General features: G+C 62.3%; 221 protein-coding genes, 2 tRNA genes and 4 pseudogenes (1 of these 227 running past the window's edge). 120 read left to right on the top strand and 107 right to left on the bottom strand.

From position 1 onward, the window contains the following. Positions 1–349, top strand: the 3' portion of a protein-coding gene (locus QN224_RS02105; RefSeq protein ID WP_269278694.1) for an isoprenylcysteine carboxylmethyltransferase family protein. The gene continues 329 nt to the left of window position 1, outside the view; the window shows 349 of its 678 coding nt (coding positions 330–678); its start codon lies beyond the left edge, outside the window; its stop codon occupies positions 347–349. Between the two features lie 300 nt (positions 350–649). On the opposite strand, the gene QN224_RS02100 is transcribed toward QN224_RS02105, so the two are convergent. The 5 genes from QN224_RS02100 to QN224_RS02080 form a co-directional block, all read right to left on the bottom strand. Beyond that, a tRNA-Arg gene (locus QN224_RS02100) sits at positions 650–726 on the bottom strand. A gap of 158 nt (positions 727–884) precedes the next feature. Then, positions 885–2,366 (bottom strand): HAMP domain-containing sensor histidine kinase, encoded by a 1,482-nt coding sequence (locus tag QN224_RS02095; protein WP_173511053.1) that lies wholly within the window; start codon positions 2,364–2,366, stop codon positions 885–887. A 24-nt stretch (positions 2,367–2,390) separates the two neighbouring features. Next, on the bottom strand, positions 2,391–3,815 hold the full coding sequence (locus QN224_RS02090) for an FAD-dependent oxidoreductase (protein ID WP_283975365.1): 1,425 nt from the start codon (positions 3,813–3,815) through the stop codon (positions 2,391–2,393). A gap of 16 nt (positions 3,816–3,831) precedes the next feature. Then, on the bottom strand, positions 3,832–4,629 hold the full coding sequence (locus tag QN224_RS02085; RefSeq protein WP_283975364.1) for a TVP38/TMEM64 family protein: 798 nt from the start codon (positions 4,627–4,629) through the stop codon (positions 3,832–3,834). A 229-nt stretch (positions 4,630–4,858) separates the two neighbouring features. Then, complete coding sequence (locus QN224_RS02080) at positions 4,859–6,850, bottom strand: methyl-accepting chemotaxis protein (protein WP_283975363.1); 1,992 nt, start codon at positions 6,848–6,850, stop codon at positions 4,859–4,861. A gap of 568 nt (positions 6,851–7,418) precedes the next feature. Between QN224_RS02080 and rpmH the strand changes: the two genes are divergently transcribed. The 6 genes from rpmH to QN224_RS02050 all read left to right on the top strand — a co-directional run bounded on the left by rpmH (position 7,419) and on the right by QN224_RS02050 (position 12,254). Next, positions 7,419–7,553 carry a 50S ribosomal protein L34 gene (gene rpmH, locus QN224_RS02075; protein WP_012706673.1) on the top strand — a complete coding sequence of 45 codons (135 nt, stop codon included), beginning with the start codon at positions 7,419–7,421 and terminating at the stop codon, positions 7,551–7,553. Between the two features lie 21 nt (positions 7,554–7,574). Then, positions 7,575–7,973: a ribonuclease P protein component gene (gene rnpA / locus QN224_RS02070; protein ID WP_173511057.1), complete on the top strand. Its 399-nt coding sequence runs from the start codon at positions 7,575–7,577 to the stop codon at positions 7,971–7,973. Then, positions 7,973–9,751 (top strand): membrane protein insertase YidC, encoded by a 1,779-nt coding sequence (yidC, locus tag QN224_RS02065; RefSeq protein WP_283975362.1) that lies wholly within the window; start codon positions 7,973–7,975, stop codon positions 9,749–9,751. The genes rnpA and yidC overlap by 1 nt, the downstream gene beginning before the upstream one ends. A gap of 154 nt (positions 9,752–9,905) precedes the next feature. Further along, positions 9,906–10,817: a DMT family transporter gene (locus tag QN224_RS02060; protein ID WP_283975361.1), complete on the top strand. Its 912-nt coding sequence runs from the start codon at positions 9,906–9,908 to the stop codon at positions 10,815–10,817. A gap of 100 nt (positions 10,818–10,917) precedes the next feature. After that, a complete protein-coding gene (yihA, locus tag QN224_RS02055; protein WP_173511060.1) occupies positions 10,918–11,574 on the top strand; it encodes a ribosome biogenesis GTP-binding protein YihA/YsxC in 657 nt (218 codons plus the stop codon). Positions 11,575–11,714: 140 nt separating this feature from the next. After that, complete coding sequence (locus tag QN224_RS02050) at positions 11,715–12,254, top strand: DUF1269 domain-containing protein (protein ID WP_283975360.1); 540 nt, start codon at positions 11,715–11,717, stop codon at positions 12,252–12,254. Positions 12,255–12,334: 80 nt separating this feature from the next. Here QN224_RS02050 and msrB read toward each other — a convergent pair whose 3' ends face one another. The 4 genes from msrB to QN224_RS02030 form a co-directional block, all read right to left on the bottom strand. Next, a complete protein-coding gene (gene msrB, locus QN224_RS02045) occupies positions 12,335–12,829 on the bottom strand; it encodes a peptide-methionine (R)-S-oxide reductase MsrB (protein ID WP_283975359.1) in 495 nt (164 codons plus the stop codon). A gap of 167 nt (positions 12,830–12,996) precedes the next feature. Further along, positions 12,997–13,554, bottom strand: a complete 558-nt coding sequence (locus tag QN224_RS02040; RefSeq protein ID WP_283975358.1) for a fasciclin domain-containing protein — start codon at positions 13,552–13,554, stop codon at positions 12,997–12,999. 196 nt (positions 13,555–13,750) lie between these two features. Further along, positions 13,751–14,464, bottom strand: coding sequence for an anti-sigma factor (locus QN224_RS02035; RefSeq protein WP_283975357.1), 714 nt, complete (start codon positions 14,462–14,464; stop codon positions 13,751–13,753). Beyond that, on the bottom strand, positions 14,461–15,000 hold the full coding sequence (locus QN224_RS02030; protein WP_283975356.1) for a sigma-70 family RNA polymerase sigma factor: 540 nt from the start codon (positions 14,998–15,000) through the stop codon (positions 14,461–14,463). The genes QN224_RS02035 and QN224_RS02030 overlap by 4 nt, the downstream gene beginning before the upstream one ends. Before the next feature lie 176 nt (positions 15,001–15,176). Here QN224_RS02030 and argB point away from each other — a divergent pair, with 176 nt between their 5' ends. Continuing rightward, the gene (gene argB, locus QN224_RS02025) at positions 15,177–16,064 is read left to right on the top strand and encodes an acetylglutamate kinase (RefSeq protein WP_173511066.1); all 888 of its coding nucleotides are present in this window, start codon (positions 15,177–15,179) and stop codon (positions 16,062–16,064) included. A 24-nt stretch (positions 16,065–16,088) separates the two neighbouring features. Here the strand turns inward: argB and QN224_RS02020 are convergent, their stop codons facing one another. The 4 genes from QN224_RS02020 to QN224_RS02005 all read right to left on the bottom strand — a co-directional run bounded on the left by QN224_RS02020 (position 16,089) and on the right by QN224_RS02005 (position 20,067). Then, entirely contained in the window at positions 16,089–16,865 is a 777-nt protein-coding gene (locus QN224_RS02020; RefSeq protein WP_283975355.1) for an isocitrate lyase/phosphoenolpyruvate mutase family protein, read from the bottom strand. Further along, positions 16,862–17,941 carry a trifunctional transcriptional activator/DNA repair protein Ada/methylated-DNA--[protein]-cysteine S-methyltransferase gene (locus QN224_RS02015; protein ID WP_283975354.1) on the bottom strand — a complete coding sequence of 360 codons (1,080 nt, stop codon included), beginning with the start codon at positions 17,939–17,941 and terminating at the stop codon, positions 16,862–16,864. Before QN224_RS02015 ends, QN224_RS02020 begins: the two co-directional genes overlap by 4 nt. Before the next feature lie 166 nt (positions 17,942–18,107). After that, positions 18,108–19,022, bottom strand: a complete 915-nt coding sequence (locus QN224_RS02010) for a DMT family transporter (RefSeq protein WP_283975353.1) — start codon at positions 19,020–19,022, stop codon at positions 18,108–18,110. 61 nt (positions 19,023–19,083) lie between these two features. Next, positions 19,084–20,067, bottom strand: a complete 984-nt coding sequence (locus tag QN224_RS02005; RefSeq protein ID WP_283975352.1) for a sterol desaturase family protein — start codon at positions 20,065–20,067, stop codon at positions 19,084–19,086. On the opposite strand from QN224_RS02005, the gene QN224_RS02000 reads away from it, so the two are divergent. Then, positions 20,023–20,736 carry a pyrimidine 5'-nucleotidase gene (locus QN224_RS02000; protein WP_283975351.1) on the top strand — a complete coding sequence of 238 codons (714 nt, stop codon included), beginning with the start codon at positions 20,023–20,025 and terminating at the stop codon, positions 20,734–20,736. The two genes, QN224_RS02005 and QN224_RS02000, sit on opposite strands and share 45 nt — an antisense overlap. Before the next feature lie 223 nt (positions 20,737–20,959). Continuing rightward, positions 20,960–21,481, top strand: coding sequence for a hypothetical protein (locus QN224_RS01995; RefSeq protein WP_283975350.1), 522 nt, complete (start codon positions 20,960–20,962; stop codon positions 21,479–21,481). Positions 21,482–21,535: 54 nt separating this feature from the next. Here the strand turns inward: QN224_RS01995 and QN224_RS01990 are convergent, their stop codons facing one another. Beyond that, positions 21,536–22,435, bottom strand: a complete 900-nt coding sequence (locus QN224_RS01990; protein WP_283975349.1) for an LOG family protein — start codon at positions 22,433–22,435, stop codon at positions 21,536–21,538. Between the two features lie 305 nt (positions 22,436–22,740). Here QN224_RS01990 and dapD point away from each other — a divergent pair, with 305 nt between their 5' ends. The 4 genes from dapD (at position 22,741) to QN224_RS01970 (ending at position 26,990) form a co-directional block, all read left to right on the top strand. Next, a complete protein-coding gene (gene dapD / locus QN224_RS01985; protein WP_269278754.1) occupies positions 22,741–23,598 on the top strand; it encodes a 2,3,4,5-tetrahydropyridine-2,6-dicarboxylate N-succinyltransferase in 858 nt (285 codons plus the stop codon). A 4-nt stretch (positions 23,599–23,602) separates the two neighbouring features. Beyond that, the gene (locus QN224_RS01980; RefSeq protein WP_283975348.1) at positions 23,603–23,986 is read left to right on the top strand and encodes a DUF805 domain-containing protein; all 384 of its coding nucleotides are present in this window, start codon (positions 23,603–23,605) and stop codon (positions 23,984–23,986) included. 150 nt (positions 23,987–24,136) lie between these two features. Continuing rightward, positions 24,137–26,017, top strand: a complete 1,881-nt coding sequence (locus QN224_RS01975) for a DEAD/DEAH box helicase (RefSeq protein WP_283975347.1) — start codon at positions 24,137–24,139, stop codon at positions 26,015–26,017. Positions 26,018–26,330: 313 nt separating this feature from the next. Next, complete coding sequence (locus QN224_RS01970) at positions 26,331–26,990, top strand: peroxiredoxin (RefSeq protein WP_173511076.1); 660 nt, start codon at positions 26,331–26,333, stop codon at positions 26,988–26,990. Positions 26,991–27,084: 94 nt separating this feature from the next. Here the strand turns inward: QN224_RS01970 and QN224_RS01965 are convergent, their stop codons facing one another. After that, the gene (locus tag QN224_RS01965) at positions 27,085–27,402 is read right to left on the bottom strand and encodes a multidrug efflux SMR transporter (protein ID WP_283975346.1); all 318 of its coding nucleotides are present in this window, start codon (positions 27,400–27,402) and stop codon (positions 27,085–27,087) included. An 89-nt stretch (positions 27,403–27,491) separates the two neighbouring features. On the opposite strand from QN224_RS01965, the gene QN224_RS01960 reads away from it, so the two are divergent. Next, positions 27,492–27,887, top strand: coding sequence for a helix-turn-helix domain-containing protein (locus tag QN224_RS01960; protein ID WP_283975345.1), 396 nt, complete (start codon positions 27,492–27,494; stop codon positions 27,885–27,887). Between the two features lie 32 nt (positions 27,888–27,919). Here the strand turns inward: QN224_RS01960 and QN224_RS01955 are convergent, their stop codons facing one another. Continuing rightward, entirely contained in the window at positions 27,920–28,831 is a 912-nt protein-coding gene (locus QN224_RS01955; RefSeq protein ID WP_283975344.1) for a LysR family transcriptional regulator, read from the bottom strand. Positions 28,832–28,970: 139 nt separating this feature from the next. On the opposite strand from QN224_RS01955, the gene QN224_RS01950 reads away from it, so the two are divergent. From QN224_RS01950 to QN224_RS01930, 5 genes are all read left to right on the top strand, one after another. Continuing rightward, positions 28,971–29,798, top strand: coding sequence for an alpha/beta hydrolase (locus tag QN224_RS01950; RefSeq protein ID WP_283976081.1), 828 nt, complete (start codon positions 28,971–28,973; stop codon positions 29,796–29,798). A gap of 28 nt (positions 29,799–29,826) precedes the next feature. Next, positions 29,827–31,029 carry an efflux RND transporter periplasmic adaptor subunit gene (locus tag QN224_RS01945; RefSeq protein ID WP_283975343.1) on the top strand — a complete coding sequence of 401 codons (1,203 nt, stop codon included), beginning with the start codon at positions 29,827–29,829 and terminating at the stop codon, positions 31,027–31,029. A 142-nt stretch (positions 31,030–31,171) separates the two neighbouring features. Continuing rightward, positions 31,172–34,357 (top strand): multidrug efflux RND transporter permease subunit, encoded by a 3,186-nt coding sequence (locus QN224_RS01940; protein WP_283975342.1) that lies wholly within the window; start codon positions 31,172–31,174, stop codon positions 34,355–34,357. A gap of 304 nt (positions 34,358–34,661) precedes the next feature. Beyond that, entirely contained in the window at positions 34,662–35,855 is a 1,194-nt protein-coding gene (gene dapE, locus QN224_RS01935) for a succinyl-diaminopimelate desuccinylase (protein ID WP_283975341.1), read from the top strand. Next, positions 35,842–36,438 (top strand): hypothetical protein, encoded by a 597-nt coding sequence (locus QN224_RS01930; RefSeq protein WP_173511083.1) that lies wholly within the window; start codon positions 35,842–35,844, stop codon positions 36,436–36,438. Before dapE ends, QN224_RS01930 begins: the two co-directional genes overlap by 14 nt. 37 nt (positions 36,439–36,475) lie before the next feature. On the opposite strand, the gene truA is transcribed toward QN224_RS01930, so the two are convergent. From truA to def, 3 genes are all read right to left on the bottom strand, one after another. After that, positions 36,476–37,219 carry a tRNA pseudouridine(38-40) synthase TruA gene (gene truA, locus QN224_RS01925; RefSeq protein WP_283975340.1) on the bottom strand — a complete coding sequence of 248 codons (744 nt, stop codon included), beginning with the start codon at positions 37,217–37,219 and terminating at the stop codon, positions 36,476–36,478. Further along, positions 37,219–38,154: a methionyl-tRNA formyltransferase gene (fmt, locus tag QN224_RS01920; RefSeq protein WP_283975339.1), complete on the bottom strand. Its 936-nt coding sequence runs from the start codon at positions 38,152–38,154 to the stop codon at positions 37,219–37,221. The genes truA and fmt overlap by 1 nt, the downstream gene beginning before the upstream one ends. Positions 38,155–38,375: 221 nt before the next feature. Beyond that, the gene (def, locus tag QN224_RS01915) at positions 38,376–38,900 is read right to left on the bottom strand and encodes a peptide deformylase (protein ID WP_173511512.1); all 525 of its coding nucleotides are present in this window, start codon (positions 38,898–38,900) and stop codon (positions 38,376–38,378) included. 151 nt (positions 38,901–39,051) lie between these two features. Between def and QN224_RS01910 the strand changes: the two genes are divergently transcribed. From QN224_RS01910 to QN224_RS01900, 3 genes are all read left to right on the top strand, one after another. Continuing rightward, positions 39,052–40,245 carry a DNA recombination protein RmuC gene (locus tag QN224_RS01910; RefSeq protein WP_283975338.1) on the top strand — a complete coding sequence of 398 codons (1,194 nt, stop codon included), beginning with the start codon at positions 39,052–39,054 and terminating at the stop codon, positions 40,243–40,245. Positions 40,246–40,296: 51 nt separating this feature from the next. Beyond that, positions 40,297–41,196, top strand: coding sequence for a ribokinase (locus QN224_RS01905; protein WP_283975337.1), 900 nt, complete (start codon positions 40,297–40,299; stop codon positions 41,194–41,196). A 303-nt stretch (positions 41,197–41,499) separates the two neighbouring features. Next, entirely contained in the window at positions 41,500–43,887 is a 2,388-nt protein-coding gene (locus tag QN224_RS01900) for a methyl-accepting chemotaxis protein (protein WP_283975336.1), read from the top strand. 137 nt (positions 43,888–44,024) lie between these two features. On the opposite strand, the gene QN224_RS01895 is transcribed toward QN224_RS01900, so the two are convergent. Beyond that, positions 44,025–44,969, bottom strand: coding sequence for a nucleoside hydrolase (locus tag QN224_RS01895; protein WP_283975335.1), 945 nt, complete (start codon positions 44,967–44,969; stop codon positions 44,025–44,027). Between the two features lie 258 nt (positions 44,970–45,227). On the opposite strand from QN224_RS01895, the gene QN224_RS01890 reads away from it, so the two are divergent. Next, positions 45,228–45,659, top strand: a complete 432-nt coding sequence (locus QN224_RS01890; RefSeq protein ID WP_283975334.1) for an Hsp20 family protein — start codon at positions 45,228–45,230, stop codon at positions 45,657–45,659. Between the two features lie 47 nt (positions 45,660–45,706). Continuing rightward, positions 45,707–45,964 carry a DUF1150 family protein gene (locus tag QN224_RS01885; RefSeq protein WP_136506763.1) on the top strand — a complete coding sequence of 86 codons (258 nt, stop codon included), beginning with the start codon at positions 45,707–45,709 and terminating at the stop codon, positions 45,962–45,964. Positions 45,965–46,051: 87 nt separating this feature from the next. Here the strand turns inward: QN224_RS01885 and QN224_RS01880 are convergent, their stop codons facing one another. The 18 genes from QN224_RS01880 to mutS form a co-directional block, all read right to left on the bottom strand. Next, a complete protein-coding gene (locus QN224_RS01880) occupies positions 46,052–46,750 on the bottom strand; it encodes a tRNA (guanosine(46)-N(7))-methyltransferase TrmB (protein WP_283975333.1) in 699 nt (232 codons plus the stop codon). Between the two features lie 153 nt (positions 46,751–46,903). Further along, positions 46,904–48,187 carry a methionine adenosyltransferase gene (metK, locus tag QN224_RS01875; protein ID WP_173511092.1) on the bottom strand — a complete coding sequence of 428 codons (1,284 nt, stop codon included), beginning with the start codon at positions 48,185–48,187 and terminating at the stop codon, positions 46,904–46,906. A gap of 289 nt (positions 48,188–48,476) precedes the next feature. Then, positions 48,477–48,890, bottom strand: coding sequence for a helix-turn-helix domain-containing protein (locus QN224_RS01870; RefSeq protein WP_173511093.1), 414 nt, complete (start codon positions 48,888–48,890; stop codon positions 48,477–48,479). 147 nt (positions 48,891–49,037) lie between these two features. Continuing rightward, positions 49,038–50,633, bottom strand: coding sequence for an apolipoprotein N-acyltransferase (lnt, locus tag QN224_RS01865; protein ID WP_283975332.1), 1,596 nt, complete (start codon positions 50,631–50,633; stop codon positions 49,038–49,040). A 400-nt stretch (positions 50,634–51,033) separates the two neighbouring features. Next, positions 51,034–52,200, bottom strand: coding sequence for a hemolysin family protein (locus QN224_RS01860; RefSeq protein WP_283975331.1), 1,167 nt, complete (start codon positions 52,198–52,200; stop codon positions 51,034–51,036). Between the two features lie 12 nt (positions 52,201–52,212). Next, positions 52,213–52,719 (bottom strand): rRNA maturation RNase YbeY, encoded by a 507-nt coding sequence (gene ybeY / locus QN224_RS01855; protein ID WP_283975330.1) that lies wholly within the window; start codon positions 52,717–52,719, stop codon positions 52,213–52,215. Positions 52,720–52,908: 189 nt separating this feature from the next. Next, positions 52,909–53,964 carry a PhoH family protein gene (locus QN224_RS01850; RefSeq protein WP_283975329.1) on the bottom strand — a complete coding sequence of 352 codons (1,056 nt, stop codon included), beginning with the start codon at positions 53,962–53,964 and terminating at the stop codon, positions 52,909–52,911. A 27-nt stretch (positions 53,965–53,991) separates the two neighbouring features. Next, the gene (gene miaB, locus QN224_RS01845; RefSeq protein ID WP_283975328.1) at positions 53,992–55,392 is read right to left on the bottom strand and encodes a tRNA (N6-isopentenyl adenosine(37)-C2)-methylthiotransferase MiaB; all 1,401 of its coding nucleotides are present in this window, start codon (positions 55,390–55,392) and stop codon (positions 53,992–53,994) included. Positions 55,393–55,447: 55 nt separating this feature from the next. Beyond that, positions 55,448–56,272, bottom strand: coding sequence for a 1-acyl-sn-glycerol-3-phosphate acyltransferase (locus QN224_RS01840; RefSeq protein WP_283975327.1), 825 nt, complete (start codon positions 56,270–56,272; stop codon positions 55,448–55,450). 143 nt (positions 56,273–56,415) lie between these two features. Continuing rightward, the gene (locus QN224_RS01835) at positions 56,416–56,913 is read right to left on the bottom strand and encodes an N-acetyltransferase (RefSeq protein ID WP_283975326.1); all 498 of its coding nucleotides are present in this window, start codon (positions 56,911–56,913) and stop codon (positions 56,416–56,418) included. A 6-nt stretch (positions 56,914–56,919) separates the two neighbouring features. Further along, positions 56,920–57,594, bottom strand: coding sequence for a tRNA (adenosine(37)-N6)-threonylcarbamoyltransferase complex dimerization subunit type 1 TsaB (gene tsaB / locus QN224_RS01830; RefSeq protein WP_283975325.1), 675 nt, complete (start codon positions 57,592–57,594; stop codon positions 56,920–56,922). A 100-nt stretch (positions 57,595–57,694) separates the two neighbouring features. Further along, a complete protein-coding gene (locus QN224_RS01825; protein ID WP_283975324.1) occupies positions 57,695–58,261 on the bottom strand; it encodes a NifU family protein in 567 nt (188 codons plus the stop codon). A gap of 210 nt (positions 58,262–58,471) precedes the next feature. Then, positions 58,472–58,963, bottom strand: coding sequence for a universal stress protein (locus tag QN224_RS01820; protein WP_173511103.1), 492 nt, complete (start codon positions 58,961–58,963; stop codon positions 58,472–58,474). 52 nt (positions 58,964–59,015) lie between these two features. After that, on the bottom strand, positions 59,016–60,080 hold the full coding sequence (gene trpS, locus QN224_RS01815) for a tryptophan--tRNA ligase (protein WP_283975323.1): 1,065 nt from the start codon (positions 60,078–60,080) through the stop codon (positions 59,016–59,018). 104 nt (positions 60,081–60,184) lie between these two features. Beyond that, positions 60,185–60,577: a VOC family protein gene (locus tag QN224_RS01810; protein WP_269278843.1), complete on the bottom strand. Its 393-nt coding sequence runs from the start codon at positions 60,575–60,577 to the stop codon at positions 60,185–60,187. Further along, positions 60,574–62,184 (bottom strand): murein biosynthesis integral membrane protein MurJ, encoded by a 1,611-nt coding sequence (gene murJ, locus QN224_RS01805; RefSeq protein ID WP_283975322.1) that lies wholly within the window; start codon positions 62,182–62,184, stop codon positions 60,574–60,576. The genes QN224_RS01810 and murJ overlap by 4 nt, the downstream gene beginning before the upstream one ends. Beyond that, the gene (locus tag QN224_RS01800) at positions 62,181–65,030 is read right to left on the bottom strand and encodes a [protein-PII] uridylyltransferase (protein ID WP_283975321.1); all 2,850 of its coding nucleotides are present in this window, start codon (positions 65,028–65,030) and stop codon (positions 62,181–62,183) included. Before QN224_RS01800 ends, murJ begins: the two co-directional genes overlap by 4 nt. Positions 65,031–65,354: 324 nt before the next feature. Beyond that, positions 65,355–68,099 (bottom strand): DNA mismatch repair protein MutS, encoded by a 2,745-nt coding sequence (mutS, locus tag QN224_RS01795; protein ID WP_283975320.1) that lies wholly within the window; start codon positions 68,097–68,099, stop codon positions 65,355–65,357. A 102-nt stretch (positions 68,100–68,201) separates the two neighbouring features. On the opposite strand from mutS, the gene QN224_RS01790 reads away from it, so the two are divergent. Then, entirely contained in the window at positions 68,202–70,487 is a 2,286-nt protein-coding gene (locus tag QN224_RS01790; protein WP_283975319.1) for an NADP-dependent malic enzyme, read from the top strand. 344 nt (positions 70,488–70,831) lie between these two features. Here the strand turns inward: QN224_RS01790 and QN224_RS01785 are convergent, their stop codons facing one another. The 5 genes from QN224_RS01785 to QN224_RS01765 form a co-directional block, all read right to left on the bottom strand. Continuing rightward, a complete protein-coding gene (locus QN224_RS01785) occupies positions 70,832–71,722 on the bottom strand; it encodes a GNAT family N-acetyltransferase (RefSeq protein ID WP_283975318.1) in 891 nt (296 codons plus the stop codon). Positions 71,723–71,848: 126 nt separating this feature from the next. Beyond that, positions 71,849–74,089, bottom strand: a complete 2,241-nt coding sequence (locus tag QN224_RS01780) for an ATP-binding protein (protein WP_283975317.1) — start codon at positions 74,087–74,089, stop codon at positions 71,849–71,851. Positions 74,090–74,144: 55 nt separating this feature from the next. After that, entirely contained in the window at positions 74,145–74,636 is a 492-nt protein-coding gene (lspA, locus tag QN224_RS01775) for a signal peptidase II (protein WP_173511112.1), read from the bottom strand. Continuing rightward, on the bottom strand, positions 74,633–75,493 hold the full coding sequence (locus tag QN224_RS01770) for an RNA methyltransferase (protein ID WP_283975316.1): 861 nt from the start codon (positions 75,491–75,493) through the stop codon (positions 74,633–74,635). The genes lspA and QN224_RS01770 overlap by 4 nt, the downstream gene beginning before the upstream one ends. Next, positions 75,490–76,632, bottom strand: a complete 1,143-nt coding sequence (locus tag QN224_RS01765; protein ID WP_283975315.1) for a class I SAM-dependent rRNA methyltransferase — start codon at positions 76,630–76,632, stop codon at positions 75,490–75,492. Before QN224_RS01765 ends, QN224_RS01770 begins: the two co-directional genes overlap by 4 nt. Before the next feature lie 217 nt (positions 76,633–76,849). On the opposite strand from QN224_RS01765, the gene QN224_RS01760 reads away from it, so the two are divergent. Next, on the top strand, positions 76,850–77,308 hold the full coding sequence (locus QN224_RS01760; RefSeq protein ID WP_173511115.1) for a carbon monoxide dehydrogenase subunit G: 459 nt from the start codon (positions 76,850–76,852) through the stop codon (positions 77,306–77,308). A gap of 82 nt (positions 77,309–77,390) precedes the next feature. Here QN224_RS01760 and QN224_RS01755 read toward each other — a convergent pair whose 3' ends face one another. The 3 genes from QN224_RS01755 to sppA form a co-directional block, all read right to left on the bottom strand. Then, complete coding sequence (locus tag QN224_RS01755; protein WP_283975314.1) at positions 77,391–77,735, bottom strand: DUF1049 domain-containing protein; 345 nt, start codon at positions 77,733–77,735, stop codon at positions 77,391–77,393. 140 nt (positions 77,736–77,875) lie between these two features. Beyond that, on the bottom strand, positions 77,876–78,178 hold the full coding sequence (locus tag QN224_RS01750) for an integration host factor subunit beta (RefSeq protein WP_136506735.1): 303 nt from the start codon (positions 78,176–78,178) through the stop codon (positions 77,876–77,878). A 112-nt stretch (positions 78,179–78,290) separates the two neighbouring features. Then, the gene (gene sppA / locus QN224_RS01745) at positions 78,291–79,250 is read right to left on the bottom strand and encodes a signal peptide peptidase SppA (RefSeq protein WP_283975313.1); all 960 of its coding nucleotides are present in this window, start codon (positions 79,248–79,250) and stop codon (positions 78,291–78,293) included. A gap of 259 nt (positions 79,251–79,509) precedes the next feature. Between sppA and lptC the strand changes: the two genes are divergently transcribed. The 6 genes from lptC to ptsN all read left to right on the top strand — a co-directional run bounded on the left by lptC (position 79,510) and on the right by ptsN (position 84,743). Then, the gene (lptC, locus tag QN224_RS01740) at positions 79,510–80,178 is read left to right on the top strand and encodes an LPS export ABC transporter periplasmic protein LptC (RefSeq protein WP_269278879.1); all 669 of its coding nucleotides are present in this window, start codon (positions 79,510–79,512) and stop codon (positions 80,176–80,178) included. A 15-nt stretch (positions 80,179–80,193) separates the two neighbouring features. Continuing rightward, positions 80,194–80,757 (top strand): LptA/OstA family protein, encoded by a 564-nt coding sequence (locus tag QN224_RS01735; protein WP_283975312.1) that lies wholly within the window; start codon positions 80,194–80,196, stop codon positions 80,755–80,757. Between the two features lie 69 nt (positions 80,758–80,826). Then, a complete protein-coding gene (lptB, locus tag QN224_RS01730) occupies positions 80,827–81,582 on the top strand; it encodes an LPS export ABC transporter ATP-binding protein (protein WP_210267413.1) in 756 nt (251 codons plus the stop codon). A 152-nt stretch (positions 81,583–81,734) separates the two neighbouring features. Next, a complete protein-coding gene (gene rpoN, locus QN224_RS01725; RefSeq protein ID WP_283975311.1) occupies positions 81,735–83,294 on the top strand; it encodes an RNA polymerase factor sigma-54 in 1,560 nt (519 codons plus the stop codon). A 238-nt stretch (positions 83,295–83,532) separates the two neighbouring features. Further along, positions 83,533–84,105, top strand: coding sequence for a ribosome-associated translation inhibitor RaiA (gene raiA, locus QN224_RS01720; protein WP_173511513.1), 573 nt, complete (start codon positions 83,533–83,535; stop codon positions 84,103–84,105). A 173-nt stretch (positions 84,106–84,278) separates the two neighbouring features. Next, a complete protein-coding gene (ptsN, locus tag QN224_RS01715) occupies positions 84,279–84,743 on the top strand; it encodes a PTS IIA-like nitrogen regulatory protein PtsN (RefSeq protein WP_173511122.1) in 465 nt (154 codons plus the stop codon). Between the two features lie 10 nt (positions 84,744–84,753). Here the strand turns inward: ptsN and QN224_RS01710 are convergent, their stop codons facing one another. Next, positions 84,754–85,563, bottom strand: coding sequence for a helix-turn-helix transcriptional regulator (locus QN224_RS01710; RefSeq protein WP_283975310.1), 810 nt, complete (start codon positions 85,561–85,563; stop codon positions 84,754–84,756). 142 nt (positions 85,564–85,705) lie between these two features. Here QN224_RS01710 and QN224_RS01705 point away from each other — a divergent pair, with 142 nt between their 5' ends. Both QN224_RS01705 and QN224_RS01700 read left to right on the top strand, forming a co-directional pair. Next, the gene (locus tag QN224_RS01705; protein ID WP_283975309.1) at positions 85,706–86,473 is read left to right on the top strand and encodes an SDR family NAD(P)-dependent oxidoreductase; all 768 of its coding nucleotides are present in this window, start codon (positions 85,706–85,708) and stop codon (positions 86,471–86,473) included. 17 nt (positions 86,474–86,490) lie between these two features. After that, positions 86,491–87,726: a D-arabinono-1,4-lactone oxidase gene (locus QN224_RS01700; RefSeq protein ID WP_283975308.1), complete on the top strand. Its 1,236-nt coding sequence runs from the start codon at positions 86,491–86,493 to the stop codon at positions 87,724–87,726. Positions 87,727–87,804: 78 nt separating this feature from the next. Here the strand turns inward: QN224_RS01700 and grpE are convergent, their stop codons facing one another. After that, a complete protein-coding gene (gene grpE / locus QN224_RS01695) occupies positions 87,805–88,431 on the bottom strand; it encodes a nucleotide exchange factor GrpE (RefSeq protein WP_283975307.1) in 627 nt (208 codons plus the stop codon). Between the two features lie 152 nt (positions 88,432–88,583). Then, a complete protein-coding gene (gene hrcA, locus QN224_RS01690; protein ID WP_173511127.1) occupies positions 88,584–89,663 on the bottom strand; it encodes a heat-inducible transcriptional repressor HrcA in 1,080 nt (359 codons plus the stop codon). A 157-nt stretch (positions 89,664–89,820) separates the two neighbouring features. Between hrcA and rph the strand changes: the two genes are divergently transcribed. Genes rph through hemW form a run of 4 tightly spaced genes read left to right on the top strand, consistent with a single transcriptional unit; the run spans position 89,821 to position 92,849 of the window. Then, on the top strand, positions 89,821–90,540 hold the full coding sequence (gene rph / locus QN224_RS01685; RefSeq protein WP_283975306.1) for a ribonuclease PH: 720 nt from the start codon (positions 89,821–89,823) through the stop codon (positions 90,538–90,540). A 15-nt stretch (positions 90,541–90,555) separates the two neighbouring features. Then, complete coding sequence (locus QN224_RS01680) at positions 90,556–90,975, top strand: VOC family protein (protein ID WP_283975305.1); 420 nt, start codon at positions 90,556–90,558, stop codon at positions 90,973–90,975. A 35-nt stretch (positions 90,976–91,010) separates the two neighbouring features. Beyond that, a complete protein-coding gene (rdgB, locus tag QN224_RS01675) occupies positions 91,011–91,655 on the top strand; it encodes an RdgB/HAM1 family non-canonical purine NTP pyrophosphatase (RefSeq protein WP_283975304.1) in 645 nt (214 codons plus the stop codon). Positions 91,656–91,667: 12 nt separating this feature from the next. Continuing rightward, entirely contained in the window at positions 91,668–92,849 is a 1,182-nt protein-coding gene (gene hemW / locus QN224_RS01670) for a radical SAM family heme chaperone HemW (RefSeq protein ID WP_173511131.1), read from the top strand. Between the two features lie 28 nt (positions 92,850–92,877). Here the strand turns inward: hemW and QN224_RS01665 are convergent, their stop codons facing one another. From QN224_RS01665 to QN224_RS01640, 6 genes are all read right to left on the bottom strand, one after another. Next, positions 92,878–93,492: a glutathione S-transferase family protein gene (locus tag QN224_RS01665; RefSeq protein ID WP_283975303.1), complete on the bottom strand. Its 615-nt coding sequence runs from the start codon at positions 93,490–93,492 to the stop codon at positions 92,878–92,880. A 155-nt stretch (positions 93,493–93,647) separates the two neighbouring features. Next, positions 93,648–94,526, bottom strand: a complete 879-nt coding sequence (locus QN224_RS01660) for a nuclear transport factor 2 family protein (RefSeq protein WP_283975302.1) — start codon at positions 94,524–94,526, stop codon at positions 93,648–93,650. A 52-nt stretch (positions 94,527–94,578) separates the two neighbouring features. Beyond that, positions 94,579–95,061, bottom strand: coding sequence for an SRPBCC family protein (locus tag QN224_RS01655; RefSeq protein ID WP_283975301.1), 483 nt, complete (start codon positions 95,059–95,061; stop codon positions 94,579–94,581). Positions 95,062–95,136: 75 nt separating this feature from the next. Beyond that, entirely contained in the window at positions 95,137–96,411 is a 1,275-nt protein-coding gene (locus tag QN224_RS01650) for an RNA polymerase sigma factor (protein WP_283975300.1), read from the bottom strand. Then, positions 96,408–96,782: a YciI family protein gene (locus tag QN224_RS01645; protein ID WP_173511136.1), complete on the bottom strand. Its 375-nt coding sequence runs from the start codon at positions 96,780–96,782 to the stop codon at positions 96,408–96,410. The genes QN224_RS01650 and QN224_RS01645 overlap by 4 nt, the downstream gene beginning before the upstream one ends. 195 nt (positions 96,783–96,977) lie before the next feature. Further along, positions 96,978–97,937 carry a DMT family transporter gene (locus QN224_RS01640; RefSeq protein WP_336621100.1) on the bottom strand — a complete coding sequence of 320 codons (960 nt, stop codon included), beginning with the start codon at positions 97,935–97,937 and terminating at the stop codon, positions 96,978–96,980. Positions 97,938–98,076: 139 nt separating this feature from the next. On the opposite strand from QN224_RS01640, the gene gcvA reads away from it, so the two are divergent. Beyond that, a complete protein-coding gene (gene gcvA, locus QN224_RS01635) occupies positions 98,077–98,961 on the top strand; it encodes a transcriptional regulator GcvA (protein ID WP_283975299.1) in 885 nt (294 codons plus the stop codon). Between the two features lie 48 nt (positions 98,962–99,009). Here the strand turns inward: gcvA and dnaA are convergent, their stop codons facing one another. From dnaA to mutM, 4 genes are all read right to left on the bottom strand, one after another. Continuing rightward, complete coding sequence (gene dnaA, locus QN224_RS01630; RefSeq protein ID WP_246299645.1) at positions 99,010–100,455, bottom strand: chromosomal replication initiator protein DnaA; 1,446 nt, start codon at positions 100,453–100,455, stop codon at positions 99,010–99,012. Between the two features lie 1,016 nt (positions 100,456–101,471). Further along, entirely contained in the window at positions 101,472–101,738 is a 267-nt protein-coding gene (gene rpsT, locus QN224_RS01625) for a 30S ribosomal protein S20 (RefSeq protein WP_173511138.1), read from the bottom strand. A 192-nt stretch (positions 101,739–101,930) separates the two neighbouring features. Further along, positions 101,931–102,704, bottom strand: coding sequence for an enoyl-CoA hydratase (locus tag QN224_RS01620; protein ID WP_283975298.1), 774 nt, complete (start codon positions 102,702–102,704; stop codon positions 101,931–101,933). A 38-nt stretch (positions 102,705–102,742) separates the two neighbouring features. Next, the gene (mutM, locus tag QN224_RS01615) at positions 102,743–103,633 is read right to left on the bottom strand and encodes a bifunctional DNA-formamidopyrimidine glycosylase/DNA-(apurinic or apyrimidinic site) lyase (protein ID WP_283975297.1); all 891 of its coding nucleotides are present in this window, start codon (positions 103,631–103,633) and stop codon (positions 102,743–102,745) included. A gap of 271 nt (positions 103,634–103,904) precedes the next feature. Between mutM and ubiE the strand changes: the two genes are divergently transcribed. The 8 genes from ubiE to coaBC all read left to right on the top strand — a co-directional run bounded on the left by ubiE (position 103,905) and on the right by coaBC (position 110,857). Then, entirely contained in the window at positions 103,905–104,681 is a 777-nt protein-coding gene (ubiE, locus tag QN224_RS01610) for a bifunctional demethylmenaquinone methyltransferase/2-methoxy-6-polyprenyl-1,4-benzoquinol methylase UbiE (RefSeq protein ID WP_283975296.1), read from the top strand. Positions 104,682–104,685: 4 nt separating this feature from the next. After that, a complete protein-coding gene (ubiB, locus tag QN224_RS01605) occupies positions 104,686–106,260 on the top strand; it encodes a 2-polyprenylphenol 6-hydroxylase (protein WP_283975295.1) in 1,575 nt (524 codons plus the stop codon). A 229-nt stretch (positions 106,261–106,489) separates the two neighbouring features. Beyond that, positions 106,490–106,993 carry a GNAT family N-acetyltransferase gene (locus tag QN224_RS01600; protein ID WP_283975294.1) on the top strand — a complete coding sequence of 168 codons (504 nt, stop codon included), beginning with the start codon at positions 106,490–106,492 and terminating at the stop codon, positions 106,991–106,993. Positions 106,994–107,145: 152 nt separating this feature from the next. Beyond that, positions 107,146–107,406, top strand: a complete 261-nt coding sequence (locus tag QN224_RS01595) for a hypothetical protein (RefSeq protein ID WP_283975293.1) — start codon at positions 107,146–107,148, stop codon at positions 107,404–107,406. Between the two features lie 184 nt (positions 107,407–107,590). Next, positions 107,591–108,370 (top strand): SDR family oxidoreductase, encoded by a 780-nt coding sequence (locus QN224_RS01590; RefSeq protein WP_283976079.1) that lies wholly within the window; start codon positions 107,591–107,593, stop codon positions 108,368–108,370. Positions 108,371–108,483: 113 nt separating this feature from the next. Then, positions 108,484–109,077, top strand: a complete 594-nt coding sequence (locus QN224_RS01585) for an ankyrin repeat domain-containing protein (RefSeq protein ID WP_283976078.1) — start codon at positions 108,484–108,486, stop codon at positions 109,075–109,077. Positions 109,078–109,091: 14 nt separating this feature from the next. Continuing rightward, the gene (locus QN224_RS01580) at positions 109,092–109,562 is read left to right on the top strand and encodes a nucleoside deaminase (RefSeq protein ID WP_283975292.1); all 471 of its coding nucleotides are present in this window, start codon (positions 109,092–109,094) and stop codon (positions 109,560–109,562) included. An 86-nt stretch (positions 109,563–109,648) separates the two neighbouring features. Then, on the top strand, positions 109,649–110,857 hold the full coding sequence (coaBC, locus tag QN224_RS01575) for a bifunctional phosphopantothenoylcysteine decarboxylase/phosphopantothenate--cysteine ligase CoaBC (protein WP_283975291.1): 1,209 nt from the start codon (positions 109,649–109,651) through the stop codon (positions 110,855–110,857). A gap of 12 nt (positions 110,858–110,869) precedes the next feature. Here the strand turns inward: coaBC and QN224_RS01570 are convergent, their stop codons facing one another. Then, a complete protein-coding gene (locus QN224_RS01570) occupies positions 110,870–111,712 on the bottom strand; it encodes a class II glutamine amidotransferase (RefSeq protein ID WP_283975290.1) in 843 nt (280 codons plus the stop codon). A 258-nt stretch (positions 111,713–111,970) separates the two neighbouring features. Between QN224_RS01570 and QN224_RS01565 the strand changes: the two genes are divergently transcribed. The 11 genes from QN224_RS01565 to QN224_RS01515 all read left to right on the top strand — a co-directional run bounded on the left by QN224_RS01565 (position 111,971) and on the right by QN224_RS01515 (position 124,028). Beyond that, positions 111,971–113,101, top strand: coding sequence for a Gfo/Idh/MocA family oxidoreductase (locus QN224_RS01565; RefSeq protein ID WP_283975289.1), 1,131 nt, complete (start codon positions 111,971–111,973; stop codon positions 113,099–113,101). 261 nt (positions 113,102–113,362) lie between these two features. Further along, positions 113,363–114,226, top strand: coding sequence for a MurR/RpiR family transcriptional regulator (locus QN224_RS01560; protein WP_283975288.1), 864 nt, complete (start codon positions 113,363–113,365; stop codon positions 114,224–114,226). Between the two features lie 109 nt (positions 114,227–114,335). Continuing rightward, a complete protein-coding gene (gene iolC, locus QN224_RS01555) occupies positions 114,336–116,288 on the top strand; it encodes a 5-dehydro-2-deoxygluconokinase (RefSeq protein ID WP_283975287.1) in 1,953 nt (650 codons plus the stop codon). Between the two features lie 68 nt (positions 116,289–116,356). Then, positions 116,357–118,210 carry a 3D-(3,5/4)-trihydroxycyclohexane-1,2-dione acylhydrolase (decyclizing) gene (gene iolD, locus QN224_RS01550; RefSeq protein ID WP_283975286.1) on the top strand — a complete coding sequence of 618 codons (1,854 nt, stop codon included), beginning with the start codon at positions 116,357–116,359 and terminating at the stop codon, positions 118,208–118,210. Positions 118,211–118,461: 251 nt separating this feature from the next. Further along, positions 118,462–119,361: a myo-inosose-2 dehydratase gene (gene iolE / locus QN224_RS01545; RefSeq protein ID WP_283975285.1), complete on the top strand. Its 900-nt coding sequence runs from the start codon at positions 118,462–118,464 to the stop codon at positions 119,359–119,361. Positions 119,362–119,543: 182 nt separating this feature from the next. Continuing rightward, positions 119,544–120,344: a 5-deoxy-glucuronate isomerase gene (gene iolB, locus QN224_RS01540; protein WP_283975284.1), complete on the top strand. Its 801-nt coding sequence runs from the start codon at positions 119,544–119,546 to the stop codon at positions 120,342–120,344. A 169-nt stretch (positions 120,345–120,513) separates the two neighbouring features. Further along, positions 120,514–120,915, top strand: a complete 402-nt coding sequence (locus QN224_RS01535; protein WP_173511153.1) for a GFA family protein — start codon at positions 120,514–120,516, stop codon at positions 120,913–120,915. Between the two features lie 4 nt (positions 120,916–120,919). Beyond that, positions 120,920–121,732, top strand: a complete 813-nt coding sequence (locus QN224_RS01530; protein WP_283975283.1) for an AraC family transcriptional regulator — start codon at positions 120,920–120,922, stop codon at positions 121,730–121,732. A 189-nt stretch (positions 121,733–121,921) separates the two neighbouring features. After that, positions 121,922–122,824, top strand: coding sequence for a DMT family transporter (locus QN224_RS01525; RefSeq protein WP_283975282.1), 903 nt, complete (start codon positions 121,922–121,924; stop codon positions 122,822–122,824). A 48-nt stretch (positions 122,825–122,872) separates the two neighbouring features. After that, complete coding sequence (locus tag QN224_RS01520) at positions 122,873–123,565, top strand: phenylalanine--tRNA ligase beta subunit-related protein (protein WP_283975281.1); 693 nt, start codon at positions 122,873–122,875, stop codon at positions 123,563–123,565. Positions 123,566–123,656: 91 nt separating this feature from the next. Continuing rightward, the gene (locus tag QN224_RS01515; RefSeq protein ID WP_173511157.1) at positions 123,657–124,028 is read left to right on the top strand and encodes a hypothetical protein; all 372 of its coding nucleotides are present in this window, start codon (positions 123,657–123,659) and stop codon (positions 124,026–124,028) included. A gap of 43 nt (positions 124,029–124,071) precedes the next feature. Here the strand turns inward: QN224_RS01515 and QN224_RS01510 are convergent, their stop codons facing one another. Next, a complete protein-coding gene (locus QN224_RS01510) occupies positions 124,072–125,655 on the bottom strand; it encodes a peptide chain release factor 3 (protein ID WP_173511158.1) in 1,584 nt (527 codons plus the stop codon). Positions 125,656–125,745: 90 nt separating this feature from the next. Between QN224_RS01510 and dut the strand changes: the two genes are divergently transcribed. Continuing rightward, complete coding sequence (gene dut, locus QN224_RS01505) at positions 125,746–126,222, top strand: dUTP diphosphatase (protein WP_283975280.1); 477 nt, start codon at positions 125,746–125,748, stop codon at positions 126,220–126,222. Positions 126,223–126,335: 113 nt separating this feature from the next. Here the strand turns inward: dut and QN224_RS01500 are convergent, their stop codons facing one another. Next, on the bottom strand, positions 126,336–126,770 hold the full coding sequence (locus QN224_RS01500; protein WP_173511160.1) for an Lrp/AsnC family transcriptional regulator: 435 nt from the start codon (positions 126,768–126,770) through the stop codon (positions 126,336–126,338). A gap of 135 nt (positions 126,771–126,905) precedes the next feature. On the opposite strand from QN224_RS01500, the gene QN224_RS01495 reads away from it, so the two are divergent. Continuing rightward, the gene (locus tag QN224_RS01495) at positions 126,906–127,817 is read left to right on the top strand and encodes a DMT family transporter (protein ID WP_283975279.1); all 912 of its coding nucleotides are present in this window, start codon (positions 126,906–126,908) and stop codon (positions 127,815–127,817) included. A 3-nt stretch (positions 127,818–127,820) separates the two neighbouring features. Here QN224_RS01495 and QN224_RS01490 read toward each other — a convergent pair whose 3' ends face one another. After that, positions 127,821–128,552: a gamma-glutamylcyclotransferase gene (locus tag QN224_RS01490; RefSeq protein WP_283975278.1), complete on the bottom strand. Its 732-nt coding sequence runs from the start codon at positions 128,550–128,552 to the stop codon at positions 127,821–127,823. Positions 128,553–128,626: 74 nt separating this feature from the next. Further along, the gene (locus tag QN224_RS01485; protein ID WP_283975277.1) at positions 128,627–129,259 is read right to left on the bottom strand and encodes a LysE family translocator; all 633 of its coding nucleotides are present in this window, start codon (positions 129,257–129,259) and stop codon (positions 128,627–128,629) included. 173 nt (positions 129,260–129,432) lie between these two features. On the opposite strand from QN224_RS01485, the gene QN224_RS01480 reads away from it, so the two are divergent. Both QN224_RS01480 and cysK read left to right on the top strand, forming a co-directional pair. Continuing rightward, complete coding sequence (locus tag QN224_RS01480) at positions 129,433–130,050, top strand: LysE family translocator (RefSeq protein WP_283975276.1); 618 nt, start codon at positions 129,433–129,435, stop codon at positions 130,048–130,050. Positions 130,051–130,186: 136 nt separating this feature from the next. Beyond that, positions 130,187–131,155, top strand: a complete 969-nt coding sequence (gene cysK, locus QN224_RS01475) for a cysteine synthase A (protein ID WP_283975275.1) — start codon at positions 130,187–130,189, stop codon at positions 131,153–131,155. Positions 131,156–131,215: 60 nt separating this feature from the next. Here cysK and QN224_RS01470 read toward each other — a convergent pair whose 3' ends face one another. From QN224_RS01470 to rsmI, 10 genes are all read right to left on the bottom strand, one after another. Beyond that, the gene (locus QN224_RS01470) at positions 131,216–131,410 is read right to left on the bottom strand and encodes an SRPBCC domain-containing protein (RefSeq protein WP_283975274.1); all 195 of its coding nucleotides are present in this window, start codon (positions 131,408–131,410) and stop codon (positions 131,216–131,218) included. Then, positions 131,359–131,697 (bottom strand): SRPBCC domain-containing protein, encoded by a 339-nt coding sequence (locus QN224_RS01465; RefSeq protein WP_283976112.1) that lies wholly within the window; start codon positions 131,695–131,697, stop codon positions 131,359–131,361. Before QN224_RS01465 ends, QN224_RS01470 begins: the two co-directional genes overlap by 52 nt. Before the next feature lie 159 nt (positions 131,698–131,856). Continuing rightward, positions 131,857–133,389, bottom strand: a complete 1,533-nt coding sequence (locus QN224_RS01460; protein WP_283975273.1) for a YifB family Mg chelatase-like AAA ATPase — start codon at positions 133,387–133,389, stop codon at positions 131,857–131,859. Positions 133,390–133,630: 241 nt separating this feature from the next. Then, positions 133,631–134,623, bottom strand: a complete 993-nt coding sequence (locus QN224_RS01455) for an endonuclease/exonuclease/phosphatase family protein (protein ID WP_283975272.1) — start codon at positions 134,621–134,623, stop codon at positions 133,631–133,633. Continuing rightward, positions 134,620–135,738: a sn-glycerol-3-phosphate import ATP-binding protein UgpC gene (locus QN224_RS01450; RefSeq protein ID WP_283975271.1), complete on the bottom strand. Its 1,119-nt coding sequence runs from the start codon at positions 135,736–135,738 to the stop codon at positions 134,620–134,622. The genes QN224_RS01455 and QN224_RS01450 overlap by 4 nt, the downstream gene beginning before the upstream one ends. Positions 135,739–135,801: 63 nt before the next feature. Further along, complete coding sequence (ugpE, locus tag QN224_RS01445) at positions 135,802–136,644, bottom strand: sn-glycerol-3-phosphate ABC transporter permease UgpE (RefSeq protein ID WP_283975270.1); 843 nt, start codon at positions 136,642–136,644, stop codon at positions 135,802–135,804. A gap of 10 nt (positions 136,645–136,654) precedes the next feature. Then, entirely contained in the window at positions 136,655–137,695 is a 1,041-nt protein-coding gene (locus QN224_RS01440) for an ABC transporter permease subunit (RefSeq protein ID WP_283975269.1), read from the bottom strand. A gap of 2 nt (positions 137,696–137,697) precedes the next feature. Further along, positions 137,698–138,996, bottom strand: coding sequence for an extracellular solute-binding protein (locus tag QN224_RS01435; RefSeq protein ID WP_283975268.1), 1,299 nt, complete (start codon positions 138,994–138,996; stop codon positions 137,698–137,700). A 94-nt stretch (positions 138,997–139,090) separates the two neighbouring features. Next, positions 139,091–139,459, bottom strand: coding sequence for a YraN family protein (locus tag QN224_RS01430; RefSeq protein WP_283975267.1), 369 nt, complete (start codon positions 139,457–139,459; stop codon positions 139,091–139,093). Continuing rightward, positions 139,449–140,363, bottom strand: coding sequence for a 16S rRNA (cytidine(1402)-2'-O)-methyltransferase (gene rsmI / locus QN224_RS01425; protein ID WP_283975266.1), 915 nt, complete (start codon positions 140,361–140,363; stop codon positions 139,449–139,451). The genes QN224_RS01430 and rsmI overlap by 11 nt, the downstream gene beginning before the upstream one ends. Before the next feature lie 270 nt (positions 140,364–140,633). On the opposite strand from rsmI, the gene dnaN reads away from it, so the two are divergent. The 6 genes from dnaN (at position 140,634) to QN224_RS01395 (ending at position 145,416) form a co-directional block, all read left to right on the top strand. Beyond that, positions 140,634–141,752: a DNA polymerase III subunit beta gene (gene dnaN, locus QN224_RS01420; RefSeq protein ID WP_280660405.1), complete on the top strand. Its 1,119-nt coding sequence runs from the start codon at positions 140,634–140,636 to the stop codon at positions 141,750–141,752. A 230-nt stretch (positions 141,753–141,982) separates the two neighbouring features. After that, positions 141,983–142,585, top strand: coding sequence for a phospholipid N-methyltransferase PmtA (pmtA, locus tag QN224_RS01415; RefSeq protein ID WP_283975265.1), 603 nt, complete (start codon positions 141,983–141,985; stop codon positions 142,583–142,585). A gap of 8 nt (positions 142,586–142,593) precedes the next feature. Continuing rightward, complete coding sequence (locus QN224_RS01410; RefSeq protein WP_283975264.1) at positions 142,594–143,175, top strand: histidine phosphatase family protein; 582 nt, start codon at positions 142,594–142,596, stop codon at positions 143,173–143,175. 7 nt (positions 143,176–143,182) lie between these two features. Then, positions 143,183–143,887 (top strand): orotidine-5'-phosphate decarboxylase, encoded by a 705-nt coding sequence (pyrF, locus tag QN224_RS01405; protein WP_173511177.1) that lies wholly within the window; start codon positions 143,183–143,185, stop codon positions 143,885–143,887. A gap of 139 nt (positions 143,888–144,026) precedes the next feature. Then, entirely contained in the window at positions 144,027–144,314 is a 288-nt protein-coding gene (locus tag QN224_RS01400; protein WP_269279158.1) for a DUF1330 domain-containing protein, read from the top strand. Between the two features lie 121 nt (positions 144,315–144,435). Then, entirely contained in the window at positions 144,436–145,416 is a 981-nt protein-coding gene (locus QN224_RS01395; protein WP_283975263.1) for a complex I NDUFA9 subunit family protein, read from the top strand. Positions 145,417–146,055: 639 nt separating this feature from the next. Here QN224_RS01395 and QN224_RS01390 read toward each other — a convergent pair. Next, positions 146,056–146,862, bottom strand: a complete 807-nt coding sequence (locus tag QN224_RS01390; protein ID WP_173511180.1) for an undecaprenyl-diphosphate phosphatase — start codon at positions 146,860–146,862, stop codon at positions 146,056–146,058. A 165-nt stretch (positions 146,863–147,027) separates the two neighbouring features. On the opposite strand from QN224_RS01390, the gene QN224_RS01385 reads away from it, so the two are divergent. The 10 genes and pseudogenes from QN224_RS01385 (at position 147,028) to QN224_RS01340 (ending at position 158,886) form a co-directional block, all read left to right on the top strand. Further along, positions 147,028–147,720 (top strand): glutathione S-transferase family protein, encoded by a 693-nt coding sequence (locus QN224_RS01385; RefSeq protein ID WP_173511519.1) that lies wholly within the window; start codon positions 147,028–147,030, stop codon positions 147,718–147,720. 10 nt (positions 147,721–147,730) lie between these two features. Then, positions 147,731–148,903, top strand: a complete 1,173-nt coding sequence (queG, locus tag QN224_RS01380; RefSeq protein ID WP_283975262.1) for a tRNA epoxyqueuosine(34) reductase QueG — start codon at positions 147,731–147,733, stop codon at positions 148,901–148,903. After that, a complete protein-coding gene (locus QN224_RS01375; protein WP_283975261.1) occupies positions 148,891–149,766 on the top strand; it encodes an SDR family oxidoreductase in 876 nt (291 codons plus the stop codon). Before queG ends, QN224_RS01375 begins: the two co-directional genes overlap by 13 nt. Before the next feature lie 461 nt (positions 149,767–150,227). Next, entirely contained in the window at positions 150,228–150,602 is a 375-nt protein-coding gene (locus QN224_RS01370) for a septal ring lytic transglycosylase RlpA family protein (RefSeq protein ID WP_173511183.1), read from the top strand. A 137-nt stretch (positions 150,603–150,739) separates the two neighbouring features. After that, positions 150,740–152,029 carry an RsmB/NOP family class I SAM-dependent RNA methyltransferase gene (locus QN224_RS01365; RefSeq protein ID WP_283975260.1) on the top strand — a complete coding sequence of 430 codons (1,290 nt, stop codon included), beginning with the start codon at positions 150,740–150,742 and terminating at the stop codon, positions 152,027–152,029. Between the two features lie 147 nt (positions 152,030–152,176). Beyond that, positions 152,177–153,457 (top strand): imelysin family protein, encoded by a 1,281-nt coding sequence (locus QN224_RS01360; RefSeq protein WP_283975259.1) that lies wholly within the window; start codon positions 152,177–152,179, stop codon positions 153,455–153,457. Between the two features lie 328 nt (positions 153,458–153,785). After that, complete coding sequence (locus QN224_RS01355) at positions 153,786–155,336, top strand: di-heme oxidoredictase family protein (RefSeq protein WP_283975258.1); 1,551 nt, start codon at positions 153,786–153,788, stop codon at positions 155,334–155,336. Continuing rightward, positions 155,336–156,463, top strand: coding sequence for an imelysin family protein (locus tag QN224_RS01350; RefSeq protein ID WP_283975257.1), 1,128 nt, complete (start codon positions 155,336–155,338; stop codon positions 156,461–156,463). The genes QN224_RS01355 and QN224_RS01350 overlap by 1 nt, the downstream gene beginning before the upstream one ends. Positions 156,464–156,675: 212 nt before the next feature. Then, positions 156,676–157,665, top strand: a complete 990-nt coding sequence (locus tag QN224_RS01345) for a magnesium transporter CorA family protein (RefSeq protein WP_173511188.1) — start codon at positions 156,676–156,678, stop codon at positions 157,663–157,665. A gap of 77 nt (positions 157,666–157,742) precedes the next feature. Continuing rightward, positions 157,743–158,886, top strand: a pseudogene (locus QN224_RS01340) (DUF1513 domain-containing protein). On the opposite strand, the gene QN224_RS01335 reads toward QN224_RS01340, so the two are convergent. Continuing rightward, positions 158,832–159,386: a GNAT family N-acetyltransferase gene (locus QN224_RS01335; RefSeq protein WP_283975255.1), complete on the bottom strand. Its 555-nt coding sequence runs from the start codon at positions 159,384–159,386 to the stop codon at positions 158,832–158,834. The pseudogene QN224_RS01340 and the gene QN224_RS01335 sit on opposite strands and share 55 nt — an antisense overlap. Before the next feature lie 218 nt (positions 159,387–159,604). Between QN224_RS01335 and QN224_RS01330 the strand changes: the two genes are divergently transcribed. The 4 genes from QN224_RS01330 (at position 159,605) to QN224_RS01315 (ending at position 163,203) form a co-directional block, all read left to right on the top strand. Then, positions 159,605–160,057 carry a PaaI family thioesterase gene (locus QN224_RS01330; protein WP_173511520.1) on the top strand — a complete coding sequence of 151 codons (453 nt, stop codon included), beginning with the start codon at positions 159,605–159,607 and terminating at the stop codon, positions 160,055–160,057. Beyond that, positions 160,054–160,692 carry a 5'-methylthioadenosine/S-adenosylhomocysteine nucleosidase gene (locus QN224_RS01325; RefSeq protein ID WP_283975254.1) on the top strand — a complete coding sequence of 213 codons (639 nt, stop codon included), beginning with the start codon at positions 160,054–160,056 and terminating at the stop codon, positions 160,690–160,692. The genes QN224_RS01330 and QN224_RS01325 overlap by 4 nt, the downstream gene beginning before the upstream one ends. 113 nt (positions 160,693–160,805) lie before the next feature. Next, a complete protein-coding gene (gene guaA, locus QN224_RS01320; protein WP_283975253.1) occupies positions 160,806–162,368 on the top strand; it encodes a glutamine-hydrolyzing GMP synthase in 1,563 nt (520 codons plus the stop codon). 172 nt (positions 162,369–162,540) lie between these two features. Further along, complete coding sequence (locus QN224_RS01315; protein WP_283975252.1) at positions 162,541–163,203, top strand: hypothetical protein; 663 nt, start codon at positions 162,541–162,543, stop codon at positions 163,201–163,203. 153 nt (positions 163,204–163,356) lie between these two features. Here the strand turns inward: QN224_RS01315 and QN224_RS01310 are convergent, their stop codons facing one another. Further along, positions 163,357–163,935, bottom strand: a complete 579-nt coding sequence (locus QN224_RS01310; protein WP_283975251.1) for a TetR/AcrR family transcriptional regulator — start codon at positions 163,933–163,935, stop codon at positions 163,357–163,359. A gap of 71 nt (positions 163,936–164,006) precedes the next feature. On the opposite strand from QN224_RS01310, the gene QN224_RS01305 reads away from it, so the two are divergent. Further along, positions 164,007–164,420, top strand: a complete 414-nt coding sequence (locus QN224_RS01305) for a nuclear transport factor 2 family protein (RefSeq protein ID WP_283975250.1) — start codon at positions 164,007–164,009, stop codon at positions 164,418–164,420. Positions 164,421–164,520: 100 nt separating this feature from the next. Continuing rightward, positions 164,521–164,883, top strand: coding sequence for a nuclear transport factor 2 family protein (locus tag QN224_RS01300; RefSeq protein WP_283975249.1), 363 nt, complete (start codon positions 164,521–164,523; stop codon positions 164,881–164,883). Here QN224_RS01300 and QN224_RS01295 read toward each other — a convergent pair. From QN224_RS01295 to QN224_RS01285, 3 genes are read right to left on the bottom strand one after another with little or no spacing between them, the layout of a single operon-like run. Then, positions 164,825–166,486 carry an MFS transporter gene (locus QN224_RS01295; RefSeq protein WP_283975247.1) on the bottom strand — a complete coding sequence of 554 codons (1,662 nt, stop codon included), beginning with the start codon at positions 166,484–166,486 and terminating at the stop codon, positions 164,825–164,827. The genes QN224_RS01300 and QN224_RS01295 overlap by 59 nt on opposite strands. A 57-nt stretch (positions 166,487–166,543) precedes the next feature. Continuing rightward, positions 166,544–167,779 carry an adenylate/guanylate cyclase domain-containing protein gene (locus tag QN224_RS01290; protein ID WP_283975246.1) on the bottom strand — a complete coding sequence of 412 codons (1,236 nt, stop codon included), beginning with the start codon at positions 167,777–167,779 and terminating at the stop codon, positions 166,544–166,546. Positions 167,780–167,820: 41 nt separating this feature from the next. Further along, on the bottom strand, positions 167,821–168,876 hold the full coding sequence (locus tag QN224_RS01285) for an HlyD family secretion protein (RefSeq protein WP_283975245.1): 1,056 nt from the start codon (positions 168,874–168,876) through the stop codon (positions 167,821–167,823). 92 nt (positions 168,877–168,968) lie between these two features. Here QN224_RS01285 and QN224_RS01280 point away from each other — a divergent pair, with 92 nt between their 5' ends. From QN224_RS01280 to QN224_RS01270, 3 genes are all read left to right on the top strand, one after another. After that, on the top strand, positions 168,969–169,607 hold the full coding sequence (locus QN224_RS01280) for a TetR/AcrR family transcriptional regulator (protein ID WP_283975244.1): 639 nt from the start codon (positions 168,969–168,971) through the stop codon (positions 169,605–169,607). Positions 169,608–169,814: 207 nt separating this feature from the next. Beyond that, positions 169,815–170,378, top strand: coding sequence for a 2'-5' RNA ligase family protein (locus tag QN224_RS01275; RefSeq protein WP_283975243.1), 564 nt, complete (start codon positions 169,815–169,817; stop codon positions 170,376–170,378). Between the two features lie 112 nt (positions 170,379–170,490). Continuing rightward, complete coding sequence (locus tag QN224_RS01270) at positions 170,491–171,552, top strand: succinylglutamate desuccinylase/aspartoacylase family protein (protein ID WP_283975242.1); 1,062 nt, start codon at positions 170,491–170,493, stop codon at positions 171,550–171,552. A gap of 40 nt (positions 171,553–171,592) precedes the next feature. Here the strand turns inward: QN224_RS01270 and QN224_RS01265 are convergent, their stop codons facing one another. Then, on the bottom strand, positions 171,593–172,060 hold the full coding sequence (locus QN224_RS01265) for an Lrp/AsnC family transcriptional regulator (RefSeq protein ID WP_283975241.1): 468 nt from the start codon (positions 172,058–172,060) through the stop codon (positions 171,593–171,595). 218 nt (positions 172,061–172,278) lie between these two features. On the opposite strand from QN224_RS01265, the gene tatA reads away from it, so the two are divergent. The 7 genes from tatA to QN224_RS01230 all read left to right on the top strand — a co-directional run bounded on the left by tatA (position 172,279) and on the right by QN224_RS01230 (position 178,107). Continuing rightward, positions 172,279–173,448 carry a tyrosine aminotransferase gene (tatA, locus tag QN224_RS01260; RefSeq protein WP_283975240.1) on the top strand — a complete coding sequence of 390 codons (1,170 nt, stop codon included), beginning with the start codon at positions 172,279–172,281 and terminating at the stop codon, positions 173,446–173,448. Between the two features lie 16 nt (positions 173,449–173,464). Next, positions 173,465–174,097: a YitT family protein gene (locus QN224_RS01255; RefSeq protein ID WP_283975239.1), complete on the top strand. Its 633-nt coding sequence runs from the start codon at positions 173,465–173,467 to the stop codon at positions 174,095–174,097. A gap of 66 nt (positions 174,098–174,163) precedes the next feature. After that, positions 174,164–174,514, top strand: coding sequence for an ArsC family reductase (locus tag QN224_RS01250; RefSeq protein ID WP_283975238.1), 351 nt, complete (start codon positions 174,164–174,166; stop codon positions 174,512–174,514). 10 nt (positions 174,515–174,524) lie between these two features. Further along, a complete protein-coding gene (gene ybaK / locus QN224_RS01245) occupies positions 174,525–174,998 on the top strand; it encodes a Cys-tRNA(Pro) deacylase (protein WP_283975237.1) in 474 nt (157 codons plus the stop codon). Between the two features lie 87 nt (positions 174,999–175,085). Then, positions 175,086–175,772, top strand: a complete 687-nt coding sequence (locus QN224_RS01240; RefSeq protein WP_283975236.1) for a glutathione S-transferase family protein — start codon at positions 175,086–175,088, stop codon at positions 175,770–175,772. Between the two features lie 278 nt (positions 175,773–176,050). After that, on the top strand, positions 176,051–177,307 hold the full coding sequence (locus QN224_RS01235) for an aminopeptidase (RefSeq protein WP_283975235.1): 1,257 nt from the start codon (positions 176,051–176,053) through the stop codon (positions 177,305–177,307). Continuing rightward, complete coding sequence (locus QN224_RS01230; protein ID WP_283975234.1) at positions 177,298–178,107, top strand: pyrroline-5-carboxylate reductase dimerization domain-containing protein; 810 nt, start codon at positions 177,298–177,300, stop codon at positions 178,105–178,107. Before QN224_RS01235 ends, QN224_RS01230 begins: the two co-directional genes overlap by 10 nt. Here the strand turns inward: QN224_RS01230 and QN224_RS01225 are convergent. Beyond that, positions 178,086–178,946 (bottom strand): EamA family transporter, encoded by an 861-nt coding sequence (locus tag QN224_RS01225; protein ID WP_283975233.1) that lies wholly within the window; start codon positions 178,944–178,946, stop codon positions 178,086–178,088. The two genes, QN224_RS01230 and QN224_RS01225, sit on opposite strands and share 22 nt — an antisense overlap. A 138-nt stretch (positions 178,947–179,084) precedes the next feature. On the opposite strand from QN224_RS01225, the gene QN224_RS01220 reads away from it, so the two are divergent. Continuing rightward, positions 179,085–179,582 carry a MarR family transcriptional regulator gene (locus tag QN224_RS01220; RefSeq protein ID WP_283976077.1) on the top strand — a complete coding sequence of 166 codons (498 nt, stop codon included), beginning with the start codon at positions 179,085–179,087 and terminating at the stop codon, positions 179,580–179,582. Positions 179,583–179,640: 58 nt separating this feature from the next. Here the strand turns inward: QN224_RS01220 and QN224_RS01215 are convergent, their stop codons facing one another. The 3 genes from QN224_RS01215 to QN224_RS01205 all read right to left on the bottom strand — a co-directional run bounded on the left by QN224_RS01215 (position 179,641) and on the right by QN224_RS01205 (position 183,713). Next, positions 179,641–180,231, bottom strand: coding sequence for an NAD(P)H-dependent oxidoreductase (locus QN224_RS01215; RefSeq protein ID WP_283975232.1), 591 nt, complete (start codon positions 180,229–180,231; stop codon positions 179,641–179,643). 66 nt (positions 180,232–180,297) lie between these two features. Then, positions 180,298–181,896 carry an exodeoxyribonuclease VII large subunit gene (gene xseA / locus QN224_RS01210; protein WP_283975231.1) on the bottom strand — a complete coding sequence of 533 codons (1,599 nt, stop codon included), beginning with the start codon at positions 181,894–181,896 and terminating at the stop codon, positions 180,298–180,300. Positions 181,897–181,973: 77 nt separating this feature from the next. Then, positions 181,974–183,713, bottom strand: coding sequence for a hypothetical protein (locus QN224_RS01205; RefSeq protein WP_283975230.1), 1,740 nt, complete (start codon positions 183,711–183,713; stop codon positions 181,974–181,976). Positions 183,714–184,075: 362 nt separating this feature from the next. On the opposite strand from QN224_RS01205, the gene QN224_RS01200 reads away from it, so the two are divergent. The 3 genes from QN224_RS01200 (at position 184,076) to QN224_RS01190 (ending at position 186,255) form a co-directional block, all read left to right on the top strand. Beyond that, the gene (locus QN224_RS01200; protein WP_283975229.1) at positions 184,076–185,032 is read left to right on the top strand and encodes a glycosyltransferase; all 957 of its coding nucleotides are present in this window, start codon (positions 184,076–184,078) and stop codon (positions 185,030–185,032) included. A 152-nt stretch (positions 185,033–185,184) separates the two neighbouring features. Beyond that, positions 185,185–185,880: a class I SAM-dependent methyltransferase gene (locus QN224_RS01195; protein WP_283975228.1), complete on the top strand. Its 696-nt coding sequence runs from the start codon at positions 185,185–185,187 to the stop codon at positions 185,878–185,880. Positions 185,881–185,889: 9 nt separating this feature from the next. Further along, the gene (locus QN224_RS01190; RefSeq protein WP_283975227.1) at positions 185,890–186,255 is read left to right on the top strand and encodes a transporter; all 366 of its coding nucleotides are present in this window, start codon (positions 185,890–185,892) and stop codon (positions 186,253–186,255) included. 36 nt (positions 186,256–186,291) lie between these two features. Here the strand turns inward: QN224_RS01190 and QN224_RS01185 are convergent. Then, positions 186,292–187,069, bottom strand: a pseudogene (locus QN224_RS01185) (helix-turn-helix domain-containing protein). Between the two features lie 157 nt (positions 187,070–187,226). Next, the gene (locus tag QN224_RS01180) at positions 187,227–188,213 is read right to left on the bottom strand and encodes a Gfo/Idh/MocA family oxidoreductase (RefSeq protein ID WP_283975226.1); all 987 of its coding nucleotides are present in this window, start codon (positions 188,211–188,213) and stop codon (positions 187,227–187,229) included. Between the two features lie 289 nt (positions 188,214–188,502). On the opposite strand from QN224_RS01180, the gene QN224_RS01175 reads away from it, so the two are divergent. Continuing rightward, positions 188,503–189,453: an aldo/keto reductase gene (locus QN224_RS01175; RefSeq protein WP_283975225.1), complete on the top strand. Its 951-nt coding sequence runs from the start codon at positions 188,503–188,505 to the stop codon at positions 189,451–189,453. A gap of 96 nt (positions 189,454–189,549) precedes the next feature. Here the strand turns inward: QN224_RS01175 and QN224_RS01170 are convergent. Together QN224_RS01170 and QN224_RS01165 are read right to left on the bottom strand one after the other, a co-directional pair. Continuing rightward, positions 189,550–190,175, bottom strand: a pseudogene (locus tag QN224_RS01170) (hypothetical protein). 61 nt (positions 190,176–190,236) lie between these two features. Further along, a complete protein-coding gene (locus QN224_RS01165; RefSeq protein ID WP_283975224.1) occupies positions 190,237–191,007 on the bottom strand; it encodes an SDR family oxidoreductase in 771 nt (256 codons plus the stop codon). Between the two features lie 209 nt (positions 191,008–191,216). Here QN224_RS01165 and QN224_RS01160 point away from each other — a divergent pair, with 209 nt between their 5' ends. After that, entirely contained in the window at positions 191,217–191,708 is a 492-nt protein-coding gene (locus QN224_RS01160) for a ferritin-like domain-containing protein (protein WP_173511223.1), read from the top strand. 96 nt (positions 191,709–191,804) lie between these two features. Here the strand turns inward: QN224_RS01160 and QN224_RS01155 are convergent, their stop codons facing one another. After that, positions 191,805–192,695 carry a LysR family transcriptional regulator gene (locus tag QN224_RS01155; protein WP_283975223.1) on the bottom strand — a complete coding sequence of 297 codons (891 nt, stop codon included), beginning with the start codon at positions 192,693–192,695 and terminating at the stop codon, positions 191,805–191,807. 189 nt (positions 192,696–192,884) lie between these two features. On the opposite strand from QN224_RS01155, the gene QN224_RS01150 reads away from it, so the two are divergent. Together QN224_RS01150 and QN224_RS01145 are read left to right on the top strand one after the other, a co-directional pair. Then, positions 192,885–193,880: an aldo/keto reductase gene (locus QN224_RS01150; RefSeq protein ID WP_283975222.1), complete on the top strand. Its 996-nt coding sequence runs from the start codon at positions 192,885–192,887 to the stop codon at positions 193,878–193,880. Positions 193,881–193,993: 113 nt separating this feature from the next. Continuing rightward, entirely contained in the window at positions 193,994–194,353 is a 360-nt protein-coding gene (locus tag QN224_RS01145) for a nuclear transport factor 2 family protein (protein WP_173511226.1), read from the top strand. A gap of 153 nt (positions 194,354–194,506) precedes the next feature. On the opposite strand, the gene pheT is transcribed toward QN224_RS01145, so the two are convergent. The 5 genes from pheT to infC all read right to left on the bottom strand — a co-directional run bounded on the left by pheT (position 194,507) and on the right by infC (position 199,700). After that, the gene (pheT, locus tag QN224_RS01140) at positions 194,507–196,933 is read right to left on the bottom strand and encodes a phenylalanine--tRNA ligase subunit beta (RefSeq protein ID WP_283975221.1); all 2,427 of its coding nucleotides are present in this window, start codon (positions 196,931–196,933) and stop codon (positions 194,507–194,509) included. Between the two features lie 35 nt (positions 196,934–196,968). Beyond that, positions 196,969–198,051 carry a phenylalanine--tRNA ligase subunit alpha gene (gene pheS / locus QN224_RS01135; RefSeq protein WP_173511228.1) on the bottom strand — a complete coding sequence of 361 codons (1,083 nt, stop codon included), beginning with the start codon at positions 198,049–198,051 and terminating at the stop codon, positions 196,969–196,971. A gap of 193 nt (positions 198,052–198,244) precedes the next feature. Then, positions 198,245–198,649 (bottom strand): 50S ribosomal protein L20, encoded by a 405-nt coding sequence (gene rplT, locus QN224_RS01130; RefSeq protein ID WP_136506619.1) that lies wholly within the window; start codon positions 198,647–198,649, stop codon positions 198,245–198,247. A gap of 36 nt (positions 198,650–198,685) precedes the next feature. Next, positions 198,686–198,889, bottom strand: a complete 204-nt coding sequence (gene rpmI / locus QN224_RS01125) for a 50S ribosomal protein L35 (protein WP_026613581.1) — start codon at positions 198,887–198,889, stop codon at positions 198,686–198,688. A 274-nt stretch (positions 198,890–199,163) separates the two neighbouring features. After that, positions 199,164–199,700, bottom strand: a complete 537-nt coding sequence (gene infC / locus QN224_RS01120; RefSeq protein WP_136506618.1) for a translation initiation factor IF-3 — start codon at positions 199,698–199,700, stop codon at positions 199,164–199,166. 219 nt (positions 199,701–199,919) lie between these two features. Here infC and QN224_RS01115 point away from each other — a divergent pair, with 219 nt between their 5' ends. Together QN224_RS01115 and QN224_RS01110 are read left to right on the top strand one after the other, a co-directional pair. Then, on the top strand, positions 199,920–200,726 hold the full coding sequence (locus QN224_RS01115) for an alpha/beta hydrolase (RefSeq protein ID WP_283975220.1): 807 nt from the start codon (positions 199,920–199,922) through the stop codon (positions 200,724–200,726). Positions 200,727–201,001: 275 nt separating this feature from the next. After that, positions 201,002–201,622, top strand: a complete 621-nt coding sequence (locus QN224_RS01110) for a transglutaminase-like cysteine peptidase (RefSeq protein WP_173511230.1) — start codon at positions 201,002–201,004, stop codon at positions 201,620–201,622. Between the two features lie 71 nt (positions 201,623–201,693). Here the strand turns inward: QN224_RS01110 and mbfA are convergent, their stop codons facing one another. The 3 genes from mbfA to efp form a co-directional block, all read right to left on the bottom strand. Then, the gene (gene mbfA, locus QN224_RS01105; RefSeq protein ID WP_283975219.1) at positions 201,694–202,677 is read right to left on the bottom strand and encodes an iron exporter MbfA; all 984 of its coding nucleotides are present in this window, start codon (positions 202,675–202,677) and stop codon (positions 201,694–201,696) included. 111 nt (positions 202,678–202,788) lie between these two features. Next, complete coding sequence (locus tag QN224_RS01100; protein WP_283975218.1) at positions 202,789–204,030, bottom strand: cyclopropane-fatty-acyl-phospholipid synthase family protein; 1,242 nt, start codon at positions 204,028–204,030, stop codon at positions 202,789–202,791. A gap of 153 nt (positions 204,031–204,183) precedes the next feature. Next, entirely contained in the window at positions 204,184–204,753 is a 570-nt protein-coding gene (efp, locus tag QN224_RS01095; RefSeq protein WP_028002239.1) for an elongation factor P, read from the bottom strand. Between the two features lie 193 nt (positions 204,754–204,946). Here efp and epmA point away from each other — a divergent pair, with 193 nt between their 5' ends. The 7 genes and pseudogenes from epmA (at position 204,947) to QN224_RS01060 (ending at position 210,964) form a co-directional block, all read left to right on the top strand. After that, positions 204,947–205,999, top strand: coding sequence for an EF-P lysine aminoacylase EpmA (gene epmA, locus QN224_RS01090; RefSeq protein ID WP_283975217.1), 1,053 nt, complete (start codon positions 204,947–204,949; stop codon positions 205,997–205,999). Next, complete coding sequence (locus QN224_RS01085) at positions 205,996–207,048, top strand: lysine-2,3-aminomutase-like protein (protein WP_283975216.1); 1,053 nt, start codon at positions 205,996–205,998, stop codon at positions 207,046–207,048. Before epmA ends, QN224_RS01085 begins: the two co-directional genes overlap by 4 nt. A gap of 275 nt (positions 207,049–207,323) precedes the next feature. Continuing rightward, positions 207,324–207,392, top strand: a pseudogene (locus QN224_RS34040) (carboxymuconolactone decarboxylase family protein); the annotation flags it as partial. A gap of 37 nt (positions 207,393–207,429) precedes the next feature. After that, entirely contained in the window at positions 207,430–207,666 is a 237-nt protein-coding gene (locus QN224_RS01075) for a hypothetical protein (protein WP_283976111.1), read from the top strand. A gap of 1 nt (position 207,667) precedes the next feature. Beyond that, positions 207,668–208,561 (top strand): RNA polymerase sigma factor SigJ, encoded by an 894-nt coding sequence (gene sigJ / locus QN224_RS01070; protein WP_283975215.1) that lies wholly within the window; start codon positions 207,668–207,670, stop codon positions 208,559–208,561. A gap of 28 nt (positions 208,562–208,589) precedes the next feature. Beyond that, complete coding sequence (locus QN224_RS01065; protein WP_283975214.1) at positions 208,590–210,038, top strand: MFS transporter; 1,449 nt, start codon at positions 208,590–208,592, stop codon at positions 210,036–210,038. Positions 210,039–210,151: 113 nt separating this feature from the next. After that, positions 210,152–210,964, top strand: a complete 813-nt coding sequence (locus QN224_RS01060; protein WP_283975213.1) for a class I SAM-dependent methyltransferase — start codon at positions 210,152–210,154, stop codon at positions 210,962–210,964. 87 nt (positions 210,965–211,051) lie between these two features. Here QN224_RS01060 and QN224_RS01055 read toward each other — a convergent pair whose 3' ends face one another. Further along, positions 211,052–211,714 (bottom strand): OmpA family protein, encoded by a 663-nt coding sequence (locus QN224_RS01055; RefSeq protein WP_173511239.1) that lies wholly within the window; start codon positions 211,712–211,714, stop codon positions 211,052–211,054. 348 nt (positions 211,715–212,062) lie between these two features. Between QN224_RS01055 and QN224_RS01050 the strand changes: the two genes are divergently transcribed. Further along, positions 212,063–212,701: an exopolysaccharide biosynthesis protein gene (locus tag QN224_RS01050; RefSeq protein ID WP_283975212.1), complete on the top strand. Its 639-nt coding sequence runs from the start codon at positions 212,063–212,065 to the stop codon at positions 212,699–212,701. Between the two features lie 158 nt (positions 212,702–212,859). Here the strand turns inward: QN224_RS01050 and QN224_RS01045 are convergent, their stop codons facing one another. Both QN224_RS01045 and QN224_RS01040 read right to left on the bottom strand, forming a co-directional pair. After that, on the bottom strand, positions 212,860–213,402 hold the full coding sequence (locus tag QN224_RS01045; protein ID WP_283975211.1) for a GNAT family N-acetyltransferase: 543 nt from the start codon (positions 213,400–213,402) through the stop codon (positions 212,860–212,862). A 2-nt stretch (positions 213,403–213,404) separates the two neighbouring features. Then, entirely contained in the window at positions 213,405–213,983 is a 579-nt protein-coding gene (locus QN224_RS01040) for an XRE family transcriptional regulator (protein ID WP_283975210.1), read from the bottom strand. Positions 213,984–214,164: 181 nt separating this feature from the next. Here QN224_RS01040 and QN224_RS01035 point away from each other — a divergent pair, with 181 nt between their 5' ends. Together QN224_RS01035 and lepA are read left to right on the top strand one after the other, a co-directional pair. Further along, a complete protein-coding gene (locus QN224_RS01035) occupies positions 214,165–215,424 on the top strand; it encodes an MFS transporter (protein WP_283975209.1) in 1,260 nt (419 codons plus the stop codon). 73 nt (positions 215,425–215,497) lie between these two features. Beyond that, the gene (lepA, locus tag QN224_RS01030; protein WP_173511244.1) at positions 215,498–217,333 is read left to right on the top strand and encodes a translation elongation factor 4; all 1,836 of its coding nucleotides are present in this window, start codon (positions 215,498–215,500) and stop codon (positions 217,331–217,333) included. Positions 217,334–217,378: 45 nt separating this feature from the next. On the opposite strand, the gene QN224_RS01025 is transcribed toward lepA, so the two are convergent. From QN224_RS01025 to QN224_RS01015, 3 genes are read right to left on the bottom strand one after another with little or no spacing between them, the layout of a single operon-like run. Continuing rightward, positions 217,379–217,897: a GNAT family N-acetyltransferase gene (locus tag QN224_RS01025; RefSeq protein ID WP_283975208.1), complete on the bottom strand. Its 519-nt coding sequence runs from the start codon at positions 217,895–217,897 to the stop codon at positions 217,379–217,381. A 32-nt stretch (positions 217,898–217,929) separates the two neighbouring features. Beyond that, entirely contained in the window at positions 217,930–218,487 is a 558-nt protein-coding gene (locus QN224_RS01020) for a sugar O-acetyltransferase (protein ID WP_283976076.1), read from the bottom strand. A gap of 16 nt (positions 218,488–218,503) precedes the next feature. Beyond that, entirely contained in the window at positions 218,504–218,983 is a 480-nt protein-coding gene (locus tag QN224_RS01015; protein ID WP_173511246.1) for a GFA family protein, read from the bottom strand. Between the two features lie 517 nt (positions 218,984–219,500). On the opposite strand from QN224_RS01015, the gene rnk reads away from it, so the two are divergent. After that, positions 219,501–219,896, top strand: coding sequence for a nucleoside diphosphate kinase regulator (gene rnk / locus QN224_RS01010; protein ID WP_283975207.1), 396 nt, complete (start codon positions 219,501–219,503; stop codon positions 219,894–219,896). 98 nt (positions 219,897–219,994) lie between these two features. On the opposite strand, the gene QN224_RS01005 is transcribed toward rnk, so the two are convergent. Further along, a complete protein-coding gene (locus tag QN224_RS01005; RefSeq protein WP_173511248.1) occupies positions 219,995–220,450 on the bottom strand; it encodes a DoxX family protein in 456 nt (151 codons plus the stop codon). 185 nt (positions 220,451–220,635) lie between these two features. On the opposite strand from QN224_RS01005, the gene QN224_RS01000 reads away from it, so the two are divergent. Together QN224_RS01000 and QN224_RS00995 are read left to right on the top strand one after the other, a co-directional pair. After that, positions 220,636–220,917 (top strand): SelT/SelW/SelH family protein, encoded by a 282-nt coding sequence (locus QN224_RS01000; RefSeq protein ID WP_026622927.1) that lies wholly within the window; start codon positions 220,636–220,638, stop codon positions 220,915–220,917. Positions 220,918–221,000: 83 nt separating this feature from the next. Beyond that, complete coding sequence (locus QN224_RS00995; RefSeq protein ID WP_283976075.1) at positions 221,001–221,345, top strand: VTT domain-containing protein; 345 nt, start codon at positions 221,001–221,003, stop codon at positions 221,343–221,345. A gap of 3 nt (positions 221,346–221,348) precedes the next feature. On the opposite strand, the gene QN224_RS00990 is transcribed toward QN224_RS00995, so the two are convergent. Then, a complete protein-coding gene (locus tag QN224_RS00990) occupies positions 221,349–221,975 on the bottom strand; it encodes a ribonuclease D (protein WP_173511249.1) in 627 nt (208 codons plus the stop codon). A 131-nt stretch (positions 221,976–222,106) separates the two neighbouring features. On the opposite strand from QN224_RS00990, the gene QN224_RS00985 reads away from it, so the two are divergent. Both QN224_RS00985 and QN224_RS00980 read left to right on the top strand, forming a co-directional pair. Then, entirely contained in the window at positions 222,107–222,433 is a 327-nt protein-coding gene (locus QN224_RS00985) for a hypothetical protein (protein WP_283975205.1), read from the top strand. A gap of 155 nt (positions 222,434–222,588) precedes the next feature. Beyond that, positions 222,589–224,556 (top strand): adenylate/guanylate cyclase domain-containing protein, encoded by a 1,968-nt coding sequence (locus QN224_RS00980; protein ID WP_283975204.1) that lies wholly within the window; start codon positions 222,589–222,591, stop codon positions 224,554–224,556. A gap of 198 nt (positions 224,557–224,754) precedes the next feature. On the opposite strand, the gene QN224_RS00975 is transcribed toward QN224_RS00980, so the two are convergent. Then, a tRNA-Leu gene (locus QN224_RS00975) sits at positions 224,755–224,839 on the bottom strand. Positions 224,840–225,077: the final 238 nt, after the last annotated feature.

Genomic DNA, 225,077 nt, shown 5'->3' with positions numbered 1-225,077 from the left:
CCTCGGCGGCTCGGCGCTCTTGTTCTCGATCTGGTTCGACTACCGGACGTTCAGGGAAAACAGCTTCGCGGCACCCGTCGTGAAGATCCAGAGGGAGCGAGCGCAAAGGGTGGTTACAACGGGACCATACAGCTACGTCCGCCATCCCCTCTACGCCGGCGCCCTCATCTTCGTCGCGGGCACCTCGCTACTCCTCGGCTCCTGGTGGGGGCTTGGGGCGGTGCTCGTGCTCATCGCCTTGCTTGCCATGCGCATCGGCATCGAGGAAAAGGAGCTCCGGACCGGTCTTGCGGGATACGACGCCTATGCAGCGCGCGTGCGCTATCGCCTGATCCCCTACGTCTGGTAATGACGCAATTCCGGACGGAAAACTGCTACACACCTTTCCTGGAATTATTCGGGGTCGTAGTCAGGATTTGACTTAGCAACAGATGGATTGCACCGACCGTGACACCGAACGCGCTGAAGCGCGATATCGACGCCTATCACGCACACTATCGGGTCGAGGCCGGGCTCCATATCAAGCGCGAGTATCTGATCGCCGTTGGCGAGAGACGATAGACAGTTACTGGCAACGCCGTCGATTGCGTTCGTGACCGCTTGCCGCAACCTTGTTGCGAGCAGCTGAAGGATGTGACTTGAGAGGGAATGGCGCACCCGAAGAGATTCGAACTCCTGACCCCCAGATTCGTAGTCTGGTGCTCTATCCAGCTGAGCTACGGGTGCTTGCCTGAAGCGGTGAGAACCGCTTGCGTGGCGATCCTCTACTGGGTCCTTTCGGCGATTGCAAGCGCCTTTCGGCAAAAAATTTCATTTTTGCGACAACCGTGGATGACGCGCCGGAGCGAGCGATCGGAGGGCAGCGAGGACCTGAGAGCGGAATGTCAGGGCCGCGCCTTCGAACGGAACGCGTCCAACGGCACCGGGCGATCCGGCAGTTCGATGCGGAACAGCGTGCCGGGCGTCGGCTTTTCCACGAGCGCTATTGTTCCGCCATGGGCAAGCACCAGTTCGCGGGCAATGGCAAGGCCGAGCCCCGTGCCGCCGGAGCGCGCCGAGCCGCGGAAGGCGGCAAACAGGTTTTCGCGCGCCTTGGCCGGCATGCCCGGCCCGGTATCGTCCACCGAAATCGCAACCACGCTCCCCGTTCGGATGGCGGAAACGGAAACCATCTTGGCGCGGCCATCCTCCGGCTCGTGTTGCGTCAGCGCCTGTACGGCATTGCGGCAGAGATTGTGAACGACGCGAAAAAGCTGCTCGCTGTCCGCATCGACGACGACGTCGTCCCGGATCTGGATCTCGAAATCGATGCCGCTCTGGCGGTCGATCGCCAGGAGTTCGGCAACATCCTCGACGAGTGGGCGCAGGGCGACAAAGCGACGGTGCGGCTCTGCCTCAGCCGTGCGCCCGTAGGAGAGCACCTCCTGCGTATAACCGACGGCGCGATCGATCGTTCTCAAGAGCGTGGGCGCGAAGCGTTTCACCACCGGATCATCGACGTCGGCGAGCCGGTCGGAAATGAGCTGCGCGGACGAGAGGATGTTGCGCATGTCATGGTTGATCTTCGAAACGGCGAGGCCGAGCTCGGCGAGGCTTTTCTGTTGCTTCAGGGTTTTCTGCAGTTCGCGCTGCATGCTCGCGAGATGCTGACCGGCGACCGCCAGTTCATCCCTGCCTTCCGGCGAAACAAGGAGGCGCTCCGGGTTGGACGGCTCGTCGGCGAACTCCTGCATGCTCGCCGTCATCCGCCTGATCGGCACAATCAGCATGCGATTGATGGCGAGAAAGATCAGTGCCGCCGTGATCAGCGAGATCACGATCGACAGAAGGAAGACGTTGCGCGAGTAGACGAGCATCGCCTTGCGCAAGCCGGCATCCTTCATCACCAGCTCGATCGTCGCATCGCTTTCGCCGAGCGGACCATAAACCCGCACGATCCGGCTGCCGCCGAACAGCAGCGTATCGAATGCATCGCGTATCGCGCCGACGGGGGTAAAGTTGGCGATGTCGTATTCCCCGTCGATCGCCGGGGGCATGTCGACGCTGGCGATCATCCGCGACGCATCCTTGCGGCGAATTACGATGGCCTTGGTTCCCGTCGCCATCAGGGTGTCGCGTTGCACGGCCCGCGGAAGCTCGACATTCTGCAGCCCGTCGACGGCGACGGCCGCGGCGGCCACGGTATTCAGCCGATCCTGAAGCCAACGGATCCGCATATTGGCGACCGACGGCACAAAGATCAGAACTTCCGCGAGCATGACGAAAGCCACCGTCAAAAGCAGCAACTTGCCGGAGAGCCCGCGAAGAAACCCGACGGCCGCTCGGGGCTTCGCACTCGCATTGGCCGGACGCGCGTCTTCCACCATAAACCTAGAACGTTCCCTGCAAACTCAGCCAAAATACCGCAGCGTTCCGATCACGGATCGAACAAGCGGATTTCGCGCCACGGGGGCATAATAGGAGATCGATGCCTGTTTTCCAATCTCGGACAAGGTGGGATAGGGCGCCACATAGCCGCGAAAATGCTTGAGCGTCAGCCGATTGGCGATGGCGAATGCAAAGCCGTTGATCATTTCGCCGGCACCGGCACCGGCGATCGCCGCCCCGATGATCCGACCGCGCCGGCCGACCGCGATCTTAATCAGCCCCCGGTCGAGGCCGTCGGTGCGGGCGCGATCATTTGCAGAAAAATCCCAGCGGACGACGTCGATCCGGCCGAACTTTTCCCGCGCCTCTGCCTCGCCAAGGCCGACCTGCGCAAGCTCCGGATCGGTAAACGTCACCCTCGGAACAATGTCGCGGTCTTCGCGCGCCGGCATTCGGAACAGGATCTGCTGCAGCACGAGCCGCGCATGGTAGCTCGCAACATGGGTGAATTGCAGGCCGCCTGTGGCGTCGCCGATGGCATAGACGCGACGATTGCTCGTTCGCAGATCTGCTCCAACGGCGATCCCCTTCCCATCGTGGCGAATACCGGCGGCGCCGAGGTCGAGAGAAGCATGGTTGGGGACGCGGCCCGCGGCCAGCAAAAGATCGCTGCCATCGACGGCGAACCGCCCTTGCGCATTCTCGCAAAGCAGCCGGACGCCGCCCGCCTGCCGCTCGACCGATAGGATGGCGGTTTGCTCGTGAAGCACGGTACCCTCGGCGCGGATCGCCTCCAGGACGATCGCCGCCAGTTCCGGATCGCCGCTCGAAAGCGCCTTGCCGGCCTCGACGACCGTCACGCGCGCCCCGATCCTGCGATATGCCTGCGCCATCTCCATTCCGACCGGTCCGGCGCCGACAATGACGAGGTGTTCCGGCAGCCTCTTCAGATCGAAGAGTGTCTCATTGGTAAGGTACGGCGCCTCCGCCAGCCCCGGGATTGCGGGAATGGCCGGCGACGAGCCGGTGGCGATCACGAAGCGCCGCGCCCGGATGATATGGTCGCCGGTCGCGACCGTCCTGTCGTCGACAAACCGGGCCGTGTCGGCGATGACCTTCACGCCAACGCTCTCGAACCGCTCTGCGGAATCATGCGGCGCGATTGCGCCGATGACCGCGTGGACCCGCGCCTGCAATCGCTCGTAGTCGACGACCGGTTCGCCTGCGGCGATGCCGAATTCGCCTGCTGCTCGGATCGCCTGTGCATGTTTCGCGGCCGCAATCAGCGCCTTCGACGGCACGCAGCCAAAGTTCAGGCAATCCCCTCCCATTCGGCCGCGCTCGACAAGGACGACCGGCACGCCGAAGGCCGCGGCACCCGCAGCCACGGACAGGCCTGCCGCACCACCGCCGATCACGCAGATATCCGGATTGAGGATTTTCGCCACGCCGCCTTCCGCCCCGTCACACCGTCTTGCGGCGTGACTGTATTAGCTTGAACACGAGAGGCAATGCCGCGATGAGCGCAAGCGCCGCGAGCCCGAGCGAAATGTCCCTCGTCGCAAAATCCGAAAGCGTAAGCTCGCCTCCGGACGCGGCCGAGCGGGCGATCACGTCGTCGAGGCTGCGGCCGAGCCAAGCATAGGCGAACGTGCCCGGCACGATGCCGATCAGCGTTGCTGCCGCGAAAGTGCGCAGCCTCACATCAAAGAATGCGGGCGCAATGTTGACTATGAAGAAGGGAAAAATCGGCGCCAGCCGCAAGATCAGAAGATAAAGGAACGCATTGCGCCGGAACCCATCCGCGAGCCGATCCAGGAAGCGACCGGCGCGCGGGCGCAGGAGGTCCCCGAGGACCCCGCGCGCGGCAAGGAACAGAAGGCAGGATCCGAGCGTCGCCGCGACGATTGCCATGGCTGCGCCGGTGATACAGCCGAACAGGAATCCGGAGAATATGGTCAGCACCGACGCAGCCGGGATCGAAAAGACGACCACTGCGACATAGACCACAAAGAAAGCTGCGCCCGCTCGAAGCGGGTAGGCATCGACATAGGCACTGAGGGTCTCGCGGTGGTGGACGAGCGCCGTCAACGAAAGATATTGCGGCAGGCCAAACGCGTAACAAGCGGCACCACCGACGAGCAGAAGAGCGAATGGCACGAACCGCCATGGCGAACGACGCGCCGCATGTCCAGCGCCGCTCCGCCCTGACGAAGGGTTCAGGGCTGCATCTTCTGCCCCGTTTCTGGCACCATGGCTCATGCGGCTTGCTTTCGGCGAGATCTACCCTTGAGTTAGAGGGAATCCGGACCCGGAACCAATAACGAATGGTCGCGCCGTCAAACGTCGACGTGAACGGCTCGCCCTGACAAATCACGTTGCCGTGAAAGGGGATAGCACGATCCGGCAAGGATCGTTGCACCACAGACTATTTCTCGCGGTAAACGCCAAGGCTTCCCGCGAGAATATCATGACATCGGATGCGAGAAGCTCAAAACTCTTCCCAATCGTCACGTGCCGCGGCGGAACTGCCGCCGAAGGCTCGGGCCACGCTGCCCATCATTCGCCGGGCGGGCGATGCGACGGGACGACTTGTTTCCCTTGCCGGTGCAACCACTCCGGCATCCCGGTCGACCTTGAAGTAGGCGATCAGGTTCGCAAGGTTGCCGGTTTCGGCCGAAAGCTTGTGCGTCGCGGCGTTCGCCTCTTCGACCATCGCGGCATTGCGCTGCGTCACCTGGTCCATCTGGTTGACGGCAGTGCTGACCTCGGCAAGCCCTGTCGACTGCTCGCGCGCGGCCGTCGCGATCGAATGGATATGGTCGTTGATCTTCAGAACGCGCGTTTCGATCTCGCCGAGCGCGGAACCGGTCGCCTGCACGAGCTTGACTCCCGTCGCCACTTCGCTGCCCGACTTGGAAATGAGCGTCTTGATGTCCTTGGCAGCGCTGGCCGCCCGCTGGGCGAGTTCGCGGACCTCCTGTGCAACGACTGCGAAGCCCTTGCCGGCGTCACCCGCGCGCGCCGCCTCGACGCCCGCATTGAGCGCCAAAAGGTTGGTCTGGAAGGCGATTTCATCGATGACGTTGGTGATCTGGCCGATCTCGCTTGAAGCCTGCTCGATACGGCCCATGGCCTCGACCGCGCTACGGACGACGGAGGCGGATTCGGCTGCGCTTTCCTTTGCCTCAGTGACCATGACCGATGCTTCCTGCGCCCTCTCGGTCGAGCTGCGAACTGCGGCGGTGATCTCGTCGAGCGCCGCCGAGGTCTCCTCGAGCGAGGCGGCCTGCTGCTCCGTGCGCTTCGACAGGTCGTCCGCCGCCGAGCGCAGTTCGGATGCGTTGCCATTGATCGAGTCCGTCGTCGTGCGAACCTCGCGCAAGGTTTTCTGCAAGGTGGTGAGCGTGTCGTTGACGTTCCTTTGCAGTTCCGCGAAGGCGCCCTGGAACTGGCCGTTCATGCTCTGCGTCAAGTCACCGGCTGCAAGGCTTGCGATTACCCGCCGTGTTTCGGAAATCCCGCTGTCGACGCCGCCGACGAGTTCATTGACGCTCGCGGCAAACCGGTTGAGATCGTCGTTGCCGTAGTCCTTGCCGATGCGCTTGGTGAAATCGCCCGCGGCAGCCGCTGAGACGACGATGCCGATGCTCGACTGGAGATCGGCGCTCTTTTCCCGCAATGCCGCTTCCTGGGCGTTGAGTTCGCGCACCGCAAGCCCGTTCTGCTTGAAGATGGCGACGGCGGCAGCCATGTCGCCGATCTCGTCCTTGCGTCCGGCGAAAGGCACATCGACCGACAGATCGCCCCCGGCAAGCTGCTTCATGGTGCCCGTCAGGTCGAGGATCGGCCGGCTGAGCTGGTTGGTGCCGATATAGAAGGCCGTACCGATGCCGGCGACCAGCCCGAGGCCGGCGATCCCGAGCACGATCAGAATAACCGAGCGTTCAAAAACTGCGATCTCTTCCGTGATCGCCTGAAGCGATTCCAGATTGGCATCCACGACCACGTCTATCTCGGCCTGGAAAGCCTTGCGGTTGGCGCGATTGGCGTCGTTGTTGCCCTGCTCGTTGGCAGCCTGCGGCGAAACCTCTCGGCCAAGACGGGCCGTCTCGCTGCGGAAGGTCTTGAACTCGTCGGCGCGCTTCGCCAGCGCATCGAAGGACGAGAGGTTGTCCGCGGGAACCAGCGGACGCCAGTCTTCGAGCAGCGCGTCGATCTTGTCGAGATTCTTGAGGAGGCCCTCGGCGAAGGGCTTTGCTTTTTCGATTGTCGGTGCGGCGTAGATGCCGCGCGATTCCATGACGACGCCGGTCACCAGACGATTGAGCCGCTCGCCCTTGAACGCCCGGTCGGATGCGTTCTGGAATTGATGAAGCTTGTCGTTGTATTGCGACACGATCAGCAAAGACATGCCGGTAATGGCGATCGCCAGCAGACTCATGATGCCGACGATCAAGTATATTTTCCCGCGAATTTTCATTCCTGTCCCCCCAACGCCCGCAGACGTCGTCCCCTTGGTGCGCGGTGCTCGCTGCACACACAAAGGGAATGCTAAAATGCGCGTGGTTAACGAAACCATCACCGGTCCGGCCAACATCTGGCGAGGCTGGATTAGGTTTTTATTCACCGATCTGCACTACAGCGCCGCGCGTCTCATCAGACGCGCAAAGGGTCGCTGTAGAACGTTGAGTGGCTGCATGATTTTGTCCTTAAATCGACCGATTCAAGGAATCATGCAACAAGCGCCGCGCGTCTCATCAGACGCGCAAAGGGTCGCTGTAGAACGTTGAGTGGCTGCATGACTTTGTCCTTAAATCAACCGATTCAAGGAATCATGCAACAAGCGCCGCGCGCCAAGGGAACCGCTGTCAGGCCCGGCATCGGATGATCGCGGGGGTCGGGAATTGACTTTGCCGGACATTTGTCCTTATAAGCCGCGCACGTCCGGTCAAACCATCCTGCCCGCAAGGCGGAGCTGTGCCCGGTTACGTAAACGCTCTTGCACTTTGCAAACCCAAGAAGGGCCGCACACCGCGGTATTTAAATAAATGAAGCGTACCTACCAACCATCCAAGCTTGTTCGCAAGCGCCGTCACGGCTTCCGTGCACGCATGTCCACCAAGGGTGGCCAGAAGGTCCTCGCAGCCCGCCGGGCTCGTGGCCGCAAGCGTCTCTCGGCTTAAGCCGAGTTTGCCCGAAACCTCATGTCCGGGCATATGACGTCAGATAAAGACAAAACGACTGTCGGGCGGCTGAAAAGCCGTCCGCAGTTCTTGGCCGTCAGAGCTGGAGAAAGCCGCAAAGGCCCGCTATTTCTCCTCGAAGTGCTCGACCGCAAGGATATGGAAGGTGACGCCCGCGTCGGCTTCACCGTTACCAAGAAGCACGGCAATGCCGTAGAGCGCAACCGAATGCGCCGACGCCTCAAAGAAGCAGTGCGGCTTTCAGCCGGGTTTGCAATGAAACCCGGACACGACTATGTGATTGTCGCCCGACGCGATCTGCTGCATGCCCCCTTCGACGCATTGACCCGGGCGCTTTGCGATCGCATCGAAAACAAGCCGAAACAGAAGCGGCCTTCGGCCGGTTCCAGGAAACCATGATGGAAAACAACCGCAATTATTTCGTCGCGATTGCACTGTCCGTGCTGATCCTCGTCGCTTGGCAATTTTTCTATGTCAATCCGAGGATCGAAAAGGACCGCATCGCTGCGGAACAGGCCCAGCAGGCACAACAGGCTCAACCCCAGGGCGGCACGCAGCAGGCGACTCCGGGGCAGGCGCTGCCCAGTGGCGCCGTTCCGGGCGAAAGCCGCGACCAGGCCGTCGCCAAGTCTGCACGCGTGGAAATCGACACGCCGGCGCTTGCGGGATCCATCAACCTGACCGGCGCGCGTTTCGACGACCTGAAGCTCAAGGGCTACCATGAGACGGTCAATCCGCAGAGCCCGGTCATTACCCTCTTCAGCCCGGCGGAAACCGCCGATGGCTATTTCACCGAACTCGGCTATGTCGGCAACGACGCGACCGGAACCGTGCCCGGCCCGCAGACCGTGTGGACGCTTTCCGGTGGCGACAAGCTGACCGCATCCACGCCGGTGACGCTGACCTACACCAACGACAAGGGCATCACCTTCACCCGGACGATTTCCGTCGACGACCGTTACATGTTCCAGGTCGTCGACAGCATCAAGAACGGCGCCGCAGAGCCGGTTTCGCTCTCCTCCTACGGCCGCGTAACGCGCTTCAACAAGCCGACGACCCCGAGCATCTACGTACTGCATGAGGGTTTCATCGGCGTGGCCGGCGACAACGGCCTGCAGGAATACGGCTATTCGAAGATCGAGGACGAGAAATCGGTCGAGCCCGGCAAGGCCACCGGCGGCTGGCTCGGCATCACCGACAAGTACTGGGCGGCGGCGATCGTTCCGCCGCAGGCAACGGCCTTCGACACCCGTTTCTCCCATTTCACCGATGGCCGCGCGCGCTACCAGAGCGACTACAAGGCGGATGCGGTGACGATCGCTCCGGGCCAGACTTCAGAGGTGAAGAACCTGGTCTTTGCGGGCGCCAAGGAAGTGCCTGTTATCGACAATTACGAGGCTGCCTATTCCATCCCGCAATTCGACCTGATGATCGACTGGGGCTGGTTCTACTTCATCACCAAGCCGATGTTCAAAATGATGGACTACTTCTATCGGCTGTTCGGCAATTTCGGCATAGCGATCCTGATCACCACGATCGTCGTCAAACTTCTCTTCTTCCCGCTCGCCAACAAGCAGTATGCGTCGATGGCGAACATGAAGAAAGTTCAGCCGAAAATGGAGGAACTGAAGAAGAAATTCGGTGACGACCGCATGGGCCTGCAGCAGGCGATGATGCAGCTCTACAAGGAAGAGAAGATCAATCCGCTCGCCGGCTGCTGGCCGATTCTCCTGCAGATCCCGGTGTTCTTCGCGCTTTACAAGGTGATCTACGTCACCATCGAGATGCGCCATGCGCCGTTCTTCGGCTGGATCCAGGACCTGTCGGCACCCGATCCGACAACGATCTTCAACCTGTTCGGACTTCTGCCTTTCGACGTCCCCCTCTTCCTGCATCTCGGCGTCTGGCCGATCATCATGGGCATCACCATGTTCCTGCAGATGCGCATGAACCCGACACCGCCGGACCCGACGCAGGCAATGCTGTTCACCTGGATGCCGGTGGTGTTCACCTTCATGCTGGCGTCCTTCCCGGCCGGCCTCGTCATCTACTGGGCCTGGAACAACACGCTGTCGATCATCCAGCAGTCGATCATCATGAAGCGTCAGGGCGTGAAGATCGAGCTCATCGAGAACCTCAAATCCCTGTTCACGAAGAAACCCAAACCGGCGGAATAGCCGCCGGACATCACTCCGCTTCAAAGCCCTGGATCGAAAGATCCGGGGCTTTTTCTTTCCTCATTCCGCTTTGCGACAACCGCCTGTCGCGAACGCCCGCGCCTGCAACCAGCAAGCAATCTATCGTCTGCCAGTTCCGATCCGGAAGCCGTTCATGTCGCAACCGACCGTACTGCCGAAATCCGCCGTGCCGGTGCAAGGCCGCGCAACCGGCATCGCGCTCGTTCTCGGCTCGGCGATCGTGTGGAGCTTCGGCGGCATGCTGGCGCGTTTTCTCGAAATCGACGACAGTTGGATCGTCGTCTTCTGGCGGTCGATCTTCGCCGCGTTATTTCTGCTCGGGTTCATGCTGGTCCGCGACGGCGCCTCGAACATGATGCGGCTCTTCCGCGACATGGGCTGGCCGGGCGTAGCCGTCGGTTGCTGCTTCGCGACGGCATCCACGAGTTTCGTGCTCGCACTTGCCTACACGACCGTCGCCAACATCCTGCTCGTTCAAGCGGGCGTGCCGCTCATCGCGACCCTCATCGGCCGGGTCGTATTCCGCGAAACCGTCTCATCGCTCACCTGGCTGGCAATCGCCGCGGTCATCGCCGGCGTCCTGGTGATGGTTTCCGGTTCGATTACCGGCGCGGTCTCACCGGTCGGGGATGCGCTTGCCCTGCTGATCGCATTCGCCTTTGCCTGCGCAACGGTCGTCACCCGCCGCTATGCCGATGTCCGCATGACGCCGGCGGCCTGTCTCGGCACACTCATTGCCGCCATGATCGCGGCAACACAGGCCTCGGGCTTTGCCGTCACTGCGGCCGAACTCGGGATCCTCGTCGCTTTCGGGGCGCTGAATTTCGGCCTCGGCCTCGCCTTATTCGTCACTGGCGCGAGGCTGCTTCCTTCGGCACTCGCAGCATTGCTTGGCACGGTCGAAACCGTGCTCGCACCTCTCTGGGTCGCCGTCATCCACGACGAAATTCCCCGCGCAAGCACCATTGTCGGCGGGTCGATCGTCCTCTTTGCCCTTTTTGCCTATCTCGCTATCGAACTCTGGCGGCAGCGCCGGCTGCGCTGAGGCTTTCCATATGGCCGTGAAGCCAGTGCAAAGCCGGCCAACGCTTGACAAGTCGGATCAAAACATTGAAGCCGACCGGGCAACGAGGAAAAATCGAGCGATGACCGAGAAGAAGAAAAACCGGAACGATTCCTCCGCTTTCGGCCGCCCGTGGATCTTTATCCGCGGCGTTCCTGCCATGAAGTTCCTGCCGCCCGAGGGCCCGCTGGAGATCGCCTTTGCCGGCCGCTCGAACGTCGGCAAATCGTCACTGATCAACGCCCTTGTCGGACAGAAGGGCCTCGCGCGCACATCGAATACGCCGGGCCGCACCCAGGAGCTCAACTATTTCGTGCCGGACGGCTATTCCGGCGAGGCCGGCGACCTGCCGCCGATGGCGCTCGTCGACATGCCTGGGTACGGCTATGCCCAGGCGCCCAAGGAGCAGGTCGACGCCTGGACCAAACTCGTCTTCGACTATCTGCGCGGCCGCTCGACGCTGAAGCGTGTCTACGTGCTGATCGACGCCCGTCACGGCATCAAGAAGAACGACGAAGAAGTGCTCGCGCTGCTCGACAAGGCTGCCGTTTCCTATCAGATCGTGCTCACCAAGACCGACAAGATCAAGGCGGCGGGCGTGCCTCGGCTGATCGCCGAAACGATCGAGAAGATCAAGAAACGCCCGGCCGCCTTTCCAGAGGTGCTATCGACCTCGTCGGAAAAGGGTGTCGGCATCGAGGAACTGCGCGCCGCGATCGATCTTGCGGTCACGCGCTGAGACCGGCGCGTTTGCCCGCGGACTAGCATATCCGACGACAAAGTCCTTGATCTTCGTCACTACCCCGACAGGCAAAGCGCTCTATCTCTGCGAGCGGCGGCATCCTTTTCGCCGGCCGGGCCAAGATCCAGGAGAGAGACATGTCCGATCTGATTGTCGTGGGATTCGATTCGATGGAAGAGGCCGACAGGGTTCTCTTGAAGCTGAACAGCCTGAGCAAGGAATATCTGGTCGATCTCGAAGATGCTGTCGTAGTCATGCGCGATGGCGAAGGCAAGGTGCATCTGAAGCAGAGCCTAAATCTCACTGCTGTCGGTGCGACCTCGGGCCTTCTTTCGGGTTCGCTCTGGGGTGGCCTCGTCGGCCTGCTTTTCCTCAATCCGCTCGCAGGCTTCGCGATCGGTGGCGCACTCGGTGCCGGCGCAGGGGCGCTTTCCGGCTCGCTCACCGACTACGGCATCGATGACGACTTCATCAAGTCGCTCGGCAGCACGATTCCGAACAACTCCTCGGCGCTCTTCATTCTGGTGCGCAAGGTGCAACCGGAGAAGGTGCTGGCCGAATTTTCGGGGCTGCGGGGCCGTGTGCTGAAAACGTCGCTCTCGCCCGAGCAGGAGCAGAAGCTCCAGGCCGCACTCTCCGACGTGCAGACACCTTCGCCGCAGGCGGGCACGTTTTAAGCGTTTGCTCTTCGTCGTTCCCTAACGACGCCTCATACGCGTCGGCCCCGCGCGTCACCGTCACGCGCAACAGACGCTGGTCACACGGCGGCCGGCGCAAATTTGAGCGCCAGCCCGTTGATGCAGTGCCGCTTGCCGGTCGGCGGCGGACCGTCGTCAAAAATGTGGCCGAGATGCCCGCCGCAGCGGCGGCAGTGGCATTCGGTCCTTGTCATGAACAGGGAATTGTCCTCGCGTGTGCCGACCGCGCCCGGGAGCGATTGCCAAAAGCTCGGCCAACCGGTGCCGCTGTCAAATTTGGCATCGGAGGAATAAAGCGCCAGGTCACATCCCGCGCAGTGGAAAATCCCCTTGCGTTTCTCGTTGTTGAGCGCGCTCGTGAAGGGCCGTTCCGTGTCCTCCTGCCGCAGGATGCTGTATTGCTCCGCTGTCAGGATCGCCCGCCACTCCTCGTCCGTCTTTGCGACCTCGAAAGTTTCACTGTTGGCCGCACGCGCGGCAGGCGCAAAGCCACGGGCGACCGTCCATGCGGCGAGCGCGGCGCCCGCCATCAGGAAATTGCGACGGTTCGTCATGAGAGCCTCCCGTCCGAAGACGCATTCGCCGTTGATGCTCCCGTTTTAGACTAGCGGACCGACGGAAGCGGGACAAAACAAAGTCCATCAAACCGCCGTGAGAGAGTCGCCACGCAGCAGAGCGCGGGTCGCGCGGGCGGCGGGTCGTGACCCGCCGCCCGCGATTGTCAACCTTTCGGCAGCAGCACCTTGTTGATGACGTGAATGACGCCGTTCGACTGTTTCACGTCGGCGATCGTTACCCAGGCCGTGCCGCCGGTTTCATCAGTCAGTCCGATCTTGCCGCCGTCGGTCTTGGCCTTCAGGACGCAACCGCCGATCGTCTTAAGGTCGTGTTCCCCGCCGTCGTCCTTGATCATCTCCGCGATCGTCGCCGACATCGCGTCGGCGGCGACGACATGGCACGTCAGAACGGTCGTAAGCTTGTCCTTGTTCTCAGGCTCCAGCAGCGTGTCGACCGTGCCGGCCGGCAGGGCCGCGAAGGCCGCGTTCGTCGGTGCGAAGACGGTAAAGGGTCCCTTGCCCTGCAGGGTCTCGACGAGACCGGCCGCCTTGACGGCCGCAACCAGCGTCGTGTGGTCCTTCGAGTTGATGGCATTTTCGACGATATTCTTCTCGGCATACATCGGCGCACCGCCCACCATCGGGTTCTCGGCGTAGGCGACGACCGCACCTGTCGTGAGCATGGAGGCGACGAGTGCCGAACGGATCACAAACCTGAACATTTCTCTCTTCCTTCCTATTGCGCTTGCCCGCTGAGATCACCTTGAAAGTGTCCGCTCGGGCGATTGCTGTTCCTTCCAGGGAACATTGACAAGCAACGGGAGGCGCGGAGAAAGAGTTTCAGGCGGCGCGCTCTGCTTCTATCAGTCTGAAAGACGACGTTTTTTTGCTGGAGGCTCTGCAGGCGCCGGCGTCCGCCTAGAGATGGCGAGCCTTGCCGGAGGCAATGACGGGACCCGTGGGTGAGCCGGTCGGCGAGCCGCCGAGCGGCTCGACGCTGACGGCAAGGGTCGCGTCCTCGATGAACTTCGTCCGCATTTCGGGCGGCACCAGGAGTTCGCCTTCGCCGGACTGCGGCAGTACTCCCAGCGAGATCGCCGGATTGCTGCCCTCGATCAGCCAGAGTTCGAGAGATTTCTCCTCCGCCTGCCGCGCCGCCACCGGCGTCAGCTTCAGGCTGCCGGATGTCCTGTCGAAACGGGCAACGAGATTGATGGTATTGCCTTCGCCGGAAAGCTCCGCCACCAGCGGCTGGCTTTGCGGCTCGCTGAAGAGGCCGACCATCGACGCGCCCATGATCACGACGGCAGCAAGCGAAGCGATGGCGAGGCTGCGCCAGAGAAGAAGCGAGTTCCAGAAGCCGACCGGAGGAGCGGCCGCCGGCGCAGGCGGAAAAATGCTGCGCTCCACGGCAGCAAGCACATGGGCTGGCGGCCTAACCGCTTCATAGGTATCGTCGAAGGAGGCGAGATTGTGTTGCCAGCGATCGACCATGGCGGCGAAATTCCGGTCCGATGCCATGCGCGCCTCGACCTTGCGGCGGTCCTCCGCCGACAGAACGCCGAGCACATATTCCCCGGCGATCACTTCGTCGCGGCGAAAATCTCCGCTCTCGGGATTCTGCGTCGTCATCGCTCCATGCACTCTCTCAGCTTCAGGAGGCTGCGTCTCAACCAGGTCCGCATCGTATTGAGCGGTACCGCGAACATCTCAGCCAGTTCCTGGTAGCTCAATCCTTCGACATAGGCTCGGCGCACCGCCTCGGCGCGATCCTTCTCGAGCTCCTCCATGCAGGCGTCGATCCGCCTGCCTTCTGACCGGACTGCAGCCGATCGTTCCGGATCTGGAGCAGGATCAGCCAAATCATAGGCCTCGTCAATCGCGTTTGCGACGGGTTTTCGCGCTCGGATGAGGTCGATCGCATGGTTGCGTGCGATTGCCGTGAGCCAGGACATCGGACTTGCCTGCCCGGTCGCGAAACGGTCGGCGCGTTGCCATACCTTGACGTAGATTTCCTGTAGCGCTTCTTCCGCTTCGCTGCGATCCTTGAGAATACGCAGACAAACGCCGAAGAGTTTCGGACTCGTCTGGCGATAGAGCGCCACAAAGGCATCGCGGTCTCTCAGGGCCACGCGGCTGAGCAGCGCGGAGATCTCCTCATCAGCCATGGCGATTGCGCCCCTCACGGCATCAAAGCATCACCATAGTAGGGTAGAGAGACCGCCAGAACCAGCAGGAGTGTCATTACCGCTTTATGTTGCCCGCCGATCATTCCATCCTTTCGGAACTTGCGTTTTCGCCATGAAAGGCTCTAAACAGCACCCGATATTTTCGAGGATCCGCCATGTCCGCATCAGAAAGTGAAATCCAGGCACGCCTGCTCACACAAGCGCTGCCCTACATGCAGCGTTACGAGAACAAGACGATCGTCGTCAAATATGGCGGCCATGCCATGGGCAATCCGGAACTGGGGCGCGCGTTCGCCAGCGACATCGCGCTTCTGAAACAGTCCGGTGTCAACCCGATCGTCGTGCATGGGGGCGGGCCGCAGATCGGCGCCATGCTGACAAAGATGGGTATCGAATCGAAATTCGAAGGCGGCTTGCGCGTTACCGACGAGAAGACCGTCGAGATCGTCGAGATGGTGCTTGCCGGGTCGATCAACAAGGAAATCGTCGCCCTCATCAACCAGACCGGAGAATGGGCGATCGGCCTTTGCGGCAAGGACGGCAACATGGTCTTCGCCGAAAAGGCGAAGAAGACCATTCGCGACCCCGACTCCAATATCGAACGCGTTCTCGATCTGGGCTTCGTCGGCGACGTGGTCGAGGTGGACCGCACCCTGATCGACCTGCTCGCTCGCTCGGAGATGATTCCGGTGATTGCACCGGTGGCGCCCGGCCGCGACGGCCACACCTACAATATCAACGCCGACACCTTCGCCGGCGCCATCGCCGGTGCGCTCAACGCGACCCGCCTGCTCTTCCTCACCGACGTTCCGGGCGTGCTCAACAAGCAGGGCGAATTGATCAAGGAACTGTCGGTGGCGCAGGCACGCGCGCTGATCGCCGATGGCACGATTTCCGGCGGCATGATCCCGAAGGTCGAAACCTGCATCGACGCTATCAAGGCTGGTGTGCAGGGCGTGGTCATTCTCAACGGCAAGACCGCCCATTCGGTCCTGCTCGAGATCTTCACCGAGCACGGCGCCGGCACGCTGATCGTGCCGTGATCGGCCATAAGAGCATCGTGAAGGTTACCTGACGGCGCTCTGGTAGATCTTCTCGGCCTCGGCACGCAACCGCTCGATCATGGCGCGATAGGGGAACGGCCCGTAGCTGACCCGGCCGACACCTGCCGCCGCGAGCGCGGCGAGGTCCGGCGCGCCCGGCTTCATCATCGCGTTCACCGGCAGCGGCGAGGCCGCACAAATCTTGCCGATCAGGCCCGCATCGGCCAACCCCGGCACGAAGAAACCACTGGCGCCGGCCTCGGCATAGGCTTTGCCGCGCGCGATTGCCTCGTCGAGCAGCCCTGCATGGCGCGCTGCATCGCTCTCCTGAAGGAAAAGATCGGTGCGAGCATTGATGAACAGCGCTAGGCCGCGACGCTCCGCCATCTCACGGATAGCTCGGATGCGTGAGGCCTGCTTTTCGATGGCATGGACACCGCCCTTGCCGACCACCTGGTCCTCGAAATTGATGCCGATCGCGCCGGCATCGAGCAACTGAGCGACGTTCGCCGCCCCCTGGGCCGCGTCCTCCGCATAGGCGCCTTCGAAGTCGACCGAAAGAGGCAGGTCCGTCGCGCCGACGATCAGCCGAACGATTTCCAGCAGGAGCGCGAGCGGTATCTTTTCGCCGTCGCCAAAGCCCTGCGCCGCCGCGACCGACCAGCTTCCGGTGGCAAGCGCCTTTGCACCGGCTTCGGCCACGCAACGGGCGCTGCCCGCATCCCAGATATTGTACAGAACGACCGGGTCGCCCTTGCGATGCAGCGCTGCAAAGGCAAGCGCCTTTTCCTGTTGATTCATCCGACATCCTCCGCAAACAATCCAACGGGTTTCATTTTTCCTTCGTGCCGCAACAGCCATTGCTTTCGCCGAAGACCGCCGCCGTAGCCGGTCAGCGATCCATCCGCGCCGATGCAACGGTGGCAAGGGATGACGATCGCGATGCGGTTGGCGCCATTTGCCTTGGCGACTGCCCGCACCGCCTGGAGCGTGGCGACCTCTCGCGCGATATCGCTGTAGGATCGCGTCTCGCCCAACGGTATTTCCAAAAGCTTTGCCCAGACCTGTCGCTCGAAGGCGCTCCCGTCGAGCGCCAGAGGCGTGCGGAAATTGCCTGATTCTCCGGAAAAATAGGCATTCAGTTCCGCCTCGATCTGGTCGATCGGCGGCGTCCTGCCCCGTGCGACCGCGGACCGCGTCTTGCGCTTCAGGCTTTCCATTTCGGTTTGCAGGGCCTTGCGGTCGTGGAATTCGAGCAGATGAAGATGCGTCTTGTCTGCGACCGCTATCATTGGCCCGAGCGGCGTTTCAATCGTATCGGCAAATAGCAACTGGCGACCCTGCGACATGGCGGGCACCTCCCCTATCAGCTTCGCGAAAGCGGTACGAAAGCCGCTCGGCGAGTCATAACCGGCATCGATCTGTGCTTCAATAACGCTTGCGCCGGCCGAAAGCTGACGGGCGGCCTCGCCCACCCGCCGCTGACGAGCGAGGTCGAGGAAGGTAACCCCAAACGCCCGCTTGAAGGCGCGACGCACGGTCGATGGATCGAACCCGTGGAGGAAAAGATCGTCCTCCGTCCAGCGACGGTCCGGAGATCGATCGAGCAGTTTCAGAAGGTCGTTGACCAGCGGCTCCTTCTCAGAAGGCTGGCCCAGCGGGCGACATCGCTCGCAGGGGCGGAAACCGGAATTGATGCAGGCGGCGATGCTGTCGAAAAACAGCGTGTTTTCCCGCTTCGGCTTGCGGGCAGGACAGGAGAGCCGGCAGAAGATGCCGGTGCTCTTGACGCAGACGAAGGCCTGGCCCTCGTAATCCGCGCTTCGGGCCAGAAGCGCGTCGTAAAGGATATCGTCGTTCGGCAGATCGAAAAGCATGGCGCAGTTGTAGCACCCGACGGACGGCTCGTCCGCCGAAATTCGGGCGTTTATTTCGGGCGCCTTAGAGATTCCGCTTTCAGGTGGAATCACCGAAAGCGGATAAGATGCTCTAGACTCAAAGTGCTAGAGCGTCCTTTGTGCGTTCATTTGAACGCATGGCGCTCTAGACAACGATCAGCATCACGACGCCGAGCACGATCAACAGGCAGCCGAGTAATTCGAGGCGGTTGATCCACTCGCGGAAGACGAAGAAGGACGAGGCGAAGGTGAAGAGCATTTCGACCTGCGCCACCACCTTGACGATCGCCGCCTGCTGCAAGGTCATCGCCATGAACCAGCCGAACGACGCCGAGGCGCCGACAAAGCCGACGACGAAGGCAGGCCTCCATGCCGCACCGATACGTTGCAACTCCTCCGGCTCGCGGACGACGATCCAGACGAGCATCACGACCGTCTGCAGCAGGATGACGAAGCCGAGCGTGAAACTCGCCTGCATCATGTAATCCGGCGCAGGCAGGCTAGGCGCAAGCGCCAGCGAGGCGGATCGATAGGAAACGGCCGAGAGCCCGAAGAACGTGCCGGACATAAGGCCTATCGCGGCGGTGCGGCTGAAAACCGAGGTCAGCAAAGACCGCGCGCTGAGCGTGGTGCGGGCAACGGAAATAAGCATGACGCCGACCACCGAAATGCCGATCGCAACCAGCGCGCCCTGGCTCGCTTTCTCGCCCAGGAAGATCAGGCCGAAGAGGGCTGCCTGCGCCGGTTCGGTGCGAGAATAGGCCGTACCGACGGCAAAGTTGCGAAAGGAGAAGAGATGGACGAGCAGGAAGGTCGCAGCGATCTGCGCCAGCCCGCCGACAACTGCCCATTGAAAAAACGTGGCGTTCGGAACCGGCAGGGGGTGCCCGGCGAAACGCCAGAGGACCACGAGATAGAAGAGCGCGAACGGCAGGCCGAAGCCGAAGCGCACGAAGGTCGCGCCGGTGGTGCCCATGACGCCCTTCAGGTGCTTCTGCATGGCGGAGCGGACGTTCTGAAGGAAGGCCGCGGTGATGGTGATGAGGACCCAGGTTTCCATGGAATGCGAGCTAGCACGCAGGTCCGGACATTGCCAAGAACTCCGTACAGCCACCGCTGCTTCAGTCCGGCTTTTCCTGAACCTCCGGCGGGTAAATGGCCTGACTGAATTTAAGCGCCGGCCCCTCCTGCTCGAATGTCTTCACGCGATGGTCGTAGTTCGGCGAGATTGTGCCCAGCACGCGATCCCAGAACGAGAAATAGTTGCCGTAATTGTACCGGAACCCCGAATGATGCTGATCATGGAAGGTCGTGCACAACAGGGGGGACGGATAACGTGCTGTCGATGAGGCGAAATACTCGAATCCACAGTGCCCGAACATGCCGTTGAAATGTTCGAACAGTCTTTGGCCGATGAGAATCGTCGGCGGAAACGGGACGGCGAAAACGATGACGGCTGAAAAACCCTGCAACAGAAAGTTGTCGAAAACATCCTCCGAATAGGTGCTCCAGATCGTCGGTGCGATACTTTTATGATGGAGTGCGTGCAGGGGGTAGAGCCATTTGGTGTGCAGCAGCCGGTGCATGAAATAGAACCAGCTATCGTAGAGGAACAGGCACAGGACAAAGAGCGGCACCGCCGCCCACCAGTTGAAGGCCCAGGGCGCCGGCGCCCAGCCCTTCTGCTGGGCGTACAGGCCGATTGCCAGCGGCAGACTGGCGCTGAACATTGACGCCAGGCTCTGGCGGATTTCCGCCTTGCGGCGCTTGTCGGAACCGCGTCCCTTCTGAATCTTTCGCTCAGGATTGCGGTCGTTGACCCAGGTCAGGCCGTGGCCAAGGGCGAAATAGGTAACGACAGTCGTAGCGTAGAATCCGAACAGAAACAGTAGATAGAACAGTTCGTCCGACATTGGCACCTGCAGCCCCGAGCCAAAACCGCGCCAGCCGCAAGATGCCATGCCGATTTGGCAATTCAAAGTGGAATGTGTGCGTCGGCAGAACAGCCCGGGGCGCATTTTCTCGTTTGCCGCCGCCCATACCCATGTCATAACCCGGCCATGAAAAAGCTCGACCGCCTCCCGAACCATGCCGAGTTCGCCCATGTCACAGACTGGGTCTTCGACCTCGACAACACGCTCTATCCGCACCACGTCAATCTCTTCGCGCAGATCGACCGCAACATGACGGCCTATGTCGCCGAGCTTCTGTCGCTCGAGCCGGCGGAAGCGAAGAAGCTGCAGAAGGAATATTATCGCGATCACGGCACGACCCTGCAGGGGCTGATGATCCATCACGGCGTCGATCCGAACGACTTCCTGCAGAGGGCGCATGCGATCGACTACAGCGTGGTTCCGGCCGATCCCGCGCTCGGCGAGGCGATCAAGGCGCTGCCTGGCCGCAAGTTCATCTTTACCAATGGCAGCGTCCACCATGCTGAGATGACGGCGCGCGCGCTCGGTATTCTCGACCATTTCGACGACATCTTCGACATCGTCGCCGCCAATTTCATCCCGAAGCCCGCGGGCGATACTTACGACAAGTTCATGGGCCTTCACCGCGTCGACACCCGCAACGCGGTGATGTTCGAGGATCTGCCGCGCAACCTCCTGGTCCCGAAGGCACTCGGGATGAAGACGGTGCTGCTCGTGCCACAAAATCTCGAATACGAATTCGCCGAAGCGTGGGAGACATCGAGCGACGCCGACGAACAGATCGACTACGTCACCGAGGATCTGGCGGGGTTCCTGCGGCGGGTTGTGGCGCCGTCCTGACGCAACACAATTCAACCAAGGAAAAACCGCTTTTCCGTACTGCATGTTTCTTAAATCGTAGGATTTAAGGATGAAAACATGCAGCGATCAAAGTACTACAGCGTCCTTTGCGCGTCTGATACGACGCGCGGCGCTGTAGAGACTTAAATTACCAAAGTTTAACTGGTGCCGGCGTCGCGCGTGCCTATCCTTCAGTCAGGATAACTGATCGAAAGGAAGCATGATGCGCAGCAGGACTTTCATATTCGGCGCCACCATCCTCGCGGTGGCAGCGACCGGACTTTCGGCACCCTCGTTTGCCGCAAAGGCCAAGCTTACGCCCGAACAGCGAGCCGAGCGCATGATCAAGCGTCTCGACACAAGCGGCGATTCCAAGGTTTCGCTCCAGGAACTCCAGGCGCGGATCTCGGCCAATTTCAAGAGCTTCGACGCCAATGGCAATGGTGAGATCAGCCGCGAGGAGATGGAGGCAAAGCGCCAGGCATTTCGCGAGGCGCGCAAGACCTGGCGCGAAGCCCGGGCCAAGACCGGCGCCGAGCGCGAAGAGGCGATCGCCAAGCTCCGGGAGATGCGCCCCGCCATGCTGCCAGGCATGCGGCCGCGCGCTTTCGCCCGCGTCGATGCCGACGGCAACGGATCGCTGAGCGCAACGGAAGTGGCAGGTGCCGCGGAGAGGATGTTCAAGCGCCGCGACCGGAACGGCGACGGCTTGATCGACGCCGCCGATTTTACCAGAAAGGTGTGAGGCGACTCGTCTCGCCCTCTCCGGACCGAGGAAGGGCGAGACGGCCCATCTAGGCTAGCGTCGGCCCGATGCCATCGGGATCGATCGCGGGTCGACCGTTTCGTAGAAGCCGGCAATGATCTCCCAGGCCTCTTCCGCGGTCTCGACGAAATGAACGAGATCGACATCGTTCGGCGCAATCGTGCCGAATTCGGCCAAAGCCTCGAAATTGATGATGGTGCGCCAGAACTTTTCACCGAAGAGGATAAGCGGCACCAGGGCCAGACGGCCCGTCTGCATCAGGGTCAGCGTTTCGAACAATTCGTCGAGCGTACCAAAGCCACCCGGAAACACCGTCACCGCCTTCGCGCGCAGCAGGAAGTGCATCTTGCGGATCGCAAAATAGTGGAAATTGAATGACAAGTCCGGCGTCACGAAACGGTTTGGCGCCTGCTCGTGTGGCAGCACGATGTTGAGGCCGATCGAAGGGGCGCCGGCGTCCGCCGCACCGCGGTTTCCCGCCTCCATCACCCCCGGACCACCGCCGGTGACGATGACATATTCCTTGTGGCCGAGCTTGGCGGACTGCTCCGAGCAGATCCGCGCGAATTTGCGAGCCTCGTCGTAGTAGATCGATGCCGCTTCGAGGTTCTTGCGCTGTGTATCGTTCTTGGCCGCCCAGGCCTCGCCGCCCGGCTCGGGGATGCGCGCGCCGCCGAACATCACCACGGTCGAATTGATCCCCCGCTCCTCGAGCATCATCTCCGTCTTCAGGAGCTCGAGCTGCAGACGCACCGGCCGCAGTTCCTCGCGGCAGAGAAAATCATCGTCGACATAGGCGAGACGATAGGTCGGCGAGGCCGACTGCGGCGTCAGCGGCACGGTCGAGGCACGCAGCCTGCTCTGTGCGCTGTCTGCCAGCGGATCCCAGACCCCATCCTTACGGCGCAGATTGCGCTTCTTCATACGTGCCATATTTCATCTTCCCGTCGCGTTTCGAACAGACGGCATCTCGTCCGGACGCGCCCTGTCGTGTTTCCTCGGTCATAGAGGCGTCCCTACTGCCGGAAACACGGAAGTTTGCCAAGTCCTGCTGAGAGGTCGGAGCCAAAAGCGCTTCAACTTTTCAGATTTATGCCTCTACAGCGCAACGCGTCATCGAGACGCGTGAGATCGCTGTAGCACTTTGAATTGCTGCATAACTTTGTCCTCAAATCGGTTCCGATTTAAGTAATTATGCAGTAGAGCTTGCACGACAACGCCGAACATAAGGAATTCCGATGACGACCCACGACCTCGCCTCCCTGTCGCAGACCATCGAGACCGCCTTCGACGATCGCGAAGCCGTCAACACCGGAACTCGCGGCGCGGTCCGCGAAGCCGTCGAAGCGGCGCTGAACCTGCTCGACAGCGGCAAGGTACGCGTTGCCGAGCGCGGCGAGGATGGCACCTGGACCGTCAATCAATGGCTGAAGAAGGCCGTTCTCCTCTCTTTCCGGCTGAACCCGATGGAACTCGTCAGAGGCGGGCCCGGCGAGGCGGTCTGGTGGGACAAGGTTGCCTCCAAGTTCGACGGCTGGAGCGTCAACGAATTCGAGAAGGCCGGGTTCCGCGCCGTGCCGAACTGCGTCGTCCGCCGCTCGGCCTATATCGCGCCGAACGCGATCCTGATGCCGTCGTTCGTCAATCTTGGCGCCTATGTCGGCGAAGGCACGATGGTCGACACTTGGGCGACCGTCGGCTCCTGCGCCCAGATCGGCAAGCACGTGCACCTTTCAGGCGGCGTCGGCATCGGCGGCGTGCTGGAGCCGATGCAGGCGGGGCCGACGATCATCGAGGACAATTGCTTCATCGGCGCGCGCTCGGAGGTCGTCGAGGGCTGCATCGTCCGCGAGGGTTCGGTCCTCGGCATGGGTGTCTTCATCGGCAAGTCGACCAAGATCGTCGACCGCGCGACGGGCGAAGTGACATACGGCGAAGTGCCGCCCTATTCCGTCGTCGTCGCAGGCTCGATGCCATCAAGCTCGACTATGGCAAACGGCCAGCCTGCCCCGAACCTCTATTGCGCGGTCATCGTCAAGCGCGTCGACGAGAAGACGCGCGCCAAGACCGGCATCAACGAATTGCTCAGAGACTGACGTCATGGCCGAGGAGGGGCGGCAGCCGAGCATGACCTGGCTGTTCTTCAGCCCCTCCGGCCGCATCGGCCGCCTGCCCTTCTTCCTGTCCTGGCTCTTCTGGTTCTTCGTTGGCGGCGTCTTCCTCATGCAGATGCTGAAAAACGAAAACGAGGACACGGCATTGGCGCTCTGGACACTGGCGCTCGTCGTCTCAGGCGTCCTTTCGACCGTCTCCATCGCCATGCTGGCTATCAAGCGCCTGCATGACATCGGTTATCCGGGCCCGCTTGCTCTCTGCCTCTTCATTCCCGTGCTGAGCCCGATCGTCTTCATCGCGCTCTGCCTGTGGCCGGGCGCGAAGGGCGAGAACGACTTCGGCGGCCCTAGCAACGGTCCGAGGCGGTAAAGATTCCGCCTGTACATTAGCGTTCCTGCCGCGTATGTAGCGCGCCATGAACAGGCCCGCGACGTGTTGGCCGCGGCAATCGCCTGATGACGACCTGATCCCATGTCCGCTCGTCCGTCGGCGTGAAGACCGAAATCCGAAAGACAAGATATGACTGAGTTCGAAGGGATCGCGCCCGCGATCGCCGAGGCGTTGGCAAAACGCGGTTACAACGAACTGACGCCAGTGCAGAAGGCGATGCTCGATCCGGCGCTCGATGGCGCGGACGCGCTGGTTTCAGCCCAGACCGGTTCCGGCAAGACCGTGGCATTCGGACTGGCGCTGGCCCCGACGCTGCTGGAGGATAGACAGCGTTTTAGCGCGGCGAGCGCTCCGCTTGCCCTCGTCATCGCCCCCACGCGCGAACTGGCGCTGCAGGTCAAGCGCGAACTCGAATGGCTCTATGAAGTGGCAGGCGCCACCCTCGCCTCCTGCGTCGGCGGCATGGATATGCGCAACGAGAAGCGTGCGCTCGAACGCGGCGCCCATATCGTCGTCGGCACGCCGGGGCGGCTCTGCGACCATATCCGCCGGGATTCGCTCGACATATCGGCACTACGCGCCGTGGTCCTGGACGAGGCAGACGAAATGCTGGACCTCGGCTTCCGCGAGGATCTGGAATTCATTCTCGAAACGGCGCCGGCCGACCGCCGCACGCTGATGTTCTCGGCCACCGTCCCGCGCTCGATCGCGACGCTTGCCAAGAACTATCAGCGCGATGCCGTCCGCATCAGCACCGCATCCGAACAGAAACAGCATGGCGATATCGAATATCGTTCGCTGGTCGTCGCCCCGAGCGACCGGGAAAATGCGATCATCAATGTGCTTCGTTACTACGAGGCGCGGAACGCGATCGTCTTCTGTTCGACCCGCGCCGCGGTCAATCACCTGACGGCCCGCTTCAACAATCGCGGCTTCTCGGTGGTGGCGCTCTCCGGCGAACTCAGCCAGAACGAACGTACCCACGCGCTGCAGGCCATGCGCGACGGCCGCGCCCGTGTCTGTATCGCGACCGATGTTGCGGCACGCGGCATCGACCTGCCGGGCCTGGAACTGGTAATCCACGCCGATCTGCCGACCAATCCCGAGACCTTGCTGCATCGAAGCGGACGCACGGGGCGTGCGGGCCAGAAGGGCGTTAGCGCGCTGATCGTCCCCGTCAATGCGCGCCGCAAGGCCGAAAGGCTTCTGGAAAATGCGCGCATCACCGCGACTTGGGCGAAACCGCCGTCGGCGGACGAGGTTACGAGCCGCGACGATGAGCGCATCGTCGCGGACCCGGCATTCGACGAACCGCTTCGCGAGGACGAGCAGGCAATCGTGCGCGCCCTGATCGACCGCCACGGTGCAGAGAAGCTGGCGGCGGCCTTTGTGCGGCAATTCCGCTCCGGTCGCTCCGCGCCGGAAGACCTCGCCAATGTCTCGTTCGGCGACGACCGCAGGAAGAGTCCGCGCGATGCTGCCGCCATACCGCGCGACGATTTCGACGCACCGCGCGCCGACTTCACCGACGGCAGGTGGTTTTCGCTCTCTGTCGGCCGCAAGCAGAACGCCGAGCCGCGCTGGCTGATCCCGATGCTCTGCCGTCACGGCAAACTTTCGAAGCGCGACATCGGCGCGATCCGGATGCAGCCGGAGGAGACCTACGTCGAGTTGACTGCCGAAGGCGCCGAACGCTTCCTCTCGGCGATCGGTCCGAACCGCACGCTGGAAAAGGGCATTCGCGTCAAGGCGCTCCCGGGCACCCCGGATCTCTCCCAGCCGCGACCGGAGAAAACCGCCTTCGCCAAGAAGCAGTCGCCTGACGCTGCACGCGAGGATTTCAAGCCGAAGCGCAAGTTCGAAAAGAAGCCGCCCTTTAGCCAGGATGCACGTCTTGAAAAACGGGACGAAAAGCACCGGACCAAGAAGGGCAAGCCCGAAGCGCAAAAGGACGCGGGCGGGTTCAAGCCCAAGCCGAAACGCGCCAACGCCAAGAACCGGCAGCACTAGCTAGCCGGCCTGATACCTTCGTTGATACGCGTCGCATTCTTGTCTCGGCGGGAACGCGGCGCGCGAACGCCGGCCGGGAGACTGCGGAGCCCTATGGCGAGCGCATTGCGCGGCGCGAAAGTACCTGCGTCTCTCGAACATGGTTCGATGAATACCAGCACTGCGTGTGCCTCAGAGATGTTTTTCTCCAAAACATGCATATCACGCCGCTGACATTCTCTTTGCGGGTCGATCTCGCACGTTTCCTCCTCGAAAAGCGCCACGATTGCGTTATTCTGCGCAAAACAAACGCACAGCCGCAAAGGAGCAGACCATGAGCCTCCGTATCAACCAGACAGCCCCCGACTTCACCGCCGAGACCACCCAAGGCACGATCAATTTCCATGAATGGATCGGCGACGGCTGGGCCGTTCTCTTCTCCCATCCGAAGAATTTCACGCCCGTCTGCACCACGGAACTTGGTGCCATGGCGGGAATCGAAAGCGAATTCCGCAAGCGTGGCGTCAAGATCATCGGCATCTCAGTCGATCCCGTCGAAAGCCACAGCAAATGGAAGAACGACATCAAGGTCGCAACCGGCTTCGACGTCGAGTATCCGCTGATCGGCGATCGGGACCTCAAGGTAGCCAAGCTCTACGACATGTTGCCGGCCGACGCCGGTGATACGGCGGAGGGCCGCACACCGGCCGACAATGCGACCGTTCGGTCGGTCTACGTCATCGGTCCGGACAAGAAGATCAAGCTGATCCTCACCTATCCGATGACGACCGGCCGCAACTTCAACGAGATCCTGCGCGCTATCGATTCGATCCAGTTGACCGCCAAGCACCAGGTGGCGACACCGGCGAACTGGCAGCAAGGTGAGGACGTCATCATCACCGCGGCGGTGTCCAACGAGGACGCGATCCAGCGCTTCGGCTCCTTCGATACGGTCCTGCCCTATCTCCGGAAGACGAAACAGCCGACCGCATAACGTCAGCGGCTCAGGCATCCGAATATGCGGCCCATGAAGCGCCCACGCGGCATTCATGGGCCGTCGGTTTTTTTGAAGGCCGGTCCGCCCGGGCTCAGGCCTCCAGAAACCGCAGCCCTGCTACGGCAACGATGATCATCGCGATGCAGACGAGGCGAAGCCAGGACACCGGGTCACCGAAAAGCACGATGCCGAGCACGGTGATGCCCACGGATCCGATGCCGGTCCAGGCGGCATAGGCGGTGCCGGCCGGCAGCTCGCGCATCGCGATCGTCAGGAGGTAAACGCTGGCGAGTGCCGCCGCGACACCGATGATGCTTGGAACGAGCCGCGTCCAGCCTTCGGCATATTTCAGCGCAAGGCCCATGACGATTTCGACGGCGCTCGCCGCCAGCAGAGTGATCCATGCCATTGCTATCTCCATCCGGATTTTCAAGTCTGGACCCAATCTGGTAGGATAGGCACCTAAGGGCAATTACGCACCTTTTGGTAACTATCAAAATGTCTTTAGATTCGGCAAAGAAATGCGCGGCTTCGACGCCGAGCGTCTTCGACCCGACCTGCTCATCGCGCCACGCGCTGGAGCTTGTCGCCAGCAAATGGGCGATGCTGATCATCTCCGCCCTGGATGAGGGGCCGATGCGCAATGCCGCGCTGATGCGCAAGCTCGGCGATGTGTCGCAGAAGATGCTGACGCAGACGCTCAAAGAACTGGAGCGCAACGGGCTTGTGATCCGCGACGACAAACAGACCGTGCCGCCGCACGTCGAATACCGCCTGAGCGCGGTCGGGCGGTCGCTGAGCGATACGCTTGTCGTTCTGGACCGCTGGGCCGAAACCCATTTCGGGGAACTCGATGCAGCGCGCGAGCACTATGACGCGGAACGCCGCGATTGAGCCGCGGGACACCGCGTCAAGCTTCGCTCTGTCTACGCGCCATCCATCTGCGACTGTGCGATCACCTTCACCGCCCAATCAGCGAAAACCCGCAGCCGGCTGCTCAAATGCCGGTTGGGTGGATAGACGAGATAGATCGGCGCCGGTTCGATCTGCCAATCGGCGAGCACCGGCCTCATCGCACCGGACTGCAGATCGTCGCGCACCATGAAGCGTGGTGCCTGGACGACTCCGAGCCCTGCCCGCGCGGCGGCAAGATAGGTCGTCGCTTCGTTTGCCGCGACAGCGTAACGGCCCTTGACCTCGATCTCCTCATTTCCTCGCTTGAAATGAATCGGCATCGGCTGCCCGGTCTGCGGCCGGAAATAACCGACGACATAGCAATTCCTCTCGAGGTCGGCCGGATGCTGCGGCGTCGAGTGGCGATCGAGATAGGCCGGTGACGCGCAGGCGATGAAGCTCATTTCCGTAATGCGCCTGGCGATCAGCGACTGGTCGGTCAGCGTGCCCACGCGGATCGCACAATCGACGTTTTCGGCGACATAGTCGATCGTCCGATCCGAAACGCCGAGATCGATCTGGATGTCGGGATATTTCTTGTGGAACTCAGGTAGCGCGGGAAGGATAACGAGGTTGGCGATCGCACTCGCCATTTCGACCCGCAACCGCCCCTTCGGCAGGCTCTGCGCGCTCGACAGGCTGCCGTCAAGTTCGTCGAGATCGGAAACAAGGCGGGCCGCTCGTTCGTAATAGAGTGCGCCGTCGGGCGTCACCAGAACGCGCCGCGTCGTACGGTTGAGCAATTTGGTGCTTAGGTGCGCTTCCAACCCCTGGATGAGGTTGGTCACCGTCGCCTTCGGCATGTTGAGCGATACGGATGCCCGGGTAAAATTGCCGGTCTCCACCACTCGAAGAAAAGCGCGCATGGCCGTGAGCTGGTCCATTTTCAATAACCGAATTGTTCGAAATACCGAATAGTGTAATCAGAACCCGCCGACTATTCCAGACGAAAGACAATGTTATGCTGCAAACATCGCGGGCTGTCCCTCATCTAGGGATTGCCCTATGGCAGAGACAAGAGAGATGAACACGCATTTTACGGAAGAGACGATGCAGACGGCCCACGGGGCGTGCCGCGCGCGCGTCTACCGAGGCGCGTCGTTGCTCGTTCCACCTCCGGTCGTGCTTCATTTTCACGGCGGGTCCTTCGTCGGGGAATCGGTCGCGGCCGGCGAGAAAGTTGCGAGCGCGCTTGCCGCCGCTGGGGCCGTGGTCATTTCGCCGGAATATCCTTCGGCGTGCCTCAGCCCGTTCCCGGCAGCGCTCGAGGCTTCATACGCCATGCTGTCGTCGATGCGCAGCCGCTGTCCGCAGTTCGCGCACAAGAAGTCGATGCTGTTCGTTGCCGGGGAGGAAGCGGGCGGAAATCTCGCAGCCGGCCTGGCACTGATGGCACGCGACCAGTTTCTCTCGGACCTCAAGGGGCAGATCCTGCTGTCGCCCCTGCTTGATCCTTGCATGGCAACGGCGTCGTTCCGCAAATTCTGTCCGCAGAGTTCGGTGCAGTCCATCGCCGAAGGCTGGCAACGCTATCTCGGTGAACGCAGCGGGCTGACCCACCCCTACGCGGCCCCCGGGTATTGCACGCGATTGCAGGGGCTCGTTCCAGCCCTCGTCATCACCAGCGAGCAATGTCCGATGCATGACGAAACGGAGGCCTATGCGGAGCGCCTTCGCCAGGCCGGCGTCCCGGTGAAAATGCACGTCCTGCCGGGGGGCGCCACCTGGCTGCCTGCAAACACCTCGTCGCAGGAAAACTGGCCCGCGCAGGAACAGACCATATCCGGCATTTTCTCCCGCTTCTTCCAGGACGCAGGGGCGAAGCCAAACTCGCAGATGAAAACGAACTAGGCCGGCTCCCAACCGGCAAGGAGAAAACATGACGTCGACCGTTACCCGCCGGGTCCTTTGGGGCGCCGGCCTGAGCATCCTATTGTCCATCGCCGGGGGAACCGCCGTGTTCTTCGGCGTGCCCTATCGGTACAAGGCTGACGCCGCGACTGAAACAGCCGCGGCGCCGCCCGCGGTCCCCGTTTCGGTTGCGAAGGCGGAATCCCGGCGGATCACGACCTGGGAGAGCTTTTCCGGGCGGCTCGAAGCGATCGAGCGCGTCGAGGTGCGTCCCCGCGTTGGCGGCGCCATTCTAAAATCGCATTTCCGTGAAGGCGCACTGGTGGAGAAGGGAGACCTTCTCGTAACCATCGACCCAGAACCTTATGCCGCCGCCGTCGAGCGTGCAGAGGCTCAGGTCGCCGCGGCCGAGGCGCGGGTGGCGCTCGCGAAAACCGAGCTCGATCGCGGCCGCAAGCTGGTCACCACGAGCGCGATACCGCAAAGCGGAGTCGACCAGCGCTTAAGCGTTTTCGACGAGGCTCAGGCGAATGTCCGTTCGGCAAAGGCGGCGCTGCGTTCCGCCCGGCTGGACCTGCAATATACGGAAGTCCGCGCACCGATCTCCGGCCGCGTCGGCAGGCTCGAAGTGACGGCCGGCAACCTGGTCGCCGCCGGCTCCGCCTCGCCGGTCCTGACCACGCTCGTCTCGATCGACCCGATCTATGCGAGCTTCAACGTCAGCGAGGAAGTGGTCGCGGCGGCTCTCGCCAAGCTCTCCGCTTCGGCGGCCGGCAGCGCGATCGAGAGCATCCCCGTGCAGATCGGCACCGCCGCCGACGAGGGAACGCCGATCGGTGGCCACATCCAGCTCATCAACAACGAAGTCGATGCTGCAACCGGCACCATCCGCGTGCGGGCGGCGCTCAACAACGCCGACAGCAGGCTGATTCCGGGACAGTTCGTCCGCATCCGCATCGGCGATCCGGCTCCCGCGGAAAAGCTGGTGATCAGCGACCGTGCCATCGGCTCGGACCAGGACAAGAAGTTTGTGCTGGTCGTCGGCGCCGACAACAAGATCGAGTACCGCCAGGTAACACTCGGACCGACCGCCGATGGTCTTCGGATCGTCGAAGCCGGGCTGAAGCCGGGCGAGAGCATCGTCGTCAATGGGCTGCAGCGCGTCCGACCGGGCGTCCTCGTTGCCCCGCAGCCGGCCGAGGAAGCGACCGCTTCGATCGCCAAGCGATAGTTGAACGCGCCGCCTCGCCTCTCTCGAGGGGACGCGCGGCGGCGCCCGACCGAACATCAAAGTGCATGCTTCCACGCTCGCGGTGAGCATTCTCGCCGCGGAGGCCTGGTTCTTGCCCGAAGTCATCCCAAGGGGGATTGTTATGAACTTCTCACGCTTTTTCGTCGACCGCCCGGTCTTCGCGGGCGTTCTCTCAGTGCTCATCTTCGTCGCGGGCCTGATCGGCATGACCGGTCTGCCGATCTCGGAATATCCGGAGGTCGTGCCGCCGCAGATCGTCGTGCGCGCCCAGTACCCCGGCGCCAACCCATCGGTGATCGCCGAAACGGTCGCGACGCCGCTCGAGGAGCAGATCAACGGTGTCGAAGGCATGCTCTACATGCAGAGCCAGGCGACCGCCGATGGTTTGATGACGCTGACCGTCACCTTCGAACTCGGCACCGATCCTGACCAGGCCCAGCAGCTCGTGCAGAACCGCGTCTCGCAAGCCGAGCCGCGCCTGCCGGAAGAAGTGCGCCGTCTCGGCGTGACGACCGTCAAGAGCTCGCCGGACCTGACGCTCGTCGTCCACCTCCTCTCGCCCAACGGTCAATACGACATCAACTATCTGCGCAACTACGGCGTCCTCAACGTCAAGGACCGCCTGGCTCGCATCGACGGCGTCGGCCAGGTGCAGATCTTCGGCGGCGGCGACTATTCGATGCGCGTCTGGATCGACCCGCAGAAAGCCGCCGAACGGGGCCTCGCCGCAAGCGATGTCGCAAACGCCATCCGCCAGCAGAACGTGCAGGCGGCCGCCGGCGTCATCGGTGCCTCGCCTTCGGTCCCGGGACTCGACCTGCAGCTTTCCGTCAACGCACAGGGACGTCTGCAGACGCCGGAGGATTTCGCCGACATCGTCGTCAAATCCGGAGAAGGTGGCGAGGTCACGCGTCTCGGCGACGTCGCACGCGTTGAAATGGGCGCTGCGGACTATTCGCTCCGCTCGCTCCTCGACAACAAGGCCGCCGTCGGCATGGGCGTCTTCCAGGCGCCGGGCTCCAATGCCATCCAGATCTCGGAAAACGTTCACAAGGCCATGGCCGAACTGAAGCTGACCATGCCCGAGGGCGTGGATTACGAGATCGTCTACGATACGACCCAGTTCGTGCGCGCCTCGATCGAGTCCGTCATTCATACGCTGCTCGAAGCGATCGCCCTCGTCGTCCTGGTCGTCATCATCTTCCTGCAAACCTGGCGCGCCTCGATCATTCCGCTCGTCGCCGTGCCGGTCTCGATCGTCGGCACCTTTGCAGTGATGTATGTCTTCGGCTTCTCGATCAACGCGCTCAGCCTCTTTGGCCTGGTGCTGGCAATCGGCATCGTCGTCGATGACGCGATCGTCGTCGTCGAAAACGTCGAGCGCAACATTGCGCAGGGACTGTCGCCCGTGCAGGCGACCTACCGCGCCATGTCGGAGGTATCCGGTCCGATCATCGCGATCGCGCTGGTGCTGGTCGCCGTCTTCGTGCCGCTCGCCTTCATCACCGGACTGACGGGACAGTTCTACCGCCAATTCGCGCTCACCATCGCGATCTCGACGGTGATCTCCGCCTTCAACTCGCTGACGCTTTCGCCGGCACTGGCGGCGCTGTTGCTGCGTGACCACCACGCGCCGAAGGATTGGCTTACACGCGCAATGGACAAGCTCTTCGGCTGGTTCTTCCGCGGCTTCAACCGCTTCTTCGGCCGCAGCTCCGAGGCCTATGGCCGCGGCGTGGGCGGGATTCTCTCCCGCAAGTCGCTGATCATGGGCGTCTATGTGGTGCTTCTCGGCGTCACCTTCGTCTTGTTCCGGGCCGTTCCCGGCGGCTTCGTGCCGGCACAGGACAAGCAGTACCTGATCGGCTTTGCCCAACTGCCGGACGCAGCGACGCTCGACCGGTCGGAAGACGTCATCCGCCGCATGAGCGACATCGCGCTGAAGCACCCGGGCGTCGAGAACGCCATCGCCTTCCCGGGCCTTTCGATCAACGGTTTCACCAACTCGTCCAACTCCGGCATTGTCTTCGTGGCACTGAAGCCCTTCGAAGAGCGTACGACGCCCGAGCTTTCGGGCGGCGCTATCGCCATGCAACTGAACCAGGAGTTCGGAGCTATCCAGGACGCCTTCATCGCCATGTTCCCGCCGCCGCCCGTCCAAGGCCTCGGCACGACCGGCGGCTTCAAGCTCCAGATCGAAGATCGGAACGGGCTCGGCTATCGGACCCTCGACGAGGCGGCAAAGGCCTTTCTCGCCAAGGCCGCTCAGGCACCGGAACTGGCTGGCCTCTATTCGAGCTACCAGATCAACGTGCCGCAGCTTTTTGCCGATCTCGATCGTGTGAAGGCGCGCCAGCTCGGCGTATCCGTGACCGACGTATTCGAGACGCTGCAGATCTATCTGGGGTCACTCTATGTCAACGACTTCAACGCCTTCGGCCGGACCTACAGCGTGCGCATCCAGGCCGACGCGAGCTACCGCAGCCATGCCGACGATATCGGCCGGCTGAAGGTTCGGTCGCAGTCGGGCGAAATGATCCCGCTTTCGGCGCTCTTGAAAGTCGAGCAGACCGTCGGCGCGGAACGGGCGATCCGGTACAACGGCTTCCTGTCGGCCGACATCAACGGCGGTCCGGCGCCCGGCTACTCCTCCGGCCAGGCGCAGGCCGCGATCGAAAGGATCGCCGCCGAGACGCTGCCGCCCGGCATCGGCTTCGAGTGGACGGATCTGACCTACCAGCAGATCCTCGCCGGCAACTCGGGCATCCTGGTCTTCCCGCTGGCGCTGCTGCTCGTCTATCTCGTGTTGGCGGCCCAGTATGAGAGCCTGACGTTGCCGATCGCGATCGTGCTGATCGTGCCGATGGGCATCATGGCTGCACTGACGGGCGTCTGGCTGACGGGCGGAGACAACAACGTCTTCACGCAGATCGGATTGATCGTGCTCGTCGGCCTCTCCGCCAAGAACGCGATCCTGATTGTCGAGTTCGCCCGCGAACTCGAACTTTCCGGCAGCAGCGCGGTGAGCGCGGCGATCGAGGCCAGCCGGCTGCGTCTCAGGCCGATCCTGATGACCTCGATGGCCTTCATCATGGGCGTCGTGCCGCTCGTCACCTCCACCGGTGCAGGTGCGGAAATGCGCTCGGCCATGGGCGTCGCCGTCTTTGCCGGCATGATCGGCGTTACCGCCTTCGGCATCTTCATGACGCCGGTCTTCTACGTGCTGATCCGCAAGCTCGCCGGCGAGCGGCCGCTGAAGCACTCGGGAGCACACATCGAAGCGCCGCACCTCGCCCCCGCCGAGTGAACGGGAGTCCCCTGCCCGATGGCGCCTCAAGCGGGCCGGACGAGAAATTGTCCGGCCCGCTCACGTTAGATCATTTCATTGTTTCAACAGCGAAATGATCTGGCCCTTTGAAACAGCGCAATTCCGGACGGAAAACCGCTACACACAGTTTTTCCTGGAATTGCGCTGAGAGCCTACTGCACGTTCCCTGAATCGTAGCGCGGGCTGTAGCGCCGCCATCGCGCGTGACAGCCGGCACTCGATCGGATAAACCAGCAGCCTCCGACCTCACAGGCCTGCGTGCCGCGCAGATGGCTTCCGATAGATGACCTCCACCGATCCGATCACCAATCTTTCCACGCTTATTCGCTGCCCATCCGTCACCCCCGCCGAAGGCGGCGCGTTGACCGCGCTGGAGGCGATGCTGACTCCGCTCGGGTTCCGGGTCGACCGAGTGACAGCAAGCGAAGCCGGAACGCCGGACATCGAGAATCTCTACGCCCGGCTGGGAAGCGACGGCCCGCACTTGATGTTCGCCGGCCATACCGACGTCGTGCCGGTCGGCGACGAAGCCGCCTGGACGCATCCCCCCTTCTCCGCGGCGATTGCCGGCGGCCAAATGTATGGGCGTGGCGCCGTCGACATGAAGGGCGGCATCGCCTGCTTCGTGGCGGCCGTTGCCCGCCACATCGAGAAGCATGGAGCGCCGAAAGGTTCGATCTCGTTTCTCATCACCGGCGACGAGGAAGGCCCGGCCGTCAACGGCACGGTGAAGCTTCTTCAGTGGGCGGCGGCGAAAGGCGAGCGCTGGGATGCCTGTCTTGTCGGCGAGCCGACCAATCCCGATGCGCTTGGCGACATGATCAAGATCGGCCGGCGCGGTTCGCTCTCCGGCCGCATCACCGTTCACGGCGTCCAGGGACATGCGGCCTATCCGCATCTCGCCGACAATCCGGTGCGCGGCATCCTGCAGCTCACGGAGGCATTGATGGACCCGCCTTTCGACGGCGGCACCGAGAGCTTCCAGCCCTCGAATCTCGAGGTCACGACCATCGATGTCGGCAATCCGGCCGTCAACGTCATCCCGGCGAAGGCGAGCGCCAGCTTCAACATTCGCTTTAACGACAAATGGACCGCCGAAAGCCTCATGGCGGAGATCATCGCGCGGCTCGATCGTGCCGCGGCGACCGACAAGCTCAGGCCGGGTCGCGCGCTCGTCCGTTACGACATCGCCTGGAACGAGCGTCCGAGCCACGTATTCCTCACGCGCAACAACGCCTTGATCGATTCGCTTTCCGGCGCGGTCGAGGCCGTCGTGGGGCGCCAGCCGAAGCTCTCGACCACCGGCGGCACCTCGGACGCGCGCTTCATCAAGGATTATTGCCCCGTCGTCGAATTCGGCCTCGTCGGGCAGACGATGCATATGGTCGATGAGCGCGTTGCCGTCGCCGATCTCGAAACCCTGACCGAGATCTACGAAACCTTCATCGCCCGCTGGTTCGGTCATGCCGCTGCTTGAGGAGGTCCTCGCCTATATCAAGGGGTTGTGGCTGCTCATCCGCGGCGACCGCGAAGGGTTCCGCTGGCTGGACATCAGCGAGAGCGGCCTGTGGCGCTCGTTCGCAGCGATCCTCTGGTCCCTGCCGGCGATCGCCGTGACCTGGGCGTCCTGGCGGCTTTATTACCTTTCGGCGATGCCGGCCGGCACGACGATCGGCTTCGGCTTCATCCTGAAGCTGCTTGTCATAGATCTTGCCAGCTGGCTCCTGCCGATCATCCTGATCGTGATCCTGTCGCGACCGCTGGGATTTGCCTTTTTTGTAGTGCCCGTGATCGTCACTACCAATTGGCTCTCGGTGCCGCTCTCCTATGCCATGGCGCTACCGGCGGCGATACGTCTGGTGATTCCGGGCAGCGAGGGACTGACAAGCCTGATCTGGCTGCTGCTGCTGGTCGCGAGCGTCGGCTTGCTCTTCCGGCTTCTGCGCACGGTCACCGGCGACCAGACCTTGCTCGCGGCCGCGCTGACGGCCCTATTCCTGCTGCCGTCGGTCATGATCGGCGAGTTCCTGCAGCGTTTCTTTGGTCTTGTTCCAGGCTAGCGAAACGCGAGGCATCAAAGACCGCGCCTGACGAGGATCAATAATCCACCTGCATGAAATAGAGGCCGTCGGGCGGGGCAACTGGCCCGCAGGCCTTCCGGTTGCGCGCTTCGAGCGCAGCCTGCAGATCGTCCGGCGTCCACTTGCCCTCGCCGACCAGCTTCAGCGAGCCGGCGAAGGAGCGAATCTGATTGTGCAGAAAGCTCTGGGCTGACGCGCGGATCTCGATGAGATCTCCCGTTCGCGTCACGTCCAGCCGGTCGAGCGTGCGCAGCGGGCTCGTTGCCTGACAGTGGGCGGAGCGGAAGGTGGTGAAGTCGTGGTAGCCGACCAGCCGCTGCGCCGCCTCATGCATCGCCTCATGGTCGAGCGTCTTCGGCACCCACCAGGCACGCCGTGCCTCAAGCGCCAGCGGCGAGCGGCGGGAGATGATGCGATAGAGGTAGTGGCGGCGAAGCGCCGAGAAGCGGGCGTCGAACTCCGGTGGCGCTTCAAGCGCATCGAGAATCGAGACACGCTCTCCGGCAAGCGTCAGATGGGCATTGAGCGCGTTGCGCAGCGTGTGCGTCTTCCATTGGCGTGTGAGATCTGCATGCGCCACCTGCCCCATGGCGTGAACGCCGGAATCGGTGCGTCCCGCGCCGCGGACGGAGACCGTCTCGCCGGTCAGCGACAGGATCGCTTTCTCGATCGCACCCTGGACGGAGGGACCGTTTTCCTGGCGCTGCCAGCCGACATAATCGGAGCCGTCATATTCGACGGTCAGGCGATAACGCGGCATCAGGCGATCCTCGTGCCGGCAGCGACAGGCGTTCCGCGCAGGAACTCGGCGACCTCGAGCGGCTTGCCGCCGGCCCTCTGCAACCGGGTCGGCCGGACCGCGCCGTCGCCGCAGGCGATGGTCAACGCCTCGTCCAATACCGTGCCCGGCGCGCCGGTTCCCTTGGCGTTTTCGGAATGCAGCACCTTTATCCGTTCAAGTTTCCCGCCGATCGTCAGCTCGAACCAGGCGCCGGGAAAAGGCGAAAGGCCGCGAATATGGTTGTGCACCTCGCTCGCCGGCTTGGTGAAATCGATGCGGGTCTCGGCCTTGCTGATCTTGGCGGCATAGGTTGCGCCCTCTTCCGGCTGTGGCGTCAGCGGCAAATCACCCGCTTCGAGCTTGGCCATCGCCTCTTTCATCAAAGTCGCTCCAACCTGCATCAGCTTGTCGTGCAGTTCGCCGGCGGTCATCGTCTCGCCGATCACGACGGCCTTGGTGAGCGCGACCGGACCGGTATCGAGACCCTTGTCCATCTTCATCACCATCATGCCGGTCTCGTGGTCACCGGCCATGATCGCGCGCTGGATGGGCGCTGCGCCCCGCCAGCGCGGCAGGAGCGATGCATGTCCGTTGTAGCAGCCGTGCCTCGTTCCCGAGAGGATTTCCTCGGGCAGGAGCAGGCCATAGGCGACAACGACGGCGACGTCGGCATTGAACTTGCGGAAAGTCTCGCGATCGTCCCCATCCTTGAAATTCAGCGGGGTCAGAACAGGAACGCCTAGAAGTTCTGCTGCCTGATGGACAGGCGATTTCTGCAGGTCGAGACCGCGTCGCCCGCCGGGACGCGGCGGCTGCGTGTAGACGGCTACGATCTCATGGCCTGCCTCGGCCAGCGCGACAAGTGTGGGCACCGAGAATTCCGGCGTTCCCATGAAGATGATGCGAAGCGGCAAGGCGGCAAACTCCGTCTCTTGAAATCAGGCTGCGCCCACGATTTTCGCGCCGACGCGCGGGCGCTCCAGCGAATAGTGAGAGCAGGATGCGGGCGGAAACCCCGCACACGGTTATTTTCCTCGTCCCACTCTACTGCGCCCCGCGTCTTATCAGACGCGCAAAGGTCGCTGTAGCATTTTGTCCTCAAACCGATTGCGGTTGAGGACTCATGCGGTAGATGTCAGATCGCCTTGGCGCCGCGTGTCTTGGCCGCCTTGGTGAACTTGCGGATCACCATATCCCGTTTGAGCTTGGAGATATGGTCGATGAACAGAACACCGTTCAGGTGATCGATCTCGTGCTGCAGGCAGGTGGCAAGCAAGCCGTCCGCCTCGACCGTCTTCTCCTTGCCTTGGCGATCGAGATATTCGACGGTGATTGCGGCCGGGCGCTCCACCTCCGCATAGTAGTCCGGGATCGACAGGCAGCCTTCCTCGTAGACCGAGCGTTCATCGGAGGACCTGACGATTTTCGGATTGATGAAAACGAGCGGGCTCTTCTCCTCGTCTTCCTTCGACACGTCGAGAACCAGGAGGCGCTTCGGTACGCCGATCTGGATTGCGGCAAGGCCGATGCCCGGCGCATCGTACATGGTTTCCAGCATGTCGTCGGCCAGGCGACGGATGTCGTCGTCGACGGTCTCCACCGGCTTGGACACCTGGCGCAGAACCGGATCGGGAAGAATGATTAGCGGCTTGATCGTCATGCTGATCCCATAGCCGATCTTTCCGCTTGCGCGCAAGAACATTGCCTCTGGCAAAGATCGCACAAACCACCGCTTGCTGCTTGCGAAAGCCGCGACATGTTTGTTCTTGTTTTGATCTGGTCTTCGGGCGCGAATCTGTTAGGCTGCGGCCATGGAGCCCATCGCCCTTTCCTTCGACCAGCCGCTGTTTCTCATCGGCGCCCTGCCCGTTACGGCCGGTCATCTCGTCACGGCCGCCGCCGTTCTCATGATGCTCGCGAGCCTCATGCTTGCGCGCCGCGCGCGGTCGGCCCGCACCGACGAGCGAGACGAGCAGATGGCAACGCTCCTTGCCGCGCAGACGGAATTGCAGGGCCGGATCGCCGCCATGACCGAAGTTTTCGGCACACGCCAGGCTGAACTCAACCAGTCCCTCAGCCAGCGCATCGACGGGATGACGCACCGGATCGGCACTTCGATCAGCGAGCAGACGAAAGCGACGCACGAAAACCTCCGCCGCCTGCAGGAGCGGCTCGCCGTGATCGACAACGCCCAGAACAACATACAGTCGCTGGCCAAGGACATGGCCGGGCTGCAGAGCATTCTGGCAAACAAGCAGACGCGCGGGGCCTTCGGCCAGTCGCGCATGGAAGCGATCGTTGCCGACGGGCTGCCGATGGGCGCCTTCGCCTTTCAGGCGACGCTCTCCAACGGCGCGCGTCCGGACTGCACCATCCGCATGCCGAATGGCCAGCCGCCGCTGGTCATCGATGCAAAGTTTCCGCTCGAAGCCTGGAACGCCATGCGCGACGCTGCGACGGCCGAACGGCGGCAGCAGGCGGCGCAGGCCTTCCGCCGCGACATGGAGGTGCATATCCGCGATATCGCCGGCAAATACCTTTTGCCGGGAGAAACGCAGGACACGGCCTTCCTCTTCGTTCCCTCCGAATCGATCTTCGCCGAGATCCACGAGCACTTCGAGGCGATCGTGCAGAAGGCGCATCGCCAGCGCATCGTCATCGTCTCGCCGTCGCTTCTGCTCTTGTCGATCCAAGTGATCCAGGCAATCCTGAAGGATGCCCGCATGCGCGAGCAGGCGCACCTGATCCAGGGCGAAGTCGTGCGCCTGATGGAGGATCTTTCGCGCCTCGACGAACGTGTGCGCAAGCTTCAGGGCCATTTCGCGATGACCCAGAAGGACGTCGACGATATCCTCATATCATCAGACAAGCTGACCCGGCGCGGCGCCAAGATCGAAGCCCTGGAACTTGCGGCCGAGGCCGAACCCGGGCAGGGCGACAAGAACGGTCGGCCGATGGACAATCGGATGGGGCAATTGAAGCTGCGGGTGGTTGACGAGGACTGACGCGGTCGGGCACTCTTCGCGAAAATCAATAATCCCACGGGGAATCTTCATATGATCACTGTCCTTGGGTCCATCAACATGGACCTGATCGCCACCACCGCGCGCCTGCCGAAGCCCGGCGAAACTGTCGCCGGAACCGGTTTCTCGACCGCCGCCGGCGGCAAGGGCGCGAACCAGGCGCTGGCCGCTCGTCGTGCCGGCGCATCGGTGCGCATGGCCGGCGCCGTTGGCTCCGACAGTTTCGCCGAGGGCGCTCTGGCGCTGCTCAAAGAGGCTGGCGCCGATCTCAGTCTCACAAAGACGGTCGATGCCCCGACCGGAACGGCGCATATCATCGTCGGCGGCGATGGCGAAAACGTCATCGTCGTCGTCGCCAGCGCCAATGCGACGGTGAGCGAGACCGACGCAACGACGGCGCTCGAAACCATGTCAGCCGGCGACACGCTGATGCTGCAGCTTGAAATTCCGGCGGCCACCGTCGAGAAGGCGCTTGCGGAGGCCAAACACCGCGGCATCCGCTCGATCATCAACATCGCGCCGCTGACGCCCGAGGCCGCCCGCCTCGGCCGCATGGCCGACATCGTGATCGCCAACGAAACCGAATTCGAGTTGCTGGCCGGCAAAAGTGGCATCGACGCCGCTGCGCGCGAGGCGGCGATGAAACAACTCCACCAAGAGACCGGGCAAACCGTGATCGTGACGCTTGGCGCCGAAGGCGTGATCGCCATTCACGATGGTGCCGTTCACCGCGCCAAGGGATTGGCCATCGAACCCGTCGACACCGTCGGCGCCGGCGACACCTTCTGCGGCTATCTTGCCGCAGGGCTCGATGCGGGACTGGCCTTCGCCGACGCGCTGCGGCAGGCGGCGGTCGCCGGATCGCTCGCCTGCCTCAAGCCTGGCGCGCAACCAGCAATACCGCTGGCAACCGAGGTCGCGGCTCGCCTCTGAGCGGCGCGCCCGTTTTTGCGGCCCATTTGCGCCCGCTTCGCAAACCCGACAGCCCATGTCGCGCCGGTTAAACTCAGAGCGCCGAATTTGCGTTCGCGACCATGAATCAAGCTTCGGTGTTGGCCGGATCTTAAGATTTGATCCTCTATTCAGATGCATGAGAAGGTCGACCGCGATCAGGTTTGACCGCCTCCTTCGTGCCGGTTGGCATCTGGCGCTCCATGATGGAGTTTCACCCCACAATTCGGAATGCGTCACGCCGTGGGCAGCAAGCCCGCGGACCTCTCAGTATGTGAGGATTTCATGTTCAAGTTCCAAGCCAAATCACTGGCGACCAAACTGATCGCTGTGACAGGCGGTACGATCGCACTCGTGCTGCTCGCCTCGAATTTCGTTCTCATCTCCCAGACACAGGATCGCGTCGAGACACTGGTCTTCGACGGGGCCCAAGCCGAAGCGAGAGCCATCGCTTCCGACATTGCGGGAAGCGTCGGCGAACTCGCTGCCGCAGCACGCACCATGTCCGGCGTGCTTGGCCGGGGCCACGCCGGAAAATCGACCGATCGCGTCGGTGCGATCAATCTCTTGAAGGCCAATCTCGAGCAGCACAGCTTTGCCTTCGGCAGCTGGTTCGCCGAAGAAGCGAAAGCCTATGACGGGCGCCAGGAAGACGTCGTCAACAACAAGGAACTCGGCGGAAACGAGCAAGGCGTCTTCACGCCCTACTGGTCGAAGAACCGCAACGGCGAAGCGCAGTTCTCGACCTTCAAGGCGGATTACGCCGCCGAGTGGTACAGCCTGGCCGCCAAGAGCGGCAAGGGCGCGATCACCCAGCCCTACCTTGCGGAAGGAACCGACGTCCCGACCACGATGAGCTCGATCGCCTATCCGGTGATGTCCGACGGCAAGCTGATCGGCGTCGCGGGCGTCGACATTTCGCTCGCCGCTCTCGCCGATGACCTCGCAAAGCTCAAGCCTTTTGGCTCGGGCCGCGTCTATCTGCTGTCGCAGAGCGGCAAATGGCTTGTTTCGCCGATCCCCGATCTGCTGATGAAAGACTATGAAGGCGAAGGTGCCGATGTCGTCAAGAATGCCCTGTCATCGGCGACGTCAGGCACGATCAGGAATCTCGCCTATGATGGAAACGAGCCCTTCGACCGTGTCGTCTATCCTTTCAAACTGCCGAACGTGAACGCCAACTGGGTGGTGCTCGTCGATGTGCCGCGCGCAGCGATCAACGCGCCGGTCCGCGACCAGACCTATATGATGATCGTCGGCGGCCTCGTCGTCCTTGGTGCCGTGCTCGTCGGTCTCTATTTCGCCGTTCGCGGCTTCGTGCAGAAACCGCTCGCCGGCCTCGTCAGCGACGTTCAGACGCTCAGCAACGGTGACTACACAAAACCGATCGCTGGCCAGGAGCGCTCCGACGAAACCGGTTCGGTCGCCAAGGCGCTCGAAGGCTTCCGCCATCAGCTCGCCGACACCAGGCGTCTCGAAGGGGAAGCCCGCCACGAGCGCGAACAGGCGGAACTGCAGCGCAGCCGCTCGGAAACCGAGCGCGCCGAGAGCAGCGCCCTCCAGCGCGACATCGTTGCCCGACTCGGCAAGGGCCTGTCGCATCTGTCGGCCGGTGACCTCGCCTTTCGCATCACCGACGAATTCCCCGGTGAATACGCGCAGTTGAAGCGTGACTTCAACGCGACGATGGAGAGCCTCGAGGAGACCATCCGGACCGTAAACCATTCGGTCGTCAACATCGGCAGCGGCACCTGCGAAATCAGCAATGCGGCCAACGACCTGTCGCACCGGACCGAACAGCAGGCCGCGAGCCTTGAAGAAACCGCGGCCGCCCTCGACCAGCTCACATCGCAGGTGCACGCCAGCGCCGAGAATGCCAAAGTCGCGGCAAGATCGGTCGAGGTGGCGAGCAGCGACGCCGAGCAGTCGGGCGAGGTCGTGCAAAAGGCGATCGCCGCCATGCAGGGCATCGAGCAATCCTCGCACGAAGTCAGCCGGATCATTGGCGTCATTGATGAGATCGCCTTCCAGACAAATCTTCTGGCGCTCAACGCGGGCGTCGAGGCTGCCCGCGCCGGCGACGCCGGCAAGGGATTTGCGGTCGTCGCCCAGGAGGTCCGCGAACTCGCCCAGCGGTCGGCAAATGCTGCGAAGGAGATCAAGACGCTGATCAACACCTCCGCGGGCCAGGTCCGTGAAGGCGTGGATCTCGTCGGAAAGGCGGGCAGTGCGCTCGAGAAGATCGCCGAGCAGGTGGTGCAGATCAACGGTCTGATCCGCCAGATCTCAAGTTCCGCCTCGGAACAGGCGGTCGGCCTGAAGGAGATCAACTCGGCCGTCAACCAGATGGATCAGGTGACCCAGCAAAACGCCGCGATGGTCGAAGAAACCACGGCCGCCAGCATGGCGTTGAACGACGAAGCCGGCGCACTGAGCACGCTGGTTTCCCGCTTCCGGGTCGCTCAGCAGGCGCCGGCCCAGTCTTCTTCCGAGATGCTGCGTGGTGCAGCCGAACGGATGCGCGCAGCCGAGCGTCCCGCCTCTCCTTCGGCTGCCGCCAAGGACAGCCGCCCGGCGCAACCGCGCAGCGGCTATTCGGCATCGACACAGCGCGTCATTGCGCACACGTCCGGCGCCAACGCGCTCGCCCAGGACAATTGGGAAGAGTTCTGAGCCCACGATTAAGCAATTCCAGGAAAAGTGTGTAACGGTTTTCCGCCCGGAATTGCGTCGTTTCAAAGACTTAGTCTAGAACGAACAGCAAGACGGCGCCCGAGAGGCGCCGTCTTCATTGGCTGCGCCGCCACCCGTCAGATGCGCGCCAGGCGGTCCGTCAGGAGATCGAAAAAGCCCTGATCGTCGATGTGGCGCATCACCTTGGCATTGTGCTCGCGGCCGGTCACCTGCCACCAGTCGACGACGGTCATGCCGGCCGTCAGGGCGGACGTCGTCTCGATCTCGACATTGCAGTCGCGCCCGGTGAACAGTTCCGGCCGCAGGAGATAGGCGATTACCGTCGGATCATGCAGGGGACCACCGTCCGTCCCATATTTTTCGATGTCGAAGCGTTCGAAGAACTCGAGCATTTCGGCCATCGCGACCGCCGCGGGACTGCCGATCTCGCGGATCTTCTGGACCCGGGCCTTGTGGGTCAGGACGCGGTGCGTCACGTCGAGCGGCATCATCACGATCGGAATGCCGGAGCGGAAGACAATTTCGGCAGCTTCCGGATCGACATAGATGTTGAATTCCGCCGCCGGCGTGATGTTGCCGCCCTCGAAGAACCCTCCACCCATCATCACGATTTCCCGTATCCGCGACGCGATTTCCGGCGTCTTCGTCAGGGCAAGCGCGATGTTGGTCAAGGGGCCGAGCGTGCAGAGCGTAACCGTGCCCGCATCCTCGGCGAGCAGGGTCTCGATGATGAAGTCGACGGCGTGCTGCTCCTGCAGCGGCATCGTCGGCTCTGCCAACACCGGACCGTCGAGCCCTGTCTTGCCGTGGACATGCTCGGCTGTCACCAGAGGTCGCGCGACCGGGCGCTCGGCGCCCGCGTACACCTTCACATCGGTCCTGTTGCAAAGCTCGCAAACGATGCGCGCGTTCCGGGCTGTCAGCGAAAGCGGAACGTTACCCGCGACAGTGGTGATGCCCAGAAGGTCGATCTCCTCTGGACTGCCGAGGGCGAGCATGATGGCGGCTGCATCGTCCTGCCCGGGATCGGTGTCTATGATTATCTTTCTTGCGTTCGACACTTTCTCCACCCTCCTGGCTCACGATGATCCGGATCTCGTCGATCCGCGAACGTGGCCGATTCTACGATATTGAAGCAGGATTCGGACAGAAAACCGCTCACATTTACCTTCCCGCTCTGATTTGGCGCAGCGAACTATGATTTGCGCGCGCAGCCTAGGCAAGCGGCTTGCACTCGTTGCGCACAGCTACCATATTGCAGCGTGGATGCTGCTTGGCAGGTCCGCATGATGGTCGCTTGAGCTGCAAGGACTTGGGAAATGAGCAGGATTACGCCCTTTACCAGCCCGCTTCTGCTGGGCTTCGACACCATGGAAAAGACCCTTGAGCGCATCGCCAAGGGCAACGACGGATATCCACCCTATAACATCGAGCGCATTCGCGGCGACGCATCTTCCGATGCGCCGGAACGGTTGCGGATAACGCTCGCGGTCGCTGGCTTCTCCGAAGAGGACCTGGACGTCACGACGGAAGAAAACCAATTGGTGATTCGCGGCCGCCAGGCCGATGTCGGCGAACGGGACTACCTGCATCGCGGCATTGCCGCCCGGCAGTTCCAGCGCACCTTTGTTCTCGCCGACGGCATGAGAGTTCTCGGCGCCGAGCTGCGCAATGGTCTCCTCTCGGTGGACCTCGTGCGGCCCGAACCGGTTCGTATGGTAAAGAAAATTAACATTTCCGTCCCAGAGTAGGATAACCGGCGGGATTTTCCCCTACCCGGCGACCACGGAGTGTCACCATGGGACTGAAAGCCATCAACACATCGCTGTCGAAAAACGACCTTGCACATCTTGGCGAGGGCGAAGTCGGCTATATCCGCAAGATGCGTTCGGAGGAGGTCTCCCGTTGTTTCCCGGAAGCACCCGAGATGGGACCCGGAATCGACCTGTGGGCCTTGTTCGGCGCCGACGGCACGCCGATCCTTTTGACCGACAACCGGTCCAGCACCTTCTTCAAGGCGGCCGAGGACGATCTTCGGACCGTCAGCCTTCATTGAGCGGCTGAAGCGCATCACCTGAATTTGGCCCCTCATCCGGCCTCTCCTGCGAGAGAGGGTTAGGGTGAGGGGAAAACGTAGTAAGTCCTAGACACGGCGAAAGGTGAGATAGGCGGAACTCCGCCCCTCGCGGCGCGCCTTTGCCTCGTAGCGCGTGCTCGGCCACCCTGCGAAAGGCGTGAGCCAATCTGCTGCTTTCTCCGCCGTCCACTCGAAGGCTGCGTGATCGCGGCAATGGATGAGCGTCCAATTGACATAGGTGTCGATGTCCGAAGCGAAGCAGAAGAGGCCGCCGGGCTTCAGGATGCGGGCGAAGCGATCCAGGTTGACCTTGGAAACGAAGCGCCGCTTCCAATGCTTCCGCTTGGGCCAGGGATCGGGATAGAGCAGGTCGATGTGGTCGACGGAAGCGTCCGGCAGCCAGTCCAGCACCTGCGTTGCGTCGTCGTCATACAGCCGGACATTCGCGAGCTCTCGCGCTTCGATCTGTCCAAGCAGCTTCGCCATCGAGTTGACGAAAGGCTCGACGCCGATGAAACCGGTTGCAGGATCCTCGGCGGCACGGTGAACGAGATGCTCCCCACCTCCGAAACCGATTTCCAGGCGAATGCGCTTCACCGGCTGCGGAAAGAGTGTCGTGAGTTCAGCCGGCGCGTGCTGCGCGAGATCGAGCCGCAGTGAGGGCAGCAGATGCTCGAGATGGGCTGCCTGGCGTTCACGCAAGGGCTTGCCCTTGCGGCGGCCAAAGAATGCCTCCGTGGCTCTGGCGCGGCGCGGTTCAGTCATCACGATCTTCCTTCAAAGAGCAAAGCGGACACTCCAGCCCGGAGCATCCGCTCTTGATCCTGCAATGTGGTACGCCTGAATAGCAGCGCACCCGGCCATTGCAATATTTTTTCGACGCCTGCGACCTCGTCCAAGGCCGCGTCGACTGCGGCGTTATGCAGCGCGACCCGGCGCTCTCTGTTCGGAGAAAGCTGCGGCGTCGAGATCGATCGCTTCCTTCAGCGGCTTCACCAGATCGAGCTTCTCCCAGGAGAACGAACCGTCGCGGCCGGCCTTGCGGCCGAAATGGCCGTAGGCAGCGGTTTTGGCGTAGATCGGCTTGTTGAGGTCGAGGTGACGACGGATGCCCGTCGGCGAAAGGTCCATCGTCTTGCGGATGGCGCTTTCGACCTGGTCTTCCGAGACCTTGCCGGTGCCATGCAGATCGACATAGATCGACAGCGGCTGGGCGACACCGATGGCGTAGGCGAGCTGGATCGTGCAGCGGTCGGAAAGGCCGGCGGCAACGACGTTCTTCGCCAGATAGCGCGCGGCATAGGCGGCCGAGCGGTCGACCTTGGTCGTGTCCTTGCCCGAGAAGGCGCCGCCGCCATGCGGCGCTGCGCCGCCATAGGTGTCGACGATGATCTTGCGGCCGGTGAGGCCAGCGTCGCCGTCCGGTCCGCCGATGACGAACTTGCCGGTCGGGTTGATGTACCAGGTGCAGTCGTCGGAGATCTTCAGATCGGCAAGCGCTTCGCGGATATACGGCTCGACAACGGAGCGGACCTTGGCGGAATCCCAGCTGTCGTCGAGATGCTGCGTCGAAAGCACGATCGAGGTAACTTCCCTCGGCTTGCCGTCGACATAGCGCACGGTCACCTGGCTCTTGGCGTCCGGACCGAGCTTGGCGACTTCGCCTTCGCCCTTCTTGCGGGCGGCAGCGAGCGTCTGCAGGATGCGGTGCGAGTAATAAAGCGGCGCCGGCATCAGCTCGGACGTCTCACGGCAGGCGTAGCCGAACATGATGCCCTGGTCGCCGGCACCTTCCTCGCCCTGCTTGTCGGAAGCGTTGTCAACGCCTTGCGCGATGTGAGCGGACTGGAAGTGCAGGAGCACGTCGATCTTCGCCGTCTTCCAGTGGAAACCGTCCTGTTCATAACCGATGTCGCGGATCGCCTTGCGGGCGGCCGACTTGAACTTCGACGGATTGATGACCTCGTTGCCGTTCTTGTCCTTCTTCAGCAGGCTCGGCGGCAGGCGGACTTCGCCGGCGATCACGACGCGGTTCGTCGTCGCCAGCGTCTCACAGGCAATGCGCACACCCCAAGGATCGACGCCGGTTTTCGCCGCCTCGCGGTAGACCAGATCGACGATCTCGTCGGAAATGCGGTCACACACCTTATCCGGATGACCTTCGGCTACGGATTCACTCGTGAACAGGTAGTTTGCGCGCATGCGGGAAGTCCCCTCAATGAAAAAGCGGTGCGAACGTGTTAGTGGTTTTGCGGTCGAAAAACAAGCGAACAACGACATAAATATATCTTTATATCGATATTACAACCTGAATTCACCCGCTGCATGCTTCCTCAAACGGTAGCCGATTCAAGGGCTGAAACATGCGGAGGCTCAAGGTGCTGCAGCGTGATTTTGCGCGTCTGATGAGACCCGCTGGCCGTAGCGGTGGACCGCATAAAAAAAGCGGCACTCAGGCCGCTTTGCTTTTAGATCGGCGAAATGCCCCGGCCTATTCGCTTTCCGCCTCGGCGGCCAGCGCCTTCACCAGGTCCACCAGTTTCCGGCGCACCTTCGGGTCGGAAATCTTGACGAAGGCACGGTTGAGTTGGAGGCCCTCGGAGGACGACAGGAAATCAACGACATAGTTTGAGCTGGAGGCCTCGGCCATGCCGGAGGCGGCGCCCTCGCCCGGAGCATCCTCGAAGAAGAATGATACCGGGACATTGAGAATGGAGGAAATGTTCTGCAATCGGCTGGCGCCGACGCGGTTTGTTCCCTTCTCGTATTTCTGGATCTGCTGGAAGGTAATCCCCAGGGCTTCCCCGAGTTTTTCCTGGCTCATACCCAGCATCGTCCGGCGGAGGCGAATCCTGCTACCGACATGAATGTCGATCGGGTTCGGCTTCTTCTTGTTTTCAATCATGTCCGCGTTCCTAAACACGCTGTTTCGGGTACCTGCAACCTGGCATCGAACAGAGCGCCCTGTCGCAACCATATCGGCAAAACAAGAGCTCCACTCGCAGGTGAAGGTTGATGGATCTGGTCACTATGCAATTTTAGGGGTTTTAGGTCAATTCTTCCTAATATTAAAACCAATGCGAGAAAATGCTGCAACCAGAAAGAGCATTCCGGCTGCCAACCAGAAAATCCGACCGCGCGTAGCGGCATCGGTTACGCTAAGCATTTTTCCCGGCAGAATTGTGTCTGTGACCCCCTTGTAATTGTATCCCAATCCTACCACTAAAACACCACGTGCATCAACAATTGCTGATATACCGTTGTTGGCCGCCCTGATCATCGGTGTGCCGGTCTCGACTGTGCGAAGCCGCGCCTGATGGAAATGCTGGCGCGGGCCAGGTGTGTCGCCGAACCAGGCGTCGTTGGTAATGTTGAGCAGGATATCGGCAAGTCGGGCGTTGCCCTCGATCTCATCGGCGAAGATCGCTTCGTAGCAGATAAGCGGATAAGCCGTCCTGCCGCCCGGCAGCGTCAGAAGCGTGCGCGTCTGGGCAGGCGAAAAGCCGCCAGGCATCGAGGCGGCGACAGCGCTCAGCCCCCAGGAGGCAAGAACATCCTCGAACGGCAGATATTCGCCGAAGGGGACGAGGTGAACCTTGTCGGCGGCGCCGATGATCTGGCCGCGATCATCAATCGCGTAGATCGAATTGTAAAAGCGCCGCGGCAGGCCCGCCCCGGCATCCTCGACGCGAACGGCACCGGCGATAAGGACTTGCCCCTCCTCCAGGACCTCTGCGATACGGGCGAGCGCGTCCGGGTTGTCCGTCAGTATGAACGGGATCGATGTTTCCGGCCAAACGATGATGTCCGGGCGTTTGCCCCCGTCCTGCCCCGGCACGGTTGTGAGAGCGAGATGCTCCTCGAAGACCGACGCGCGTTCCCTGTCGTCTAGCTTCATCGCCTGATCGACCACCGGCTGAACGAGGCGCACGGTCAGCTCAGGCGTTAGCGGTTGAGGCGCCGGCTGGGCAAGTCGATAGAAGCCGAAGGCGAGGTGCGCGGCAAAGAGCACCACGGCGATTGCGAGGCCCGCACGCGCGCCCTTTCCTGTGGCGATGAGAGCGGGGGCCGCAAACACGAAGACAGCGACCATATTGATCGTCGCAAGGTTCACGACGCTCGCCGATTGCATCATCAGTGGCATCGGCATCAGGGCATAGCCGATGGCATTCCAGGGAAAGCCGGTGAAGAGAAACCCGCGGAGCCATTCCGCGATGCCGAAGCCGAATGCAAGCGCGGCGATCCTGCCCATGCCGTCGGACCAGATGCAGCGCGCCAATGCGACTGCAAAGGCATAGAAGAGCGCGAGGAAGGCAGGCAGACCGACAACGGCGAGCGGCAGGGCCCAGGCAAAAAGATCCGCCTCGATCAACAGGGCGTTGCCAAGCCACCAGAGGCCCCCAAGGAAATAGCCGAACCCGAAGCTCCAGCCGATCGACAAGGCCGGCCAAAGCCGTCCGAGCAGCCCCCGTTCAGGATCGCCCGGTGCGCCGTCGATCAGCCAGACGAGGACGGGAAATGAGACGAAAGCGGCCGCGAAGATACCGAACGGTGGTTGGGTGAGAACCGTCAAGAGCCCCGCGAGGAAGGCGATGAACACCCTCGACACTCCGGAGAGGAGCATAATCCTGCCTGCCAGCCTACTCATACAGCCTCCAATAGGCGCAGGACCGCGATCCTGCGCAGGAAAAACGACCGAATCAATCGGCGGCAGTGTTCCAAAAAAGCGGCTGCTTGTCCCCCGTCCAGGCGTTGCACAGCACGGCATCGCGGCAAAAATCGAGAGCGATTTTGGCGCCGATATTACTGCATGTTTCCTTAAGTCATTGTCGATTCAAGGACAAAACATGCAGCAGTTCAAGGTGCTACAGCGTCCTTTGCGCGTCTGATAAGACGTGCGGCGCTGCAGATTAATTCATTGTTTCAATGAAACAGTGAAATGATCTAACCGAACCTACGCAAGGCAGGACGGAAAACCGCTGCACACTTTTCCGGGATTGCTCTAACAGCCGGGATGGGAAGGCGGCACGCCGCGACCGCCGGAACTGCTATTGCTCGGATGTCGGCGGTGGTCCGGCACGGACCTCGGTGTCGCGACCGGCCGGCGGCGTTTCAGATGGCATCTCCTTCTCTGCCTTCACCACCCGGCGGCGGGCGAGCGGCCGCTTGCGCATGATGCGCACGCGTTTGACGCGCCGCGGGTCGGCATCGAGAATCTGAAATTCGAAACCGGGGATGGCCTGGACCACCTCGCCGCGAACCGGGATGCGCCCGAGCGAAGCGAACACCAGCCCGCCCAGCGTGTCGACGTCTTCGATCTGTTCGCGCACATCGAAATCCGGGCCGATCGCTTCGGCGATCTCCTCGAGCTCGACGCGGGCATCGGCGACGAAGATATCATCCGTGGTGCGCGCGAACATGACCTCTTCGTCGTCATGCTCGTCTTCGATATCGCCGACGACCATCTCGACGATGTCCTCCAGCGACACGAGACCGTCCGTGCCGCCATATTCATCGATGACGAGCGCCATCTGGATGCGCGCGGCCTGCATCCGCTGCATCAGATCCGAAGCCAGCATGGACGGCGGCACGAACAGGAGCTGGCGAACGATGCCGGCCTCCTCGACCGTTTTTCCAAGATCGACGCGAGAGAGGTCAAAACCCGCCCTCTGCTGACGCGGCGCCTTTTCCGTCCTCTCGACCGAGGCCATGGGCTGTGCCTTGCCGTTGCGCCGCCGGTTGCGGGCCTGCTTGGTCACATAGGCGAGAAGGTCGCGGATATGCACCATGCCGCGCGGGTCATCCAGGCCCTCGTTGTAGACCGGCATGCGCGATCGCCCCGACTCCTCGAAGATGACCATGAGTTCGCCGATCGTGATGCTCTGGTCCACGGCCTCGATATCGGCGCGCGGCACCATCACGTCCTCGACGCGAACCTCGCGGAAACGCAGGATGTTGTTGAGCATCGCCCGTTCTTCGGGCGAGAATGCGGCGTTGCTGTCCGCGTCCGTCATCAATGCGTCGGCGAGATCTTCGCGCAGGCTCGATGGGCTTGCCCCGCGCAGGAGGCGCGCGGCGCGGCTCCAGAAGGAGGTTGTGGATTTGCTGCCCTCCTGTCGGGGGGCGGCGGTACTACTACTGCCCGCCTCGGCTTCTCCGGAAGCTTCCGCTTCCTCGGCCGCAACAGCGGCCGGCTGTGTGTTGATGTCGCTCATCGTTCCAAACTATCAATCCGGGGATCTGTCCCCGTATGGATCAGATAGGCCAAGACGCGCCAAAATGCGAGTCTCCAGGCCTTCCATTCTTTCCGCCTCGTCGTCTTCCAGATGATCATACCCGAAAAGGTGCAGGAATCCATGGACGAGAAGGTGTGTCAGATGCGTGTCAAACGGCTTCTCCAGTTCGGCCGCTTCGCGCTTCAGCGTTTCATAGGCAACGATGATATCGCCGAGCATCGGCCCCGGCATCTTGCCCGGGGTCACGGGAAAAGCGGGAAAAGACAGCACATTGGTCGGCTTGTCCTGGCCTCGCCATTCGGCATTGATTGCCTGCATCGACACATCATCGGTGAAGACCAAAGAGAGTTCCGGCGGATCCGGCGGAAAGGGCTGCTCTTCCTCGCGCACGAGGAAATCCGCCGCCGCCTCGAGAATGCGCGCCGAGAAGGACTGCAGCTCGTCTTCCGACGGCCAGCCCCCTTCCTCGACGCTGATCTGGATATCCAAAGCTGTCATGGCTGCAACGAACCGCCGTTAGATCACGATGATTTTGGGTCGATTCGACCCAAAATCATAAACGTGATCGATTCCAACAAACAGAGCGGGATGCGGGTGGAAAACCGCATATACTTTTCCTTATCCCGCTCTAAAGCGTGATCCGAAAAGTGGAAACCGGTTCTCGGACAAATCACGCGATAATCAGGACTAGCGATCGCTCTGCTCGCTTTCGTCGTGAACCGCCGTGTGGCTTTCATAGGCCCTGACGATCCTCGCTACCATCGGATGGCGGACGACATCGACATCCTTGAAGCGGATCACCGAAACGCCCTCCACGCCATGGAGAATTTGCAGCGCCTCTACGAGGCCCGATTTGACACCGCGCGGCAGGTCGACCTGACTGGGATCGCCGGTGACGATCATCCGGCCGTTTTCGCCGAGACGCGTCAGGAACATCTTCATCTGCATCGATGTCGTGTTCTGGGCCTCATCAAGGATGACGGCGGCATTGGCGAGCGTTCGCCCACGCATGAAGGCAAGCGGCGCAATCTCGATCACGCCAGCGGTGATCGCCCGCTCGACCTTGTCGCCCGGCATCATATCGTAAAGCGCGTCGTAAAGCGGCCTGAGATAAGGATCGACCTTTTCCTTCATGTCGCCAGGCAGGAAGCCCAAGCGTTCGCCGGCTTCGACGGCGGGCCGCGAAAGAATGATGCGATCGACTGCGCCACGCTCCAGCAACTGAGCCGCATGGGCGACGGCGAGATAGGTCTTGCCGGTACCGGCCGGCCCGACGCCGAAGACGAGCTCGGACCGCTCGAGCGCACGGATATAGGCATCCTGCATCGGCGTGCGCGCAGCGATGGTCTTTTTGCGCGTCGAAATCTGCGCCATCGTCAACTTGGCTTTGCGTTCCATTGTCGGCAACTGCAACGGTTGGGCTCCAGCTGCCGCCATACGGATCGCGCCTTCGACATCGGACGTATCGATCGATCCGCCACTCTGCAATCTTCCGTAGAGATAGTCGAGAGCGCGCCGCGCCTGGTTTGTCGCCACCACATCGCCCGAAATGGCGACGGAATTTCCGCGCGGCCTGGCGTCGATGCGCAGGCGCTCTTCGAGCAGCTTCAGGTTCTGGTCGAATTGGCCGAAAAGTTCGCTGGCAAAGCGGTTGTTCTCGAAAGTGAGCACGAAGTGATTGGCGTCTGTCGCAGATGTTTTGGACTGGCGCGATGATGAAGAAATCAATTCGTGTCCATTCAAGCGGTTAGGCTCCTCGCTCTCGGTCCCTTATCCGATCATCTCGGCGAAAAGGCTGTTGGGCCCGGCTTTGATGATTCGTACTCTGACAATGTCACCGATTTGCGATGCTTTTGCATCAACATTCACGGGCTGCAGCCATGGCGAACGACCGACGAGCTGGCCGGGCATGCGGCCGGTTTTTTCCAAAAGCAGGTCGATCTCCCGTCCCACGCATGCCTGGGCGAAGTCGCGCTGCTGCTTGATAAGCAAAGTCTGCAATCTTTCCAGTCGCTTGGCCTTCACGTCCTCAGGAACCTGATCCTTGAGCTCGGCCCCCGGCGTGCCCGGACGGGTCGAATACTTGAAGGAAAATGCCTGTGCATAACCCACCGCCTCCACGAGACGGATGGTATCCTCGAAGTCCTCGTCGGTCTCACCGGGGAAGCCTACGATGAAATCGCCCGAGAGGGCAAGGTCGGGCTGGGCGGCGCGGATGCGATCTATCAAGGCGAGGTATTCGGCGGCGGTGTGACGCCGGTTCATCGCCTTCAGGATGCGATCCGACCCCGACTGGACCGGCAAATGCAGGTACGGCATCAGCTTGGTCATCGACCGATGCGCCTCTATCAGGCTGTCGTCCATGTCGCGCGGATGACTGGTCGTATAGCGCAGGCGCGCGAGACCTTCGATCTCGGCAAGGCGGATGAGGAGATCGCCCAAGCCCCAGTCGCGGCCGTCCGGTCCGGCACCGTGCCAAGCATTGACGTTCTGTCCAAGCAGGGTGATTTCACGCACTCCGCTTTCGACCAGCCTTTCGGCCTCGACAACGATCTGCGCCACCGGTCGCGACACTTCCGATCCGCGCGTATAGGGCACCACGCAGAAGGTGCAGAATTTGTCGCATCCTTCCTGCACCGTCAGGAAGGCGGTGACGCCGCGGGCGCGGGTCTTCGCCTTGTCCGGCGCTGGCAGGTGTTCAAACTTATCCTCGATCGCATAATCTGTTTCGACGACGCGTTCGCCCCCTCGTGCGCGCTTCAGCGCTTCCGGCAGACGGTGATAAGTCTGCGGTCCGATGACGAGGTCGACCGCTGGCGCACGGCGAAGGATTTCGTCGCCTTCGGCCTGCGCGACGCAGCCCGCGACGCCGATGACCATTTCACGGCCCTCGCGCGCCTTCTCCTTCTTCAGCTCGCGCAGCCGGCCAAGCTCGGAATAGACTTTTTCAGCCGCCTTCTCACGAATATGGCAGGTATTGAGCAGGACGAAATCGGCCTCCTCGAGAACGTCCGTCGAAACATAACCGTCGCGCGAGAGCGCATCCGACATGCGGTCGGAATCGTAGACGTTCATCTGGCAGCCATAGGTCTTGACGAAGACCTTGCGCGAAGGTGCATGTTCCTCGCCCGGCACCGGCGTTTTCGACAGAAGAGCTGTTTCCTGGGTCATGCGGCGTTCTTTAGTGCATGGCGGCCCAAAGTTGAAGCATTTTTGGCGCGGCTCACTACGGTTCGACGCGCGCGACGTCCCGATCTACCCTCGGCCGCCCCCTCAGACGATCCGACAGCATGCTGCGAATGCGCTGCTCGATCGTGCGGCTCACGTCTTTCCGGTTGGCATGGCGGTCATAGTCCACCGCCTCGCCGAAATCGACATCCACGTCCAGCGCGCCTTCCCTCAGCACGCCAAAAAGATGCGGCAGCAGGCCGGTGTCGCCCGGCCATGCGGCGATCGGCCGGTTGTAGCGCCCCATGGGCATGCCATGGATGCCGGTGTAGGAAATGGCCAGAGGCTGGACATGGACCACCCCGGTCGGCGAATGTGGAACGGCGGAGGCCGCTGCTCCGAACAGCGACGTCTTGATGTCCAGCAGGCGGTTGCCGTCGGACGTCGTGCCTTCCGGGAAGAGGACGACGATTTCGCCATCGGCGAGCCTTCGACCGATCTCATTCACCTGATTGCCCGTCGTGCGCTTCTGGTCGCGCTCGACGAATACGGAGGCCTGCAAACGGGCGAGAAGGCCAAAGACGGGCCAGGTCTTCACCTCGGATTTGGCGACGAAGACGACATCGGCCACGGAAGACAGCACCAGAATGTCCTTCCAGGACACGTGATTGGCGCTGAGCAGTAGCGGACGACGGCGTTCGGGCTCACCGTGAACGCGAACGCGAAGCCCGAGCAACAGGCATGCCACGCGATGCCAGAACCGCGGCAGCCGCCGCCGCGGCTTCAGGTCCAGCCACAGGCAAAAAATCTGCACCGGCATCAGTACGAGCGAGATCAGCACAAGCAGGATGCCGCACAGGGCGACGCGGACCCAATTGATCATCTGCGAAGGCTTTCCAAGCCGCTCATCTTACAATCCGCATCACTCGGCCCCGCGACTCGAAATGCCAGAGCGCCCACTGTTTTTGAAACGCGGCCGTGCGCATTCCAGAAGGGAATGCGCACCAGACCATGTCGTGAATCGGACTAGCGAAGATCGAGTCGCATGACAAGCGCGGCCGTGCGCGCGCCTGCAGCCCCCTGATAGTAGGCCCGGCGTTCGCCGACCTTCAGGAAGCCGAGCTTCTGATAGAGACCGAGCGCGGCCTGGTTGGTTTCATCGACTTCGAGGAAAAGCGCCTCGGATCCTTTGACGAGCGCCTCGCGCATGGCCGCCTGCATCAGTCGCCAGCCAAGGCCGGACCGTGTGAAACGCGGGTCCACGCCGATGGTCAGGATTTCGGCTTCGCCGGCCACAGCGCGTGAGAGTACAAAACCCCCGAGGGCGGAGCGGAAAGCACCGTTTGTCTGGCGCGCCACGAAACCGAAGACCGTATCCTGCGACAACAGCGCGTGAATTTCGCCGTCGCTCCAAGGTGATGCGAACCGTTGCCGATGCAGTTCAGCGGCAGCGGCGAGATCGCCCTCCTCGAGCGGGAAGATATCGAACTCCGTTCGACGGGTGAAATAATCGGTCAAACTCATCTTGGTCTAGGCTCGGGTTACGGCGAAACCCGCCTGGGGCTTCGCATCCGGTCCACGCAAGTAAAGCGGTTTCGGCTTGGCCGAGGCTGGATCGGCTCCGGCACCCAGCCGGGCAACGACAGCAATGTCGATATCGTCCGGCACCCCATCTGCAGGCACGTCGGAAACGGGGAAAGGGCGGACGAGGGAAGCGCCGGAACCGCAAACGGTTCCTTCGACGCCTGAAAACCGCTCGCGCGCCTCCGTCACCGACAGAACTTCGGGCTCGTCCCTTGCTCTGCCGAGGGCGTCGAAAAGCTGGGCATAGACTTCGTCCCGCTTCGCATCGATGACGACGAGAACCGCCTGGCCGGGTGTCGTCAGCCTTGCATTTTCGGCGGCGACCTCGAGCGTCGTGATCCCGACCGCCGGCTTGCCGAGGGCGAGCGCGAGGCCACGCGCGGCAGCAACGCCGACACGAATGCCGGTGAAGGATCCGGGACCGACGGTGACCGCAATGCGGTCGATTTCTGAAAGCTGCCTCTCGGCGGCGAGCAGTGCCTCGTCGACGAACTCCATCAGACGCTCGGCGTGGCCGCGTCCGATTTTCGCGCCGGCGCGCGCCAGAACCTCGGCGGCCGCGCTGTCGTAGACAGCGGCGGCGCAACCGGTGCCGGATGTATCGATTGCAAGCACTAACATTTCAGCCGCAATGGCCTCCCTCCATTGCTTCGCGCGCAGAACCGGCGCGAAGCGCCCCTTGCACCCGCTCTCGTGACGGACGACGTCGGGACGGGCCGGATCAGACGGATTCGACTGCTTCGACTTCCGGAACGAAGTGGCGCAGCAGGTTTTGGACACCGTGCCTCAACGTCGCGGTCGACGACGGGCAACCGGCGCAGGCCCCTTTCATGTTCAGGAACACGGTGCCGTCCTTGAAGCCGCGGAAGGTGATGTCACCACCGTCCTGGGCAACCGCCGGGCGAACGCGGGTTTCAAGCAATTCCTTGATCGTGGCAACGATCGCCTCGTCGCCCTCGTCGAAGAACTCGCCTTCCTGGTCCGCTTCCTCTGCGCGGCCGGCACCCGACATGACCGGCTGGCCGGACATGAAATGTTCCATGATCGAGCCGAGGATGGCGGGCTTCAGGTGCTGCCACTCCTGCGCTTCCTTGCTGACGGTGATGAAGTCGTAACCGAAATAGACACCGGTTACGCCCGGAATCGAGAAGAGCCGGGCCGCCAAAGGCGATCCTGCACGGGCCTCGTCCTCGCTCCGGAATTCGGCCGTGCCGTTCTCCATCACCACCTTGCCCGGCAAGAACTTGAGCGTGGCCGGATTCGGCGTGGCTTCCGTCTGGATGAACATCTTTCTCTCCGTTTCGCCGGAAGTCGATTCCCGACCGGCTCTTTAGAATTGTTCAAAAATATAGGTGCTTCGTCGCGGCCCCGCAAGAGCGCATCCAGTCGCACCTTGGACTGTCACGATCGAGAGGCAGGAAGCGTGCGGAGGACCGCTTCTTTCCGACTTGGAAACGACGCAAATCCAGACGGAAAACCGTTGTCTACTGGAATTGCTCTAGCTGAGCGCGTCTATTTCCTCGTCCGTCAGCAAATCGGGAATGACGGTCACGGGAATCGGAAAGGCCGCAGCTTTTCCGGCTATGGACGACACCAGCGGTCCCGGCCCTTCCTTGGCCGATCCCGCCGCAAGCACCAAGATGGCAATGTCCCGGTCCTCCTCGATCACCGCGTGGATCTGCTCCGTGGCGATCCCTTCGCGAATGACGATCTCCGGCTCGATGCCGATCGTTTCGCGCACCGTCTGCGCCACCTTGGCCAGCGTCGCCTCGGCCTCTTCACGTGCTTCCGCCCGCATGATCTCCTCGACCCCCAGCCATTGCTGGAAGTCGCCATCGGCGATCACATAGAGCAGCACCAGGCCGCCATTGGAGTTCTTCGCGCGCATGCCGGCATAATGCACGGCGCGGCCGCATTCGGGCGTATCGTCGATCACCGCCATGAACTTGCGGCGATGACCTTCCAGTCGTGAGAGTCGGGTGGAAACCATGGGGCGAACATTACATCGCCGCTCGCCGCCCGCAAGGTCTCATTTTTGCGTGCTACTGCAAAAATCCGATGATTTCGCGAACCTCGCGCATCGTCTTTTCGGCCCGCGCCCGCGCACTTTCGCCGCCACGCCTCAGGATCGCGTCGATGTGTGCCGTATCGTCCATCAGACGACGCATCTCGCCCGTGATCGGCGACAGCACGGTTACGGCAAGATCGACCAGAGCCGGCTTGAAGACCGAGAACTGCTGGCCGCCGAACTCGGCGAGGACCTCATCCTTCGTCTTGTCCGAAAGCGCCGCATAGATACCGACGAGGTTTTCCGCCTCCGGACGGCCGGCGAGGCCGCCGGCTTCGCTCGGAAGCGCGTCGGGATCGGTCTTGGCCTTGCGGATCTTCTTCGAGATCGTATCGGCATCATCCATCAGATTGATGCGCGACAGATCGGAAGGATCGGACTTCGACATTTTCTTGGTGCCGTCGCGCAACGACATGACGCGCGGCGCCGGCCCGCCGATCAACGGCTCCACCGGCGGAAAATAGGCATGGATCGGCTCTTCGCCGACGAGGATGTCAACGCCGTAGCCGCGCGCCCGGATATGCTCCATGAAGTCGATGTTGAACTTCTGGGCGATGTCGCGTGTCAGCTCCAGGTGCTGTTTCTGGTCGTCGCCGACCGGAACATGCGTGGCGCGGTAGACGAGAATGTCCGCCGCCATCAGGCTCGGATAGGCAAGCAGGCCGAGCGAGGCGTTTTCGCGATCCTTGCCGGCCTTGTCCTTGAACTGGGTCATCCGGTTCATCCAGCCGATGCGGGCGACGCAGTTGAAGATCCAGGCAAGCTCGGCGTGCTGCGGCACCGCCGACTGATTGAAGACGATATGCTTTTCCGGGTCGATGCCGGAGGCGATGAAGGCGGCCGCGATCGAGCGGATCTGGCCCGGCAGATCCTCGTGCACGAGCTGCGCCGTGATCGAGTGCAGGTCGACGACGCAATAGATGCAGTCGTTGTTTTCCTGCAGGGCCACGAACTTGCGGATTGCGCCGAGATAGTTGCCGAGATGCAGGTTGCCGGTCGGTTGTACGCCGGAAAATACGAGCGGCTTGAATTCGTTCATGTCGTCCTCAATCGGGCTTGTGGAGGGCCCGTCTCCAGTTGATATCCGCCGCGCTTATGCACGGCAGCCAAAGCGCAATCAAGGGGGTGCGGGCGCGCAAAGGATCACGACGCCGGCTGCAGCAGATCCCAAGGATTGCCGAACGGATCGGTAAACACCGCGACGGAACCGTAGGTCTCGTGGCGCGGCGCCTCGCGGAATTCGACGCCGGCGGCGACCATCGCCGCGTGATCGCGGGCGAAGTCGTCGGTGAACAGGAAGAAACCGACCCGGCCGCCGGTCTGGTTGCCGATCGCAGCCCGTTGCCGCTCACCCTCGGCCTTGGCGAGAAGCAGGGCCGTCTCCGCAGCGCCTTTCGGGCGGACGAGCACCCAGCGCTTGCCGTCGCCAAGCTCTGTATCCTCGATCAGGTCGAAACCGAGCTTGCCGCAATAGAAGGCGATGCCGTCGTCGTAGTCCGGTACGACGATGGCGACGCGGGCGATCGTCTGCTTCATGACGCGTCGGGCTCCTGGCTCGCCGCAGCTTCGACCGGACCGCTAGCGCCCCTGCGCCGCAGACTGCGGCGGATCATGCCGAGGCTTGCGCCGCCAAGACCGAAGGCGAAGGCGAAATAGATCACCATTGCCGCCGCCACGAGGCCGCAGAGGGTTAGAGCCCGCGTCAGGAGCGGCGCGGCGGACGAAAGCGGAAACGCCAGCCACTGGACTGCAAAATGCAGCGCGACCGCCATGATCGCCGCTGCGATTACCAGGCGCGGAATGCGGGTCAGGAGCGGAATGTCGCGGCCCCAATGGCCTCGCCAGACGAGGGTTGCGAACAACAGTATGGCGTTCACCCAGCCGGCGACGATCTCGGCGGTGGCGATGCCACTCGCGGCGAGCGTCGGAAACAGCGTCAATGCCAGTGACACGTTCACTGCCACCGAAATCGCGGCGAAGATCATCGGCGTGCGCGTGTCCTCGCGTGCGAAGAAACCCGGAATGAAGGCCTTGATCAGCACGAAGGCCGGCAGGCCAAGGCCGTAGATCGCCAGGATCTGGCCGACCACGACCGTCGATTCGGGCAGGAACTTGCCGCGCTCGAAGAGCAGCCGGACGATCGCTTCCGACATGACGAGCAGTGCGGCGGCGGCCGGCAGCGTCAGGAACAGCGTGAATTCGACGGAGCGATTCTGCAGGTTCGACGCTTCGTTGATATTGCCGGCGCGCAGCGCCCGTGAAAGTTCCGGCAGCAACACGGTCGCGACGGCGATGCCGACGACGCCGAGCGGAAGCTGGTAGATGCGGTCGGCATAGACGAGCGACGACACGGCGCCCGACTTTGCCGAGGCGATATTGGTGTTGATCAGAAGGTTGATCTGGGTGATGCCGCCGGTGATCGCCGCCGGCAGCGCCAGCACCAGAAGGCGCCTGACATTCGCCGTCAGTCGCGGACGGCGAAACCCGATCCGGATCCCGGCATTGCGCACGGCGAACCAGACGATCGCGAGCTGCACCAGACCCGCAGCCATGACGCCCCAGGAGAGGCCATAGCCAACGGCAACCGCGTCGTGGCCACTATGCCAGGCATAGGCAAGAACGCCGATCAGGATGATGTTCAGAAACACCGGCGCGATCGCCGCGGCGAAGTATCGGTGCAGCGAATTCAGCATGCCCGCCATCATGGCCGCCAGCGACATGCAGGCGAGATAGGGGAACATGATCGTCGCGAAGGACACCGTGCTTGCGAACTTCGGCGGATCGTCGGCAAAGCCCGGCGCAATCAGTTCCCGCACGATGAACGGCATCGCCAGCTCCATGGCGATCGTCAGAAACAGGAGAACGGTGAAGAGCACACCGAAGACCTCTTCCGAAAAGCGCCGCGCGCCGTCCATGCCGCGCGCTTCGATTTCCTTGGCGAAGAGGGGCACGAAGGCCGAGTTGAAGGCGCCTTCGGCAAAGAGCCGACGGAAGGTGTTAGGCAGCCGGAAGGCGGTGTTGAAGGCGTCGGCAACCGGACCGGTGCCGAGCGCCGCCGCCATGAAGGTTTCGCGGACGAAGCCGAAGATGCGGCTTCCGAGCGTCGCGCCGCCGACGGTGGCAAATTTCTTGACGAGGCTCATGTTTCGGCTTTTGTCGCTTTGGAACCGTGTGATGCACGCGGCGCATGCGCCGGTGCGATGATGCCGGAAGGCATGCGGTCGCGAGCCTCGTCCACTTCGTCGGCCAGCACTGCCTTGAGGCGCGCCGCGATATTCGTCTGCCGGTTCTCGCTGGTGATTTTGGAGCCGACCAGATCGGTTACGTAGAAGGTGTCGATAACCTTCTCGCCGAAGGTCGTGATATGGGCCGAGGCAATGTCGAGCGAGAGGTCGGAAAGCACCGCCGTGACTTCGGAAAGAAGACCGGGCCGGTCGAGTCCCTCGACCTCGATCACGGTGAACTTGTTCGAGAGCGTGTTGCTGATCGTCACCTCCGGCGTGACGGTGAAGGCCTTGCTGCGCTTCTTCACACGGGTGCGGCTGGCGATCACTTCCGGCAGCCGCTTGCGGCCGGAAAGCACGTCCTCGATCAGCTTGCCGATGCTTGCGGCCCGGCGCGTTTCGTCTTCGTCGACCGGAAATTCCCGGTTGACGAGAATCGTGTCCAGCGCCCGTCCGTCCGATGTCGTGAAGATCTGCGCGTCGACAATGTTGGCGCCTGCCGCGGCGCAGGCCCCGGCAATGACCGTCAGCAGGCGCGGATGGTCCGGGGAAAGCACGGTGATTTCGGTGATCGCATGGAATTGATGCGTGCGCACCATGGTCGCGAGCGTTTTGCCGGCCCGGTCCGCATCGCGAACGAACTTCGCGTGCCGGACCTGATCCTCAAGCGCCACGGAAAGAAGATAAGGCTGATAATGCAGCCGTACATAGGCTTCGCGATCCACCTCCGGCCAATCGGTCAGCGCCTCCCCCAGCATGTGGGCCGCATGTTTTGCCCGCTCCTTTCGCGACAGTTCCGAGAAGCCGCCGGAGAGCAGAAGCTCGGTCTCGTAATAGAGCGTGCGCAGCAGCTGTCCCTTCCAGCCGTTCCAGACACCAGGCCCCACCGCCCGGATGTCGCAGACCGTCAGGATGAGCAGCATTTTCAGGCGGTCGAGGGACTGCACCCGCTCGGCAAAATCGACGATGGTCTTGCGGTCGTTGAGATCGCGGGTCTGGGCCACCATCGACATGGTGAGGTGCTCCTCGACCAGCCAGACCACGGTTTCGGTCTGCTTCGGTGAAAGCCCCAAACGCGGGCAGAGCTTGCGGGCCACCTTGGCACCGGCGATCGAATGATCCTCCGGTCGGCCCTTGGCGATGTCGTGCAGCAACACGGCGACATAAAGGGCCTCGCGATCCTCGATGCCCGGCATCAGCGTCGCCGAAAGCGGATGCGCCTCCTCCTCGATGCCGCGCTCGACACGCGAGAGAATATCGACCGTGCGCAGCAGATGCTCATCCACCGTATAGTGATGATACATGTTGAACTGCATCATCGAGACGATCTTGCCGAAATCGGGAATGAAGCGGCCGAGGACACCCGACTCGTTCATGCGCCTCAGGATCAGCTCCGGATTGCGCCGCGATGTCAGGATCGAGAGGAACAGCCTGTTGGCTTCCTCGTCTTCCCGCAACTGCGGTGTGATCAGGCTCAGCGAGCGGGTCACCTGCTTCAGCGCGGCCGGATGGAATTCCAGCTCGTTGATGTCGGCGACATGAAAGAACCGCAGAAGGTTTACCGGATCGCGCTTGAAGACATCGGGGCTCGAAAGCGCGATGCGTCCGCCATCGTCGACGAAGTCGAGCGTGCCGGCAATCTTGCGGGTGCGATGCCTGAAACGGCTGATGACACCCGAGATCCCCGGTGCGTCCTTCGCCTGCTGGTCCTCCAGCGCGGCGCAGAAAATGCGCGTCAAATCACCCACGTCCTTGGCGACGAGGAAGTAGTGCTTCATGAAGCGCTCAACTGCCGAGAGGCCAGGGTGATCGTGATAGCCCAGGGCCTCCGCGATTTCGCGCTGGATGTCGAAGGACAACCGCTCCTCCGCCTTTCCTGTAAGGAAATGCATGTGGCAGCGCACCGCCCAGAGGAAATCCTCCGACTTCTGGAAAAGCTTGTACTCCTGTCGCGACAGGACGCCGAGCTTGACGAGATCGGCAGAGTCCTTGACGCGGTAGAAATACTTGGCAATCCAGAACAGCGTGTGCAGATCGCGGAGCCCGCCTTTGCCCTCCTTGATGTTCGGCTCGACAAGATAACGGGTATCGCCCGCCTTGCGATGGCGCTGGTCACGCTCGGCAAGTTTGGCGGCGATGAAATCGGGGCCCGTATTGCGGACGATCTCGTGGTCGAAGCGCGTCTCGAGCTCGCTTGCCAGCGCCTCGGAACCGCAGATGTAGCGGCATTCGAGGATCGCCGTGCGGATCGTCATGTCGGCGCGCGACAGCCGGATGCACTCCTCGATCGTCCGCGTCGCATGGCCGACCTTGAAGCCCAGGTCCCAGAGGATGTAGAGCATGAACTCGATCGCCGGCTCGGCCCAAACCGCTTTTTTCGCGGGCAGCAGGAACAGGAGGTCGATATCCGACCCCGGGGCAAGCGTTCCGCGTCCATAGCCGCCAACCGCGGTCACCGCTATGCGAGACGCCGGCGGTGCTTTTGCCGCGTCGAAAACCTCGTTCAGCACGAAATCATGCAGAAGGGCGATGAGCTGGTCCTGGAGCCAGGAGATGCGTTCGGCGCATTTGATCCCGGCGCCGTCGGCGGCAAGCAGTTCGCGCACCTTGGCGCGTCCCGCGAGATTGGCCTGCTTGAAAGCGGCGAGCAGGGCCTGGCGCATCGGTTCTCGCTGCTCCGCATGCGCAGAGGCGATGAAGCTGCATTTTGCTCGCAGCGCCGCAACATCGAGAATTTCGGGAAAGGAAGTTTCGTGTCTGGCCATGAAGTGCCGAGGGGCGTCCTGTCCGACTGGTTGTGTAATCCGCTGCATCTGCCAGCGCTCCTGCATGTCGCCGTGGACCGGCGGGAAACATGCAGCATTTCAAAATGCCACGTCCTTTGCGCGCCCACTGCATACTTCCTTAAATCGGAGCGATTTAAGGATAAAAACATGCAGCAACTCAAAGTGCTACAGCGACCTTTGTGCGTCTGAAGACGCACGGCGCTGTAGAAAGACGCGCGGCGCTGTATAGCCTTTCTGTCCTTCAAATAACAGGAAAAATCGGCGCAGCATGCAACAACCGGTCAATGCCGCCCTCAAGGAAGATCAGCGGGCGCCAAGTTGTTTCTTCAGCGAGTAGAGCGCGTCAAGGGCGTCACGCGGCGTCATGTCGTCGGGATTGAGCGCCTTCAGCGCTTCCTCGACCTTCGAAGGCCCGGCTCTCGTCGATTCCTCGCGCCGTATCGCCACCTGGAAAAGCGGCAGGTCGTCGATCAGCTGGCTTGCCGGGTTCTTGCGGTCGGCGTCCTCGAGCTTGGCGAGCACGTCCTTGGCCCGCGCGACGACCGACGCAGGCAGGCCAGCAAGCCGGGCGACCTGGATCCCGTAGGACCGGTCGGCGGCACCGGGGCCGACCTCATGCAGGAAGATCACGTCGCCGTCCCACTCCTTGACCCGCATCGTCGCGTTCGAGAGGCGGCCAAGCTTTTCGGAAAGCACCGTCAGCTCGTGGAAATGGGTGGCGAAGAGGCCGCGGCAACGGTTGACTTCATGCAGATGCTCGACTGCGGCCCAGGCAATCGACAGGCCGTCGAAGGTCGCGGTACCGCGGCCGATCTCGTCGAGGATCACCAGCGAGCGGTCCGTCGCCTGATTGAGGATCGCCGCCGTCTCGACCATCTCGACCATGAAGGTCGAGCGGCCGCGGGCGAGATCGTCCGACGCGCCGACACGCGAAAAAAGCCGGTCGACGGTGCCGATATGCGCCGCCGCCGCCGGGACGAACGATCCCATCTGCGCCATGATCGCAATCAGCGCATTCTGGCGCAGGAAGGTCGATTTACCGCCCATGTTAGGACCGGTAAGCAGCCAGATCGCCCCGCCCTCGTGACCATCCGGAGGCGACAGGTCGCAGCCATTGGCGACGAAGGCATTGGCCGCCTGGCGCCGGAGCGCCTGTTCGACGACGGGGTGCCGGCCACCGTCGATCGCGAACATCCGCGAGCGGTCAACGACCGGGCGCGCATAGTTCTGCTCCTCGGCAAGGACGGCCAAACCGGTCGAGACATCGAGCGTTGCGAGCGCCAACGCCGCAGCCTTGATCGCTTCGGCATGCGCAACAATCTCGCCCGCCATCGCCTCAAATGCTTCGAGTTCGATCGCAAGGGCGCGGTCGGCGGCATTGGCGATCTTGGTTTCGAGTTCCGCAAGCTCTGTCGTCGTGAACCGCATGGCATTCGCCATGGTCTGGCGGTGAATGAAGCGCGCACGCCCTGCGTCCGTGTCGGTCATAGCGCCGGCATTTCCCGCCGTCACCTCGATGAAATAACCAAGCACGTTGTTGTGCTTGATTTTCAGCGATTTGATCCCGGTTTCCTCGCAATATTGCAGTTGCAGGCCCGCAATCACCCGGCGCGACTGGTCACGCAACGCTCGCATCTCGTCGAGTTCGCCATGCGCTCCCTCGCGCACGAAGCCGCCGTCGCGCTTCAATAGCGGCAGTTCTTCCGCGAGCATCGACTCGAGTCTCGCCAGCAACGCCTCCGGCAATGCGTCGATCGCGGCATGCGCCTCGGTCAGTTCTGCCGATAGGCTGCCGCGAGACAGCAGCGCCGATATCGTTGCCGCAGCCCGAAGTCCGGCCTGGATCGCGCCCAGATCGCGCGGGCCGCCACGGCCGAGCGCCAGCCGCGACAGAGCGCGCGGCATGTCGGGAGCGCGCCGCAAGGCATCGCGCAGATCCATCGCAAAACTCGGCTGGTCGGCAATGACCTCGATGGAATCGAGCCGCGTGTTGATCCGATCAGGATCGGTCAGCGGCGACATCAGCCGCTCCGCGAGTAGCCGTGCGCCGCCGCTCGTCACCGTTCGGTCAAGGGCTCTGAGCAAGGTTCCCTCGCGGGCGCCGGAAAGCGTCTTGACCAGTTCGAGGTTGGCGCGGGTCGCCGGATCGATGAAGAGCGTCGAGGCTACGCTTTCCCGCTCGGGGATCCCGAGAGCAGGGCGTTCGGCAAGCTGGGTCTTCTCGACGTAGGAGATCGCCGCCGAGGCGGCCGCGAGCTCGGCGCGCGAAAAGCTGCCGAAGCCGTCAAGAGTCTTCACGCCGTAGTAACGGGCGATGCGGCCTTCCGCCGTCGCGCTGTCGAACAGCACCGCTGGCTGCGGCACCGCGACCGGGCCGAGCACGTCGAATACCTGTCGGAGCTCCGGATCGTGAAAGACAGTATCCGGCAGGACCAATTCACGCGGCTCGATCCGCAATATATCGGCGAGCAAACGGCCTTCGGCCGTCTCGGCCAGGCGGAAAATGCCGGTCGATATGTCGATCCAGGCGAGCGCATAGGCCGGTTCCGTGCCGCTGCGGATGCGGGCGAGCGCCATAAGATAGTTCGACTCGGCCGGCGAAAGCAGCTTGTCCTCGGTGATCGTTCCCGGCGTCACCAGCCGGACGACATCTCGGCGCACGACCGACTTGCTGCCGCGCTTCTTCGCTTCGGCCGGATCTTCGACCTGCTCGCAGACGGCGACCCGGAAACCAAGGGCGATCAGCTTCTGCAGATAGTCGTCGGCCGCGTGGACCGGCACGCCGCACATCGGAATCTCCTGGCCCAAGTGCTGGCCGCGCTTCGTCAGCGTGATCCCGAGCGCGCGCGAGGCTTCGACCGCATCCTGAAAGAACAGTTCGTAGAAGTCGCCCATCCGGTAGAACAACAGCGAATCCGGATTGTTCGCCTTGATCTCGATGTACTGCTCCATCATCGGCGTCGCGGTGGAGCGGCTCTCCTCGCTTGCCAGATCGGACACGGAAAGGACATCGCCCGTGCGGCTCGATGGGTCTGTCACGAAATTCATGATTGTTCCAAAAAAAGAGATGTCACACTATCCGCAAGCATTTATAGACGACAATAACAAAGAGGCTGACCTCGGCGGTCGCCCACAGGAGGTTGAGGAAACATGCCGGCTACCGACAAGACCGACCGCACGATGACAAGCGTCACCGCCCAGGAAGCGCTCGATTTCCACTCCCAAGGTCGGCCCGGAAAACTGGAGATCGCCCCGACAAAGGCGATGGCGACGCAACGCGACCTGTCGCTCGCCTACTCGCCCGGCGTCGCCGTGCCCGTGAAGGCGATCGCCGAAGACCCGGCAACCGCCTACGACTACACGACGCGCGGCAACATGGTCGCGGTGATTTCCAACGGCACGGCGATCCTCGGCCTCGGTAATCTCGGCGCGCTTGCCTCGAAGCCGGTCATGGAAGGCAAGTCGGTCCTGTTCAAGCGATTTGCGGACGTCGATTCGATCGATCTCGAAGTCGATACGGAGAATGTCGACGAATTCGTCAACTGCGTGCGCTTTCTCGGCCCATCTTTCGGGGGCATCAATCTCGAGGATATCAGGGCGCCGGACTGTTTCATCATCGAGCAGCGGTTGCGCGAGGTTATGGACATTCCCGTGTTCCATGACGACCAGCACGGCACCGCGATCATCGCCGCCGCGGGCCTCATCAATGCGCTGGCGCTGACCGGGCGTGACTTCAAAACGACCAGGCTCGTCTGTAACGGCGCGGGCGCTGCGGCGATCGCCTGTATCGAGCTCATCAAGGCGATGGGTTTCAATGGGGAAAACGTCATTCTCTGCGACACCAAGGGCGTGATCTACAAGGGCCGCACGGATGGCATGAACCAGTGGAAATCGGCGCACGCGGTCGATACCGACCGCCGTACGCTCACCGAGGCGCTGGAGGGCGCGGACGTGTTCTTCGGCCTGTCTGCAAAGGGCGCGCTTTCCACGGATATGGTGCTTTCCATGGCGCCGAAACCGATCATCTTCGCCATGGCCAATCCGGATCCCGAAATCACGCCGGAGGAAGTCGCCCGCATCCGCGACGACGCGATCGTCGCGACCGGTCGGTCCGACTACCCGAACCAGGTCAACAATGTTCTTGGTTTCCCCTATATCTTCCGCGGCGCCCTCGACGTGCGCGCCTCGACGATCAACGACGCGATGAAGATCGCCGCGGCGGAAGCGCTTGCTAGCCTTGCGAAAGAGGACGTGCCCGACGATGTCGCCGCCGCCTACCAGGGCAACCGGCCACGCTTCGGACCGCAATACATCATTCCCGTTCCCTTCGATCCGCGTCTCATTTCGGCCATACCGATAGCGGTCGCAAAGGCGGCCATGGAAACGGGCGTGGCGCGCAAGCCGATAACCGATCTTGCAGACTATGCGCAGCAGCTTTCGGCGCGGCGCGACCCGATCGCCTCGACGCTGCAGCGCATCTTCGAGCGCGTCCGCCGCCAGCCGAAGCGCATCGTCTTTGCCGAAGGCGAAGAGGTGCAAATGATGCGCTCGGCAATCGCCTATGCCAATCAGCAGCTCGGCACTGCCATCCTGCTCGGACGCGAGGAGCAAATGCGCGAAACCGCGGAACGGGAAGGCATCGACCTCAACCGCGCCGGCATCCAGATCGTCAACGCACGCCTGTCCAAACGCGTCGGCGCCTATACCGATTTCCTCTACGCCCGGCTCCAGCGCAAGGGCTACCTCTTCCGCGACGTCCAGCGACTGATCAACAACGACCGCAACCACTTCGCCGCCTGCATGGTGGCGCTCGGCGATGCGGACGGAATGGTGACCGGGCTGACGCGCAATTATTCCACGGCGCTTCAGGACGTGCGCCGCTGCATTGACGCCAAGCCCGGGCACCGCGTCATCGGCGTCTCGATCGCCCTTTGCCGAGGCCGGACGGTACTCGTCGCCGATACGGCCGTGCACGACATGCCTTCGTCCGAGGAACTGGCCGACATCGCGGAGGAAGCGGCGGGGCTCGCCAAGCGGCTCGGCTATGTACCGCGGGTCGCGTTGCTCGCCTATTCGACCTTCGGCCACCCCTCGGGCGAACGCTCCGAAAGGGTGCGCGAGGCGGTGAAGATTCTCGACAAGCGTCGCGTCGATTTCGAATATGACGGCGAAATGGCCGCCGACGTCGCGCTCAATCAGCGCGTGATGGAGCAATATCCGTTCTGCCGGCTTTCCGGCACCGCCAACGTACTGGTCATGCCGGCGTTCCACTCTGCCTCGATCTCGACCAAGATGCTCCAGGAGCTCGGCGGCTCGACCGTTATCGGCCCGCTGCTCGTCGGCCTGGATAAATCCGTGCAGATCGCATCCATGTCGGCAAAGGATTCGGACATCGTCAACATGGCGGCAATCGCGGCCTACAATGCCGGGACCTGAACCGGGCAACGATGCGCCGTTTCGGGACAGTGCTGCATCGGTTGCGAACATTGTTCGGCAAGACCGTGCGGCAATGGCACACAGGTCTCCAGTAAAACAAGAGCCCACTTCCCCGGCAAAGGAAGTGGGCTCAATACGTTATGGCAGATCTATCACTTAGGTTATAAAAATGAGAGGAAATTGATTGCAATATACGCCACCCTCCTGGCGCATTGCCTATCTTTCCCTTTGTTTTTTACACTCCTTCGTCATGAAATTCAGACCAACCGTGGAGATACACTTCTTCTTTTCAGGGAAGAAAGTCAAACATATCCTTAATAACTGGTTAATACTGCGGCGACCGCTCAGGATACCGTCGAAGAGAACCGTCCGGCATCTGCTCCGTAGTAGTTGAGGTAGCGGCCGGAAATATTGCTGATCGGCAACACGATCAGCACGTCCGTCGTGCGGAAAGCGTGATCGACGACAGCGCCATCGCCAACCATCGCGCCGAGCCGCATATAGCCCTTGATCAGCGGCGGAAGGGCGGAAAGCGCCTTCTTGGGATTAATCGCTTCCGAGGGCATCAGGTCCATGGTCCGATAAAGCTCGGGCCGCGCTGAAACTGCCCACTCACCTTTAACGCAAACATTGTGGTGCAGGAAGGAAAGCGCCAATGCGTGCTCTTCCGGCACAACGCCCGGGAACGAGCCGCATCCGAACATCGCGTCGACACCATGCTTCAGCGCGTAAGCCCAATTGCCCTGCCAGAGCAGTTCGACCGTGCGCTTCGTCCTGTAGTCGGGCAGCACGCAGGAGCGGCCGAGTTCCATGAAGCGCTTGCCCGGATGGCGCTGAAGCAACTCCGCGATCGCAAACTCCGAGGCCGAGTAGAAGCCGCCGGCCCGCTCGGCGACATCCTGCCGCAACAGGCGGTATGTGCCGACGATCTGGTCCTCCGGGTCGCCTTCGATCGACGTATCCAGAACCAGCAGATGGTCGCAAATCGAGTCCCAGCTGTCGACGTCGCGCTTGCGCCGCTCGGCGTCCAGACCCACCTGTGCCTTCATCTCCTCGACAAAGACCTTATAGCGTACCGCCTGCGCAGCATCGATCTCGGCAGCAGAGCGGGCGAGTCGCGTCTCGAGATTGCCGATCCGCCCAAGAACCTCGGTTGCCGGGGTCGCAATCGTCTTGCGGATGCAAGCCTGTGAAGTGTCAACCACGTTCGCCGAATCCAGAAATTCGATCGTCATTCCGTGTTATCCCGAATCGCCTATGCCTGCCGGGCTTAAACCACGTTTCTGCAACAAGATAGTGACACCGAGGCGGCTTACAACCCCGGCACGGAGGGGATCACGGGAACGCTGGTCGCGTGCTCGTCACGCTTCGAGAAGGCGTGCGATTTCGGCCGCGAGGCGGCCCGGCTCCGGCGGCTTAGGCAACACCAAGTCCGCTCCGGCAGCAAGCAGGATTTCGTGCAGATCGCCGCGCACATCCGACGTCAAGACGAGGACTGGCACCCGGCGGCGGTGGCCGGCCGCCTCCTGCTCGCGCAGGCGCTTCAACATCGCCAGACCATCGCCGCCCGGCATATTGAGGTCGGTGAGGATCAGGCGCGGCCCCTTGCCTGCAATCTCGCCGGCGCCGTGCAATTCGCGTTCAAGGCTGGTGAAATCTCCGACGTGGCGCACCAGATAGCCCGCCCGACGAAGTGCCGTCCGCAGGATGAGCGCATTCACCGGATCGTCCTCGGCAAGGAGAATATCGTGAGCGCCTTGTCCGCTCGCCTCGCCCGTCGTCGACGCCTCCCGAAGGATCGGCCGGTTGTCGTTGATCGCATCCCGCTTCTCGATGCCCTTCAGTCGCCCGAGCAGAACCTCGACCAGCGACTTTTCGCGCAAGGGGCGGATGAGCCATGCCTCATAGCCGTCGATCTGGTTTACCGGATGAGCGGTGCGCTCCTCGGGGTTGATGAGATAGGTCCGACGCAGCTTCAGTCCGGCGATTGCCGGCCGGCGCGAAAGGAGACGGCGGAACTGCTCCGCGTGGCGATGGTCAACGATGATATCGGTCAGCGGCAGGTCGTTCGACAACATGGCCGCGACGATGGCTTCGGCGGCGGCAAGCGTCGGCGCGCGATGACATGCGCCACCAAGGGTAGCAACCGTCGTCGCGAGCGCGGTCGAGACCGGCCCCTCGGGAGCCAGAACCAGCACATGCGCGCCAGATAGCGCGCCGTGTCGAGCGGCGGAGGCCGGCGGATTGGCGCCCCGCAACGGAAACCGGACTTCGAAGCGACTTCCCTGACCGGAGGCGCTGGACGCGGTCAGGCTGCCGCCGAATGCTTCCATGATCCTGCGGGAAATCGCCAGACCGAGGCCGGTTCCCTTGGCGCGCTGGCTATCGTCTCCGGCCTGCTCGAATTCCTCGAACACGCGCCCGAGTTCGTCGGCCGACATGCCGGGGCCGGTGTCGTCGATCCGGATTCGCACGCAGCCGTCAGCAACATCCGCGGTAACGAGGACGCCGCCGGCCTCGGTGAACTTGACGGCGTTGCCGATCACGTTGAAGAGCACTTGCCTGAGACGTGCTGCGTCGAGCAACGCGGACGCTGGCACATCGGCTGCAACGGTCGCTGCGATTTCTATGCCCTTTTCATGGGCGCGATGGGCGAGCATCTCCACCACGCTCTCGATGACGAGGCGCAAGTCCTGCTGCGACGGGCGCAACTGAAATCGCCCGGCCGAAAGCGAGGAAAAGTCGATCAGGTCCTCGACCAATTGAACCAATGCATGGCCGGATTGCTGCATGCCGGCGAGATAGCTTTTCTGCTCGGCCGACAATTGGGTCTGACCGAGCAGGTGGCTCATGCCCAGAATGCCGGAGAGCGGCGTGCGGATCTCATGGCTGACGGTGGCAAGCAGCCGCGATTTCGCCTGACTTGTCTCCTCAGCGCGGCGGCGGGCTTCCTCCCGTTCCCGCGCAGCGCGCGCCTCCTCGGTGACGTCGCGGGCGATGCTGTGACGCATCAGCCTGCCGGTTGCCGGCTCGCGGGCGATCACGTCATGCCAGTCGTAAAGCCGGATTCCCGTTGGCGTGGCGATCCGCACAAGATAATGATTGGGCTCGAGCTTCGGCTCGAAGCCCAGGCCCAGCGCCGCACAGGTCAATCCGCGCACGTCGGCGCGGGCGCAGACCTCGTGAAAAACGGTGTTGGCGTACACGATCTTACCGTCCATGCCGCGCATGATCGCAAGATCGCCAAGCCCGTCATGGATTGTCGACAGCAGGGCCGAGGTTTCGAAGCGCTGCCAGTCTTCGTCGCAGACGGTTTCACGCAGCGTTCCCTTTTGCCCCGCGGACGTGTCAACGCTGTCGGCGAGGAGCAGGAACGCTCCTGCTAGGCCGCCGGCCGCAACAATTGCCGAAAACAACGGAAGGCCGTTCGCCGCGCCCGTAGCAGCGAGGATCACCGCAGCGATAATGCCTGCGATGCCGCAGGCGAAGCGCGCCGGCCAATATGCTCTGGCATCGGCCGCCAACGGTGCAGCCCGGCCCGCACGTGTTCCCGTGCCGAAACCGGAATCGATCCGCTGCTCAAGTCGTGACGCCTTGCCCATGCGATGGAATTAGCACGGCAAGCCTTCCGAATGCCTTCAGCCCGTTTCTAAAGTTTTAGCGATCACGCCTTTTCGCCAGCAGCAGCTCGTCGAGGATGATCGAGCCGGCGCCGACGGTGATGAAGCTGTCCGCAAGGTTGAAAACTGCAAAGGACCAGCTGGCCGTGTGGAACAGGATATAATCGATGACGTAACCGAAGATCAGCCGGTCGACGAGATTGCCCAATGCGCCTGCGATGATCATCGCGTAGCCGAGATGGGCGAAGAACCGATCCTTTGGCGTGCGGCGCCAAAGCCAGAGCACGAAGCCTACGACCGCCAGCCGCATGCCGACGATGAACCAGTCCTCCATCCCCGAAAGCATGGAGAAGGCAACGCCGTAGTTATAGGTCCGGTAGAGGGCGAGCATCGGAATGACCGGGACGGCCTGCTGGAAGGGCAGCAGCGCCTCGACCAGATATTTGATGATCTGGTCGGCAACGATCGCCACCAGAATGAAGGCCGCAATCGGCAGCGGCCTCGAAAACAGAACCTGCCGCTCAATCATGCGCCGGCATCCAACGACAAGAGGTGGCGGCGCGCCTCGAACAGCATGATCCCGGTGGCGATGGCGAGATTGAGCGAATCCGCCCGGCCCGCCTGCGGAATACGGGCAAGTGCGCCGGCTTCGCGGGCAAGCTCCTCGGGCAGGCCCGCCTGTTCGTTGCCCATCAGCAGGACGACCGGTTTCGACTTGTAGTCAATCGTCCGGTAATCGACCGAGCCTGCCAGATGCGTTGCCACGACCCTCACGCCGGCGGCTTTCTGCCACTTTATGAACTCCTCGACGCGCGCGCGCGCGACGGGCATGGCGAAGACGGAGCCCATGGTCGCCCGCACGGTTTCGAGCGAAAAGGGGTCGGTGGTCTCGCCCAGCAGGATGATGCCGGAAGCGCCGGCCGCATCAGCCGTACGGATGATGGTGCCGAGGTTGCCCGGATCTCGCACGCGGTCGAGCGCCACATAGGTCTCGCCCGCCTCCGGCCGGACATCCCTCAGCGCGCGATAGCGCTGCTCGAAGATGCCGACCACCATCTGCGGATTGTCGCGCCGGGTGATCGTCGAAAGCACCTTTTCACTCACCTCCAGGACCAAGCCCCCCTTTGCGACGGTCTTCGCCGCGACCTGATCGACCTGCGGCTTGCCCTTTGCCGCCTTGGCATAGACAAGAACCTTGATCTTCCAGCCGAGATCGAGCGCATCGATCACCAGCTTCAGACCCTCCGCCATGAAGGAGCGCGTCTCGTCGCGATGCTTCTTCTGCGCGAGCGAGCGAATGTCCTTGACGATCGGATTGGTGAGGCTGGTCACCTCCTTCACGTGGCCGACGCGCGGCGTGCCGTGATCGCTTCTGTCAGTGTTCATTTGGGTACCCAGCGGCTGAAGAGGGAAGTGGAAAGCGCCCGCCCCGGCTCCTTGCCGTCGAGACCGCCCTCGCGGATGATGAGCTCGCCCGATTCCACCCGGCCACCGCGCCCGCGCATCGTCTCGCGCATGAGCTCGTGAATCGAATAGAAGCTCGCGCGGATCGAATAGGCGGTCAGCACGAGCCCGCGCGCGTCAGGCGACAGGATCTCGCGGCAGATGTCCAGCATTGCCGCCAGGTGGTCGAAGAGCTGCCAAACCTCGCCGTTCGGGCCGCGGCCGAACTTGGGCGGGTCGGCGAGTATGATGTCATAGCGGCTGCCGCGCCGTTCCTCGCGCTGGATGAACTTCATCGCGTCGTCGCAGATCCAGCGGATCGGCAGCTTATCGGCGCGCGCCAGCGTCTGGTTTTCCCGCGCCCAGCCGATCGCCTTCTTGGAAGCGTCGACATGCGTCACCTCCGCGCCCGCCTTTGCGGCAATCAGGGAGGCGACGCCGGTGTAACCGAAGAGATTGAGAAGCTTGAGCGGCCGGCCGGCCGCCGCCACCTGATCCTTCACCCAGGACCAATGGGCAAGTTGCTCCGGGAAGACACCGACATGGCGGAACGAGGTGAAACGGCCGAGGAAGTCGGTGTCGAGAAGCTGCATCGGCCAGGTTTCGCCCAGTACCTCGCGCGGAAACCGCCAGCGCCCCATGCCGTCTTCGTCGGTATCGCCGGTGAAGACGGCATCGGCCTTCTCCCAGACCGACGCCGGCAGCGCCTTCGGCCACAGCGCCTGCGCCTCGGGACGAACGATGCGATAGGGACCATATTGTTCGAGCTTCTCACCGTCGCCGCTGTCGATCAGATGGTAGCCTGCCGTCGCAGCCGTTTCGAGAATAAGCGGCACCGTCTCGGCCGGCTTGCCGCCCGTTCTGTGCCGGATGACGCGCGCAGGGAGCGCCTCCTGGACGGATCGCCGCCGTTCGCCTTTCTCCGGCGCCGTTTTCAAGGGCGGTCCGCCGCTCTTGGCCTTGAACCCCGCCCCCTTCACCGGCGGGAGTCTTTGCTCATGATGGCCGCCACGCGCCTCTGCGCCCCGGCCCTTCGCCGCCGTGACCGAGGCGTTCTTCGACCGCCGATCTTTTTCTTTCACGCGCTGATCCTTGGACTTCAATCAAACCACTCGGCCCACTCGCTCGTGAACCGGAGGTAGCCCACTCGCGAACAAGCCGCATCCAACATGCCCTTCACATTTCATTTGCGGGGCGGGCGATACGCTTAAACCGTGCAAATAGCACTGCCGGTGCTCTTGGCAAAGCCGTTTCCGATTTGCCAAGATCGAAGCCAGGAAGAGGACGGGAGGAACAGGCATGGACATGACCGGCGAAGAACGTATCGCGGCGCGGCGCGACGCAGTTTGGCAATACCTGAACGATCCGGAAATTCTGAGGCGGTGCATTCCGGGCTGTCAGTCGCTCGAGATGAAATCGCCGACGGAACTGACGGCCGTGGTCAAGGTCAAGATCGGGCCCGTTTCCGCGACTTTCAATGGCAATGTCGCCCTTTCCAAACTCAATCCGCCTCAGAGCTACACGATATCGGGCGAGGGCAAGGGCGGTATTGCCGGTTTTGCCAAGGGCGGTGCGGATGTCACCCTTGCCGAAGAGGGCGACGAAACGGTGCTGCGCTATAACGTCAAGGCAGAGGTCGGCGGTAAACTCGCCCAGCTCGGGTCGCGCCTGATCGATTCGACGTCGAAGAAACTCGCGCAGCAGTTCTTCGCGGATTTCAACCTGGCGGTCAGCGGCGCGGCTGAAGCGGCGAGCTGAGCAACTACCGCGCCGCGCGTCCTTTTAGGCACACAAGGTTCGCTGTAGCGAGGCGATCACGCGCAATATACGGCGCGACAGTTCAGTTCTGCGGCGCAGCTAAGGTTGGCTGCGATGCCAGCTTTTCCGCCTGGCTGCGCTGCTTTTCCGCCTCACGATGCCACTTCAGTGCCTCGTTGGCCTCGTTCCGGGCGCGACGACGGTATTTTCCCTGGCTGAGCCAGGTCACCCCGGCTCCAAGGATCAGTCCGACGATAACGGCGAGAAAAAGGAAGACGAAAAATGGTGCCGATACCGAAAGCACGCTGTCGGCCGGATTGAACGGGTTGAACGCCAGGGTTACCGCCTGACGATTGGCAACGCTCAGTACGATGAGGATGACGCCCAGCGGCAACAGTATAACGATATTGATCAGTTTCTTGAGCATGCATCCGCTCCAGCTGTCGCATCGGTCCGAAAAAATCGGAACGATTTTCGCAAGGCACGACGCGCAGGTTCAAGGGTATGGAGCCCTTCTCGTACGCCGGAAAGAACGCACTTGCTCCATCGATCGAAGATCATCGCGGTCTAGTCGTCGTCGTTGCCGTTCATGCCGGGGTTGAGCCGCTCGCGCAGTTCCTTGCCCGTCTTGAAGAAGGGCACCCATTTCTCCTCGACGAAGACGGAATCGCCCGTGCGTGGATTGCGGCCCGAGCGCGACGGCCTGTTCTTGACCGAGAAGGCACCGAAGCCGCGCAATTCGACGCGATTTCCGGCCGCCAGGGCATCCGTGATCTCATCAAGAACCGCATTGACGATATTTTCGACGTCGCGGTGGTAGAGATGCGGATTGCGTGCGGCCACAATCTGCACCAGTTCTGACTTGATCACTGTCGCCCCCTTGATTTTTTACTTGTTCTATCTGTTTCGTGGCTTCAGGCGTCATAACGCTCCCTCTGAGCCAAAAGAGCCTCTGGCTCAGGGCAACATATGCGGCCTTCTCCTATTGCGCATCAACCTGCCAAACCGAAACAAGACCGTCAAGAAACAACTTCTCGCCGCCGATCTTTTCGAGACCCTTCATTGCCGGAAAAGCGTCATATCCCAAAGCCTTGATCCACTCGGAGACGATCGAGCCGAGACCCAAAGGCAACGTTCCGCGCGGTGCTTCCCAGTCCACCACCGGAAGGTCTTTCGACACCTTGCGGGCAGCAAGGAATGCCCTGATCTCGTCGTCGCCGCCAAGGGTGTCGACCAGCTTGTCCTTCAGAGCCTGTCGCCCGGTAAAGATGCGGCCATCGGCAAGCGCGAGCGCGTCCGGCCGTGCGAGCTTGCGCCTTTCGGCCACCAGATCGACGAACCAGCCGTAACTGTCATCGATCATCGTCTGGATCATCGCCCTCGCCTCATCGCTCGGCGGATGGAAAGGAGAGGGCTCGGCCTTGAGCGGTCGCGATTTTATCGATTCGAGCGACACGCCGAGCTTGTCCATCAGGGTTTTGACCTGCGGGTACTGGAAGATCACCCCGATCGAGCCGGTGATGGAGGTCTCTCCGGCGACAATGTGGTCACCGGCAAGCGCGATCATGTAGCCGGCCGAGGCGGCGAGCGTGCGGACGTCCGAAACGACCGGCTTCTTCGCGGCGACCTTGCGGATCGCCTTGTAGATGACCTCACCGCCATAGGTGGTGCCGCCCGGCGACGAGATCGTCACGATGAGCGCCCTGACGGAATCGTTGTCGGCGATGCGTTCCAGCCGCTCGACCAGTTCGCGGTCATCCTGGATCAAGCCGGAGACGGCCACCCGCGCAATGTGGTGGCGCGCGCGCCCGGTCACCTCCCCCCAGCCCGAGAAGGCAAACAGCACGAAGCCCACGCCCACGAGGATGATGGCCGCCGCCCAGCGCCAGAAGCTCACCTTGCGGCGCAGGCTGCGGCGGTCGGCTATGGCGAGTTCGTCCATGGGTTTCTCCCGTTTTCCTGGCTCGAGGTCCTGTCAGTTTCCAATGGAACATGCTATTTGCGCGAGCCGCGGATAACTAGATAGCGGCGGTTGACGGCAGTTGAAAGCCGTGACCGGTTTTTTCGCAGCCTTTCAAAGTTTTTGCCGCTCCATTGCCGGACAGTAAGAAAATAACCATATTTGCCGTGACTTACGCCATTGTATGTAAATGCGGGTCCTCCGGATTCGCCGAGACCCAAGGGAACCGACAGGCCTCTCCATGCTGAACGAAGCACGATTTCCCGGGATCTTCGCCGATTCGGGCACGAGCTCTTCCGATGCCTACGCTTCGGCAGCGCGGCATTCTGCGCTGGTGAGACGCCTCAAGGTCGTGTTGCCGCTCGCCGCCAGCGTCATCGCCATGATCTTCGTGGCCGTATCCTTCGTGCGCGCCTTCCTGCCGGAAGAGCTGCAGCTCGAGACGGCAACGATTGAGGACGGCAAGATCGTTATGCAGAATCCTGCGATCTCCGGTCGCAACAAACAAGACATCAGCTATTCCATGAAGGCCCAGCGCGCGCTTCAGGATATCGCCAACCCGGACCTCATCACGCTGGAAACCATTCACGCCGAAATGCCGGTGAACGAAACGTTGATTGCGACGGTCGACGCGGCCAGCGGCATCTACGATCGCGGCGCCAACACGCTCGACATGAACGCACCGTTCACGATTTCCATGAATAATGGCGTCAACGCCGATTTCCAGTCGGCCTACCTGGACATCAATGCCGGCGAGATGGAAACGAAACGCCCGATCGCGATCAGCATGAAGGGCGGATCGATCATTGCGCAGACGCTGCGAATGACAGATAAGGGACGTATTGTAACATTTGAGGGCATGGTGAGGGTCAATGTCGACCCCAGCACCATCCGCAAGAACGCAAAATAGGACCTGGTGGCACCCATGTCGGTCAACCCTGCCGTTTTTTTGAGAATTTCAGCGAGCCTGGCTATTGCCGGACTCGGCGCCTTGATGATTGTTTCCAGTGCTTCGGCCCAGGCCACCTCCAGCCGGATGAGGGGCCTTCAGCTCTCGAACGACAAGCCGATCCAGATCGAGAGCGACAAGCTCGAGATCAAGGATCCCGAGAGCAAGGCGATCTTCACCGGCAACGTGAAGGTCGTCCAGGGCACGACCACACTGCAGGCCGGCAGCATGACCGTCTTCTACAAGACGGAAAGCGGGGCCACGGTGACGAGCGGCAATGCCGATATCGACCGGATCGAAGTCAGTAACAAGGTATTCCTCAGTTCTGGAGCGCAGCAGGCAACGGGCGACAGCGGCCTTGTCAACATGACCGAGCAGACGATCGTGCTCAAGGGCGAGAAGGTGGTGCTGTCGGAAGGCAACAACGTCTTCGTCGGCTGCCAGTTGAACGTACAGATGGATACGGGCGAAGCACAGCTTGAGGCCTGCGGCGGCCGCGTGCAGATTCAACTTGACCCGCAGTCCCGCAAGCAGAACTGACGTAGACCGCTCGTGCAGATTCCTTTTCTTCACAAACGCAAACGGGTCAAGAAGCCGTCGGCGGGCGCCATGGCCGTCCATACGGTAGACAAGGCGCGCTACGACGGCACGCTGATCGCCCGCGGCTTGACGAAATCCTACCGTTCGCGCTGCGTCGTCAACGGCGTCTCGCTCGTCGTGCGTCGCGGAGAGGCGGTCGGCCTGCTCGGCCCGAACGGTGCCGGCAAGACGACCTGCTTCTATATGATCACCGGCCTGGTGCCGGTCGACGAAGGCTCGATCGAGATCAACGGCAACGACGTCACGACGATGCCGATGTACCGGCGGGCCCGCCTCGGTGTTGGCTATCTGCCGCAGGAGGCCTCGATCTTCCGCGGTCTGACGGTCGAGGAAAACATCCGCGCGGTGCTGGAGGTCCACGACAAGAACGCCGATCGCCGCGAAAGCAAGCTCAACGACCTGCTCGGCGAATTTTCGATCACGCACCTGCGCAAATCGCCTGCCATCGCGCTTTCCGGCGGCGAGCGGCGGCGTCTGGAAATCGCGCGGGCGCTCGCCACCGATCCGACCTTCATGCTGCTCGACGAGCCCTTCGCGGGCGTCGATCCGATCTCGGTCGCCGATATCCAGGCGCTTGTGCGCCATCTGACCTCGCGCGGCATTGGTGTCCTCATCACCGACCACAATGTACGCGAGACGCTCGGTCTCATCGACCGGGCCTACATCATCCATGCCGGCGAAGTCCTCACGCACGGCCGCGCCAACGACATCGTCACCAACCCAGATGTCCGTCGGCTCTATCTCGGCGATAATTTCAGCCTTTAGGCGACATTGCGGGCGAATCCGCCGTATCCGCCCGCGACCGCGCTTGACCAAAACTCCTTAATAAGCAATTTTTGGGCCAACTAATAAAAAGGCCTCTCGAAGACCATCTGGAGACACGGCCTTCGGAGACATGATGGGAGTTACGCGTCAGCATGGCCTTGTCCGCCAGCCTATATCTGCGCCAGTCTCAGTCGCTGGTCATGACGCCGCAACTGATGCAGTCGATCCAGCTGCTTCAGATGACCCATCTGGAGCTTAATCAGTTCATCGCCCAGGAAGTTGAAAAAAACCCGCTGCTCGAATTTCAAGGCGGCGACGAGATGATCACTGCCCAGGATCGTTCCGCCCGCGAGGATCCCTCGCCCGCGTCCGGCGAAGCGGGGTCGGACGAGGCTGCCGGCCAGAGCGACCTTTACGATAGCGCGACATCAAGCGCGGGCGAGAGGCTCAGCGAACAGCTCGACGCCGATTTCGCCAATGTCTTCCCGGACGACACACCGCCGCAACGCGCCGATGCACCGGAACTGCTCGGCCAATGGAAGTCGATGCCCGGAGGCGGCGAAGGCGACAACGGCGAGGGATATGACCTCGATGATTTTGTCGCCGGCAGGAAAAGCCTGAGGGACGTTCTCCTGGAACAACTGCCGCTCGCGCTGAGTGCTCCCGGCGACCGGCTTATCGCTCAGCACCTCATCGACCAGCTCGACGAGGCCGGCTATCTCCACGCGGACCTCACCGAGATGGCCGCCAGGCTCGGCGCGACCAACGAAGACGTGATGCGCGTGCTTCTCAACCTGCAGCAGTTCGACCCCCCGGGGGTCTTCGCGCGCACGCTCAGCGAATGCCTCGCCATACAGTTGCGCGCGCGCGACCGTCTCGATCCGGCGATGGAGGCGTTGATCGCCAACCTCGAGCTCCTGGCGCGCCGCGACTTCGCAAGTCTCAAGAAAATCTGCGGCGTTGACGAGGAAGATCTGGTCGACATGCTCGCCGAAATCCGCCAGCTCGATCCGAAACCCGGCACCAGCTTCGAGACGAGCGTCACTGAGTCCATCGTTCCGGACGTGATCGTGCGTGGCGCGCCTGATGGTAGCTGGCTGATCGAGCTCAATCCCGACGCCCTGCCCCGGGTGCTCGTCAACCACGACTATTTCGCCGAGATCTCGCGGGGGACCCAGAAGAACAGCGCCGACCAGGCTTTTCTTAGCGAATGCATGCAAAATGCCAACTGGCTGACGCGCAGCCTCGACCAGCGGGCCCGGACGATCATGAAGGTCGCAAGCGAAATCGTCCGCCAGCAGGACGCCTTTCTCGTCAACGGCGTCGATCATCTGCGCCCGCTCAATCTCAGGATCGTCGCGGATGCGATCAAGATGCATGAATCGACGGTCAGCCGCGTCACCTCGAATAAGTACATGCTGACACCGCGCGGGCTTTTCGAGCTGAAGTACTTCTTCACCGTCTCGATCGGCTCGAACGAGAACGGCGACGCCCACTCGGCGGAATCCGTTCGCCACCGCATCCGCACGATGATCCAGCAGGAGAGCGCCGATGCGGTGCTTTCCGACGATGACATCGTCGATATGCTCAAGCAGACCGGCGTCGACATAGCCCGGCGCACCGTCGCCAAATATCGCGAGGCGATGAATATCCCCTCCTCGGTCCAGCGGCGGCGCGAGAAGCGAGCGCTTGCCAAGGCGGCGGGCTTCTGAGCACGCCCTTTTGACCGCCGCGCAACGGCGCCAGCCGATTTTTTTGCGACTCGCAATTGACTCCCTGCGACACAAGGGATATGAGCGCGCCGCAATCGCCGAAGACCCTACTCCACTTCGGCGGTTCCGAGCGGCCGGCTCCGCGGCGCAGATGCGCCGCCCTTGCGTGAAAAGCTTGGATGACGAAGGCGCTTGGAATAGACTGGATACGCAAATCACGAACGAGAGAGGAAACTCCATGAGTGTGCGTGTATCCGGCAAACATATGGAAATCGGCGATTCGTTCCGCTCCCGCATCGGGGAACAGATCGAGCAGGCCGTTACCAAATACTTCGATGGAGGATATTCAAGCCAGGTCACTGTGGAAAAGTCTGGATCGCGCTTCAGCGCCGACTGCAAGCTTCATCTCGACACGGGCGTGGTATTGCAGGCGAACGGCCAGGCGAATGAGCCGCAGGCGGCCTTTGATGCGGCCTCGGAACGGATTGAAAAACGTCTCCGGCGCTACAAGCGTAAGCTCAAGGATCACCACAACGGCAATGGCCAGAATGCCACTGAAGTGGCCTACACGGTGATGGACTCGGTGCCCGACCAGGACGAAGAGGTTCCGGAGGATTATGCACCGACGATCGTTGCCGAAAGCACGAAACAGTTGAGGACTATGTCCGTCGCGAGCGCCGTCATGGCACTCGACATGACGGACGAACCGGTGCTGATGTTCCGCAGCCCGGGCAAGGAAGACCTGAACATCGTCTATCGGCGCAACGACGGAAATATTGGCTGGATCGACGCCGCCAATATCAAGGCATGAGTGGAAGAGGGGAATGTCGGGAAAGCCGGCATTCCCCGCCGCTCAGTACGCGGACAGCCGGAAAAGCCCGACTTTTCTGTGCATGGTAACCGCCAATATAAAGATGGGTAGAGCCATCAAGACACATTTGTGATGATGTTGTCAGGCTCTAACCGGCGAACGAGGACAAAAGAATGGCATTGGCAGGTTTGCTGCATCAAAATGCAATTATCCCGGCCATGAGGGCCAACTCGAAAAAACAACTCCTTCAGGAATTGGCGGCAAAAGCATCCAAACTCACCGGACTTCCGGAGCGCGACATCTTCGATGTCATTCTGCAGCGGGAACGGCTCGGCTCCACCGGGGTCGGCAACGGCATTGCCATTCCTCATGGAAAGCTCAACAATCTTTCTTCGATCATCGGAATCTTCGCGCGACTTGATACGCCCGTCGACTTCGAGGCGCTTGACGACCAGCCGGTCGACCTCGTCTTCCTGCTGCTGGCACCCGAAGGCGCCGGTGCCGATCATCTGAAGGCTCTGTCGCGCATTGCCCGCGTTCTGCGTGATCACGACATGGTCGCGAAGATCAGGGCGAGCGATTCCGCCAGTGCGATCTACACGCTGCTCAACGACGACACGACTTCGCACGCGGCATGAACGGCCGCCGTCAATAAGGCTGACGGCGGTTCAAATGATCGATGAAAATCCGGAACAAAGCGCCTTGGCCCGAAATGCCGAGACGACGATAGATGTTCTTGCGGTGGATACGAACCGTGCCTTCGGCGATATTCATCGCCGTGCCGATCGAACGATTGCTGTGGCCACGCAGGATCAGCCGGACGATCGCGCGCTGCTGCTTGGTAAGCCGGTCGGCGCAGAGACTCTCGAAAGCACCCTCCAGGACATCCGATCCGTTTCCGTTCGCGCTCGCGGCGGCCATATCCCTTTGGCGCCAGTTGGACCGGATCGCCTCGCGCACGATCGGTTCGTAGAGCCTCAGCCGCTCCAGTTCCTGATCGCTGAATGGTGCACCGTCGCGGCAGCGCATCAGCGAATAGGTCGCCTGCATTGCCTCCTCGAGCGGGACGACGAAGCCCACCTCCTCGATCAGTGATCCGGACTCCATCGACACGCAGGGATGGACCTCGCTCGACGATGAAAAGTTCGACTGGAAGAACCGGTCGGGCGCGAGCTCCCTCATCCGCCACAGACCTGCCGGCTGGCCGTTGTTGCAGGCGACGTAGAACGGGTCGAGCAGATAGGCGCCGCCAAGATAGGCCTTCAACGCTCGCGGCGAGACGCCATGCGTGTAGCCATCATGCAGCAGGATCGGGCGCGTGTCGTATGGAAAGGCAAAAACGACCGACAGGTCGAAGGGGGCAATCGCGCGCAGCATAGCGTCGAGCGCGGCGCCGAAATCCGGCGTGCCGATAAACCTGATCATCGCGGAAATGTCTGCCGATTCCCTTGCAAGCATCGCGTGAGCGTTCCCCTTCGCCGTATCCCCCATGGGATATCGACAGCCCCTGCTTCGTCAACAATAATTCCCGAAATATGCGATAATCGCCTGCTGCATGCAGTGGGCTTTTTGGCCTCAGGCGGGCGGAAGGGGAAGCGTGATGACAGGCAGGCTTTCTGGCAAGGTTGCGCTCATCAGTGGCGGCGCCGGCGGATGCGGATTGGCAGCATCACAGCTCTTTGCCCGCGAGGGCGCCAAGGTCGGCATCGTCGACCTGCCGAAGAGCAAGGGCGAAGAGGTTGCGGCCGCCATTCGTGCCGAGGGCGGCGAGGCCGTCTTCGCCGCCGCCGACGTTTCGCTGTCCGCCGAGGTGAGCGCTGCGGTCAATGCCGTCGAGACCGCCTTCGGCCCGATCACAGTGCTCTTCAACCATGCCGGCATTCTTGCGGTTGGCCCATTCCTTGAAACGGAAGAGGAGGAGTGGGATCGGCTGATGGCGGTGAATGTGCGCAGCATGTTCCTGATGACCAAGGCGGTACTCCCCGGGATGCTCAAGGCAGGCGGCGGCAGCATCATCTGCACCTCGTCCATTTCCGCCGTCGCCGCGACGCCGATGGAGGTGCTTTATGATACCACCAAGGGGGCCTGCCACATGTTTGCCCGCGCGATCGCTGTCGAATTCCGCGACCGGGGCATCCGCTGCAATGCCGTCTGCCCCGGCTTCATCGCGACCGACCATGGCAAGCGTGAGATCGCGGGTCTGAGCAAATACGGCGTCGACGTCTCGGAGGCGGCGATCGCCGCCCAGCAGGGCCGGATGTGCGACCCGATGGAAGTCGCCAATGCCGCGCTGTTCCTGGCAAGCGACGAGGCAAGCTTCGTCAACGGCACGCATCTGTTCGTCGACAATTGCTTTACGGCAGTCTGAGAGAAGGGGGACAAGGAATGCTGCAGACGGGCGGCCACTGGCGCAACTGGGTCGGAAACCAATCATGCATCGTGCGCCACAAGGGTGCGCCGGAAAGTGAGGCCGCACTCTCCGAGATGGTCGGGGAGGCAACGGCCCTTGGTCTCAATGTACGTTGCGCCGGATCGGGCCATTCGTTCACGCCGGTGGTCGCGACAAGCGGACTGCTGCTCACGCTTTCCGGCATGCAGGGCGTCGTCGGCATCGACCAAGAGCGCAAGCGCGTCGCCGTCAGAGCGGGAACGACGATCAACCGGCTTGGCAAGGTACTGAAATCGAGCGGGCTTTCACTCATCAACCAGGGCGACATCGACAGCCAGGCCCTTGCCGGTGCGCTGACGACGGGGACGCATGGCACCGGCGCCAAGCTCGGCAACATGGCCTCGCAGATCGTCGGCATGCGCCTCGTCCAGCCCGACGGCAGCATTCTCGTCGTCGACGAGAGTACTCCGGACCTGTTGGAAGCGGCGCGTGTCTCCGTCGGCATGCTTGGGGTGATCTCGGAGATCACCCTCCAGGCCATGGACGCCTACAATCTCCATGAAAAACTATGGCGCTGCGACTTCGACGAATGCATGGAGCAGCACGACGAACTCGCCGCCAAGCACCGCCATTTCGGTTTCTTCTGGTGCCCTGTGCCCGAAAGCCGGCATTGCTACTGCCTACCGGACACGTCGTCGGTGTCGACGACCGGCAAGACCTCCGATGTCTGCGAGATGAAGGTGATCGACATCACCGACCGTCCGCCGATGGAGCAGGCATTCGAGAAGATTGCCTATTCGTCGGAGATCTACCCGATCGAATACGTACCCAACTTTCACGAACTCGAATATGCGGTCCCGGTCGCCCACGGCAAGGATGCCGTTCGGGCGGTGCGCAAGCTGATGCTCGAAAAGCATCCGACCTGCATCTATCCGATCGAATACCGCTTCACGGCAGGCGATTCCGGCTGGATCAGCCCGTTCTATGAGCAGGATTCGATCACGCTGTCGGTCTCGGGTGAACCCGGCACCGACTACTGGGAATACCTGAAGGACGTCGACACGATCCTTCGCCAGTACGGCTCGCGCCCGCATTGGGGCAAACTGCACTTCCTCGGCGCCGAGGATGTGACGGCGCTCTATCCGCGCGCCGGCGACTTTCGGGCGCTCCGGGCCCGGGTCGATCCCGAAGGCCGCTTCCTCAACGATCACCTCCGGCAGCTCTTTGCCTGAGCCGATCGGTCAAACGATAAACGCCGCGCCTCCGAAGGGAGGCGCGGCGTTTCAAATTTCCTCAACTTGTCGGCAGGCTCAGGCCGACGGCGTGCCGTTTTCCGGCGCGGCGGCCTTGGGGCCGCCCTTGGAAACGCCGACCATCGCCGGACGCAGCACGCGCTCTCCGATGACGTAGCCGGCCTGAATGACCTGGACGACCGTGTTGTTCGGTACGTCGGCATTCGGAACTTCGAACATTGCCTGATGGAAATTCGGATCGAACTTCTGACCGACCGGCTCGAGCTTCTTCACACCATGACGTTCCAGAGCTGCAAGCATCGAGCGCTCGGTCATCTCCACGCCTTCGATCAGGGCGTTGAAACCCGCCTCGCCGGCTTCTTTCGCCTCGGGCGGGATAGCCTCGAGGGCGCGGCGCAGGTTGTCGGACACGGCCAGCATGTCGCGCGCGAAACCGGCGACCGAATAGGCCTTGGCATCCTTGACGTCACGTTCGGTGCGTCGACGCAGATTGTCCATCTCGGCCGCGAGGCGCAGATATTTGTCGCGCAATTCAGCATTCTCCGCTTTGGCGAGCTCCAGCGGATCCGGCGCGACCGCAGGAGCCTCGACCTCCTGTCCTTCCGCAGCCTCGGGCGCAGCGGTTTTTACAGGTTCTTCTGCCGCAGTCGCCTCGGGTCCGTGTTTGTTCGTGTCGTCGGTCATGACGTTCTCCGGAATATCTTTCTGTATCTTCGGCATCGCCAAGCAAAAGCAAATCGCCTCGCTCGACCTGGTGTTGTCTGGATTTGAAGCCGATATCGAGGTTTGACGTCGAAAAATCAAGGGTGGAATGCCGCTAGCCCGGAATTGCCGCTTCAACGCGACAGGCGCGACATCAGCTGCGCGGTGTAATCGACCATCGGGACGATGCGTGAATAGTTGAGCCGAGTCGGGCCAATAACGCCGACAGCGCCGACGATGCGATCATCGCCGTCGCGATAGGGTGCAACGATCAGCGACGAACCGGAGAGCGAAAAGAGTTTGTTTTCCGACCCGATGAAAATGCGCACGCCGGGGCCGCTTTCGGCGAGGTCGAGAAGCTCGATCAGGCTGTCCTTCTTTTCGAGGTCATCGAAAAGCATGCGAAGGCGGTCGATGTCCTCGCCCCCTTCCAGCCCCTCGAGCAGGTTGGCGCGACCGCGAACGATAAGGCGCGTCGGCTTTTCATCACCTTCGCTGCCGGACCAGATCGCCAGCCCGCGCTCGACGAGATCCTGCGACAGGACATCGAGTTCTCCGCGCACGGTCGCTTTGAGCTTCTGCAGTTGTGCGCGCACCTCGGCAATGGTTTGCCCGCCGAGATGCGCATTCAAGAAGTTGGCGGCCTCGGTCAGTTGCGCGCTCGTGACCCCCGCCGGGAGCTCGATGATGCGGTTCTCGACCTGGTCATGTTCGCCGACGAGGACCGCAAGCGCCTTGGTCGGCGCCAGGCGGATGAACTCGACGTGCTTCAGGACCGGATCACTCTTGGTGGTGATGACGAGACCCGCGCCACGGGACATGCCCGAAAGCATCTGGCTCGCCTCGGTGAGCAGGCTCTCCACCGGCTGGTCCCGATCGCCGCGGCGGAACTGGCGTTCGATCGAGGCACGCTCCTCCGCCGAAAGGTTGCCGACCTGCATGAAAGCGTCGACGAAGAAGCGCAAACCGGTCTGGGTCGGCAGACGGCCCGCGCTGACATGGGGCGAATAGATGAGGCCGAGATGTTCGAGATCGCTCATGACATTGCGCACGGAAGCGGGCGAGAGCGACATCGGCAGGAGCCGCGAAAGATTGCGCGAACCGAGCGGCTCGCCGCTCTCGAGGTAGGTCTCCACAATGCGGCGAAAGATTTCACCGGAACGCTCATCCAGCGCCGCCGCGATCTCCTTCGCTCCCGAATTGCGCAGTACCATGTCACTCCGTGCAACAATCGTTCGTATCCTGCTGAAATATAGTGGTCCGAGCCGGAGATAGCAAAAGGGAAAAATCGATCCCCCCAGCCGATAGCAGCCGGTTCCCTTTGCGTTCGCCATGCTCTAGAAGGCTCAACAGACAAGATAGGAGATGACGATGCGGCCATCCGGCAGAAAAACCGACCAAATGCGCAAGGTTTCCTTCGAGCGCCACTTTTCCAAGCATGCGGAAGGTTCATGCCTCGTGCGCTTCGGCGACACGCATGTGCTGTGCACGGCAAGCCTCGAAGAGAAGGTCCCCGCCTGGTTGCGCAATGGCGGCAAAGGATGGGTCACCGCCGAATACGGCATGCTGCCGCGTGCGACCGGCGAGCGGATGAAACGCGAGGCGGCGAGCGGAAAGCAGAGCGGCCGCACACAGGAAATCCAGCGGCTGATCGGACGGTCGCTCCGCGCTGTCGTCGATCTGCCGGCGCTCGGCGAACGCCAGATCTCGATCGATTGCGACGTCATCCAGGCGGACGGCGGCACCCGCACGGCCTCGATCACCGGGGCCTGGATCGCGCTCTACGACTGTCTGAAGTGGATGGAGGCGCGCAACATGGTCAAGGTCGAACGCGTGCTCAAGGATCATGTCGCTGCCATTTCCTGCGGCATCTTCGCCAATCAGGCGGTGATCGATCTCGACTATCTCGAAGACTCCGCCGCCGAGACCGACGCCAATTTCGTCATGACCGGCAATGGCGGTCTCGTCGAGATCCAGGGAACGGCCGAGGGCAAGCCCTTCACGGAAGACGAATTCGCAAGCCTGATGACACTTGCCAAGAACGGCATCGCCGAACTCATTGCACTGCAGAAGCAGGCAATCGCCGGCTGATCGAAAGGACGAGATTTGACCCCGGCGCTGGAAGGCATTCTCGAAACTGCGCTTTACGCGGAGGATCTCGATCGCGCCGAGGCCTTCTACGGCGAGTTGCTCGGCTTGCAGCGGATCACCCGCGCCGGCAATCGGCACGTCTTTTTCCGCTGCGGCGCCGGCATACTCCTGATCTTTAACCCCGCCGAGACAATCAAGCCGCCACCGGCCGGGGCGGCGCTCCCCGTGCCGCCGCACGGGACGACGGGCAAGGGGCACATGTGCTTCCGGGTCGCCGCGCAGGCACTCGACGCCTGGAAGGAGAAACTCGAAGCGGCGGGCGTACCGATCGAAGCGGATATCCGCTGGCCAAACGGCGCCCGCTCCTTCTACTTCCGCGATCCGGCCGGCAACAGCCTGGAATGCGCTGAGCCCGGCCTTTGGGCGATCGATTGAATGCGGCTGCAGCCGCCTGAACGGAACAGAACAGAATGCGCAAACTGGATGACAAGACGCTCGTCGTCGCGAGCCACAATGCCGGCAAGATCCGCGAAATCCGCGACCTGATCGGCCCGCTCGGCTTCGAGGCGAAGTCGGCCGCCGATCTCAATTTCGTCGAGCCGGAGGAAACCGGCACGACGTTCGAGGAAAACGCAACGATCAAGGCGCTCGCCTCCGCCAAAGCCTCCGGCCTGCCGGCGCTTTCGGACGATTCCGGTCTCGTGATCGATGCCCTCGATGGCGCCCCGGGCGTCTACACGGCGAACTGGGCCGAGCGCGAAGACGGCAGCCGCGACTTTGCCATGGCGATGGAAAAGGTGGAAAAGGCGCTCAAGGAGAAGGGCGCGGTGACAGCCGAGAGCCGGACCGCCCGCTTCGTTTCCGTGCTCTGCCTTGCCTGGCCGGACGGCCATGTCGAGCTCTTTCGCGGCGAGGTCGAAGGCCGAGTCGTCTGGCCGCCGCGCGGAACGAGCGGTTTCGGATATGACCCGGTCTTTCAACCGAAGGGCTACGATACCACCTTTGGCGAGATGAGCGCGGAAGAGAAGCACGGCTGGAAGCCCGGCGACAGCCAAGCTCTTTCACACCGCGCCCGCGCCTTCAAGCTGTTCGCCGAAACCTGCCTCGGCGCCTGAAAGACGAAGATAATGCGTTTGACCCCGCTATCGGCGATCGGTGACGGCATGGACCCCGGCTTCGGGGTTTATGTGCACTGGCCGTTTTGCGCGGCCAAGTGCCCCTATTGCGACTTCAACAGCCATGTCCGCCATCAGCCCGTGGACCAGCCACGCTTCGTCGCTGCCTTTCTCCGGGAAATGGCCGAGGCCCGCGAGCTCTCTGGCCCGCGAACGGTCACCAGCATTTTCATGGGCGGCGGCACGCCGTCGCTAATGGATCCGGCGACGGTCGAAGCCATTCTGAACGGGATTGCCAATCAGTGGCACGTCCCTGATGGCATCGAGATCACCATGGAGGCCAATCCGTCGAGCGTCGAGGCGACGCGCTTCCATGGCTATCGTGCTGCCGGCGTTAACCGCGTCTCGCTCGGCGTCCAGGCACTCAACGACCGTGACCTGAAATTCCTGGGGCGGCTGCACAATGTCGAGGATGCGCTAAAGGCGATCCGGCTGGCGCGCGAGATCTTCCCGCGCATGTCCTTCGACTTGATCTATGCCCGTCCGAACCAGACCGTCGAGGACTGGGAGCGCGAGCTGAAGGAGGCCGTCTCCTACGCAGTCGATCATCTCTCGCTCTACCAATTGACGATCGAGGAAGGCACGCCCTTCTACGGGCTGCACAAGGCCGGCAAACTTGTCGTGCCCGACGGCGAGCAGTCCGCGGTGCTCTACGAGGCGACGCAGGAGATCACGGCATCGATCGGCATGCCGGCCTATGAAGTGTCCAATCATGCACGGCCCGGCGCCGAGAGCCGGCATAATCTCACCTATTGGCGTTACGGCGACTATGCGGGCATCGGCCCTGGCGCGCACGGGCGCCTGACGATCGACGGCGCCAAGGTCGCGACCGCGACGGAACGCAAGCCCGAAGAATGGCTTCGCCTGGTCGAACAGCATGGCCACGGCATGATCGAGCGCGAGTTGCTCGATCAGGAAGCTCAGGCCGACGAACTCCTGCTGATGGGCCTCCGGCTCAAGGAAGGCGTCGACCTGGCGCGCTGGCAGAGCCTTTCCGGCCGCGACCCCGATCCGGACCGTGAACAGTTCCTTATCGATCACGGCTTCATCGAACGGCTCGGCAATTCACGGCTGCGCTGTACGCCGGCCGGCATGCTGATCCTCGACGCGGTGGTTGCCGACCTCGCCTGCTGACACGACCGATCCTGAAATCCGGCCGCCGTCAATCATGCGTTTCGCCGAAGAGCGGCGTCGCCAACATCGAAGGCCTTTGCTCGAATTCGTCGAACCATCGTGTTAGTTGCGGTCGCGCGCGAAACGACGGCAAGTTGCGGAACTCCATCCAGGAAAGAGCCGTCGCCAACGCGATGTGGCCGACGTGGAGCGGGGCCATCGCGTCCAGCGTGGTTTCCAGCCAATCATAGGTCGCCTCGATTTTCTCGGCATAACCATCACGAAGTGCCGCGTAGCGCAGCTGCTCCGGCCGTCGAACAGTCTCCCAACGGAGACTGATCCCCGTCTGAGCCAGCCCCTGCGCGACCGACTGCAGAACCAGGGCCTGCCAGAGTGCCTCGCCTCCTTCGGGAATGAGCTTCCTGCCGCCGTGAAGTGTGTCCAGATAGGCGCATATCACGTCAGAATCGAAGATCGCCGGGTGGTCTGCGCGAAGCAATACGGGAACCTTTCCGAGCGGGTTCTCGGCGTAGACTCGCTCATTGTGTTGCGTCGGGCTGGTTTCGTGATGAATGACTTGCAGCCGGTCCCCGATTCCGGCTTCGTGGGCGAAGACGAGCGCCTTTCGGGCGAAGGGAGAATGGGTTTGGTAGTAGAGGATCATGTTACCTCACGGTGGGTTCGTGAACTTGCCCGCAAGGATAGTGCATGGACTGAGAGAATTGCGCTCTGTTCCGGCGGCCGCTGTGCAAGTTTGTTTCGTGCGAGGCCAGGATCACCCCCGACCCCGCAACCTGCCCGGTCGCCGGACATGAATCGTCAGGCAGCGGTGCCTTCAGTTCTTTTTACCGGAGCAACGATCGCCCAAAGGACGCCGAACGGATCGCGGAGTTGGCCGTAATAGTCGCCCCAGAAGGCCACCGCCAACGGCATCGTCACCTCCGCACCCGCAGCGACGGCACGCTTCCACCAGAAATCCGCGTCATCGACCACGAGATGCAGAACGACGCCGTCCTGCGGCTTCCAGGGGCAACCGTATTCCGGGAACGGATCGCTCAGCATCAGTGCACCGCCGTTGATCGTCAGATGGCAGTGGATGAGGCGTTTGCCGTCCTCGGCGTATTTGCGATCCACCTCCTTGGCACCGAAGGCACGGCCGTAGAATTCCGCCGTCGCATTCGCGTCCTGAACGCCGAGATAGGCGATGACACCGGCCATCGGCGGGGGCGACGGCGCCTGCCAATCGACATCCGACGTCGGTTCGAGGTCGATCGCGGCCTTGAGGCTTCCGTCCATGTAGAAGGGCACGGACTCGTGCTGGTGCGCGATCTTCCATCCCCTCTCCGTACGTCTCAAACCCAGCGTCTGGCGAAACCATAGCGCCGCCTTTTCGCCGTCCAGTTTCTCGCCGGAGAGATGGGTGAGCGCCGTCGCGAAAGCCACGTCGCCGCCTGCCGAGATCTCCAGCTCCTGAAGGCGGTAACCGAGGGGGCCCTTCCAGGTCGAGAACCACTGCTCTAGGCCCCCAGCATCCGCTGCCGTTTCCTTAAGAGGCGGCGCCAGCGAATAGACGAGGCAATCTTCTGTGCCGTGGGCAAGCACGCGACCCGCGTCTTTCTCGCGCATGGCGCTTGCCCAGTCCTCGATCACCGAGCGAATCTCGGCGATGGCGGCAGTTCTGTTCTCGTTGACAGACATTGTTCATCTCCTTTTCGGTGCGAAAAGCGGCCGGAATTGCCTCAGGTAACAGTCAGAGCTTCGCCGTGAGGGTGGCAAGCTGATCGGCGCATTGACCCCATCCCTGGTGAAAGCCCATTTTCTCGTGAGCCTCCCGGTCGGCAGTGGTCCAATGGCGGACCCTAGCGGTGTAACGGGTTTTGCCGCCTTCATCTTCGAAGGTCAGGATGACCGTCATGAACGGCTTCTCGGAGGGTTTCCAAGCTTCGGTAAAAGCGTCGGTGACGACGAGCTTCTCATTCGGCACGACTTCCAGATAGACGCCGAAATTCGGAAAATCCTGGCCTTCCGGCGAGCGCATGACTATGCGGTTTGAGCCCCCGGGCCGGACGTCGAGCTCGGCATTCGGCGTCGTCCACGGCAGAGGCGCGAACCACTGTTTCAAGAGATCGGCCTCGGTCCAGGCGCGGTAGACTTTTTCGCGTGGCGCATCGATCAGCCGGGTCAGCACCAGTTCGCGGTCGTCGGTGGGCTTGATGTCGGTCGTTCCAGTCATTTCCAAATTCCTCCGTGGTGGTTTCAGTCCAAGGACGAACCGGGAAATCAGGTTCCGACAGCGGCAGCCGATAATTTATTGTTTTTCTTCGACGAGCGCGGAGGAGGCCGTTTCCGCAGCAAGATGGTCGAGCTGCATACGGATATAGGCGGCCTCTGCGCCGTTGGTCGCAAGCGCAATGGCGCGGTCGAACGCAATGCGCGCCTCGCCCGCGCGACCCATCTGCTTGAGCAGGCCCCCGCGCAAGCCGTGATAGTAGAAATAGCCGGCGAGCCTGTCGCCAAGGGGCTCCACAAGCGCCAGCGCTGCTTCGGGCCCCTCGCGCTTCGACACTGCAACGGCACGGTTGAGCGTGACCACGGGCGACGGTTGCAGACGTTCGAGCGTCTGATAGAGCAGGTCGATTTCCTCCCAGTCGGTCAGTTCGGGACGCGCGGCGCGGGCGTGCAGCGCCGCGATTGCCGCCTGAACCTGGTAGGCACCGGGACGCCGGTGGCGCATGGCCTTGTCGATCATCGCGAGCGCCTCGGTGATCATTTCCCTGTTCCACAGGCGGCGGTCCTGGTCCTCGAGCAGAACGATGGCGCCCTCTGCATCGAAGCGCGCCCTGGCGCGCGAATGCTGGAGAAGCAGCAGCGCCGTCAGCCCCATGATTTCCGGTTCGCCCGGAAACAGCCTGAGGAGGAGCCGGGAGAGCCGGATGGCCTCGTCGCATAGATCGGCGGACACGCCCTCGGGACCATTCATCGCCGAATAGCCCTCGTTGAAGACGAGATAGATCATTGTCGCGACGGCTGCGAGCCGTTCCGCGCGATCGGCGGCATCGGGCGTTTCGAAGGGAATGCCCGCTGCAGCGACACGCGCCTTGGCTCGGGTAATGCGCTGCTCCATTGCCGCTTCGCTGACGAGGAAGGCACGCGCGATCTGCTTGACCGAGAGGCCGGAGACGACCCGGAGCGCCAGCGCGATCTGCTGGGTCGCCGGCAGGGCCGGATTGCTGCAGACGAAGAGCAGCCGCAGGATGTCGTCGCGATAATGCGACCCGTCGAGGCGGTCGGCGAGTTCATCCTCCCGGTCTTCCAGATCGGAAAGCAATTCCTCCGGGGGCAGCGCCGTCTCGCGCGCCTGCCGCCGCACCTTGTCGATGCCGCTGTTGCGGCCGACGAAGATCAGCCAGGCGGCGGGATCCCGCGGCGGGCCGCTCTTCGGCCAGGTCTTCAATGCCCGGATGCAGGCCTCCTGGAAGGCTTCCTCGGCCATGTCGAGGTTGCGGAAATAGCGCAGAAGTGCACCCATCGCCTGCGGCCGGGCGGAAACCAGAGCGAGATCGATCCAGGCAGTGTCTGTCATGAGGGAAGCTCACTTGGCTTGTAGATGGCGAGGGGACGGATCTCATAGGCGCCGGGGCTGGGATTGACCTCGCCGAGTTCGCGCGAAAAGGCGATGGCCTCCTCCAGCGAGGCGCAGTCGACGATGAAGAATCCGAGCAGCTGTTCCTTCGTCTCGGCAAAAGGACCGTCGATCACGATCGGTTCGCCGCCGCCGTGGCGCAGCGTCGTCGCCGCGGTCGTTGGCAGGAGACGGGCGACCGGGCCAAGCTTGCCGGCCTCGGCATATTTCTTCTCGACGGCGGCCATGTCGCGCATGACCTTGCCGTCCTGCTCCTTGGTCCAGGTCCCGGTAACATCTTCCGAATTGTAGCAAAACACCGCGTAAAGCATCGAGAACTCTCCCGCTCTGATCTCAAGACGAACGACGCTAGAGATAGCCGACAAGCGGGGCGAAAAAAACACGCAAGTATCCGCTGCGGGGGCAGGCTCCTGCCCGATATCGCGGAAGCGGCGGTGCTGATGGCTTCCGACAGGAGCAAGCCATCAACCCATTGGTCGCCAATTTTACCGGTGCGAACTGGTGGGCTAGATCTTCTTCTCGCCGCCGAGCTTCCGCTGCGCCGGCAGTGTCCGCAACCGCTTCAGCAGCCGGCCGTCGATCGCCGCGAGCCCTGCTGCGATCAGGGTCATGCCAAGGAAATGCTTGGGCTCGAGTCGTTCCCCAAGAAACACCGCACCGAGCAGGATGGCACTGACGGGGATGAGGAAGGTCACCAGCATCAGATTGGTCGCGCCGGACGTTTCGAGGATGCGGAAAAACAAGACATAGGCGAGCGCGGTCGAGATCAAGGCGATGCCGAGAAGTGCGGCCCAGACGTCGAGCCCGGGAAAGGCAAGCGTCCAAGGCCGGTCGGCGATCAGGGCGAGCGGCACGAGCATCAAGCTCGAGGCACTGACCTGCCCGGTCGCCGTCAGAAGCGGCGCGACGCCCATGCGCTTGAAACGGCGAGCAAAAACGCTTGCGAGCGAATAGGAAAATGCGGCACCGAGCACGGCAAGTTGCGCGAGCACGTTCGAGCCGAGGCCGCCAATCGCTGCCGGACCGATCATCACCGCGACACCGAAGAAACCGATCAGAACGCCCGTCAGCTTGTTCGCCGTCATTTTCTCGTCATCCGTCAGCAGATGGGCAACGACAACGCCGAAAAGCGGCGTGGTGGCGTTGAGAATGGAGGCAAGACCGCTGGCAATGTGCGTCTGTCCCCAGACGATCAGCGAAAAGGGAACGAGGTTGTTGAGCAGTCCCATGCCGAAGAATGCGAGCCATACCTCGCGCCGGCGCGGCAGCGCGAGCCCAAGAGCGCGGATCAAGAGCAGAAGGGCCGCGGCGGCAAGCGTCACGCGCAGCGCGACGATAGTGAAGGGCGGCAGCGCTTTCACCGCAATGCCGATGAAGAAGAACGACCCGCCCCACAGCACGGACAAGGCGATGAGCATGCCCCATTCCCGCGCACCCATGACCCTCGCGCCTGCCGAACTGCTCATGACATTTCCCTTCATGATTTAGTTTTCCCGATGTTTTCAGGCAGGGAGCCCTAGCGCTTTCCCATATTTGTTTATCACACAAGATGTTATACTTTCCCAAGCGAACAATTTTCTGGAATTGATTGAGTTTGGCTAAATCATGGAAACGCCGCTCCCCTCGCTGTCGGCACTGCGCGCCTTCGAAGCGGCCGCGCGCAATCTGAGCGTGACGCTGGCCGCCCGCGAGCTCAACGTGACGCCGGGCGCCGTCAGCCTGCAGGTGCGCGAGCTGGAGACTGCACTTGCGGTGAAACTGTTCGAGCGCCGCCCGCGGCAGCTTGTGCTGACCGATGAGGGAAATGCCTATTTCGCGACGCTGAGGCGCGCCTTTCGGATGATCCGCGAGGCGACCGAAGACCTTGCCGCCCGCAACCGGGCGCCGGTGCTGACGATCAGTTGCACGCCGACTTTCGCCGCCCAGTGGCTCGTGCCACGTCTCGACGATTTCGAGAAGAACATGCCGGGTATCGACGTGCGTCTCAATGCCTCGAACCGGCTGACGGACTTCGACAGGGATGCGGTCGATGTCGCGATCCGCCATGGTTTTGGGCAACATCCGGGTCTTGCGAGCGAACGCCTGCTCGATGACGAGCTCGTCCCGGTGCTGAGCCCGGCGCTGATGCGGTCGCGCCCGCTCATAGAGCCGGCCGACCTTCGCAACCACGTTCTTCTGCACGACGTACAAAGACAGGATTGGCGGCTGTGGCTCGACGCCGTCGGGGCGAGCGAGGTTCAGAGCACACGAGGGCCGGTTTTCATCAACAGCAACGGCGCGATCGAAGCGGCAAGGGCGGGCGACGGCGTCGCCCTGGTGCGGCTTTCGCTGGTCGCGCGCGAACTTCGGGAAGGCGCGCTTGTTGCACCATTCGCCTGCGGCGTTGCGACGAACCTCGCCTATTATCTGGTCTATCCGGCGCCAGCGCTCGATCGGACGGCTGTGGCAGGTTTTCGCAGATGGATTCTCGATCAGGTCCGCAAAAGCTAAAAAGCCCGACACGCAGCCGGGCTTTTTCAAATAGATGAATTTTCTGCTTTATTCGTTGATCAGCCGCTTCAGCAGTTCGATCTCGTGGCTGAGCTTGGTATCCGCCGCGATCAACTCCTCGATCTTGCGCACGGCATGCAGCACCGTCGTATGATCGCGACCGCCGAAGCGTCGGCCGATTTCCGGGAACGAGCGCGGCGTCAGCGTCTTCGACAGATACATGGCGATCTGGCGTGGCTTGACGATGACGCGCGTGCGTCGGTTCGACACCAGCTCCTGGCGCGAAACATTGTAGTGCTTGGCGACGACGCGCTGGATATCCTCGATGCGGACGCGCCGCGGTTCACCGGCGTTGACGAGATGGCCAAGCAGTTCGTCGACGCGCTCGATCGAGAGCTGAGGCTCGAAGGAACGGCGGAAGAGCAGCTGGTTGAAAGCGCCCTCCAGCTCGCGGCCGCTGGCCGTGACATTGCGCGCAACGTGGCACAGGATATCGGTCGGGATATCGAGCGATGCATCGTCCTGGCGCGCGGCCTCGAGCCGCCGCTTCAGCATCTCCAGACGCATCTCGTAATCCGGACCTTCCATCTCGATCGCGACACCGCCCTGAAGCCGCGAGCGAACACGGCTGTCGAGCGATTCCAGTTCCCACGGCGCGCGGTCGGCAGCGACCACGACCTGCTTGGCGGAGTCGAGCAGCATGTTCAAGAGATGGCAGAATTCGTGCTGGATCGACTTACCTTGCAGGAACTGCATGTCGTCGATCACCAGAAGATCGATATTGCGCAGCGATTCCTTGAGGGACAGCGCGTCGTTGTCGCGAATTGCGGTCGCGAAGCGCCACATGAAATATTCGGCCGTCAGATAGACGACGCGCGGCGCCCGGGCGCTCTGCAGGGCGGCGATCGCGATCGCCTGCAAGAGATGCGTCTTGCCGAGGCCAACGCTCGAATGGATGAAAAGCGGATTGAAACGCACGGCGCCGGCGCCGGCCTCGGCGATCGTGCGCGCGGCGGCGAGCGCCACGCGGTTCGACGAGCCTTCGACGAAACTGTCGAAATTGTAGCGCTGGTCGAGCGGCGACCCGAAAAGCGGCGCCTGGGCCGGTCTCTGCACGGTTGCCACGGCCGCCGCGGCGACCGAGGCAATCGACTGGGCCGCTGCCGGACGTCGTGCCGGGGTCGTCGGAACCGTTTCACTTGCCGCCGGCATCGCTTCTTCGTGGGCAACCGGACGCGCACCGCGTGTCGCGGTGCGTACGAGAATTTCCACCTTCAGGATTTCGCCGTCTTCCTGCTGAAACAGGTTGGTGATGAGATCGAGATATCGGTTGTTGATCCAGGACTTCAGGAACGTCGTGGGCACCGAAAGACGTACAACGCTCTTGGAAATCGAATGGAGCTTGAGACGTCCAAACCAGCTTGCGAAGACATCCGGACCGACTTGTGCTTTCAAACGCTGACTTACGCGCTCAAAAAGTGCGTCATGCCGCATGTCGTGTTTTTCCCCCGCCGCCTGAGACTGATTGCTTCCGGCCTGACCTGCGTCAGCTGCCGTCGCCAAATTCATCTGCATGTTGCCGCCTTCCAAAATCATGCTCCGATGCCGTCATTGCTGCCGGCCTCATCTCTTATGTCCGTCTGCCACGGCTGCCTTCAAGCCATGCCGCGTCCGACGAACGCTCCTGTCACACCGAAAGCGGGCTCCTCATATCCCGCTTCGGTGCGCGTTGCGCTCACCCGCCCGCTTTCGCAAGCGAATGTCCCCTCGCGCCTCGCCTTTACCGATTCCACCCGGCCGCTTTCAAGCCGCGCAAAATCGCATTCCTCGTTACCGGCTGCGCCGCACCCTCGTACGAAGCGGACAGCCCGACTGCCTCCTTCTGCCTGGACGCCTCACAGGCGTCCTCCTTAGAGCGTCCCAGCCATTCCCTCAACCACAAGACGAAAGATCCTCGTCCCGGAACGAAGGATCGGCCCGGTTTCTCTATCTTGACTTGTTTGATTGAACGACGTGGAGTGACCCCGCCACAGGGAACAGAAAGCTCGAGGCCACCTCATCGAAATGGCCCTGCACTTCCCTTTACAGATATGGTCTGTGTCCCCTGTGGGAGGCATTTAGGCAGGATCGACCGGCAAGATCAATCGCGAATTTTACCCATCGTTAAACGCCGCCGGTTGACTCTCTTGCCGCCTTTTGCTTGCCGCATTCTGAGTCCATCAAGAATCGCTTTTGAATCAAGGGTTTTGATTTTCTCGCGCTTGCTTAGCTGGCGAAAAAGAAAAAAAATAAAAATTCGCTTGACTCGCTTCGGACCCCGCCTGTCCCCGATCTCCGGCGACACCGGCGTGAAGACCTCGCGTAAGCCATTGAAATTGTTTCTAAAAATTTGTCATCGCAATGACACACGCAAAAACCCGGCGTTTCACCATCGCGGTGACAGAAGTATGAATCCGAAAAGCCCGGCGCAAGGGCCGGGCTTTTCATCAACAGATTTTTATTTAGCCGGGTTAGGCCGAAAGGCCCTTCACGCGCTGTGCCAAGCGGGAAACCTTGCGCGATGCCGTGTTGGCATGCAGCACACCCTTGGTGGCGGCGCGCATCAGCTCCGGCTGCGCTGCCTTGAGGGCTGCGGCTGCGACTGCCTGATCGCCGGCAGCGATGGCTTCTTCAACCTTGCGGATGAAGTTGCGGACGCGCGAACGACGGGCCTTGTTCACTGCGGTGCGGCGTGCGATCTTGCGGGTCGCCTTTTTCGCCGAAGTTGTATTGGCCATTGATGCCTCTCTTCGAAAACTGACATGAACTCCGCCTTCGCCGTGCCGGGTCACTGCGACCTGTCATCCAAAGCAATTCGGGAGCATTATCGGAAAGCCTCGGGTTGCGGCGTTCCAAGCTGAGGGCGGCGTATAGCTGGAAACCGCCCTCTCGTCAACGCGCAAATTTGAGAAAACTGTGCGGTTTCCGCTTCACTTATGCCGGAAGTCTGCCTTGCGCTTTCCGACGAAGGCAGCCATCCCCTCCTTCTGATCCTCGGTTGCAAAGAGCGACTGGAAAAGCCGCCGTTCAAAGCGCAGGCCCTCGGCCAAGGTAACCTCGAGCGAGCGGTTGACCGCCTCCTTGGCCATCACGACCGCCGGCAGCGAGAAGCCAGCAATCTTTTCGGCGGCGGCCAACGCTTCTTCCATCAGCTTTTCGGGCGCCACCACACGCGAAACGAGTCCCGACCGTTCGGCTTCCGCCGCATCCATCATCCGGCCGGTCAGCACCAGATCCATCGCTTTCGCCTTCCCGACGGCGCGGGTAAGACGCTGCGAACCGCCCATGCCGGGAATCACCCCGAGCGTGATCTCCGGCTGGCCGAACTTCGCGGTCTCCGACGCAATGATGATGTCGCACATCATCGCAAGCTCGCAGCCACCACCGAGCGCAAAGCCGGAAACGGCGGCAATCACCGGCTTGCGGGCGCTGGCGACCCGCTCCCAGCCGCCCAGAAAGTCGCCAAGATAGGAATCGACGAAATCGAGCGCCTGCATCTCCTTGATGTCGGCCCCGGCGGCGAAGGCGCGCTCCGAGCCGGTCAGCACGATCGCGCCGATGTCCTTGTCGGCGTCGAAGGCCTTCAATGCGGCATCGAGCTCCCGCATCACGGTCGAATTCAGCGCATTCAGCGCCTGCGGGCGGTTGAGCGTGATCAGGCCCACGCGTCCGCGTGTTTCGACCAGCAACGTCTCGTAACTCATTCTTGATCTCCTCCGTTCGGATGCGCCCGGTCGAGCGCCTATTTTTGGCAGCGCGGGCAATAGAAGGTCGAACGCCCGGCATGAACGATGCGGGCGACGGTACCGCCGCAGTCCGGCTTGCGGCAAGCCTCGCATTCGCGATCATAGACCGAAAAGGAATGCTGAAAATAACCGAGCGAGCCGTCCGTCTGGATGTGATCCTTCAATGAGGAACCGCCGGCGGCGATGGCTTCGGCGATCACCTCACGGATCGCCTCTGTCAGCGTCACCAGCCCCTGCCTTGCGCGCCCGCGCTTGTCCACCAGCGAGCCGGCCGGACGGGAGGGCGACAGGCCCGACCGCCACAGCGCCTCGCAAACATAGATATTGCCGAGACCGGCAATGATCTTCTGATCCAGGAGCGTCGCCTTGAGCGGCTGCGCCTTGCCGGCAAAGCGCTGGGCAAGATAGGCGGCATCGAGCGCATTTCCCGTCGGCTCCTGGCCAAGGTCGCGGAAGAAGACGTGATCGGCGATCCCGTCGCGCCGGGCGAGGTCCATGAAACCGAAGCGACGCGGGTCGTTATAGATCACCCGCGCGGGTCCGGACTGCCCGCTCAGATGAAAGATCACGTGGTCGTGCTTCTCGTCCTTGCCGCGCGGATGATGGAACCTGCCCGGTGTATCGGCATCCGTGCCGGCCTCGACCCGGAACGAACCGGACATGCCGAGATGCGCGATGATCACGTCGCCGCCTTCGAGATCGATCATCAGATATTTGGCACGGCGCGACAGGGAGACGATGCGGCGCCCCGCAACGGAAGCGGAAAAATTGTCGGGGAAGGGAAAGCGCAGGTCCGGCCTGCGCAGTTCGGCCCGCACGAGAAGCGCCCCTTCCATGGTCGGCGCGAGTCCCCGCCTCACCGTCTCGACCTCGGGCAATTCCGGCATTGTTCGTCTTCCCTCTTTGGCTCGCGCACCGGTCGTGCACGCCATTCCCTTGACGGCATTGTTGTCCTATACAGCGCCGCGCGCCTTATCAGATGCGCAAAGGACGCTGCAGCACTTTGAATTACTGCATGTTTTCTTAAATCGGCTGCGATTTAAGAAAACATGCAGTAGGGATGCGCTATGCCGCAGCCGCATCCTCACCGCTGAGATAGCGCGGACAAGGTGATTTCGCTATGGTGCCGGCAAATTTGGTTGAAGTGGAGTTTTTCGTATGACGGATGAGCGCGTATCGGCCAATGGCGGCATGGAAACCTCCTTCGGTTTCCGCGAAGTCGGCGCAGGCGAGAAGCAGCCGCTCGTCAACGATGTCTTCCACAAGGTCGCCAAGCGCTACGACATCATGAACGACGTGATGTCGGCCGGGCTCCATCGTGTCTGGAAGGACGCGATGATCGCGGCGCTCAATCCGCCGCGCCGGGAGGGCTATCGGGTGCTCGACGTGGCCGGCGGCACCGGCGATATTGCCTTTCGCATCGTCGAGGCCTCCGCACGCCACGCGCATGCGACCGTGCTCGACATCAACGGATCGATGCTCGCCGTCGGGGCCGAGCGGGCAAGGAAGAAGGGGCTGTCGGCCAATCTCGACTTCGTCGAGGCCAATGCCGAGGACCTGCCCTTCGCGGCGAACTCCTTCGACGCCTACACGATCGCCTTCGGCATTCGCAATGTGCCGCGCATCGACGTGGCGCTCAAGGAGGCCCACCGCGTCGTGAAGCGCGGCGGACGGCTGCTGGTGCTCGAGTTTTCCGAGGTCGAGATGCCGCTGCTCGACCGTTTCTACGATGCCTGGTCGTTCAACGCGATTCCGAAATTCGGCAAGCTGATCACGGGCGACGACGCTCCCTACCAGTATCTGGTCGAGTCGATCAGGAAGTTTCCGAACCAGCGCGATTTCGCCGCGATGATCAAGAATGCGGGCTTTTCGCGCGTCAGCTTCACCAATTATACCGGCGGCATCGCGGCACTTCATTCCGGCTGGAAAATCTGACCACATGAGCACGCCTGGAGCATATTTCCGTCTTGTGCGGATCGGCTGGGTCCTTGCGCGCGAGGACGCCTTTTCGGCGGTCCCTTCCGAACACCTTCCTCCGCTCGCGCGTTTCGTGCAGAGGCTCGCCGGATTGCTTGCCCGCCGCAGGGCCCGGTTCGAAGCGCGCAGCGGACGGCTTGCCCGCGCCGTCGAACGGCTCGGTCCGTCTTATGTCAAGATCGGCCAGTTCCTGGCGACACGCCCGGATGTCGTCGGCGCGGAGCTTGCCGCCGACCTGTCGCTTTTGCAGGACCGCATGGCGACGTTTCCGCAGAGCGAGGCCAAGGCCGCGATCGAAGGATCGCTCGGCCGCTCCGTCGATGAGCTCTTCGTCGAATTTTCCGAGCCGATGGCGGCCGCCTCGATCGCGCAGGTCCATACCGCCGTCGTCATGCGCGACGGCCGTCGCGAACAGGTCGCCGTCAAGGTCATCCGTCCGGGTGTGCGACAACGCTTCGCCGCCGACATCGAAGCCATGTACCTGGTCTCCCGCATGCAGGAGCGGTTCCTTCCCTATACGCGCCGGCTGAAGCCCGTCGAGGTGACGAAGACGATCGAACAGACGACCAAGGTCGAAATGGACCTCAGACTCGAGGCCGCGGCGCTTTCCGAACTCGGCGAGAACACCAAGGAAGATTCCGGTTTTCGCGTGCCCAAGGTCGACTGGGAGCGCACAGGCCGCGACGTCGTGACCATGGAATGGATCGACGGCGTGAAGATGTCGGACATCGAAGGTCTGAAGCGGGCCGGCCACGACCTCAACAAGCTCGCCGAAACGCTCATCCAGTCCTTTCTGCGGCACACGCTGCGCGACGGGTTTTTCCACGCGGACATGCACCAGGGCAATCTGTTCGTCGACAATGCCGGTCACATCGTCGCTGTCGACATGGGCATCGTCGGGAGGCTCGGCAAGAAGGAACGCCGCTTTCTCGCCGAAATCCTCTACGGCTTCATCATGCGCGATTATCAGCGCGTCGCCGACGTGCATTTCGAGGCCGGCTACGTTCCCTCGCACCATGACGCCGCGAGCTTCGCCCAGGCCATTCGCGCGATCGGCGAGCCGATCCATGGCCAGCCGGCCGAGACCATCTCGATGGCAAAACTCTTGACGCTGCTATTCGAAGTCACCGAGCTTTTCGACATGCAGACGCGCCCGGAGCTGGTCATGCTGCAGAAGACCATGGTGGTCGTCGAAGGCGTTGCCCGTACTCTCAATCCGCGGTTCAACATGTGGAAAGCCTCGGAACCGGTCGTCGGCAAATGGATCCGGGACAATCTCGGGCCGAAGCGCATCGTCGCAGATGTCCGCGACGGTCTCCACGCGGCGTTCAGGCTAGCCGAAGCGATCCCCGATATTGCCGCTAGGACGGAGCGCTTCTCGGCGGATATCATGGCGATGAGCGAAGACGGCCTGCGCTTCGACGCCGAGACCGCAGAGGCGATCGGCAAGGCCGAGGCGCGCCATACGCGCTCCGGCCGCATCGCGCTCTGGATCATCGCGGCGACGCTCCTCTATATCGCCTGGCTGCTTACCTGATCGGCATAGAACCCATCGCTTGTCTGCCGAATTCACTTCCGCTTCTTCGCATCCTGAAGTAGCATCCGGCCATGGACAGTCGTTTTGCGCTCGTGATGATGGTAACCACGCAGACCCCAGGGTGTGCGGGGAACCTGTTGCGCTAAGCAGCCTGTCTCCACGCCAACCCTGCCGAGGCGAGCAGGGTTCGGCTCTGTTTCCTCGGTCCCACATCCGATGAGAGGAAACGATGACCACCGCTCCGCCCGAAATCCGCATTCGCGCCGCCTCCGTCTCCGACTGGGAGGCGATCGCCGCCTTACGCGACCAGCCCGGCGTTCGCGCCGGCACATTGCGGCTGCCCTTCGCACCGCCCGAACAGACGCGAAAATGGCTCGAAAATCTCACCGAATCTGACATGCTCATCGTCGCCGAACTCGACGGGCGCATCGTCGGGCTCGCCGGCCTGCATCGTCACAGCGGACGACGGCAGCATGCGGCGGATCTCGGCATGAGCGTCCATGACGACTACCGGCGGAGGGGGATCGGCAAGGCCCTGCTCGACGCGCTGATCGATGCGGCCGACCGCTGGCTCGGCATTTCTCGCATCGAGTTGACGGTCTTCACTGACAACGAAGCTGCGATCGCGCTCTACCGCCAGGCGGGTTTCGTAACCGAGGGCGTGTTGAAATCCTGGGCGAGACGGGACGGCGCGCTCGCCGACGTGTTGGTCATGGCGCGCATTCGCGCGTGACCGCAAGCGGTTCTCTGCGATGGACACCTCCGCTGGGGCTTCCGTTGCCTCTCGAGCACATGTTCCATTCGAAACTGCGAATATGCATTCGTGATGCGATCGTTCCTCCACGGATGACGAAAGGTCATCCCGAGCTCGGAGGAGAGGACGTCATGCGCAAGATCATCATCGCAGCCGCGGTCGCGGTTACCACCATTTCATTTGCCGCTCCTTCCGAAGCCGGCGGCTTCTCGATCGGCTTCGGCAACGGCCATTACCATCACGGTTGGAGCGGCCGCGCCGGCTTCGCCGGCAGCTATTACGACGGTCCCTATTACAGCGACTATTACGAACCCTATTGCTTTATCAGGAAAGTGAAGCGCCACGACCGTTTTGGCAACTTCTACATCAGACGAGTCCGGATCTGTCGCTAACCCGGTAAATCCGGATAATGAGCAAACCCGGTCGCTTGCGGCCGGGTTTTCTGAATTGCTTGTGGAATCGTTGGTCTGCCGGGCACCGACCCTGGCGCGCCATTTTTCCTCCCCCTGCCCATTGACGACGTCGCTCGGGCGCGCTCCAACAGCACGAGTAGCGATGAAGGTGGAGGACTGGATCATGGATCTCGGTATCGAAGGCAAACGGGCTCTCGTGCTCGGCGGCAGCAAGGGACTTGGGCGCGGTATCGCCGAAGCGCTTGCCGCCGAAGGTGTTGCCGTCGCGCTGACCGGCAGGGACATGCATGCGAGCGGCAAGATCGCCGCCGAGATCCATCCAGCCGCAGCCGGCTTTGCCCTCGATCTTACCAAACCCGAAACGATCGACCCCTTTCTGGATCGGCTGACCGCCGAGTTCGGCCCGGTCGACATTCTGGTCCTGAACGGCGGCGGTCCGCCGCCGACGCCTGCGGCCGATATCGATCCCGATTTCTGGCGAAGACAATTCGAGGCGATGGTGCTCGCTGGCATGCGCATCACGCACCGCCTGCTGCCGGGCATGCGCGAGCGGCGCTTCGGCCGCATCATCGCCGTCGCTTCGACCAGCATCCGCGAACCGATACCGGGCCTCAGCGCCTCCAACGCCTTGCGCAGTGCGCTTGCCGGTTGGATGAAGACGCTCGCGGGCGAGGTCGCGGCGGACGGCGTCACCGTCAACATGCTGTTGCCGGGGCGGCTTGCGACCGATCGCACGCTGTCCTTCGACCGCATGGACGCGGAAAGTGAAGGGGTCAGCATCGAAACGGTCGCGGCGCGCAGCCAGTCCGAAATCCCGATCGGGCGTTACGGCACGCCCGCCGAATTCGGCGCGGCCGCCGCCTTTCTCGCGAGCCGGCAGGCCGCCTATGTCACCGGTATCGCACTGCCAGTCGACGGCGGTCTCAGCCGGTCGATGCTTTGAGTTGCTGGCGGGCCAGCATGTCACTTGAGCGAATGAAGCCTGGGCAGGCATTGCGGCGGCGATTGCTCGTCGCCATCCTGTTTCTGTTGAATGTGGAAATCGCTGGAGCCGCCATGCTGGAGAAAGAACTGATCGCCGCCGCGCGGCTGGGCGACGCCGTCGAAATCAGTGCCCTGCTTGAGCGGGGCGCCACGACCGATGCGCGGGACGACACAGGCGCCACGGCGCTGCTCGTCGCCACGCATGAAAACAACGTCGAGGCCGCCCGAGTCCTCATCGAGGCCGGTGCTGACGTCAACGCCAAGGACCACATCGACGACAGCCCCTACCTTTATGCCGGCGCGCGCGGCCATCTCGAAATCCTGAAGATGACGCTCGCGCATGGGGCCGATCTCAAGAGCACCAACCGCTACGGCGGCACCGCCCTCATTCCCGCGGCCGAACGCGGTCATGTCGAAACGGTGAAGACCCTGATCGAGGCCGGCGTCGCTGTCGACCATGTCAATCGCCTCGGCTGGACGGCGCTCCTTGACGCGATCATCCTCGGTAGCGGCGGTCACAAGCATGCGCAAATCGTCAGGCTGCTGATCGATGCCGGCGCTGACGTCAATCTTGCCGACGGCGAAGGCGTCCCGCCCCTCGCCCATGCCCGGGCGCGCGGCTTCGGCGATATCGAACACCTTCTAGTCGCCGCCGGCGCCCACTGATACCGGAGGGAATCATGCCAGAGGAGCAACGCTTTCTACGCGAGGCCTTGTCGCTCGCACGCAGCAATATGGAAAACGGCGGCCGCCCCTTCGGCGCCGTCGTGGTCAAAAATGGCGAGGTGATCGCGACCGGCGTCAACGAAATGGTTCAGACGGGCGACCCGACCTCGCACGCGGAACTCAATGCGTTACGTTCCGCGGCAAAGGCGCTTGGAACGTTGCGGCTTGAGGGCTGCGCCGTCTACGCCAGCGGCCAGCCGTGCCCGATGTGTCTTGCCGCGATGCGCATGGCGGGCATTACCGAGATCGCCTACGCCCATTCGAATGCGCAAGCGGAGCCTTACGGACTGTCGACGGCTGCAATCTACACGGAACTGGCCAGGCCGATCGCGGAACAGGCCATGCGCCCTCGCCATGTGCGCCTTGAAGCGCAAGATGAAGTGCCGCTTTATGCCGCGTGGCAGAAGCTTCAGCGGACAAGATAGCGGCTGCACCGCTCCAATTGCATGCGGCAGGCCCGTCGGGTAGGTTCGCGATTAAAGAACAAGGAGCGGCTGAGAGCCGAAGCGGAATGACACTTTCCGGCAAACGCATACTTCTGATCATTTCCGGCGGCATCGCCGCATACAAGAGCCTGGATCTCATTCGTCGTCTGCGCGAGCGCGGCGCCGAGATCCGGCCGGTGATGACGGCGGCCGCGCAGGAGTTCGTGACGCCGCTGGCCGTCGGCGCCCTTTCCGCCTCCCATGTCTTCACCGACCTTTTCTCGCGCGAGGACGAGCAGGATGTCGGCCATATCCGGCTGGCGCGCGAATGCGATCTCGTCGTCGTTGCCCCGACAACCGCCGATCTGATGGCCAAACTGGCGAACGGTCACGCCAACGACCTCGCCTCCACCATCCTCCTGGCGACCGATCGGCCCATTCTGCTCGCGCCGGCGATGAATCCGAAAATGTGGGCGCATCCGGCAACGCGTCGCAATCGCAGAACCCTGGCCGGCGACGGGGTTCATTTCGTCGGCCCCGCCACGGGCGAAATGGCCGAGGGCGGTGAAGCAGGCGAAGGCCGGATGGCCGAACCGCTCGAGATCGTGGCGGCGGTCGAGCAACTGGTGAACGGTGGGGAAAAACCTTTAGCGGGGCGGAAGGCCATCGTCACCTCCGGGCCGACGCATGAGCCGATCGACCCGGTGCGTTACATCGCCAACCGCTCGTCCGGCAAGCAGGGGCATGCGATCGCCGCGGCACTCGCGAAGCTCGGAGCGGAGGTCACGCTTGTCTCCGGTCCGGTGACGATCCCCGATCCCGCAGGCATTCGCGTGGTCCATATCGAGCGCGCGGAGGAAATGCGCGATGCGGTGCTTGCCGCGCTCCCGGCCGATGTTGCCGTAATGGTCGCGGCGGTCGCGGACTGGCGCGTTGCCTCCGCCGCCGGCAACAAGATCAAGAAGAAACCGGGTGAAGCCCCTCCTCCGCTCCAGCTTGCGGAGAACCCCGATATTCTTAGAACGATCGGCCATCACCCCTCACGGCCAAAGCTGGTGATCGGCTTTGCCGCCGAAACGGAAAATGTTGCCGACAACGGCCGCGCCAAGCTGGAACGGAAAGGCGCCGATTACATTCTCGCGAACGATGTCTCGCCCGCGACCGGCATCATGGGTGGCGATCGCAACCGCGTGAAGCTGATCGGTCGCAACGGCGTCGAAGATTGGCCGGACATGGACAAGGAAGACGTGGCGGCAAAGCTTGCCGCGCGCATTGCCGACGCGCTTTCGCAATAGCCGGTCGCGAGATCAAATCGACTGCCGCGCCACAGCGCCACGTGGCACATCCGCTACCGGACATTCCCGTGCCTCGATCTCGGCAGTACCGAAAAGGCGCACGTCGACACCGTTTTCGCCGACGATGACGGCTGCGCCGTCCGGAATCTCGACCCAGGCATTGTCGTCGTCGTTGAGCGGTTCGGAGACCAGACAGTAGCCGCCGCTGGCGCCCATCGGCGCCGCGTAGAGCGTCGGTGCGTTCCAGTCGGTGGCGTAACGTACCGCGTAAAGGTTCCGTCCATCGGACAAGGCGGCCGTGAAGCGGACGAGCGGCGGGCGCCCCAGGCGGTCGGCAAGCCGTTCGACGAAGGCGAGCGCCTCGGCGATCGCACCAAGCGGGTCGCGGTCGAGACCGAACTGCAAAGCGAGAAGGAAGAGCAGTTCCGAATCCGTCGTGCCGGTGCGCGCCGCATAGAGATCATTGTCGAGCATGCTCTCCATAGGCCGGCGCAATTGCTCGAAATCGCCGATCTGGCCGTTGTGCATGAAGGACCAGCGTCCGAAGACAAAGGGATGGCAATTGTCGCGGCGCGTGCCGCCACCGGTCGCCGCACGGACGTGGGCGAGAAATAGCGGCGAGCGGATCTGCCGGGCGATGCTCCTCAGATTGCAGTCCGACCAGGCCGGAAGGACGTCACGATAGCGGCCGGGTTCCGGACGATCGCCGTACCAGGCAATGCCGAAACCGTCGCCGTTGGTCGCCGTCTTTGCGCGCGTGGCACAATGAGACTGTTCGATGAGCGAGTGCGCAGGAGAGGTTACGAGTTCCTCGAGATAGAGCGGCTCTCCGCGATAGGCTGCCCAACGGCACATGCTTCCGTCACTCCGGTTCGGCTCTTTCGAAGCGATTCGTTAACCATCGGCGATGTTCCAATGGAACATGGTAAAAATGCGTTAACAAATTCACCCCTGTGCCCGTTGTTCGTAGCCGATTCGCCGGTCCGATTCCGTCACTCGCGGCACATCATCGGGCCGGACTCGCTTTCGAACAAATATTCCATATTGACAACATTCGCACATTTCATTTCATTTCCACCGAACGCAATGGGCTTTTTGCCCGGGAGGAATGGCATGGGCGGCAAACGCAAACTGGGCGTAGGCCTGATCGGCACGGGTTTCATGGGAAAGGCCCACGCCCTTGGCTTCACAATTGCAGCGCGGGTTTTCGATCTTCCCTTCGAACTGGATCTGGTTTCTGTCGCGGACGTGACGCAGGATAGCGCCGAGGCGGCGCGCGGGCGCCTCGGTTTCCGCAAGGCAACGGCGGACTGGCGAAACCTGTTGACCGATCCGGACATCGACATCATCGACATCACCACGCCGAACCTTCTCCACAAGGAGATGGCCGTTGCCGCCATCGCCCACGGTAAACATGTCTATTGCGAAAAGCCTCTGGCGCCGACAGTCACCGACTGCGCGGAAATGGTGGCAGCGGCAGAGAAGGCCGGCATCGTCACTCAGGTCGGCTTCAACTACCTCAAGAACCCGCTGATCTTTCTAGCCAAGGACATCATCGAAAGTGGAGAGATCGGCGAAATCCGCTCAATGCGCGGCATTCATGCCGAAGATTTCATGGCGGATGCGAATGTTCCGTGGGGCTGGCGGCTCGACCCACGGAGCGGCGGCGGCGCGCTTGCCGATATCGGCAGCCACATCATCGCCTCCATGCGCCATCTTGTCGGGCCGATCAGGTCGGTTCTCGCCGAAACTGTCATCCAAATCCCTGAGCGCCCGGTCTCGCTGGGCGCTGCCGAAACGCGTGCCGTCGAAGTGGACGATATCACCCGCGCCTTCGTGCGATTCGAGAGCGGCGCGACCGGCAGTTTCGAGGCAAGCTGGATCGCCACCGGCCGCAAGATGCAGCATGACTTCGAAATCTACGGATCGAAGGGCAGCATTGTCTTCACCCAGGAGCGGCTGAACGAGATCAAGGTCTACTATGCGGGCGACGACATCCGTAGTCGTGGCTTCCGCACGATCTGGGCCGGACCGGAGCACCCGCCCTACGGCGCCTTCTGCGTGGCGCCGGGCCACCAGATCGGCTTCAACGATCTGAAGGCGATCGAAGTGCACGAGTTTCTCGACGCGATCGCCAAAGGCGGCAAGCCTTCGACCGATTTCCGCGAAGGTTATGAGGTGCAGAAGGTGCTGTCGGCGACCTACCAATCGGCCCGGACCAACGAATGGGTCGAAATCGGCTGAGGGTGTCGAGACCTGGGGAACGCTCAGGAATATGCCCCTCACCCTGCCCTCTCCCTGCAAGCGGGGAGAGGGACTTTGCGCCGGCGCTTGCCGCGGTTCTCCTTCGCCCCGCTTGCGGGGAGAAGGTGACCGGCAGGTCAGATGAGGGGCCGAAAACCGCCCAAAGCAAAGAACGGAAAAATGGAACATCCATTCTACCGCGACCGCAATCAATCGAATAGAATGAGGCAACGAAACAGACGAGTCTGGAGATTCCGAACGATGCCAACGCCGGAGACGACCATGGACGTCCCTCAGGATTTCGAGGCGCTGAAGGCCGTCATTCTCGAACGCAAGGCGCAACTGCCGAAGCGGCTGAAGCAGGTCGCCGCCTATTCGCTCGACAATCCGGACGAGATCGCCTTCGGCACGGCGGCAAGCATCGCGACGTCCGCCGACGTCCAGCCGTCGACGCTCGTGCGCTTTGCGCAGCATTTCGGTTTCGAGGGGTTTTCGAGCCTGCAGCAGATTTTTCGGGCGAGGCTACGGGAACGCACGCCCGGCTACGAAGAGCGGTTGAAAGCGCTGAGCCAGAACGAACACAGCAAGCTCGAAAGCGGCTCGATCTTCAACGGCTTCGTCGCCGCCGCCCATCGATCGCTGGACAATGTCGCCACGTCCGTCGACCCGGAGGCCTTCGAGCGCGCGGTCGATATCCTCGCCAAGGCCGATACGATCTATCTCATCGCCAAACGCCGCTCCTATCCGATTTCCAGCTACATGGCCTACGCCTTCGGCAAGCTGAAGGTGAAATACCAGCATGTCGGAACGGCGGCCGGCATCGACGACGACATGCTGGCGATGGCGAACAGGCAGGACGCGGCCTTCGCGGTCAGCTTTTCGCCCTACGCCTCGGAAAGCGCGAGCCAGGCGCGTTTCCTCGCCAGCCGCAAGGTGCCGGTCATATCGCTTACCGACTCGGCTTTCTCGCCGCTCGCGGAATCGTCGAAGGTCTGGTTCGAGCTGGTCGAAGCCGATCACGCCGGCTTCCGTTCACTTTCCGCAAGCATGGCCTTCGCAATGGCGCTGACGGTGGCGATCGCCGAGAAGCGGCAGCGCCTGACGGACGGCGGCAACAGTCAATAGAATGAAAATTCCATATTGACGAAATGACGGAATTTATGTTTCATAACCTCATCGCCCATGACATAATCATAATTGTCGGCGCCGGCGCGGCGTCCGCGGGGAGGAAGCAGTGAGCCAGAGTCCATCGGCCCAAAGCCCGTCGGCAAAGGGAGCCAAGCCCCTCGACCTCATCACGATCGGCCGGGCCTCGGTCGATCTATACGGCCAGCAGATCGGCACGCGGCTGGAGGACGTGGCAAGCTTTGCCAAATCGGTCGGCGGCTGCCCCTGCAACATCTCGGTCGGAACCGCGCGTCTCGGGCTGAAATCGGCACTGCTGACGCGTGTCGGCGACGAGCAGATGGGCCGCTTCATCCGCGAGCAACTGGCGCGCGAGGGTGTCGAGACCCGCGGCATCGTGACGGATCCCGAGCGTTTGACGGCGCTCGCGATCCTTGCCGTCGAAAACGAAAAGTCCTTCCCGCTGCTTTTCTATCGCGACAACTGCGCAGACAACGCGCTCTGCGAGGACGATGTGGCGGAAGACTTCATCCGTTCCGCGGGCGCGGTCCTCGTTTCGGGGACGCATTTCTCCAAACCGAATACCGATGCCGCCCAGCGCAAGGCGATACGCATTGCCAAGGAGAGCGGCGCGAAGGTCGTCTTCGACATCGACTATCGCCCCAATCTCTGGGGACTTGCGGGCCACGACGCCGGCGAAAGCCGCTATATCGCCTCCGACCGCGTCTCCGCCCACCTGAAGACTGTTCTCGCCGACTGCGACCTCATCGTCGGCACGGAGGAAGAGGTCCTGATCGCCTCCGGCGAAAGCGATCTGCTCAAGGCTCTCAAGACTATCCGCTCGCTGTCTGAAGCAACGATCGTTCTGAAGCGCGGCCCGATGGGCTGCATCGTCTATGACGGACCGATCTCGGACAATCTCGAAGATGGCATCGTCGGCAAGGGCTTTCCGATAGAGGTTTACAACGTGCTGGGCGCGGGTGATGCCTTCATGTCCGGCTTCCTGCGCGGCTGGCTGACCGGCGAACCGCATGCGACGTCTGCCACCTGGGCCAACGCCTGCGGCGCGTTCGCGGTGTCGCGCCTGCTCTGCGCGCCGGAAATCCCGACCTGGACCGAACTCACATTCTTCCTCGAAAAAGGCAGCAAGGAAAAAGCGCTCCGCAAGGACGAGGCGATCAACCACGTCCATTGGGCGACGACCCGCCGCCGCGATATCCCGCTCCTGATGGCGCTCGCCATCGATCACCGCAGCCAGTTGGAAGACATCGCGGAAGGCAAGCCGGAATTGCTGGCGCGCATCCCCGCCTTCAAGGTGCTTGCGGTCAAGGCTGCGGCCCAGGTCGCCGCCGGACGCCCCGGCTTCGGCATGCTGATCGACGACAAATACGGCCGCGATGCACTCTATGCGGCCGGCGCCTACCGCGATTTCTGGATCGCCAAGCCGATCGAGCTTCCCGGCTCGCGTCCGCTGCAGTTCGAATTCAGCCAGGACCTCGGCAGTCGCCTCATCGACTGGCCTGTCGATCATTGCATCAAGGTGCTCTCGTTCTTCCACCCCGATGATCCGATTGAGCTCAAGGCCGCGCAGATCGCCAAGCTTCGCTCCGCCTTCGAGGCGGCGCGCAAGGTCGGGCGCGAGATATTGATCGAAATCATTGCCGGCAAGCACGGCAAGCTTGACGATCTGACTATTCCGCGGGCGCTCGGCGAACTTTACGATGCCGGCCTGAAACCTGATTGGTGGAAACTGGAACCGCAGGCAAGTCGCGGCGCCTGGGCCGCCATCGACGCCGTGATCGAAACGCGCGACCCGCTCTGCCGCGGCGTCGTCCTGCTTGGCCTCGAGGCGCCCTACGAGGTGCTGAAGGATGGCTTTGCCGCCGCCCGGACGTCGAAGACGGTCAAGGGCTTCGCGGTCGGCCGGACGATCTTCGCCGACGCGAGCAAGGCCTGGCTCGCCGGCGCGATCACCGACGAGCAGGCGATCGCCGACATGGCGGCAAGGTTCAAGGCGCTGGTGGATCTCTGGCTGCAACTGGGTGAAACAAAGGCTGCATAGGATCGCGCGGGCGACAATGCAGCGGAAAGGGCGAAGCAAGAATTTCGCTCGCGAGGAGGAAACAGACGATGAGCCAGAAAACCGTGCGCCTCACCATGGCCCAGGCCGTGGCGCGGTTCCTGACCAAACAGATGACGATCATCGATGGGGAGCGCGTGCCGATCTTCGGCGGCGTCTTTGCCATTTTCGGCCACGGCAACGTCGCCGGCGTCGGCGAGGCGCTTTACTCCATCAGGGAAACGTTGCCGACCTACCGCGCTCAGAACGAGCAGGGCATGGCGAATGCGGCGATCGGGTTTGCCAAGGCGAACTTCCGCCGCCGCTTCATGGCCTGCACGACCTCGATCGGGCCGGGCGCGCTCAACATGGTGACGTCGGCGGCGCTCGCCCATGTCAACCGGCTGCCGGTTCTTCTTCTGCCCGGCGATGTCTTCGCCAACCGCCGGCCCGACCCGGTGCTGCAGCAGGTGGAAAGTTTCGGAGACGGCACGATCTCGGCAAACGACTGCTTCCGCCCGGTCTCGCGCTATTTCGACCGCATCACCCGGCCCGAACAGATCATATCGGCGCTCCGCCGCGCCATGCAGGTTTTGACCGACCCGGCCGATTGCGGTCCGGTCACGCTCTCGCTCTGCCAGGACGTCCAGGCGGAAGCCTATGACTATCCGGAATCCTTCTTCGACGAGAAGGTATGGGTACCCCGGCGGATCGAGCCCGATCTCGACGAACTGGCCACGGCGATCGCTACCCTCAAGGCCGCGAAGAAGCCGATCATCGTCGCCGGCGGCGGCGTGCTTTATTCGGAAGCGAGCGCGGAATTGGCGAACTTCGCCGAAAAGCACGGTATTCCCGTGGTCGAAACCCAGGCCGGCAAGTCCTCGCTGCCGCACATGCACCCGCTCAACATGGGATCGGTCGGCGTCACGGGCACCTCCGCCTCCAACGCGCTCGCCGAGGAGGCCGATGTTGTGCTCGCCGTCGGCTCGCGGCTCCAGGATTTCACCACCGGCTCCTGGGCTCTCTTCAAGAACCATGGGCTGAAGATCATCGGCCTCAACGTCCAGCCTTTTGACGCCGGCAAGCACAACGGCCTGCCGCTAATCGCCGATGCGCGGGCCGGCCTCAACCGGATCTCCGGTGGCCTCGGCGGGTACAAGGCCGACAGCGCCTGGACCGAGAAGGCCAAGGCCGAAAAGACCGCGTGGCTGGAGGCAGCCGACAAGGCGACGGCCACCACCAATGCGACGCTCCCCTCCGATGCCCAGGTGATCGGTGCCGTCCAGCGCGCCCGTGGCGGCAAGAAGACGACGCTCGTTTGCGCCGCCGGCGGCCTGCCGGGCGAACTGCACAAGTTATGGCAGGCGGACGCGCCAGGCAGCTATCATATGGAATACGGCTTCTCGACCATGGGCTATGAAGTGGCCGGCGGTCTCGGCGTCAAGCTCGCCAAGCCCGACAGCGACGTGATCGTCATGGTCGGCGACGGCAGCTACATGATGCTGAACTCCGAGATCGCCTCCTCGATCATGCTCGGCGCCAAGATCACGGTCGTGCTCCTCGACAATGCCGGCTATGGCTGCATCAATCGGCTGCAGATGGCAACGGGCGGCGCCAACTTCAACAATCTGTTGAAGGACACGCATCACGTGATGCTGCCGGGCATCGATTTTGCCGCTCATGCCGGGGCTATGGGCGCCGTCACCCGCAAGGTCGCCTCGATCCCGGAACTTGAAGCCGCACTCGCCGAAACGGCGCAAGAGCAGCGCACGACCGTCATCGTCATCGATACCGATCCGCTGATCACCACGGAAGCCGGCGGCCATTGGTGGGATGTCGCCGTTCCCGAAGTGTCGGAGCGCGGCCAGGTAAACGCCGCCCGTGAAGGCTACGAAAAGGCGCTCCAATCGCAGCGCTTCGGCTGATCGCCACAAATGGCGCTCGCGTTTTTTTTGCGCGGACGCTTTTTGTGCCTAGGCCACACGGCGAAAGAAGTTTAGCGGCCCCTTACCCTAGCCCTCTCCCCGCAAGCGGGGAGAGGGGACAAAGTCGGCGCCGCGAGTCCCTTCTCCCTCCTCTCGGGGAGAAGGTGGCGGCAGCCGGATGAGGGGCCTTGCGTGCCAAACGATAACGAGGCATCGGCTTCAAGCAGACGACGAATAGGAAGTGAAAAAACATGATCCGCTACGGAACCAACCCGATTGCCTGGAGCAATGACGACGATCATTCGATCGGCGCGCATTTGACGCTCGAGGATTGCCTTTCCGATTGCCAGAAGATCGGCTTCGACGGCATCGAGAAGGGCCACAAGATGCCGTCCGATCCGGAAGCCCTGAAGCAGAAGCTCGCCTCCTACGATCTCGTCTTCGTTTCCGGCTGGCACTCCACCAATCTTCTGACGCACGATGTCGAAGCCGAGAAGAAGGCGATCCAGCCGCATCTCGATCTCCTGAAGCACAACGGCTGCAAGGTGGCGATCGTCTGCGAAACCTCCAACGCCATTCACGGTGACGATTCGAAGTCCGTCGCCAACGACAAGCCGGTTCTGCCGGCGGACCAGTGGAAGAAGTTCGGCACCGATCTCGAAGCGATCGCTCAGTATTGCGCCGACCAGGGCATTGATCTCGTCTATCACCATCACATGGGCACGATCGTCCAGACCGGCGAGGAGATCGATCTGCTGATGCAGCATACCGGCCCGGCGACGAAGCTGCTGCTCGACACCGGCCACGCCTGGTTCGGCGGCTCCGATCCGGCGGAAGTCGCGCGGAAATACATGCACCGTGTTCGCCATATCCATTGCAAGAATGTCCGTCCGGCGATCCGCGAGGAAGTGGAAAGCCAGGGCCTCTCCTTCCTCGAGGGCGTGCGTCGTGGCGTCTTCACGGTGCCGGGCGACTCCGAAGGCGGCGTCGACTTCCTCCCGGTGCTGAAAATCGCAGCCGAACACGGCTATAATGGTTGGTTGGTGATCGAGGCGGAGCAGGATTCGGCCGTGCGCAATCCGTTCGAATATCAGTCGCTTGGGCTGAAATCGCTGAAGGCGTTTGCGAAAGAAGCAGGGCTGGATAAGTAAGCCTCCTTCATCCGGCTTGACAGGTAACACCCCGCATCTGCCTGCCGGCACCTTCTCCCCGCAGGCGGGGAGAAGGGATATGCCGCGCCCCCTTAAGTCCCCTCTCCCCGCCTGCGGGGAGAGGGCTATGGTGAGGGACTTAAGCGCCGAGCCGCCCCGATCGAACAACAGGAGACCGTCACATGTCCAAACTGCTTGTCAAACCGAAGGCACAATCCGGGCTGATGCAGGAGATCACGCCCGAGAGCGCCGGCTGGACCTATGTCGGTTTCGCCCTCAACCGCTTGAAGCCTGGTGAAACGACGGCGGGCGAAGCCGGCGAGAAGGAACTCTGCCTCGTCCTCGTCGCCGGCAAGGCGAAGGTTTCCGTCGACGGCGAAGACTTCGGTGAACTCGGCGAGCGCATGACGCCCTTCGAAGGGCAGCCTTATGCCGTCTATGTGCCGAAAGGCAGCAAGTGGCAGGCTGAGGCGACCACCGATCTCGACCTTGCCATCTGCTCCGCACCCGGTGGCGAGGGTTTCAAGGCCAAGGTCATCCGTCCCGGCACGCACCCGCAGATGACGCGCGGCAAGGGCACCAACACGCGTTATGTCACCAACATCATGCCGGAGGACGACGGGTCGGCGCAGTCGCTGCTCGTCGTCGAGGTGATCACGCCCGGCGGGCACACCTCGTCCTACCCGCCGCACAAGCACGATCAGGATAACCTGCCGGCCGAAAGCTATCTCGAGGAAACCTATTACCATCGCCTCAACCCGCCGCAGGGCTTTGCGATGCAGCGCGTCTACACCGACGATCGCTCCCTCGACGAAACCATGGCAGTGGAAGACGGCGACGTGACACTCGTTCCGAAGGGCTATCACCCGGTCGCCGCCGTCCACGGTTACGACGTCTATTATTTGAACGTCATGGCGGGCCCGAAGCGGATCTGGAAGTTCCACAACGCCAAGGAACACGAGTGGCTGTTCACCGGCATCTGAGGAAACGTCTCTGGACGTTTGATGCGGCTGGTCTATCGTAAGCCTCTACAGCGCCGCGCGTCACGCGCAAAGGACGCTGTAGCACTTTGAATTACTGCATGTTTTTATCCTTAAATCGGCTACGATTTAAGGATACATGCAGTAGCGAAAATCGTGCGAGGAGCGGCCAATGCGGATCGATGGTCAATGCCATTGCGGCCATGTCACCTATGAGGCGGAGATCGACCCGGACGACGTGTCGATCTGCCATTGCACTGATTGCCAGCAACTGACAGGCTCGGCCTATCGCGTCACCGCGAGCACGCCGCGGGCGTCCTTCCGTCTGACGGGCGCCGAGCCGAAACTCTACGTCAAGATCGCCGAGAACGGGCGGAAGCGGCTGCAGTTCTTCTGTCCGCAATGCGGCTCGCCGATCTATACCACAGGGACGGATGAGGACGCCGAGGAAATCGGCATCCGTCTCGGCACGATTAACCAACGGCGCCAGCTTGCGCCGCGGTCGCAGATCTGGTGCTCGTCCGCCCTGCCCTGGATTGACGTCAGCAAGCTGCCGGGCGAGCCGCGTGACTAGAGGGATGACGAGAGGCCAATTCAAAATTCTGCGCCGCAGGATCGCCGGTGTAGATGCGGTCGAGGCGGCGACGCGCCATAGCTTTCCGCGCCATACCCATGAGCAGTTCGGCGTCGGGCTCATCCATCAAGGGGCGCAGAAGTCCCTGAGCGGACGCGGACTGGTCGAAGCCGAATGCGGCGATGTCATCACAGTCAATCCCGGCGAAGTCCATGACGGCGCACCGATCGGCGATGCCGGCCGCTCGTGGCGGATGCTCTATTTCGAGCCGGCCATCGTCGAAGCCGCCGTCAGCGATATCAGCGAAGGCAGCCGACGGTGCTGCGAGTTTGCCAACCCGGTCATCCGGAACGCGGCGCTTGCCGCTCGTTTCCGCGAAATCTTCGCGCTCGCGGCGACAGTGGAAAGCGACGATCAGATCGTTCGCTGGGACGAACTCGTCCTGACCGTCCTCGCCGAAGCGATGCACCCCGTCCCGCCGCCGGACGCTCCGGCGAGAGTGCCGGCGTCGATCGCCACGGCGCGCAGCCTGATCGATGATGACCCGCTGGCCTCCGTCACGCTCGCGGACCTGGCGCGTGCCAGCGGCCTCAGCCGGTTCCAGATTGTGCGCGGCTTTGCCCGGGCGACAGGCCTCACGCCGCACGCCTATCTGATGCAGCGACGTATCGACATCGTCCGGCGCCTGATTGCTGAAGGCACGCCGCTCGCAGAGGCGGCGATCGCCGGCGGCTTTGCCGACCAGAGTCATATGACACGCGTCTTCGTACGCGCCTACGGTGTCTCACCCGGCGCCTATGCCACAGCCTTGGGTTAGAGCGGGATGAGGAAAAGTTTGCGCGGTTTTCCGCCCGCATCCCGCTCTAACTAATTATAATCGATCACGTTCATGATTTTGGGTCGATTCGACCCAAAATCATCGTGATCTTGCGCCTGCAATTCCGTTCAAGACCGCAAAGCCCGGATCGTATTTTTCTGCCGCCTCCGAGAATGAGGATTGGCGGTCATGTCGAAGCAATTCCAGGGTTATATCTATCTGTCGCTCGCGATGGCACTCGTCGGCAGCACGGTTATCGCAAGCAAGGTCATAGCGTCCGGGCTGCCGCCGTTCACGGCCACGGCCTTGCGTTTCGCGCTTGCCTTTCCGCTCTTCCTCGTGCTGATGCGCGCGACCGCGACGGCATGGCCAAGGCTGCAACGGCGCGAATGGCTCATCCTGTTGGTCCAGGCAGGCGCCGGCAGCGTCGGCTATACGACGCTGCTGATTTCCGGCCTGCGACTGACACCCGCGGCCGATGCCGGCGTCATCATCGGTACGCTGCCCATCGTTTCGGCAGCGATTGCCATTGTGCTTCTTGGCGAACGGCCGGATCGTTCCATCCTGCTGGCGATCGCCCTCGCCGCAGCAGGCGTCCTTTCGATTGTCTTCCGCTCAGATAGCGGTAGCACGCATTCGCTCCTCGGCAACATTCTGGTCTTTGGCGCCGTCATCTGCGAAGGCCTCTTCATCCTCATCAACAAACGCCTGACAACGGCGATTTCGCCCCTCGCCTTGTCGACGCTGATGGCCGGTCTGGGCGTCGCCGTCTCGGCACCGATTGCCCTGCTCGAAATCCCACAGGCAGCTGCGATAACCACGCAATCGATCACCGCAGTCGCCTACTACGCGCTTGTCCCGACAGTCGGTGGCTTCCTGCTCTGGTACGCTGGGCTGGCGAAAGTGAGCGGCACGGAGGCCTCTGTGTTCACGGCGCTTGCCCCTGTCTCGGCCGTTTTCCTTGCCTTTGCCATGCTTGGAGAGCCGATTTCCACCAATCAACTGATCGGCATCGCTTGCGTGCTCGCCGCCGTCCTCAGCCTGGGTTTTCGGCTGCCGAACGCGCGTCGAAGCCGTTCTGAGGCCGGATGAGGCGACCTGCATTCCCAAAACACCGTACACACCAGAGAGGCAGCAACAATGTATTTCCGCCATGCAAGCGACGTCTGGAGGGATTTTCCCGGACTTTCCGCCGGAATTCTTCACGCCGAAGGTATCCACCGAGACGTCTCCATCGATGCGCACATTGCCGGTTTCGAGGCCGCGGCGAAAGCACGGCTCGCAGCAAGCGCTGAGGGTGAATTTCCGGAGATCCAGGCCTGGCGACGCGCTTTCTCGCTTATGGGTTTGAAGCCGACGCAATACCGCTCGGCCTCCGAGGCGCTGCTCCGCCGGTTCCGCAAGGACGGGTACCTGCCGCGGATTCACCCGCTGATCGACCTTTGCAACGCGGCATCGCTTGCATTCGCCATTCCGATCGCAGTTTTCGATCTCTCCAGAGTGGCCGGTCATCTCGAGGTTCGTTACGCCTCCGGCAGCGAGATCTACACCACGTTTTCCGGAGAAACCGAACATCCCGAACAGCACGAAGTGATCTTCGCGGACGAGGAAGGGCGAGCCCATGCGCGCCGCTGGACCAACCGCCAGAGCGGCTATTCGGCGGTCGGCGGCGAGACGACGACCGTGCTCGTCGTCGCCGAAGCGCTGCATGCGCGCGCTGAGACCGACGTGAGCCGGCTCGTCGATGAACTTGCTGGAGCTATAGCCGCCGCCTGGATCATCAATCCACGAACCGCGATATTGGGTCGCTCGTCGCCGCGCTTCGATATTTGAGACCGGGCGCGAGATTTGGCCAAAATCCTTTGACGGCGCAAATTCGGCTCCAATATCATCCGGCCGAATCGCAACTCGGGATTGACCTACCATGTCCGACGAACGCGCCACACCATGGTTCCTGAGCCTCAAGCACGCGCTTCTCGATCGGGGCGGGCTCGAGGAAATCTTTCGCCACGTCCGCAATCTGGTTGTCGCGACCCTGGTCATCGCGGCCGGCCTGCATGCCGTCGAGCATCCCGACATCATCGATGCGAAGGGGCTGTTGAGTATCCCGGTCGCCGGCTACTTCGTCTTCTCGACCGGGATTGCGCTGTTTTTCCTCAACTTCGCGGACGGACTTCATCGGCTTGGGAAGATCAAGCGTCACGTCGCCCTGCAGTTGCTGCTGGTGGTCGTCTACGTGTTGATCACCATCCGTGTCGCTCAGCTAATCCTGGCACTCCGGATGACGCCGTCATAGCCGGCGCTCTGCGGGCGCCGGCTATGATCTTCGCGTGGAACGATCACGCCGCCTTGGCGACGTGATACTCCTTGATCGCCACCATCCTGATCGCCGGATAGCGTTCCGCCTCGTAGCGCAGCGAGAAGCCGTCCTGCGCCAGGAATACCGGATCGCCGTCGAGATCGCGGGCGATATCGCCGCGACGGGCCGTGATGAACTTGTCGAGTTCGCTCGGATGATCGGCGGAAACCCAGCGGCAGACGGAAAAGCGCGACATTTCGAAGGAGACCGGAAGGCCGTATTCCGCCTGCAGGCGCTCCTTCAGAACGTCGAGCTGCAGTGCGCCGACGACGCCGACGATCGCTGGCGAGCCGTCTTCCGGCGAGAAGAGCTGCACGACGCCTTCTTCCGCCATCTGCTGCAGCGCTTCCTTCAGCTTTTTCGCCTTCATCGCATCCTCGAGCCGGACGCGGCGGAGAATTTCCGGCGCAAAGTTCGGCACACCTTGGAAAACGAGCGGCTCACCCTCGGTGAGCGTATCGCCGATCCGGAGCGTGCCGTGGTTGGGAATGCCGACGACATCGCCGGCAAAGGCCGTATCGGCGAGCTGGCGCTGCGAGGCGAAGAAGAACTGCGGGGCGGTCAGCCCCATCTGCTTGCCGGTGCGCGAGAGCCGTGCCTTCATGCCGCGCTCGAGCTTGCCCGAGCAGACGCGGACGAAGGCGATGCGGTCACGATGGTTCGGGTCCATGTTCGCCTGGATCTTGAAGACGAAGGCCGTCATCTTCTCGTCCGTCGCCTCGACGGTGCGGATATCGGCGACCTGGGCGCGCGGCGGCGGCGCGAATGCGCTCAACGCATTGATGAGGTCGCGCACGCCAAAATTCCGAAGCGCCGAGCCGAAGAACACCGGCGTCAGATGGCCTTCGAGGAAGGCCTTGTGGTCGAACGGCTTGCAGGCCTCGATCGCCAGCATCGTTTCCTCGATGAAGGCGTCACGCTCGTTTTCCGGCAGGCGATGAGAAGCCATTTCCGGATCGTTGACCTTGGTCAGCCGTTCCTGCGTGTCGGCGCCGCGCACCTCGTTGGTGGCGAGGTGATACGTACCGCAGAAGGTCTTGGAGCGGCCGATCGGCCAGGTGACCGGCGCGCAGTCGAGAGCCAGCTTGTGCTCGACCTCGTCTAGGATCTCGAAAGGATCACGGCTCTCGCGGTCCATCTTGTTGACGAAGGTGATGATCGGAATGTCGCGCAGGCGGCAAACCTCGAAGAGTTTCAGCGTGCGCGGCTCGATACCCTTGGCGGCATCGATCACCATGACGGCCGCATCCACCGCCGTCAGCGTCCGGTAGGTGTCGTCGGCAAAGTCCTCGTGACCGGGCGTGTCGAGGAGATTGAAGACCGTGTCGTCGTATTCGAAAGTCATCACCGACGTGACGACGGAAATGCCGCGTTCGCGCTCGATCTTCATCCAGTCCGAGCGGGTCTGGATGCGGTCTTTCTTGGCCTTGACCTCGCCGGCGAGCTGGATCGCGCCACCGAAGAGAAGGAGCTTTTCGGTGAGCGTCGTTTTCCCGGCGTCCGGGTGCGAAATGATCGCAAATGTGCGGCGGCGGGAAACCGCCTCGGCAATGCTTTCGGCCATATTCTAGTATCCTGTGAGTTGCGGCGTCTTTACAGGCTCGCAGACCAATATGCAATTGACTGCGGCAAGACCGCTGGCGCTTATGACGGAATGACCATGCACGCACTTGAAAACCACCCTGCCCTCACCCTTGTCCGCCTGCCGCATGCGCAGGGTCTCGACCTGCCGGCCTATGAGACGGCCGGTGCCGCAGGCATGGATTTGCGCGCGGCCGTTCCGCCGAGCGAGCCTGTGACGATCACGCCGGGCGGTCGGGTGCTGGTGCCGACAGGATTCATCTTCGAAATTCCGGCGGGCTATGAAGGCCAAGTACGGCCGCGCTCGGGCCTTGCCTTCAAGCACGGTATCACCTGCCTCAACACGCCGGGAACCATCGACAGCGATTATCGCGGCGAGGTGAAGGTGCTGCTCATCAATCTTGGCGTGGAGGACTTCGTCATCGAGCGCGGCATGCGCATCGCCCAGATGGTGATCGCACCGGTGACGCAAGTGGCGATCCGCGAGGCGGGCGGTGCGAGCGCGACAGCACGCGGCGCCGGCGGCTTCGGCTCGACCGGGTCCAAGTAGAGGGGGATGAGGAAAAGTGTGGGCGGTTTTCCGCCCGCAGCCCGCTCCAACTATTTGCAATGTCGCCAAAAGCGTTGAGCGGATTGGGACAACGACATGCATAAAGCAAGAATCTAAAGCGGCGGCAGCCGGCGCTTGACTGGCGTCGACTTGACGATCGAGGTATTGGTCTGCGCCCGTTCGGCAATGCGGTCGAGGATCGTGTCGAGCTCTTCCATATCCCGCACGAGCATCTTGGCGATGAAGCAATCGTCACCGGTAATCTTGTCGCATTCGACAATCTCCGGCGTTTCCTGAATGAGCTTTTCGACGATGTGCAGCATGCCTGGCAGCGGCCGAACGCGCACCACCGCCTGCAGCGGATAGCCAAGTTGCGCCGGATTGACGGAGACGGTGAAGCCATTGATCACGCCGCGGTCCTCGAGCTTGCGCAGCCTGTCGGCGGCGCTCGGCGAGGAGAGGCCCGCCTCCTGCGCCAGTTCCTTCAGCGACACGCGGGCATTCGCTGCGAGAATCTCGAGAATACGGCAATCGACATCATCCAGCATCAAGTCGTCCCCAATAAGACAAAGCGGCAGCTTTGCCTTTCATAATTAGGCATCATAGTCCATTTTCCTTCTTGTCTCCATATAAATTCGCCCAACAGCCGATTATTGTTGTGCGATCAGAAAAGGAGACCAGTCATGGACGGAGAACTGAAGCGCGGAAGTGTGGAGATGACGGCGGCAATGCTGATCTCGGGGACAATCGGCTGGTTCGTGCTGATGTCCGGCCAGCCGGTGACGGGCGTCGTTTTCTGGCGTTGCGTGTTCGGGGCGCTGACGCTGATTGCGCTGGCCGCGATGCTCGGGCTCATCGACTTTCGCCACCTGAAGCCGCGCGTCGTCTTCCTTGCAGCACTCGGCGGTGTCGCGATCGTCGTCAACTGGCTCCTGCTCTTTGCCGCCTATTCGCGCGCATCGATCTCGATTGCGACGATGGTCTACAACACGCAGCCCTTCATGCTGCTTGGACTTGGCGCGCTTTTTCTTGGCGAGCGGATCACCGTGAACAAGCTTTTCTGGCTTTCGGTTTCCTTCGCGGGAATGATCGCGATCGTCTCTGCGAAACCGGGCGGCGGCTTCGATGCCGAGCACTATCTTGCGGGTATCGCGCTTTCGATCGGAGCGGCGTTCTTCTACGCGATCGCCGCGCTCCTTACCAAGCTCCTCAAGGGCACGCCGCCGCATCTGATCGCGCTCATCCAGGTGATCACCGGGGCGATCATGCTGGCGCCCTTCGCGCTCTCCGCGCCGCTGCCGCAGGACGCGTGGCAATGGACGCTGCTCGTCACCGTCGGCGTCGTTCATACCGGCATCATGTATATCCTGCTCTACGGAGCGATCCAGCGACTCCCGACGCACATGACGGGTGCGCTCTCCTTCATCTATCCGATCGCCGCGATCCTCGTCGATCGCGTCGCTTTCGGACACGAATTGCAGGCGATACAGATCGCCGGTTCGGCGGCAATCCTCCTGGCCGCAGCCGGCATGAACCTCGGCTGGAGCGTTCGGTCGATCCCGCTTTTCAAGCGCGCAATCAGACCGAGCGCCTGATCGTCAGGCACTCGCTACCTCGTTCGCGTGCACTGCTCTACTGTTGCGCTCGATGCACTCTGCGACGAGCGCCTGCAGGCGCCACAGATTACGGTCCCGGATGCCCCTGGCCTCGAGATGCGTCACGGTGTTGAGCAGATATTCCGCGCCTGAGCCGACATGGCCGCATGCGCAAGCCAGCACCTCCGCGACGGCTTCGAGCGAGAGACTCCCGGCATAGAGCGGCGAGGCGCGATTCATGACGAAGGCCAGGGCAGACACCGGGCCCGACGCGGTCTCAACCTTGATCCAGCGGGGCATGCTGTTGGGCGGTTTATAGGTGAATTCGCGCCGGAAGAGTTTTGCAAATTGACCTTCGATGTCGTCATCCGGCAGTTCGTAGAGGACACCCCGACACTGCCCGCCGCGATCGAGCGCCATCATGAGGCCCGGCTGTTCGGGCGTTCCCCGGAAGCGGATCATTCGAAAGCAAAAGGAACGATGCCAGCCCCGGGCAACGCCTACCGTTTCGCCGACATACTCGATCTCCGGTCTCCAGATCAACGATCCATAGGCGAAGAGCATTATTGGCGTACCCGGAGATGGGTGGCTCCTTATCATCCGCCCCACCCATTCGTCGTAGTCCGCGTCGCTGTGGAGAACTGCGCCCCGCCCGGGGCCGCCGTCGGCAATCGCCCGGTGAACCTGCGCGACATGCGCCGGGGTCAAGCTGAGTGATGTTGGTATGCCGGACATGGTCATCGTCTCCGCCAAGCCGAGAAGATCGCGCACCGGCGGCCTGGATGCAAGTTCGGCCTGAACGTCTCACTTTATCTGCGCGCCTCCGCCGCCATGCTGACGGCAAGGCTCGCAAGGACGGTGCTCATCAGCCAGCGCTGCAAGAGCATGAAGAGCGGGCGTCCGGCAAGGAAGGCGGCGATCGAGCCCGCTGTCACCGCGATCAAGGCGTTAACGGTGACACTGATCATGATCTGCAGACTCCCAAAGACGAGCGACTGGAGGAGGACATCACCCTGCTCGGGGCGGATGAATTGCGGCAGCAGCGAAAGGTAGAGCACCGCCACCTTCGGATTGAGCAGGTTGGTGACAAGCCCCATCAGGAAGAGTTTTCGGGGTCCGTCCCTCGGCAGGTCGCGCACCTGGAAGGGCGAGCGGCCGCCGGGCCTCACGGCTTGCCAGGCAAGATAGAGCAGATAGAGCGCGCCGGCGAAACGCAGCGCGTCATACGCGAAAGGAACCGCCAGCAGCAATGCGGTGATGCCGAGCGCGGCAAAGACCATGTAAAAGACGAAACCAAGCGCCACGCCGCCGAGCGAGACGAGACCCGCCGCCGGTCCCTGGCAGATGGAGCGGGAGATCAGATAGATCATGTTCGGTCCGGGTGTCAGCACCATGCCGAGGGCAATCAGGGCAAAGGCGATAAGGCTCTGAACTTCCGGCACATTGCGCTCCGAACGAGTGTCACGACTGTCGCCAGGACACTCTCATGGTCTCCTTGCACCGGGCAACGCAATTGCTGTCACCCTGACAATCTAACCGCGAAACTTCGCCCGCGCGGATTTCGCTTTTCAGCGCGCTGCTGTAGACAATGCAGGAGCATGTTCGGAGACGCTTCATGACGCTCGCAGCCCTTCTTGCCTATAGCGGCGCCCTCTTCATTGCGGCAATCATTCCCGGTCCTGGCGTGACCGCGCTCGTTGCGCGGGCGCTCGGATCCGGCTTTCGCGAAACCTTCTTCATGGGCCTCGGGCTGATCCTCGGCGACATGGCCTATCTGACTGCCGTGGTGCTGGGGCTCGCCTTCGTCGCGCAGACCTTCACCACGGCCTTTCTCATCGTGAAGATCGCCAGCGCACTCTATCTCGGCTATATCGCCTGGAAACTCTGGACCGCCGGCCTTCTGCCGCAGGATATACAGGCGCGGAAATCGGCAAGCGCGACGATGTCCTTCCTGTCGGGACTGATGGTGACGCTCGGCAATCCCAAGACCATGCTGTTCTATGTGGCACTGGTACCGACGCTGATCGATCTCGCGGCAATCGGTCCCGAGGATTACGGCCTGCTGCTGGCGGCGACCTTCCTTGTCCTTCTCGCCGTGCTGCTGCCCTACATGCTGCTCGCGGCCCGCGCGCGCTCGCTTCTGAAGCAGCCGAAGGCGTTCATGGCATTGAACCGCGCGGCCGCCGGCATTCTTGCCGGAACGGCCGCCTACATCGCTACCCGCGCGACTTGAAAAAAGATTTCTCCGCCGGCCGCCGCGCAGACGCTTTTTCCTCCGGCTGGCGGGCTTCGAAGCCCATCTCGCCCTGGAATGGCCCAGTCATTGCCCGTATTCTCGCGGCAACGATTTCAACTGAAGGGAGAAACACATGTCCGAAACGCGTAAGCCTGGCCGCGGCCGCGTCTTTTCCTCGATCACCGAAACGATCGGCGACACTCCCATCGTGCGCCTCGACAAGCTGGCAAAAGAGAAGGGCGTAAAGGCAAGCCTTCTCGCCAAGCTCGAATTCTTCAATCCGATCGCCTCGGTCAAGGACCGCATCGGCGTTTCGATGATCGAGTCGCTTGAGGCACAGGGCAAGATCGTACCCGGTCGCACGACGCTCATCGAACCAACTTCGGGCAACACCGGCATTGCGCTCGCCTTCGTCGCAGCCGCCAAGGGCTATAAGCTGATCCTCACCATGCCCGAAACGATGTCGGTCGAACGGCGCAAGATGCTCTACCTGCTCGGCGCGGAGCTGGTTCTGACGGAAGGCGCCAAGGGCATGAAGGGGGCGATCGCCAAGGCGCAGGAACTCACCGAGACGCTGCCGGACGCGATCATACCGCAGCAGTTCGAGAATCCGGCCAACCCGGAAATCCACCGCAAGACGACGGCCGAGGAGATCTGGAACGACACCGACGGCAGCGTCGACATTCTCGTCTCCGGTATCGGCACGGGCGGCACGATCACCGGCGCCGGCCAGGTGCTGAAGGCGCGCAAGCCCTCCATCAAGGTGATCGCCGTCGAGCCGGAGGAATCCCCGGTTCTCTCCGGCGGCGATCCCGGACCGCACAAGATCCAGGGAATCGGCGCCGGTTTCGCGCCGGCAATCCTCGACACGGGCGTCTATGACGAGGTCGTGACCGTGAACGCGGGCGAAGCCGTCGAGGCCGCACGCCTCGTTGCAAGGCTCGAAGGCGTTCCGGTCGGCATTTCCGCCGGCGCCGCCCTCCAGGCCGCGATCGAGGTCGGGCAACGCGAGGAAAACGCCGGCAAGAACATCGTCGTCATTATTCCTTCCTTTGCCGAACGCTATCTTTCGACCGTCCTGTTCGAAGGGCTTGGCGGATAGCGCGCGGCAGCTCGCTCCGAAGAACTCTCAGGAGGGGCGCTACCGTGCGCCCCCTTTTTCTTACTCCGTGAAGGCCGCGAGGTTGGCAAGCGTCGAGCCGAGGCCCGCATCATGATCTTGCTGCAAGATACCTTCGGGAACGTTCTCACAAGTCACGGTCACCACAGTGCCATCCGGAACAGCTGAAAGCGTCCAGGTAATCGTCATCGTGCCGGCAAATGCGGGTTCATTGGACTCAAATTCCGCCTGCTGCACCACGCGTTGCCGGGGATCACTTGCACGAAGCGCCCTTCGACAATATCGGTGGCCGCCGAAGTCTTGCCGCGTGGCGCGTGGTTCGGCTGCTCATAGATGAGCGCCATGCGGTAGACCCCGCCTTCTCGCGGCTCGAACCTTTCGATCTCGCCCCGCATGCCGTCGGGCGGCAGCCAAACGGCAACGGCGGCAGGATCGAGCAGCGCCCGATAGATGGCTAGCGGCGAGGCCTTGACGACCCGCGAAGCGGTGTCCGTTCTTCCCTTGGCCGATTCATCCACCATCATTGACCCTCGCTCCGTCGCAACGCGTTGCCGACAAGGAAACGCCCAGCTTCCGCCGCGTCCCTTCAAAGACGCGAAGGTCGCCGCAGCACGATGCATTACTGCATGATTTTGGCCTCAAATCGGCTCCGATTTAAGCAACCAGACAGTAGGGCCGCGGAGCTAGGCCGCAACAGGCAGCCGCTCTCCGGCGACGCGATAGGAAATCGCCTCGGCGAGATGGATCCGGCCCACCGTCGGCGCCTCGTCGAGGTCCGCAAGCGTGCGCGCTACCTTCAGCACCCGGTGGTAACCGCGCGCCGAGAACTTCATCTTCTCCGCCGCATCCCTCAGGAGTTGCAGGCCCGCGGCATCCGGTTCCGCGATCTTCTCGATCATCGCCGTCGAACAGCGGGCATTGTTCGTCAGCTCGGGATGGCCGAGCGCGGCGAAGCGGTCCGCCTGCAGCGCGCGGGCGCGGGCGACGCGCTTGGCGACCGCGGCACTCGGCTCGGCGGCGACGGGGCGGATGAGGTCGGCGGCGCTGACGGCCGGCACGTCGATGCGGATGTCTATGCGGTCCATCAAGGGGCCGGAAATCCGCGCCTGGTAGTCGGCCATGCAGCGCGGGCCGCGGGCGCAACTGCGCCCGGGTTCACCCGCCATGCCGCAACGGCACGGGTTCATCGCCGCTACGAGCTGGATCGCCGCCGGATAGCTGACGCGGTGATTGGCACGCGCGATGATGCATTCCGAGGTTTCGAGCGGCTGGCGCAGCGCATCGAGAACCTGCGGCGAAAATTCCGGAAACTCGTCGAGGAACAGAACACCATGGTGAGCGAGCGAAGCCTCGCCGGGTTTTGCCCGCAACCCGCCGCCGATCAGGGCCGCCATGGTGGCGGAATGGTGCGGCGCGCGGAACGGCCGGCGGTCCGAGAGCTTGCCGCCCGGCAACTGTCCTGCGATCGAATGAACCATCGAGACTTCGAGCAATTCAGCAGGCGAGAGTGGCGGGAGAATGGAGGGCAGGCGCGCGGCAAGCATTGACTTGCCCGAGCCGGGTGGGCCGACCATCAAGAGATTGTGGTTGCCGGCGGCTGCCACCTCCAGCGCCCGCTTGGCGCTCTCCTGGCCCTTGATGTCGCCAAGATCAGGCAGGTTGACGGCAGCGGCGCGAATGGCCGGCTCGGGACGCGACAGCACCTGCGTGCCGCGAAAATGATTGGCGATGGCGATCAGGCTGCGCGGTGCGAGAATGTCGATCTCCGATCCGGCCCAAGCCGCTACCGGGCCGCTATCCGCCGGGCAGATCAGGCCCTTGCCGAGCGCGTTGGCGCCGATCGCTGCGGGCAGAGCGCCGGCGACGGCCGCAATGGTGCCGTCGAGATTGAGTTCGCCGATGACGACGTAGCCGCTCAAAGCATCGGCCGGAATGGCACCTAGCGCCGCCATCAGCCCGAGTGCAACGGCGAGATCGAAATGGCTGCCCTCTTTCGGAAGGTCGGCTGGCGCCAGATTGACCGTGACCCGCTTTGCCGGCAGCGCCAAGCCCGATGCGTGCAGCGCCGCCTGGACGCGCTCCCGGCTTTCGGCAACCGCCTTGTCGGGCAGCCCCACGATCTGCATGCCGACCTTACCAGGTGCGACCATCACCTGTACGTCGACCGGAACGCCTTCGATGCCTTGGAATGCAACCGTGCTGACACGCGCGACCATGATGCCCCCTAAAGTCAGAGCGGGATGTGCGCGGAAAAACCGCTTCACACTTTTTCCTCATCCCGCTCCAGTCACGGCAGCCCTCGTGCCGCCACAACCGCCGCCGGTTGCAACACCAAATCTTGCACGGAGTGCGCTCAAAAACAAGAACAATGATAGAACAAATGCGTGAACCACTTTCCGAAAGAAACGCTCTGCGCGCTCCGTCGGGCCGGACCGCTACGGGCACAGACCTCCCGCGCTATTCGAAACCTTCGACGACACAGGTGATGAGATCATGGTCGGACAGCGGGCGGCCCGAGGAATCGGGTGAAGGAATGATGTGGCTTTTGCCAATCTTCAGACCACGCGCAAGAAACCAGTCGAGCTTCATTGCACGCTTCGGCCAACGGGTGATGAGGCTCGGCCGCGTCGTCATGCCGTCGATCGGACCGCCGTGCCGCGTGAAGCCGCGCTCGGCGCTCATCGCAAACAGGCCCTCGGCTTCGAAATCGCCGCCGATATGATTCCCGCTATTGAGATCGCCGCCGATCAGCACAGGAAGCCCCGGAAAGGTCGCGTCGAGCGCGTCGATCAGTTCCTTGACTTGCCGCTCGCGATAGGCAGCCGTCGTCGCGCTTTCGAGATGGGTGGAAATGGCGACGAAAGGGCCCGCCCGAGTCTCGATCACGGCGCCAATGGCAAGACGCTCTCCGACCCGCGGTTGATCGCCGCCGTCCATGAACCACAGCCTCTCGCCCCAGAGCCGCAACATGAACGGGCGGTTGAACGGAGCGGCCGCCAACAGCGCATTGCCGTGGAAGCCCTTCTCGTTGAAGCCGTCCTTGCAGAATTCGCGCTCGGTATCGGACCCCAATCCGAGTTCGATGAATTCGACGCCGTAGGCGTATTGCATGCCGAGCGCCACGGCGATTTCGGCGGTCGGGTGCCGCTGGCCGGTACGCGCCATGCCGTTGTCCATCTCCGAAAGCAGAACGAGCGACGCGCCGGTGGCGTCAAGATGCGCAGCACTTTCCTCGGGGAACAGGCAGCGTTCGAGGTTCCAGGCCGCGACGGTGAAGGGAAAGGCGAGCGGCTCGCGGGCGGGCGGCGCACCGCCGATCTCAAGCGTGTTCATTTCCTCAAGGCTCGCCATGACGGCGTCATGGGCGGCAATGCTGCGCTCGATCCGTGCAAAACCGGCGCGCGTCTCCAGCGAGGAAACGGCGAGCGCCGCTGAGGTCGTTTCAATCACAATGCAGGCTCCATGTTCACGGTTCGCGTCGGGGCCGGTACGATGCCCGTTGCTGCATTCGGCTCTTCGAGCCTCCTGCCGGTCTCGGACGAGAAGAAATGCAAGCGCTCCGGCGCGATGGTAACGGCAAAACCGTCCGAAAGTGGCGTCTCCGGCGCAAGCGCGACGGTGACAGAATGGTCGTCGATTGCGCCGTGGACGAGGCGCTGCGCGCCCAGTTCCTCGACATAATCGACCCGAAAGAGCAGGGCCTGCTCGCCAACACCGGCGAGACGCAGGTCCTCCGCGCGCAAGCCCACGGTTACCGATCCGTCCGCCGGCGCCCGATAGCCGAGGTCGATCGACTGCGTGCCGATCTGCAGCCGGCCGCCGTCGAGAACGCCTTTGACCAGGTTCATCGCCGGTGAGCCGATGAAGCTCGCGACGAAGGTCGAGGCCGGCGCGTGATAGACGTCGAGCGGCCGGCCGATCTGTTCGATCCGGCCACCGTTCAAGACGACGAGCCGATCGGCGAGTGTCATCGCCTCTAGCTGGTCGTGGGTGACATAGAGCGAGGTGGTGCCGAGACGCTTCTGCAATCGCTTGATCTCGCCGCGCATGGAAACCCGGAGTTTCGCATCGAGGTTCGACAGCGGTTCGTCAAAGAGGAAGGCTGCAGGCTTGCGCACGATCGCCCGCCCCATGGCGACGCGCTGGCGTTGGCCCCCGGAGAGCGCGCGCGGCTTGCGATCGAGATAAGGCGCGATCTCGAGCATGCGCGCAGCCTCGGCAACGCGCGCCTCGATCTCGGCCTTCGGCGTCTTCCGGTTCTTCAAACCGTAGGCGAGGTTCTCATAGACCGTCATGTGCGGATAGAGCGCATAGTTCTGGAAGACCATGGCGATGTCGCGTTCGGCGGGATCGAGATCGTTGATGATCCGCGGGCCGATCTTCACGGTGCCCTTCGAGATCGTCTCCAGGCCCGCGACCATGCGCAACAAGGTCGACTTGCCGCAGCCGGACGGACCGACAAGCACGATGAACTCGCCGTCGGCGATGTCGATCGAGACGGATTTCACCGCCTCGACGCCGCCGGCGTAGATTTTCGAGACCTCTGCGATATCGATCGCCGCCATGGGTTGCCTCCGTTGATAAATTCGCTGCTGAGGGCTGCGAGAAGCCCGCATCCTCGGTCCGCTCTACTTGTCGCTTTCGGTCAGACCCTTGATGAACCAGCGCTGGAAGATGACGACGATCATCACCGGCGGCAGCATCGCGAGGATCGCCAGGGCAAAGGCCTCGTTGTAGTCAGGAATGTTGGAGCCGACCCAGACCAGCAGGATCTGCTTGATGCCGCGCACGAGCGTGAAGAAGCCCTCGTCGGTCGTCATCAGCGTCGGCCAGAGATACTGGTTCCAGCCATAGACGAACATGATGATGAAGATGGCGGCCATCATCGTGCGCGAGAGCGGCACCAGAACATCGATGAAGAACTTGAACGGCCCGGCACCGTCGATGCGCGCCGCTTCGAGCAGTTCGTCGGGAACCGACTTGAAGAACTGGCGGAAATAGAAGGTGCCGGTCGCCGACGCGAGCAGCGGCACGATCAGGCCCGTGTAGGTGTTCGTCAGTTTCAATGCGTTCATCACCTCGTAGGAGGGGAGAATGCGAACTTCGAGCGGCAAAAGCAGCGTGGTGAAGATGATCCAGAAGGCAAACGTCGCCAGCGGAAAGCGGAAATAGACTATGGCATAGGCGGCCAGCATGGACAGCACGATCTTGCCGGCGGCGAAGCCGAGGCCGAGGATCATCGAGTTCAGCATCATGTTGAACCCGGTGATCTTGCCGGTGAAGCCGCCCTCGCGCGTCAGCACGGCCTCGTAAGTCTCTGCGAAATGGCCGCCCCAGGTGAGGCTCAGACCGTTTCTGTGGATATCGGCGACCTCATGGGTTGAGGTCATGAATGCGACGACAACCGGCGCGACCATGACGAAGACGCCGATAAGAAGGATGACGTGATCGAGGATTTTCGTGCGGTGCATGGCCGTTACCTCAGTTGTAATGGACACGCCGCTCGATGAAGCGGAACTGGAAGATGGTGAGCACGAAGACGACGACCATCAGGATCACCGACTGGGCGGAGGAACCGCCGAGATCATTGCCGCGGAAGCCGTCCATATAGACCTTGTAGACAAGGGTGATGGGGTTGTTTGCAGCCTTGTCCTTCACCATGACGTCGATGACGCCGAACGTATCGAACAGCGCATAGGTGACGTTGATGATCAGCAGGAAGAACGCCGTCGGCGCGAGCAAGGGCAGCACGACCGTCCAGAAGCGGCGCGTGCCGGAACGGCAGTCGAGCGCTGCCGCCTCGCGCACAGAGACGGGAATGCCCTGCAGCCCGGAAAGAAAGAAGATGAAGTTGTAGGGGATCTGCTTCCATACGGAAACGACGATCATGGCGAAGGCCGTGTCGAAATAATCGAGCCCCACCTTGATGTCCCATCCGAACCAGGCCGCGAGCTTGACGATCGGACCGATGTGCTGGTCGAAGAACATCATACCGATCAGGCCGGCAACAGGCGGCGCGATGGCATAGACCCAGATCAGCAATGTCTTATAGCCGCTGTTGCCGCGGATGACGCCATCCGCCTTGACGGCGAGCAGCAGGCCGATCGACAACGCGAAAAACGTCACCAGAACCGTGAAGATCGCCGTGAAGCGCGCGATACCGAGGTATTCGTTCGACTTCAGCACGTCCGCATAGTTGCTCATGCCGACGAAAGTGGATCCGAAACCGAAGGGGTCTTCCAGGTAGAAGGAAGACTGGATCGCCTGCGCGGATGGCCAATAGAAGAAGATGAAGATGATCGCGAGCTGCGGCGCGAGGAAGAGATAGGGCAGAAGGGGCGATGAAAACTGAACGCGCTTCGCCCCTGCCTGATCGCTTCGATCGCCGGACGATCCCGTCGTCCAGCCCGCCGGCCACCTTCTCCCCGCTTTTGCCGAGAGACGCAAAGCTCCATCGTCCGTTGAACTCACCTCTCCCCGCGCATGGGGAGAGGGCCAGGATGAGGGGCCGGCGTGGCTCATGATCAGCCCGCCGTCTTGGCGAAGCGGGCGAGCAGTTCGTTGCCTTCTTTCTCGATCATCTCGAAGGCGTCCTTGACGGTCGTTTCGCCGGAGAAGATGCGGCCGTACTCGCGCTCCATGATCTCGCGAATCTGCGGGTAGAAGCCGAGGCGATAGCCCTTCGACCATTCACCGGCCGGCAGGAGAAGCTGCTTGATGCCGACTTCGGCAACAGGCTTTTCCTTGTAGTAGCCATCCTTCTGGGCAAGCTCGTAGGCTGCCTTGGTGATCGCCACGTAGCCGGTGGACTTATGATAGAAATACTGGATTTCCGGCGATGTCAGGAACTGGAAGAAGTCGGCGACGCACTTGTTTTCCTCGTCCGACTTGCCGGACATGGCAAAGAGCGCGGCACCGCCGATGAAGGAGTTGGTGCCGGCGCCCTCGATCGAGCCCCAATAGGGCAGAAAGGTCGCCGAGAACGGCATCTGCGCCGTCTTCGTCAAGCCGCCGAAGGAGCCGGACGAGCCGATCCAGAGGGCAGCCTTGCCTTCCTCGAAAACCTTCTGGTTGTCGTTCCAGCCGGCGCCGTAGAAGGCGAAGTAACCCTCGTCCTTCCAGGCCTTGAGCTTCTCGAACATCATCTGCAGGTTCGGGTCGGTGACCTTGAGCTCGGTGTCGGCGACGCTGTCGTAGCCGTTGTTGTTGGTCGCGAACTGGATGTTGTTGCGCGAGAAGAAGTTTTCGGTGAACTGCCAGGTAAGCTGCGACTGGACGAGCGGGATATAACCGGCTTCCTTCAGCTTCGGAGCGACTGCCTCGAAATCTTCCCAGGTCTTCGGAGCTTCGACGCCGGCCTTCTTCAGCCCCTCGTCGTTGATATACATGATCGGCGCCGAAGAATTGAACGGCATGCCGACGAACTTGCCCTCGCTGTCGGCGTAGAAGTAGCGCACGCCGTCGATGAAGGCGTTGCGATCAAAGGCGTAGCCTGCCTTGGTGATCAGGTCCTCGGCCGGGATGACGGCGCCCTTGGCATTGATGATGGTCGCGGCACCCGCGTCGAAGACCTGCAGGATGTTCGGCTGCTCGCCCGAGCGGAAAGCGGCGATACCGGAAGCGAGCGCTTCCTCGTAGGTGCCCTTGCTGACCGGCGTCAGGGCGCAGGCGCTCTGGGATTCGTTGAATTTCTGGGCGATCTCGTTGATGACCTCGCCGTTGCGGCCGGCCATGCCATGCCACCAGGTGATGTTGGTCGCGGCGAGCGATGTCGTTGCGGAAAATGCGAAAGTAACGGCTGCAAGCGAAATTCTCTTGAACATGGTCCCCTGTCCTCTCCACCGTTTGCGGATGGCAGTGGACTAGTGGCCTTCCATGACAGGCCCGCAACGCTTTTATGTCGTGACGATTACAAATTCAAAAGGCGTCCGGCAGATGCCGCGGCCAGCGCCAGGGAGTGACCGCGACGATATCGTAGCGGACGGAGAGACGATGAAAATCCGCCTGCCGGGACAGCCAGATATCGCTTGCCGCCCTGATGCGCCGCTGCGCCGTATCGGAGACCGCGAAGACCGCCTCGTCGAAGCCGCGGCGAGCCTTCACTTCGACGCAGGCGACGAGATCGCCGCGACGGGCGATGATGTCGATCTCGCCGAGCTTGGTGCGGTAACGCATCGCCACGATGCGATAGCCTTTGAGCACCAGGCAGAGCGCCGCGCGATATTCGGCGACGTGACCGCGCTTCAAGGCGTTCAGCTTGCGACTATCCCGCTGATCAACCTTCATCGCGTTCCTTGCGAGCGAGAAGCCGGTCGTAGAGTTCCTTGCGGGGCAGTCCGGTCCGGCGGGCGGCTTCCGTTGCGGCCTTGCCCATCGGCATGTCTTGCGCAAGCGCGCTCAAGAGGGCGTCGACGTCCGCTTCCTTTGGAGCCGGCTTCGCATCCGGCGGACCGACGACCAGAACGATTTCGCCCTTTACGTTCGCGCCGTCGGCGTAGAAGGCGCTGAGCTCGCCGAGCGTGCCGCGGCGGAATTCCTCGAACGCCTTCGTCAGCTCGCGGCAGACGGCCGCTTTCCTCTCCGTACCAAGAACATCCGCGGCGGCGACGATCGTCGCCGCGATCCGATGCGGTGACTCGAAGAAGAGCAGCGTCGCCGGCACCGCGGCAAGCTCGCTGAGGCGATCGCGCCTCGCCTTGTCCTTCACCGGCAAAAAGCCCGCAAAAAGGAAAGCATCGCTCGGAAGGCCCGAGCCGACGAGGGCCGCAAGGGGAGCCGATGCCCCCGGGATCGGCACGACCCGGTGACCGGCCTCGATCGCCTGCTGCGCCAGGCGATAGCCGGGATCGGAGACGAGCGGCGTGCCGGCATCGGAGACAAGCGCCACCGATTTGCCCTCGCCGAGCGCCGCCAGCAGCCGCGGACCGGCCTCCTCGGCATTGTGCTCGTGATAGGAAAAGGGACGATTGACGATGCCGTAGCGATCAAGCAGCACGCGGGTGACACGCGTGTCCTCGCAGGCGAGAACGTCGGCACCGGCAAGCGTCTCCAGGGCTCTGAGGGTAATGTCGGAGAGATTGCCGATCGGCGTCGCAACGAAATAGAGCGCCGGCTCCAGCGGACGGGCCGGAATGCTCGCATTGTGCAGCCGGTAGCTGCGTTGTTTCTCCCTGTCCGCCGCTTCGGCCATTTCGTGTTTTTCCAATTGCTTATCTTCCCGCCCGCCATGCCCGTCGTGCTGGCTTCGGCCTTTATGGGCGAGCTGATGGCTTGAGGCAAGGACGGGTCGCGGCGGCACCCTTGTGCAATTGGGGAAACTCCCGGCGAAACCCCTTGCTTTTGCGGCTCTCTTTCTGCCATTTTGCCCGTCCACATCCTTCCGGCCGATCGGCCGGGACACTCGCAGTTGACGCCGCGGCGGGTTCGCCCGCCGGGCAATGGTTGAAAGCGGTAGCATCCCATGCGCATTACTCTCGAGCGGTCCAATCTCCTGAAATCGCTGAACCATGTTCACCGCGTGGTCGAACGGCGAAACACGATCCCGATCCTCTCGAACGTGCTGCTGCGCTCCGACGGAGCGAGCCTCGAAATGAAGGCAACCGATCTCGATCTCGAGATCACCGAGGCGACGCCGGCGCAGGTAGAACAGGCGGGCGCGACCACCGTTCCGGCACACCTCCTCTACGATATTGTCCGGAAGCTCCCCGACGGGGCCGAAGTGCTGCTTGCGACCAATGCCGAAGGCACGGCGATGACGGTTGCCTCCGGCCGCTCGAAGTTTTCGCTGCAGTGCCTGCCGCAATCGGATTTCCCGGACCTGACGGCCGGAAGCTTCTCGCATTCCTTCCGGCTGAAGGCGACGGATCTCAAGATGCTGATCGACCGGACGCAGTTCGCGATCTCGACGGAGGAGACCCGGTACTACCTCAACGGCATTTTCATGCACACGGTCGAGGACAAGGGCCAGCTGAAGCTGCGGGCGGTTGCGACCGACGGCCATCGCCTTGCCCGCGCCGATGTCGAGGCTCCGGCGGGTTCGGAAGGCATGCCGGGCATCATCATTCCGCGCAAGACCGTCAGCGAGTTGCAGAAGCTGCTCGACAATCCCGACATCGTCGTGACGGTCGAAGTCTCGGACGCCAAGATCCGCTTGACGATCGGTTCGATCATCATGACCTCGAAACTGATCGATGGCACTTTCCCCGACTACCAGCGGGTGATCCCGGCCAACAACGAGAAGGAACTGCGCGTCGATTGCCAGTCCTTTGCCCAGGCTGTCGATCGCGTCTCGACCATTTCGTCCGAGCGCGGTCGCGCGGTGAAGCTTGCGCTCACGGACGGACAGATGACGCTGACGGTCAACAATCCGGATTCAGGAAGTGCTACGGAAGAACTGCCGGTCGGCTACGAAAGCGATCCTCTGGAAATCGGCTTCAACGCCAAATACCTGCTCGACATCACGGCCCAGCTCACCGGCAACGACGCGGTCTTCATGCTCGCCGATCCCGGTTCGCCGACGCTTGTGCGTGATCTTGCCGCCGAGGACGCGCTTTACGTTCTCATGCCGATGCGCGTGTGACGGTTCGATCGCGCTCTCGAAACGTTGACCCGCCGCCCCTTGGCCGGCGGGTTTTTCATGAAACCTGTGGTCGCGCCTTGTTGATAAGCCATCGCTTTTAGACGCGGACAGACTTGTTTTTGCCGCAGATGGGAGCACATTATGCCCCATGCGGTTGCGCGACCCGGCGAATCAGAACACAGCATGGGCCGCGGTCGACCGAAATGAGAATGATTTTTCGAGGGGATTCGATGAGCTTGCGCTTGAAGGTGAAGGAAAAGTTCGGCCGGAAGTTCGACGAGGAAATCCGCTTCTTCAAGGGCTGGATGAGCAACACCCGCGCCGTCGGAGCTATCCTGCCGACATCCTCGATCACGGCGCGACGGATGGCAAGCGTGGTCAATCCCCGCTCGGGACTGCCGGTGCTTGAACTCGGACCGGGAACCGGCGTGATCACCAAGGCGATCCTGGAGCGCGGGATCGCACCGGAAAAACTGGTGTCGGTGGAATATTCGACCGAATTCTACCATCAACTGAAGGCGCATTTCGCCGGCGTGCGTTTCGTCAATGGCGACGCCTTCGATCTCGAGCATACGCTCGGATCAATGAAGGACCAGCAGTTCGACAGCGTCGTGTCCGCAGTGCCGCTCCTGAACTTCCCGATGCACCGCCGCGTCGAGCTTATCGAGGACCTGCTTTCGCGGATCCCTGTTGGCCGGCCAGTCGTGCAGATTTCCTACGGTGCGCTCTCGCCGGTCGTCGCCATGCCCGATCGTTATAGCATCCAGCATCTCGACTTCGTCGTCCGCAACATTCCGCCCGCGCAGCTTTGGGTCTATCGCAAAGCGCATTGAGGCGCGGCATGTTCGGCGTTTACCTGACCCACCCGCAGGTCCGGATCGACCCCGCGATGGCCGTGCCGAAATGGGGATTGTCCGACCTTGGCAGGGATCGCGCCCGCGTAACGGCCGCGAACCCGTGGGTCCGGTCGCTCGGCCGGATTATATCCAGCCATGAGACGAAAGCCATGGAGACCGCCGCCATATTGGCGCAGGCGGCAGGTGTCCCGGTCGAGACCGACGAAGAGATGGGCGAGAACGACCGCTCGGCAACAGGCTTCCTGCCGCCGGAGGAGTTCGAAAAGGCGGCCGACTGGTTTTTTGCCCATCCCATCGAAAGCTTCAAGGGTTGGGAGCGGGCAATCGATGCCCAGACGCGCATCTGGAACGCGGTTTCCTACATTCTCGATCGCCACGATCCCGCGGTCCCGATCGCCTTCGTCGGGCATGGCGGCGTCGGGACGCTGCTCAAATGCCGCATGACAGGCACGGCGATCGCGCGCGATGCCGACCAGCCCGCGGGCGGCGGCAACCTCTTTGCATTTCGTCTTGCGGATCGCGCCGTCACATGCGACTGGACGCCGATGGAATTCTGGCAGGGGTGATCTCGACATGACCATGAGCGCGCGCGACCGGCTGATCGTTGGCCTTGATATTCCGACGATTGCCGAGGCGGAGAAGATCGTCTCGGCACTTGGCGACGATGTCGCCTTCTACAAGATCGGCTATCAGCTTGCCTTCGCCGGCGGGCTCGAATTCGCGCGGGATCTCGCCGCGAGCGGCAAGAAGGTCTTTCTCGACATGAAGCTGCTCGACATCGACAACACCGTGGCGAAGGGCGTCGAGAACATCGCGAAGATGGGCATGTCGATGCTGACGCTGCACGCCTACCCAAAAGCAATGAAGGCGGCCGTCGAGGCGGCGCGCGGATCCGGCCTCTGCCTGCTCGGCGTTACGGTCCTCACCTCGATGGACGAGCAGGACGTCATCGATGCCGGCTACGAATACGATCCGCATACGCTGGTGCTGCGCCGGGCGGAACAGGCCCGCGCCGCGGGAATGGGCGGGATCGTCTGCTCCGCCGAGGAAGCGGCCGCGGTGCGCAAGATCATCGCAGCGGAGATGGCGCTCGTCACCCCCGGCATCCGCCCCGCGGGCGCCGACAAGGGCGACCAGAAGCGGGTGATGACGCCAGCTGACGCGCTTCGCGCGGGATCGAGCCATCTCGTCGTTGGACGGCCGATCGTCCAGGCTGCAGAACCGCTGACGGCCGCCCGTGCGATCCTCACCGAGATGGAGAGCGCGCTTTCCGGCTGATCCGCCTCGGCGAAGGAAGCACCTCCAGCTATTTTACGAGCTTCCGCCCCTGAGCAACGGGGCGCGCTTGACGTTGACCGCGAATTGCCGGAAGTAACGATCCCGTCTGTGTACTCTACCGAAAGACGAGGAGTTTATCATGGCCAAGGGATATTGGATCGCTCGGGTCGATATACGGGACGCCGAGCGCTACAAGGACTACGTGGCGGCGGCAAAGCCGGCCTTCGAGAAATACGGCGCAAAATTCCTCGCGCGCGGCGGCAACTTCCATCGACTGGAAGGCGCCGTTCGCTCCCGCAACGTCGTCATCGAATTCCCTTCCCTCCAGGCCGCCGTCGACTGCTACAACTCGCCGGAATACCAGATCGCCGCCGCGATCCGCCAGGAAGTGGCCGACGCCGAAATGGTGGTAGTGGAAGGGGTCTGAACCCTATCAGAAGGCACCACGAAAGTGCTCGCGCGGCGACGTGGGATTGGCCTTCACCTCGCCCGCCGCTTGGGCTATGTAGCAAGCAATTCTTCCATATGAGATCAGGAGTGCGTTTCCCATGACCTTGTCCAACCTTCCGCCGCTGGTGACGATTTTCGGCGGATCCGGATTTGTCGGCCGTCATGTGGTGCGCGCGCTCGCCAAGCGCGGCTATCGCATTCGTGTGGCGGTCCGCCGGCCCGACCTTGCCGGCCATCTCCAGCCGCTCGGCAATGTCGGCCAGATTTCCTTCGTCCAGGCCAATCTGCGCTACCGCAAATCGGTCGACCGCGCCGTCGAAGGCGCCGACCATGTGATCAACTGCGTCGGCGTCCTGTTCGAGAGCGGCCGCAACACGTTCGACGCGGTCCAGGATTTCGGAGCGCGCGCAGTCGCCGAAGCCGCGCGGGCGGCCGGGGCCACGCTGACGCACATCTCGGCGATCGGCGCCGATGCCAAGTCGGAATCGAGCTATGCCCGGACCAAGGGCCGGGCCGAGGCAGCGATCCTCGAAACGGTTCCGGACGCGATCATCCTGCGCCCGTCGATCATTTTCGGGCCGGAGGACGGCTTCTTCAACAAGTTCGCCGAAATGGCGCGGCTTTCGCCGGTCCTCCCGTTGGTCGGCGGCGGTCATACGAAATTCCAGCCGGTCTATGTGACCGACGTTGCCGAGGCCGTGGCCCGCGCCGTCGATGGCAAGATCGAGAAAGGCAAGATCTACGAGCTCGGCGGACCGCAGGTCCTGTCGTTCCGCGACTGTCTCGAGCTCATGCTGAAGACGATCGACCGCAAGCGCCATCTCGTGTCGATACCTTTCGGCATCGCTTCGCTGCTCGGCAGCGTCGCTTCGCTGGTGCCGTTCATCACGCCGCCGCTCACCGCCGATCAAGTGGTGTTGCTCAAATCCGACAATGTGGTCTCTGCGCAGGCCGAAGCCGAGGGACGCACGCTCGCCGGAATCGGGATCAAGCCGACGATGCTCGATTCGATCCTGCCGAGTTATCTGGTGCGCTATCGCCCGCATGGCCAGTATACGCGCGGCGGACGCGCGGCCTGACACCTGTCGCCTCCGGATTTTCTCTCTATGACCGCCGGCCCTGCCGGCGGTTTTTGCTTGTGGCAATGACGCAACATTGTTGCAGTTCTGCCGCAGTCGAAAACACGAATATCGTTTACCGCAGATTCAGCATGCCCTGATATTGATCATGACATGTCCAGCGAATAAACACCGCTCGCGCCACATCGCTCGGCGAGCGCAGTCGGTGCCAACATCACACTCGAAAGGCATAACGTCCCATGGGCAAGTCGATCGCAATCTTTTTTGCGTCTGCGGCAATGATCATTCTGGCTGGCTCATTCATGGCTCCGAGCACCGTGGCAAGCAGCAGCAAGGGATGCGCGCCCGCCTATGGCGTCGACCCATGCACGACGGCGTCGATCGAGTTTTCCGGCGAGTAAGCCGGCACCTGTCGCGTAAAGCGTAGCCGTCCTCTTAAAGACGGCGAGCGCCGCGGCAGTTGATATCTGAGTTTTGGCGGGGGCCAGGGAGCCGCATGCGTTTCGAAAGGAGCGCATGCGGCTTTATGTTTCTACAGCGCCGCGCGTCCTATCAGACGGGCAAAGGGCGCTGTAGCAGTTTGAATTGCTGCATGTTTTTATCCTTAAATCGGCTAGGCTCTAAGGATTCACGCAGTAGCTATCCGAGAAGCCACAAACCAATCAGCCCCGCGACCCCGACGATGATCCGCCAGATCGCGAAAGGCGTGAAGCCGCGGTGCGAGACGAAATCGAGCAGCGAGCGCACGACGAACACGCCTGCGACGAAGGCGGCAATGAACCCGACGGCGATCAGCGTTACGTCCTCGAAGGACAGCGCATCGCGGTTCTTGTAGAGGTCGATGGCGAAGGCCCCGACCATGGTCGGCATGGCGAGAAAGAAGGAGAACTCCGCCGCAGAACGCTTGTCGGTCCCCATTAGCAGAGCACCGGCAATCGTCGCCCCGGAACGCGACGTGCCAGGAATCATCGCAAGGCACTGAAAGAGGCCGATCTTGAAGGCGAGTGACGGCGGATACTCCATCACGTCGGTGTAGCGCGGCTTCAGCGGGAGCTGGTCGATCGCATAGAGGACGAGCCCGCCGACGATCAATACGATGCAGATCAGCATCGGTGTTTCAAAAAGCACCGACTTGATGAAGCCGTGGGCCGCGGCGCCGATCACGGCTGCCGGAAGAAAGGCGATGAGCACCGAAAGCACGAAGCGACGTGCGATAGCATTCGTCGGCAGGGCCAACGCGATCTTGAGCAGCCGCTGGAAATAAACCAGCAGGATCGCCAGGATCGCGCCAAGCTGGATGAGAACGGCAAACGTATTTCCGGGTGACCTGAAACCAAGGAAGTGGCCGGCAAGAAGGACATGCGCCGTCGACGATACGGGGATGAACTCGGTCAGTCCCTCGACAAGCCCGAGGACGAGCGCGCTGATGATCGATTGATCCGCCATTAATAAGATGTTCCTGACATGTTGGGATTTGGGAGGAGAAGGTCGATTCGCTTGTGTTTGCCACCTGAACTACCTATAGCTCGTTTTTATGACAAGCCGTGGCCAGAGACATGTGCCGCGATGCTGACGCTCCCGGAAAAACAGATCTACGAAGCGCGATCCTCGATGCCGACACTGTATCATCACCCCATGTCCTCCGCCTCACGGTTCGTCCGCCTGATTCTCTCCGAATACGGCTACCAGACCGAGCTGAGCGAAGAGCAGCCCTGGGAAAATCGGCGGGACTTTCTGGCCCTCAATCCAGCGGGCACGCTGCCGGTCTATGTGGACGACAGCATGCGAGCACTCTGCGGCGCGACGATCATTTCGGAATATCTGGACGAAACCAACGGCATTCTGAAGCGCGATCGCCGGCTGCTTGCCGAAGATCCGTTCCAGCGGGCGGAGATTCGCCGGCTCACCGAATGGTTCCTGCAGAAGATGGAGGCCGATGTGACGCGTCCGCTGGTGCGCGAACGCATCTTCAAGCTGCAGATGACCCCGGATCAGGGCGGCGGCGCACCGGATTCGAAAATCCTGCGCACGTCGCGCGCCAATATTCGTCAACACATGAAATATCTCTCCTGGCTCGCCGGATCGCGTCCGTGGCTTGCGGGCGACCGCATCTCCTATGCCGATCTCGCAGCGGCGGCGGCCATCTCCGTGCTCGATTACCTCGGCGAGATCGACTGGTCCGAGGCGCCGACGGCCAAGGAGTGGTACCAACGATTGAAATCCCGTCCGTCTTTCCGCCCGCTGCTCGGCGAGCGGGTGCGCGGCGTCACACCGGTCTCGCACTATGCGGACCTCGACTTCTGAGGACAAGGCAATGCCTGGCGACGCTGCAAGAGCGGAGAACCAGGGCAGGAAACGCAGCACACTGACCGCGTTTCTGAAGAGCGAGGCGGCGGACAAGGGCTTCGATATCTGTCGCATCACGCGACCGGACGCCATTCCGCAGGCGCCGGCGCGACTGAAACAGTTCCTGGCCGAAGGCGCTCATGGCACCATGGATTGGCTCGAGGAAACCGCCGAACGCCGGTCCGATCCGCGCGTGCTCTGGAGCGACGTCCGCTCGATCGTTATGTTCGGAATGAACTACGGTCCGGAGGACGATCCGCGCGCGATACTTGATAGGCGGGACCGCGGGGCGATTTCCATCTATGCGCAGAACCGCGACTACCACGATGTCGTCAAGGGGCGGCTCAAGGAGATCGCGACGCGGTTTGCCGCCCGCGCCCGCGAGGACGTGAAGGTCTTCGTCGATACGGCCCCTGTCATGGAAAAGCCGCTCGCCGAGAAAGCCGGCATCGGCTGGCAGGGAAAACACACCAATCTCGTCAGCCGCGAATATGGTTCGTGGCTGTTTCTCGGCAGTCTTTTCACGACGGCCGAACTCGACCTAGACGAACCGGAACGCGAGTACTGCGGCTCCTGTCGCGCCTGTCTCGACGCCTGCCCCACCGGCGCTTTTCCGGCGCCCTACCGGATCGACGCGCGGCGCTGCATTTCCTACCTGACGATCGAACACAAGGGGCCGATCGAGCCCGAGCTCCGTCCGCTGATCGGTAACCGGATCTATGGCTGCGACGACTGTCTTGCGGCCTGTCCGTGGAACAAGTTCGCCCGCTCAGCCTCGGAAATGAAGCTCAGGCCGCGCGACGACCTGAAAGAGCCGGAACTGAATTTCCTGCTGACCTTGGACGATGCGGCGTTCCGCGCCTTCTTCTCCGGCTCCCCGGTGAAACGGATCGGACGCGACCGCTTCGTCAGAAATGCCTTGATCGCGGCCGGCAATTCCGGCGAAAAAAGCCTGATACCACACTGCAAGGCCTTGGCGAGCGATGCTTCCCCGGCGGTCAGGGCAATGGCTGTCTGGGCGCTTTCGCGGCTGATGCCGCGCAACGAACTCTCCGCCTTCGCTAGAGAGTGCGGACCTGAAACCGACGACGACGTACTTTCGGAATGGCAAATGGCAGGAGTAAGCCGATGCATGTCCTAATTCTTGGTGCCGGCTATTCCGGCACGGCGATCGCGAAAGCCGTGGCTCCTGCCGCACAATCCCTGACCGGCACCACCCGTTCACCCGAAAGGCTCACCGGGCTTGCGCAAGCCGGCATCCGCCCCATCCTTTTCGACGGGACCGCGATTTCCGCCGAACTCGCGGACGCCATGCACCAGACAACCCACCTCATCCAGTCGATTGCCCCCGGCCGCGAGGGCGACCCGATGTTCCGCGCCGGCGGCACGCCGTTGCCCGAACTTCTGCCGAATCTTCGCTGGGTCGGCTATCTTTCCACCGTTGGCGTCTATGGCGACCACAAGGGATCCTGGGTGACGGAGGAGACACCCTGCAAACCCGTTTCGCAGCGTTCGGTCGAACGCATAGAGGCCGAGAATGCCTGGCTCGCCTATGGGGCCGAGCGTCACATTTCCGTCGCGGTCCTGCGCCTTGCCGGCATTTATGGACCGGGCCGCAATGCCTTTCGCAACCTCGCCGAAGGCACGGCGCGCCGGCTGGTAAAGCCCAACCAGGTGTTCAACCGCATCCGGGTCGAAGACATCGGATCGGCTGCCGCCTTCCTCGCCAGCCGCGGCATCGGCGGCATCTTCAACGTCACCGACGACGAACCCGCCCCGCCACAGGACATCGTTGCGGAGGCCGCCCGGCTGATGGGCGTCGAGCCGCCACCGGAAACTCCTTTCGAGACCGCCGAACTGTCGCCGATGGCGCGCTCCTTCTACGGCGAGAACAAGCGCGTTTCGAATGCACGCCTTCGCGAGGCCGGGTTCGAATTCGCCTTCCCCAACTATCGCGTTTCGCTTGCACAGTTGTGGGAAACCGGCACCTGGCGCGGCAAGTAGACTCCGCCACAATTCACGCGATCAGAATACCGCCGTCGGGACGAAAGCATGTCTCCAGATCATCCGGTAGTAACGGTGAACCCGACATATGCTTGACTGCCCAAAGCTTGCCCATGTTCGGTCTATACTTCGCCTCTTTGTACAACTTACGCGATAGTTCCGAGATTTCCACGAACGAGAATCACGAAAAATCATACTGATCGAAATTTTTAATGATTTTTTTCCGCAAGGAGGAGTCTGCACGCCGCACGGAGCCTCCAACGAGGTTGAATCCCTGATTCCAAAGAACTTCGCGCAACGATTTAAACTAATTCAAACAATCTTCGATTTTAAATTCTGGCCCTTTTTTAATAAATCCTAATCGAGCGTTAACGGTTGAAGCACGTTTTTGCCATTATTCACCCCAATTAGCTCGATCAGCAGGGAAAATTAACTAAACTTTCAAACCGTGGGGGTCTCGCTTGAAACCAGCGAAAATCAAGACTGCTGCCGCAGCAGTGCTATTCACCGCCGGGATGGGGTTGGTCTCGGTATCCGATAGTCAGGCAGCAGGGTCCGCTTGCGGCGGTGCATCCTGGTATGCCCTCTCATCCAAGACTGCGTCCGGCGAAAGAATGAATGCCGCCCGCCTCACCGCCGCTCACCGCAGTCTCAAGTTCGGCACCAAGGTCCAGGTCACCAACAAGCGGAACGGCAAGACCGTCGTCGTTCGCATCAACGATCGCGGTCCCTTCATTCGCGGCCGGGTGATCGATCTCTCCAAAGCCGCCGCTTCGCAGATCGGCATGATCCGGTCCGGAACCGCTAGTATCTGTTACCGCGTCATCAATTCCTGATCCGCCAATACTTCCGCCCGATTCTCGCACCGGGCGGATTTGCTTACGGGAACTGTCGGTCTCCCGTATTTATGCCGCTTCCGTCTTGCTCTTCGACCCCATCGCCGCTACCACGGCGAAAAAGGAGTTCATCGAAGATGCGATTGGGCGGAAGACTCGCCGGGGCCATTGAGGTTCTTGACGATATAGAGAAGCGGAAGCGTCCCGTCGCCGACGCACTCAAGGACTGGGGTCTTTCCCACCGCTTCGCCGGATCGGGCGACCGTGCGGCCATCGGCAACATCGTCTACGATGCGCTGCGGATGAAACTCTCCCACGCCTATCTGATGGATAGCGACAGCGCGACAGCGCTTGGCCATGCGGTCATGTACCGGCAGTGGGGCTTTACCACGGAGACGCTTGCGGCGGAGCTCGCCGACGACAAGTTCGCGCCGCAGCCTCCTTCGGCGGAGATGATGAAAGCCTTTGCCGAGCGCCGGCTCGAAGACGCGCCCCTCCACGTGCAGGCGGACATTCCGGAATGGACGCAGGCTTCCTTCGAGGAGAACTTTTCTGAGAACTGGCTCGCGGAAGCCCAGGCGCTTGCCGGCCGGCCGACGCTCGACCTGCGCGTCAACACGCTGAAGGCGACCCGCGACAAAGTCTTGAAGGCACTCGAGCGGAGCGGCGCCGAGCCAGCAACAATCGCGCGCCACGGCGTGCGCATTCCGGCCGGCGAAGGCGCTTCGCGGCTGCCGAACGTGACGGCAGAAATCTCGTTCCAGAAGGGCTGGTTCGAGGTCCAGGACGAGGGCTCGCAGATCGTTGCCGATCTCGTCTTCCCGCATGAAGGCGAGCAGGTGCTCGACTACTGCGCCGGCGGCGGCGGCAAGACGCTCGCCATGTCGGCGGCGATGAACAACAAGGGCCAGGTCCATGCCTACGACACCGATCGCAAGCGGCTTGCGCCGATCATCGAACGGCTGAAGCGCGCCGGCACCCGCAATGTGCAGGTGCACGAATCGGCGGAGGCCTTGGCGCCGCTTGCGGGGCGCTTCGATCGCGTGCTTGTCGATGCGCCCTGCACCGGCACCGGTACGTGGCGACGCCGCCCGGACACGAAATGGCGCCTCACGCAAAAGAACCTAGAGGAGAGGTTGGCGCAGCAGGAGGAAGCGCTCGCAAGCGCCGCCCAGTTCGTCCGCCCGGGCGGCCATCTGGTTTACGTGACCTGTTCGGTGCTTCCCGAGGAGAACGAGTCGCAGGTCTATGGTTTCTGCGAGGACAACCCGGAATTCGAAATCCTCTCGGCCGCCGACACATGGGCAACACTCTTCGGCACCGACAAGCCGCAGCCGTGGTCCGCCGACATGAAGACGGTCACGCTGACACCCGCTTCGACCGGAACCGACGGCTTCTTCTTCTGCCTTATGGGCCGCAAGGCATAGTTACGGGCTGCGCCCGGAGAAGTGGCAAATTGAAAACATTCTAAACTATACACTTTGACACAAGTTTACTTTTGGTCCATGAAAAGTTCGCTTTAGGGGCCCGGAGAGATCTTGCTCGCGGCCCTGGAAGAAGCAAAGGAGAGGGTCATGACCAAGAATTTCATCCGCGCCGCCGCGCTGGCGCTCATGACGGCCACATCGGCGCTGGCGCTGCATCCGGCGAATGCCGCCACCGACGCCGCCGCGGTCGTCAAGCACTATGCTGCCGTTGCACTTGCCAAATACGAGGACGCGCTGACGACGGCCGAAGCACTCGACAAGGCGGTCGACGCGCTGATCGCAAGCCCGAGCGAAGACACCTTGAAGGCCGCGCGCGAAGCTTGGCTCAAGGCGCGTAACCCCTATCAGGAAACCGAGGTCTACCGTTTCGGCAATACGATCGTCGATGAGTGGGAAGGCAAGGTGAACGCCTGGCCGCTCGACGAGGGCCTGATCGACTATGTCGATGCAAGTTATGGCACCGAAAGCGACGAGAATGCTCTGTTCGTTGCGAACGTGATCGCCAACAAGGCGATCAAGATCGACGGCAAGGACGTCGACGCGACGAATATCACGCCGGAATTCCTGTCCGGGACGCTGCAGGAAGCAGGCGGCATTGAGGCGAACGTCGCGACTGGCTACCACGCGATCGAATTCCTGCTCTGGGGACAGGACCTGAACGGCACTGGCGCTGGCGCCGGCAATCGCTCCCATACCGACTTCGACACCAAGGCCTGCACGAATGGCAGCTGCGAGCGCCGGGCCGCCTATCTGAAGGCGGCCTCCAGCCTGCTCGTCGCGGACCTCAAGGAGATGGTCGCCAACTGGACACCGGACGGGGCTGCCACCAAGGCAGTCGAGGCCGACCCGAAGGCTGGCCTTGCCGCCATCCTCACCGGCATGGGCTCGCTTTCCTACGGGGAACTCGCCGGCGAGCGCATGAAGCTCGGCCTATTGCTGCATGATCCGGAAGAAGAACACGATTGCTTCTCGGACAATACGCACAACTCGCATCTCCATGACGCGATCGGCATCCAGGCCGCCTATACCGGCGAATATACCCGTGTCGACGGCACGAAGCTGACCGGCCCCTCGCTTTCCGAACTCGTCGCCGCAAAGGACGCGACCCTCGACAAGGAAATGAAGGACAATCTCGCCGCCACCGTCGAAAAGATGCAGGCGATGGCCAAGCGTGCCGAAACGGTCGAGGCCTACGACCAGATGATCGGCGAAGGCAACGCCGAGGGCAATGCCACCGTGCAGGCCGCGATCGATGGCCTCGTCGCGCAGGCGAAGACCGTCGAACGCGTCATCGCATCGCTCGATCTCGGCACGATCGAGCTTGAAGGTTCCGACAGCCTGGATAATCCTGGCGCCGTCTTCCAATAAGCGAAAAGGCGGGCCGCTCCGAAAGGTGCGGCCCGGCCCAAGTCCAATGCATGTGACCTCCCGCCTCCTAGCGCTGCCGCTTGCCGCGCTCATCAGCGTCACCGCAACCGCAGCGACGACGGGCGACGGTCCCGGCCTCGCCGTCAATGCGGAATTCCAACGGATTGCAACGGCTGAAATCGGGAAAGGCGGAGTCGATACCCCCCTCTGCCCTGCCGGGCATCTCCCCCACAAGGGGGGAGATTGGCCGCAGGCAAAGCATTGCCTGACGGCGAGTGCACAAGTGCCGGGGTGGTCGCATTCAACGATACAAGCCGCGAGTAATCGGGTGAGCGAGGCATCGCCGCTGGCCGATCTCCCTCCTTGTGGGGGAGATGCCCGGCAGGGCAGAGGGGGGTGTAGCGCCGGGCAGGTAGCAGACAATCAGATCTCGTCTCGCCCCGAACGCCAAGACCTTTCCGAGCGCGACCGCGAGCGTGTGCTGATCGTCACCCAGCCGACGACGGATTTCTCCAAGGCCGAACAGTTCGAGGCCCTTTCCGCTGGCGCCGCAACGACGATTGCGCCGATCGACCGGAAGGCGTTCTCCCAGTTTTCCGCGAACCTGCCCTTCGAGGCCGAGCAGAACTTCAAGCTCGGCAAGGCGCTCTTCGAGAAGCTCTGGGTTTCGTCGCCCTCGTCCACGCAGGCCTCCGACGGGCTCGGCCCGCTCTACAACGCCCGCGCCTGCGAGAGCTGTCATCCCCGCGATGGGCGCGGCCGGCCGCCGGAAGGGGCGTCGGACGCAACCTCGATGTTTTATCGCCTTGCCCGTGCACCGCGCGACGATGCCGAACGGCAGGCGATCGCCTCCCATGCCACTCTCAATTTTCCCGATCCTGTCTACGGCACGCAGCTTCAGGACAGTGCCGTGCCAGGGATCGCAGCCGAAGGGCGCGTCACCATCGGCTACACGGAAGCGCAGGTGACGCTTGCGGGCGGCGAAAGCGTTTCCCTGCGCAAGCCACATTACGCGGTCGCGGACCTTGCCTATGGTCCGCTCGATCCGACGACGACGCTCTCACCGCGCGTCGCCTCGCCGATGATCGGTCTCGGACTGATCGAGGCGATCCACGAGGCCGATATTCTGGCGCGTGCAGATGCCGACGACCGCGACGGGGACGGCACCAGCGGGCGGCCCGCCCTGCTCCGCGACGCCAAAACCGGAGCCATGGCGCTTGGTCGCTTCGGCTGGAAGGCGCAGAGCGCGTCGCTGCGCCGCCAGGCTGCCGATGCCTTCGCCATCGACATCGGTATTTCCAGCCCGGACAACGACCGCAGCCATGGCGATTGCACCGACGCGCAGACCGACTGCCTGGCGCTCCCCGTCGGCGTTCAAGAACGGCTCGGTCCCGTCGAGGCACCTGACCCGGTGCTTGGTCTCGTGACCTTCTATGCCTCCAATCTGGCCGTGCCCGCCCGCCGCAAGGCAAGCTTCCCGGAAACGCTTAAGGGAAAGCAGCTCTTCTACGAATCCGGCTGCACGGCTTGCCATACGCCGAAATTCGTGACCCGGCGCGATGCACCGCACAAGGAGCAGGCGTTCCAGTTGATCTGGCCCTATTCGGATTTCCTGCTGCACGACATGGGTGAAGGTCTCGCAGACGGCCAGCAAGTCGGCGTCGCCGATGGCCGCGAGTGGCGCACGCCGCCGCTCTGGGGGATCGGATTGACGCAAACCGTCAGTGGCCACACCTACTTCCTCCACGATGGCCGCGCCCGCAATCTAACCGAGGCCATTCTTTGGCACGGCGGTGAAGCAGAAAAGACGCGGAACGCCTTTGCCAGCCTGCCGAAGGAAGACCGTAAAGCTCTTATCAGATTTCTGGAGTCACTCTGATGCGCCTTTGGCATTTCCTGGCACTCGGCCTTCTCCTCATGGCGCACACCGCGATGCCCGCGGCAGCGCAGGAGGGAACTGCGCTCTCGCCGCGTGTGCTTGACGAGGCTGCCCTGCCGGGCGTCATGGCGAAGGCCGTGGACGACTTCGTCATTCCCGGCTATCGCGACCTGTCGCACTCAACGGCCCTCCTCGTCGAAGCAACGTCGACGCTTTGCCGTGCCCCGTCCGAGCCAGCGCTCGAGACGACGCGAGCAGCTTTCTCCGGCGTCGTTCGGAAATGGTCCGCGATCGAAATCGTCCGCCTGGGGCCGGCCCTCGAACAGAACCGGTTCGAGCGGTTCCTGTTCTATCCCGATCGCAAGAGCACCGGCCTCAAGCAGGTACAGGCCATTCTTGCCAAGGGCGACGAGACAGCAACGGAACCGGGCCGCCTCAAGACAAAGAGCGTCGCGGTGCAGGGGCTCGGCGCGCTTGAATACGTCCTTTACGGCACCGGAGCGGAGGTGCTCGCCGGGAAGAACGGCGATTTCCGTTGTCGTTACGGCCACGCGATATCGCAGAACCTGAAGGCGATCGCCAGCGAATTGCTTGCCGCATGGGAAAAACCGGACGGTATACAGGCTGGCTGGAAGAAACCCGGCCCCGGCAATCCGCTCTTCCGCGACAACAAGGAGGCCGCGACGGAGCTGCTCGGCATCCTAGTCCACAGCGTCGAGATGGTGAAGGACCAGCGGCTGCGGCCCTTTTATGCCGGGGCGATCGACGGGAAGCGGGACGAGAGTCGCCCGAAGCTCGCCATCTACTGGCGCTCGGAAAATACGATGCCGTCGATCTCGGCGAATCTCCGGGCGCTGCAGATGCTCTTCAACACGGCCGCGATGGAAAGCCTGCTTCCCGCCGACAGCCGCTCGATCGCCAGCTCGGTGAACTTCCTGTTGAAGTCGCTGATCGGCGCAGCGGACCGCATCGATGGTCCGATCGATGCGGCGCTTGCCGACGAAAAACAGCGAGCCACGCTCGATTTCATCGCGCTCAACACCGCCGACCTGCTCGACAGGCTGAACCGGGACTTCGGCGGCGCGATTGGACTTGGAGCCGGCTTTTCGTTCGCCGACGGCGATTGACCGGTTTCAGAGAGCTGTCGGGCGCTCAGGTTGACAAGCCGGCCCTTTGGGCGCAAAGGGCATTCCGTGTCCGTCTTCGGGCATGTTTCACCATAAGGATCAACCGGAAATGAACCCCGACAGTCGAAGTCGAGCCTTCACGCTCACGGCCGTCCGGTCCTGATTGATCAGGGCTTCAGGCGGTCGGACGACTTGGCCCCATGGAGCCCCAAATGCTGCGCATCTACAAAAGCCAGAACAGCCATCTCGTGCTCGTCGATCTCCTCAACGGCCTGGCTTCGCCGGAGCCGGTGATCTGGTTCGACCTCTTCAACCCTTCCGCCGAAGAAACGCGGCTCGTCGAGGACAGGCTGGCAATCGCGATCCCTACACGGGACGAGATGCAGGAAATCGAACTTTCCGATCGCCTCTACCAGGAGGACGGCGCCGAGTTCATGACGATGACCGCGGCGGCGAAACTCGACAGCGACTATCCGGCCAAAGTGCCGGTGACGTTCATTCTCAAGGGAACGAGTCTCGTCACGGTACGTCACGCCGATCCGAAGTCGTTTCAGGTCTACGCCAACCGGATCCAGAAGCCGAACGGAGCGGCGTGCGAAACCGGCGAACTGGTGATGCTCGGACTGCTTGAGGCGATGATTGACCGCACGGCGGACGCACTGGAGCGCGCCGGCAACGAGGTTGATGCGATCTCGCGCGAAGTCTTCCGAAAGTCGAACGCCAGCGCCACCAAGAAGACGCGCGACCTGCAATCGCTGATCGAGCAGATCGGTCAGAAGGGCGACCTGTTGACGATCATTCGCGAAAGCCTGGTCAGCGTCGGCAGGCTCGTCGCCTATCACGTCGCAATCGAGGGAAATGGCCAGCGCAAGGCGGCAAAGGAGAGCCGCCAGCGGGTCAAGCTGATCCAGCGCGACGCGACTTCACTCGGCGATCACGCGCTGTTTCTCTCGAACAAGATCAATTTCCTGCTCGATGCGACGCTCGGCCTCATAAATCTCGAACAGAACCAGATCATCAAGATCTTCTCGGTGGCGGCTGTCGTGTTCCTGCCGCCGACGCTGGTCGCCTCGATCTACGGCATGAATTTCGACGTGATGCCGGAGTTGAAATGGCAGCTCGGCTACCCCTACGCACTATCCATGATGGTGCTTTCGGCTTTGCTGCCCTTTCTCTATTTCAAGCGCCGGGGCTGGCTGTAACGCGATTATCTGCTACACCCAATCGGGATCGGCGGCAGCATCACCGCCGCCATCGTCCCGTTTACGACAAGACGCGCATGAACGCGAAAAGCCTTATTGACCGACGCAGCTTCATCAAAATAGCAGGCGCCGCCTGGGTGGCGACGCTTGCGCCGCGTGCTGCCTTTGCGCTCGAACGAGCGGATGCCGTCTTCGCTTCGGCCTTCATGGACCCGGACGGCAGCTACGGTGTGGCGACGCTCACGGAAGAGGGCGAAATCGTCGACCGGACGCTGCTGCCGGCGCGTGCTCACGGCATGACGTTCTCACCGGAAAGCCGCCGGGCAGTCGCCTTTGCCCGCCGGCCGGGTGCCTATGCCGTGATCTTTTCGCCCGACGGCACGGCCGAGCCGGTCGTCATTACCGCCGCCGATGGCCGGCATTTCTTTGGCCACGGCTGTTTTTCCGCCGACGGGCGCTTGCTTTACGCCACCGAGAACGACTTTTCCGCCAATCGCGGCATGATCGGCGTCTACGACGGGACCAGGGGATTTGCTCGGATCGGAGAATTTCCGACCTATGGCATCGGACCGCATGACATGACGCTTGCCGCCGACCGGAGGACGCTCGCGATCGCCAATGGGGGCATAGAGACCCATCCGGACTTCGGACGCACCAAGCTCAACCTCGATCAAATGGAGCCGAGTCTCACGCTCGTCGACACCCTCACGGGCGCGCTCATCGAAAGGCACGTGCTGCCGAAGGAGCTTAGCCGGCTTTCGACCCGGCACGTGGACATCGATGCCGAGGGAAAGATCTGGTTCGCCTGCCAGTACGAAGGGGCGCGCAACGAGCTGCCACCGCTCGTCGGCCACTTTTCCCCGGGCGAAGACCTGGCCTTCCTCACCCTCCCCGAGCGGACGACCGAAGCGCTCGCGAACTATGTCGGCGCAATCGCCGTCAACCGCCGCGAAGGGCTCGTCGGCCTGACGTCCCCGAAAGGCAATGTCGCCGTTACGCTCGATGCCCGGACGGGCTCCGTTTTGAAGCAAGAAGTCATCGCCGAGGCCGCAGGCGTCGCCGAGGCCGCGCACGGATTTGCGGTTTCCTCGTACGACGGGCGCTTCAAGGAGCGCAAAAGCGCCGTTGCCTGGGACCAGCATATCGTCAGATTGGGATAGCCGCGATCACATCGCGGCATTCCCGGCGCCGGAAAGCGCTGTGAGATCGTCCCAGCGATAGGCGACCTGATCGTAGATTTCTCCGCCGACGCTGACGCGCCCTCGACCGACGACGCGGGCACCGAGCCGTTCATAAAAAGCGCGGTTCGGATTGTCGGCCAGCACCCAGGCAAAAAGCGACGAGGCGCCCGTGTCACGGCAATGGCCGGCAATCGTGCGCACGAGCGCAGAGCCGATGCCAGCACCCTGGAACTCCTCCAGGAGATAGAGCGTATAGAGTTCCCGATCGAAGGCCGGCGGCATCGAACGCGCCCGCCCGTAACTCGCCAGGCCGATGACCTTCTTGGTGGCCATGTCGACGGCGACGGTGTGGAAAACGCCTGCGGCGCGCATCCGGCGCGCATGCCGGATCGCCTGGTCCTCGACCGTCATCGCCTCGAGATACGCATCGGAAATGAGCCCGCGAAACGTCGACCGCCAGGTTTCGACGAGCACTGACGCCATCATCAGGACATCGTCGGCTACGGCCGGTCGGATTTCAATGCGTCTGATGTTCCTCATTGTAGACATATATGGATCAGCAGGGGTTCGCGAAAGCAAGCGCCGGTCCCAATTTGCGCATCTTTTGCCCCGATGCGGTTGAAGCGCGAAAGCTGGCGCCGGCGGTTACTCAGCGCGCCGATTTTCCGCGTCGCTCATGCTTGTCCTGCTTCCGCCCGCGTGCCACTGTCGGGCGAAGCGGGCAGTCGGCCCCGCCCTCGGAAAGGCTTCTTCTATTGATCGACGACAGCGAGCCGCATGATTTTCACGCCCGCATCCGGGAAAGCTTCAACCGCCAGGCGGCGATGCACACCATCGGCGCCGAGTTGACGCGCATCGAACAGGGAACGGTAGAGATCGAATTGCCCTTCGACGGCAAGCTCACGCAGCAACACGGCCTGCTGCATGCCGGGGTGATTTCTGCCGCGCTTGACGCCGCCGGCACCTATGCGGCCTATTCGCTGATCGACCCCGACGCATCGCTGCTGACGATCGAATTCAAGGTGAACCTTCTGTCGCCCGGCCGCGGCGACCGCTTTCTTTTCCGCGGCGAGGTGACGAAGCCTGGCACGACAATCATCGTTTCGGACGGGCGGGGCTATGCCATACGCCCGGACGGGCCGGCAAAGCTGATCGCATCGATGACGGGCACCATGATGGTGGTGCGCGGACGCGAGGGGATCGAGGGATGAGCTTTGAACTGAAGTCCGTGGCCGGCAGGAAGATCCTCTACGTGATGGCGGTCGACGCGGAATATGGGCCAAGTCTGCGCGCCCGCATTGCACCGCTGATGACCGGCGTCGGCCCGGTCGAAGCCGCCGTCACATTGACGCGGACGCTCGCCTCGCTCGATGGCGGCAACAATCTGCCCGATCTCGTCGTTTCGCTAGGCTCGGCGGGGTCCGCCACGCTCGAACAGACCGAAGTCTACCAGGCGACCTCGGTCGGCTATCGCGACATGGACGCGTCCGTGCTGGGTTTCGAGAAAGGGGCAACGCCGTTCCTCGATCTGCCGGCGGTCGTCGACCTGCCGCTACGCATCCCGGGCGTAAGGGAGGCGCGGCTTTCGACCGGCGCCAACATCGTCTCGGGAAAGACCTATGACGGGATAGACGCCGACATGGTCGAGATGGAGACTTTCGCGGTCCTGCGCGCCTGCCAATCCTTCGGCTTGCCGCTGATCGGGCTGCGCGGCATTTCGGACGGAAAGGCTGAACTCAAGCACGTCGACGACTGGACCGAATATCTGCACGTGATCGACGAGAAGCTGGCCGCGGCGATCGACAGGCTGGAAGCGGCAATGGAAACCGGTGAAATCAGGCTCTGAAGGCCCTAAATTGTCGGGGTGCAATGTAATCGTTGCACTGATCCCGGGCTTTGATTAAAGGCTCGCCATGATTAAGGGGCAGGACCTGACCCCAGCTCGTTTGAAGGCCCGACATGACCCAGACAGCCCATCCCGATACCGTCCTCATCATCGACTTCGGCAGCCAGGTGACCCAGCTTATCGCCCGGCGCGTGCGTGAATCCGGCGTCTATTGCGAGATCGTGCCGTTCCAGTCGGCCGAGGAGGGTTTCAAGCGCCTGAAACCGAAAGCGGTGATCCTGTCGGGCAGCCCGGCCTCGACGCTCGAGATCGGCTCCCCGCGCGCGCCGTCGGTCATCTTCGACAGCGGTCTGCCGGTCTTCGGCATCTGCTATGGTCAGCAGACCATGTGCGCGCAGCTCGGCGGCAAGGTGGAAGGCGGCCATCACCGCGAATTCGGCCGCGCCTTCCTGGAGGTCGAGAAGGAATGCGCCCTCTTCGACGGTGTCTGGTCGGTCGGCTCGCGCCACCAGGTCTGGATGTCGCACGGCGACCGCGTCACGGCAATCCCGGAAGGTTTCGAGGTGGTCGCGACCTCGTCCAATGCACCCTTTGCCTTCATCGCCGACGAGAAGCGCAAATATTACGCGGTGCAGTTCCACCCGGAAGTGGTCCACACGCCTGATGGTGCCAAGCTGATCGCAAATTTCGTGCACAAGATCGCCGGCATCAAGAGCGACTGGACCATGTCAGCCTATCGCGCCAAGGCGGTCGAGGCGATCCGTGAGCAGGTCGGCGACAAGAAGGTGATCTGTGCCCTTTCGGGCGGTGTCGATTCCTCCGTCGCTGCGCTTCTCATTCACGAAGCGGTCGGCGACCAGCTTACCTGCATCCTCGTCGACCATGGTCTCATGCGCAAGGACGAGGCGGCGAACGTCGTCGCCATGTTCAAGGAGCATTACAACCTCCACCTCCTCCACGTCGATGCCTCCGACCGATTCATCGGCGAACTCGAAGGCGTCAGCGATCCGGAGACCAAGCGCAAGATCATCGGCCGTCTCTTCATCGAGGTTTTCGAGGAAGAGGCGAAGAAACTCGGCGGTGCCGATTTCCTCGCCCAGGGCACGCTCTATCCTGATGTGATCGAAAGCGTTTCCTTCACCGGCGGCCCGTCGGTGACGATCAAGTCGCACCACAATGTCGGCGGCCTGCCGGAGCGCATGAACATGCAGCTCGTCGAACCGCTGCGCGAACTCTTCAAGGACGAGGTGCGCGTGCTCGGACGCGAACTCGGCCTGCCGGACAGCTTCATCGGCCGCCACCCCTTCCCCGGACCTGGCCTTGCGATCCGCTGCCCCGGCGGCATCACCCGCGAGAAGCTCGAGATCCTGCGCGAGGCGGACGCGATCTATCTCGACGAAATCCGCAAGGCCGGTCTCTACGACGCTATCTGGCAGGCCTTTGCCGTACTCCTGCCGGTGCAGACGGTCGGCGTCATGGGCGACGGGCGCACCTACGAATTCGTCTGTGCACTCCGCGCCGTAACCTCGGTCGACGGCATGACCGCGGATTTCTACCACTACGACATGGAATTCCTCGGCCGCGCGGCAACCCGCATTATCAACGAGGTCCGCGGCATCAACCGCGTCGTCTACGACGTGACGTCGAAGCCGCCGGGCACGATCGAGTGGGAGTGATTTCTGCCCATCCGACGGTATCCGATTCTGAGCCAGAGCACGCCATAAGATGCTGATAAAAAATAAGACGCTTCCTATCGGCACCTATCGGCCGGCATAGGGTAGCGAAGGGCCACAAGTCGCATCGTGTCGGGGACGGCACTTCGCGGGAGGACGATCGGATGCACCTGACATGAGCACGACTCCTCGCCGCAGCACCACTGGTCTGCGCCAATTTCTGGATCTTGAGCAGCAGCGCAATTGGATAGAAGGCAAGACGAACCTGCACGACGCCGACGAGCGTTCGGAGTCCCTGGAACAGCGGTTCAAGTACGTCGCGCGGTTTCAAAAGCTGCTTCGTCACCCGCAAGCACAAGAAGTTCTGGAGATTCTGAGACTCTACGGCCAAAACTGCATCCCTATCCCGCGCAAGACCGAGCGTCACTACTGGTCGGTTTCTTGTCTGCCGTCGACCTCCGACAAGCCGCTTGTCCGCGTTAATGCGAGCTGGATGGAGCTTTTCACGCTCTATGCGGACGGCGAGGGCATCCGTGCGAGATTCCTGGTGCATCTTTCGGATTTCACGACGGACGAGTCACCCGCGCAGGGCCACGTGGACGAGCCCTTTCTCGAACACTGCGTCACGACGCCAGAAGACGTCGGTTATTTCTTCCCGCGCGGCGAGGACATTTTCGGCATCAATGTGCGGGCCTCCGGCTCTATCCGCAAATTCCTCGCGACCCGCCGCGTGTTGCGCGCCATTCGAACTTTCAATCTGACGCACATGAACCGAGGTCGGAACGCCTACCAGGCGAGCCACTGCTACAGCCTGGCGGATCACATTCTGGAAGGTTGAGCGGTTCCGGTATGCGCGCCACGCTGGCGAGGTTGCCGGATCGCTCCGACGTCGCTGGCCGCGATCCGCTTTTCGCGATCCCTCATCGGGAAGCGGCCATTCTCGCTCGCTCTGCGCCTCAACCGTCGAAAAGTTTTATAGCCGGACTGCGACTCAACGGCGGTCCAGCAGTCGGGTCACCGCCTCGCGGACAAGGGCGGGGATGCTTTCGGGATCGTCCAGATAGGCGCTTTCCAGCAAGCCGTCCGATACGGCGACGAGGAGGGAGGCCGTGACTGAAGGAACTGGATCGCCATCCGCGGCAAGAAGGTCGCGGAGGCTGTCGTGATACCATGAGCGGCGCGCATTAATCGCCTGCCGCACAGGGCTGCTCGGGTCTGGATATTCCGCCGCCGCGTTGAGGAACGGACACCCCCGCCAGCCCCCTGCGACCACGGCCTCGCTGATGCGCCCCATGATACCTGCGATCATCTCCCGTGGAGGCTGCTTCGGCAGCGCTGCGACTGCTGCCCGCCCGAGCCTGTCCTGCTCCTCGATATAGGCGACGACGAGTTCGTCCTTCGACGGAAAATGCTTGTAGAACGTCGCCTTGGCCACGCCGGCCTCCGCAATAATGCGGTCGATGCCCACGGCGTGGATGCCACCCTCGTAAAAAAGCCGGGTCGCGGTGTCGAGCAAGCGGCGACGCGCGGGACTATCGTCAGGGCGGCTATGAGAATTTTTTTCTTTCATCGCTTGCCTCTAACAGACAGGTCTGTATATTACAAGATATAGACAGACCTGTCTGTATATAGGAGAGCGCCATGCGATCGAGAGAAACATCCGAAATCATCCGCCGGTTTAACCAGGCGTTTCAGGAGCACAATCCTGCGCTCCTCGAAGACCTGGTCGCGCCGGATTGCGTCATGGAGTCGATCCAGCCGGCGCCGGAAGGCACCCGCTACGAAGGCTACGATGTGAATCTGGCGTTCTGGCAGGGCATGGCGGCCGACCGCGTCAACCACTTCGAGGTGGAAGACACCTTCGTGATGGGCGACCGCGCCAACATCCGCTGGCGCTTCCATTTCGGCGACGGTGGCTCGGTCCGCGGCGTCAGCCTGATCCGTGTCCATAACGGTCGGATCGTGGAGGCCTTGGCATATGCCAAAACACCCGGTCAGTCGGCTCCCCTGCCTGAGCCTGCGTCATCCGCGGCACGGATGACAAGGCAAGTGTGAGTTGCAAGCACCGTCTTACTTTTGTTCAACCGGAGCCTCGTTCATCACCGGCCACACGCTCGGGATCGACGGCGGCACCATGGCTCAATGAGGTGCGAAAATGACCGCTGACAAAGTCACCCGCGAAATCATGGAACGCTTCAACAGCGCCTTTGAGGCGCACCGCCCCGAAGACCTCGACGACCTGATTGGCGAGGGCTGCGTTCTCGAGAATACGGCGCCCGCTCCGGATGGAGCGCGTTACGAAGGACGTGAGGCATGCCTCAACTTCTGGAAGGGAATCGCATCCTCCGCGGGCCTTGTTTTTGAAGCGGAGGAGATTTGGGCTAGCGAGGACCGCGGGATCATCCGCTGGCAGCTTCGCTGGAGCGAACGCGAAGCGGACCGGGTTCGAGGCGTCAACGTCATGCGCGTTCGGGACGGAAAGATCGTCGAAGCACAGGGGTATGTAAAGGGACCATAGGGATCGAGGGACGCAAGCGCCGCGCAGAGCGCACTTTCGCATATCGGGAGAGTCCGATCTTGATGGCGACCAGCACAGGCGCGGCGATGACGAAGAGCAGGGCGACTGCGTTGAACGCGGTGTCGAAGGCGATCACGGTGGACTGGCCTGTGACGATCCTGCCGAGCAGGCTCGTTGCTGCCCGGCCGGCGGCCGTGGCGTCCAACCCTCGCGCCGCGAGCATGGCTGCCGTCTTCGTCAGCCGCTCGCCGACCGCGGGGCCTCCTGCGGTGACGTTGGCGCCAAGGACCGCGACATTGGCGGCGACGTTATGGTCGATCAGTGTCTGGAGTGCGGCGACCCCGATAAGACCACCAAGCTGGCGACCCGTATTGAAGAGACCTATGCCGGAGGCGAGATTTCGGCTGTTGAGGCTGCTGAAGGCGATCAGCGTGATCGATAGAAACAGGAATCCAAGACCGAAGCCGCGCAACAGGACCGCTGCCATCATGTCGTCCGCGCCGCTTTCGCTGGTCGATCCGGACAACATCCACATCGCAGCCATGATCATCAGGATTCCGAAGGGCACCGTGGCGACCGGAGGAACGCGGCGGACCTGCACGAGAAAGGCAGCAACGAGGAGCGAGCCGATGAAAAGCGCGCCACTTGGCAACAGCAGCTGGCCGGCGTCGGTGGGCGTGAACGCGAGGACGGACATGGCAAACGACGGGATCAGGAACGCGCTCCCGAACAAAGCGGCACCGGCGACAAAACTGACGATAAAGGCGAAGCAGAAATCCTCCGATTTGAACAGGGTGAAGTCGAGCAGACCTTGCCCCTTGGCCAGTACCTGCTGGGCGAGAAATGCCAGCAGCGCGGCTGCACCGACCACAGTCAGCCACAGAATGCGCGGTTCCTCGAACCAGTCCCATCGGCTGCCCTGGCTGAAGACATAGGTGAGGCAGAAAAGCGCGACGGAGATCAGCGAGAAGCCGATCCAATCAAAAGGACGTTGCGCGGCCTTGGCAAACATCGGGCTGTCCGCGATCAGCAGAAGTCCCGCGGCCGCCAAGGCCACCGGAACAATGCTGAAGAAGATCCATGTCCAGGACTGGCTATCGAGCAACCACCCCTGAAGGGCCGGGGCGATGGTCGCGGGGGCGACGACGGAGCCCATGGCAAACAGGGCTTGAAGGATCGGTTGGCGGGATCGCGGATAGGCGAGAAAAATGATCGCCTGGCCGCCGACAAGCAGGATGCCGCCGGAGAAACCCTGAACAAGTCGAAGCGCGATCAGCAGGTCCAGCCGAGCCGTGACGGCGGCAAAGCCGCACGTCATGCCCATGATGAGCGTTGAGCCGATGATCAGGTTCAGCGGATTGACACGGTTCATCAGCAAGGGGGCGGCCATGAATCCGATGAGCTTGAGAGCGGTGTATCCGATATCCAGCCAGGCGAACTCATCTGGCGTTGCATAGGTGTCGCCGATGATATCGCCGCGCCCGAGCGAAAGCACGGTGCTGGCGATCGCCTCCGTCAGCGTGGCAAGCACTATGCCGGCGACGAGAAGCGCTCCCGGCGCTGGTCTGTCGCGGCTCGGCGCAGTGGCGACGGCTGTGGTCATGAGCCACTCCCTCGATCAATCTCGACATGCACTTCGGCATATTGGAGGCTGGCCCTCTTACGTCCCATTTGGAGTCCACCGTTGAGCAAAGCTGCCAGCGAGCGAATAGAGTTCCGCCGGCTCGACAAATCCCGTGAGTGCATACCGGCCAGCCGCAATCGCCGTTCCGGGATTGAGGAGCATCGCAAATCGCTTGGACATGAGGAGTGGACGGCTGGTCGCGCTGCATACGGCCTGAATCCGGCTCACCAGATTGACGTCAGGCCCTATCACCGTGAAATCTAGCCGCCGGCCCGAGCCTATGTTGCCGTAACCGACCTCTCCGTAGTGCAGCGCGATGCCGGCATGGAGTTCAGCATCGGGGGCCGCGAACCGACCCAAGCCTTCCAACGCACTTAGTGAGCCCTGCAATGCGGCAGAGCAGGACGCGGCGGGACTATCGCGATGAAAAAAGGCGAGCGCCGCATCGCCCATGAACTTGATCACCTCACCGCCCGCGTCGGCAATTGCCGGCACGACGCGATCGAAGTAGGCGTTGAGAAGTTCGAGCACCCGCTCTGCGGGCAATCGGTTAGACAGCTCCGTGAAGCCACGCAGATCACAGAGCATCAATCCGGCCTCAAGCGTTTCGACTTCGCCACGGCGGATGCGGCCCGCCATCACGCGCCGCGCTGTCGTCGCGCCAACATAGGTATCGAGCAGCGTCAACTCGACTCTCCTGAGAGTGCGCAGCTCGCAGGCGTTGCGCAGAGCTGGAACGATCCGGTCCAACGCAGCCAACTCTGACGGGGCAAAGCCGCTCGGGCATGTCGTCGAGAAGGTTGCGGCACTGACCAGGCCATCGGCATTGCACAGCGGGACGATGACGAATTCGATGAGACCGCGTCCGTGAAAGAGGTCCGTATGGACCCATGCTGGGTCGATGGAGCCATCGAGACGCACGATCACTGGCTTGCGCGTCTCCATGACGCGACGGAGCGGGCTACCTGCGAAGCCCGGCGAAATTTCGGTGCCGTGCTCCCTGTCCCGAACCTCGACAGCTTCGTTGGGTGCCCAGGCCACGCTGCGGCCGAGAATTTCCGGGTGCAGCGTTCTCAAATTGAGCGTCAGCCGGTCGATTGGTAAACCGGCCGCTCGGAGGCGCCGTCCAAACCCTGCTGCGAGACCCGCGTCGTCCAGTTCGTGGCATTCATCCCCTACCAGCCATTCGATCAGTTCGATCGTGGCCGCCGAACTAATGGAGCCGCCGCTAGCACCAGGCGGCGATCCGGCTCTGCCGCATTCTGCGATCATCGTTCCGTCTCTTTCCCTCAACACGCCGCCGTCACGAGCAATTAGCTTGGCGATTTCGTCGTCGCAAAGCCGCTTTCTAGATCGATCTCGACACGCGCGGACAAGCCGGGCACGAGCCGGCCGGCCAACGGATTTCTGGCAAACCGGATCTTCACCGGAACGCGCTGGACGACGCGAACGAAGTTTCCTGTTGCATTGTCTGCGGGGAGCAGGCTGAAGGCAGAGCCACTGCCGGGCGCAAAGCTGTCAACCACGCCTTCAAGCCTATCGTTCGGGTAGCCGTCGACGGTGATGCGGACGCGCTGACCGGACCGGATATGTTCGAGCTGGGTTTCCTTGAAATTCGCCACGATCCACACAGAGTTGACCGGAACGATGTCGAGCAAGGAAGCCCCTGGCGCGACAAGCCGGCCGATGCGGACCTGGCGGTTGCCGACAACGCCGCCGACGGGCGCACGGACGACGGTGCTATCGAGATCGATTTGGGCCAGATCGCGCGCGGCCTGTGCCTGCGCCACGGCGGCAACGGCAGCTTCGCGCTGAGCGGCAAGGACGGCGATGCGTAGCTGCTGAGCCTCGACCGTTGCCGAGGCGGCCGCCACGCCCGCCTCGGCTCTCGATCGTGCCGCATCACTTTCATCGACGTGGGCCTGACTGATTGTATTGCTGCGGATAAGCTCGCGGCGGCGGTCGTAGGCCTTGATCGCGAGGTTCATCTCGGCCACAGCGGAACGTCTCTGGGCCTCAGCCTGTCGAACGAGGGTATGCTGAAGCTCAGTCTCCGCATCGACATTGGTGAGGCGAGCTTGGGCAGCTTCGACATTGGCCACTGCTTGCGCAAGCCGCGCGCGGTAGTCTCGATCGTCGATCCGGAACAGGATGTCACCCGCCCGGACGGTTTGGTTGTCCTCGACCTCCACGGCCGTGACGTAGCCCGCTACCTTTGGGGCGAGCGAGGTCACGTCCCCGCGAACGTAAGCGTTATCTGTCGAGATTTCGCCGCTCGAGCGAGCCTGAGCCCATCCGGCAGCCACGACTATTACGGCGCCGAGGCACAGCAGCAAGCCGATGATCTTTTTCCTGTTGATCTGCGCCACGACGCCCTCCGGTAATGCGCGTTACCATTGACACATACGGTAACGGACATTACCAGTCAAGAGGGTGGATTTTGATGAGAGGCTAGAAGGCCGTGGTTGCAGCAAAGTCAGGGCGTACGAAACGTCGCCGAGAGATCCTTCTTCAAGCGGCCGCCGAGGTCTTTTTCGAACAAGGTTACGCGGCGACAAGCATCGACGCGATCATCGAGCGTGCCGGTGGATCGAAGCGCAACATCTACAATGAGTTCGGCAACAAGGAGGGCCTGTTCGCCGCCATCGTCGCCGAAAACGCAGACAAGGTGCTGTCGACCTTGGCAATCGAGGAAATCGAAGCGCACGACCTGGAGGAGACACTGACAGGATTTGGTCAGCGTCTCATGGAGCTTTACAAATCGCCAACCTTGATCGGCATCTACCGAATTGCCATCACCGAGACCAATCGCTTCCCTGATCTCGTAAAGTCGTTCCATGAACAGGGACCGGGCCGGGCTACGTCCCGGCTCGCCGAGGTCCTTGAAGTCGCCAGGCAACGAGGAGAAATTCGGACGGCTGATTGCCTCGGCGTGGCCGGGCACTTTGTAGGCATGATCCGCGACAATCTCCTTCAGGTCATTCTTGGAATCCGGCCGTCGCCGTCAGACGAAGAATCGCGGGTGGCAGTCGCTTCCGCCGTAGAGACCTTTTTGAACGGTGTTCGACCGAGGCAGGGCGAGCAGACTGACCGCCCGTGAGGGATGTGACTCGAAAGAAGCCTTCTGTGCAGCCCGCGACAGCCTAGCTGCCAAGAATAGGGCCATAGCTCGAGGCGCCGAACTGCTGCGCTCGACTTACCGCTTCTTCGGATTTGGCAGCATCCGGAGATTAGGATTATATTCACATATCTACAGAGCAGTTCGGGCGCCAGCCGCCGCCGGCTTCGACGCCCTCGGGAGGACGGCATGGATCAGCTTTCGTTCGGCTTCGATACAAGACCGGCACCGGTCAGCACCGATCTCCTCTATTTTGCGGTTCTTCCGGAGCCGGCTGCGGCAGAACGCCTGATCGAGACCGGCCGCCGGCTGAAGAAGAAATATGGCCTGTCCGGCCGGCTCTACCCGCCGGAGCGGCTTCACGTTTCACTTGTAGGCCTCGGCCGCTTCAGCGGCCTCCCGGAAGTTGCCGTTTCGGCCGCTTGCCGCATCGGCAGCAGGATCGCGGCGTCGCCGTTTGACGTGACGTTCGACCGGGCGGCAAGTTTCCGGACAGGAAGCAGTCGCGCGCTCGTCATGAGGTGTCGCGAAGGCGCTGGTGCGCTTCAGGCCATTCACAGGCAGATCATCGGCTCGCTGGATTGCTCCAGCCGACCGTTCGAGCCGCATCTGACCTTGTTCTATGACGACTACGCTGTACCGGAGGTCCGCCTCGAGCCCATCACCTGGACGGTGCGCGATATCGTCCTCGTGCACAGTCTTTATGGCCGAGGCCGTCACCGCCATCTTCGCCGCTGGCCGCTCGCCGCCTGATCTGCGGCGGGCGTCACAGGTCTGCTCGCCAGCTTGGCTTGCGCGGCAGGTCTCGGCAGCACATAAGCACATCCGGTAGGGGCGTCGCCCCAGATCTTGAGGACGAGGCAAAGTGGAAATTTCGGAAATCATCATCGCCGGCGACACGCCCGGCGTCGAATGGCGGCTGCCGGTCTTCCGGTTCAAGGGCAGGAGGCCCGAAGCCCCCCGGGTCTATATCCAGGCGGCGCTTCACGCCAACGAACTGCCGGGCACGGCGCTCTCGCATTTCCTCCTGGAGAAGCTGCGCCAGGCGAATGCCGACGGCGTGATCCTCGGCGATATCACCGTCGTTCCGCAAGCAAACCCGATCGGTTCGGCGCAATCGCATTTCGGCGAGCTGCAAGGTCGCTTCGATCTCGGCTCCCGCACCAATTTCAACCGCGACTTCCCGCTGATTTCTCTCGGCGGGCGGGACAATCTGCTCGATGACCTCGACCGCCACTCGGCAATGGACAGACTGAAGCGGCATTTGCTCCGGATGGCACTCGGCGCCGACCTGGTGCTCGACCTCCATTGCGATGACGAAGGGATGCAATACGCCTATATCGACGAGGCTTTCTGGCCAGAAGCGGCAGATCTCGCCGCCGCCCTCGACATGAAGGCCGTGTTTCTCTCCGACGGAGAAAGCTCCGCTTTCGAGGAAGCTGTGGGCCATGCCTGGAAAAACGAGACCGAGGGCCGGAAGAAGACGGCCCTGCCCGGCAGGCTTTCCGTGACGGTGGAGCTGCGCGGCACGCGCGACGTCTATCCGGAAACTGCCCGGAAGGATGCCGAAGGCGTGTGGCAGTTTCTCCTCGGGCGAGGCGTCATCGCCGGCCCGCACACTGATCTTCCGACCTTCGCCGGCAAGGTCGTGCCGCTCGACAACATCGAGATGATCCGCGCTCCCGAAGCCGGCGCGATCCTGTTCCACCGCGATATCGGAGAAAGCGTGAAGGCGGGAGACCTGGTCGCAACGATCATTGCCAGACCCGGGATGCCGGACGGCGCGGTCGAGGTAAGAGCGCCCCAGGACGGCCTTATCGTCACCCGCGTCTCGACGCGTTTCGCACGCCGCCGGTCCGACCTCATGAAGATCGCCTGCGCGCAACCGTCGGGCGCGGTCCGCAAGCCCGGTACGCTGGAAGCCTAAGGGCAATTCCAGGAGAAGTGTGCAACGTTTTTCCCTCGCATCACACGGCGGCGGTCTTTATTTTCGGACTATCGAGCAGGATCGTCGAGCGAAGCGTCTTGATTTCGGCGATCTGCTCGAACTCGCTCCAGAGCAGGCGCTTGTAGTCCGCGACGTCCCGCACGGCGATCTTCAGCAGAAAATCGAAGTCGCCGGCAACCGTGTGGCATTCGACCACTTCCGGCATCCGCGAGACCAGTTCGATGAAACGCTGTCCCACCTTGCTGGCGGTGCGCTCCAGCGTCACTTCGACGAATGCCTGGAAGCCGATGCCGGCGGCCTTGGGATCGATGACGACCGTCTGGCGGATGACGCCCGCAGCATAGAGACGCGCCAACCGCCGTGACAATGGCGCCGGCGAGAGACCGACCCTTTCCGCCAGTTCGTTGTTGCTTCTCGATGCATCCTCGACGAGCAGGCGGATAATCCGCCGATCGATCGCATCCAGCTCCGTTTTTCCGCGATCCATCGCCAATTCGCCCCAACCACAGAGTTACGCAATCTTGAAGAGGGATTCTTCGCCTTCACGCAAAAATCTGCAAACGATCTCTGCAGATGAGCAAATATAGCATCGAATTTGCTCCAAGACCATTTTATAGAGAGAACCAACAGGCCGCTCATCCGGCTTGCCTTTCCGCTTGTCTAAAACAACTATCTCCCGATCGTTAGAACCAGAGGGAATTTGGCATGTTCGATGCTCTCGCCCGTCAACCCGACGACCCGTTGCTGGCCCTGATCGGCCTCTTCCGAAGGGACGATCGCCCCGGCAAGGTGGACCTTGGTGTCGGCGTCTATCGTGACGAAACCGGCCATACGCCGATCTTCCGGGCCGTGAAGGCAGCGGAGAAGCGGCTATTGGAAACACAGGACACCAAGGCCTATGTCGGGCCCGAGGGGGATGCCCTCTTCCTCGATCATCTCTGGACACTCGTCGGCGGCGACACGGTCGAACGGAGCCATATTGCAAGCGTGCAGACGCCCGGCGGCTCTGGCGCATTGCGGCTCGCGGCCGACCTCATCCACCGTCTGGGCGGTAAACGGATCTGGCTGGGCCTGCCGAGCTGGCCAAACCACGCGGCCATCTTCAAGGCGGCGGGTCTCGAGACAGCAACATACGACTTCTTCGACATTCCCACGCAGACGGTGCTCTTCGACAATCTCGTCGGCGCGCTCCAAGGTGCGCCGGCCGGCGACGCCGTCCTGCTGCATGCAAGCTGCCATAACCCGACCGGCGGAGCGCTGAGCGAGGCGCAATGGCTGGAGATTGCCGCAATCGTCGCGCAGCGGGGTCTCCTGCCGCTGGTCGATCTCGCCTACCAGGGTTTCGGCCGTGGTCTCAACCAAGACGTGGCCGGCCTCCGGCATCTCATAGACGTCGTTCCGGAGGCGCTCATTGCCGTTTCCTGCTCGAAATCCTTCGGGCTCTACCGCGAACGCACCGGCGCCATCTATGCACGCACCGCCTCGCCGGCCTCCGCCGACACGGTGCGGTCCAATCTCGCCGGGCTTGCCCGCACGAGCTATTCCATGCCGCCGGACCATGGCGCGGCCGTGGTGCGCACAATCCTGGCCGACGACGACCTCGCCCGCGACTGGGCGGAGGAACTCGAGGCGATGCGCCTGCGCATGACGGGCATCCGCCGGGCGCTTGCCGAAGGGCTCAGAACGCGCTGGCAGGCGCTGGGCGCGATCGCCGACCAAGAAGGCATGTTCTCGATGCTGCCGCTCTCGGAAGCGGAAGTCATGCGGCTGAGAAGCGAGCACGGCATCTACATGCCGACGTCGGGCCGCATCAACATCGCCGGGCTGAAGACGGCGGAGGTCGCCGGCGTCGTCCACAATTTCACGAGCCTCTGACGGAGGCGGCGGAGAAATGAAGGTCGAGGTAGAGGTCAGCATCGACGCGCCAGGGGAACGTCACAGGCTCTATGAGGATGGGCTCGCGATCCTCACCGGCACGCTTATCGTTTCGCTGGGCGTCGTGATCTACAGCAAGGCGGCGCTTCTGACCGGCAGTACCGCCGGCCTCGCCCTGCTGCTGCAATACGCAACCGGAGCCGGGTTCTGGCTGGTCTTCTCGCTCGTTAACCTACCCTTCTACGTTCTCGCCGTCCGGCGGCTCGGGTGGCCGTTCGCCTTGCGCACTTTCCTCGCCGTCAGCCTCGTCTCGCTCTTTTCCCGGCTGACGGCTCAGTGGGTGGAGTTCGCGCGGATCGATCCGGTCTACGCCGCCGTTGTCGGCGGCGGGTTGATGGGCATGGGGTTACTCGTTCTCTTCCGCCACCGCACCGGTCTCGGTGGCATCAATATCCTGGCGATCTACCTGCAGGAGAAGTGGGGAATCCGCGCCGGCTATTTCCAGTTTGCCGTCGATCTGTCGATCCTTGCGGCCGCTGTCTTCGTGCTGCCGCCGGCCAACCTCCTGCTCTCGATCATCGGTGCTGCCGTCGTCAACATGATACTCGCGATCAACCACAAGCCCGGGCGCTACGCCGGAGTGACTTGAGGCGCAACGGCTTTTCTCGCAAAGCGTGTCGGGCTATGTGTCTGGCCGATAACGCTGGAGCTGGCAATGACGGTTACGATCTACGGCATCAAGAACTGCGATACGATGAAGAAGGCACGTAGCTGGCTCGAAGGCCGCGGCGTCGCCTACAGGTTCCACGACTACAAGGCCGAGGGAATCGATCATGCGCATCTCAAGCGCTGGTGCGACGAATTCGGTTGGGAGACGGTGCTCAATCGGTCGGGCACGACCTTCCGCAATCTGCCCGAAGCCGACAAGCAGGACATGACGGCGGAAAAGGCCATCGCGCTGATGCTGACGCAGCCGTCGATGATCAAGCGCCCGGTGCTCGATACCGATGGCAATCTGCTGATCGGTTTCAAGCCGGAACTCTACGAAGCTCGCTTCGGCGCATAAGAGGCACGCCATGTCCAAGACGACCCGCGCCACTCAGACGCTCGCAAAAGCCGGCGTTTCGTTCACCGTGCACAGCTACGACTACGATCCCGGTGCCGAGCGCGTCGGCCTTCATGCGGCCGAGGCGCTTGGAGAGGATCCTTCCCGTGTGCTGAAGACGCTGATGGCAGAAGTGGACGGCAAGCCGGTCTGCTGCATCGTACCTTCCGACAGGGAAGTCAGCATGAAAAAACTGGCAGCCGCGTTCGGCGGCAAGTCGGCGAACATGATGAAGCCCGCCGAGGCCGAGCGTTTGACCGGTTATCATGTTGGCGGCATCAGTCCCTTCGGCCAGAGAAAGAACGTTCCGACCGCGATCGAGGAAGCAGCGCTTGGCGAAGCGCTGGTCTACATCAACGGCGGTCAGCGGGGGCTGCAGGTGCGGCTTGCGCCGAAGGATGCGCAGGCGGCGCTGAAGGCGATCGTCGCTCCTTTGATTGCCTGACATAGATGCAACTGCATACATATTGACAGGTCCAGCAGGACATTATATATGCAATTGCATCTACATGACTCAGCAGGGAGATTATCGATGACCGCGCCACTGACCCTGATCAGCCACCACCTCTGCCCCTATGTTCAGCGCGCCGCGATAGCGCTCTCCGAAAAAGGCGTACCGTTCGAACGTGTCTATATCGATCTCGCCAACAAGCCCGACTGGTTTCTGAAAATCTCGCCGCTCGGCAAGGTCCCCCTTCTCCGAATTCCCCAGGATGGGAGTGAAGCGATCCTCTTCGAAAGCTCGGTCATCTGCGAATATCTGGAAGAGACTCAGCCGGGACCGAAACTGCACCCGGCCGACCCGCTGACACGGGCGCGCCATCGCGGCTGGATGGAGTTCGGCTCGGCCATTCTTTCCGATCTCTGGGTCTATGAAACCACCCAGGACACCGAGACGCTGGAAGCCAAACGAGGCGTGCTCAAGGCTAAATTCGCGACAATCGAGGCAGAACTCGGCGACGGCCCATTTTTTGCGGGCCCCGATTTCAGTCTGGTCGATGCCGTTTTCGCGCCGATCTTCCGCTATTTCGATGTGTTCGACACGATATCAGACATGGGCATCTTCGACGGACTGCCGCGCGTTACCGCCTGGAGAAAGGCACTTGCCGCACGGGCAAGCGTGAAGGCCGCGGTAACCGCAGACTATCCGCAGCGGTTGATGGAGTTCCTCAGGAAGCACGAAGCGGCGCTTCTCCGGTCCGGGCGCACCGCCGCGTGACGCGGCGACTACAGCGCTGCGCGTCTTATCAAGCGCAAATGATGCTGTAGCACTTTCAGCTGCTGCATGTTTTATCCTTAAATCGGCTACGACCAAGGAAACATGCAGTGGCAAAAGCCTTCTGTTTTCGGCTGAACCGGTCTAAAACGGGCGCGCCGCTCGATCGCGCGCGTCCTGGACGCGCAAGACGGCGACGGTAACCGTAAGCCAGGCGCTCGTTTCCACCGGCGATTGCCGCCGGTCCTGGGAAATGGCGCGAGAGGACAGCAGGAGCCGCGATGAACGCCCCCCTTCAATCCGCAAGAAATCCCGTCGATCCCGTGAAGCTCGAAAAGCTCGCGGAGGTCGCCGTCAAGGTCGGCCTGCAACTCCAGAGGGGCCAGGACCTGGTGGTGACCGCGCCGATCGCGGCGCTGCCGCTCGTGCGCCTCATCACCAAGCATGCCTACATGGCCGGCGCGGGTCTGGTGACGACGTTCTATTCCGATGAGGAAAGCACGCTCGCCCGTTACGCCCATGCGCCGGACGAGAGCTTCGATCGCGCAAGCGACTGGCTCTACGAGGGCATGGCGAAAGCCTATGCGGGCGGCGCTGCGCGGCTTGCGATTGCCGGCGACAACCCGATGATGCTTTCGGCGCAGGATCCGGCGAAGGTCGCGCGGGCGAACAAGGCGAACTCGATCGCCTACAAGCCGGCGCTCGAAAAGATCTCCAACTTCGACATCAACTGGAACATCATCTCCTATCCGAACCCGGCCTGGGCGAAGCAAATGTTTCCGGACGATCCCGAAACGGTAGCCGTCGAAAAGCTGGCAAACGCGATCTTCGCGGCCTCGCGCGTAGACGTCGATGATCCGATCGCAGCCTGGAAGGAGCACAATGCCAACCTCAACAGGCGCTCCGCATGGCTGAACGGCGAACGCTTTGCCGCGCTGCATTTCACCGGCCCGGGTACCGACTTGACCGTCGGGCTTGCGGACGGCCACGAGTGGCATGGCGGCGCCTCGACCGCCAAGAACGGCATCACCTGCAACCCGAACATCCCGACCGAAGAGGTGTTCACGACGCCGCATGCGCTGCGCGTCGAAGGTCATGTATCGAGCACGAAGCCTCTATCTCACCAGGGCACGCTGATCGACAATATCCAGGTGCGGTTCGAGGGCGGACGGATCGTCGAAGCCAAGGCTTCGCGCGGCGAGGAAGTGCTGAAGAAGGTTCTCGACACCGACGAGGGCGCCCGCCGACTCGGCGAAGTGGCGCTGGTGCCGCATTCCTCGCCGATCTCGGCGAGCGGCATCCTCTTCTACAACACGCTCTTCGATGAGAACGCCTCCTGCCACATCGCGCTCGGCCAATGCTACTCGAAGTGCTTCCTCGATGGCGCCAACCTCAGCCAGGAACAGATCCGGGCGCAGGGCGGCAATTCGAGCCTGATCCACATCGACTGGATGATCGGCTCGGACAAGATCGATATCGACGGCGTCCGGGCGGACGGCAGCCGCGTGCCGGTCATGCGGAAGGGCGAGTGGGCTTGACGACACTCGGCGTCATCGGCGGCGCCGGCTGGCTGGGCGGAGCACTGCTTCGCCCGGCGCTTGCGGAAGGCGTCGTTCAGGAGGATGCACTCGTCATCTCCTCGCGCAGCGGCAGGGCGGAGGGTTTCGAAGCCTGGCCGGGCGTTCATTTTACAAACGATAATGCCGCGCTGGCCGCTGCGGCCGACATCGTGCTTCTTTCGATCAGACCTCAGGACCTCGATGCAATCCGCCTCGACCTCTCCGGCAAGCTCGTCATTTCGGTGATGGCGATGGTGACCAGCGCCGAACTTGCCTCACGCTTCCGGACGAGGCGCATGATCCGCGCCATGCCCAATGCCTGCGCGGAGAAAAGACTTTCCTTCACACCCTGGTTTGCGAGCCAGGACGCAACTGCCGAAGACTGCCTCTTCACCGAGCGGTTCTTCGCCTCCTCGGGAGAGGCCCTGCGCGTAGGCAGCGAGGCGGAGCTGAACTATTTCACGGCGCTGACGGGATCCGGCCCTGCCTTTCTCGCCGCCTTCGCGGATGCGATGATCCGCAGCGCGGTCGCCGACGGCGGTATAGCGCCCGCGACGGCGGAAAGGGCCGTCCGGCGGCTCTTTCTCGGCGGCAGCACGCTTCTCGCCGAGGCCGAGCAAACGCCGGCCGAAATTGTCGAGACCTTCGTCAGCTATGCCGGAACGACCGCCGCCGGGCTCGAGACCATGGCCGCAGCCGATATCCGCACGCCCATTGCCAAAGGGCTGAGAGCCGCGGCGGAACAGGCCGCCGCTGGTCATGCACGCCTAACCACCTGAGCCCGCTGGCTGAGCCATACACTCGCGAGCACGACGGTGATCCCGGCCGATTGGGCAATTGTCAGTTGCTGGTCGAGCACGCCCCAGCCGAGCAGGATCGCCACGACCGGACTGAGGAAGCCGAGCGGCGCAACTGCTGACGGCTCAAGCCGCGAGAGCCCGCGAAACCACAGAAGATAGGTGAAGGCGGCGCCGATCAGGCCGAGATAGGCGAAACCGGCGACATTCGCGACACTTAACGGCGGCAAGGATGGTTCCAAAAGAAGCACCGCGGGGACCAGCAGCAAGCCGCCTGCCGCGAGTTGCCAGGCAGTAAAGGTCAGCGGCGAGACTGGGGGCGCCCAGTGACGGCTGAGCACCGTGCCGAAAGCCATCGAAACGGCGCCGGCGAGCCCGGCGACGATCCCGATCGGATCGAGCGCGGCCCCGGGGGTCAGCACCAGAAGGGCAACGCCGGCCATGCCGGCGATACCGGCGACGACGCTCAGCACCTTGATCGGCGAACCGATCACCACGCGGGAGAGCACGACGACGATCAGTGGTTGGATGGCGCCGACGGTCGCGGCGACGCCACCGGGAAGACGGTAGGCAGAGACGAACAGCATCGCCTGGAAAAAGGAGAAGTTGAGCGCGCCGAGTACGAAGCTGCGCAGCCACCAGTTCCGCTTCGGCATTTGCCGGACGATGAGCAAAAGAAGCAGTCCCGCCGGCAGAGCCCTGAGCATCGCAACCGTCAGCGGGTAGCCGGATGGCAGGAATTCCGTGGTGACCAGATAGGTGCTTCCCCATATGGCCGGTGCTACGGCCGTGAGGCCAATGTCGAAGCTGCGCGTGTTCATGTCTCTTTATCTCAAGTATCTTTACGTCAAGATATCGCCATTTTAGCCGCAATTATCTTGACGTCAAGATATCTGGAGATTAGAGCGGATATGACTGGGCGGAAAAGGTTCGGCGCTGCCTCGCTGTTGCGGATCGATATGGAAGAGCTCGATAAGGACCACGTGGACAAGATCCTGGCGCAGTGGCGCCGGGAGCGGCCGGAGCTGGACGTTTCGGCGATGGGTCTTCTCGGGCGCCTGGCACGGGTTAGGGCGCATGTCGCGGGGGCGCAGGAAAAGGTCTTCAGCGATCACGGCCTGACATCGGCGAGCTTCGACGTGTTGGCGACGCTCCGGCGCTCTGGCCCCCCCTTTCAGCTTTCCCCCGGCGAACTACTTGCGGCAACCATGGTCACCTCGGGCACGATGACCAATCGTATCGACCAACTCGAGAAGGCCGGCCTCGTCGAGCGGCTCGACAATCCGGAAGACCGGCGCGGCGTGATCATCGCGCTGACACCGGAGGGCCTGAAACGCATTGACGCAGCGGCGGCGGCCCATGTCGCCAATCAGCAGCGCCTGGTCGCCGGTCTTGAACCCGCAGAACGGGAAGCGCTCAACGCGCTGCTCCGGAAATTCCTGGCGACATTCGAATGAAATCACCTCCGGAGCGGGATGCGGCCGAAAAACCGCGCGCACTTCTTCTCATTCCGCACTAGATCCGGCTCACCAAAGCGCGTACGCGTTCGAGATGACGCTGGCGCTTCGCCTGCGTCGCCCGGTCCATGTCGTGCATGCTGATCATGCGGAAGTCGAGACTCTTGCCGCAGAAGGCGGCGATGCCGCGCTTGAGCAGTCGTTTCACCGGATTGCCCATGTAAAGATGCACGACCCACCAGGGCGAACCGGTGCTGGTGAGCGCCCAGAACAGCTTGATATTGCCGAGCCGCGGGACAATCCTCCCGCCCGCCGGATCATGATCGAAGGCGACGCCGGGTGCGAAGACGCGATCGAAGAAGCCCTTGAGGATTGCCGGGAAATTGAACCACCATTGCGGAAACACGAGCACCAGCCCGTCCGCCGCCTTGATCCGCGCGATCCACGCCGAGACATCCGAGGCATCATAGTGCTCGTGGAAATAGCTGCCGCGCTCCCTAACAGTCAGGCGCGGGTCGAAGCCCTCGCGATAGAGGTCGAGCAGGTCGACCGTATGGCCCCTGCCCTCAAGCGCCTTCCTGGCCACGCGCGCGACGCTTGCGGCAAAGCTGTCCTCGAGCGGATGGGCGAGCACCATCAGGATATGCATCGGTATCGATCCAATAGCTGCGGCGGGATGCGGTCACAAAACCGCGGGCACTTCTTCCCAACCCGCTCAAAACAGGCTGCCCTGCTTGGGCGGCCCGGAAGCAGGCTCAGGCGACCGTGGCGAACGCTTCTTCGGCTCTTGCGGCGAAGGGGGCGCGCCGCCCTCGCCTGCGACCGCCGACACGCTGCCATCGACGAATTCCAGCGAGAGCGCCATGCCGGGCTCGACCGCTGCGGCCTCTTTCACCGGCCGGCCCGCCCCATCGCGCACCAGCGCGAAGCCGCGCTTGAGCACGTTGCGATAGGACAGTGATTGCAGCACGCGGTCCTGCGCGACGAGCACGCCCTTGAGCCTCCGCATCTCGCCGGCGATAGCGGCGTCAGACCGTGCGCGAAGGCCTGCGACGCGATCCGACGCGCGGTGGATCTGTCCGATGAGCCGCGACGGCAGGGCGCGAAGCGAAGCGTCGGCGGCGGAGACACGCGACTGGCCACGATGGACCTGGCGCTCGACGATCCGTTCGGCACGGTTCATCGCCTCCGAGAGATGTCGGCGACGATCGCTGATCCTCGTCGTCAAGAGATCCGACCGGAGATGCGCGGCGGTGCGCTCGAAGGCACGGCGCTTGTTGGTGGTGTTCATTTGCAGGCCACGGCCAAGGCCCGCCGATGCCTCGTCGAAACGACGGCGCGGCAGCGCCAGCAACTGATCGAGCGAAGGCAGCGCGCGGGCAAGCGAGCGCAACTCCTGCCGGCGATTCTCCATCTGTCGTGCGACCGCTGCCTTCAATCGCGCCGACAGCGCCGACACCTCCGCTTCGAGGTCCGCCTTCACCGGCACGGCCATTTCGGCGGCACCGGTCGGCGTCGGCGCCCGGTGATCGGCGACATAGTCGATCAGGGTCCAGTCGGTCTCGTGACCGACGGCCGAGATCAGCGGGATATCGGACGCCGCCGCCGCGCGCACGACGACCTCGTCGTTGAAACTCCAGAGGTCCTCGAGACTGCCGCCGCCGCGGGCGACGATCAGCACGTCCGGACGCGGGATCGGTCCGCCGATCGCCAGCGCATTGAAACCCTGAATGGCTGCCGCCACTTCGTCACCGGAGCCGTCGCCCTGAACGCGCACCGGCCAGACGACGACATGGACGGGGAAGCGATCCGCAATGCGGTGGAGAATGTCGCGGATGACGGCGCCGGTCGGCGAGGTCACGACGCCGATCACCTTCGGCATGAAGGGCAGCGGCCGCTTGCGCCCGGCGTCGAACAGACCTTCGGCGGCAAGCTTGCGCTTGCGCTCGTCGATGAGCGCCATCAGCGCGCCGGCGCCCGCCGGCTCTAACGATTCGATGACGATCTGATATTTGGACGAGCCTGGGAAGGTCGTGACCTTGCCGGTCGCGATGACCTCCATGCCCTCTTCCGGACGGAACTTCAGCCGAGAGAACGCGCCTTTCCAAATGACCGCGTCGATGCGGGCGCGATCATCCTTCAGCGAAAAATAGGCGTGGCCCGAGGAGTGCGGACCGCGATAGCCGGAAATCTCGCCGCGCACGCGAACCTGATCGAACGCCTGCTCGACCGTGCGTTTGATCGAGCCGGAAAGTTCCGAGACCGAATATTCGGCGAGATTGGACGGCGAAGCGGAATCGAAGAACGAGTTCATGCGACCTTTGTAACCGACGGCGCCCCGAAGATCAGCAGCCGCGCGCCGCTATCTACCATTTTTCTGTCAATCGCGGATTATTCTGCGACTTGGGGTAGAACATCCGCCTTGAGCCGGAAGAGTTTTACGCCCGTTTCCGCCGTGACCGGCAATGATTCAAGGAAATCCGGTACTTCTCCCGAGGAGAGACGACCATAAAGCCCCTCGGGCGCCCGTTTTGTGATCATCCGCGTCTGCGGATCGTCGGCACAGAAGGCCAGCAAGGGGTCGCCCAATGCCTTCAGCATCCGCGCCGCCTCATCCGGCGTCGCCAATCCGATCCGGAGTTCCGCCAACATGCCTTGCGAATTTCTGTGATAGGGCGCGCTCAAGGCGCGATGCTCGGTGAACCGCAGGATCGAAGCGCCCATGTTCGACGGATCGACAACAAGGGTCGCGGGTTCGATCTTCTGCAGATCCGCCATAGCCGCCGACGAATAGCAGTGGCCGGCGCTCTTCTGCCCGTTGGCGGCAAATACCTTCATGCCGTTGACTGCCAGTTCGCCCGCCAACGTCCAAACCATCGGAACGGAGGCGAGAATGGCAATGACATATATGAGCGATGCACGCACCTTTCGGGCGCTCCTCTCCGAACGCGACCGTAGGTCGACGAGCAGAAGCGAAATCGGCACGATAGCGACCAGACTCGAAAAGACCGTGCCGCGGACCTGCACTAGAGCGATGCACCAGTTGACGGCGACCAACGCCAACAGAATGAGGTGCAGAGCCGTCCGGTCGCCGCGCCAGATGCGCCACACACAGATCGTGACGGCGAAGAAGCCGGTGAAATAGAAGCCCCCAAGAGCGGCGGGGTTTTGCCGTGCAATCGCCAAAAATGATTGCGCTTCGACAACACCATTCAACCATAGTTCGCGAACCAATGGATCGAGGCCGGCGAGTGGATTTCGCAGACACTCAGGTGCAACAGCCAGGAGGATGCCTGTGGTGACCCCGCCGCTCATGCCTAGTGAAGCAAGGCGTCGCGGCCGGTTCAGGCTGCTTGCAAGTTTCGCCGTTAGGGCGAGCAATATCCCGCCCGCCGCCGAGAGGGAAAAAAACGCAATCGAAAGATTGTCGCAGGTCACGGCGCCATAGAGACGGGGCGGTACGGTCAGGAAGAACGATGCACTCACCGTTGCCGTCAGCGTCACGCCGAACGCAACAGCGGAGGTGGCAAAAGCCCGCCCCTCCCAAGCCCAGAGAATGGCGACCACGAGGCATATTACGGCGACAAAAGGCGTCGTCTCGACGCCAATGGCTATCGCCAGAGCCGCCGCGGCGCCGGCGATTGCAAAATTCCTTGCCTCGTATCGCCGATCGACCATCATCGCCGCCATCGTTGCCACCAGAACGATCTGCACGTTGTGGTGGTCGATTGCTCCTGCCTGGAAACGGTTGCCGTTCATCGCAAAGATAGCCGTCAGACCAAGGCAGAAATGCATGCATCTCGGCCCGCCGATGCGCCGTCCGGCGAGACCCATGGCAGCAAGCAGCGGCACCACCAGCAGCATGGGCCAGATCGCCAGCGCGATCCTCTCAGCCTGGCCCATACCCACTATCGGTTTGAAAAGAGATATCAGGGCGGCAATCGGAAAGTCGATCAGGCGAGACCAGTGCATCAATGTGCCGTCGAGGCCGAGCCTCCTCTGCGTCAGATCGAACCAGCTTTGCCCTGTCAGAAGATCGCGGATCTGGACAAGCCGCATTACGTCATCGTTATCGCCCCCCACGTAGTCTGCAGCCTGCCCCATCTTGACGATGAGAACAGCGATGGTCACCAGAGCGCAACCGAGCGCCATCCAGGTCAATCGCAACCAAAGCGGACGTGGTGCCGGTCGTACGTGTTCTGCCGACTCGAGTAATGTCATAGGGTCGCTAATCCGACTGCTGTTGCTAGCACAAGCATAGTTCTGACGATCGGCAGTGAGAGGCGAGTGGAGAGATGCCGCCACTTCCGCGTGCCCCCAATCCGGTCGCGAAGAGCTTATTCGGTCGCCATCAAGAAAGCGTAAAGCCGGCAGGCGAGCGGCTGCCGCTGCCTTGCGTCGCCCCGACGCGCCACAACTCTCCCTACAACCATAGCGCATTATTAACCGCATTCTGTGTAGCATTAGCCATTTCCGCAACCGAGCATCGAGCCATGCCCGACCAACTCGACGTCGCAGTCCTTCTGCCTTGCTACAATGAAGCTGCAACCATCGGCCAGGTGGTGCGCGGCTTCAGGGCGGCGCTGCCGTCCGCGCGCATCTATGTATACGACAACAATTCGATCGACGGCACGGCGTCACAGGCAATGCTGGCGGGGGCCACGGTGATGCAAGAGCGCCGGCAAGGAAAAGGCCACGTCGTCCGCCGGATGTTCGCCGACATCGATGCCGATATCTACATCATGGCCGATGGCGACGGCACCTATTCGCCCGTCGACGCCGAAGACCTCATTCGCACGCTCGTGACAGAGCAGGCGGACATGGTTGTCGGAATCCGCAGGCATATCCGGATAGAGGCAGGACGTCAGGGGCACGCCTTCGGCAACCGCATATTCAATCGTCTCTACCGTTCGATCTTCGGTACGGATTTCAGCGATATCTTCTCCGGCTACCGGGCCTTTTCTCGACGGTTCGTGAAGAGCTTTCCCGCCCTCTCCGACGGATTCGAAATCGAAACGGAAATGTCGGTCCATGCATCGCGGCTGAAGTTGCCAGTCTGCGAGCTCGAACTCGATTATGGCCGGCGGCCCCAGGGATCGCACTCGAAGCTCTCGACCGTGAAAGATGGAGTGAGGATACTCTGGATGTTCGTCCTGCTGATAAAGGCGACGCGCCCCTTCACCTTCTTCGGCCTGATCGGCGCGGCGTTCCTTGCGTCGAGTCTCCTGTTCATGACACCCGTACTCATCGAATATTTTGAAACGGGGCTCGTTCCACGCATGCCAACCTGGGTTTTCTCGTTGGTGCTGCTGCTAATCTCGATCATGCTCTTCACGGTCGGCCTCATTCTCGACTCTGTCGCGCGCGTGCGGATGGAACAATTGCGCGTGCACTACATGACGGTTGGCCGGCGGGCGATGCGCGAAAGGGAGGCATCGCCGGCGTCCTAGACCGCGCAGCCGAAACGACGCGCCAGAGTGCCGCGCGTTCGCAAAGCACGCTCTAGGAACTTAAATCCAGAGCATCTTTCTGTTCGCAGGGATGCCACTTGAATGCAGGACGCTCCAGGAGGACCGTCGCGTGAACCTTGGGAGAATTGCCGATGAACCGGGAGACGACAAACCGCATACGCTTCGTCATCGAAGACGTCATTCCTCCCATCCTGCGCGATTCCCGCGTCTTCAAAGGGATGGCGAGTCTTGCCTGGGGCGACCATATCGCCCATCTCGCGCGCTTTCGCGAACGGGCGCCCTTCCTCTCGGCCGCGGAGTACGAACAGCTCTACCGGCAGCATCCGCGCGTGCATGAAGGGACCGACAATTCCGAGGCCTGCATCCGCAAGATCACGGCGGAGATCCGCGGTACCAGCGTCTGCGACGTCGGCTGCGGAACCGGCGCCCTCATCAAGCGGATCAGAAGCGCCAATCCGACGCTCGAGCGGCTTTCCGGCGTTGATTTCGCCATCGACGATGCCTCGGCCATCGACAGCGTCGAATATGTTGCCGCCAAGATCGAGGAACTGCCGTTTTCAGATGGAGAGTTCGATACGGTCGTCTGCACCCACGTGATCGAGCATATCCTCGACTATCGCCGAGCGATATCGGAGCTCCGGCGCATCGCACGGCAGCGGGTGATCATCGTCGTGCCGCGCGAGCGGGAATACCGCTATACGTTCAACCCACATTTCAACTTCTTCCCCTATACGCATTCTTTCCTGCGGGCGATGCATCCGGTGCCCGAGCGACATGAGTGCGTCGACATCGGGCGCGACATTTTCTATCGCGAAGACAAGGCGTGAGGCGGGGGAATGACCGCTTTCAATCTCGCGCCGGCCGTCTGGTTCGGCCTGATCTTCACACCGATCCTGATTTCGACCGGGCAGATCCTGTTCAAGCTGACAAGCGCCGAAACAGGCGGCTTCGACTTTCGGAGCCTGGCGGCGCTTGTGTCGAATCCAATACTTCTCACGGCGCTGGCCCTCTATGGCCTCGGTACGATCATCTGGATCTTCACCTTGAGATCCGTGCCGCTGACGCTCGCCTATTCCTTCATGGCGCTGACATTCTGCTTCGTACCGCTGTTTGCCGCCTTTTTTCTCGGCGAGACCCTTACCAATCGGTATGCCGCCGGCGCGGCGCTCATCATCGGCGGCATGATCGTCATAAATTCCTGACTCGCGCCGGGAAACGCATCCTGGCTTCGCCGATCATCAGCCCTGCTGCTCGAAGAAGCGTCGCGTTGGGTCGTCGGCCGGAAAGAAGGATTCGATCAGGACACCCTCCACCAGCGCGTCCTGTGTGGAGCCGAAGGTTGAAAGCGTCGTGATGAAGCGCAATTCGGTCGCGCCGAGCCGCAGTTCGATCGGCAGCACCGGCAGCCGGTCGGTCTCAGGATAGTTCTCGATTGCCCGGGCGACCGCCGGATCGGCCACAAGCCGCTCCAGCCGTCTTTGCAAGGGCTACGCGGCCCCTGCAGCCATGCCTCCATGCGCACCCTCTGCACCAAGTCCGCGGCGGCCGCCTCCCAGTTGATGACGAGCGTGCGTATGCTCTCCGATCCGAGGAAGGCGTCGAGGAAGTTCTGGCCGGGGTTGAGGGAATCTCTGCGGCCTCCGCGAGCGCGGCAAAGGCGGGGCTGCTAAGCAGGACGGTATATTCATGGTCAAAGACAAGGCCGGGATAGGGAGCATGGCGATCGAGCATCAGACGGATCGCGCTTGCGACGGCGGCAGGCATCGCGTCAAGCGCGGTGGCAGGGCGCGTCGCCACCGGCGGCCGGTAACCGGCCGCAGTAAAGAGCATGCCCTGGTCCCGAGCTGGGATATCGAGCACCGACGCCAGCCGGAGGATCATCCCCTCGGAGGGTTTCGAGCGGCCGGTTTCCAGGAAGGAAAGGTGGCGCGCCGAAATTCCCGCGGCGACGGCGAGATCAAGCTGGCTCATGCGGCGATGCCCGCGCCATTCCTTCAGGTGACGGCCGAATTCCATGAACCCTTTCCTCCGTTGCGCCGACAGATTGGCCCGATGGAAGCGCAAAATCCATTACTTCGGAGGTAATTGGGTCCATGATCAGCCGTTGCGTGGAACGCTTCCGGCAAATGGCCCGCTCAAAGCGGGCCATCATTCGCCGGCTAATGTCTTCGTGTCAGATCGCTTCCCAGCCATCCTTTTCGCTCGCGCGGTAGATAGCGTCGATGAACCTTTGGTTGAGGCGCGAGTTCTCAAGTGTCACCACTTCCTCAGGCTGACCGAGTGCCGCGCGCGAGAAGGCCTCGGCCTCGAGCTTGTATTGGCGCGCATCCTGGAAACGGAAGAGTTGCGACTGGGCGTGGTTCTGGTTGGTCAGTTCCACTTCCTCGCGGCCGTACCGGTCCGCATTGAAGGGCGATTTCACCTCGATGTAGCCGTCGTCGCCGTGGAAGACCATGACCTGGCGGGCGGCAAGCTGGGTCGATATGTAGAAGCCCAGCTCGAAATCGCCGAAGTCGGCGCGCACGCTCGAATAGATGTCGGTGCCGAATTCGGGGTCACGGTCGGTAGTGGCCTGAACGCGAAGCGGTTCCTTGCCGGTGACGAAACGGGTCGTGATCGTCGGATAGACGCCGATATCCGGCAGGCCGCCGCCGCCGAGTTCCGGGACGTTGCGCATGTTGCCGGGATCGCGATTGTAATAGGTGAACGCCCCCTGGACATGCCGGAGCTTGCCGATCGCCCCCTCGGCAAGGAGCGAGCGCACCTTCCGCCACACCGGGCTGTAGGTCACCATGAAAGCTTCCGAAACCAGCACCTTGTTGCGGTCGCGCGCCGCGATCAGCGTGTCGATCTCCTCCGCCTTTAGCGCGATCGGCTTTTCGCAGAGTACGTGCTTGCCGGCATCGGCGGCCTTGATGGTCCATTCCACGTGCTGCGAAGTCGGCAGCGGAATGTAGACGGCGTCGATCACATCGGCTGCCAGCATTTCCTCGTAGGACCCGAACGCATGCGGCACGGAAAAGCGGTCGGCCATCGCCCTCGCCTTGGCGAGATCGCGGCTGGCGATTGCCGTGACGACACAGTTTTCCGCGTCCTGAATGGCAGGCCCGACAAGTTCACGGCCGATCTTGGCCGTCGACAGAATTCCGAAACGCAGCATGGATAGACTCCTTCTTGGCTGCGCCGACACTAGCCCCGAGGTACGTACCTAGCAACCATGCGATGCGCGGAAAAACCGCCCCGGCGCCGGATGAGGAGAAGTGCGCGCGGTTTCCGCCCGCATTCCCGCGCTAACCGATTAAAATCGATCACGTTTATGATTTTCGTCGGCCCCGACCCAAAATCATCGTGCTCTGGCAGGTGTCATTCTGCGCCGTGGTGACTTATCTTTCAGCCCGCAATCCTCCCGATCGCAAACTTGCTTTCATCCAACCTTGTGGAGCGAAACCATGGAAAAGCGCAGACTTGGCCGCAGCGGCCTTTCGATTGCGCCGCTCGTTTTCGGCGGCAACGTCTTTGGCTGGACAGCGGATGAGAAGACATCCTTCGCCTTGCTCGATGCATTCTTCGAAGCCGGCTTCAACGCCGTCGACACGGCGGATGTCTATTCGTCGTGGGCGCCCGGAAACAAGGGCGGAGAATCCGAAACGATCATCGGCAAATGGCTGAAGCAGTCAGCACATGCGCGCGACGAGGCCGTCATCGTCACCAAGGTCGGGTCCGAACTGGGGCCGGACCGGAAAGGCCTTTCGCGGCGCTGGATCATGCAGGCGGTCGAGGATTCACTCCGTCGCCTGCAGACGGACCATATCGATCTGTACCTCTCGCACTGGCCGGATCCGGAGACGCCGTACGAAGAAACGCTTGCCGCCTATGACATGCTTCTCGCTGAGGGCAAGGTTCGCGCCATCGGCGCATCGAACCTCGACGCCGCGCAATTGCGCGATGCTCTCGACGTCTCGGCGACAAAGGGACTGCCGCGCTACGACGTGCTCCAGCCGGAATACAATCTTTATGACCGGGCCTCCTATGACGGCCCGTTGCGCGATCTCTCAATCGCGGAGGATATCGGCGTGATCACCTATTTCAGCCTGGCAAGGGGCTTCCTTTCCGGAAAATACCGCTCGCACAAGGATCTCGAAGGCTCGGCCCGCGGCGGTGGCGTTGAAAAATATCTCGACGGGCGCGGCATGCGCATTCTCGGTGTCCTGGACGAAATCGCCGAGGAAACCGGGGCGAAACAGACCGAAATCGCGCTTGCCTGGATCATCGCGCGCGAAGGCGTGACCGCGCCGATCGCCAGCGCAACCAATCTCGATCAACTGGCAAGCCTCGTAAAATCGGCAGAGCTCAAGCTTTCCGAGGAGGCGATCGGCAAACTGAACGACGTGAGCGCGTAGCGAAGCGAACGACACCTAGCGGTCGGGATCGTGGGACGGCGGAGGAGAAAGCCCGTTCCCAATCCTCCTACAAGGCGAAGGGGTGAGGCGAGAGGATTACGACGTCACCGGTGCGACCGGCGGAAACCCTGGATAGAGATGCGCGTGACTGCCCCCGTGGTTGGCCATGCCCGGCTTCGTCAGCAGCCCGCGCGGCTCGGCATAGCTTCTAATCGTCCGGCGCGGCCTCTCGTGCCACTGTATGTTGAAGGCCCAGAGTTTTGGAAAGAAGCAGAGCGACGCATAAGGCAAGTGGTCGTGGATCCACCAGGCAAGGCTCTGCCAGCCGCCGCCGTCACGCTCCCGATCCCAAACCCACGGAATGACGATGCAAGCGGTAGCGCCCATGCATCCATCGGCATCGCGCATGTCCCATATGTGGTCGGCGGCAGTTGCCGCGTTGGTTAACAATTGAGCTTGTTGGCGTTACCGAAGGCGTTGATCGCCCGGTTCCGATAGGCCGAACGAATGTGCAGGCGACCAAAGGTCGCCTGCAGCGGCTCAAGCAGTTCCTCGCAGAGCTTCCTCCCCGCCTCGATGGCAAGATCCGGATCGTCCGGGATGTTCGGAATGCCATAGAAATCGGCAATCTCCGAATGCAGGAAATCCCGCAGGAAGAAGTTTTGCGAGAGCCGGACACGGCCGAGATCTTCGAGCGATTTCATCGATCCGGGTTTCCGCATGCTCGACTCCTCCCTTTCATCGCGAGACAGCACTGTGCCCATGCGCGGCATGATTGCAAGATCAGGTCCGGTTTATCGAGGCGCCACCGTCGACGAGCAGCGCCGCTCCGGTGACGAAGCTCGCAGCGTCGGACGCCAGATAGAGCGCGGCTTCGGCGATCTCCTCCGGCCGGCCCATCCGTTTCAGCGCGTGCAAGCCCTCGATGAAGCCTCGCGTTTCCGGAGCAGCCCCCGGCAGGTTCGCATGGTTGGACGGCGTATCGGTCCCGCCCGGCAGCAGTGCATTGACGCGAACTCCTCGCGCTCCGAATTCGACCGCCAACGACTGCGTCAGGCCGACAAGACCAGCCTTGCTCGCCGCATAGGCGGCGATGCCGGGAAAACCTGCCGTGTGTCCAACGAAGCTCGACGTGAACACGAGCGAGCCGCCGCCACGGGCAACCATCGCCGGTAGCTGGTGCTTGGCTGCAAGGAAAGCACTCGTCAGGTTCGTGTCGAGCGTCTCTCGCCAGTCCTCGACGGAGAGCGATGGGAGTTCGCCCATCGCACCCAGCGCCCCGGCATTGTTGAATGCGACATCCAAGCCACCGAAGCGGCGGATCGCCAGATCGACAAGCGCCTTGTTCAGGGCTTCGTCACGGACATCGCCGGCGAGGGTCGCGGCCTCCCCGCCCTCGTCGGCAATTTGCCGAGCGAGCAGCGCAAGTTCATGCTCGCGCCGCGCGTTAACGACAAGCTTTGCGCCCTCACGGGCAAAAAGTACGGCGGCGGCGCGGCCGATACCGGAACTCGCCCCGGTTATGATCGCGACCTTTCCTTCAAGTCTTGGCATCATGGATTCCTTTCTCGATAGCGGCAAAGGAATCCCAGATCCGGCGCCAGGCGGCCACCCGATTCCCGAGACTGTGAGAAAGCCGGTCTCTCCGGATATTCGACGTGAGGAACACATCTACGCGGTAAGTCTGCCTGCCCGGAACAAACACGGTTCGACAGTGTTTCGTTGGCGCTATCAAAAACCACCACCGGAAAGGATGCCGAAATATGGCCAAGGAAAAGACACTGGACGATCTCTTCCATGATACCCTGAAAGACATCTATTACGCCGAGCGGAAGATCCTCAAGGCGCTTCCAAAGATGGCACGCGGCGCACAGGCACCGGAACTCAAGGCCGCTTTCGAGAAGCACAAGGAACAGACGGAAACCCATGTGGAGCGGCTGCAGCAGGTCTTCGACATGATCGGCAAACGCGCACAGGGCAAAACCTGCGAGGCAATCGAGGGCATCATCGCCGAAGGCGAAGAGATCATGGACGAGTTCAAGGGCACTCCCGCGCTTGACGCCGGCCTCATCTCCGCCGCCCAGGCTGTCGAGCACTACGAGATATCGCGCTACGGCACCCTGAAGACCTGGGCTAAGACAATCGGGTTGAAGGATGCAGTTTCGCTTCTCGACGCTACGCTTAAGGAAGAAATCGTCACCGACGAGGACCTGACGAAAATAGCCATGGCGCAAGCGAACAAGAAAGCCGCGTGATCTAACTCTTCGACACTGCGCAGTTCCGGGCGGAACGCCGGTGCACGCGTTTCTGGAATTGCTTGAGCGGCGGCCGGTCTCTCTCGGCCGGCCGCCTTACTCCACATGCCGGAAGAAATCGATGAAGGCTCTCAGCGCCGGGCGCATCTGGCGACGGCTTGGATAATAGAGGTAGGGGCCGGCATAGGGCGCGCACCAATCTTCGAGCACGCGCTCCAATCGCCCCGCCGCGATATCCTCGCTCACGCGCGACTCGAAGAGATAGGCAAGCCCCGCGCCACCAAGCGCGGCCTTGATGATCGGCCGATCCTCGCCGAGGATCAGGGGGCCAGCCACCGACACCGTTATCTCCTCGCCCTCCTTTTCGAATTCCCAACGATAGAGCGTGCCGTTCGAAAAGCGACGGCGAATGCAGCGGTGTCCGGCAAGATCGCGCGGGTGGGCAGGCCTACCGTGGCGTTCGAAATAGGATGGCGCCGCCACCACGGCGCTTGTGAGGTCCGGACCGACCCTCACGGCGATCATGTCGGCCTCCAGGCTCTCGCCAAGTCTGATGCCCGCGTCATAACCCTCTTCGACAATATCGGTGAAGCCGTCTTCGTTGGCGATTTCCAGCACAATGTCGGGATAGCGATCCAGAAACGCCCCCAGCCGGGGCGCAAGGATGAGATCGGCGGCAAAGCGCGGCGCGGTAATGCGCAGGTTTCCCGCCGGTCGCTCGCGCGCCTCCGCCGCGGCTTCCAGCGCGTGGGCGATTTCCTCGAGCGCGGGGCGCAACCGCTCCAGGAGCCGCCGCCCCTCTTCGGTCGGCGCGACGCTGCGGGTGGTGCGCGAAAGCAATCGCACACCCAGGCTTGCCTCGAGGCTGGCGACCGCATGGCTGACGGCGGACGGAGCGACACCGAGTTCCTTGGCGGCGGCGCGGAAGCTGCCGTGCGCGGCGACGGCGGACAGGACGGCGAGTTGAGAAAGCTGGGTCCGGTTCATTGATCGAAATGATAGAACAACCCGTGAGAATTGACAGAGATTTTCAGCCGCGTGTGACGGTCCTATCCTCCGTGGTCGTCGCCCCCAGGTGCGGGCGCGACGCCACCGATGACCATCCGCTTCTTTCGACGCCAGCCGCAAGCCGCCCTCCTCGGCCGGAACCGGCGTCGAAGCCTGAAAGGACCTCCCATGAAAATCCGCAAGCTTGGAAATGAACTGACCGTCTCCGCCATTGGCCTCGGCTGCATGGGCATGAGTTTCGCCTATGGCGACGCGGACGAGCAGGAGTCGATCCGCACGCTCCATCGTGCCGTCGAACTCGGCGTGACCTTCTTCGACACGGCCGAAGTTTATGGCCCCTATGAAAACGAGAAGCTGCTCGGCAGGGCGCTGAAGGACAGGCGCGACCGGGTGACCATCGCGACGAAGTTCGGCTTCCGCATCGAGCCGGGCAAACCGGCGGCCGAAGCGATCAAGGGGGTCGACGGGCGGCCGGAAAATGCTCGAGCCGTCGCCGAGGCATCGTTGAAACGGCTCGGGACCGATGTCATCGATCTTTATTACCAGCACCGCATCGACCCGAGCGTGCCGATCGAGGACACGGTCGGCGCAATGGCGGAACTCGTGAAGGAAGGCAAGGTGCGTGCGCTCGGCCTTTCGGAGGCGAGTGCCGCCACCATCCGCCGCGCCCATGCCGTTCACCCGATCGCGGCGGTGCAGAGCGAATATTCGTTGTGGTCGCGCGACCCGGAAGAGGAGGTGCTTGCCACCTGCCGCGAACTCGGAATCGGCTTCGTTCCTTACAGTCCGCTTGGACGCGGCATGCTGACCGGCAAGATCGCCAGGGTCGATGATCTCGCCGCCGATGATTTTCGCCGATCGCTGCCGCGCTTCCAGGGGGAAAACCTGGGCGCCAACGCGGCGTTGGTCGCAACGCTCGAAACGCTCGCGGCGGAAAAAGGCATCACCGCCGCACAGCTCGCACTCGCCTGGGTCATCAACCAGGGCGATTTCATCGTGCCGATTCCGGGTGCCCGCAAGATCCGGCATCTGGAAGAGAATGTCGCCGCAGCCGATATCGTGCTTTCCAAGGCCGAGCTCGCCAAACTCGGTGAGGTACTGTCGCCGGGCCTTGTTGCCGGCAAGCGCTACAGCGACGCATCGCTGGCGCTGACGAACCGGTAAGGCGCACTCGACTTCCGCGTGTTCGTGAACGCACAAGGGCATTTCGGGCATCGCATTTCGCCTGCGATGCCCTACCTATAGTGCAGTCGGCCGGAAAGAAGGAGGAACGAGGAATGTCCGAGGAGCAGGCGATCAGCGCGGTTGTGCATCTTTACGTCGACGGCATGGCCTTCGCCAACGAGGCGGCTCTGCGCAAGGCCTTTCACCCGAACGCTTCGATCGTCGGCAATTATGATGGCGCCGTCGAATGGCTGACCCGCGACGCCTTCATCGCGACGATCCTGAAAGAGGGCTCGGCACCGCCGGAAACACAGCCGCTCATGGATGTGGAGATGATCCAGATCACCGGCGACGCGGCGAGCGTGAAAGTCGTCGATGAATTCGCCGGCACCCGCTATACGGACTATCTCTCGCTGCTGAAGATCGATGGACGGTGGCTTATCGTCAACAAGGTCTGGCACGCGCACTCCTAGATCATTTCACTGTTTCATTGAAACGGCGAAATGATCCAACTCTTTGAGCCTACGCGGCAGCGATCCGCCCGCAACGGAGCTGGTGCAGCCGATCGCTTGATTGCTTGCGATGCGAAAAGGCCGCTGCCTCGACAGCGGCCTTCCGTCTTTCCGTCAGGCGCGAAGCACGCCGCCGGTGCTCTTCGCGACATTGGCAATGATCTTTGCCGTCAGCGCTTCGAAATCCTCGTCGGTCAGAGTGCGTTCGACCGGCTGGATCGTCACCTCGATCGCCACCGATTTCTTTCCCTCGCCAAGGGAGGCTCCCTCGAACACGTCGAAGACGTTAACGCCGGTCACCAGCTTGCGGTCGGCACCGGATGCGGCCCTGAGGATCGCCGCCGCTTCGACCGTCTTGTCGACGACGAAGGCGAAGTCGCGCTTGACCGCCTGGAACGGCGAAAGCTCCAGAGCCGGCTTGGTGCGCGTTGCCTTCTTCTTCGGCTCGGGCATGGCGTCGATATAGATCTCGAAACCGCAAAGCGCGCCCGAAACGTCGAGGGCATCGAGCGTCTTCGGGTGGAACTCGCCGAAGCTGCCGAGAACGATCTTCGGACCAAGCTTGATCGTGCCGGAACGGCCGGGGTGATACCAGGCCGGGCCGCCGGCCTCGAACTGGACATTGCCCATCGGCACGCCGCAAGCCTCGAGCACGGCGATGGCATCGGCCTTGGCGTCGAAGACATCGACCGGCTTGCCGCCGCCCTTCGCCGCATTCGACCAGAGCCGGCCGGCGCCGTTCAGCGACGCCGTACCGCGACGGACGCCGCCTGCAACGCGGCGCTGGGCTTCCGGCGTGTCGCCTTCGTAGGTCCCGGAGACCTCGAAGATGGCCACGTCGCCATGGCCCTTGTCGGCATTGCGCTGCGCCGCGGTCAGAAGCCCCGGCAACAGCGAAGGCCGCATGTCGGACATATCGGCGGCGATCGGGTTGGCAAGCTTCAGCGCAGGCTGACCGCCGCCGAAGAGCTTCGCCTGCTCTTCCGAGATGAAGGACCAGGTGACGGCTTCGAGCATGCCGCGGCTTGCGAGCGCGCGCTTGGCCTGACGCGTGCGGATCTGCATCGTCGTCAGAATCTTGCCGTTGACGGCATTGTGGCTCGGCAGGGGCACGGCGACGATGTTGTCGACGCCATGGATGCGCATGACCTCCTCGACGAGATCCGCCTTGCCGTCGACGTCCGGGCGCCAGGATGGGACCGTGACGCGGAGACGCTCGCCGGCCCCCTCCACGCCGAAGCCGAGCTTGGTCAGGATCGAGACGCTTTCCTCGGTGGAGACCTCAAGACCGGTCAGCCGCTTCACCTCCGAGACCGGGAAGTCGACCACCTTGGGCGTATGCCCCTCATAGCCGACCACATCGAGCTTGGCAGCCGTTCCACCGCAAAGCTCCAGCACCAGTTCTGTAGCCCGTTCAAGGCCCGGCACCATGTATTCCGGATCGGCGCCGCGCTCGAAACGATAGCGCGCATCGGTGATGATGCCGAGCGTGCGGCCGGTCTTGGCGATGTTCATCGGATCCCAGAGCGCCGATTCGATCAGCACGTCGGTCGTGTTCTCGTCGCAGCCGGAGTGCTCGCCGCCCATGATGCCGCCGATCGACTCGATCCCGTCCTCGTCCGCAATTATCACATTGGCCGGCGACAGCGTGTATTCGCGCGTGTCGAGCGCCAGCACCTTCTCGCCATCCTTAGCCCGGCGAACCGTGAGGTTGCCCGTGACCTTGGCGGCATCGAAGACGTGCAGCGGCCGGCCCTGGTCGAAGGTCAGGTAGTTGGTGATGTCGACCAGCGCGTTGATCGGCCGCAGGCCGATGGCGGCCAACCGCTGGCGCATCCATGCCGGGCTCGGGCCGTTCTTGACGCCGCGCACGAGGCGGAGCGCGAAGCCGGGGCAAAGATGCTTGTCTTCGCCGAGATCGAGCCTCACCTTCACCGGCGTTTCGCCTGCGACAGCGAAGGACGGTGCCGGCTGATTTTTTAAGGTGCCGAGACCGGAGGCGGCGAGGTCACGGGCAATGCCGTGAACGCTGGTGCAATCCGGCCGGTTCGGCGTCAGGTTGATCTCGATGACCGGATCATCGAGGCCGGCGTAGGCGGCATAGCTCGTGCCGACCGGCGCATCCTCCGGCAGATCGATGATGCCGGTATGGTCATCGGAAATCTCCAATTCCTTTTCCGAGCACATCATGCCGCGGCTTTCAACCCCGCGGATATTGCCGACGGAAAGCGTGACAGCGATGCCGGGCACGTAGGTGCCGGGGGCCGCGAAGGCGCCGATAAGGCCCTTGCGCGCGTTCGGCGCACCGCAGACGACCTGCACCGGCTGGCCGTTACCGGTGTCGACCATCAGCACCTTCAGCTTGTCGGCGTTCGGGTGCTGCTCGGCGGAGACGACTTTGGCGATGACGAATGGCTTGAACGCCGCCTTGTCGTCGACGTCCTCGACCTCCAGCCCGATCATCGTCAACCGCGCGCAGATCTCCTCGAGCGAGGCGTCGGTCTCCAAATGGTCCTTCAGCCAGGAAAGCGTGAATTTCATGATTTCACCTGTGTCCCAAAAATATCAGCGCGCGATCAAGCGGAGAGGCCGCCGAAGAGCGTCGGCATGTCGAGTGGGCGGAAGCCGTAATGGGTCATCCAGCGGACGTCGGCGTTGAAGAAGTCGCGAAGGTCCGGCATGCCGTATTTCAGCATGGCGATGCGGTCGAGACCCATGCCCCAGGCAAAGCCCTGATACTCGTCCGGATCGAGACCGCCGGCGCGCAGCACGTTTGGATGGACCATCCCGCAGCCGAGGATTTCCATCCAGTCCGTGCCTTCGCCGAACTTGACGATCGGGCCGGAACGGTCGCACTGGATGTCGACCTCGAACGACGGTTCGGTGAAGGGGAAGAAGGACGGGCGAAAACGCATCGTCACCTGATCCACCTCGAAGAAGGCCTTGCAGAACTCCTCCAGCACCCAGCGCATGTTGGCGACATTCGCCGTCTTGTCGATCACCAGGCCCTCGACCTGATGGAACATCGGCGAGTGAGTGGCGTCCGAATCCTGGCGATAAGTCTTGCCGGGAATGATGATGCGGATCGGCGGCTGTTGCGCCTCCATCGTGCGAATTTGCACCGGCGAGGTGTGCGTGCGCAGCACCTTGCGCTCTCCCTTCTCATCCGGTTGGAAGAAGAAGGTATCGTGCATCTCGCGGGCGGGATGGCCTTCGGGGAAATTGAGCGCCGTGAAGTTGTAATAGTCCGTCTCGATATCCGGCCCTTCGGCGATCGAGAAACCCATGTCGCCGAAGATCGCAGTGATCTCGTCGACGATCTGACTGATCGGATGGATGCGGCCGCGCTCGGACGGGGAGGAGCGGACCGGCAGGCTGATGTCCACCGTTTCACGCGCCAGCCGCTCGGCGATTGCCGCATCCTTCAAGGCGAGCTTCCGGGCGGAGATCGCCTCGGTCACCGTGTTCTTCAGCGCGTTGATGCGGGCGCCGCGGGTCTGGCGTTCCTCCGGGCTCATCGCCCCGAGCGTCTTCAGCAGTTCCGAGATCGAGCCCTTCTTGCCGAGCGCCCCCACGCGCACCGCCTCGATCGCCCCCTCGTCGGCGGCGGCATCGATCTCCGCCAGCAAAATCCGTTCCAGTGTTTCCAGTTCGCTCATTCTGTCCTGCCTCGATGCGGGAATGGTTCGGTATATCGGTTCAATTCTTCAGCAATGTGATCGCACCCGGCGTCGGTCGGAGAGGTCGACCGTGGCTGCGATCCGGCTGGCGAGCCGAATAGAAAAACCCGCGCCAGCCTGCCAGCGCGGGTTTCCCAACTAATTTCAAGAACGGTTTTGGGAAAACGCTGGCTTAACGGACAGCGCTTTCAAACTCGTTTGCCGTGCCGGCTTCCTTGAGGTAGGCGAGCGCCTTCTTGGCGGCCTCGACGAGCGCGCCGAATGCTGCCGTCTCATGGATCGCCATGTCGGACAGAACCTTGCGGTCGACTTCGATGCCGGCCTTGTTGAGACCGTCGATGAAGCGGCCGTAGGTCAGGCCGTGCTCGCGGACGGCAGCGTTGATGCGCTGGATCCAGAGCGCGCGGAAATTGCGCTTGTTAACCTTGCGGTCGCGATAGGCGTACTGCTTGGAACGGTCCACCGCTGCCTTGGCGGCGCGGATGGTGTTCTTGCGACGGCCATAGAAACCCTTGGCGGCCTTGAGCGTCTTCTTGTGCTTGGCGTGGGCGGTCACACCGCGTTTTACACGTGCCATGTCATGATCTCCTTAAGTATCCAATAGCCCGAGGTCTCAGAGACCGTTCGGCAGGTAGTTCTTGACGACCTTCTTGCCGTCAGCTTCGGCGAGAACCATGGTTCCGCGCGCGTCGCGAATGAACTTGTTGGACCGTTTGATCATGCCGTGGCGCTTGCCAGCAGCAGCAGCTCTAACCTTGCCGGTAGCGGTGACTTTGAACCGCTTCTTGGCAGACGATTTCGTCTTCATCTTGGGCATTTTGCTACTCCATTGTTCTTAATAGTGCGAAACAGGCAGACGACGCCCGTTTCCAGCGTTAAGAACGGCCACGGCATGCCCTGCCGGACCGTTCGGACGGGGGCTTATAACCGCACGTCCTGAAAAACGCAAGCCGGCAAACGAAGAAGCCGGGTGCGGCCCGAAGCCGTGTCGCTTGGCTCGGCAGCCAGCCCGCCGGGGGCATGCCAGTCAAACAAAAAGCCGCCTCAAGCGGCGGCTTCCCGTCATTTCCATTTTCCGCGGGCGCGCCCGATCACTTCGGTGCGAGCACCATCATCATCTGTCGGCCTTCAAGCTTCGGCTCGGCTTCCACCTTGGCGATCGCCTGGGTGTCGTCCTTCACCTGCAGCAGAAGCTTCATGCCGAGTTCCTGGTGGGCCATTTCACGGCCACGGAACTTCAGCGTCACCTTGACCTTGTCGCCTTCCTCGAAGAATCGGTTCATGGCCTTCATCTTCACCTCGTAATCGTGGGTGTCGATGTTCGGACGCATCTTGATTTCTTTGATCTCGACGATCTTCTGTTTCTTGCGCGCTTCCGCGGCCTTCTTCTGGTTGGCGTATTTCAGCTTGCCCAGATCAAGAATCTTGCACACCGGCGGTTCGGAATTCGGTGCGATCTCTACCAGATCAAGACCGGCTTCATCCGCCATGCGGAGTGCCTGGTCGATCGGCACGACGCCGACATTCTGGCCTTCGGCATCGATAAGCTGAACCCGGGGGACCCGGATTTCCTTGTTTGAGCGCGGCCCCTCTTTAACCGGGGCGTCCGCTTTGAACGGTCTGCGAATGGTCGTACTCTCCTCGAGCTATTGACGTATATATGGTCTGCTTGAACGGTCAGCGCGATCTCAAACGAAGCGCTTGAAACTGTCACCGACGGCAATGTGTGAATTGCGGCGCCAGAGTCAATAGCATGGCTCGCAAGGAAAATCACCCTCTGTCGAAGCATAGGCGAATCTGTTTTAGAAGGAAATCTGCCGCCCCGCCGTCTTTCTAGAGGATATCCGATGTCAACAGCGCCAGCCGAAACGGAAATCACGTGGATCGAGGTGGGCGGCGGTGCGGCCGCACGCTCCATCGCCATGCGGATATTTCGCGCAGAACCGCGATCCGAGCGCCCCACGCTCGTCTGGCTCGGCGGGTATCGCTCCGACATGACCGGGACCAAGGCCGTCGAGGTCGAGCACTATGCGCGCGCGATCGGATCGGACTGCATTCGCTTCGACTATTCCGGCCACGGCTCCTCCGGCGGCGACTTCCGGGACGGCACGATCTCGCGTTGGATCGAGGAGAGCCTTGCCGTGATAAACCACGCGGCGCCTGGAAAGGTTGTCCTCATAGGCTCCTCGATGGGCGGCTGGATCGCCTTGCGGCTCATTCAGGAACTCAAACGCCGCGGCAACAAGGGCCGCGTTGCGGGTCTCGTGCTGATCGCGCCCGCACCGGACTTCACGGCTGAGCTCATCGAACCCAATCTCACCGTCGCGGAGAAGGCCTCGCTTGCCGAACGCGGCTATTTCGAGGAGCCGTCGCAGTACAGCCCCGAGCCGAATGTCTTCACCTTGGCGCTGATCGAGGACGGCCGCGCCAATCGCGTGCTGTCGGGTCCCGTCGAAACGGACTGCCCGGTCCATATCCTCCAGGGCATGCGCGATCCCGATGTCCCCTACACGCATGCGCTGAAGCTGATGGAGCACATGCCCGCGGACGATGTCGTGATGACTCTCATTCGCGACGGCGATCACCGGCTCTCACGCGACGAGGATATTGCCAAATTGAAACAGGCAATCGGCGACATGCTCACGCAAGGCTGACAGCCGCGCGACGCGCAATACCCCATCATCTTTCCAATGCACCCGCGCAAAACCGTTGCGGCGCAAGCATCATTGCCGCCGTTTTCCGGGCGATTTTAACCATAACGGCCGATCCGCGAATCAGGATCATTGACTCCAACGAAGCAACAATATTAACTCTTTGTTAACGATTAGAGCAGCGCACGGGGATATCCACGAAAGCTGTCGTCAACTCAGGATTGCGCGGATAGGTCCGGACTGGAAGAGCCCGACACTCCGCGTTGCAGGGGATCTGTATGGCGTCTTGGACAGGGGTTAAGGCTAGTATCGCGGCGTTCTGCGCAGTTTTCATTTCAGCAAACACGGCAATTCCCGCCCAGGCGGGATCCACTCCATGGATGCAGACCGGCTCGGTAACCTCGCAGCCGATCGGGCATTACGAGTTTTGCCAGAAATATCGGGGCGAGTGCCGCGCTCGGTCCAAGACGACGGTCGCGCCACGCGTCACCGATCGGGGCTGGGCTGTCATCCGCCAGGTCAATGCGGCGGTCAACCGCGAGATCACGCCCGTGATCGATCAGCAGATTCATGGCAGGGACGAGGTCTGGTCCTACCCGACCACCGTTGGCGATTGTGAAGACTTCGCGCTTGAAAAGCGCCGGCGGCTGATGAAGCGCGGCTTTCCCGCAAGCCAGCTGCTGATGACCGTCGTGCGCAAGCCCGACGGAGAGGGTCACGCGGTCCTTACCGTCCGCACGGCGCAGGGCGACTTCATTCTCGATAATCTCGAAAACAGGGTAAGGCTCTGGACTCAAACGCCCTATCGCTATCTCAAGCGCCAGGCGTCCTATAACAGCGGCCGCTGGGTGACTATCGACAACGGCGCGGAGGTCGTCGTCGGTTCGGTCGGCAACTGACCAGTCAGGACAAGCTATTCAAAAAGGGCCGGTTTACGGCCCTTTTTTATTTCCGTCAGATTTTATGTCCATCAGGCGTTGCCGATCAGGACGCCGGCGGCGAGCACCAGACTGCCGCCAAGGACGACCTGGAAGGCCGCCCTGAGGAAGGGCGTTTCCATATAACGGTTTTGGATGAAGGCGATCGCCCAAAGCTCGAAGAAGACGATCGCGGCCGCGGTCACGGTCGCCGTCCAGAAGTGCGGGATCAAATAGGGCAGCGCGTGACCCAACCCGCCGAGCGCCGTCATGATGCCCGAGGCAAGTCCCCGCTTGACCGGCGAACCGCGTCCCGACAGCTTGCCGTCGTCGTGGGCGGCCTCCGTGAAACCCATCGAGATGCCGGCGCCGACGGAGGCCGAAAGGCCGACGAGAAAGGTCTGCCAGGTATCCTGGGTCGCGAAGGCGGCGGCAAAGATCGGCGCCAGCGTCGAGACCGAGCCGTCCATCAGTCCCGCAAGCCCCGGCTGTACGTAAGTGAGGATGAACTGCCGGCGCGATGTCTGGTCTTCCTCCTCGCGCACATTCTCGGGCGTATGCTTCTCGCCAAGCCGACGGGCGAGCGATTCATGCGATTTCTCGGCAATCGCCAGGTCGCCGAGCAACTTGCGCGTTGCCGCATCCTGCGTTCGCGCTGCCGCTTGCACATAGAAACGGTGGGCTGTCTCCTCCATTGCTTCCGCTTCGTCGCGCGCTTTTTCGATCGGCATCTCGGCGATCAGCCAATCGGGCTTGCGCTCGGGGAAATCGCGCACATGCTCGCGCCGTATCAGCGGGATACGGTTGCCGAAGCGGGCGACATGAAGGTCGATCAGTGCCTGACGATGATGGCTTTCCTCTTCCGCCATCTCCTCGAAGACCTTGGCCGAATGCGGATATTTTTCGCGTAGCGCATCCGCATAGGCGAGATAGATGCGGCCGTCGTCCTCCTCGGATGAAATCGCCAGAGCGAGGATCTCCTGCTCGCTCAGGGAAAGAAACGGGCGCTTTAACCGGGAGAAAAGGCGGGAAAGCATCTGCAATAACCTTCTTTAGAATAATTCTAAAATAGAAAGCACGGCTGCGCGCGTCAAGAGCGCGGCAAGCGCGCCCTGGACTTCGCAACAACCGCAGTCGAAGGAACTGCTTCAGATCGAGAGATTGAGTGTCTTTTCCCGCTCGATATAGGCGCGCTGCTGATCGGTGATGTAGTCACGCACGATCGGGGCCGCGTCGCGCGAACGCGACAGCTGCATGTGGAATACGAGCTGGCTGCCCGTGCGGAACATCATCTCCGCGCTGATCAGGTAGAACTCCCACATCCTGGCGAAGCGCTCGTCATACATCGCGATCACCTTGTCGCGGTTCTCTTCGAAGCGCTTGCCCCAGTGCTCCAGTGTCGTGGCGTAGTGAACGCGCAGGAATTCCAGATCGGTCACCCACAGGCTGTTCTGCTCGACGACCGTGAATACCTCCGAGAGCGCCGGCGAATAGGCCCCGGGGAAGATGTATTTGCGCAGCCATGAGCTCGCCATGCCGGGCGGGCTCATATGTCCGATCGAGTGCAGCACGGCGAGCCCGTCATCCGGCATCAAAGCATTCAGCTTCTTGAAGAATTCGTCGTAATGGTGAACGCCGACATGCTCGAACATGCCGACCGAGACGATGCGATCGAAGGGGCCATGAACGTCGCGGTAGTCCTTCAGCTCGAAGCGCACGCGATCGGCCATGCCAGCTGCGCGGGCCCGTTCCGAGGCCAGCGCCTGCTGCTCCTTCGAGAGCGTCACCCCCAGAACCTCGACATTTTCCAGCGCCGCCAGATAGAGCGCCAGATCACCCCAGCCGCAGCCGATATCGAGAACCTTCATCCCCGGCTTCAGGCAAAGCTTCGCGGCGAGCAACCTGAGCTTGTTGCGCTGCGCCGACTCCAGCGTCTCGTCGGGGTCGCGGAAATAGGCGCAGGAATAGAGCATGTTCTCGTCGAGGAAGAGCTTGTAGAAATCATTGCCGAGATCGTAATGATGCGCGACGTTCTGCTGCGCCTTGCCCTTCGGGTTCGCCTGCTGGCGCTTGCGGAAACGCATCTTGATCGCCCGCAACACCTTCTGGATCGGATAGGAACCAAGCGACAACCGGTTGATCGAGAACAGCGTGAGGAAGTCCCGAAGCGTCGAGCCCTCCTCGAAGCGCATCGTGCCGTCCATGTAGGCCTCGCCGGCAGCGAGCTCGGCATTGAAAACCAGGCTTCGATAAAGCCGCTTGTCCGTCAGCCGCATTGTCACGCTCGGCCCGGGCTCGCCGGCAAAGACATGGCGTTTGCCCTCGGCATCGATCACCGTCAGGCTGCCCTTGCGAATGAACGCCTTCATCATATGCGATAGTGGAAACATGCAGTGCCGCGCCTCTTATCCCGCTCCAGAGGGCGGCATCCTAGCATCGCGCGAATAAAATGCGCGCCGAATTTGCAGCTACGCACCGGAAACGAAAACAGGGACGGCAGTGATCGACCACCGCCCCCGTTTGGATCTCCGTCAGGACTCAGATCAGTCCTTCGCGCGCTCGACGTAGGAGCCGTCTTCGGTCGCGATCACGACCCGGGTGCCAGCCTGAATATGGGGCGGCACCAGGGTGCGTACGCCATTCGAAAGGACAGCCGGCTTGTAGGAAGAGGAAGCCGTCTGGCCTTTGACCACCGGTTCGGTCTCGGTAATTTCGAGAATGACGTGACGCGGCAGGTCAATGGCAATCGCGATGCCTTCATGGATCGACAACATCACGGCCATGCCCTCCTGGAGATAGGCCTTCAGATCACCGATGTCCTCGGCCGACATGACGAGCTGGTCGTAGGTCTCCGGGTTCATGAAGTGGAAGCCTTCGCCATCTTCATAAAGGAAGGTGTGCTCGCGGTCCTCGACAAAGGCGCGCTCGACCTGCTCGGTCGTGCGGTAGCGCTCGGAAACCTTCACGCCATCGGAAATGCGGCGCATGTCGACCTGCGTGACCGGCGTGCCCTTGCCCGGGTGGAAGTTCTGTGCGGTAAGCACGACATAGAGCTTGCCGTCTACGTCGAGAACGTTGCCCTTGCGGACAGAAGAAGCGATGACCTTGACCATTAGTCTTCCTTGTAACAGAGGTAGGCGCGACACGGCGAGCCGGGAAACCCGGCCCTGAAAGGACGCGAAAACTTAGATTTCGCGCCGCAACTACCCTAATTTCGCGCAAATAGCCAGCCTGTGCCGGCAATGACGCGAAGAAACTGGCACGCGAAGAAACTTGGCACACGAAGAAAGTTTGGACCGACCGATCATGCCGCATGCTTCTCCCTGGTGGACACCGGATGTCCATGCCGACCGGCGGCCGTTTCTGATCGGGCGCAACCGGATCCAATCGGCGTTGCGGCGATACTTCGACGAACGGGATTTCGTCGAGGTCGACACAGCGAGCCTGCAAGTATCGCCGGGCAACGAGGCGCATCTGCATGCCTTTGAAACGCAAGCGTTCGGCCACGACGGCGCCGCCCAGCCGCTCTATCTCCACACCTCGCCGGAATTCGCCTGCAAGAAACTGCTTGCCGCGGGCGAAAAGCGGATCGCCTGTTTTGCCCATGTCTACCGCAACCGGGAGCGCGGACCGCTGCACCATCCCGAATTCACCATGCTCGAATGGTACCGCGCCGGCGAGAGCTATGAGGCGCTGATGCGCGACTGCACCGAAATCCTCGCGCTCGCCGCCGAGACGACAGGCACGCGATCCCTCTCCTATCAGGGCAGGACCACCGATCCTTTTCTCGAACCCGAGCGGCTTTCGCTGGCCGAAGCGTTCGAGCGCTTCGCAGGCATCGACCTGCTAGCGTCGATCGCCGGGAACGGCGCGACCGATCGGGACCGGCTGGCCGCGGCTATGAGGGTTTCGGGCTTGCGCGTTGCCGGCGACGACACCTGGGCTGACCTCTTCAGCCGTGTGCTCGTGGAAAAGGTCGAGCCCAATCTCGGCTTCGGCCGGCCGACGATCCTCGGCGAATATCCGGTCGCCGAGGCGGCGCTTGCCAGGCCGACAGCACGGGACCGCCGCGTCGCCGAACGCTTCGAGCTCTATGTCTGCGGCGTCGAGCTTGCCAATGCCTTCGGCGAACTGACGGATGCCGCCGAGCAGCGCCGACGCTTCGAACTCGAAATGGCGGAAAAGGCGCGCGTCTATGGCGAGACCTATCCGCTCGACGAAGACTTCCTGTCGGCTCTCGCCATCATGCCCGAGGCGAGCGGCATAGCGCTCGGCTTCGACCGCCTGGTGATGCTGGCGACGGGGGCTTCGCGCATTGATCAGGTGCTATGGGCACCGGTCGCGGAGGCAAGCGCATGAGCGCTCAGCGCCCCATCAGAACGGCGCGCGAACTGGTCGACGCCGGCCTTGTCGCACCGGCGGCCGAAGAAGCGGTAGCGCGCGTGACCTCGCGCTATGCCGTTGCGATCAGTCCAACAATAGCCGACCTCATCGACCGCCAGGACACGGATGATGCGATCGCCCGGCAGTTCGTACCCGATATAGCCGAGCTGACGCAAACGCCTGAAGAGCGCGCGGATCCGATCGGAGACGGTGCGCACAGTCCGGTTTCCGGGATCGTTCATCGCTATCCGGACCGCGTGCTGCTCAAGGCCGTGCATGTATGCCCGGTCTATTGCCGCTTCTGCTTCCGCCGCGAAATGGTCGGGCCACAGGGGCTCGGTACGATTGCGCCTGCCGAGCTCGATGCGGCGATCGCTTACATCGCGGAACACTCCGAGATCTGGGAAGTGATCCTCACCGGCGGTGATCCGCTCGTGCTGTCGCCGCGCCGGCTACACGAAATCATGGAGCGGCTTGGCGCAATCGACCACGTCAAGATCGTCCGCTTTCACACCCGCGTGCCCGTTGTCGAACCGGGGCGCGTCGATGCCGAGCTCGTTCAGGCGCTGAAGGCCAGCGGCAAGACGACCTATGTGGCGCTCCACGCCAACCACCCGCGCGAGCTGACGCCCGAGGCGCGCGCCGCTTCTGCGCGTCTCATCGAAGCGGGCATTGTCATGGTGAGCCAGTCGGTGCTCCTCAAGGGCGTCAACGACGACGCGGCCGTGCTTGCGGAGCTCATGCGCGCCTTCGTCGAAACGCGGATCAAGCCCTATTACCTGCATCACCCGGATCTTGCCCCCGGCACAAGCCATTTCCGGCTGACGATCGAGGAGGGCCAGGCGCTCGTCGCGGCGCTTCGCGGCCGCGTCTCCGGGCTCTGCCAACCCACCTATATCCTCGATATCCCCGGCGGCCACGGCAAGGCGGTCGTCGGCGCAAGCACGATCGCGGCAGAAGGCGGCGGTTGCTACACGGTCACCGACTTCCGCGGAAACGAGCACGCCTATCCGCCGAGGGGATGACCTCCCGAAAAGATCTCTACAGCGCCGCACGTTCCGATCGGACGCGCTAAGATCGCTTCAGCACTTTGAATTGCCGCATGATTTTGTCCTAAAGCGATTCCGATTTAAGGAATCATGCAGTACCCACGTCACAGGCGTCCATGGTCAATCGTCAACTGATCGCAAGCATCAATTGACTGAGCAAATGGAGACAGACCATGACCGATAGCAAAGCCGTCCGTTACGAACAGGAGATCCCGGACGTGCTCGGCGCGCTCGCCGACGTGCACGACAAAATGGACAGCCATGGCCTCGACCGGACGATCCACCATCTGGTCCAGCTTCGCGCCTCGCAGATCAACCGCTGCGGCTTCTGCGTGAAGATGCACACGAAGGAGGCCCGTGCCGAGCGAACGGCTCGACCGCATCGTCGTCTGGGATCAGGTCGGCGATTTCTCCGAGCGCGAAAAAGCCGCACTTGCCTGGACCGAAGCCCTGACGGAACTCGAACCAAGGACGGATTTCGCAAGCTTGCGCGCCCGTCTTCGCGAGCACTTCAGCGACAACGAGATCAGCGTCATCACCTCGACCGTGGCGATGATCAACCTTTGGAACCGCATCCAGATTTCGAGGCACTGACATGGTTCGCAACGACAAGAGCGGCATGTTCGAGGAGGCGCGACCCCGCCTCCTCGGCCTTGCCTACCGCATTCTCGGCTCGCGCGCGGACGCCGAGGACGCCGTGCAGGACACGTTCCTGAAGTGGCAGGCGGCCGATCTTTCTGCGATCGAAACTCCGTCGGCCTGGCTCACCACCGCCTGCACACGCCGCTGCCTCGACCTGCTCAAGGCCGCCCACCGCAAACGCGTCGACTATGTCGGCGCGTGGCTGCCGGAACCGATCCACACCGCAAGCGACGACAATGTCGAGGAGAAACTCGCGCTCACCTCCTCGCTCACGACCGCATTCCTGCTGATGCTGGAACGGCTGACGCCCAAGGAGCGGGCAGCCTACCTGCTGCACGAGATCTTCGGTCAATCCTATGACACGATCGCCGAAGCGCTCGACATGCAGGAGGCAGCCACCCGCAAGCTGGTCTCGCGCGCAAAATCCAATATCGGCGTGGCCCAAACCCGACATACGACGCCGCGCGAACGGCAGGACGCGTTGCTCACCGCCTTCCACAAGGCCATTCACGGCGGCGATCTTGCCGGTCTCTCGGCACTGCTGTCTGCCGACGTGAAGCTGACCGCGGATGGCGGCGGCAAGGCAGCAACGGTACTCGGCACCGTTTCCGGCAAGGAAACCGTCATGGCCTTCATTGCCGAGCGCCTGACCGAATACTGGTCGCATTACCGATGGGAAACGGCACAGCTCAACGGCGGACGCGGCATCGTTCTACGGAGCGAAGGCGGCGACGACGTCGCCGCGACGGTTTCCTTCGGCTATGACGACAAAGGTCGGGTTTCCGATATTTTCATCGTCCGCAATCCGGACAAGCTCGCCAATCTCGACGAAACGGCCGTTCACTGAAATGGCCGCCGATCAACGAGGCTCAGACATGCTCGACAAGACAAAAGACGCTCCGGCCGCGTCCGACGCGGGGTGGATTACGCTTTTCTCCGGCGGGAACGCCATCCATTCGCTTGTGCTCAGCGGCGGCGTCGCCCTGCATGCGCTCAACATCTATATCGTCACGACCGTCATGCCATCGGTCGTACGAGACATCGGCGGGCTCGACTACTATGCCTGGAGCACGACGCTCTTCGTCGCCGCGTCCATTCTCGGTGCGGCGCTCTCGGCGCGGCTGCTCGATCGGGCCGGTGCCGGCGGCGCTTATGCGGTCGGCGCGCTGGTCTTCGGGATTGGCTCGCTCACATGCGCCGTTGCACCCAACATGGTATTGCTGCTTGCCGGCCGCGCCATCCAGGGCTTCGGCGGCGGACTTCTCTACGCGCTTGCCTACGGCGTCATCCGCATGGTCTTTCCGGCGACGCTCTGGGCGCGTGCGATCGGGCTCATATCCGCCACCTGGGGCACGGCGACGCTCATCGGTCCCGCCGTTGGCGGTGTGTTCGCCGAATATGGCGCGTGGCGGACAGCCTTCTGGTCGCTCATGCCCTTGACGGCACTGCTCGCGGTCCTCGCCCTCTCGACCCTGCCGCGGAGGACATCGGGCACGCGCGGTCCACTACCGCTGACGCAACTCACCCTTCTCATCGGCATCGTTCTGGTGCTGTCGGTGAGCGGAACCCGCACGGCGATCGGCGAACAGATCGCCGGTGTCGGTGCTGCGCTCGTGCTCTTTGCTATGCTTGTCGCCAGCGAACGTCGCGCGGCTGCGAGGCTGCTGCCGAAAGGCGCCCTCGACCCTCGCACGCCGCTCGCCGCGCTCTATGGGACCATTGCATTCGCGATGATCGGCATGCAGCCGGAGATCTACGTTCCCTATCTGCTGCAGGAACTGCACGGGCGGTCTCCCCTGGTTGCCGGTTATATCGCTGCGCTGATGGCGCTCGGCTGGACGGCTGGATCGATGACGAGCGCCCATTGGCAAGGCGGCCGCGCACGCAAGACGATCGCCGTCGGCCCTGTCTTCGGCCTCGCCGGCCTCCTGACGATCGCCGCCTTCATGCCGGTCATCTCTGCCGGCTTCGCCGCGATCGCCTTGCCGCTTTGCCTCGGCATCGCAGCCGTCGGCTTCGGCATCGGGCTTGCGTGGCCGCACATCGTCACGGCCGTCTACGGCGCGGCGCCTGCCGGTGAAGAGGAGAAGGCATCCGCAGCGATCACGACGGTTCAGCTCTTCACCGCATCTCTCGGCGCAGCACTCGCCGGCATGGCGGCCAACCTTGCCGGTATCGACGAGGGCACGGTGCAAGGCGCCACCTCGGCCGCGATCTGGCTCTTCGGGCTCTTCGCACTCGCACCCGCCTTGGGCATTATCGCTGCCGTAAGGGCCGGTCGTGAAACCGCAAATCGACATATGCTGAACCAAGAAATGGATTAGAGTCGGAACTCGAACATTGCGGGGATGCGCGCTCGCCGCGCGCAGCTCCGGTTTGCGAGGGCTTCTGCGGAGATGATCGAATTCATCGCCCGTCGATGTCGTTGGAGAGAGCCATGGCACCGGAGATTTGCTTCACTGGCGTCAAGGCAACCCCGCTGATCACGCTCCGGGCGAAGGCGGAGGAGAGCGCCATGCCGGACTCCGTCCTCCACGACCATTTCGCCGCCGCCGCGCTCGCGCGCATTGGCGAGGACCTTACGCACCTGAAGGTCGGCCACGACATGACGATCGCGATCGCGCTGCGCGCCTATTTGCTCGATCGCTGGACCACAGCCTTCCTCGACCGGCATCCGGATGCGACCGTCCTGCACCTCGGCTGCGGCCTCGACAGCCGCGTCTTTCGTGTCGGTCCGAAACCGCCGGTGCACTGGTTCGACGTCGATTTTCCCGACGTTGTCGCGCTGAGGCGGCGCCTTTACCCCTGCCGCGAGAACTATGCGATGATCTCGGCCTCGATCACCAGCGAGACGTGGCTCTGCCAATGTCCATCCGACAGGCCGGCGCTGATCGTCGCCGAGGGCGTTTTGCCCTATCTCGGGCAGAACGAGGTGCCGCTGCTTCTGCGCAGGCTCGTCGGCCATTTCCCATCCGGCGAGATCGCCTTCGATGCCTATAGCCGGCTCATGACCTGGTTGCTGAGCCTCAACCCCGCGATTCGTGCGACCGGCGCCGATCTTCATTGGGCGCTCGACGATCCGGCGGAACTCGAGCGGCAGGTACCGGGCCTGACGCTGGCGGAGGACCATGCGAGCTGGAGCAATACCGCGATTGCGCGCATGTCGCCGCCTGTGCAGATCGCGCTTCAGATGCTGAAGATGACCCCGATGCTACCGCCGATGGGGCGCCTGGTTCGCTATCGATTTTGACACGTCCGCACTGCCTGCGATGCCCCGATCAAGAAAAGGGCCGCGCGGCATGCCGGCGGCCCCTTCTCATGTCTGCGATTTCGCGGATCAGCTCTTGATCGGCGCGATCGAGATTTCGACGCGACGGTTCTGCGCGCGGCCGGCCTCGGTGGCGTTCGAAGCGATCGGCCGTTCCATGCCGTAGCCCATGGTCGAGATGCGCCGTTGGTCGATGCCGCGGCTGCCGAGGTAGTTGGCAACGGACGCCGCGCGGCGCTCGGAGAGACCCTGGTTGTGGGCGGCGCTGCCGGTCGAATCGGTGTGGCCGTCGACGTCGATCAGCGTCCGGTTGAACTTGCGCAACACGATCGCGACCGAGTCGAGCGTCGGGTAGAAGGGCGGGATCACCTGGTCGCGGTCGGTCGCAAAGGTGATGTTCGACGGCATATTGAGAATGATGCGGTCGCCCGCCCGCGTCACCGAAACGCCGGTGCCCTGCAGCTGGGCGCGCAGTTCCGATTCCTGCTGGTCCATGTAATTGCCGACCAGGCCGCCGCCGAGTGCGCCGATACCGGCGCCGACAAGCGCGGCATCGCGCCGTCCTGCGGCGCTGCCGCCGACCAGAAGGCCTGTTGCGGCGCCAAGGCCCGCGCCGATCAGCGCACCGCCCGCCGTATTCGACATCTTCTGCTCTCCCGTATAGGGATCGGTGGTGGTGCATCCGGAAAGGTACACGGCCGCAATGGCCAGGATGGCGCATTTCTTGATCATCGAATCGATTGTCCCCATTGGTGCTGAAGGTGCTTCATACTATCGATTAAGGCAGGAAGATGAAGAGGCATTCCGTTCGCGCTGCAACCGGCGGAATGCACCTTTATGTTGCACGCCGGCAACGGTCGCGGCAGCCCGACAAAATGGCCGAACGCCGCCATATTGCTGTCCAGAGCACCGGATAACCGATCCTTCACATGCCCGTGCTATACGGGCCCGCTGCATGGTTTGTTGGATCGGACCGATTTAGGACAAGCCCATGCAGCAGTTCAAAGCCTTATAGCGTTCTATTGTGCCTCTGAAACGGCGCACGGTGCTGCAAGGGCGACAGAAGCGGGGATGACAAGCATGGCGGTCGAGTTCGGCGACACGGAACGCAATCTCAGCGACACGCTGAACGACATGATCGCCTCGATCAAAGGCAATACGATCACGCTCCGCGAGCTGATGATCGAGATCGGCGAGCATGGTTTTCTGCTGCTTTGCGCCTTGCTGACGCTGCCGTTCCTGATTCCCGTTTCGATTCCCGGCGTCAGCACCGTCTTTGGGGCCGCGATCATCCTTATCTCGCTGGCGATCACCCTCAACCGCCTGCCCTGGCTGCCGCAACGCATTCTCGATCGTCAGATCGAAACCGAAAAGCTCGTGCCGACCCTGAAGAAGGGGGCGGCGCTCGTTTCAAAGCTCGACCGCTTCGTGCGGCCGAGACTGCGTTTCCTGACGCAGGGCGCCGTCATGAACCGCTTCAACGGCCTTATGATCATGGCCGGCGGCGTGCTCTTGATGTTTCCGCTCGGCCTGATCCCGCTGTCGAACACGCTGCCCGGCATCGCGATCCTGCTCTTGTCGCTCGGCATCATCCAGCGCGACGGCCTGATGGTGGCCGGCGGCTATCTTTTCCTGGTCGCAACCACGATTTATTTCGTCGTGCTTGCCTATGCAGCCCTTGCGGCCGGCCAGGGACTTTCCAGCTTCTTCGTTTCGTGAGCGGCGGGCCGGCAGGAAGCAGCCGTCGAAATCGGTCCGGATGCAAAGCCGGGCGATCAAAGCAATGAAATGATCTACGGCGCCGCGCGTCCAATCGGACGCGCAAAGGTCGCTGTAGCACTTTGAATTGCTGCATGATTCCTTAAATCGATTCCGATTTAAGGAATCATGCTGTAAGGCGCGAGATGCTTGTAGAAGAAAGTCGTGCCGCAATAGCGGCCGTCCGGCATCAGCGCATAGTCGGGAACGACGCCGGCGCGCAGCCAGCCGAAGCGCTCATAGATCGCCTCCGCCGGCTCGCCTGTGGCCGTATCGAGCACCAGCACCCGCCGGCCGCGCCTCATCGCTTCGATCTCCGCTCTCTCCATCAGGCGACGCGCAAGACCGAGACCGCGGGCGTCCCGATGTATGAGCAGCTTCTTGACATCGGCGCGGTGCGGCTGGTTGGGCATCGTGCCGATCCCGAGCTGTACCGTGCCGACCGTGCGGCCGTCGACCTCGGCGACGATGAGCACGACGTCGTCCCGGGCAACCGCGGCGGCGACGCCTTCCCAAAAGGGCGAGGCATCCTTTGGCGGAAACGGCTGCATGAACCCGACCGATGCGCCGCCTTCGACGCAGTCGGAAAGGATCTCGGCGAGCGCCGGCAGAGCGGCGCGGGTTTCTTCTTCGGCGAGCACGCGGATATTTATCTCGGGCATGGCTAGACCTTGGTGCGGCAGAGAATGACGGCGTAGCGGGCCGGCTCCTCATAGGGGTTGTGAAAGACATGGGCCTCCTCCAGTCCCATGAAGAGGCAGTCTCCCGCCTCGAGCAGATGGGAGCCGTCCTCCATCGTCAGTTCGAGCCGTCCGGAGAAGAGCCAGAGGTGCTGGCTGATGCCACGGTCCGCCGGCTGGCGCTCGAAGACGACGCGGGCGCTGGGCGGAAATTCGACCTCGACGATATCGACCGGCGAGCCGACGCCTTCCGGCGAAACGGACCGGCGCAGGTAACCGCTTTCGGGATCGCGCCAGAGTCGCTGCTCTGCCCTTCTGGCGATCGGCGAACTATCTTTGACATCGAAGGCGAAGAGCGCCGAGAGCGTCGTCCCGAGCGCGCTGCAAAGCTTCGCCAGGAGCTGTGCCGTCGGGCTCGCCTCGCCGCGCTCGATGCGCGAGATCATCGCGCGGCTGACGCCGGAGCGCGTCGCAAGATCATCCAGCGTGAGCGCCTGCTCGGTTCGCAGCTGCCGCACCCGCTCGCCAATGGCATGTTCGAGAGGATCGTTTACATTTTCCATTATCTGAGATTGCATTTCCCATATAGTGGAGTCAAGCCGCGGGGGACCATCAAATAAATTTCGCCCATGCCGCTTTGACGACAACGCGGCGACACATCCGGCGCTATGGTGCGGACGAACATTCAATTCGCAAAAGCGTTCTTCTTCAATAGCTTAGAAATCTCTTTTTCAGAGGGGCAGCATGGACGTCGCGCAAGCCAGGCACAAATCCCCTTCGTCGCTCACGTCGATCGCCAGCATCGTCGTCTCGATGACGGCAGTCGCAATCGGCAATGGGATGATGCTCGCCTATGTCCCCTTCGTGCTGACGCGGTCCGAGGCGCCGGACTGGGTCCCAGGCGCCGCGGTCACCGCCATCGCCTTCGGCGGGCTCGTCGGCTGCGTGATCGCCGGGCCGCTCATCCGCCGCGTCGGCCATGCCCGCGCCTTCTCCTGCTCCATGGCTCTCGTCATTCTCGCGGCACTGATGATCAGCCTTGGCGTCCATCCGATTCTCTGGGTGTTCGCGCGCTGCCTCTACGGCGCCGCCGGCAATACGAATTTCATCATCAGCCAGAGCTGGCTGAACCACGCCAGCGAAAACCATTGGCGCGGCAGGGCGATGGCGATGTTCTACATGGCCTATGTGATCGGTCTCGGTGCCGGCGCCTGGCTCTTCGGCCAGATCCCGGCGGACGGCAACCTTGCACCGATCATCACGATCTTCTTCACCACCATCGCGATCCTGCCGGTCGGCCTCACCCGTCTGCCGACGCCGCCAGCGCCCGCCAATGTCAGCATCGACATTCCGATGGCGTGGCGGAATTCTCCCGTCGCCTTCGTCGGCGTGCTTGCCGCCGGGGGTCTTTCCATGGTGGTGCAGGGCTTCACGCCGATCTACGCCGCCGCCAACGATGTCAGCCAGAAGGATGTGGCGGCGCTGATGTTCGTCATGCAGTTCGGGCTGATCTTCATCCAGTATCCGATGGGCGCGCTCTCCGACCGGATCGACCGCCGTATCGTTCTGATCGCCACCTGCGCGCTGATCGTCGCCGCTGGTTTCGCGGCACTCAGCGTTTCCTTCGCCAATCTCATCCTGCTGATGCTGGTCTTCGCGCTCTTCGCCGGCGCCGTCGAGACGATCTACTCGATCGCCAATGCGCACGCCAACGACCGCGCCGATCCGGCCGATTTCGTGCCGCTCGCCAGCACCATGCTCGTCGCCTGGTCGACGGCCGCAACGATCGTGCCGATGCTCGTTACCATGCTGACGCCCGCCCTGGGGCAGCACACATTCATCTACGCTGCAATGACCGTGGCGGTCCTCTACGCGGTTTTCGTGTTCCTGCGCCTCGGCAGCCGCAAGAGAGTTCCGCCGCAGCTCTGCGAAGGCTTCGAACTCAAGAGCGCGCAGGTGCCGAACGCCGGCGCGCTGATCGAGGCGGAAACGCGGTCCGAATAGGCGTGCGCGGCCGCCGGACTATAGTGAACGAAGTCTTCATTTCCCGCTTTGCGCCGCCTGATCGCGCTGCTATATGCGGCCCATGAGCACAACATCTTCCAAGACGCCCCTGTCGCACATCCGCAACTTCTCGATCGTGGCCCATATCGACCATGGCAAGTCGACGCTCGCCGACCGGCTGATCCAGTCGACCGGTGGCCTTGCCGAGCGCGAAATGTCCGAGCAGGTGCTGGACAGCATGGACATCGAGCGAGAGCGCGGCATCACCATCAAGGCCCAGACCGTGCGCCTGCACTACAAGGCCAATGACGGCGAGACCTATGTGCTGAACCTCATCGATACGCCCGGCCACGTCGACTTCGCCTATGAAGTCTCGCGCTCGCTTTCGGCGTGCGAGGGCTCGTTGCTCGTCGTCGATGCCAGCCAGGGCGTGGAAGCCCAGACGCTCGCCAATGTCTATCAGGCGATCGACAACAACCATGAGCTCGTCACCGTGCTCAACAAGATCGACCTGCCGGCGGCCGAGCCCGAGCGGATCAAGGAGCAGATCGAGGAAGTGATCGGCATCGATGCGTCCGATGCCGTATTGATCTCGGCAAAGACCGGGCTCGGCATTCCGGACGTACTCGAGGCGATCGTGCACAAGCTGCCGGCGCCGAAGAGCGAAGGCGGCGACACCGCTCCGTTGAAGGCGCTGCTCGTCGACAGTTGGTATGACGCCTACCTCGGGGTCATGGTTCTGGTGCGCGTCATCGACGGAACCCTGAAAAAGGGCATGACCATCCGCATGATGGGAACGGATGCGAAATACCAGGTGGAGCGCGTCGGCGTGCTGACGCCGAAGATGGTTGCGATGGATTCGCTCGGTCCCGGCGAGATCGGCTTCATCACCGCCTCGATCAAGGAAGTGGCCGATACCCGCGTCGGCGATACGATCACCGAGGACAAGCGGCCGACGGCCAAGGCACTGCCGGGCTTCAAGCCGGCCCAGCCCGTCGTCTTCTGCGGTCTGTTTCCCGTCGACGCCGCCGATTTCGAGGACCTGCGCTCCGCGATGGGCAAGCTGCGCCTTAACGATGCGTCTTTCTCGTTCGAAATGGAATCCTCCGCCGCGCTCGGCTTCGGCTTCCGCTGCGGCTTCCTCGGCCTTCTGCACCTTGAAATCATCCAGGAGCGGCTGGAGCGCGAATTCGATCTCGATCTGATCGCGACCGCGCCATCGGTCGTCTACAAGCTGTTCATGAACGATGGCTCAGAGCGTGAGCTTCACAACCCCGCCGACATGCCGGATGTCGTCAAGATCGCCGAAATCCACGAACCGTGGATTCGCGCGACGATCCTGACGCCCGATGATTATCTCGGCGGCATCCTGAAGCTCTGTCAGGATCGGCGCGGCATCCAGGTCGAGCTCACCTATGTCGGCAGCCGGGCAATGTTGACCTACGACCTGCCGCTCAACGAAGTTGTTTTCGATTTCTATGACCGGCTGAAGTCGATTTCCAAGGGCTACGCCTCCTTCGACTACCAGATCACCGATCACCGGGAAGGCAACCTTGTGAAGATGTCTATCCTCGTCAACGGCGAGCCGGTAGACGCGCTGTCGATGATGGTGCACCGCATGGCGGCGGAAAAGCGCGGCCGCGAAATGTGCGAGAAGCTGAAAGAGCTGATCCCGAAGCATATGTTCAAGATCCCGATCCAGGCCGCCATCGGCGGCAATGTGATCGCGCGCGAAACCATCTCGGCACTGCGCAAGGACGTGACCGCCAAGTGTTACGGCGGCGACGCTACCCGCAAACGCAAGCTTCTGGAAAAGCAGAAGGCCGGAAAGAAGCGCATGCGCCAGTTCGGCAAGGTGGAAATCCCGCAGGAAGCGTTTATCGCGGCCTTGAAGATGGGTGACGAGTGAGCGTTTGATGCGAGGCGTAATGGCGCCGGCAACAGCGCTCGCCTCTCAGAGACGCTCACGCTCCCCGAGCAAATAGCGCTTCGATATCCTGTCCATGGGCCGACCATCCCTGAGCGGGACTGCCTTGTCGACCTTGTAATCGACGAATCCCATCTTGCCGTAGTAGGCCAACCCGCTGGTGTTGTCCGCACGGATTGTCGCGTTGATTGCCAGAAAGCCCGCGGCGTGCGCATGCGCCTTCGTGGCAGTAAAAAGCGCTGTTCCGGCGCCGCGAACCTTCGCGTGAGGACGGGCGAAGGTTCCGATATCCACCCAACCATCCGGGAGGCCATCCCAGCGTTCCAATCCCTGAAAGGCACAGGGCCGCCCATCGGCATCCTCGGCAACATAGCAACTGACGAAGCCCGGACTTGTCAGGAAATGCGCGGCAAAGCTTTCGTCGGTAAACGGCACTTCGTGGGCGGTGGTGCCGCCGATCCGTATGATCTCGTTCAGAAACGCGCAAAGCGCCGGCACGTCCGCGGCGCGCGCCGGACGAACCTGTATCACCACGTTGTCGGCCATCGACAAAGCCCTCCTGTTCTTTTCTTCGGATCTCACCGCAGAACCCGCGCCGGATTCCCGACCACCGTCGCACCCGCTGGCACATGGCGCGTTACCACCGCGCCTGCTCCGACGATCGCGCCGTCACCGATCGTCACGCCGGCAAGGATGATGGCGCCGCCGCCGATCCAGACGTTTTCGCCGATCGTAACCGGGCGGGCGATTTCCAGCCCCTTACGGCGCAGCGCCGGATCCTTGTGGTGTTCGGCGCAATAGATCTGTACGCCCGGTCCCAGCATCGTGTCGCTGCCGATGACGACGGGAGCGGTGTCGAGGATGGTGCAGCCGGCGTTCAGGTACACGCGGGCGCCGAGCGTTATATTCATGCCATAGGCGCAATGGAACGGCGCCTCGACGAAAGCGTCCTCAGCCGCGCCGGCAAAGAGCGCTCTCAGGGCCGGGGCCATGCTGCCGCGCGCGTCCGGCAGCAGGGAATTGTGCTGGTGAACTGCCTTGCGGGCGTGATTGCGCAACTGATCGAGTTCCGGGTCGACACAGCAGTACCATGCGCCCGCGGCCATCTTTTCGCGCTCGCTTTGCCTCGCAGCCATCTCTGTCATCGATGTCCTATCCCTTCGCCTTGGCATGCGCCCGGTCCCGCCGCGCCAGGCTTTCCTTCGGCCACAGCGCCTGCATGTCGTAGTATTCGTCGAAAACTTGGGCGCCGTCCGGAAAGGGCACCCAGTCGAGTTTCGACCGCGTATAGATGTGCACGTCCGGCGGAAAGTCGGATGGCCGGTCGAGTGTTGCGATGCGGACGAAGGAGAGCCATTTGCGCCGGCCATAATCGCTCCAGAGCGCCGACTGGCAATCGGCGCAGCGATAGACGTCGTGCGGGCGGCCGCTCGAGGTCGGCAGCGTGACCATGACCGGCTCGCCTCGGAGGAGTTCGACGTTTTCCGCCTCCAGAATGCCGTTCAGCACGAAGGCGCTGCCCGTTTGCCGCTGGCAATCGCTGCAGTGACAGCAATGGACGAACATCGGCCGATCCCTCAGCCGATAGCGGATGCGTCCGCAAAAACAGCCGCCTTCGATCGCTTCGCTCATAGCCAAATCTCCTCCATCACGAAGCCGCCTTGCTGCCCAGCGGCGGCCGAGGATCGGTCGATCACTTCGTCGAACTCCAGACCGGCCGCCGCCTCCTGTCAGCGAGCAACAATGAACACGGCCGACACCACCGTTCAAGAGGCGATCATCCGGCCTTGACTTAGCCGTCGAACTTTCCGACTCTCCGCCCATGCTGACGCTTGCGATCCATTTCCGCTGTTCCTTCCGGGTCTGCCCTATCGCAGGAACCTGACCCCGGCCCGGATGCGTGCGCTCTCCGGGGAAGGGGAGCCTTTCGCATCAAACGTTCTGCGGCCATTCCGCAGGCCTCGATGCGCGAGCGCAAACATCTCACAGGAACAATCGCGATCATGGCGCCTCTACAGCGGCGCGCGTCTTATCAGACACGCAAAGGACGCTGTAGCACCTTCAATTGCTGCAGGTCTTTATCCCTAAATCGGCTCCGATTTAAGGAAACATGCGGTAGGCGACCATGCGCCCAAGCACGGATATCGTCATGGCGGACAAAGCAACCCGCAAGAAACTTCCACCGATCGTGATCAACGCCGAGGACCACGCGCGCCTTACCGCACTCGCCTCATCGGCTTTCGACCGCATCCCCGATGTCGCCGAAACCCTGCTTTCGGAGCTCGAACGGGCGCGCATCGCCACGCGTGATCTGCCGAAAGACAGCGTGCAGATGGGCTCGACCGTCACCTTCGATGCCGACAACGGCTTTGCCAAGGAGGTGACGTTGGTCTATCCCGGCGAGGCCGATATCGAAGCGGGCCGGATTTCCGTGTTGACGCCGATCGGCGCGGCGCTGATGGGTCTTTCCGTCGGGCAGTCGATCGATTGGCTCGATCGGGCGGGAAAGGTGCACCGCATGACGATCCGCGGCGTGGCGCCGTGAACCTTCGTCATGCGGGTTAATGCGCACCTTAATATACGCGCGGTGCTGTGGGGGCGGAGGGACGCGGCCGGCAAGCGGCCGCGTCACGGTCTAAGAGATCAGAACTGCTTGCCGAACCTGGCATCGACCGATTGGCTGTTGGCGCCACGGACAGCAAAGAAGAATGTGATCGCGGCCCAGAGGATCGATTTCTCGGCACCGCCGAGCCCCTGGCCCTGCACGATGCCGTGGAAATAGACGGTGACCAGCAGCACGATTGTCGCCGCGAAGGCAGCGGGGCGGGTCAGCAGGCCGATGGCGATGAAAATGCCGCCGAAGAATTCGGTGGCGGCGAGCAGCGGCGACCAGAAGGCGCCGGGATAAAAGCCCAGCCCTTCCACCATACCAACGGCACCGAAGGGATCGAGGATCTTGCCGTAACCGTGGGTGACGAGCAGAGCGCCTGCAAGCACGCGCAGCAGCGTTTCGGCGAAGGTGTCGAGCGGCAGGTAGATCTTTTCGAGTGCCGGCAGGATCGCGCGCGGGCGGGCTGTCGTAGCGGTGGTGTCGGTCATGATTTCCTCTGGACTCGTTGCACTGCAGCAATTCTCTTGCCGGCTGGCGCTCGCAATACAAGGTTCCCCCGATAAAAACATGACTGTAAAAGTTGACATGTATGTGAAGAGAGCGTGAAAGGCCGGTTGTTACCACCCCGGAGCACCGATATGGTTGGAGCGCATGCGCGAACAGGAAACCTGAGATGAGCGAAAAGCCCCGCGTCACGATCCTCTATTGCACCCAGTGCAACTGGCTGCTGCGCGCCGGCTGGATGGCGCAGGAGCTGCTGTCGACCTTTGCTGATACGCTGGGCGAAGTCGCGCTTATCCCCGGTACCGGCGGCAATTTCGAGATCCGTGTCGATGGCGAGCTCGTCTGGGAGCGCAAGCGCGATGGCGGTTTCCCCGGGCCGAAGGAACTGAAGCAGCGAATCCGCGACGTGATCGAGCCGGAGCGCGATCTCGGCCACGTCGACAGGAGCTGAGCCTGGACTTCGGCATCATCTCCGGCGTCTTTGCGGCGGCCTTCCTCTCGGCGACGCTGCTCTTCGGTCTTTCGGAAGCGGCGATCGTCGCAGCGGCGCTTGCGGGCGAGACAAGCCGCACCGCCCTCTTCCTGGCGCCGACCGCGGGCAACGTGCTTGGCGCCACCGTCAACTTCGGCCTTGGCCGCTTTCTCATTCGTTTTGAGAACCGCCGCTGGTTTCCGGTTTCGGCGACGGCGCGGAAAAGAGCCGAGGCGCTCTTCCGGCGCTACGGCCAGCCCGTCTTGCTTTTTTCCTGGCTGCCAGTCGTCGGCGATCCGTTGACGCTTGCCGCCGGCCTGCTAAGGACGCCGCTCACGCTGTTTCTGATCTTCGTGACGATCGGCAAGGCGGCGCGCTATGCCATCGTCCTGTGGCTGATGCCGTAAACGTCAGCTATGGGCGAAGATGTCCGTTTCTTCCCAGCCGAGCAGGTCGAGCTTGGCGCGTGTCGGCAGGAAGGTGAAACAGGCTTCGGCATGCTCCATGCGGCCATCGCGCAAGAGACGCGCCATCAGCTTGTCGCGCAGCGCATGGAGGTGAAGCACGTCGGAAGCGGCGTATTCGAGCTGTGCCGGCGAGAGGATGTCGGCTGCCCAGTCCGACGACTGCTGTTGCTTGGAAATATCGACGTCGAGCATTTCTTTCAGGTTGTCCTTGAGCCCGTGCCGATCGGTATAAGTGCGCGTCAGCCGTGAGGCGATCTTGGTGCAGAAGACCGGGGTCGTCGTGACGCCGAAGGTGTGGAAAAGCACGGCGATATCGAAGCGTCCGAAGTGGAAGATCTTCAGGCGCGTCGGGTCAGCGAGCATGGCAACAAGGTTCGGCGCCTGCTTCTGTCCGGCGGCGATCCGGATCACGTCAGCGGTGCCGTCGCCTGGTGAAAGCTGCACCACGCAAAGGCGGTCGCGGCGTGGGACAAGGCCCAGCGTTTCCGTGTCGATCGCGATAGCGCCCGTGTAGCGGGCGGCATCGGCCGCGGAAATATCGCCTTCGTGGAACCTTATTGTATTCGCCATCGAAAATCCCCAGATGAATTTAGCAAGTGAATTGGAACACAGTTGGCCTATAGCGCAAGTTTGCCAGAGGCAATACCGTACATTCTCCCGTGCGGCCCTGCCGATCCCCTTCCCGAGAAAGCCCCGAGAGCATGATTTCGCTTCGATCCGTCCTGGTGCCTGCCTCCACCGCCTTCCTCCTGAGCGTTTCGACGGGCGCTGCGGTCGCGACGCAACGCGCGCCGCAGTTGGCTCAAGCCTACTATGACCTTCCGGGCGTGCGGGCCGAGGATCCGCTGCGGGATCCGCCGAGGGTGGCTTGCGAGCAGGTCTTCGTCGATCGCTGGGCGCCATTCGAGTCCTCGCGCGGGCCGGGCTACGACACGGTCTACAAGTGCCGCGAGGGCGACGGCCCGGCTTTTCGGGGAAGTCGATTGCCGCCCTCACTGGAGCGGCAGAAGCGGGGTTTGGGCTATTAACCGGCTGTCCCACGCGAGCTCCACGTAAGCAATTGCTTACGTTTCGGATCCAACCCGCGTCTCTAACCTACGGCTGCCGCGCCAATTAACAAGTTCTATGCAAACGCCGTGCAATGCTGCAAAGATTGGCGGCGAACTTACAGACGGGAAAACGCATGCGCGGCTCCGACGAGAACAGGCACCCCGCGATCTGGACGCACTCTCTCCGATCCCTGTTTGCCCTCGTGATGGTTGCGATGCTCATCGTGGTATCCGCCACGCTGGTCGGCCTTGATTACCGCCGGTCGCGCAATGCCGCGATCGAGGATGCCGAAGCCAGCATGCGCGCCTTCGTCAGTCGTCTCGTCGACCGGCTCGGGGTCCTTTCGGGTGACACATCGGCATTGGTCGGCCTTGTCGCATCGGTGGCCAATTCCTTCCTTGTGCCGCCGCCGGAACGGCAGAACGACAAGATCGCGATTCTGCGCGAAGGCATCATGCGGTCTCCGCATATCGACGGGATCTATGTTGGCTATCCCGATGGCAGGTTCTTCCAAGTCGTCGATCTGACGATGCCCGCGTGGCGCATGGCGCTCGATGCGCCACGCGGCGCGATGCTTGCCGTGCGCTCGATGGAAAAAGACGCCGAAGGAAAGCCGGTCAACCGCCTCCTGTTCCTCGATGCAGCCGGCATACACTTCGCCGAGCGCCGAGCGACACCGACCGGCTTCGACCCGCAAACCCGCCCCTGGTATCAGGCCGCTGTCGGCGGGAAAGCTCCCGTGTCGATCGGACCTTACGAAATGGCCACGACCGGCAAGCTGGGAATGACGATATCGCAAGCCCATCACGGAAACGGAAAAATCGTCATCGGCGCGGACGTCGTTCTTGACACGATCACCGACTTCCTCTCGCGCGAGCGGCTCACCGACGGTTCCGTTTCATTCATCCTCGACGCGGTCGGACGGCCGATCATCCACTCTGATCCCGCCATGATGCGGCGTATCATGGCGGCTAAACAGAAATATGACCCGGTCGCTGCGCCGCAACACGATCCCCTCGTCCAAAGCATCCGGCTCAATCCCCCTCCCCCGGGCAAGGCGAGCTTCGTCGACGTCGGCGATCGCACTTATCTTGTCATGGTGACGCCGCTGGCGTCGGCCTTGCTGCTTTCCGGGCATCGGGTCGTCGTCGCCGCCCCGCTTGACGAACTGATGGCGACCGCCAACTCCGTCCTGCTCCAGGGCCTCGCGGTCTCGGGTGCCGTCGTGGTCCTCGCCGTCCTCAGCGCTCTCGTTCTCGCGCACCTGATTACGAAGTCCCTCCATCAGCTGACCGCCAGTGCCAACCGCCTGCAGGATCTGGACTTCACGACACCGATCGACGTGCCCTCGCGCGTCACGGAAATCTCGACGCTGAACGGCGCGATGAACAAGGCCCGCGACGCGATCTCCACCTTCGCGCTCTATGTGCCCAAGGAACTGGTGCGCCGGGGCGTCGAATCCGGGCAATTCACCGGCCGCGCCGCCTGGCGCCAGGAGGTGACGGCGCTTTTCACCGACATCTACGATTTCACCACCATCAGCGAGCGCCATGCGCCAGAGGACGTGGTGGCAATGCTTTCGGAATATTTCGATATTTTCAGCGAGATGGTCGACGCTCACAGCGGCACGATCATCCAGTTCCTCGGCGACTCGGTCTTTGCCATGTGGAACGCACCGGTCGCCGACGAACGACATGCCGAACATGCCTGTCGCTGCGCCCTCGCCGTTGAGGAAAGGCTGCGGGCATTCAACGAAAAACAAAAAGCAAGGGGCCTACCGGAATTCCGCACGCGCTTCGGAATTCATACCGGGATGGCGGTTGTCGGCAGCGTCGGCGCGAAGGAGCGGCTGCAATATACGGCGATGGGCGACACGGTAAATGTCGCCTCTCGGCTTGAAGGCATGAACAAGGATTTCGCCACGACGATCATGGCGAGCGGCGCGGTCGTTGCCCAATGCAAGGACGTCATCGCATTCCGCCCGCTCGGCGCAGCGCAGGCCAAGGGACGGGCCACGGCCCTCGACGTCTACGAGGTCCTGAGCGCGAGCCCCGTCGTCGAAGTAAAAAGGGTGGAAGCGCAAACCGGAACTGCAGCCTAGAGTGCCGTGCGTTCAGATGAACGCACAAAGGACGCTCTAGCACTTTGATTCTAGACTTATCCGCTTTCAGTGACTCTACCCGAAAGCGGGATGCTCTGGGCATCAGCGGCAAGTCCCACCTCGCAGGCAACAAAAAAACCCGGATAACCGGGCTCTTTTTGCGTTTCACGACCGCGAGAGGCAGTCTGAAATCGGGAATGGTGCCCAGAAGAGGACTCGAACCTCCACGCCTCGCGGCACAGGTACCTGAAACCTGCGCGTCTACCAATTCCGCCATCTGGGCGACGGACCGGCATGTAAAAGGCCGGGGGCGAAGTGTCAACAGGCATTTTTGAAGTTTTCACACCCGGACGCGAAAAAGCACCGCGGAGAGGCGCCGCTTCGTCGTGCCCCGCCTTCCGCGGTCCGCTCAGGTTAGTTCAACCCGCAAGGACAGGGCGAGAATTTCAGTGACATGAGTGCCGCTGAGGCGCATGCTTCCTCCGACGGCTGATCGGCGCGGAAATCCGGCGGCTCAGCAC

This window comes from Sinorhizobium sp. 7-81, from assembly GCF_030124405.1.
Taxonomy (GTDB): Bacteria; Pseudomonadota; Alphaproteobacteria; order Rhizobiales; family Rhizobiaceae; genus Sinorhizobium; species Sinorhizobium psoraleae.
The sequence above is the reverse complement of the archived record's forward strand: the minus strand, read 5'-3'. Positions and strand labels throughout refer to the sequence as shown.

Excerpts from the sequence above, each read along its gene's own strand:
- QN224_RS02095 (WP_173511053.1), bottom strand. The coding sequence starts at position 2,366 with ATGGTGGAAGACGCGCGTCCGGCCAATGCGAGTGCGAAGCCCCGAGCG.
- QN224_RS02085 (WP_283975364.1), bottom strand. The coding sequence starts at position 4,629 with ATGAGCCATGGTGCCAGAAACGGGGCAGAAGATGCAGCCCTGAACCCT.
- QN224_RS02080 (WP_283975363.1), bottom strand. The coding sequence starts at position 6,850 with ATGAAAATTCGCGGGAAAATATACTTGATCGTCGGCATCATGAGTCTG.
- rpmH (WP_012706673.1), top strand. The coding sequence starts at position 7,419 with ATGAAGCGTACCTACCAACCATCCAAGCTTGTTCGCAAGCGCCGTCAC.
- rnpA (WP_173511057.1), top strand. The coding sequence starts at position 7,575 with ATGTCCGGGCATATGACGTCAGATAAAGACAAAACGACTGTCGGGCGG.
- yidC (WP_283975362.1), top strand. The coding sequence starts at position 7,973 with ATGGAAAACAACCGCAATTATTTCGTCGCGATTGCACTGTCCGTGCTG.
- QN224_RS02060 (WP_283975361.1), top strand. The coding sequence starts at position 9,906 with ATGTCGCAACCGACCGTACTGCCGAAATCCGCCGTGCCGGTGCAAGGC.
- yihA (WP_173511060.1), top strand. The coding sequence starts at position 10,918 with ATGACCGAGAAGAAGAAAAACCGGAACGATTCCTCCGCTTTCGGCCGC.
- QN224_RS02050 (WP_283975360.1), top strand. The coding sequence starts at position 11,715 with ATGTCCGATCTGATTGTCGTGGGATTCGATTCGATGGAAGAGGCCGAC.
- msrB (WP_283975359.1), bottom strand. The coding sequence starts at position 12,829 with ATGACGAACCGTCGCAATTTCCTGATGGCGGGCGCCGCGCTCGCCGCA.
- QN224_RS02040 (WP_283975358.1), bottom strand. The coding sequence starts at position 13,554 with ATGTTCAGGTTTGTGATCCGTTCGGCACTCGTCGCCTCCATGCTCACG.
- QN224_RS02035 (WP_283975357.1), bottom strand. The coding sequence starts at position 14,464 with ATGACGACGCAGAATCCCGAGAGCGGAGATTTTCGCCGCGACGAAGTG.
- QN224_RS02030 (WP_283975356.1), bottom strand. The coding sequence starts at position 15,000 with ATGGCTGATGAGGAGATCTCCGCGCTGCTCAGCCGCGTGGCCCTGAGA.
- argB (WP_173511066.1), top strand. The coding sequence starts at position 15,177 with ATGTCCGCATCAGAAAGTGAAATCCAGGCACGCCTGCTCACACAAGCG.
- QN224_RS02020 (WP_283975355.1), bottom strand. The coding sequence starts at position 16,865 with ATGAATCAACAGGAAAAGGCGCTTGCCTTTGCAGCGCTGCATCGCAAG.
- QN224_RS02015 (WP_283975354.1), bottom strand. The coding sequence starts at position 17,941 with ATGCTTTTCGATCTGCCGAACGACGATATCCTTTACGACGCGCTTCTG.
- QN224_RS02010 (WP_283975353.1), bottom strand. The coding sequence starts at position 19,022 with ATGGAAACCTGGGTCCTCATCACCATCACCGCGGCCTTCCTTCAGAAC.
- QN224_RS02000 (WP_283975351.1), top strand. The coding sequence starts at position 20,023 with ATGAAAAAGCTCGACCGCCTCCCGAACCATGCCGAGTTCGCCCATGTC.
- QN224_RS02005 (WP_283975352.1), bottom strand. The coding sequence starts at position 20,067 with ATGGGCGAACTCGGCATGGTTCGGGAGGCGGTCGAGCTTTTTCATGGC.
- QN224_RS01995 (WP_283975350.1), top strand. The coding sequence starts at position 20,960 with ATGCGCAGCAGGACTTTCATATTCGGCGCCACCATCCTCGCGGTGGCA.
- QN224_RS01990 (WP_283975349.1), bottom strand. The coding sequence starts at position 22,435 with ATGGCACGTATGAAGAAGCGCAATCTGCGCCGTAAGGATGGGGTCTGG.
- dapD (WP_269278754.1), top strand. The coding sequence starts at position 22,741 with ATGACGACCCACGACCTCGCCTCCCTGTCGCAGACCATCGAGACCGCC.
- QN224_RS01980 (WP_283975348.1), top strand. The coding sequence starts at position 23,603 with ATGGCCGAGGAGGGGCGGCAGCCGAGCATGACCTGGCTGTTCTTCAGC.
- QN224_RS01975 (WP_283975347.1), top strand. The coding sequence starts at position 24,137 with ATGACTGAGTTCGAAGGGATCGCGCCCGCGATCGCCGAGGCGTTGGCA.
- QN224_RS01970 (WP_173511076.1), top strand. The coding sequence starts at position 26,331 with ATGAGCCTCCGTATCAACCAGACAGCCCCCGACTTCACCGCCGAGACC.
- QN224_RS01965 (WP_283975346.1), bottom strand. The coding sequence starts at position 27,402 with ATGGCATGGATCACTCTGCTGGCGGCGAGCGCCGTCGAAATCGTCATG.
- QN224_RS01960 (WP_283975345.1), top strand. The coding sequence starts at position 27,492 with ATGTCTTTAGATTCGGCAAAGAAATGCGCGGCTTCGACGCCGAGCGTC.
- QN224_RS01955 (WP_283975344.1), bottom strand. The coding sequence starts at position 28,831 with ATGGACCAGCTCACGGCCATGCGCGCTTTTCTTCGAGTGGTGGAGACC.
- QN224_RS01950 (WP_283976081.1), top strand. The coding sequence starts at position 28,971 with ATGAACACGCATTTTACGGAAGAGACGATGCAGACGGCCCACGGGGCG.
- QN224_RS01945 (WP_283975343.1), top strand. The coding sequence starts at position 29,827 with ATGACGTCGACCGTTACCCGCCGGGTCCTTTGGGGCGCCGGCCTGAGC.
- QN224_RS01940 (WP_283975342.1), top strand. The coding sequence starts at position 31,172 with ATGAACTTCTCACGCTTTTTCGTCGACCGCCCGGTCTTCGCGGGCGTT.
- dapE (WP_283975341.1), top strand. The coding sequence starts at position 34,662 with ATGACCTCCACCGATCCGATCACCAATCTTTCCACGCTTATTCGCTGC.
- QN224_RS01930 (WP_173511083.1), top strand. The coding sequence starts at position 35,842 with ATGCCGCTGCTTGAGGAGGTCCTCGCCTATATCAAGGGGTTGTGGCTG.
- truA (WP_283975340.1), bottom strand. The coding sequence starts at position 37,219 with ATGCCGCGTTATCGCCTGACCGTCGAATATGACGGCTCCGATTATGTC.
- def (WP_173511512.1), bottom strand. The coding sequence starts at position 38,900 with ATGACGATCAAGCCGCTAATCATTCTTCCCGATCCGGTTCTGCGCCAG.
- QN224_RS01910 (WP_283975338.1), top strand. The coding sequence starts at position 39,052 with ATGGAGCCCATCGCCCTTTCCTTCGACCAGCCGCTGTTTCTCATCGGC.
- QN224_RS01905 (WP_283975337.1), top strand. The coding sequence starts at position 40,297 with ATGATCACTGTCCTTGGGTCCATCAACATGGACCTGATCGCCACCACC.
- QN224_RS01900 (WP_283975336.1), top strand. The coding sequence starts at position 41,500 with ATGTTCAAGTTCCAAGCCAAATCACTGGCGACCAAACTGATCGCTGTG.
- QN224_RS01890 (WP_283975334.1), top strand. The coding sequence starts at position 45,228 with ATGAGCAGGATTACGCCCTTTACCAGCCCGCTTCTGCTGGGCTTCGAC.
- QN224_RS01885 (WP_136506763.1), top strand. The coding sequence starts at position 45,707 with ATGGGACTGAAAGCCATCAACACATCGCTGTCGAAAAACGACCTTGCA.
- QN224_RS01880 (WP_283975333.1), bottom strand. The coding sequence starts at position 46,750 with ATGACTGAACCGCGCCGCGCCAGAGCCACGGAGGCATTCTTTGGCCGC.
- metK (WP_173511092.1), bottom strand. The coding sequence starts at position 48,187 with ATGCGCGCAAACTACCTGTTCACGAGTGAATCCGTAGCCGAAGGTCAT.
- QN224_RS01870 (WP_173511093.1), bottom strand. The coding sequence starts at position 48,890 with ATGATTGAAAACAAGAAGAAGCCGAACCCGATCGACATTCATGTCGGT.
- lnt (WP_283975332.1), bottom strand. The coding sequence starts at position 50,633 with ATGAGTAGGCTGGCAGGCAGGATTATGCTCCTCTCCGGAGTGTCGAGG.
- QN224_RS01860 (WP_283975331.1), bottom strand. The coding sequence starts at position 52,200 with ATGAGCGACATCAACACACAGCCGGCCGCTGTTGCGGCCGAGGAAGCG.
- ybeY (WP_283975330.1), bottom strand. The coding sequence starts at position 52,719 with ATGACAGCTTTGGATATCCAGATCAGCGTCGAGGAAGGGGGCTGGCCG.
- miaB (WP_283975328.1), bottom strand. The coding sequence starts at position 55,392 with ATGACCCAGGAAACAGCTCTTCTGTCGAAAACGCCGGTGCCGGGCGAG.
- QN224_RS01840 (WP_283975327.1), bottom strand. The coding sequence starts at position 56,272 with ATGATCAATTGGGTCCGCGTCGCCCTGTGCGGCATCCTGCTTGTGCTG.
- QN224_RS01835 (WP_283975326.1), bottom strand. The coding sequence starts at position 56,913 with ATGAGTTTGACCGATTATTTCACCCGTCGAACGGAGTTCGATATCTTC.
- tsaB (WP_283975325.1), bottom strand. The coding sequence starts at position 57,594 with ATGTTAGTGCTTGCAATCGATACATCCGGCACCGGTTGCGCCGCCGCT.
- QN224_RS01825 (WP_283975324.1), bottom strand. The coding sequence starts at position 58,261 with ATGTTCATCCAGACGGAAGCCACGCCGAATCCGGCCACGCTCAAGTTC.
- QN224_RS01820 (WP_173511103.1), bottom strand. The coding sequence starts at position 58,963 with ATGGTTTCCACCCGACTCTCACGACTGGAAGGTCATCGCCGCAAGTTC.
- trpS (WP_283975323.1), bottom strand. The coding sequence starts at position 60,080 with ATGAACGAATTCAAGCCGCTCGTATTTTCCGGCGTACAACCGACCGGC.
- QN224_RS01810 (WP_269278843.1), bottom strand. The coding sequence starts at position 60,577 with ATGAAGCAGACGATCGCCCGCGTCGCCATCGTCGTACCGGACTACGAC.
- murJ (WP_283975322.1), bottom strand. The coding sequence starts at position 62,184 with ATGAGCCTCGTCAAGAAATTTGCCACCGTCGGCGGCGCGACGCTCGGA.
- QN224_RS01800 (WP_283975321.1), bottom strand. The coding sequence starts at position 65,030 with ATGGCCAGACACGAAACTTCCTTTCCCGAAATTCTCGATGTTGCGGCG.
- mutS (WP_283975320.1), bottom strand. The coding sequence starts at position 68,099 with ATGAATTTCGTGACAGACCCATCGAGCCGCACGGGCGATGTCCTTTCC.
- QN224_RS01790 (WP_283975319.1), top strand. The coding sequence starts at position 68,202 with ATGCCGGCTACCGACAAGACCGACCGCACGATGACAAGCGTCACCGCC.
- QN224_RS01785 (WP_283975318.1), bottom strand. The coding sequence starts at position 71,722 with ATGACGATCGAATTTCTGGATTCGGCGAACGTGGTTGACACTTCACAG.
- QN224_RS01780 (WP_283975317.1), bottom strand. The coding sequence starts at position 74,089 with ATGGGCAAGGCGTCACGACTTGAGCAGCGGATCGATTCCGGTTTCGGC.
- lspA (WP_173511112.1), bottom strand. The coding sequence starts at position 74,636 with ATGATTGAGCGGCAGGTTCTGTTTTCGAGGCCGCTGCCGATTGCGGCC.
- QN224_RS01770 (WP_283975316.1), bottom strand. The coding sequence starts at position 75,493 with ATGAACACTGACAGAAGCGATCACGGCACGCCGCGCGTCGGCCACGTG.
- QN224_RS01760 (WP_173511115.1), top strand. The coding sequence starts at position 76,850 with ATGGACATGACCGGCGAAGAACGTATCGCGGCGCGGCGCGACGCAGTT.
- QN224_RS01755 (WP_283975314.1), bottom strand. The coding sequence starts at position 77,735 with ATGCTCAAGAAACTGATCAATATCGTTATACTGTTGCCGCTGGGCGTC.
- sppA (WP_283975313.1), bottom strand. The coding sequence starts at position 79,250 with ATGGACGAACTCGCCATAGCCGACCGCCGCAGCCTGCGCCGCAAGGTG.
- lptC (WP_269278879.1), top strand. The coding sequence starts at position 79,510 with ATGCTGAACGAAGCACGATTTCCCGGGATCTTCGCCGATTCGGGCACG.
- QN224_RS01735 (WP_283975312.1), top strand. The coding sequence starts at position 80,194 with ATGTCGGTCAACCCTGCCGTTTTTTTGAGAATTTCAGCGAGCCTGGCT.
- lptB (WP_210267413.1), top strand. The coding sequence starts at position 80,827 with ATGGCCGTCCATACGGTAGACAAGGCGCGCTACGACGGCACGCTGATC.
- rpoN (WP_283975311.1), top strand. The coding sequence starts at position 81,735 with ATGGCCTTGTCCGCCAGCCTATATCTGCGCCAGTCTCAGTCGCTGGTC.
- raiA (WP_173511513.1), top strand. The coding sequence starts at position 83,533 with ATGAGTGTGCGTGTATCCGGCAAACATATGGAAATCGGCGATTCGTTC.
- ptsN (WP_173511122.1), top strand. The coding sequence starts at position 84,279 with ATGGCATTGGCAGGTTTGCTGCATCAAAATGCAATTATCCCGGCCATG.
- QN224_RS01710 (WP_283975310.1), bottom strand. The coding sequence starts at position 85,563 with ATGCTTGCAAGGGAATCGGCAGACATTTCCGCGATGATCAGGTTTATC.
- QN224_RS01705 (WP_283975309.1), top strand. The coding sequence starts at position 85,706 with ATGACAGGCAGGCTTTCTGGCAAGGTTGCGCTCATCAGTGGCGGCGCC.
- QN224_RS01700 (WP_283975308.1), top strand. The coding sequence starts at position 86,491 with ATGCTGCAGACGGGCGGCCACTGGCGCAACTGGGTCGGAAACCAATCA.
- grpE (WP_283975307.1), bottom strand. The coding sequence starts at position 88,431 with ATGACCGACGACACGAACAAACACGGACCCGAGGCGACTGCGGCAGAA.
- hrcA (WP_173511127.1), bottom strand. The coding sequence starts at position 89,663 with ATGGTACTGCGCAATTCGGGAGCGAAGGAGATCGCGGCGGCGCTGGAT.
- rph (WP_283975306.1), top strand. The coding sequence starts at position 89,821 with ATGCGGCCATCCGGCAGAAAAACCGACCAAATGCGCAAGGTTTCCTTC.
- rdgB (WP_283975304.1), top strand. The coding sequence starts at position 91,011 with ATGCGCAAACTGGATGACAAGACGCTCGTCGTCGCGAGCCACAATGCC.
- hemW (WP_173511131.1), top strand. The coding sequence starts at position 91,668 with ATGCGTTTGACCCCGCTATCGGCGATCGGTGACGGCATGGACCCCGGC.
- QN224_RS01665 (WP_283975303.1), bottom strand. The coding sequence starts at position 93,492 with ATGATCCTCTACTACCAAACCCATTCTCCCTTCGCCCGAAAGGCGCTC.
- QN224_RS01660 (WP_283975302.1), bottom strand. The coding sequence starts at position 94,526 with ATGTCTGTCAACGAGAACAGAACTGCCGCCATCGCCGAGATTCGCTCG.
- QN224_RS01655 (WP_283975301.1), bottom strand. The coding sequence starts at position 95,061 with ATGACTGGAACGACCGACATCAAGCCCACCGACGACCGCGAACTGGTG.
- QN224_RS01650 (WP_283975300.1), bottom strand. The coding sequence starts at position 96,411 with ATGACAGACACTGCCTGGATCGATCTCGCTCTGGTTTCCGCCCGGCCG.
- QN224_RS01645 (WP_173511136.1), bottom strand. The coding sequence starts at position 96,782 with ATGCTTTACGCGGTGTTTTGCTACAATTCGGAAGATGTTACCGGGACC.
- QN224_RS01640 (WP_336621100.1), bottom strand. The coding sequence starts at position 97,937 with ATGAGCAGTTCGGCAGGCGCGAGGGTCATGGGTGCGCGGGAATGGGGC.
- gcvA (WP_283975299.1), top strand. The coding sequence starts at position 98,077 with ATGGAAACGCCGCTCCCCTCGCTGTCGGCACTGCGCGCCTTCGAAGCG.
- dnaA (WP_246299645.1), bottom strand. The coding sequence starts at position 100,455 with ATGCGGCATGACGCACTTTTTGAGCGCGTAAGTCAGCGTTTGAAAGCA.
- rpsT (WP_173511138.1), bottom strand. The coding sequence starts at position 101,738 with ATGGCCAATACAACTTCGGCGAAAAAGGCGACCCGCAAGATCGCACGC.
- QN224_RS01620 (WP_283975298.1), bottom strand. The coding sequence starts at position 102,704 with ATGAGTTACGAGACGTTGCTGGTCGAAACACGCGGACGCGTGGGCCTG.
- mutM (WP_283975297.1), bottom strand. The coding sequence starts at position 103,633 with ATGCCGGAATTGCCCGAGGTCGAGACGGTGAGGCGGGGACTCGCGCCG.
- ubiE (WP_283975296.1), top strand. The coding sequence starts at position 103,905 with ATGACGGATGAGCGCGTATCGGCCAATGGCGGCATGGAAACCTCCTTC.
- ubiB (WP_283975295.1), top strand. The coding sequence starts at position 104,686 with ATGAGCACGCCTGGAGCATATTTCCGTCTTGTGCGGATCGGCTGGGTC.
- QN224_RS01600 (WP_283975294.1), top strand. The coding sequence starts at position 106,490 with ATGACCACCGCTCCGCCCGAAATCCGCATTCGCGCCGCCTCCGTCTCC.
- QN224_RS01595 (WP_283975293.1), top strand. The coding sequence starts at position 107,146 with ATGCGCAAGATCATCATCGCAGCCGCGGTCGCGGTTACCACCATTTCA.
- QN224_RS01590 (WP_283976079.1), top strand. The coding sequence starts at position 107,591 with ATGGATCTCGGTATCGAAGGCAAACGGGCTCTCGTGCTCGGCGGCAGC.
- QN224_RS01585 (WP_283976078.1), top strand. The coding sequence starts at position 108,484 with ATGCTGGAGAAAGAACTGATCGCCGCCGCGCGGCTGGGCGACGCCGTC.
- QN224_RS01580 (WP_283975292.1), top strand. The coding sequence starts at position 109,092 with ATGCCAGAGGAGCAACGCTTTCTACGCGAGGCCTTGTCGCTCGCACGC.
- coaBC (WP_283975291.1), top strand. The coding sequence starts at position 109,649 with ATGACACTTTCCGGCAAACGCATACTTCTGATCATTTCCGGCGGCATC.
- QN224_RS01570 (WP_283975290.1), bottom strand. The coding sequence starts at position 111,712 with ATGTGCCGTTGGGCAGCCTATCGCGGAGAGCCGCTCTATCTCGAGGAA.
- QN224_RS01565 (WP_283975289.1), top strand. The coding sequence starts at position 111,971 with ATGGGCGGCAAACGCAAACTGGGCGTAGGCCTGATCGGCACGGGTTTC.
- QN224_RS01560 (WP_283975288.1), top strand. The coding sequence starts at position 113,363 with ATGCCAACGCCGGAGACGACCATGGACGTCCCTCAGGATTTCGAGGCG.
- iolD (WP_283975286.1), top strand. The coding sequence starts at position 116,357 with ATGAGCCAGAAAACCGTGCGCCTCACCATGGCCCAGGCCGTGGCGCGG.
- iolE (WP_283975285.1), top strand. The coding sequence starts at position 118,462 with ATGATCCGCTACGGAACCAACCCGATTGCCTGGAGCAATGACGACGAT.
- iolB (WP_283975284.1), top strand. The coding sequence starts at position 119,544 with ATGTCCAAACTGCTTGTCAAACCGAAGGCACAATCCGGGCTGATGCAG.
- QN224_RS01535 (WP_173511153.1), top strand. The coding sequence starts at position 120,514 with ATGCGGATCGATGGTCAATGCCATTGCGGCCATGTCACCTATGAGGCG.
- QN224_RS01530 (WP_283975283.1), top strand. The coding sequence starts at position 120,920 with ATGACGAGAGGCCAATTCAAAATTCTGCGCCGCAGGATCGCCGGTGTA.
- QN224_RS01525 (WP_283975282.1), top strand. The coding sequence starts at position 121,922 with ATGTCGAAGCAATTCCAGGGTTATATCTATCTGTCGCTCGCGATGGCA.
- QN224_RS01520 (WP_283975281.1), top strand. The coding sequence starts at position 122,873 with ATGTATTTCCGCCATGCAAGCGACGTCTGGAGGGATTTTCCCGGACTT.
- QN224_RS01515 (WP_173511157.1), top strand. The coding sequence starts at position 123,657 with ATGTCCGACGAACGCGCCACACCATGGTTCCTGAGCCTCAAGCACGCG.
- QN224_RS01510 (WP_173511158.1), bottom strand. The coding sequence starts at position 125,655 with ATGGCCGAAAGCATTGCCGAGGCGGTTTCCCGCCGCCGCACATTTGCG.
- dut (WP_283975280.1), top strand. The coding sequence starts at position 125,746 with ATGACCATGCACGCACTTGAAAACCACCCTGCCCTCACCCTTGTCCGC.
- QN224_RS01500 (WP_173511160.1), bottom strand. The coding sequence starts at position 126,770 with ATGCTGGATGATGTCGATTGCCGTATTCTCGAGATTCTCGCAGCGAAT.
- QN224_RS01495 (WP_283975279.1), top strand. The coding sequence starts at position 126,906 with ATGGACGGAGAACTGAAGCGCGGAAGTGTGGAGATGACGGCGGCAATG.
- QN224_RS01490 (WP_283975278.1), bottom strand. The coding sequence starts at position 128,552 with ATGTCCGGCATACCAACATCACTCAGCTTGACCCCGGCGCATGTCGCG.
- QN224_RS01480 (WP_283975276.1), top strand. The coding sequence starts at position 129,433 with ATGACGCTCGCAGCCCTTCTTGCCTATAGCGGCGCCCTCTTCATTGCG.
- cysK (WP_283975275.1), top strand. The coding sequence starts at position 130,187 with ATGTCCGAAACGCGTAAGCCTGGCCGCGGCCGCGTCTTTTCCTCGATC.
- QN224_RS01465 (WP_283976112.1), bottom strand. The coding sequence starts at position 131,697 with ATGATGGTGGATGAATCGGCCAAGGGAAGAACGGACACCGCTTCGCGG.
- QN224_RS01460 (WP_283975273.1), bottom strand. The coding sequence starts at position 133,389 with ATGGTCGCGCGTGTCAGCACGGTTGCATTCCAAGGCATCGAAGGCGTT.
- QN224_RS01450 (WP_283975271.1), bottom strand. The coding sequence starts at position 135,738 with ATGGCGGCGATCGATATCGCAGAGGTCTCGAAAATCTACGCCGGCGGC.
- ugpE (WP_283975270.1), bottom strand. The coding sequence starts at position 136,644 with ATGCACCGCACGAAAATCCTCGATCACGTCATCCTTCTTATCGGCGTC.
- QN224_RS01440 (WP_283975269.1), bottom strand. The coding sequence starts at position 137,695 with ATGAGCCACGCCGGCCCCTCATCCTGGCCCTCTCCCCATGCGCGGGGA.
- QN224_RS01435 (WP_283975268.1), bottom strand. The coding sequence starts at position 138,996 with ATGTTCAAGAGAATTTCGCTTGCAGCCGTTACTTTCGCATTTTCCGCA.
- QN224_RS01430 (WP_283975267.1), bottom strand. The coding sequence starts at position 139,459 with ATGAAGGTTGATCAGCGGGATAGTCGCAAGCTGAACGCCTTGAAGCGC.
- rsmI (WP_283975266.1), bottom strand. The coding sequence starts at position 140,363 with ATGGCCGAAGCGGCGGACAGGGAGAAACAACGCAGCTACCGGCTGCAC.
- dnaN (WP_280660405.1), top strand. The coding sequence starts at position 140,634 with ATGCGCATTACTCTCGAGCGGTCCAATCTCCTGAAATCGCTGAACCAT.
- pmtA (WP_283975265.1), top strand. The coding sequence starts at position 141,983 with ATGAGCTTGCGCTTGAAGGTGAAGGAAAAGTTCGGCCGGAAGTTCGAC.
- QN224_RS01410 (WP_283975264.1), top strand. The coding sequence starts at position 142,594 with ATGTTCGGCGTTTACCTGACCCACCCGCAGGTCCGGATCGACCCCGCG.
- pyrF (WP_173511177.1), top strand. The coding sequence starts at position 143,183 with ATGACCATGAGCGCGCGCGACCGGCTGATCGTTGGCCTTGATATTCCG.
- QN224_RS01400 (WP_269279158.1), top strand. The coding sequence starts at position 144,027 with ATGGCCAAGGGATATTGGATCGCTCGGGTCGATATACGGGACGCCGAG.
- QN224_RS01395 (WP_283975263.1), top strand. The coding sequence starts at position 144,436 with ATGACCTTGTCCAACCTTCCGCCGCTGGTGACGATTTTCGGCGGATCC.
- QN224_RS01390 (WP_173511180.1), bottom strand. The coding sequence starts at position 146,862 with ATGGCGGATCAATCGATCATCAGCGCGCTCGTCCTCGGGCTTGTCGAG.
- QN224_RS01385 (WP_173511519.1), top strand. The coding sequence starts at position 147,028 with ATGCCGACACTGTATCATCACCCCATGTCCTCCGCCTCACGGTTCGTC.
- queG (WP_283975262.1), top strand. The coding sequence starts at position 147,731 with ATGCCTGGCGACGCTGCAAGAGCGGAGAACCAGGGCAGGAAACGCAGC.
- QN224_RS01375 (WP_283975261.1), top strand. The coding sequence starts at position 148,891 with ATGCATGTCCTAATTCTTGGTGCCGGCTATTCCGGCACGGCGATCGCG.
- QN224_RS01365 (WP_283975260.1), top strand. The coding sequence starts at position 150,740 with ATGCGATTGGGCGGAAGACTCGCCGGGGCCATTGAGGTTCTTGACGAT.
- QN224_RS01360 (WP_283975259.1), top strand. The coding sequence starts at position 152,177 with ATGACCAAGAATTTCATCCGCGCCGCCGCGCTGGCGCTCATGACGGCC.
- QN224_RS01350 (WP_283975257.1), top strand. The coding sequence starts at position 155,336 with ATGCGCCTTTGGCATTTCCTGGCACTCGGCCTTCTCCTCATGGCGCAC.
- QN224_RS01345 (WP_173511188.1), top strand. The coding sequence starts at position 156,676 with ATGCTGCGCATCTACAAAAGCCAGAACAGCCATCTCGTGCTCGTCGAT.
- QN224_RS01335 (WP_283975255.1), bottom strand. The coding sequence starts at position 159,386 with ATGAGGAACATCAGACGCATTGAAATCCGACCGGCCGTAGCCGACGAT.
- QN224_RS01325 (WP_283975254.1), top strand. The coding sequence starts at position 160,054 with ATGAGCTTTGAACTGAAGTCCGTGGCCGGCAGGAAGATCCTCTACGTG.
- guaA (WP_283975253.1), top strand. The coding sequence starts at position 160,806 with ATGACCCAGACAGCCCATCCCGATACCGTCCTCATCATCGACTTCGGC.
- QN224_RS01315 (WP_283975252.1), top strand. The coding sequence starts at position 162,541 with ATGAGCACGACTCCTCGCCGCAGCACCACTGGTCTGCGCCAATTTCTG.
- QN224_RS01310 (WP_283975251.1), bottom strand. The coding sequence starts at position 163,935 with ATGAAAGAAAAAAATTCTCATAGCCGCCCTGACGATAGTCCCGCGCGT.
- QN224_RS01305 (WP_283975250.1), top strand. The coding sequence starts at position 164,007 with ATGCGATCGAGAGAAACATCCGAAATCATCCGCCGGTTTAACCAGGCG.
- QN224_RS01300 (WP_283975249.1), top strand. The coding sequence starts at position 164,521 with ATGACCGCTGACAAAGTCACCCGCGAAATCATGGAACGCTTCAACAGC.
- QN224_RS01295 (WP_283975247.1), bottom strand. The coding sequence starts at position 166,486 with ATGACCACAGCCGTCGCCACTGCGCCGAGCCGCGACAGACCAGCGCCG.
- QN224_RS01290 (WP_283975246.1), bottom strand. The coding sequence starts at position 167,779 with ATGATCGCAGAATGCGGCAGAGCCGGATCGCCGCCTGGTGCTAGCGGC.
- QN224_RS01275 (WP_283975243.1), top strand. The coding sequence starts at position 169,815 with ATGGATCAGCTTTCGTTCGGCTTCGATACAAGACCGGCACCGGTCAGC.
- QN224_RS01265 (WP_283975241.1), bottom strand. The coding sequence starts at position 172,060 with ATGGATCGCGGAAAAACGGAGCTGGATGCGATCGATCGGCGGATTATC.
- tatA (WP_283975240.1), top strand. The coding sequence starts at position 172,279 with ATGTTCGATGCTCTCGCCCGTCAACCCGACGACCCGTTGCTGGCCCTG.
- QN224_RS01255 (WP_283975239.1), top strand. The coding sequence starts at position 173,465 with ATGAAGGTCGAGGTAGAGGTCAGCATCGACGCGCCAGGGGAACGTCAC.
- QN224_RS01250 (WP_283975238.1), top strand. The coding sequence starts at position 174,164 with ATGACGGTTACGATCTACGGCATCAAGAACTGCGATACGATGAAGAAG.
- ybaK (WP_283975237.1), top strand. The coding sequence starts at position 174,525 with ATGTCCAAGACGACCCGCGCCACTCAGACGCTCGCAAAAGCCGGCGTT.
- QN224_RS01240 (WP_283975236.1), top strand. The coding sequence starts at position 175,086 with ATGACCGCGCCACTGACCCTGATCAGCCACCACCTCTGCCCCTATGTT.
- QN224_RS01235 (WP_283975235.1), top strand. The coding sequence starts at position 176,051 with ATGAACGCCCCCCTTCAATCCGCAAGAAATCCCGTCGATCCCGTGAAG.
- QN224_RS01225 (WP_283975233.1), bottom strand. The coding sequence starts at position 178,946 with ATGAACACGCGCAGCTTCGACATTGGCCTCACGGCCGTAGCACCGGCC.
- QN224_RS01220 (WP_283976077.1), top strand. The coding sequence starts at position 179,085 with ATGGAAGAGCTCGATAAGGACCACGTGGACAAGATCCTGGCGCAGTGG.
- QN224_RS01215 (WP_283975232.1), bottom strand. The coding sequence starts at position 180,231 with ATGCATATCCTGATGGTGCTCGCCCATCCGCTCGAGGACAGCTTTGCC.
- xseA (WP_283975231.1), bottom strand. The coding sequence starts at position 181,896 with ATGAACTCGTTCTTCGATTCCGCTTCGCCGTCCAATCTCGCCGAATAT.
- QN224_RS01200 (WP_283975229.1), top strand. The coding sequence starts at position 184,076 with ATGCCCGACCAACTCGACGTCGCAGTCCTTCTGCCTTGCTACAATGAA.
- QN224_RS01195 (WP_283975228.1), top strand. The coding sequence starts at position 185,185 with ATGAACCGGGAGACGACAAACCGCATACGCTTCGTCATCGAAGACGTC.
- QN224_RS01190 (WP_283975227.1), top strand. The coding sequence starts at position 185,890 with ATGACCGCTTTCAATCTCGCGCCGGCCGTCTGGTTCGGCCTGATCTTC.
- QN224_RS01180 (WP_283975226.1), bottom strand. The coding sequence starts at position 188,213 with ATGCTGCGTTTCGGAATTCTGTCGACGGCCAAGATCGGCCGTGAACTT.
- QN224_RS01175 (WP_283975225.1), top strand. The coding sequence starts at position 188,503 with ATGGAAAAGCGCAGACTTGGCCGCAGCGGCCTTTCGATTGCGCCGCTC.
- QN224_RS01165 (WP_283975224.1), bottom strand. The coding sequence starts at position 191,007 with ATGCCAAGACTTGAAGGAAAGGTCGCGATCATAACCGGGGCGAGTTCC.
- QN224_RS01160 (WP_173511223.1), top strand. The coding sequence starts at position 191,217 with ATGGCCAAGGAAAAGACACTGGACGATCTCTTCCATGATACCCTGAAA.
- QN224_RS01155 (WP_283975223.1), bottom strand. The coding sequence starts at position 192,695 with ATGAACCGGACCCAGCTTTCTCAACTCGCCGTCCTGTCCGCCGTCGCC.
- QN224_RS01150 (WP_283975222.1), top strand. The coding sequence starts at position 192,885 with ATGAAAATCCGCAAGCTTGGAAATGAACTGACCGTCTCCGCCATTGGC.
- QN224_RS01145 (WP_173511226.1), top strand. The coding sequence starts at position 193,994 with ATGTCCGAGGAGCAGGCGATCAGCGCGGTTGTGCATCTTTACGTCGAC.
- pheT (WP_283975221.1), bottom strand. The coding sequence starts at position 196,933 with ATGAAATTCACGCTTTCCTGGCTGAAGGACCATTTGGAGACCGACGCC.
- pheS (WP_173511228.1), bottom strand. The coding sequence starts at position 198,051 with ATGAGCGAACTGGAAACACTGGAACGGATTTTGCTGGCGGAGATCGAT.
- rplT (WP_136506619.1), bottom strand. The coding sequence starts at position 198,649 with ATGGCACGTGTAAAACGCGGTGTGACCGCCCACGCCAAGCACAAGAAG.
- rpmI (WP_026613581.1), bottom strand. The coding sequence starts at position 198,889 with ATGCCCAAGATGAAGACGAAATCGTCTGCCAAGAAGCGGTTCAAAGTC.
- QN224_RS01115 (WP_283975220.1), top strand. The coding sequence starts at position 199,920 with ATGTCAACAGCGCCAGCCGAAACGGAAATCACGTGGATCGAGGTGGGC.
- QN224_RS01110 (WP_173511230.1), top strand. The coding sequence starts at position 201,002 with ATGGCGTCTTGGACAGGGGTTAAGGCTAGTATCGCGGCGTTCTGCGCA.
- mbfA (WP_283975219.1), bottom strand. The coding sequence starts at position 202,677 with ATGCTTTCCCGCCTTTTCTCCCGGTTAAAGCGCCCGTTTCTTTCCCTG.
- QN224_RS01100 (WP_283975218.1), bottom strand. The coding sequence starts at position 204,030 with ATGTTTCCACTATCGCATATGATGAAGGCGTTCATTCGCAAGGGCAGC.
- efp (WP_028002239.1), bottom strand. The coding sequence starts at position 204,753 with ATGGTCAAGGTCATCGCTTCTTCTGTCCGCAAGGGCAACGTTCTCGAC.
- epmA (WP_283975217.1), top strand. The coding sequence starts at position 204,947 with ATGCCGCATGCTTCTCCCTGGTGGACACCGGATGTCCATGCCGACCGG.
- QN224_RS01085 (WP_283975216.1), top strand. The coding sequence starts at position 205,996 with ATGAGCGCTCAGCGCCCCATCAGAACGGCGCGCGAACTGGTCGACGCC.
- sigJ (WP_283975215.1), top strand. The coding sequence starts at position 207,668 with ATGGTTCGCAACGACAAGAGCGGCATGTTCGAGGAGGCGCGACCCCGC.
- QN224_RS01065 (WP_283975214.1), top strand. The coding sequence starts at position 208,590 with ATGCTCGACAAGACAAAAGACGCTCCGGCCGCGTCCGACGCGGGGTGG.
- QN224_RS01060 (WP_283975213.1), top strand. The coding sequence starts at position 210,152 with ATGGCACCGGAGATTTGCTTCACTGGCGTCAAGGCAACCCCGCTGATC.
- QN224_RS01055 (WP_173511239.1), bottom strand. The coding sequence starts at position 211,714 with ATGATCAAGAAATGCGCCATCCTGGCCATTGCGGCCGTGTACCTTTCC.
- QN224_RS01050 (WP_283975212.1), top strand. The coding sequence starts at position 212,063 with ATGGCGGTCGAGTTCGGCGACACGGAACGCAATCTCAGCGACACGCTG.
- QN224_RS01045 (WP_283975211.1), bottom strand. The coding sequence starts at position 213,402 with ATGCCCGAGATAAATATCCGCGTGCTCGCCGAAGAAGAAACCCGCGCC.
- QN224_RS01040 (WP_283975210.1), bottom strand. The coding sequence starts at position 213,983 with ATGGAAAATGTAAACGATCCTCTCGAACATGCCATTGGCGAGCGGGTG.
- QN224_RS01035 (WP_283975209.1), top strand. The coding sequence starts at position 214,165 with ATGGACGTCGCGCAAGCCAGGCACAAATCCCCTTCGTCGCTCACGTCG.
- lepA (WP_173511244.1), top strand. The coding sequence starts at position 215,498 with ATGCGGCCCATGAGCACAACATCTTCCAAGACGCCCCTGTCGCACATC.
- QN224_RS01025 (WP_283975208.1), bottom strand. The coding sequence starts at position 217,897 with ATGGCCGACAACGTGGTGATACAGGTTCGTCCGGCGCGCGCCGCGGAC.
- QN224_RS01020 (WP_283976076.1), bottom strand. The coding sequence starts at position 218,487 with ATGGCTGCGAGGCAAAGCGAGCGCGAAAAGATGGCCGCGGGCGCATGG.
- QN224_RS01015 (WP_173511246.1), bottom strand. The coding sequence starts at position 218,983 with ATGAGCGAAGCGATCGAAGGCGGCTGTTTTTGCGGACGCATCCGCTAT.
- rnk (WP_283975207.1), top strand. The coding sequence starts at position 219,501 with ATGGCGGACAAAGCAACCCGCAAGAAACTTCCACCGATCGTGATCAAC.
- QN224_RS01005 (WP_173511248.1), bottom strand. The coding sequence starts at position 220,450 with ATGACCGACACCACCGCTACGACAGCCCGCCCGCGCGCGATCCTGCCG.
- QN224_RS01000 (WP_026622927.1), top strand. The coding sequence starts at position 220,636 with ATGAGCGAAAAGCCCCGCGTCACGATCCTCTATTGCACCCAGTGCAAC.
- QN224_RS00990 (WP_173511249.1), bottom strand. The coding sequence starts at position 221,975 with ATGGCGAATACAATAAGGTTCCACGAAGGCGATATTTCCGCGGCCGAT.
- QN224_RS00985 (WP_283975205.1), top strand. The coding sequence starts at position 222,107 with ATGATTTCGCTTCGATCCGTCCTGGTGCCTGCCTCCACCGCCTTCCTC.
- QN224_RS00980 (WP_283975204.1), top strand. The coding sequence starts at position 222,589 with ATGCGCGGCTCCGACGAGAACAGGCACCCCGCGATCTGGACGCACTCT.